Raw genomic sequence first — 230,686 nt, forward strand, 5'->3', positions numbered from 1 at the left:
TCCGAAGTCCAGAAACTGGATCAAATCGTGCGTGGCGCCGGCGCAAAATTCATCAGCGGAACGATCCAGTGCTTCCCGCCGGATATCGGCCGCGAGAACGCCGTCATCCTGTTTGGCGGCGACGAGAAGACCTGGAGCGAGGTGGAGCCGCTGCTCCGGAAGATTGCTCCGCAATCCACCTACGTCAGTGCACGACCTGACGTGCCGAACGTGCTCGATGCCGGGTTGACGGGCACGTTCGTTTTTGGGGCTGGCGCGGCCTTTCTGGAAGGTCTCAGATTCGTGGTGAACTCGGGCATTTCGATCGACGAGATTCGCGACCTGATTCCAACCTATCTCGCCGGTCAGACTCACTTCATCGAAGGTCTGTTCGAATCCGTGGCGGCATCCGACTATCAACCGCGCGGAGCGGACCTCGACATCTACGCACGAGCAACCGAACTGTTTCAGCAGGCGCAGGAAGATATCGGGCAGCCGCCGCGAATCCTGAAGGCGCTACGCGAGCGAATCCTGTCATCCATTGCAGAAGGCAGTGGTGACCGAGGGTACGCCGCACTCTTCAATCATTGACAATTTGTTGGAGGAATCATCATGTCGTTGCAGCGCCTTTCAAGTGGTAGCACTCCTGAAGATCTTGCCAATGCGGTCAGGCAGGATGGTGGGGCGATCGTCAAGAACTTTCTCGATTCCGATTTGCTCGCGCGAATCCAGCGTACGCTCTTCGACACGCTCGAGTCCGCTCCGAACGGAGTGGACGATTACTTCGCCGGGACACAGACGCGTCGCGTCTCGCGCCTCTTCGCGCGTACCGACTGGATGGCCGAGGTTGCGTTGCACCCGCTCTATCTGGGTGCGGCGCGCAGCATCCTGCAGACGCCGATCAAGATCTGGAGCGGCGAAAACCAGGTCGATGTCGCGCCCGATATTCAGGTGGGGGTGACGCAAGCGATCCAGATCCTGCCGGGTCAGGGCCTTCAGCCGTTGCATCGTGACGATTCCGTATGGCTCTGGCGGCACCCGAACTATGGGCGCGAGGCCCGGTTCCAGGTGATGGTGGCCGTATCGGACTTCACGGCGGAAAACGGCGCCACGCTCGTCATCCCGGGTAGCCACAAGTGGGACGACGAGCGCATGCCCACGCAGGAGGAAGCCATTCCCGCGACCATGTCGGCCGGCGATGCGCTGTTCTTCATCGGCTCCACCTATCACGGCGGCGGGAAGAACACCAGCGATGCCCCGCGCACCGGCCTGACGATGTCGTATGACCTGGCGATCCTCCGGCAGGAAGAAAACCAGTACCTCACGCTGCCCATCGAGCGCGTGAAGCGCTATCCGGAAGAGCTGCAGCGCCTGCTCGGCTGGACGTACGGCACCACGTTTGCCGGCTTCGTCGAGCGCAACGGTCAAATGTCGGATCCGAACGACCTGTTGAAGATGAAGGATTTCCTCGAGGTCGGGCATTTCGATTAACGCACGGGTTGGGTGGTGGAATCCTGGCCCGGTTTTCACGTGGAAATCGGGCGATTCCATCATCTGGAGGCATCGTGGTCGCTCGACGGGATGCCTGGATCGGTGCACAGCGAGCCGTTCAGATAGTGCGATTTTTCGGTTGGATGCAGCAGTCTTCGAAACAGTGCCGGTATGAATGCGAGCAAGAGGGCGATTCGATGCCACGCCGCGATCTCGCATTCGTGCAAACGACAAGGAGTCGATCGTGAGTGTCGAAATCAAGGGAATCCGAAAAATCGCGCTGCTTTATACAGGAGCCGTGGTCTGGACGCCCACCTACCTGCTCCCATTCAGCATCGAGGAATCGATGGCACGGTTCGGGCTGTCCGAAAGCACCGCCGGTTGGCTCGCGTCTGCGGTGCTGCTCTGTCTTTCGCTTTCCATCATCGTTTTCGGTCGTCACACGGCGACGTTGAACAAGAGGACGGGCGCGCTCGCTGCGGCAGCGCTTGCCGTCCTGTCGACGTGTGCGATGTTTTCACATAATTTCCATGTATTCGTCGCCGCGAAGCTGGTTCTCGGCGCCGCGTTGGGCGTCAGCTGCGTGTGCGCGTATGGGGTGATTGCACACGTCAAGCACCCGGAGAAGGTCGCGGCGCAAGTCGCCGTTGCGATGGCCATCATATTTTCCTGTGCGATGTACGTCGTACCGATCCTGAATGTGAAGATGGGTCATATCGGGGTGGATGCCGTCCAGCTCGCCGTGGTCGTGGCGGCGCTGTTTTTCGGCGCGTTCATGCATCCCGCCGTCAACGCAAGCGAGGAAGCGGTCGCGAAGGACGCCATCAAATCCAGTGACGTCCGAGGGATGCTGATCAGCGCATTCTTCATCTACGTCTCGCAGACGGCCCTCATGGGATTTGCCGCTGAGGTTGCTGCGACCCGGGGCGTCGAAGCGGAGCAACTCGGCATGCTGTTCATGCTCAATGCGGCCCTCCAGTTGCCGGTGGGGGTGGCGGTCAACTGGCTGGGCGATCGCTTTGGCCTGTTCAAGCCGATCGCCCTTGGGCTCGCGCTGTTGATCGCATGCAGCCTGGGCATGTATTGCGTGGGCGGCAAGTGGGCGTTTCTCGTGTCGACGGCGCTCGTCAGTGCCGGTGCCACGCTGGTGGCTCCTTATATGGTGGCGGCACTTTCACAAATGGATGCCAGCGGAAGAAGCACCGCGACCTGTGCGTCGGCAATCAATCTCGGCCTGGCAGTGGGCCCCGCGATTGCGGGCACGGTGTTCAGCGTGGCCGGTTTGCGCGCGGTCGGCTGGCTCTCCGTCGGGTTGCTGGTGGTGCCGATGTTTCTGGCCAGCGTGGCGATCCGGCAGTTCAAGGCAAAACATGCCGAAGCCGCGGTCGCCTGACGTGCGCGGTGAAGCGATCAACCGAGCGTGGCCGCACTGACCGCACCGGTACCTGGGCGGCGCCAGCATGCCTGACATGCCAGTGCGGAGCAGGCATCTCCCGGAAGCGTCCTCTCGCGTCGACAGGCAGCGCAAAAAAACTGCCGTGAACGTGGATGACGAACATGACGGCAGACAAATATCTCGACGATCACGGAGTTTTTTCATGGAACTCAAATTCTATCTTTATTGCCTGGCTGATCTCGCGTTGATCGTGACTTCGTTCATTTGTGCCGTGAAGTATTTCGGGAAGCGCAACGGCCTTCTCGGATTCGAGTCGCTGGTCGTGACGTTCTCGGCAACGAATTTGATGATCAATGCGTTGACCGGCAAGGCGATCTTTTTCAGTATCTCGCTTTTCTGCGACGCGTTTTCAAGAGGCTTCGGCGTGCCGATCATCATCGTTGCGGGCATGATGTCGGTTACGCATCGATATAAACCATCGATGGTCGGCGACGTGTTGTATGCGGTGGGGGCGCTGGTGGGGACGGTTATTTTGTGGACCGCGGATTTCATGGTTGGACCCAAGCCGTATTTCTATCTGGTGATGTGGTCGTTGTTCTCGCTTTACCTCATTTACGTTGTCAAGAAACTGGCGAATGCCGGAGAGTATCGTAATGCTGCAGGTGTGATCCTGACACTCGTATCCACACAGATTATTGCGAGCGTCTACGACTTTTACCCTATCCCTGGCGACGGCGATCATATGATTTTCTATATATTTGCATTGCTTTCTTGGTCTTATATGTCGGTTTCGTTGTATTACGCCTATTGTGCGCTGGAACGGGTGCAGGAAAAGGAAGGGAATCTGATTCGAGGTTATACCCTTGGTCCCCTGGAGCGAAAGCCGCAGTAATTGTCGCGTTCCTGCGGGAATATGTTTGATTCTTCATGCGAGAGATCGGATATGGCTACCTTGATCGTGAGTTATCCCGCTGTAGCGGGTATGGAATTTGACCGCGAGTACTATCTCGCCACCCACGTGTCGCTCGTACGGGCGGCGTGGGGCGAATGTGGGCTGCAGTCGGTGGAGGTGCTGTTTCCGGCGCCGGGTCCGCAACCTTTTGCCTGCGTCACGCTATTGCGTTTCAGCGATCAGGCTGGAATCGACGCCGCGCTGGCTTCGGCCAGAACAGCCGAGGTGGTCGGCGATGTGCCGAACTTCACCAACGTTCAACCGGCGATCTTCCGCGCCGGCGACTGACCGAGTCGTCGTCGACCGAACCTGGTCTACGAGGGCAAGAGGGTCTGAGGCAAAGTGTCCGCGTGGACCCATGCACTCGGGCCTTGACGACGAAGAAACAAGACCTTCGAAGCAGAATGCCGGCCGGCCACGGACGGGATGACCGACCGGAACTTGACGAAGACGCGGTTCGGGAGTGGATCGCGCCTTGCCTGAAGCCGCACCTGTCGATTGCCCGCGCGGCCGCTCAGGGTTTTGACGCCGGGCGAATGCGCTCGGCAATACAGCCTTCGGCCGCAGGCCGAAGGCTCATCCAGCATCCGGCATCAACGCTGCACGGTGTCCAGGATATCCAGGCGGCTCACTGCCACCGCCTTCTGCTTGATCGCGCCAAACGCCGTTTCGGTCGCCTCGAGCGTACGCGCGATGTCTTCGTCGGTATGGCTCGCCGTAAAGAACATGTTGTGCCACGGGTGGAGATAGGCGCCATTCTTGATGACTTCCGACGTCCACGCCCGCCCGCGCGACACGAGCTCGTCGTCACCCGCGAACAGCATCTGGGGCATGACGCTCGGCCCGGTCTGCTTGAGTTCGAAGCCATGCCGCTCGGCTTGCTCGGCGAGGCCCGCACGCAGCTTGTCCGCCAACCGCCTGGTGTGTTCGAGGTAGTCCGTTTCTCGTACCAGGCGCAGCGTTTCGATGGCCGCGGCCATCGGCACGGCCGAGAGCCAGTAGGAGCCCGTGACGAAAATGTTCGTTGCAGCCTCGCGTGCCTTGTCCGAACCGAGCACCGCCGCGATCGCATAGCCGCCGCCGATGGCCTTGCCCCAGCAGCTGAGGTCCGGGTGCACGCCCCAGTCCGACCATGAACAATCACGCGACAGGCGCAGCCCCGTGCGGACCTCGTCGACGACCAGAAGCGCTTCCTGCTCGTCCGCGAGGCGACGGCATTCCTTCGCGTACTCGATCGACGGGAAGAACTGATCGTAGAGCACTTCGTGCCGGAACGGCGTCGCGTAGATGGCCGCTACGTCACCGTCGACGCTCTTGACGGCGGCATTGAGGCTCTCGAGATCGTTGTACTCGAAGTAGACGACGTGAGCGCGGTCTTCCTTGGTGATCCCCGTCGTATAGGGCACGTTCCACGGGGACGCACCATGGTACGTGCCGCGCGCAACGAGAATCTTCCGTTTCTCGCGATACGCGCGCGAGATCACCATGGCCATCGACGTGGCGTCCGAGCCGTTCTTGCAGAACATTGCCCAGTCGGCGTGGCTGACCTGTTGCGTGAGCGCCTCGGCAAGCTGAACCATCACCTCGCTGGGGCCCGTCGCCGTGTCGATCTTCTGCAACTGGAGGGCCGCGGCTTGCTCGATCCGCTCGTTGCCGTAGCCGAACAGGTTCGTGCCGTAGCCACATACGTAGTCGATGTACTGGTTGCCGTCGACGTCCCAAAGATGGGTACCTTTCGCTTTTGCGAAGTACAGCGGGAAATCTTCCGTCAAATACTTGACGCTCTGGTGACCGTACATCCCGCCCGGGATGACCTTTTCGGCTCTTGCGAACCACTCGTTCTTCCTTGCCAGCCTGTCCATGCTCGACTCCTTGTGAAAAATTCGTTCCCGGAACGTCAGATCCGATATCAAGTCTTTTGACTGAGTCATTTGACCAATTATTCGAACCCCTGGAATGTTGGGGAATGCCGCATCCGAAATCTCGCGTCTCGTCGTTGGATCGACGCGCCGACCAACTTCGCTCCGCGAATGCAGCCTCGCTGCGTTACGCGCCTGGGTGTCTGTCGTCGCCTCATGAGACTTGGTCATTTGACCGAGTCTAGTGTCCATAAATGTCGTCCAGACGGAAATTGGCGTTTTCCACTAGTGCTGCACGGCAGTGGATCAACGTCATGCCGGGCATGCCACGGCGATGGGGGAGGAGGCGTGCGGCGGCAGTTCGGCGGCATGCGCTGTGCGGCGTCGCCATCTGATCCGCATGATGGAAATCCCCGCTCAACCTGTCGAGCAGGGATGCAGGGCGATCAACGCGGGGATGGGGGCGAGGGGCGATGGCGGTGGGCTTCCGCAAGCAGATTTCGCTGCGGGAGACAGCGGTGTGAGCAGGCGTGTCCAGGCGCACGGTGCGCGCATGGCAGGGGCAGACTGATCTATGCAGTCGGAGCATCCGAAGCGCGAGCAATACGCTACGCGGATCGCGTTCGATACGATCCGCGCGCGAGGCTACGCCGGCATGTTCGATCTTTCCGGATGGCGCCTATTGGCTCGAGTCGTAGTGCTCGATATGGTAGAGAACCATGAATCCCGGGCTGAGTACGAGAAGTAACCCGGCAACGAGGGAGATTGCGACAAATAAACGCTTCACCATGATCACGCTCCTGAGTTGGATGAGGTGCAATAGAAAGTCGATTCTTGAGGGCCATCCCCGGAAAGGCGCGCAATCCCCGCATTGTTCTCAAGATCGCAACGCGATTCGTCAGGTCGATCTTCATGGGGTGTTTCGCTGGCGATGATGCTGTCGTGGCCCGCGCATGTGCATCACGGAATCCGTGGAGGAGGATCCCCTTCCCGGACGGATGCAGGCGTCTGTTCGTGGCTCAGAGGCCGAGATGCGTCGCGATATCGTCGTAGTCGACTTGCCACAGGCCCGGCGTGCCGGCCGGATATTGCGAGCGGAAGCCGATGATTCGCTGAACGCGTTTCGACAGGCGTCGTACGGTGTCCATCTCGACGATGAAGGGATACGCTTCCTCCGGCGTCAGGTAGGACGGCTGCATCGGAATCGTGAGCCCGCGCCGGCGCTCGTTCTTCGTCACGTTCGCGCCGCCACCGTGGATCACCTTGCCGCTGAACAGCAACGCGTCGCCGGCATCCATTTCGGCGGCAATGGTCATGTCGGGCGTGCCCTTGCTGTTGAAGTAATCCTCGTCCCAGTTCTGGCTTCCCGGAATGATTCGGGTGGCGCCGTTTTCCTCGGTGAAGCGCGTCAGGGCAATCATGAGGTTGGTGAATACCGTAGGCCCGTTGACGCCGAGCGCGCACAGGGGCGGAAAATTGCCGACATCGCGATGCAGCATCTGTGCCGTGTTGCCCGGGCCGATGTCGATGACCTGCGCGGTCGAGAGCCACCAGTCGCCGGACTCTTCACGGTAGAGCACCTCGCCGAGTTCATGAAAGAGTTCGTCATCCAGAACATCACCGAACGTCTTGCTGTGCGTGACCATGTTCGTCAGGCGCTTCGTATAGGTGCCGTGGAATTCCTTGATCAGTTCGTTGTCGTGCGAAGACCCTTCGCGAAGCCGCTCGAGCGGCGCATCGACCTCACGATTGATGTTCGCGACCTGCTCCTGGGTCAGATAATTCTTGATCCGGACTCCACCATATTGATTCATGAGCGACACGATCTCTTGCGCGCTGGTCTGTTTGGGGACGGTGGGGAGCGCGTCCTGAATGTTCTGAATATTGGCGTTCATGTTTGCCTCAAAGTTGCGTGGACGGGTAAATCAGACGCGGCGTCACGTTCTGATTCGGGTGGTGATCCAGACCTCAAGTCGAATTTTTGACTGAGTCATTTGACTGCGTATGCCTTCGCTTTCTGCCATACGTTCCTGCCACGCCAGTTGACGGAGCGCGCACGGTATTCCCGACGTTGTCGCGACCTCCGGGTGGTCCAGTACGTGTTCCCGGAGGTGACAGACATGGACGCATTCGCGGGGGTTTCCGGTGAATTGGCGTATTCGCAGCGAATCAGGTCAATTGACCAAGTCGTATGATCGAGGAAGTTAACATGGCGTTTTTCGACGGTCGATCATGGTTAACCCGTCGCGTTTGAATGGCGTAGGGGATGAGAGGAGAGCGGTCGTTCAGGCGTGCATGCGAAAGTTGTGATCACGCCTGACGCGGTGTGGGGAGACGTGATTCGGAATCGAATGGCCACGCCGGCGACGACGTTCCTCGACACGTTCAGTCTTGCGTGCGGGCTCGCGCATACGGGCTCGGTGTGGTGCGAACCAGGCGATCGGGCACGCAAGCTGCTTGCTCGTCATAAGCGCCCGCGTACGGAGTCGCTGCCCGTGCCGTTGCGTGCGCCACGATCGACATCCTGCCCCGGCGCGGCTGCGCGGCGACCGACGCGCGATCCGCGGACGATTTTTCAAGCCCTTGTCAATTCTGTCCCGGCATCGCGACGCATGACGGCTTCTGCACGACGAAGCGCCGTGAGAGATGCGCGAGCGCCATGGCTCGAACGCATGCCGGTATTTTCACAGGAGCTCGCGCGCTGAGCCGGGCACGGAAATCGCTCCGGCCCGCAATGGAACGCTGCACGACACATGCCCGTCGTGTTTCGGCGAGGCGCTTCACCCAGCGATTTCGCGATCTATTGTCATGAGGGCAACGCCATGCACACATTCACGAACTGGAGCCCGTTGGTCTCGCTGATCGCCGGGATTCTCATCCTGGTGGTACCGCGCCTGCTGAACTACATCGTCGCAATCTACCTGATCGTCATTGGATTGCTTGGGCTTTTCGGCGGACATTTCCACTGACGCGCCGCGTCGGCGTCTACACAGGTTCGACGCGTACCTCGACTGAATCCCTGGGCACCGTCAATCGCGTGCGGCCAAGCAGTGCATCCGCGGGCGCGGTGCCGTCCGGGTTCAACGGCTTCACCTTGTTGAACGTGACGGAAAAGGATTCCGGTGTGACGGTGGCCGATGCATAACCCTGCGCGTCGTGGTCGGCGTGGCACAGATCGGGATTGTTCGCCATCAGGAAGCGGTCGAGTCTGGCCGGCGTCGCCGCGATCGACGCGAGCGGTGTCCCGTTCCATGCGGCTTTCAGGTAGGTATAGAAGGACATGCTGCTGATACCGGCGCAGACGAAATCGACGATGACCGGCACCCCCGTCGCGGGATCGGGATCGTCCCGCACGACGCCGCCCTGAAAGGCATGCAGGTCTCCGGTGATCGCGACGACGTTGCGGATCCCGTGCTCCCGCAAGTAAGCGAGCAGTTCGTGCTTGTGCGCGGGATAGCCGTCCCATGCGTCGCAATCGACCACGAGGCGGGCCGCCGGCGTCCCGGGTGCGCCCGGCATCACGAACCACAGACGGTTCAACATCACTTCGTTGCCCCATACCTTCCAGGTGGCCGGCGAGTCCTTCATCAAGGTTTTCCACCATCGTGTCTGTTCGGGGCCGAGCATCGACGGCGGGCGGCCGAGCTGCCGGGTGTCGCGCGCCTCGTCGCGTTGCAGCACGTCCTGCTTGACGAAGTAGCGCGAGCCGGCTGCGTCGTCCCCATGCACCGGGTCGTGCCCGTGCGCACGTGCGACAGCGGCTTCGCTCACGACGTGGTCGTCGCGATACAGCCGCTCGTCCGTCATCACCAGATGCATCAGCATGCCGAAACGAAAATCGCGGTAGATGCGAATGTTCGTGTACGACGGATTGTCCGGCTCGAAGCGCACATCGTCCCAATCCACCGGCATGTATTCCGCCCACGCGCGACTGGCGCTGCGGCGACGCCCGGTTTCCTGCCGCTCCTCGTTGGTGTAGACCTGATGGTCCTGCCAGCAATCGTCGGAAAATTCGTGGTCGTCCCAGATCGCGATCATCGGCAGGCGCTGGTGCAGCGTCTGCAGGCGCGGATCGGTTCGATAGGTGCGATAGAGCGTCCGGAAGTCTTCGAGCGTCTCGGCATACGCGCGGCCGTCCGCGAGCAGCTTGCCGCCGCTCAGGTGCAGCGGAGGATGCGCCGGCTCGGCGCGGCCGGGAGGAGCGGTCCCGACCGTTTCATAGATGTAGTCGCCCACGTGCACGACGAAATCGAGGTCGCGCTCGTCGGCCAGCAGCGTCATCGCTTGCCAGTGGTTGACGCTCCAGTCCTGGCAGGTGAGCCACGCGAAGCGAACCCGTTCGTTGGCCTCGTTTGCCGCCGGCGCGGTGCGCGCGACACCCGTCATGCTGACGTCGTCGCCGGCGACGAACCGGTAGTGGTAGGTGGTCTTCGGCGTGAAGGCCGTCACCTTCGCGCGCACGGTGAAGTCGTAGATGGCCAGCGCCCGCAACGGGACGCTGGCGACGAGCGTCGAGAAATCCGCCCGCGTCGACACTTCGAGTCGTAGCGGGACCGCGCGCGCGGCGCCTTTTGCGTCGTGCTGCACGCCGCTGGATACCGGAACGCATCGCGTCCAGAACACGATGGAGTGATCGCGCGGATCACCGCTTGCAACACCTTGCGGGAATCGATGGAGGTTCTTGCGCGCGGGGCTGCCCGGCAGGGCCGCCGGTGAAACGTCGCGCGTGGCGGCGACGGCGGCCGCAATGGTAAAAAAAGCCGACGACTTGAGGAAATGGCGACGATCCATTGATCCTCCCGGTCGACATCCCGTGGATGCGGGAAGCGCTGCGGCAGGCGCACGCTTCTCGCGCCGGACAAGCTTGCCACTGCCCCCGCCGCGCGCGGCAGCGGAGCAGTCGATCCGGAACATTACTGCGAAGATCGACGACTGAAAAGTCGTGCGAACCCCATTTTCGAAATCCCGCACGCCATCCGGCGGAAGGCTCGTGCATTCAGGAACGCGCCTTGCTGGGATACCGGGCAGCAAACTGGGGGAGTGAGCAATGCACATCGGCCACAGCGTCGGCAAGGCGGCCGCGTGGCTTGCCGTGAGCGTCACCCTGGCGCTTGCCGCGCTGGTGATCGTCATCGTGACGTTCGACTGGAATCGAGCCCGGCCCTGGATCGATGACAAGGTGTCGGACGCGATCGGACGGCAGTTCGCCATCAACGGCGATCTGCAGGTCGGTTGGCGTCGGCCCGCGAGCGAGCACGGCTGGCGCGCCTGGGTGCCGTGGCCACGATTCATCGCGCGCAATGTCACGATCGCCAACCCCGATTGGGCGCGCACGAAGTATTTCGTCACGCTGGACGCGATCAGTTTCGAGGTCGAGGCGCTGCCGCTGATGGCGCGCCGCATCGTGATTCCGGCCATCGATCTGGTCAATCCGTCCGTCGACCTCGAACGCCTGAAGGACGGGCGAGCCAACTGGACGTTCAAGTTCAAGCAGTCCGCCCAACCGGGCCGATGGGCGCTCGACCTGCATGAGATCGCGTTTGCCCAAGGCAATCTCGGCTACTACGACCAGCAGAAGCAGTTCGATTTGAGCGCGGTGATCGACACGCTTGGCCAGCCGATCCCGTTCGGCGCGGTGATGAAACAGCAGGAGGCGTTGGCGCACCACGAATCGGCAAAGGCCGTTGGGCCGGCGGGTCAAAAGAAGCTCGCGGCCCAGGCGCACGCCGGCGCGGCGCAACCGGTGGTTCCGGCATCGGGTGCCGAAGCGGCGTCACGCGCATCGGCAGCGGCTTCGCAAGCGTTGGCCGCTGCTTCGCATGCTGCCGCGACGACATCCGGCACCGCAATCGCCCCGGCTGCATCAGGCCCGGCGGCGGGTTCGAACGCCCCCGCGACTGCCGCACCGGGGGCGACGGCCTCGGCGGCCTCGGCGCCCGCGGCCTCCACCGGCGTCGGCACTTACACGATTGGCTGGACCGTCAAGGGGACCTACAAGAAGGGCAAGGTCGCCGGCACGGGCAAGATCGGCAATTTGCTGGACGTGCGGGGCGCGCAACGCCCGTTTCCGGTTCAGGCCGATTTGCGCTTCGGCGATACGCACCTGGCGCTCGTCGGCACGCTGACGGACCCGTCTCACCTGGCCGCGGTCGATCTCCGGCTGTGGCTTGCGGGCACCAGCATGGCCAAGCTGTATGACGTCACGGGCATCACGCTGCCCGAAACCTCGCCCTATGCGACCGACGGCCGGCTGGTCGGCCAGTTCCGGACGTCCGGGAACGTCTTCAAGTACGAGAACTTCACGGGACGCGTCGGCGGCAGCGATCTCGGCGGCACGCTGGTGTACGTGTCGCGCGAACCGAGGCCGTTGTTGTCCGGCACGCTGGAGTCGAGGCTGCTGCAGTTCTCCGACCTCGCGCCGCTCATCGGCGCCGACACGAATGCCAGCAAGGCGCGGCGGGGTGCCGCGCCCACCCAGCCCGCGAACAAGGCGTTGCCGGTCGAGACATTTCGCACGGACCGCTGGAAGAAGATCGATGCAGACGTTCGATTCACCGGTCGGCGCATCGTCAAGACCGCGAGCCTGCCGATCACCGATCTGTCGACCCACATCGTGATGCAGGACGGCGTGCTGACGCTCAACCCGCTGAACTTCGGTGTCGCGGGCGGGACGCTCGCGTCGAACATCCACCTGGACGGCAGCGGCGTACCGCTCAAAGGGCGGTTCTCGCTGCAGGCGCGGCATCTGAAACTCAAGCAACTGTTCCCGACCTTCCCGGTGATGCAAACGGCGCTCGGCGAGGTCAACGGCGATGCCGCGTTATCGGCCACCGGCAATTCGCCGGCGGCGCTCGCCGCGACGTCCAACGGCGAGGTGAAGACGTTGGTGACCGACGGCACGGTGAGCCTCTTGCTGATGGAAGCCGCGGGGCTGAACGTCGCCAACGTGGTGTACGAGAAACTGTTCGGCACACGCGACGTCAAGATCAACTGCGGCGTGGCCGACTTCGTGGCCACCAACGGCGTGCTCGACTCGCGCGTATTCGCGCTCGACACCGAGGATGCGGTGATCGCAATGGACGGCAACGTGAACCTGCGGGACGAGACCATGAACCTGACGATCCATCCGCATACCAAGGGATTCCGGGTGATATCGCTACGCTCGCCGCTGTACGTCACTGGATCGTTCAAGCAACCGCACGTCGGGGTGAAGGCGGGCGCGCTGATCGCGCGGGGCGGGGCCGCGGTCGGGCTGGGCTTGCTGAACCCGCTCGCCAGTCTGCTCGCATTGCTGCAGCCGGGCCGCAGCCGCCCGTTGCCGTGCGGGCAGATGCTGGCCGACATGGAGCGGCGCCCGGTCGCGCCACCGCCGGGCGTCCGGCAGAAGACGAAGGCGGCGCCGGCGTACATGAATGCGCCGTCGGCGGCTTCTTCGGCTTCCGCGCCGGTGGGTGGCGAACCCCGGCATGCGAAGTGAGTGAGGTGTGCGGTAGCAACGCGGACGCTTCGCGCCGACGCGGGTGCCGCCACCATGCGTCGCCCGTACGCAAGCGTCGCGGCCGCGTCGGCCAGGCCGCCTAGACGGCCCCGGCAAAGGTGCGGCGCAGGCCGACCGCGGCTTCCCATTGCGCGCCGATTGCCGTTTCCAGCGCGTCGCGGGACCGCAGGTGCGCGTGGCGCGCGGCGAGCACATCGCTCATATCGGCCTGGCCTGCGTCATACAGTCTGGCCGCATTGCGTGCGCCGACCTTTCCGGCCGCCTCGGCGCGTTGCCACTCCTGCATCGAGCGATCCGATGCGGACCACCGGGCCAGGCTCGTCTCGACGTCGACGAGCGCCGCCAGCATGGCCTTTTCGTATTCGGCCATCGCTTCCTGCGCGCGCGCATCGTGTACCGCGACGTTGGCGCGAATCCGGCCACCGTCGAGGATGGGCAGCGTTACCGACACGCCATAGCCGACGGCCACGCGAGGCGCGGCGCCATCGCCGACCGCGGCCAGCCTTTCCTTCGTCCCCGCCCACTCGATCTGAAGGCGCGGATAGACCTCTTTCCGGGCGGCGCCGGCACGGGCGAGCGCGGCGTCGAGTGCGCGCGCCTGACGCTGCACGTCGGGCCTGCGCTCGAGCAGCGTGGCGGGCAACACCGTCGCGGGCGGCGCGGGCAGTGCGGCCGGCACGGCTTGCGCGCCGAGCTCGGGCGCCTGGGGGCTGCCGACGAGCAGCGCGAGCTGATGCAAGCGCACCCGGTGTTCGCCGTCGAGCTGGGCAAGCGACGCCTGTTCCTGCGCCAGTTCGGTACGCCAGCGTTCGACATCCAGCGCCGTCACCTGGCCCGCGGCGAATTTGCGCTCCGCCACGACCGCCTGCCTTTGCGCAACCTCGAGCGCCTCGCGCTTGAGCGCTGAGCGCCGCTCCAGCGTGCGCAATTCGAAGTAGGCGGTACTGACGTCCGCAGCCAGCGCAATGCGGGTCGCACGGAGCGCCTCGCGAGCGACGGCGCTGTCGGACCGTGCGGCGTCCACCAGCAACGCACCGCGCCCGAACAGATCGACTTCCCACGCGGCACGCAAGCCGACGCCGCTGCGCTCCGCACGCGGATCGACGCTGTTTTCGCGCCCGCGCTCGCCGCGCGCCATCGCATCCAGCCGCGGGCGGCGCTCCGCCTCGGCGCTGTCGCCGAGCGCGCGCGCCTGCGCGAGGCGGGCCGCGGCGATCTTCAGGTCGCGATTGGCATCGAGCGCGCTGTCCACCAGTCGATCGAGCACCGGATCGCCGAAATCCCGCCACCACATGTCGCCGACGGTGCCCTGCTTCCCGGGCGATGTCTCGGCCCATTGCGAGGGCGCCGCAACGGCGGGCGCCGTGGCAACGTGGCTGGGCGGGGCGATCGCACAGCCGCCGAGGGCGAGTGTCGCGGCAAGAGCAAGACAGGTCAGCGCTCGGTGCGCGGAAACGGGGCTGGAAACAACGGTCGTCATGGGTTTGCCTTGAGTCTTGACATGGAGTTCATGAAACTATACTGTACGTATAGTTTAGTTTCAATCCCAAGGAGATGCACCATGTCGACTTCCGAGCGACGAGCCGGCCGCAGCAGTTCGCGCGACCGTCTTCTCGATGCCGCGGCCGAGCTCGTGGCCAGCCAGGGTATCCAGAACCTGACCATTGAAGCCGTGGCCGCTGCCGCGAAGGTCACGAAAGCAGGCCTTGTCTACCATTTCAAAACGCGCGACGACTTGCTGGCTGCGCTGATCGAGCGGGTGGTCGGCGAACTGGACATGCTGGACCTGCGGGCGCAGGAGGCACGTGACACGCGTGAGGCGGACGATGCCGCGAAGCCGTTGAAGTCGTCGCTGGCCGAGCTGTCGAAGCTGACCTTCGACATGCCGGAAGACCGCCGCCTGCTGCTGGCCAACCTGCTGGCCGCCACGTCGTTGTATCCGCATCTGGCCGGTCCCGTGCGGGATTTCTACTCGCGCAGCTATGCACGGGTTGCCCAAAGCGGCCCCGATGCGGGGCAGGTGCTCGCGCTGGTCGTCGCCCTCGACGGCATCGCCCTGCTCGAAGTGCTCAACCTGCACCGGTTCACGCCGGAGCAGCGCCAAGTGTTGCGCGACACGCTGGAAAGCGCGATTCGCAAGCTTCCCTGAGCTCCCTCATTCATTTCGAAGGTTTTACGATGCATTCCCGTTCCATGCCTCAAGCGGGCAGGCTGGTACTCTGCGCGCTCGTCTCGGCAACGCTGCTGTCGGCATGTCAGCCCTCCGCCGCGCCGGTTGCCGACGTACCGCGGCCCGTCAAGGTCGAAGTGGCCGGCGGTGCCGGCCAGGCGCATGCTGACACCTTCGTCGCGACGCTGCGCGCGCGCCAGCGCACCGACCTCGGCTTCGAGTCGTCGGGCCGCGTCGTCGCGATGCTGGTCGACGTGGGCGATCGCGTCCGGGCCGGGCAGGTGCTCGCACGCCTGGACGAGTCGCCGGCACGCTGGCGGCTCGACAAGGCGACGGCCGATCGTGCCGCCGCCGCCGCGACCCTGGCCGAGCGTCGTACCCACCTGCGTCAGCAGGAGGAACTCGCCCGCGACGGAATCATTTCCGCGCCCGCGTTGCAGGCCGCGCAGGCATCGCATCAGCAGGCCGCGAGCCAGCTGGGTGTCGCGGAGGCCGCGGTGGCGAGCGCCCGGCGCGACCTCGCGTTCACGCGCATCACGGCCCCGTTCGACGGCGAAATCGTGGCGCGTCAGGTCCAGCCGTTCGTGGATGTCGCCGCAGGCCAGAGCGTGCTGCAGATGGAGGCCGGCCGCGCGCTGGAAGCCGTCGTGATGCTGCCGGACACGATCGCCGCGACGCTGTCGCCCGGCGCCGAAGCCCACGCGGTCAGCGGCACGGATCGCGTGACGCTGACCATGGAACGGCTGTCCGGCCGGAGCGACAACGGCTCGCTGGTGCAAGCCATCTTCCGGGTCCAGGGTGCCCCTTCCGGGCTGCGCAGTGGTGGCGTGCTGTCCGTGGCGCTGCCGCGCGGTGAAGCGCATGACATCACGCTGCCGGCGACGGCCGTCATGGCCGGCACGGAAGCCGGACGAGGCAGCGTCTTCGTCATCGACGGCGCCAGCCAGACGCTGAAGCGCCGAGCGATCCGCACGGGCGGGCAACTGCTGCCGGATGGGCGGGTCGCCGTGACGCAAGGCCTGCGCGCCGGCGAGCAGGTCGTGGTCGCGGGGACCGCCGTCCTGAACGAGGGCCAGTCCGTCGTCACGTATCGGGCGCAGACCGTTCTGCAGGGAGCGCGCTCGTGAAGCTGACCCAGGGCGCACTCAATTCCAGCCGGCTCACCTTCTTTGTCGCGCTGCTGATTCTCGTGACCGGCGCGTTCACCTTCCTCACGTTCCCGTCCCAGGAAGAGCCTTCCACGACCGTTCGCGACGCGCTGGTATTCGTCGCGAACCCCGGCGTGCCGGCCGAGCGGATGGAGCAGCTCGTCGCCCGACCGGTGGAGGAGCGCCTGCGCCAATTGAACGAACTGAAGCACGTCACGAGCACCGTGCGTGACGGCAGCGTGATCCTCCAGGTTTCGTTCCGTGAAGACGTGCATGCACTGATGCCGGTGTTGCAGCGCATGCGCGCCAAGGTCGACGAAGCGGTGCCGCTGTTCCCGGCCGGCACGCTGCCTCCGCAGATCGACGACGACTTCGGTCGCGTGGCGATCGCGTCCATCGCGGTGACCGCGCCGGGGTTTTCGATGAGCGAGATGCGCGAACCGCTGAAGCTGCTGCGCGAAGGGCTGTACCGCGTGCCCGGCGTGCAGGGCGTCAGCTTTCATGGGCTGCAGGAGGAGCGCGTCTATATCGAATTCGACCGCGCCAGAATGGCGGGGCTGCATTTGTCCGCCGCGTCGGTCATGCAACAGCTGCAGAAGCAGAACGTCGTGCAGTCCGGCGGCCGGCTCGTGCTGTCGGGCCTGAACAGCGCGGTCGTCAGCTCCGGCGAAATCCGCTCGCTGCAGGCGCTGCAGGATTTCACGCTCACCGTGCCGCCGGCCGGCGCGCGCGCGGAAGCCGCGCAGGGCACCGTGCGTCTGGGCGACATCGCCCAGGTGCAGGTTCGGCCCGTCGATCCGCCCGAGTCTGCGGCGATCTTCCGCGGCGAAGACGCGGTCGTCCTCGGCATCTCGATGCGCAAAGGCCAGAACGTGAAGGCGGTCGGCCAGGCGCTGCGCGCGCGTCTGGACGAATTGAAGCAGCAGTTGCCCGCCGGTTTTTCGCTCGACTACGTGACCTTCCAGGCGGACGTGGTCGAGCGGGAAATGGGCCGCATGAACCAGGTGATGATCGAGACGATCGTGATCGTGATGATCGTCGTCGTGCTGTTCCTCGGCTGGCGCGCCGGCGTCGTGGTGGGCGGCATCGTGCCCCTGACCATCCTGGCCACGCTGCTCGTGATGCGCTCGCTGGGCATCGAGCTGCACATCGTGTCGATGGCCGCGATCATCATCGCGCTGGGCTTGCTGGTCGACAACGGCATCGTGATCGCGGAGGACGTCGAACGCCGCCTCGCCGCGGGCGAGGAGCGCCGTCACGCGTGCATCGAAGCAGGCCGTACGCTGGCGATCCCGTTGCTGACGTCATCGCTGGTCATCATCTTCGCGTTCTCGCCGTTCTTCTTCGGCGACACCGCCACCAACGAATACCTGCGCCCGCTCGTGGTCGTGCTCACGCTGTCGCTGCTCGGGTCGTGGCTGCTCTGTCTGACGGTGACGCCGCTGCTTTGCTATTTCTTCCTGAAATCCGGCCATCACGGCGAAGGCGATGCGCACGAGCACGATGCCGACGCGACGGTCAAGCAAAGCCGCTTCTACGGTGCCTATGCGCGCCTGATTCGCCGCGTGCTCGACCACAAGGGGCGGTTCCTGGTCGTGATGACTGCGTTGCTGGTCGGCGCGCTCGCGATCCTGGCCACGCGTCCGGCCGGGTTCCTGCCCGCTTCCGACCGGCCGCAGTTCCAGGTCGAGCTCGAGCTGCAGCCGGGGAGCGATGCGCGGCTCACGCGCGACGTGGTTCGCGACCTGAGCCGTTGGCTCGACGATCGCAAGCGCAATCCCGAGGTGACGACCAGCATCGGCTATGTCGCCGACGGCGGCCCGCGTGTCGTCCTGGTGCTCAATCCGCCGCTGCCTGCGTCGCATATCGGCTACGTCACGGTCAGCGTCGCGAAGCCGCAGGATCTCGACGCCGTGATCGCACGAACCCAGGCGTGGATGACGCAACACCATCCCGAGGTGCGAACCGATGCGAAACGCTTCTCGCGCAGCGCCCACGACGCCGGCACGGTGGCGTATCGCGTGTCCGGTCCCGACGAAGCCGTGCTGCGCGAGATCGGCCGCAAGATCCAGGCAACGTTGCATACCCAGCCGGGCATCGTGCAGATTCACGACGACTGGGGGCCGCGCGTGCCGCGTGTCGACGTCGAGATCGACCAGAACAAGGCACGGCGTCTGGGTGTCAGCAGCGAGGACATCTCGACGGCGCTGGCCACGCGGTATACCGGCGTCAACGTGTCGGTGTTGCGAGACGGCGATACGCTGGTGCCGTTGGTCGTGCGCGGCGCGCAAGCCGAGCGCGCGCGGCCGGAAGATCTCGCCAATACGCTGATCCATCCGGCTGCGGGCGGCGCGCCGGTTCCGCTGTCCGCGGTTGCGACGGTCACGTTGAATACCGAGCCGTCGACGATTCGACGCCGCGACCTGATGCGCACGCTCACCGTGAAGGGCCGCAATACCCACGGCACCGCGCAGCAGGCGGTCGATCAGCTCGCGCCGGCCGTCGGCCGGATCGCGTTGCCGCCGGGGTACCGGATCGAGCTGGGCGCCGAAATCGAGGAGTCCGCCGAGGCCAACGTGGCGCTCGGCGAGTATCTGCCGCACGCGGTGGTCGCGATGCTGGTGCTGTTCATCTGGCAGTTCGGCTCGTTCCGCAAGCTGCTGCTGATCGTCGGGATCATTCCGTTCGCGATGATCGGCGTCGGGCCCGCACTGATCATCGCCCGCGAACCGTTGGGCTTCATGGCGAACTTCGGCCTGCTGTCGCTGGCCGGGATCATCGTCAACAACGCGGTGCTGCTGCTGGAGCGTATCGAGGTCGAGCTGGCGGCCGGCAAGTCGCGCCGCGAAGCGGTCGTCGCGGCGGCCGTGGCGCGCCTGCGGCCGATCGTGATGACCAAGCTGACCTGCATCGCCGGCCTGATTCCGCTGCTGCTGTTCGCCGGCACGCTGTGGACCGGCATGGCCGTCACCATCATGGGCGGGCTGCTGCTCGGGACGTTGATTACGCTCGGCATGGTGCCGGTGCTGTATGAACTGCTGTTCAGCGACAGGCTGTCCGGCTGGAGCCGGAAGCTCTTCGGTTCCGGAGCCGTCGATGCGCCCGGGAAATGTTGAAACGGGTCGCCCAGCCGTTTAGCGCCCGTCAATGCGGGCGCATTGGAAACCCGGGTGTGACCAACAGGACAAGGTCCTCCCGGTGTTTGCCGGCTGTTGATGAACGAGGTCGCGAGACCTGCCTCATTTTTTTGAATGGAGCGTCACGAATGAACAAGACGCTGCGGCCCGCAATTCGGTGGCACGTACTCGCTCTCGAATAGTACGAACCTTGCGAACAACCGCGCATATAGCGCCGGCGTGACGTATCAGTTTGAAGGCCTGAAGCGGGGTGCTGCCTGCTCGCAAGCGAACAACGCCGGTCTGTTCGCGGCGGGCGCAGTGAACCCGTCGGTCGATTCGATCAATGGCACTGCATACCGAATCCAGGGCCGCAGCCGCACGTATGGCATCGATAAATCCCGCGTCGCAGCCTCGTGCAACTACCAAGTTGCCGCAAGTTTCCCCGTATGGTCAAATGACCATATCAATTGACCAGTTTGGGTGTAGCCCCCTGACTCGGAAGTCGCGTTTCGGGGAGCAAGAATTTGCCTGCCAAGCAGGGGGCGATGGCGGTGAAACAAACAGGATGGTGGCCGTCGCCCGTCAACTGTCTGCCGACAACGTGATCCACGGCGCCGCCGACTGTCGGTCGACCACGCAGCCCTATCGTTGCGACGCGCGATGCGTCTCGCGTGATTCGAGGCGCCCCGGCTTGTTCACGCGCGTGATGAGGGGATGGGCGTCGCGCACTTATTCAAATGGGACAGAGGAGATTGGGTATGGAAAAGATCTGGCTTGATGCCTATCCGCCGGGGGTTCCGGCAGAGCTTGATTCCAGCGCGTATCGAAACATCACTGCATTGATCGAACAAAGCTTCAGCCGGTTTCACGCGAATCCGGCGTTTGCGTGCGATGGAAAGCAGATCACCTATGGTGAGCTCGACGTGATGTCCCGAGCACTGGCCGCGTGGCTGCAGTCACGCGGCCTCGAGCGGGGTGCGCGGGTCGCCATCATGATGCCGAATGTGTTGCAGTACCCGATCTCGATTTGTGCGGTGTTGCGCGCCGGCTACGTTGTCGTCAACGTCAACCCGCTCTATACGCCCCGCGAGCTGCAACACCAGCTGAATGACAGCGGCGCGGAGGCGATCGTCATTCTCGACGGCTGCACGGCAACGCTGGATGCAATCCTTGCGCATACTCAGGTGAAGCATGTTCTGGTGGCCACGCAGGGCAACGTTTCCGGCGCGGAACGGAAGCCGAGCCCGTATGCGGCATTTGACGACGCGATCGAGGAGGGGCGTCGGGGCACATTCGTACCGGCTTCCCAGTCGCCGGACGATGTCGCTTTTCTCCAATATACGGGCGGGACAACCGGGGTGTCGAAAGGCGCGACGCTGTTGCATCGGAACATCGTCGCGAATGTATTGCAGTCGGACGTCTGGTTCAACCCGGCGCGCGATTTGCGCCCTGACGTGACGCAGTTCATCACGGTGGCGGCACTTCCGCTCTATCACATCTTTGCGCTCAATGTTTGCTGCCTGTTGACGATTCACACGGGGGCGCTTTCCGTACTGGTGCCGAATCCGCGGGACATCGGGGGGATGATCAAGTCGCTCGCGGGATACAAGGTCACGAATTTTCCGGGTGTCAACACGCTCTTCAACGCGATGCTCCATCACCCCGACTTCTCGCGCCTCGATTTCTCCAATCTGCTGCTGGCCAGCGGTGGCGGGATGGCCACGCAGGAAGCCGTCGCCAGGCGCTGGAAGGAGATGACCGGCGCGCCGATCATCGACGGATACGGGCTGTCCGAGACATCACCTTGCGTCGCGGTCAATCCCGTGACCGGGAGTGAGTTCAACGGCACCATCGGCCTGCCGTTGCCCTCCACGGAAGTGTCGATCCGGGACGACGACGGCAACGAATTGCCGCCCGGCGCAGCCGGAGAGCTGTGCATTCGTGGTCCGCAGGTGATGGCGGGTTACTGGCAGCGGCCGGACGAGACCGCGAAGGTGATGACCGAGGACGGCTTCTTCAGGTCGGGTGACATTGCGTCGATCTCCGAGGCGGGCTTCGTGCGAATCGTCGACCGCAAGAAGGACATGATTCTCGTGTCCGGTTTCAACGTCTACCCGAACGAGATCGAAGACGTCGTCGCCAACCATCCCGGTGTATTCGAGGTCGCGGCGATCGGCGTACCCGACGAGCATTCCGGAGAGGCCGTCAAGCTGTTCGTGGTCAGGAAGGATCCGGCGCTGACGTGCGAAGACCTGATGGCGTTCTGTAAAGGCCAGCTGACCGGTTACAAGCGCCCGAAAAGCATCGAGTTTCGCGACAGCCTGCCAAAGAGCAACGTCGGGAAGATCCTTCGGCGCGAGTTGCGGGTGTCGAACAATTGACGTGGTGACCGAGGTGATGCCGGGAGATTGAGTGGCCGGCATCACCCGTCTCCTAACCGGCACGTGAATGGCAGCGCGGAAAAAGTCCGCCGCACGCCGGCGCCTGATGCGACGGCGCATCCGGCGCGCTGGCGACACAAGGTCCACTCAAGCATCCCCGGAAAGGCAGGCAGGGCCCGCATGAGCGGGGCTGCCGCCCCATTCGTGCCGCGGGTAAAGGCGCGTTCCGTCAGGCGACTTCGAACAAGCCGGCCGCACCCATGCCGCCCCCCACGCACATCGCCACGACGACGTAGCGCGCGCCGCGTCGTTTGCCTTCGATCAGTGCGTGTCCGACCAGACGGGCGCCCGTCATCCCGTACGGATGGCCGATCGAAATGCTGCCGCCGTTGACGTTGTATCGGGCCGGATCGATTCCCAGCTTGTCGCGACAGTACAGCACCTGGCAGGCAAATGCCTCGTTGAGCTCCCACAGTCCGATGTCGTCGACTTTTAGGCCATGAAGCTTCAGGAGCTTGGGGATCGCGTAGATGGGGCCGATGCCCATTTCCTCGGGCGCATTGCCGACGACGGTCATGCCGCGATAGATGCCGAGGGGCGTCGCGCCGATCTGTTCGGCGGTCTTGCCGTTCATCAGGACGCAGGCGCTTGCACCGTCCGACAGCTGGCTTGCGTTCCCGGCGGTCACCACGCCACCGTCAACCACCGGTGCGAGCCCGGCAAGCGATTCGAGCGTCGTGCCGGGACGATTCCCCTCATCCTGCGTGAGCGTGACCTCCCTCCGCCACGTTTCGCCGGTCGCCTTGTCGACGACCAGCATCTGTGTCGTGATCGGGACGATTTCGTTCGAGAAGCGGCCTTCCTTTTGTGCGGCGGCAGTGCGCAGCTGGGAATCGAGCGCGTACTGATCCTGCAACTCCCGAGCGATCCCGTACTTGCGGGAAACGAACTCGGCGGTCTCGAGCATCGGCATGTAGGCGGCGGGTTGCACGGCCAGCACGTTGGGATCCTGGTCGGCACGCGTCCACTCGAAGTAGCGCGTCTGTACCGCCGAGATGTTTTCCTGGCCGCCCGCGACCACCACCTGCATCCCGTCGCACATGATCTGTTTGGCGGCCGTGGCGATCGCCATCAGGCCCGATGCGCATTGGCGGTCAAGCGTTTGCGCGCCGACCGAAGCAGGCAGCCCGGCCGCCAGCACACCTTGTCGGGCGACATTGTTGCCGGCGGTTCCCGCGTTGAGCACCGAACCGATGACGGCGTCCTCGATGCGATCCGGTTCGATCCCGGCGCGCAGCACGGCATGCCGGATGGCGTGACCGAGCAGGGTGGGCGAGTGCGTGAGGTTGAACGCGCCGCGATAGGCCTTGCCGATCGGCGTGCGCGCGGTGGAAACGATGACGGCATCAATCATATGACATCCTCATGAATTAGACGGAAGCAACGAAATGGAGGCTGCGCGCACGGGTCAGAACCAGTGCTCCGGCATCGTCAGGGGCGTGGTTTCCACGGGATTGAGCACCGCCAGCCATGCGGCCACCTTGGGCATTTCCCACCCGAAGAAGTAGTCGCACGCGGCGAGCTTGCCGCGATGGAAGTCGCTCCCGGTGGGGCCGCTCTCGAGCGTGTTGGCCACGAGCGCCTGATCGAGCCAGAGCCAGCCGACGACGACATGGCCAAATGCTTCGAGGTAGGCCGCCGCATTCGCCAGCTGGAGCTCCGGGTCGTCGAGCCGGTGCAGCGCGTGGGTGACGAGTCGGATGCGCTCCCACGCGCATTCGAGCGTGTCGGCATGGTCATGGAGCGAACGGATCGACCGAGCCTTGAATACCGTCGCGGCGATTTTCCGGTCGAGAGCATGCATCGCGGCGCCGCCGTTTGCACGCGTCTTTCGGCCCAGCAGGTCGAGCGCCTGGATACCGAATGTGCCTTCATGTATCGGGTTGAGCCGATTGTCGCGATAGAACTGCTCGACGTTGTATTCGCGCGTGTAACCGTAGCCGCCATGCACCTGAATGGCGAGATCGTTGGCGACGAGGCCCCATTGGGACGACCAGCTCTTGACGACGGGCGTGAGCAGGTCGAGCAGGCCATGCGCGTCTTCGCGGGCGCCGGCGTCTTCTTGCGAATGGATATCGTCGCTCAGTCGAGCCGCATACAGGCACAACGCGAGTGCACCCGACACGTAGGCCTTTTGCGCGAGCAGCATGCGCCGGACGTCGGCATGACGGATGATGGGGGCCTGTCCCGAGGCGGGCGACCGGTCACCGCGTGTCCGGCCCTGCAGGCGCGTCTTCGCATAATCCAGCGAGTGAAGGTAGCCGGTATAGCCGATCGCGGCGGCGCCGAGGCCGACCGAGATACGCGCCTCGTTCATCATGTGGAACATGTAGGCCAGGCCTTTGCCGGGCTCGCCGACGATCTCCCCGATCGCGCCCGCTTCGCCTCCCGGACGGTAGCGACCCTCACCAAAGTTCAGCAGGCAATTGACCGTGCCGCGGTACCCCATCTTGTGATTGATGCCTGCGAGGACGACATCGTTTCGCTCGCCGGGCAGCCCGTCGGCGTTGATCAACTTGCGCGGGACGGTGAAGAGCGATATCCCTTGAACGCCCGGAGGAAGCTGGCCGTTTTCATCGGGAATCTTGGCCAGTACCAGGTGGACGATGTTCTCGGCAATCTCGTGATCGCCACCGGAGATCCACATCTTGTTGCCGAACAGGCGGTAGCGGCCGTCCCGGCTTGGAACCGCGCGCGTGCGGATATCGGCAAGACTCGACCCGGCTTGCGGCTCCGACAGGCACATCGTGCCAAAACATCGCCCTTCCGCCATGGCCTTGACGTAGTGCTCGACCCGGTCGCGCTCACCGTGGGCCATCAGCAAATTGGCGTTGGCGATCGTGAGAAAGGCGTAGCCCGCGGTTCCCGGATTGGCTGCCAGCAAATACGCCATGCCGGCCCGCTCCACGGTGCTGGGCAGGCTCATGCCGTTCCACTCGTTCGGGAACGACGCGCTGATCAGGCCGGCGGCCGCAAATGCACGCAATGCAACACCCACTTCCGGGTTGATGGTGACGCGTTCTCCGTCGAATGCGGGTTCGTTGCTGTCGTTCTTCTTGTTATGCGGTTTGAAGAGATCCGTGGCAAGCGATTCGTACACATCCAGCACGGAGGTGTAGTCGAAGCGGTCCTGCCCGGCAAATCGTTGCCGACCGGTAAGCGATTCGACCTGCAGCCAGTCGAAAAGAATGAACTCCACGTCGCGACGGGAGAGGGTGAGTTCGCTAGTCATGGAATCGAATGAGTGAGTGTCGGGGGTCTTGGCGCGATTTCGACTGTCTTCAATAAATTCTGGAATGCGAAATTATGGGTTTGAAGCGATCGCGCTCGGAAACACTGAAGGACATCATGGGGTGATCGGCGTCGTCCACTCCGCCACGACATCGGGGGGATCGGTCGTGCATATCCGGAGGCGGTATGCATGGAGCGATTCGCGTGGTTTACAGTGGGACGGCATGTCCATATCAATGTTGATCAAACGACCAAGTCATGTGGCCGATGAAATTAGCATGGTGTTCATCGACGGTCGATCGTGGTTAACCCGTCGCTTTCCGAACTGTGCCGTCATTGAAAGACGTGGGGCGATTCGAAGCGGTTGAGCGGCGCGTGATCAACCCCTGGTTCCGGTCGGAACTCGACCGGAACCAGGGTGAAGGACGCAAGGAAAACAGGGCGCAGGCCCGGATCGAGGCACGTGTCGCATCCGTTCCGGAAAGCGGTGGCGGGGCAGGTCAAATGTCTGAAGCGACCGGACGTGGCAGGATCCCGTCCCCGTCATGCAAACACGTCGGCAACATATCTGCCATGCTCCCGCTCCATCGTGTCGATCCACGCGCTGGCGCTTTCATCGTTCGCTCCCGTTGCCTCCTGATAAATGCGGGCAAGCGTGGCGCGTACGGCAGGCGCCATGTTCTTTCCGTCCCCGCAGACGAAGACGGTGGCGCCTTGCGCAAACAGGGCGGCGATCTTCTCGCGCTCCAGCCAGACTTTGTCTTGAACGAACCGGGCACCTTCCTCCGGGCGGTTCGAGTAAGCCGGCATCACTTCGACCACACCGCATCGAGCCCATTCGTCGAGTTCGTCGCGATAAAGAAAGTCGACGTCGGGGTCATCGATGCCGAAGAAGAGCAACGACTTGCCGATGTTTTCCCCCTGCTGCTTCTGCAGTGCGCGCTCTTGCAGGAAGCCGCGGAACGGGGCGATACCGGAACCGGCACAGATCAGGATCATCGGCAGACCGGTTTCGGCGGGTGGCCGAAAGTGTGCATTCGATGGCCTGACTGCAACGGACAGGCTGTCCCCGGTGTTGAGCCGTGCGAGATACGACGACGCCACCCCTTCATGGCGACCATTGCCGGAGAGCGCCGGTGCATCGACCACGGCGACCGTCAGCGTGACATGGTCTGCTTTCCAAAGCGGGGAAGACGAGATCGAATACTGGCGTGCTTTCAGCGCGGGAAGCATATCGAGGAACTTTTCGAGCGACAGGTCGACGGACCCGAAGCGTTCGAGCAGATCCATGACGGTGGTCCGTTTTCCCAGGATCTCGCCTTCGAAATCGTCGGCGCTCAGGCGCTCGAGCTCGACCTTCTCGGGAGGGCAACGCGTGGCGGCGGCCAGGGTCGATACTTGTGATCGGGTGGCAGGAACGGCGAGTTCGACATAGCTCGAGAACAGGTCACCACAACTGATGGGCTGGCCGAGCGGAAGGCGCGGATTACTTGACGTGCCTTCAATCACCACCTGCGTGTCCCAGCTCACGCGAAACCGGCGCAAGACGCGATCGACGTTGTTTTTCGAGTTGCGCGGCAGGACGGCCAGGTAATCTCCCGATTGATACGTCATCGCTTCCGGCAGTTTCAGTTCAATATGCTTTTTGGAGCGGCTGCCGGCCACGCTGATATCGACCAGTTCCCTGTTGTCGACGATGGACGCATGCGCCATGTCGCCGAAGTTCAGCAGTTTTTCACGGGTATTCTCGGCGAAGCTGACCTTCAGCGCGGTATCGCCTTGTTGCACGGTCGAGACTTCCTTCCCGGCGCTGATCGCAAATCGGTCCCACATTTCGGTGTACCAATTGTCAAATTCACCGAAGAAGTCGCCACCGGAATCGAGTTCGCCTCTGACGTGCACTCTCGTGGCACCGGCCTTCTCGAGCGCCTCATCGACTCGCTTGGGAATCGCCTGGTAGGTCCGGGCCCATTGCTTGTTGCCGCACCCGAGCACCGAAAAATGGACACCGTCCAGCGCACCTTCGCCGAGTGCTTCGACATACGGGACGAATGATCGGGCGTTGTCGGGCGGCTGTCCTTCATAGGAAGCGGTGACGATCACGATGGCCGGATATCCGTCGAGTTTTCCTGCGAAATCGTCGAGCGGAGCGCACGTCGCGTGAAATCCGTGACGACTCGCATCCCCTGCAATACGTCTTGCAAAGGATTCGGCGGAGCCCGTGTTTCCCCCGAAGAGGACGAGCATGGTCGACACGTCTTCGCCGGAAGTAGTCGACTGAACCGGAGCGACGCTCGGGCTTTGAGCACTCGAGCGGGCGCGAACGGCCGTATCGGGCGCTTTGAGCGCGCCTCGGGCCCGAGGTTTCACGTTGATCCGGAAACCGGTCGGCTTCAGCGTAAGCGTTTCGGCGACATCCAGCTCGTAGTCCGGATCGGCGAAAGAGAAATCGAATCGCTGGAGCAGCATGATCAGGACGAGATGGGCTTCCTGCATCGCAAACGGGCGGCCGATACAGGCGCGTGCACCGTTGCCGAAGGGCTTCCATGCATTGGGCGGGAGTTGCTCCGCATTCTCCGGCGCAAATCGCTCCGGACGAAATGCCTCGACGTCCTCGCCCCAGACGCTCACATCCCGATGCAACATGGGCGTCAGGATCATGATGATGTCGTCGGGAGAAACGGCATATTTGCCGCCGAACGTGGTGTCGGCGAGCGGTGACACGGCGAATGCCGGCGCGGTCGGCCAGATGCGCAACGTCTCCATGAGGATGTGTTCGATGTAACGCAGTCGTGCGAGATGCTCGATCCGCGGTGTCTCGCTGCCCACCACCTCGTCGACCATGTCCCGTGCTTTTTGCAGGATGTCCGGGTTCTTGAGGAGGAAATAGGTGGCAAAGGACAGGAGCCCGCTGGTCGTTTCATGTCCGGCGATGAGAAAGGTAATCATCTGGAAGACGATGTTCTCGTCATCGAGTTTTTCTCCCGTCACCGGATCGATGCCGTTCAGCATGCGGTCCAGCAGGTCCATCGACGCTTCGCTGTCGTGTGGGTGCTTGCGCCGGTCTTCGATCATTTTGGTCGCAAGCGATCGCATGACTGCGATGTCCGCGTCGAACTTTCGACTGCGATTGACCATCAGCTTCGACACAAGCTTGGGCCGCAGCTCGCGCTTGCCGGCCTCGCTGAGGGTGTTGACCATGGCATCGACAAACGGATGCTGGTCTTCACGGTAGAAGCTGTTGAAACGACAATCAAACGCACACAGGGCAATCGTATCGAGCGTCAGTCGAGTCATGTGATCGGACACGTCGACCGGTGTCTCCGGGCCGAACCGCTCCCAATGAAGAAACATCTGGTCGGCGATGTCGACCATCTTGTCGAACATCGACCAGATACTGAGTGGGCCGAACGCCTGCATCAGCACACGATGCGCCTTGGCCCAGTTCGGTTCGTCACCGAATGCCGTAAATAACCCGTCGCCGATCGCGGGCCTCAGTTCGAGCAGCGACTGGTGCACACACTTCTGAAATCGGCTTTCATCGCACACCTCATTCACCAGTGTTTGCCCGCTGACAACGTAGTAACCTTGCCCGAACACCTCGAACCAGTAGACCGGCCCGTAAGTGCGCGCGAGATCCATCATCTTGGCAAGGGGGGACGGCCCGAGGACCTCCATCAGATGACCGATGACGGGTTTCAGGGGCGGCTGGGGGACGAGGGATGAGGACTTCATTTCAATAGCCTTTCAGAGGTGTGTTAGCACATCGCATCTCGATCTATTGAACAAATGTAAAATAGACAAAACCACGTGTCCAGAGCTTTTTATGTCACCTGATGTAAGCCCTAATACCGCCGATCCTCGCTTTCAACGGAGTTACGACGCGCTCGTTCGCGCCATGACCGAACTGCTCGACGAGGCGCCGCTGAACAAACTCAGCATTGCTCAGTTGGTGCAGCGCGCCGGCGTCGCGCGTCCCACGTTCTATCAGCACTTTCCCGACCTTCAGTCGGCCGCCCAGCGGGCGGCGCTGGTGAGGCTCGACGACGCTTTTGCGTTCGTCGAGGAGCAAGGCAAACGGCTGAACCCGCCGAGTGCCACTTTCTTCAGGTCAATGGAGGTGGAAACCGCGCTGATTCTCGAGCATCTGAATGCGCATCAGCCTTTCTATCTGTCCGTGTTCAACGACGCGGCCACATCGGCGTTTTTCGATGAATTGGTGACCTTCGTTTCCGGCCGGCTCCTTCCGCCTTATGAAGGCGTCCGCACGGAAGCCGAGCAGGATTGCCTGACGGTGCTCGGCGGGGGATTGGTCTGGACGGCGGTGCACTGGCTTCGCCAGGGCGCCATGCGCGAGACGCCGGAGGCCATGGCGAAGCGCATGGCCCGCACCGCGGCGACGATCCTCGATGCGTTCGGGCTGACGCTCGGGTTCGCGCAGGCGGATTCGGAGTAGCGAGAGGGGAAGCGCGACGCCGCGGTGGAACACGCGGCGTGTCATCGTCATGGTCGTCGAGCGATCAAGTCGAGGTCGCGGGTTTCATGAAATAGACATGGAACGCCTGCAGCGCGGACGCGACCCACTCACGCTCATCGTCCGACACATCGTCGAACGGCACACCGATCTTGTCCTTCGTGTAGTGATCGCCCAGTGCGCCGCGAATGCGGCGGTTGGCGCCCTCGGCATCGAGCAGGGTACGTTCTATCCGGACTGCCCCTTCTCGTGCGTACAGCGTGAAGCGAAAGCGCAGGCTCGCGACACCGGTCAGGATTCGCTGCAGGTCAAACTGCAACCGATCCGGAAAGACCGTGAAATAGATGAAGTCCTCGCGGTCTTCCGGCGTACCGTAAGCGTTGATCGCGTGTCCTTCGGGCTGACCATGGCGCATCAGGATGGCGCTCAGTAACGTGTAGTCGTGAATGTCCATTGCGTGTTGTAGTTTTCGTGTCGCCCTGTATCACGGCACGACGGCGACAAATTGAAGGTTTTTTTCCTGCGCCCACGCGCGCACGGCTCGTCCGGCATGACGCACCGAACGGTACCGTGCAGACGCACGATCCGCGAACGCCGTTACTTCGGGAGCCAGCCTTTCAGGCTTTCCGTCAACATGTTCACGCAATCGGCGCGTGTTTCGCCGGTCTCGATGAAGCTGTAGTCGCTCAACGCTATCCAGATCACGCGTGCGTCCATGCCTTCGCCGTCGAACGCCAACAGCTGATTTTCCTTCACCGTCGGCGTCCAGATCCATGGCTTCATGTCGCACTCCAGCGCCGCCAGCAGCGTGCCGTCGGGACTATAGAAATGGGGCCGCCCGTCCGCGGTAATCGCCAGCAACTGGCGCCCGTGCAGGAGCTTCGGCGGCTGCTTGTAAGCGTGATGGACGTGTGCGTATTCGCAGGGAATGACCAGCCGTCCGCTCTCGTGCACGACACCCTGCAGGATGCCCGGATTGTCCGGCGAAGGCTCGCCGGGCCGACACCACTCGACCACGGCGAGGCGCAGCTTCCGGTGGAACGCGAACACGTTCTTGTAACGCGTGTCGAATAGCGGTTCGCCGGTTGTCGCATCGACAGCGGACACCGTATCGTCCGCATGGAAGAGGCGAACTCGACCGTCGTCGTGGAGCATCCCGCCGGTCAGGTCGTCGAACAGCGACTCGCCATCGGGCCAACGCAGCAGCTCGACGATTCCGCTCGTGCCTTCCGGCAGCGGCGCACGTCGCCCCAGTGCCAGCGTTCGCGTGAGGGGAGACACATTGACGTAGCCGGCGGAAACCGGCACGACCCACCGGCCATTCAGATCCTTGAGGCCACCCGGCGAGCCGGCATGCCAGTCACCGTGTTGCCTGATGACGATATAGCCTGCCTCGATGTCGATCCATTCCGCTCCTTCGTCGGGGTGCACCAGCCAGCGGCCATAGGGCGTGACGAGCCCGGCGGGGGCGCGTGGCCGATCGGCGTCGGCCGAAGGCGATTCGCCGGCAACCCGATCGATTCGCCGCACGTAGTACGCCTGCACTTCGTCGATCCACGGTTGCCAGTCCCTTGCCGGCTCGTAGCTTTCCCGCAGATCATCCGGCCATTCCGCATGCGGCTGCGCCTCGATCGCGTAGATGCGCTCGATCACGTTCGGATTCCACCATCCCCATTGCCCCGTTGCCTCGCTCAGCAACGGTAGAAGGGCGGGCGGCAGGTCGGCCGCGCCCGGCTCCGGTGCCGGGCCCCATTCGGCGCAGCGTTGTCGCGTCTGCTGCAGGAACGCGTTCATGTCGGGCGTGCCGAGGGCCGCGTCGCAACACTGGCTGCAATCGAGGATCAGCCATTCGCGCGTCGTCGTCGAGACGGTCGTGTGCATGTGCGCCCATTGCGCCTGAGCATCGGCCGGCAACTGCGGCAGCCGCGGCTGCATGTGCCGGTCCAGCGCATGCCAGCGCGCGCGCACCTCGGCCATCGGCGCCATCAGGCAGGCGGGCGACTCGACATCGCCAAATATCGCGCACGGTGCGATCCGTGGCAGATGCGCTGCATCGCCGATCAGGTAGAGGAACAGTTGCGGAATCTGTTCGAACCATTCGGCCCAGCCGTCCATCTGGCCGTCGTCGATATCCCATACGGTCTCGGGCGTGGACGGGTGGTCGTGAGCAAACAGGCAAGCATATCGAAGCATTTTCCCGGAATCTCTCTTGTTTATTTGTGTGTGCAACTTCGGTCATCCACGACGGGGCGGGTCACATCCGGACGCAGGCGAATGGCGTCACGTCCGGCAAGCCGTCGGCCCGTCGTGCCTCTGCGCAGCAACAGGACCGATCATGTGTGCATCAGCCTGCGGCCGATCCCGATCATCAACGCTCCCACCCAGCCGAGGAATATACCCGTGATGCCGGCGCCGAGCCGTTCTTGGCGTGCACGGTGTTCGTCGTCGGTCAGTTGCCGGCAGGCGCAGGCGTACCGGGTGGAGAGGGTTCTTTCAAGGAAGGAGGAACGTGCGGACATCGTGGTTCCTTCAATCCGCACGCGGAGGGCCAAACGGATCGGGCAACCGGAGAGACCGCTGACGTGCCTGTATCAACTTGAATTGAGCGACTTCCACGTTGCGGGGTGCGAGCCACGTGAAAAATGGAGGACGGTCGGCATGGAATACTGTCCATGGCGAGACGCTTTGGGTAGTGATGTGTATAATTCATAAATTCATACACATCGAGAGGTATGCCATGCGTACCAACATTGAAATCGACGACAAGCTGATGGCCGAGGCGCTTGCCGCAACCGGTATCAAAACCAAGCGCGAAGCGGTCGAGCTCGGTCTGAAGACGATCATCAGGCTCAAGCAGCAAGAGCAGATTCGCCAGTTCCGTGGAAAACTCCACTGGGAAGGTGATCTCGACGCCATGAGGACGGATCGATGACGCTCGTGGATTCGAGCGTCTGGATCGACTATTTCCGCGGCAAGGTTGCGCCGGAAACCGACAAGCTCGATGCTTTGCTCGGCCACGAGGCGCTGTTGTCCGGCGACCTGATCGTCGTGGAGGTGTTGCAGGGCTTCTCGGCTGAATCCGAATTCAATGTCGCCCGCCAGTTGATGACGGGGCGCATGAATGTCGTGTCGCTGGTCGGAACGGACAACGCTGTCCAGGCTGCACGAAATTATCGTGCGTTGAGAGCGCGAGGCGTGACGATCCGCAAGACCATCGACACGCTGATTGCGACTTACTGTATTGAGAACGGGGTCTCGTTGCTGTATAGCGATCGCGACTTCGATCCATTCGTTCAACATCTGGGTCTTCGATCAGCCCTTCTGGATGATTGAGCGAAGCCAGGCGAGTCTCATCGACATTCGACCTGAGCGTTTTCCGGGCTACAGGAAATCCAGTTCAAGGGCCGGAGCGCGAAACCTTGCGGGCATCGGCACCGGGCGCAAGCACGATCCAAATCTAAACGATTTGTGATCCCTTCCCGTCGAAAAATTTTGCACAATGGCGGCAGCGCGGCCCATGGCCGCGATTCCCCCCGGAGAACCCGGCCAGCCGGACCGGGGCCGGCCCGAACCGATACCAGGCACCGACGTGCCGCCGCCCGCCGCCATGGACCAACCGAAACGCATCCTGATCGTCGAGGACGACGCCGATATCGCCGACGTTTTGAGCCTGCACCTGCGCGACGAGCGCTACGAGGTCGTGCACAGCGCGGACGGCGCCGAGGGGCTGCGCCTGCTCGAACAGGGCGGCTGGGATGCGCTGATCCTCGACCTGATGCTGCCGGGCGTCGACGGCCTCGAAATCTGCCGGCGCGCGCGTGCGATGACGCGCTACACGCCGATCATCATCACCAGTGCGCGTTCGAGCGAGGTGCACCGGATCCTCGGCCTCGAGCTCGGCGCCGACGACTATCTGGCCAAACCGTTCTCGGTGCTCGAACTCGTCGCGCGCGTGAAGGCGCTGCTGCGGCGCGTCGATGCGCTCGCACGCGATTCGCGGATCGACGCGGGCACGCTCGACGTCGCGGGGCTGGCAATCGACCCGATCGCGCGCGAGGCGAGCGTGGACGGCGCGCGCATCGACCTCACGCCGCGCGAATTCGACCTGCTGTATTTCTTCGCGCGGCATCCGGGCAAGGTGTTCTCGCGGATGGACCTGCTCAATGCCGTGTGGGGCTACCAGCACGAAGGCTACGAGCACACGGTCAACACCCACATCAACCGGCTGCGCGCGAAGATCGAGGCCGATCCGGCCGAGCCCGTGCGGATCCTCACCGTGTGGGGCCGCGGCTACAAGCTCGCCGCGCCGGGCCAGCGGGACGCATGATGAAGCTCACCCTTACCCAGCGGCTGTCGCTCGTGTTCTCGGTGCTGCTGCTCGCGTGCTCGGGCGCGTCCGCGTGGCTGCAGATCCGCGCGAACGACATGCGCGAGCAGGAAGTCGTGCAGGGGCTGTCGCGCGACCTGGCCGCCAACATCGTCAACAGCGTGACCCACAGCGCGCCGCTGATGGACGCGAACGGGCTGCGCCCGGACGCGGTGCGCACGTTGTTCGGGCAGTTGATGGGCGTGAACCCGAGCGTCGAGGTCTATCTGCTCGACAACGCGGGGCGGATCAAGGGCGACGATGCGCCGCCCGGCCACGTGAAGCGCGATCGTGTCGATCTCGCGCCCGTGCAGCGCTTCATCGCGGGCGAGCCGCTGCCGATCCTCGGCGACGACCCGCGCAGCCCCGATGCGCGCAAGGTGTTCAGCGCCGCGCCGCTGCAGCTGGCGGGCCAGCCGCCGTCCGGCTACATCTACGTGGTGCTGCTCGGCGAGGCGCATGACCAACTGGCCGCGCGCGTCGACGCCGGCAATGTGCTGCGCACGACGCTGTGGTCGATGGCGCTGGTCGCGCTGCTCGGCCTGCTCGCGGGCCTCACCGCGTTCAGCTTCATCACGCGTCCGCTGCGCCGGCTGACGGACGCGATGCGCCGCTTCGACGCGAACGGCGCGCCCGACACGCAGCCGCCGGTGCCGCGCTCGCGGCCGGGCCGGCGCGGCGATGACATCGTCGTGCTCGAATCCGCGTTCGCGCAGATGGCCGACCGGATCGGCGACCAGTGGCGCGCGCTGACGCACCAGGACCAGCAGCGGCGCGAATTGATCACGAACATCTCGCACGACCTGCGCACGCCGCTCACGTCGCTGCACGGCTATCTGGAGACGCTGTCGCTGAAGTCGGACACGCTCGCCGAGAACGAGCGGCGGCGCTACCTGTCGATCGCGCTCGCGCAGAGCGCGAAGGTCGGCCGGCTCGCGCAGGCGCTGTTCGAGCTCGCGCGGCTCGAATCGGGCGGCGTGCAGGCCGAGCGCGAGCCGTTCTCGCTCGTCGATCTCGTGCAGGACGTGTTCCAGAAATTCGAGCTGACCGCGCAGGCGCGCGGCGTCGCGCTGCATGCGCGGATTCCGCCGCGGGTGCCGGTCGTGTCGGCCGATCTCGGGATGATCGAGCGCGTGCTGACCAACCTGCTCGACAACGCGCTGCGGCACACGCCCGCGCACGGCGAGGTCGAGGTCGCGCTGGAGCCGCGCGGCGACCGCGTGCTCGTGACCGTGGCCGATACCGGCGAAGGGATTCCGGCGGCGCGGCGCGAAGGGCTGTTCCAGCGGCCGCAGCGGCCGATGAGCGGCGGCGCGGTGACGAGCGGCGGGCTCGGGCTGCTGATCGTGCACCGGATGCTGGCGCTCAACGGCAGCCGTATCCGGCTGGTCGACCGGGCCGGGCGCGGGGCGGTGTTTGAGTTCGCACTGGCGGTGGCCACGCCCGGGGCCGGCGACGGGCGCTGATCGTCGCCCCTGCAATGCCGGCGTTCAACCGCCGCGCTTGCGCCGCACGTCGCTCGGCGTCATGCCGGTCCAGCGCTTGAACGCGTGGCGGAAACCCACCGCGTCGCTGAAGCCGAGCGTCGATGCGATGTCCTCGGTGCTGAGCGTGGTCGTGCTGAGATAGTCGATCGCGAGCGCCTTGCGTACGCTGGCCAGCAGTTCGCTGTACGACGTGCCCTCGGCTTCGAGCTTGCGGCGCAGCGTGCGCGACGTGATGCACAGGATCGCCGCGATCGCGTCGATGTCCGGAAACTGTCCGGGCGTGCGCGTGAGTTCCTGGTACACGCGCCGCGTGACGCCGGCCTGGCTGCGCATTTCATCGAGCAGGCTCGCGCAATGCGACGACACCTGCGCGGCGGTGATCGGGTTCGCGAGCTGCGGCGCGCGCGTGAGCCACGCGGCCGGGTAGCTGAGCACGTGATGCGGCTGGTCGAACGCGATCGGGCATTCGAGCGCATCGGCCAGCATTGCCGCGTGCGCCGGCTGCGGCTGCGCGAACTGCGCGCGCGCCGGCACGCACCACGCCCCCATCACGTCCTTGATGATCGTCACGTGCAGCGCGAACTGCATGTCGATCAGGAAACGGTACAGCGGCTCGTCGAGATCCGGTAGCGCGACTTCGTGCCGGTCGGGAAACTGCCACGACACGATGTCGCCGTGTTCGACCCAGCGGATCGCGAGCATGCCGTTCGCGAGCCGGTGATACTTGACGGCGGATTCGAACGCATGCGCGAGCGATTCCGAACACAGCATCGCGTAGCCGTACATCCCGTAGCTCGACACGTGCAGCCGGTGGCCGACACGCACGCCGAGGTCGGTGCCGTCGTAGCGGCCGATCGCATTGCGCGCGGCCGTGAGGAACTGCAGCGGCGACGTGAGCGTGAACGGGTCCGCGACGGCGGCCGGCGTGAGACCGGTGCCGTCGAGCACCGCGACCGGGTCGAGGCCGGCTTGCGCGGCCACGTCGAGCAGCACGGCCAGCTTGGCCGGCGTGAAGCGCTGCTGGCGCAACGCGTGGGTCGGCTCGACGTCCGGCAGGCGGGCTGCGCGGGCGGTCGTCGGGGTCAAGAGCGCACTGCGCGGCATGGGAGCATCCTGCGTCCGAATCGATATCGTTGACGGCACGCAATTCTGCTCGGGATCGGTCCCATGCGCCACAGGGTTCACCCTGATACGCGTGCCAGTGCGACCCGGTGCAGCGGGCTTCGGTGCGCCCGTAGGGCCGCAGCCGGCCTGGCGCGTGCCGTCCTGCCAGGTTGGCGGTATCCGGCGAAGTTACCTGGACAGGTGCGGCTCGCCTGTCCGTTTCGATCATCTTTTCGGCCGCCCGGATCATTTTCAAAGTGCGCCGCGCGGGCGATAGTCGCCGATCAGGCGATGGTCCGCGCTTCTCCGGCGTGCAGGCCATCGTGCGAACGGCGCGGCCGGCGCGCCGTCCCCCGTGGAGTGAGACATGACGAAGAGACACTGGACCGGGTCGTATGGCTCGATCCCCGCCGAGATCGATCCCGATCGCTTTCCTTCCGTAAGCGCGTTGCTGGACGACGCAATGCGCCGATTCGCCGATCGCCCGGCGTTCCACTCATATGGCCGCACGCTGACCTATGGCGACGTCGACCGCCTGTCGACCGCGCTGGCCGCCTATCTGCAGCAGGTCGTGGGCGTGCGCAAGGGCGATCGCGTGGCCGTGATGCTGCCCAACGTGCTCGCGTTTGCGGTCGCGTTCGTCGCGGTCGCGAAGATCGGCGCGATCCAGGTCAACGTGAACCCGCTCTACACGGCGCGCGAGCTCGAGCATCAGCTCAACGACGCGGGCGTCGAGGTCGCGCTGGTGTGCGGCGGGTCGATGGGCACGTTCGCCGAAGTGGTCGGCGGCACGCGCGTGCGCACCGTGCTGAGCGTCGGGCGCGGTGATCTCGGTGTCGTCGATGCGCCGGCCGGCACATGCGACGCGCTGCCGCCCGGTTCGATCCCGCTCGCGCGCGCCATTGCCGCCGGCGAATCGCTCACGTTCGAACCGGTTGCGCTCGGCGGCGCGGACCTGCTGCTGCTGCAGTACACGGGCGGCACGACCGGCCTGTCGAAGGGCGCGGCGCTGTCGCACCGCAACCTCGTCGCGAACATCGAGCAGTTCGGGGCGATCGTGCCGGCCGCGCGCGTGCCGGGCGAGGAGGTCGTCGTCACGGCGATCCCGATGTATCACATCTTCGCGCTGACGGTGAATTTCCTGTCCTACTTCGCGATCGGCGCGCAGAACTGGCTGATCGTGAACCCGCGCGACATGGACGGCTTCATCGACGTGCTGAAGGCCGCGCGGCCGACGGTGTTCGTCGGCGTGAACACGCTGTACGCGGGGCTCGCCGGCCATCCGCGCCTGACGGAAGTCGACTGGTCGCGGCTGAAGCTGTCGGCCGGCGGCGGCGCGGCCGTGATCGACGTGATCTCGTCGCGCTGGAAGGCGGTGACGGGCAACTTCATCCGCGAGGGCTACGGGCTGTCGGAAACGTCGCCGGTCGTGTCGTTCAACCCGCAGTCGATCGACTCGTTCACGGGCACCACCGGCCTGCCGCTGCCGTCGACCGACGTGAAGCTGCTCGACGACCAGGACAACGAGGTGGCGATCGGCGGCGCGGGCGAGATCTGCGTGAAGGGGCCGCAGGTGATGGGCGGCTACTGGCAGAAACCGGACGCGAATGCGGCCGCGTTCACGGCCGACGGCTATTTCCGCACCGGCGACGTCGGCGTGTTCGACGAAGCCGGGTTCCTGCGGATCGTCGACCGCAAGAAGGACATGATCATCGTGTCGGGCTTCAACGTGTACCCGAACGAGGTGGAAGCGGTCGCGACCGCCGTGCCGGGCGTGGCTGAATGCGCGTGCATCGGCGTGCCGGATGCGCGCACGGGCGAGGCCGTGAAGCTGTTCGTGGTGCTGGCGCAGGATGCCGACGTGACGGAGGAGCAACTCGTCGCGCATTGCCGCGAGAGCCTCGCGGCCTACAAGGTGCCGAAGCTGATTCGCTTCGTCGACCGGCTGCCGAAGTCGACCGTCGGCAAGATCCTGCGCCGGGAACTCAGCCGCACCGACTGATGGCGTCGGCGCGCCGCGCCGCGCAGTGTCCGGCGTGCCGATAGCCCGGAAGGCTCCGCGCGGGCCGCTCAAGTACAATGCGAGCGGTTCGATCGACGGGGACGCGATGACCGGTTCAGATTCACTTTCCGCCCAGCCCGGGCCCGCACCCGGGCGTGCGCTGCCGTCGCCGAGCGCGACGGTGCCGATCTCGCTCGTCAACGGCTTCCTCGCGAGCGCGGCCGTGCAGCGCGACGTGGTCGAGCGCTACCTGGGCGGGGCCGGCATCCCGATCGAGCTGCTCGGCGAACCGCATGCGCGCGTGACGGAGGAGCAGTTCTCGACGCTGTACCGCACGCTCGCGATCGAACTCGACGACGAGATGCCCGGCATCTTCTCGCGCCCGCTGCGCGGCGGCACGCTGAAGTACCTGTGCCTGAGCCTGCTCGATGCGCGCAACCTCGAAACGGCGCTGCATCGTTTCGGGCAATTCTTCCATATCCTGCTCGACGATTTCTTCGTCGAATCGAAGCGCGACGGTCTCGTCGCGCAGACGGTGCTGCGCCCGAACGACGCCGTCGGCCCGATCGGCGCGCTCGGCCAGGAGCTGATGCTCAAGCTCGTGCACGGCGTGTGCTCCTGGCTGATCGGGCAGAAGATCCCGCTGCTGCAGATCGAGTTCGCGTGCCCGCGGCCGCGCCATGCGGTCGAGCACCTGTACTTCTTCACCGGCGCCGTGCAGTTCGACTGCGAGCGCACGCTGATGCGCTTCAGCGCGGACTACCTCGACGCGCCGATCCGGCAGAGCAAGCGGAACCTGCGCAAGTTCCTCGCGCGCGCACCGGGCGACTGGATCTTCGAATCGTTCAGCGAACAGCTCGTGTGCCATCGCGTGCGGCAGTACCTGTCGGAAGCGTTGCCCGACCTGCCGGTGATCGACCAGGCGGCCGAGCACCTGCATTGCTCGGTGCGCACGCTGAGCCGCCACCTGGCCGCCGAAGGGACGACGTTCCAGGCGCTCAAGGACGAACTGCGGCGCGACATCGCGATCCAGCGGCTGACCGATACGCCCGATACGATCGCGGCGATCGGCGCCGACATCGGCTTCGACGATCCGAGCGCGTTCCATCGCGCGTTCCGGCACTGGACAGGAAGCACGCCGGGCACTTACCGGCGGCGCGCGTAACGCGTCACGCGTCATGCATCGCTTCAAGGTAGCCGGTTCCCATAACTGGATACCTTCGCGCGCTCCCATGGACGGCTCCCCTGGCGGAACGGTTTACGAATCGGCGGGACAGGCAGGGCGCCCGTTGCCGAAGCTGCGCACCGTGCTCGCGATCCGCGTGGCGAACTGCTCGATCATGCGCTGTTGCACCCGCACCATGTCCGCGTAGCCGCCGGGTGCCGCTTCGCTGAGCCGCGTGCTGCACGAAATGCGCGTGCCCGGCGTGCCCGGCGTGTCCTGCTGCACGCCGACGACCCAATCCGCTTCGAACTGGGCCATGCTCCCGGGCCACGCATCGAAGCGGCGCACCTGCGTGCGGATGCTCATGACGGTCTGGTTCGACGGACGCGGCAGGCCGGTGACGTTGCGCGCGCCCAGCTGCTCGACGAGCGCCGACGAAAGCGCCGCGCGCAGCTCGTCGCCGAGCGGCGCGACCCAGCGTTCGTTGTCGAGTATCCGCGCGGCGCCGGTCCCGCTGCGCACGACCATCTGCTGCTGGTCGAGCTGGGCAGGGATGCCGACCGGCAACACGTTGATCGCCAGCGGCGCGGCGGCGCGCGCGGTGGTCGACGTTGCCGTTGTCGTCGCGGACGTGGCTGGTGAGACGAGGGTGTAGTAATGCACCGGGTTCGACGCGCAGGCGGTCAGCGCGATGACGGCGCCGGTGCCCAGGGCGATCGTCCTGGCGCGAATCGGGAAGCTCATGGTTGTCGTGGCTCCTGCTGGACAGGCGAGGTGGAAGGGGCGACCGGCGCGATCGGCGCATGATCGGCGCCGGTGCCCCGGAGCAGCGCGTCGGGACGGCGGCCCAGCATGTCGGTGAGCGTGCGCAGCGAGCGCGCGGTACGCTGGACTTCGGTCAGCGTGTTCGTGAGGTTTTCCTGAAGCGGGCCGTCCTCGGCGATGCCCTGGCGCAACGCGCCGAACGTCTGGTTCGCCTGGTCGAGCGCGCGCGTCGTCGACGGCAGCAACTGGCCGTTGACCTGCCTGAGCGTCGCGTCCAGGTTCGTCAGGCTCGAATCGACATGCTTGCCGATCGACTCCAGCGGCAGCTTGTTGATCTTGTCGACGATGTCGGCGAGCTGCTCCGGCAGCTTGTCGAAGGTACTCGGCACGGTGGGCAAGGTCAGCGGCGTGGCGTTCGCGTCGAACGGCACCTTCGGCGCGTTCTTCACGAAATCGAACGAAATGTAGAGCTGCTCCGTCAGCAGGTTGCCGGTACGTGCCTGCGCACGGAGCCCATGCTCGACCAGGCCGGCGAGAAACTGGGCCGCGCGCGGATTGCCGTTGCCTTCGGTCTTCTGCAGCTTCTCGATGACGGGGCCGAGCCGGTACGGATAGACCTTGACCATGACGATGGACTGGAAGCGCCGGGTGGTGCGGTCGAAGTCGAGCTGGGTCGAGACCACCTTGCCCATGTTGACGCCGGAGAATTCCACCGGCGCCCCGACCGCGAGCCCCCGCAACGGCTGCTCGAAGCGGAGTCGAATGAGCTGGGATGGCCCGTCCGGCGCCGCCATCGCGGACGTTTCGTTGTCGGCGAGCGTAAACAGGTGGTTTGCACGGGCCGCCGCCGCATCGCTGTCTTCCGGCGTCGCGAACGCGATGCCGCCGCCCACGATCGTCGCGACCGACTGGGTCTTCAGCTTCAGGCCGTTCGCGTCGAGCGACAGATCCATCCCGCTCGCGTTCCAGAAGCGCGTATCGGTCGTCACCAGCCGATCGTACGGCGCATCGATGAACACCTGCAGGTTCATGTCGCGGCGCTGCATGTCGAGCTTGTAAGACGCGACGTGGCCGACCATCAGATGGCGGTAATAGACCGGCGAGCCGATATCGAGCGAGCCGAGATCGGTGGCGCGCAGCGCGAAGCTCGTCCCCGGCATGCCGTTGATGACGGTGGGCGGCGTCTCGAGCCCGGTGTAGGCCTTGCGCGATTGCGTCGAGCCGCCCGTGTCCATGCCGATGTAGGCGCCGGAGAACAGCGTATCGATGCCCGATACGCCGCTCATGCCGACACGCGGCCGCACGACCCAGAAGCGCGTGTCGTCGCGAATGAGGTTGCGCGCATTCTTCACGAACGACACCGTCGCGACGACGTGCGAACTGTCGTCGCTCAGCGAGATGGCGGTCACGGTGCCGATCACGACGTCCTTGTACTTGACGGGCGTCTTGCCGGCCTCGAGGCCTTGCGCGGTGTTGAACGTGATCGTGATTTCCGGTCCGACGGACAACCACGCGTGGATCACCATCGACAGGCCGATCAATGCCGCGACGAGCGGCACGAGCCAGACGAGCGAAAGCCGCAGGCGGTTGCGCGTCACGGGCGGGTCGTGGGGTTCGAGGCCTTGCGGGCCGGATGGAGGATTCATGCTTCTTCGGCGTCCCAAATGAGGCGTGGGTCAAAACTCATCGCAGACAGCATCGTGAGAATGACGACCATGCCGAAAAACAAAATGCCGGCGCGCGGCTCGATCTCGGACAGCGGACCGAACTTCACCAGCGCACAGATGATCGCGACGACCAGCACGTCGAGCATCGACCAGTAGCCGACCAGCTCGACCGCGCGATACAGCACGGCCCGCTCGCGCATGGCCGACACGCTGCGCCGGCCCGTCGTGACGAGCAACATGCCGAGCGCGAGAAACTTCGTGCACGGCACGACGACGCTCGCGATGAAGATCACCGACGCGATGCCGTACGAGCCGGCTTTCCAGAACACCACGACGCCGCTGAGAATCGTCGATTCGCTGTGGCTGCCGAGCAGCGTGGTGCGCATCACCGGCAACAGGTTGGCCGGGAGATAGAAGATCAGGCTGGCGATCAGCAGCGCCCACGCGCGCACGAGGCTGTCCGGGCGGCGCGCGTGCAGCGCCGACCCGCAGCGCGGGCAGCGTGCCGCTTCTGCGGCATGCGCGTGCGCATCCTGTGCGGCGCAGGCGGGGGGCCGGCAGACGAGGCCGCACGCATGGCACCCGACCATGCCTAGCTGGCTGGCGCGCACGGGCAGGCTCACGAGCGGCCTCCGGCGGGTTCCACCGGCACGACCCAGTCCCACAGCTGGCGCGCATCGTGGCCCGCGATCAGCGGGATCAGCACCATCAGCACGGCCGTGGCCCACAAGCCCGCGCCGGGAATGATCTGCATGAGGCTGGACAGCTTGATGATGGCGATCAGGATGCCGAGCAATCCGACCTCGATCATGCTCCACGGCCGCAGCGCGACGAGCAGCCGCATCAGCGGGCCGAACGCGGGCGCACGATGCCCTGCACGGGCAAAGGCCAGCAACCAGATCAGCGTGGCGATCTGCAGGAACGGCACCACCACGATCGCGAGCGCCGTCGGAATCGCGATCGGCGCGGCGTAGCCTTTGGCCAGCGCGAGCGCGGATTGCCACAGCGTGGCTTCGCTGTGCAGCCCCTGCACGCTGATCCGCATGATCGGGCAGAGGTTGGCGATGGCAAACACCACGCCTGCCGCCATCGCCAGCGCGAGCCACCGGTCGATATCGAGCCAGCTCGCGCGAAACAGCACGGCCGAACAGCGCTCGCAACGCGCGACCTCGTGCGGCGCCAGCGCGCGGCGTCGGTAGACGCTGTCGCAATGCTCGCAGGTGATCAGGGCCGGAAACGTGTCCATGGGTTCGTGTTGCTCGCGCATGCGGTCTCGATGATGGGGTTCGCAGTGTGCTTGGCGTCGATGGACGCTTTGGTGCGGTTTGATGGAGAAATGATGGAGCCGTCACGAGCTTGAAGGCGTTGCGTCTCCATCGATGGCGATCGCGTCACGCCTTCGCGGAAATGGCGCGGAGTTCCTCGAGATCGAGGTCGCGCGTCAGTTCGTGCAGCGTGTGCTCGTCGATGTCGCCGGCGCGATAGAGGCGCATGAGCTCGGCCCGACCCGCCGCGATCAATTCCAGCACGGTGTCCGAACGCGCAACGAGGTGGGGCTTGTATTCGTCGGCGTGGCGCGCGTAGCGGGCCATGTCCTCGGCCTTGTGCCGGTGAATGTCCAGGAGCATCGGGTGAACGAGTTCGCCTGCCGCGTTGTAGGCCCGTTTTGCCATCAACTCGTACTGCACCTTGGCAATCACGGCCTGCGCCTCGCTCATGCTCAGGCGAGGCTGGTCGCTTTCCGGCGCCGCGAGCCCGGTCCAGCGGATCAGGGCGCCGAGCGACTGCCCCTGCACCAGCACGGTGGCGAGGATGACGGCGATGGCGGTGACGAGGATGAAATCACGCCCCGGAAAGCTCTCCGGGAGGCTGGCGGCGAGCGCCAGGGTGATCACCCCGCGCATGCCGGCCCAGCTCAATACCGTGGCGTCGGCCAGCCCGAGCGGATGGAAGCGGGTCACGCCCAGCTTCCGCAGCAGGATGAGCGCGCCGTCCGACACATACACCCAGGCAAACCGCGCGAGGATGACGGCCAGCACGACGATCAGCACCGGTATACCCATCTCCGCGAGCATCGAGTCGAGCCCGTCGCCCCGCTGGATCAACTCATGCAGCGAGGATCCGATGATCAGGAACACGAACGCCTCGAGAATGAAGATCGTGACGGACCAGAAGCCGGTGCCGTACAGTCGCGCCGACGCGCCGAGCACGCGGTGCTGGAACCAGGCGCAGATGAGGCCCGTCGTCACCGTGGCGATCACCCCCGACACGTGGAAGCGCTCGGCCAGCAGATAGGAACCCCACGCACACAGCGGGCCGGCGGCGATGACCAGGCTGTCTTCGTCGAGATGGCGCATCAGGATGACCCACGCGCCCCCCACGAGCGCGCCGACCAGTACGCCGCCCAGCGCGAGCAGGGCGAAGCTGCCGAGGGCTTCGGCCGGACTGAACAGGCCCGTCACGCCCGCTGCCACCGCGAAGCGGAACAGCACGAGGCCCGTTGCGTCGTTGAACAGGCTCTCGCCCTCCAGGAGGATCAGGAGGCGGCGCGGCAGTTTCACCCGCTGCAGTGCGGCGCGGGCCGACACCGCATCCGGCGGCGCGACCAGCGCGCCCAGGGCCGCGCAGGCGGCCCAGGGCAGGGCGGGCACGAGCCAGTGCGCGACGAGGGCCACCACGACCGTGGTGAAGAGCACCGCCCCGATCGCCAACGCCCCGACGCCCAGCATGTGCCGGCGCAGGTGGTCGAGTGAGATGCCCAGGGCGCTGTCCATCAGCAACGGGGGCAGGAAAATCACCAGCACCAGTTCCGGATCGATATGCACCTCGGGCAGGCCGGGCAGGAAGGCGATGAAACCGCCGCCGATGATCAGCGCGACGGCAGGGGGCAGCCCGAGCTTGTGCCCGACGTAGTGCAAGACAAGGATCGCCAGCAGCAGCGCGATCATCAATTCGAAAATGGCCATGGTGAGGGTTCTGTAGTCGGCGCTTCAGCGCTTCGGTGGTGAATGGCCCATGAGCGCTTCGGCGGGATGGAAGGCGCACTGAGCGGCCCGGTTTCCAGGAGCCGGGCAGCTTCAGCGCCCGGCCGGGAGCGGGAAGGGCGCCACGTCTATGTCGTGATCCGCGCAAAGTCGATGCAGGCGATGTGAATCGCGAGAATCATCGCGGACGCGTTCGTCGGCCGACCATTTCGCACGCTTGGCCGAAATATCTCGTCGCCGGGGGTGATGGGCCTACCGCTCATCGCGCATATCCCTGCCCGTCTGGCGAATCCTTTGTGCCAGTTTTGATAGCCGTAATGTCCGCCCGTCGAATCCCGCCACGAAAGCACCACCGTGCTGGACGTCGGTTGATCCAGGATATCGATCGTCGCGCTGCACCTCGATCGATCGCCGGAAGTCATTTTTCTGCGTGAATCAAGTGCGCCGTCGTTGCGCTGCCGGTTGATTCGCGCGCCGTCGCTGCATGCGTTGAGTGAGTGCATCATGTGGCGCCAGCGCTCCTCCGGTTCGATTGCGTCGATCGAAATCAACGTTACGCGGCCGAGCCGTGAATCGGCGCTGCTTTCCCGTTCGCGAGCATCGCCATCGATCGACGAAGAGACATTGCCCTGATTGCTCATTTCGACCCTCGCTGCGCGCATGCGGTTGATCAGATCTCTGGAAAAGACGTCTTTCCGAGGACGACTCGAAAACAAAGGAATCGCAGCGTGGCCGCCGGCGTGCAATGCGCGTCGGCCTGTTGCTATGAGCCCGTTGCGCGCACCAGTCTGACGAGATCGACGATCGTCGCGACCAGCGCGGCCAGCAAGACGGCTGCGAGCATCAGATAGCTCGGCGTCTCCCGGATCACCACCGCGATCGGGTTGTCGGTCGCGGGAGACGACACGGCCAGGATCAGGCCGTAGGCGACGAACCATCCGGTCGCGATCGTCAGCACGACCGCGACCGTCAGGAGTCCGACGATCCGCGCCATGTGCCTTGTGCCGCTGCGATCCATGGCGCGCGTTCAATGGCTGCTGCGCAGCCGGTAGCCGACCCCGCGCATCACCTCCGGCATCCCGGACGCGCCCGCGCATTCAAGCTTCTTGCGCAGCCGGCTGATGTGGCTGTCGACGGTGCGCTCCAGCGCATCGACGTCGGCAAGGCAGGCGTCGATCAGTTCGCTGCGCGTGAACACGCGGTTCGGCGAGCCGGCCAGGTGCGCAAGCAGCCGGAATTCGGTCAGCGTCAGCGAGACGCCGGTTTCTCCGGTGTCGGTGCGGACCGTGGTCAGATAGCTTTGCGTGTCGATTTCAAGGTTGCCGACCTTGATGAAGCGCCCGGACGTGGCCGTTTCGAAACGACGCAGGATCGCGCGGATGCGCGCGACCACCTCGGCCGGATTGAACGGCTTCGTGATGTAGTCGTCCGCGCCGAAACGCAGCCCCTGCAAGCGATCGATCTCGCGGTCGAGCGCCGTGATGATGACGATCGGCGTGTCGCTGCGGCGGCGCAGTTCGACCAGGACTTCCCAGCCGTCCTTCTTCGGCATCCTGACGTCGAGCAGGATCAGGTCGGGCTTCAGGACGGGCTCCACGTCGAGCACGGCCTGGCCGTGATCGACGCGGTAGGTGCGAAAGCCGTCGTGGGCGAGGTACGCGTCGAGTATGTCGGCGATCTCCGGATCGTCTTCGGCAATGAGTATCAGAGGGTTCATCGGGTTCACTGGAAGTGAGCGTGACCGTTAGGGCGATCCGGCGGCGCGGCACGTGCGCCGCCGGACTTCACCGTGCTTTCAGTCGTCGCGAACGGATGGGCGACGGCCCATTGCTCAGTTTTTTGCCACGCTGTTGGCGGGAGGCACGTCGGTGTCGGTCAGCCCGCCACCGAGCGCCTTGTAGAGCGCGACCGCGTTGCCCAGTTCGGCGTTGCGCAGATCCAGCAACGTCTGGCGCGCGGCGTACAGCTGGCGCTGCGAGTCGAGCAGTTCCAGCCGATCCTCGATGCCGGCGCGATAGCGCAGGTTCACGAGATCGGTCCGGCGCTCGGCGCTCTTGACGACCTTGGTCTGCGCGTCGATCTGGCGGCTGAAGGTCTCGCGCCCGGCGAGGCCGTCGGCCACTTCGCGGAACGCGGTCTGGATCGAGCGTTCGTACTCGACGACCGCGCTGGACTTGCGCACTTCCGCGAGATTCAGCTCGGAACGCAGCCGGCCGCCCTGGAAGATCGGCAGCGTGACCTGCGGCGCGAAGCTCCACACGCGCTGGCCGCCGTCGAACAGGCTGCCCAGCCCCGGGCTGAGGAAGCCGATCGACGACGTCAGCGACAGGCGCGGGAAGAATGCCGCGCGCGCCGCGCCGATGTCGGCGTTGGCGGCGACGAGATTCTGCTCGGCCTGCTGGATGTCCGGCCGGCGGTACAGCAATTCCGACGGCAGTCCGGCCGGCAGCTTGGTCATCACCGGCTGGCGCTCCAGCGACAGCGGATCGGGCAGGTTCTTCGGCAGGTCGGTGCCGACCAGCAGCCGCAGCGCGTTGCCCGCCTGCTCGACGGCACGCGAACGCGCCTCGAGATCGGCGCTGGCGCTCGCGACCTGGCCTTCGGCCTGCGCGATGTCGACGCCGCTCGCCTGGTCGGCGAGCTTCAGGCGGCGCGCGAGGTCGAGCGACTGGCGCCAGTCGTTCAGCGTGCGTTCGGACAGCGCGCGCTGCTCTTGCGCGAGACGCTCGGCGAAATACGCGTTGGCCACGGAGCCGACGAGCGCGATCTGCACCGCCCGGCGGCCGTGATCGGTCGCGAGGTAGCGCGCGAACGCGGCATCCGACAGCGACTTCACGCGGCCGAACAGGTCGATCTCGAACGCGCTGAGACCGATGTTCACGCCGTACTGGTTCTGCGTGTTTTCGAGCAGCGGCGGGTTCGATTGCGAGTCGGCGGCCGTGCGTTGGCGCGTGAAGCTCGCGCCGGCACCGATCGACGGCAGGCGCGCGGAACGCTGGATGCCGTACTGCGCTTCGGCGGCCTGGACGTTCAGCGCGGCCAGGCGCAGGTCGCGGTTGTTCTCGAGTGCGAGCTCGATCAGGCGCTGCAGGCGACGGTCGCCGAACATCGAGCGCCAGCCGAGATCGGCCGCGTTCGCGTGCTGGTCGGCCGCGACCGCGGTCGTATAGGCGGTCGGCACCGGCAGCTCGGGCTTGACCAGCTTCGGCGCCATCGAGCACGCCGACAGCGCGAGCGCGGCGGAAACCGCTGCGGAAAGAATGAGTAATCGCATGGCATCAACCTTCATGTTCGTGGGTCACGGCGGCGGGCTTCTTGCCGGATGCGCGCCAGGCCGAGATGCGTTCCTGGATGCTCATCACGAACACGTAGAAAACCGGAACGAAGAAAATGGCCAGCACGGTGGCGGTCACCATGCCGCCGAACACGCCGGTGCCGATCGCGTGCTGCGTCTCGGCGCTGGCGCCGGTCGCGATCATCAGCGGGACGACGCCGAGGCCGAATGCGAGCGAGGTCATCAGGATCGGGCGCAGACGCAGCTTGGACGCCTGCACGGCCGACTCGATCAGCCCCATGCCTTCCTCGCGCAACTGCTTCGCGACTTCCACGATCAGGATCGCGTTCTTCGCCGACAGGCCGATCACGGTGATCATCCCGACCTTGAAGAACACGTCGTTCGGCATCCCGCGCAACATCACCGCGGCGAGCGCGCCGATCAGGCCGAGCGGCACCACCAGCATCACCGACAGCGGAATCGCCCAGCTCTCGTAGAGCGCCGCGAGCACCAGGAACACGACGACCATCGACAGCGCCATCAGCATCGGCGCCTGCGAAGCCGACTCACGCTCCTGCAGCGACTGGCCGGTCCACGCGACCGTGAAGCCCGGCGGCAACTGCGCGGCCAGATGCTCCATCTCGGCCATCGCCGCGCCGCTGGAGTAGCCGGGGGCCGAGCCGCCGGAGATCCGTGCGGACGGGTAACCCTGGAAGCGCACCAGCTGCAGCGGGGTTTCCGACCAGACCGGGCGCACCACTTCGGACAGCGGCACCATGCCGCCGGTCGCGTTGCGCACGTAGAGCTTCATCACGTTCTCGATCTGCATGCGGGCCGGCGCATCCGCCTGGATGATCACCTGCTGCATGCGGCCCGCGTTCGGGAAGTCGTTCACGTAGGTCGAACCCATCGCGGCCGACAGCGTGTCGCTGATGGTCGTGAACGACACGCCGAGCGCTTCGGCCTTGTCGCGGTCGATGTCCAGCTTCACGCTCGTGCCGGCCGGCAGGCTGTCCGGATAGACGCCGGTCACCACCTTGCTTTGCGCGGCCAGTTCGAGCAGCTTGGCTTCAGCCGCCTTGAGTGCCGCGTAGCCCTGGTTCGCGCGATCCTGCAGGCGCATCGTGAAGCCCGAGCTGGTGCCGAGCCCGTCGATCGCCGGCGGCAACAGGCTCATGACCGTGCCTTCCGTCACGCCGCCCATCGCGGCCTGCGCGCGCATCGCTTCGTCCATCGCGTTTGCCCCTTCGCGCTTGTCCCAGTCCTTGAGCACCGCGTAGTTCAGTGCCGCGTTGGAGCCGAGGCCCGAGAAGCCGTAGCCGATGATGGAGATGCTCGACTCGATGCCCGGACGCGACGCGAGATGCTTCTCGAGGGTCTTGACCACGTCGCCGGTGCGCTCGACGGTCGAATCCGACGGGAGCAGGAAGCCGGTCATGAAGTAGCCCTGGTCTTCCTCGGGCAGGAACGACGACGGCAGCATGCGGAAGCCGAACACCAGCGCGGTGGAGATCGCGACGAACAGCAGCATCACGCGGCCCGTGCGGCCGACCAGCTTGCCGACGCGCGTTTCGTACCAGCTCGTCATGCGGTCGAAGCGGCGGTTGAACCAGCCGAAGAAGCCGCGCTTCTCGTGGTGGCCGTGCTCGACCGGCTTGAGCATCGTCGCGCACAGGGCCGGCGTCAGCGTCAGCGCGAGCAGGGCCGAGAACATGATCGACACGGCCATCGACATCGTGAACTGCTGATAGATCACGCCGACCGAACCGCTCGACATCGCCATCGGCAGGAACACGGCCGTCAGCACCAGCGTGATGCCGATGATGGCGCCGGTGATTTCCTTCATGGCCTTGATCGTCGCGTCCTTCGGCGACAGGCCTTCTTCCACCATCAGGCGTTCGACGTTCTCCACGACGACGATCGCATCGTCGACGATGATGCCGATCGCGAGCACCATGCCGAACATCGTCAGCACGTTGATCGAGAAGCCTGTCATCAGCATGACCGTGAAGGTGCCGAGCATCGCCACCGGCGCGACGATCGCCGGGATCAGCGTGTAGCGCACGTTCTGCAGGAACAGGTACATCACCAGGAACACGAGCACCATCGCTTCGATCAGCGTGTGAATCACCTTCTCGATCGAGATCTTCACGAACGGCGCGGTATCGAACGGGATCGAGTAGGTCATGCCGGACGGCATCGTCTTGGCGATCATGTCCAGTTGCTCGCGCACGGCCTCGGCCGTCTTCACCGCGTTGGCGCCCGGCGCCAGCTGCACGCCGGCGAAGGTCGCGGGTTTGCCGTTCTCGCTGTTGACGAAGGTGAACGACTGCGGGCCGAGCTCGACCCGCGCGACGTCGCCGAGCACGACCTTCGAGCCGTTCGCGTTCGCGCGCAGCACGATCTTCGCGAACTGCTCGGGCGACGTGAGCTGGCCTTGCGCGGTGAGCGGAACCGTGACGCGCTGGCCCGGCAGCGCGGGCGCCGCACCGAGGCTGCCCGGGGCGATCTGCACGTTCTGCTGGGCGACGGCCGTCGTCAGGTCGTTCATCGACAGGCCGTAGGTGATCAGCTTCTGCGGATCGACCCAGATGCGCATCGCCTGTTCGGAGCCGAACAGCTGCACCTTGCCGACGCCTTCGACACGGCGCAGGTCCTCGACGACGTTGCGCGCCATGTAGTCGGCCAGCGCGTTTTCGTCATAGCGGCCGCTGTCCGACTTCAGGCCGACGAACAACAGGAAGCCGGTGGAGGCGGACTCGACGATCACGCCGTTTTGCCGCACGACGGGCGGCAGGCGAGGCTCGACCGACTTGAGCTTGTTCTGCACCTCGACCTGCGCCATCGCCGAATCGGTGCCGGGCTTGAAGGTCGCGGTGATCTTCGCCTGGCCGGACGTATCCGACGCCGATTCGAAGTACAGCAGGTTGCGGACGCCGGACAGCTCGCGCTCGATGAGGCTCAGCACGCTGTCGGTCATCGTCTGCGGCGTGGCGCCCGGGTAGGTGGCGGTAATGGTGACGGTCGGCGGCGCGACCGACGGATAGCGCGCAACCGGCAGTTCGGGGATGGCGATCAGGCCCAGCAGGATGATGAAGAGGGCGATCACCCACGCGAAGACCGGGCGCCGGATGAAGAATTGGGACATGACTGGATGCTCCCCGTGACTCAGTGCGACGAAGCGGTCTTGACCGCTTCAGGCGCCTTCCAGGCGGTCGCCGTCACGGGCGCACCGTCGCTCAGGCGCTCCATGCCTTCGACGACGATCTTCTGGCCCGCCTGCAGACCCGACTTGATCCGATAGCTGCGGTTCGTCAGCTCGCCCACCTCGATGGCCTTCAGGTGCGCCTGGCTCTTCGCGTCGAGCACCCAGACCTGCGGCTTGCCGCCCGCGCGGACGATCGCCTGTTGCGGCACGGTCAGCGCGTTCTCGAAGTGCCCACGCGGGATGCGGGCACGCACGTACATGCCCGGCAGCAGCTCGCGCTTCGGGTTGTCGACCAGCACGCGCAGCAGCACGTCGCCGGTGCCCGGGTCGACGTTGACGCCCGAGAACAGCATGCGGCCCTTCACGTCGTAGCGCGAGTCGTCGTCGCGCAGCACGTCGACCGGCAGCCCGTTGCCCGCGGTGTCCGGCTGGGCCGCGAGCGCGCCGCGCAGCGCTTCGAGCGACGCGGCCGGCTGGCGCACGTCCACGTAGACCTGGTCGATCTGCTGGATGCGTGCCATCGGCTGGCTGTCGCTGCTCGCGACCAGCGCACCCTCGGTCACGAGAGCCTGGTCGATGCGGCCGGTGATCGGCGCCTCGACGGTCGCGAACTTCAGGTCGAGCTGGCGGCGGGCGAGCGTCGCGCGCGCCTGCGCGACGTCGGCGGCAGCCTGGTCGCGTTGCGACACCGAGTCGTCATACACCTGGCGGCTGATCGCGTCGGCCTCGACCAGCGGCTTGAGACGGGTGGTCTGCACCTTGGCCCGCGCGAGCGCGGCTTCCGCGCGTTGCAGGGCCGCCGCGGCCGTGTCCATGTCGGCCTTGAACGGCGCCGGGTTGATCTGGAACAGCGGCTGGCCGGCACGGACTTCCGTGCCCTGCTCGAACAGCCGCCGCTGCACGATGCCGCTGACCTGCGGCCGGATCTCGGCGATCCGGACGGCCGCGACGCGGCCCGGCAGGTCTTCGGTCAGGTCGAGGGGAGCGGCCGCCAGCGTCATCGCCGCAACCGGGGTGGCCGGCGCGGCGGCCTGCTGTTCGGTGGGCCCGCAGCCCGCCAGCATCGCCGCCACCAGCGCGCACACGGCGCCGTAGCAGGCTCGTTTCTGATTTTTCATGTGGACTCCATAGACGCAGGCACCCAGTGGCCCGCATTTTCGGATCGAAGTGTGCGTGCGCCCGATGGAGTTTTTTGTGCGGAAAGATGGAGGTTTGATGGAGCGGGTGAAAGATTGGCCGATGGGCGATCGGCAGGCGGGGCGAGCCGGAAGAGGACGGGCGCCGGGGCGGCCTGGCGCTATCCGGATGCGGGGTGGGCATCCCGGAATGCCGCAATCATCTGATGAAATGCCGGTCGCCGTGCGTGCCATTGGCATGCACGGGCCGGTGCCCGGGGGGATGCTATTGAGAGGTTCGCTTCGGCGGGAGCGGCGTGCGCTTCGTGCGGGTCACGGGCGCCCTTGTTCAGCGGTGGAGGGCGTGTGCGCCGCGCCGCAGGGCGGCAGACCGGCGCACGGGGCGTGTCGACCGCTTGCGGCGAGGCTTACCGCGGGTCGGCATCGAGGGGGCGTTGCGGGGCGAGCGCCGCATCCTTCCGATCCGATGCCGCCGTGCGCCCCGACGCGGGGCTGTCGGGCCAGCGCAACGCGAACGACGTGCCGCCGCGCGCGGTTGGGCGACACGATGCTTCTCCGTCGTGCGCCTGCGCGATGGCCGCCACCACGGCCAGCCCCAGGCCGCTGCCGCCCTTCTGGTCGGAATGCGTATCGTCCACGCGCCGGAAGGCATCGAAGATCCGGGCTGCGCAATCGGCGGGGATGCCTGGGCCTTCGTCTTCGACCACCAGCTGGCACGTACCGTCTTCGACGCGGGTGTGAATGCGGATCGCACCGGGCACCGCGTAGCGCCGTGCATTTTCCAGCAGCGCGAGCAGCGCCTGGCGCATCCGGAATGCGTCGCAGCGCACGGGCCGCGTATCGAGATCGAGCACCATGTGTTGACCGGCCGCGGCCAGTGAATCCTCGAACATCTCGACGACCGCCTTGACGTGCGTCGCCAGGTCGGTCTCCTGGATACTGACGCTCAGGTGCCCGCTTTCGGCGAGGCTGATCACGCGCAGATCCTCGATCAGGCGCGTCAATCCTTCCGCCTGGGTCAACAGGCTTCGGAACAGCGCCTCGCCCGGCTGGAAGACGCCTTCGGCCAGCCCCTGCAACCGCCCGCGCAGGACCGTGACCGGCGTACGCAGTTCGTGCGCGATCGCGGCATTCCAGAATGCCTGCTCGTCCGTCATCCGCTGCAGCTGAGCGGCGAGCGCATTGAAGTCGTCCGCGATCAGCGCGGCTTCGCGAATCGATCGATCGCCGGCGACGGCGCGCGCGGTCAGGTCGCCCCTGGCGACGCGGCGAATGCCGTCCGCGACCGAGTTGAGCGGTACGAGGATCCGATGCGCGAGCCGGGTCGACACGACAATGGCGAGTATCAGGCCGATCAGCAGCGTGATGCCCAGGCATATCCACTCGGGGGTGGACGGAATCCAGCTTGCCTGGTGGCAGAACTCGCCCCAGTGCCGGAGCATCACGTAGTAGAACACATAGGTCATCAGCACGACGATCAGCATGATGCCGAGCGCCAGCTCCGCCATCGACACCGCAATCTTGCGGCCCAGACCACCGAGTTTCATTTCGTGCTCCCAAGCGTGGCGTTGCGTCGATTCACGACGGGAAGGTTGTGCAGCGTGATTGCCGTGGTGTCAGGGGAGAGGGGGGATCGGGGCGGGTGAGCGGCGGGCCGGTCAGGAGCGGCCGAAGCGGTGCGGGAAGTCGCTGCGTGCGTCGGTGCGTCGAGGGTTCCGGTGGCACGGATGCCGGAGGTGCCATGTTGCCCAGGAGCGGAAAAGGTCACACTGGTGTCGACCGGATCGCTCCCGGCCGACAGAGACAGCGGCCGAACAGCTCGATTAGTGCGGGACAGTTGGGATGCTTGCGTCATGGTGTCCGCTTTGGATTCTGCTAGTGGCTCCATCGAGTCGCAATGTTACCGCACGAAACGCGCTGCCCGATGACACGGCGGGTCGGCATGCATCGGAAGGTGGGCGGTGGTGATGTCGTCGCGCGGTACACGCCGGTAGAGGGGGACGCAGGGCCTGACATCGCCGGAATCGCAATTCGGCTGTCGGTGCGCAACCCGCTTGCGTCAATGCATGCAGGGGGGGCCGCCGCCTCGGCGCAGGGGCAGGGGCGGGTCGCCAACGGTATGCAAAGCGGATGGGAATGGTCGGCAGTCCAGCTGGGGTTCTTCAGGGCGATGGCGGTCGCCCGTCATTCCGCGAAGGAACGAATGGCGCGGATGGCGCCTGGAGACGATCGCCGCACGGCTCTTTGCGGTCGTGTTCGTTCCGGAATTCGTTCAGGAGCGCGAAGTCTGGGCGAATGCAAGCAAGACCGCCGTCATCCGCGTGTTGCGGTGGCGGACGATGTGATCGGTCTGTAATTGCCGGGGCGTACGGGCAAGCGCGTGCAAACGGGCCCGATGGTCGCCGGACAACGGATCGACGGCAACATGGCGGCGCGGCTGGGCATCGATCACGGGCATGCCCGGTACGCACATTGAACCGTCACCTTGCTCCAACGCCGCCGGCTCCCATAACCGACAACCTTTGTGCGGTCCCATGAACGGCTGCCATCGATGATGTCGACGCCGGGAGTGGCGCAAGCATGCGACACGAGAATGTCGACCCGGTCTATCCGGCCGCGACGCAAGCAGCCTCACCACGCCCCTTCGCCGCCCGCAGATGCCGATCGCGATCGGCCAGCCAGTCTTTCCGCTCGCCACGCCAGCCCACCGCGTGGATCCGGTCCATCCGGCGAGCGGCCACGGTGGCCGCGCAGGCCAGGCCGGAGAGCGGGATATCGAGCAGGCGCCAGCGGCCGGCATGCGGCGTATCGACCTCGCGGAAAGCCCCCGCGAGCGGCGCCAGCGAATCGAGCGTCGCGCCGTGTCCGGTTCCGCACGCATTCGAGAGGCTGTCCAGCCGCAACTGGTCGCGCGATACCGGATCGGCGAGCGCGCTGGTCTGCGCGATGCCCAGCCCGATCGGGCCACGGGCGATCGCGATGACGATCCAGATGCCGGCATGGCCGATCACCACGTCGAGCCCGTCCAGCAAGTCGCAGCCCGCGACCGCGATATGGTCGGCATCGCGGTCGATCAGCGTCAGCGCGTCGGCTGCCTGACCCGCCAGCGTCCCCAGGATCGCGCGCAGCGCCGACCGGCCGATCGCGAAGCGGCGGCCGTGCACGCGATTCGGATGCGTGCGGGCACGCCGCAGCTCCGCTTTCGACAGGTAGAGATGGCCGCGCTCGCTGGTGACGAGCTGCCATTCGCCGCGCAGTCGCCACAACAGGATTTCGCCGGGTTCGGGGAGCCGCGACGGACAAGACGCCAGCGCGTGCGAGCCCGTGATCGTCAGGTTTGGATAGCGCATGCCGGCCCTCGTGTCGGGGGTGAATGCAACGCGGCGGGGCGCACCGGCATGCGTCATGCCGGTTGTCCGGCCTGCCGCGCATCCTTCCCCGAAGGCTGCCGCGTGAGCTGCGCGGCGAGCGAGACGGCCTGCCCGAACGACGCCACCGCATGATGCGGAATCCCGAATGCCTTGACGGCGACTTCACCCTGCGCGGCCACTTCCGCGCGCCGGTCGGGATCGGGTTCGACGCTGATGAGCGCCTTGCAGACGGCGCCCAGCGCTGCCTTGTTCTGCTTGAGCCAGACCGCGCGATGCTTGCGGTCGTCGTGGCTTTCGTCGGTATCGAGTTCGACGTAGACGATCACGAACGGCTCGCCGTGACGCATCAGCGTGTCGATCTCGCCTTCCCAGCGGGGCGCGTAGCCCGGCGTCGCGTGTTCGGCGCGAAACACGCAGACCGGAAAGAGATGGATGTCGTGTAACGCGAAATCATTCGGATTGAGAGCGGGCATCGGGATTTCTCCGGTGGATGAGCGACGCCGAAGCGTCGGGGCGCCGGGTGGCGGCGTTCACTGCGCATTCGCTTGCGGCGCGCCGGCCTGCGCGACCGGCGGCGCGTCGCGCCAGCCGACGCCGAGCGACTTGTAGAGCGCGATCGCGCCTTGCACCTGCGCGAGCCGGCTGAGTGCGAGCGCATCGCGCGCGCGGTACGTCGCGCGCTGCGCGGTCAGCACCGACAGGTATTCGCCGAGGCCGTTGCGGTACAGCCGCGTCGCGCGCGACTGCGCATCCTGGCTGCTGTCGACCGCCGCGGCGAGCATGGCCTGCTGGTCGCGCGCGGCGCCGATCGCCACCAGCGCGTCCTCGACATCGCGAAACGCGCCGCGGATGCGCTGCTCGTACGCGAGCCGCGCGGCTTCGGCGGCCGCGCGTGCGGCGTCGACGCCGGCTTTCGCGCGGCCGCCGTCGTACAGCGTCTGCGTGCCGTCGAGTGCGACCGACCACGCGACGCTCGCGCCCGAGAACAGGTCCTGCACGAGGCTGGCCGTCGTGCCGAGGCTCAACGGAATCGCGAAATGCGGAAACTGCTCGGCGCGCGCGACGCCGATCTGCGCGGTCGCGGCGGCCAGCCGCCGTTCGGCGGCGCGGACGTCGGGGCGCTCGCGGATCACGTCCGACGGCAACGTGACGGGCAGCGCGGGCGCGACCGGCAGCGTCGCGCCGGGCGCGCTCAGCGTGTCGCGCAGCGTTTCCGGAAAGCCGCCGACGAGCACGCCGATCGCATGCGCGAGCCGCGCGACGTCCTGATGCAGCGGCGGCAACGTCGCCTGCGCGAGCTGCAGCTCGGCCCGCGCCTGCGCGACCGCGAACGACGTGCCGAGACCGCGCCGGTTCGACTGCTCGGTCAGCCGCCGCGTGGCGTCGAGGCTCGCGACGTTGTCCGTCGCGATCCGCAGCCGCTCCTGGGTCGCGCGCAGTTCCGCGTAATCCGACGCGAGCTCGGCCAGCAGGCTCACGAGGATCGCGTGGCGATCGTCGTCGAGCGCCTCGATCTGCGCATCGGCCGATTCGACCGCGCGCCGCGTGCCGCCGAACAGGTCGAGTTCCCACGACGCATCGAAGCCGAGCCGGTAGGTGCGCGACTGGCCGATGCCGGGCGGCCAGTCGAGCGCCCGCGACGAACGGATCGCATCGGCGTTCCCGCCCGCCGTCACGGTCGGGCCGAGGCGGCTCGCGATCTGGTCGCGTTCGGCGCGCGCCTGCAGCAACCGCTGGCGCGCGATCGCGAGATCCTGGTTGTGCGCGATCGCTTGCGCGACCAGCGCATCGAGCTGCGCGTTACCGAACGTGTGCCACCAGTCCTGCAACTGCGCGGGATCGGCGCCTACCGTGTCGCGCGACGCGATCCAGCTGGACGGATGCACGGGCTGCGGCGCCACGTAATCGGGGCCGACCGTCGTGCATGCGGCCAGCGCGCACGTGCAGGCCGCGATGAAGGTGCGCGCGTAGCGTGTCGGACGCAGTGGGGGAAGCGGGCATCGCATCGTCGCCCCCTTCACATCCACGCGTGCAGCCACGACGCGAGCCGGCCGCGCGGCGTGCGTTCGCGCCCGCGTTCGCCGACTTCGACGCTGCACGTCATGCCGGCCGCCAGCAGCACGCCGGCCGGCACCTGGTCGATCTCGATGCGCACCGGAATGCGCTGCGCGAGCCGCACCCAGCTGAAGGTCGGATTGACGGCCGGCAGGCCGAGTTCGTCGAGCGTGCCGTTCTCGTCCGCGATGCCGCGGCCGATGCTCGTCACGTGCCCGCTCAGCAGCGGATCGAAGCCCATCAGCCGGATCGTTGCGGGCGCACCCGTCGTGATGCGGCGCAGCTTGGTTTCCTCGAAATAGCCGGTGATCCAGAAGCTGTGTGCGTCGAGCACCGAAATACCGGGCTTGCCCTCGACCGCGTAGTCGCCGTGACGCAGGCGCAGCTGCGTCACGTAGCCGTCGACCGGCGAGCGCAGCGTCGTGCGCTCGAGGTCGAGCTTCGCGACCTCGAGCGCGGCCAGCGCCTTGCGGTGCTCGGCCTGCGCGATCGACACCGCGCGGCTCGAGCGCTGGATGTCCTCGCGCGGCACGAGATCGTCGAGGCCGGTGCGCCGCTGCGCTTCGTCGCGTTTCTGGCGCATCGACTCGGCGGTCGCGGCGACCTGCGCTTCCGCCTGTTCCACTGCCAGCGCGAAGCGTTGCGGATCGATCCGGTACAGCACGTCGCCTTTCGCGACGCGCTGGTTGTCGACCACCGCGACGTCGACGACGGTGCCCGACACTTCGGGCGCGATCCGCACGACGTGCGCGCTGACACGCGCGTCGCGCGTCCACGGCGCGAGGACGTACGCATGCCAGAGCGCGGCGACCAGCACGATCGCGACGGCCACCGTGGCGAGCGTCAGCAGGGTTCGGGTGAGGGGGTTGAGCGACATGACGCGATACGTTCCGACGAGAGACTAGAAATAGAGGATCAGCGTGGCGACCAGCACGAGCGAAATCGCGAACTCGAACAGCGCCGGATGCCACACGCGGCGCAGCACGCCGAGCCGGGCGAGCAGCGCGCGCACGGCCATGTAGAGCGGCACGGTCGCGCACGCATAGACGAAAAAGGGCGGCAGGTAGATGCCGGCCAGCGGGAATTCACTGAGCATCGCGGGTGCGCTCCGGAACGGCGGTGAAATAGGCGGCGTACGTGTGCAGCAGCACGTGGACGTCGGCGAACGCGGCCATCAGCCACTTCAGTTCGGTGTTGCCCGGCTGCGCGGCGGCGAGGCCGGCGAGCGCGTGCGCGGCGCGCCGCGCATGCCGGGCCGCACGAGCCGGGGCGGCCGCGTGCCGCGCGAGGCCGGCGAGCCCGGCGCGCACGCGGCGCCGCGCGATGTCGGGCAGGCCGTCACGCTCGGCGCCGCGACGAATTCGCAGCAACTCCTTGCCGACGTGCAGCGCCGCGAGCGCTTCGATGCTCGCCTGCGTCATCGCGGCCGGCTGGCCGGCGAGCAGCGCGCCGAGCTGCGCGATGCGGTGCTGCTGGCGCTGCTGCCAGGCCGCCGCCACGACGCGCTTCCCCGCCACGACTGCGAGCGTGTCGTCGCGGATCGTGCGGCGCAGCCGCGTGGCGTCGGTGGCCAGGTTGCGCGGCAGGATCAAGCGGAACGTGAGCAGCGTGAGGAAGGTGGCGAGCACCCACGCGACCGACTGGTTCAGGAACAGCGCGACGTCGGGGCGGAACGGATTGGTCGCGCCGGTCAGCGTGTTGAACGCGACGAGATACGCGAGCCCCGCGAGCGCGGTCTTCGGCACGCTCGTCGCATAGATGCCGGGCATCCAGAACAGCGCGAGCGCGACGACCAGCAGCGGAAAGCCTTCGATGCGCGGCAGGATGCCGAACGCGCACACGAACGCGGCCGGCACGGCCAGCACCGTGCCCTTGATGAACGCCTGCGCGCCGGCGGCCGGGTTGCCGGCGGTCGCGAGCAGCGCACAGTACGGCGCGACGACGAGCAGCATCATGTCGCCCTGGTTCCAGCCGGTGACGAGCCAGAACGCACCGGAGATCGCGATCGCGCAGGCCGAGCGCACGCCGTTGCGCAGGGCCGCCCCCGTGTCGCGGTGAAAGCGCACCCGTGCGGGCCGATAGCCCGGCCGCGGGCGCCGCAATTCGACGAGCCCGTCGAGCGCCGCGCAATAGTCGTCGATCTGTTCGATCAATCGCTCGCCGGCGATCAATAACGCCGCTTCGTCGCGCGGATCGCCGAGCGCGATACCGTCGAGCGCCACACGCAGGCTTTCGCGCGCATCGACCAGCCGCGCAAGCGCGTGCGCCGCGCCGCCGGGGCCTTCACCCAACGCGTCGGCGGCGGCCTGCCACGCGGCCGCGAGACGCGGCTGCAGCGACGCGACCGCTTGCGCGCCGGGGCTGTCGGCCGGCAGCGGCGGTGTGCCGCCCACGAGCGCGCCGAACAGCGACGCCATCCCGTGCCGCACGGCGGCCGCGCGCTGCGCGAGATCTTCCGATTCGGCCTTGCCGAGCGCGAGCAGATCGTCGATGCCGTAGATGCCGGCGAACAGCGCGTGCCGCTTGTCGTCGGCGGGCGCCGCCGCGAGGCCGTTGCGCTGCGCGGCGATAACCCGCGCGACGTCGGCCGTGACGCGTGTCACCAGCGCTTCGAGTTTTGCGTGGACATCGCGCGTGCCGAGCTGCATCGACACGAGGCTCAGGCACAGCACGCCGATCGCGACCGTCGAGCCGCGCCCGATCACGTGCTCGAAGGTCAGCTCGGGATGCTGCATCGCGCCGTAGGTCGCGAGGCCGATCGTGTAGCCGGCCACCACGGTGCCCGACGCGCGGAAGTGCCGCAGCAGCGTCATGCCGGCGACGCAGACGCCGAGCCAGAACGCGAAGCCGAGAATGAACAGCAGCGGCTGCTGCGCGAAGCAGCCCATCAGCACGAACGCGACGACCATCCCCGCGATCGTGCCGACCACGCGCCACACGCCCTTGCCGATCACCGCGCCCTGCACGGGATTGATCACGAGCAGCACCGTCGATGCCGCCGAGTACGGCGTTTCCAGTTCGAGCAGGTACGCGACGCCGAGCGCGAGCGCGGCGGCGACGACCGAGCGCGCGACATACGCACCGCGTGGCGTGAAGATGTCGATGCGCGCGATCAGCGCCGCGGCCGCGCGATTCAGGCGGCGGGGCGGCGCCGCGACGGCGCGCGTCTGATCGGCTGCGTCATGCACTGCGCTTGCTCCATGAGAAAGGACGCAGCCAGTCTACGGTCGAGCGATGCATGCGGAACAGTGACGTCTTTGCACTCGACGAGTGCGTACGACGCATGCGTCATGCGTGCGCCGGATGCAGCGCCGGCTGGCCGGTACACAGCCCGCGCACGACACGCCGCAGCCACTGGTGCGCGGGGTCGCTCTGGAAGCGCGGATGCCACGCCTGCGTGATCAGCACGGTTTCGAGCGGCACCGGCAGCTCGAACGCGCGCACGCCGAGCCCGGCCCGCACCGCGCCGCGCGCGAGATGCTCGGGCAGCGGCAGGATCAGGTCCGATGCCTGCAGCGCGAAGATCGCCGCATACGGCGTCGGCACGACGAGCAGCACCTGCCGCGCGAGGCCGCGCGCGGCGAGCGCGTCGTCGATCGGCCCCGCCGACTTGCCGCGCCGCGACACGCCGATGTGCGGCCAGCGCGCGAAGCGCTCGGGCGTGATGTCGTCGTCGAAGATCGGGTGGTCGTCGCGCGCGAGGCCGACGAAGGTCGTCGTGAACAGCGGCTGGACGCGAATCTCCGGCCCGAGGCGGCGCGACGCGCTGATGAACAGGTCGATGCGGCCGCTGCGCAACGCGTCGTCGTCGATGTCGTCTTCCTCGGGCATGAAGCGCAGCATCGCGCGCGGCATCCCGCGCGCCATCTCCTCGAGCAGGCGGCTGCTGTGCAGGCCGACGAAGATGTCGTTCGCGCGCACGTTGAACTGCTTGTCGAGCGTGCCGAGATCGATTTCCGCGGACGGGGCGAGCAACTGCGACGCGCGCTCCACGGTTTCGCGGACGGCGCCGCGCAGTTCGAGCGCGCGCGGCGTCGGCACCATCTTGCGGCCGGCCTGCACGAAGATCGGGTCGCCGACCGTTTCGCGGATGCGCGCGAGCGTGCGGCTCATCGCGGGCGGGCTCAGGTTCATGCGGCGTGCGGCGCCGACGACGCTACCCTCTTCGAGCAGCGCGTCGAGTGAAATCAGCAGGTTCAGGTCGGGTGCCATCGGCTTCTCCGTGTCATCGCGTGCATGCGGCGCAATGGTAGTGCGGGATACGCGCGCGCAGCGTGACTGCAGCGCACGCAACGATTGCGCGCGGCATCACGCGTGACGCACGCATCGGGGTGTCATTGGCCGGCGCCGGCATCGGGCGGCAGCGAGCGGACGGCGGCGAATGCGCCGTTCACGTACATCAGCGGGTTCACGTCGTCGGACATCGCGACGCGCGTGACCCGTCCGACCAGGATCGAATGCGAACCCACCTCGACCTGTTCGAGCGTGTCGCAGAAGAACGACGTCTGCGCGTTCTCGAGGTAGGGCAGGCCGGTCGCCGCGTCGGTGCGCCATGCGTCGTGCGCGAAGCGCGTGTCGGAGCCCGTCGTGCTGCACGCGAGCGCGAGCGGCACGTGGCAACTGCGCAGCGCGTTCACGCAGAAGCGCCGGCGGCCGGTGATCGACGCGTGAATGCTGGCGCGCCGGTTGATGCACACCAGCACGGTCGGCGGATCGAGCGCGACGGAGGTGAACGAGCTGGCGGTCAGCGCACACGGGGCGGCCGTTTCGCCGTCGCCACCGGTCGTGACGATCGTGACGGTGGCGGCCACGCCGCGCATCGCCTGTTTCAGTTGCTGCGCAATGTCCACGGTGTTCGTCATGATGCGGTCCTGTCACGAGGAGCCCCGGTGCCGCGGGTCGTACCACGCGGCGCCGGGGCGGGCGTCAAAGCTGATACGCGTCGGCCCAGGTCCAGTGGTAGGACTTGAAGTCGGCGCGGCGCGACTTGAGCTCGGCGTCGCGCGCCTGTTGCTCGGGGCCGTCGGGCAGGTGGAACACGCCGCCGTTGCCGGCCGACGCGAGCTGGATCCGCGCGCTGCGGTCGATCCGCAAGCGCTGGTACTCGACCAGCGCGGCGCCGAGGGCGTCCTTCGACGCGAGCCCGGTCACGCACCGGCCGAGCACGACCGCGTCCTCGAGCGCCTGCGCGGCGCCCTGCGACTGGTACGGCAGCATCGGATGGCACGCGTCGCCGAGCAGGCATACGCTGTCCCACACCCAGCGCGTGAGCGGCTGGCGGTCGTGCAGCGACCAGCGGCTCAGGTCCGACGCGCAGCGGATCAGCCCGACGAGGCGCGGGTCCCAGCCATCGAGCTCGGCCTCGAGCGTCGCGCGGTCGCCCTTGCTGCTCCACGATTCGCGCGTGCTGCCGTCGCCCGGCACGATCACGACGAGGTTCAGCAGCCGGCGCTCGCGCACCCAGTAATGGATCGCGTGCCGGCCGGGCCCGAGCCAGATCGTCACCTGCGGCTCCTTGACGATCTCGAACACGGGCGAGTGCGGATCGATCGCGTCGACGTCGATCAGCGCGCGATACGCGTCGTCGCCGCTGTAGTGCGGCGCATCGTCGCCGAGCAGCGCGTGGCGCAGCGTCGAGTGAATGCCGTCGGCCGCGACGACGAGATCCGCGCGCCAGCGCGTGCCCGCCGCGTCGACGACGGTCGCGCCGTCCGGCCCGCACGCGTCGAGCCCGCGCACCGCGATGCCGCCGAGCACGGCGACGGGCGGGCCGGCCGTGTCCGGGTCGCGTACGGCGTCGAGCAGCGCGGCATGCAGGTCGGCGCGATGCGCGTTCCAGTACGGCGCGTTGAAGGCGGCCTCGACGTCGTCGCCGAGCGGGAAGGAACCGAGCAGGCTGCCGTCCTGCCAGCGGCGGCGGATCGTCGCGGTCGGGGCGACGGCGGCCAGCCGCTGCCGGTCGAGCACGCCGAGCGCACGCAGCGCGCGCGTGGCGTTCGGCACGACCTGCAGCCCCGCGCCGACTTCCCGGAACGCCCGGCTTTGCTCGAGGACGGTGACGCGATGGCCGGCGCGGCGCAGCGCGAGCGCGGCGGCCAGGCCGCCGATGCCGGCGCCGACGACGATCGTGTCGAGTGACAGGGACGGTGTCATGGGCGAGTCCGCCGTGGGTCCGGAAGAGATCGGCATGGCGTCATAGCCCCGGCAGCACGTCGCGGGCGAACACTTCCAGGTTGTTGCTCATCAGCTCGTACGGCTGCGCGCCGTAGTCGATGTGCCACAGGATCGCGTCGAGCCCGAGGTCGGCTTCCAGCGCGCGAATGCGCTGGCGCACGGTGTCGGGCGTGCCGAGCACGGCGGTCGCGTCGAGGTCGGCCGTGTCCATGCCGCCCATCTTGTTCTTCATCGCCTCGTTGTAGCCCTGGTACGCCGACGACTGCACCTGCTCCCACGACTTCGCGGCGTCCGCGAAATAGCGCCAGTGATGGCGCAGGCGCGGCTCCGCGAGCGCCAGCGCGTGCGCGTCCGACGTGCCGATCATCAGCGGGATGCTGATCGCGACCTGCGGCCGGCGGCCGGTGTGGCCGTGATGGCGCTCGAACGTCTCGCGATAGAGGGCCACCATGTCCTGCGTCTTCGCGAGCGCGTCCTTGCGCGGCGGCGCGGCCATCAGCAGATTGAAGCCGCGTTCGCCGATCCACTCGAAGCTGGACGGCGTGAGCAGCGCCGCGACCCAGACCGGCGGACGCGGCTGCTGCGTCGGGCGCGGCAGCGATTGCGCGTTGCGGTAGCGGAAGAACGGCGTGTCCTCGCTGACCGATTCCTCGGCGAGCAGGCGTACCGTCGCGTCGATCGTCTGCTGGAAGCGCGCCTTGCTCGAATCGAGATCGATGCCGAACGCCTCGAATTCGTACGGCAGGAACGCGCGCGCGAAGCCGAGCTCGAGCCGCCCGTTCGAGATCGCGTCGAGCTGCGCGGCCTCGGCCGCGAGCTGGATCGGATGATGGAACGACGCCTGGATGCCCCCCGTCATCAGGCGGATCGACTTCGTCTGCGCGGCCGCGGCCGCGAGGAACATCAGCGGCGACGGGCTGTAGCCGCCATACGGCTTCAGGTAGTGCTCGGTCATCTTCACGTACGTGTAGCCGAGCCGGTCCCCCAGCGCGCTGAGCTTCAGCGCGTTCGCGTAGTAATCGGCCGCCGGGCGGTCGGCCGGGCCGGTATCGGGCAAAAAGGACACGCCGAACTTCATAGACACCTCACAGGTTGATGTGCTGCCGTTGTCTGCAAAGGGGAACCGATGCCGCGTCGAATGCGTCCCCCGGTCGGGAAACAGGATCGCTCGCAATGTACTTGCAAGGATGATCCAATCATAGGATGATTGGGTCTATGCAAGTCTTACACGACGCAAGATTTGCTGCAAGCGTTGCTCGGTTGTTGCTCCAGTTCCGCCCGCAAGCGGGCACTCCGGGGGCAGGCTGAAGTCGCACGGGCCGGCCTCTCCATTTCTGGCGAGGAATCAAGGATGGACGCTCTTCTATCGGTTTCTGGCAAGGCGCTCAGGATGCGGCGGGTGGTGCGTGCCGCGTCGGGCAAGTGTCTGATGGTGCCGCTCGACCATTCGCTCGCGGACGGGCCCATCGCCCCTCCGCAGCAGTTGCGGCAACTGGTGGGCGACATTGCCGCGCACGGCGGCGACGCGATCGTCGTGCATCGCGGCCGCGCACGCTTCCTGTCTCCCGACGTGCTGAGCGATCTCGCGCTCGTCGTGCACCTGAACGGCTGCACGCGCTACGCGGAGGACGCGAACGCGAAGACGCTGTTCGCGAGCGTCGAGGATGCACTCGCATGCGGCGCGGACGCGGTCAGCGTGCACGTGAATCTCGGCTCGAAGACGGAGAACCAGCAGCTGCTCGACCTGAGCCGCATCGCGACCGAGTGCGCGCGCTGGTCGTTGCCGCTGCTCGCGATGATCTATCCGCGCGGCCCGGGCCTCGGCGATCGTCCGCAGACCGAACTGATTGCCCACGCGGCGAACGTCGCGGCGGATCTCGGCGCCGACATCGTCAAGCTGCCGTACAGCGGCGACGCCGCGAGCATGGCCGACATCATCGCCGGCTCGTCGCTGCCGGTGCTGGTCGCGGGCGGCGCGAAGCTGCCGGAAGACGAGTTCGTCGCGTTCACGTCGCGCGTGATGAACGCGGGTGCGCTCGGCATCGCGGCCGGTCGCAACGTGTTCGCCGCGCCGAAGGCCGCCCCGCTGATCCGCCGCCTGTCCGATGCCGTGCACGGTGTCGAGCGGCGTGCCGCGCACCTGGCCGCCTGAGCCGGTGCGCCGGGCCGTCGCGCCCGGTTCATTTCGACCGTAGAGGATTTCCATGCATCGCTATCCGTGGATCGACCTGCGCGCGCTCGGCGCGCAGGCAGGCGCCGTCGCGGCCGACGCAGCGAGGGCCGGCGCGTGCCGTTTCGTGGTGGCCGAAGCCGAGCGCGACACGTGCGCGCCTGGCGCGGCGGCGCAACTGTCCGTATCGACGCCGGGCGTCGCAACGCTGGTCGACGACGTGCATGCGCCGCTCGCAGGCGTTCGCGTGAGGATCGACGGCGCGGCCGATTTCGGTGCCGTGCGCACCGCGATCGCGCGGCACGCGCTCGTCCTGATCGACTACGCGCTCGTGACCACGGTGCCGCTCGAGCGCCTGCTCGCGGGTGTCCGCGAGGCCGCGTGCCGCATCGTCGTGTCGCTGGCCGATCCGCACGGCGCGGCCTACCTCGCGCGCAAGCATGCGCAGTCGCCGGTCGACATCGCGTTCGCCCCGCGCGATGCGGCCGCGTTGCGTGGCGTGCTGGCCGCATGCGGCGAGCTGCGCGCCCGCGAGCCGCTGAAGCTGAAGATATTCGAGGTGCAGCGCGTCGAGCCGCTCGGCACCGGGCTGCATGCGGTGATCGACGGCTGTTCGCAGCTGGACGGCGAAGAGTGCGTGCTGGCCGGCGCGAGCGCGACCAGCATGCTGCTCGTCGTCGCGGCCGGCGCCGCGCACCCGCCGGGCCGGCCGCTCACATTCGGCATCGACGCGGGCTCGGCCGAATCGTTCGTGTTCTGCGGCGGCGACCGCGCGCGCCAGCTTTCGCTGCTGCGTTCCGGCGAGCGGATCCTGACGGTCGGCGCGGCCGGCGACACGCGCGCGATCGTGGTCGGCCGCGTGCGGATCGAATCCGCGCCGCTCGTCGCACTGCACACGCGCAGCGCGTCCGGCGCGAACACGCGCGTCGTGATGCGCGGCGACCGCGCAGTACGGTTCCGGACCGACGACGGCGCGCGCGTCGGTCTCGCCGATGTCGCGCCCGGCGTCCGGCTTGCCGGCTACGAACCGGGCGCCGGCTGGGTGGATTGCCGGATGAGGGCCGCCGCGTCGCGCTCGGTCGTTTCCGTCAGCCGCTAGTTTCATCCTGTCACTCAACCTGCGTTATCCCCTTCGAAGGAGATTGGCCTTGAAGAAGCTTTCCTGGATTGACCTGCGCAACATCGGCGAGCTCGCGGACGAGATCACCGAGGAAGCGCTGCATGTCGGCGTGTCCGCATTCGTCGTGAAGGATGCGGCGCAGGCCGGGCGGCTGCCGCCGAGCGCGTGCAAGGTCGCGGTCGTCGATCGGCAGACGGCCGATGCCGCGCTGCTCGAGCAGGTGCAGATCATCCTCGTGAAGGATGGCCTGCCGGTCGATTTCGCGGTGCCGGATGGTGCCGAACTCGGCGTGTTCATCGAGGTGACGGGCGAGGCGACGCTCACGCGCGCCTGCGAGCTGTCGACCACGACGCCGTGGCTGCTCGTCGAATTCCTGCAGGACCCGAGCAAGATCCCGCTCGAGATCCTGCTGGCCGCTGCCGATCAGGCGTCGGGCGAGCTGATCACGGTCGTCGCCGACCTGGAGGATGCGGAGGTCACGCTGAACGTGCTGCAGCGCGGCCCCGAAGGCGTGCTGCTCACGCCGACGCAGGTCGGGCAGGCCACGCAGCTCGTGTCGATCTGCAGCGACACGGTCGAGGATCTGCAGCTCGAGGAAATCGAGATCGTCGGGCTCACGCACCTCGGGCCGGGCGAACGCGTGTGCGTCGACACCTGCTCGCGCTTCGAGCAGGACGAGGGCATCCTCGTCGGCTCGTATTCGACCGGCATGATCCTCATCAGCAGCGAGACGCACCCGCTGCCGTACATGCCGACGCGCCCGTTCCGCGTGAACGCGGCCGCGCTCCATTCGTACGTCGTCGCGCCGGACAACCGCACGCGCTATCTCGCCGAGCTCGAATCGGGCGCGGAGATCCTCGCCGTCAACGTGCAGGGCAAGGCGCGCCGCGTCGTGGTCGGGCGCGCGAAGGTCGAGACGCGGCCGCTGCTGCTGATCGAGGCGAAGAATGCCGCCAATCGCGCGATCAACATCATCGCGCAGGACGACTGGCACGTGCGCGTGCTCGGGCCGAAAGGCAGCGTGCACAACATCACGGAGCTCAAGCGCGGCGACCGCATCCTCGGCTACACGCTCGATGCGCAGCGCCACGTCGGCTACCCGATCCGGGAATTCCTGCACGAGCAGTGATCCGCATGCTTCATTGACGATGCGATCGCCCGGTGCGTCACGTGCCGGCGCGGTCGGCTCATGTTCAGGAGTACTTTATGGAAAATGCGGCAAAACAGGTGCTGGATACGCTGTTCGGACGGTGGCGCAGCCGGATCCTGTATGCGGGCACGCGGCTCGGCGTGTTTGATGCGGTCACGACGGATGCGCCGGTGTCGTCGGCCGCGCTCGCGGCGAAGCTCGATGTCGACGAGCCGCTGCTGTACCGGCTGCTGCGCGCGCTCGCGTCGCTCGGCCTGCTCGACGAGGATACGCGCCGCGGCTTCCGGGCCACCGCGTCGGGGGCGCTGCTGCATGCGGACGCCCCGAGCACGCTGCGTGATTTCGTGCTGCTGCAGGAAGGGCCGGAGCATTACGCGATCTGGGCGCATCTGCCCGACATGGTGCGCGAGGGGCAGCAGAACGGTTTCGTCCGCGAGTTCGGCGCGATGGCGTTCGACTATGCGAAGGACCACGACCGCTACCGGACCGATTTCAAGCGCGCGATGTCGAGCTTCTCGACCGTGCAGTCGGAGCAGGTGGTCGACGCGCTGCGCGACGTCACGTTCGCGCCGGGCACGCATGCGTGCGACATCGGCGGCGGCCAGGGGCACATGCTGTGCAGCCTGCTGCGGCGATTCCCGTCGCTGACCGGCGTCGTGTTCGACCTGCCCGAAGTGATCGACGGTGATGCGGACGACTGGGCGCAGCGCATGGGTGTGAGCGCACGCTGCAGCAAGGCGGGCGGCAACATGTTCGACGCGGTGCCGGTGGCCGACGTCTACCTGCTGAAGCTGATCCTGCACGACTGGAACGACGACGAGTGCGTGGCGATCCTCAAGCGGGCACGCGAAAGCGCCCGGGACGGCGCACGCGTGTTCGTGATCGAACGGGTCGTGCCGGCGCCGGGCGTCGCGCATTTCTCGAAGCTCTACGACATCCACATGATGTGCTGGGGCAGCGGCCGCGAGCGCACGCGGGACGAATACGACGCGCTGCTCGGCGCCGCCGGCTGGCGGCCCGCCGGAGTCCGCTCCGCGCCGGACGGGCAGATCGACGTGATCGAGGCCGTCGCGGCGTAGCGCACGCTGGGTGCGACGGGCGCGTCAGGCGGCGGGCGTCTCGCGGGTTTCGAGCCAGGTCATTTGCGGCTTGAGGATCGCGAGCGTCGCGCGAACCGCCTTGTTCTCGTCGCGCTGTTCGATCGCGTCGAGCACCGCCTGGTGCGCCCGCATGTCCGGCTCGGGAATCTCGGCCTCGTCGAGTTCGACGAGGATGTCCTCGACGTTCGCGAGGATCGAGCCCGAGAAGTAGCGATACAGCGCTTCGAGCGCGTGATTGTGCGATGCGGCGGCCACGGCGATGTGAAACGCGCGGTCGCGCTCGACGAACTTCTTCACGTCGCGCGACGCTTCGCGCTCGCCTCGCGCCTTCAGCAGCTTGCGCAGCGTCGCGAGATCCTCGTCCGTGCGCCGGCGCGCCGCGTAGCGCGCGCATTCCGTTTCGAGCATGCACTGCAGCTCGAGATGGTCGCTGCGCGCGGCGCGATCGACGTCGCGCATCGTCTCGGCCGGATCGACATTGCGGCGCACGTAGGTGCCGTCACCCTGGCGCACTTCGAGCACGCCGGAATACGCCAGCGTGCGAACCGCCTCGCGCACCGTGTTGCGCCCGACCTCGAGCTGTTTCGCGAGATCGAGCTCGGTCGGAATGCGCTGACCGACGCGCCAGATGCCGGAAGTGATATTGGATTTGAGGATATCGATCGCCGAATCGACGAGCGAGTGTCGGGTGGCCGGGGGCAGGCTTGACATTGCGTGTTTCGCTTGAAGCTTGAGGGTGTCGCTATCCTATCATCCGATCAATCGTTTAGTCGTTCAGGATAACGATATTCAAACGTGACATTTTGTTAACGTCAGACGAATAAACCTGCGGCCGTCAGTTGCGTGCCGCGCATTCGTTGATTGCTTCCGCCGGCATTTACCGGCGCTGCGTCGGCGTAAATGATTCCCATTCGCTGTTCAGTCGAGGTCGCCGTTGCACGAGCGGCCCGTCTTCCGACTCGAGGGCGCGGCATATCCGCCGACGTCCGTCTCCGCTTTCCGGATAACCCGAGATGAATCGATCACACACCGGCCGCCGTGCGCGGCCAGGATTTCCGTTGCCGCGCGCGGCGTGGCGGCGCGTACCGGGCTGGGCGGCCGCACTGGCCTGTGCGACCGCGATGCCGGTTGTTGCTTCGGCGCAGGATGCGCGGGAGGCGGGCGAACCCGCGGCGGATGCCTCGTTGCTCGCGCCGATCGTCGTTGACGGGCGACGCGAGACAGGTGTCGGCCCCGTGCAAGGCATCGCGGCCGACGTGTCGCGCGCGGGCACCAAGACCGACACGGCGATCGTCGAGGTGCCGCAGGGCCTGTCGGTCGTCACGCGCGAACAGATGGACCGGCAGGACGTGCACAGCGTCGGCGACAGCCTGCGCTATACGCCGGGCGCCTACGCGGATTCACGCCCCGGCGGTGTGCTCGAGAGCGTGTTCCTGCGCGGCTTCGGCGGCTTCGCGGCGGCGGCGATCAATCCGCAGATGCTCGACGGCCTGCCGCTGCCGAAAGGCGTGAACTGGGCCGCGAGCGTCGTCGATCCGTGGACGCTCGAACGCATCGACGTGCTGCGCGGCCCGGCGTCGGTGCTGTACGGGCAGGCGAGCCCGGGCGGCATCGTCGACATGGTCAGCAAGCGGCCCACGCGCGATGCGCAGCACCTGCTCGCCGTGCAGACCGGCAACCGCGATCGCGGGCAGCTTGCATTCGACTTCAGCGGGCCCGTGACGAAAGATGGAACATGGCGCTACCGGATCGACGGCCTCGCGCGCCGCGCCGACGAGCAGATCGATTATTCTCGGCAGCAGCGGATCGTCGTCGCGCCGTCGCTGATGTGGCAGCCGAACGCCGATACGCGTTTCACGCTGCTGGGGTCGTTCCAGCGCGATCCGCACAACAACTTCGCGGGCTGGCTGCCGGCAGTCGGTACGCTTTGGCCGGATTCGGGACGGCGGATTCCGACGCACTTCTTTCCGGGGCTGCCGGGGTTCGATACGTACGACCGCACGCAGGCGATGATCGGCTATGCGTTCGAGCATCGTTTCAATTCGACGTGGAAGGTTCGGCAGAACGTGCGCTATACGCATCTCGATGTCGACTTCGCGGGCGCGGCGGTCAATTTCATCGCGCCGTATCTGGCGCCGGGCGTGCTGAACCGTTCGCTGTCGTGGTCGCGCGAGCACGTGAACCATCTCGCGCTCGACAACCAGGCCGAGATGCGCGTGATGACGGGGCCGGTCGAGCATACGGTGCTGGCCGGGCTGTCGTATGAGCATGCGGTGGCGAATCTCGTCGGCTCGGGCTTCGGTGCGGCGCCGCCGCTCGATACGCGGGCGCCCGATTACGGGCAGCCGTATGCGGTGCCGCCGGTCGCGCAGCAGACGCGCCAGACGCCTGACCGGATCGGCGTCTATCTGCAGGATCAGGTGCGTTGGGATCGGTGGGTGTTCACGCTCGGCGGGCGCGAGGAGTGGTCACGCACGACCACCGATGACATGCTGCGGTCCGCGAGCGTGCGGCAGAGTACGCGGGCGTTCACGGGGCGTGCTGGGGCGGTCTATCTGTTCGATAGCGGTTTTGCGCCGTACATGAGCTATTCGACTTCATTCGAGCCGGCGCTCGGCACGCGTTTCGATGGTCAGCCGTTCACGCCGACGAAGGCGAAGCAGTTCGAGGTCGGGTTGCGTTATCAGTCGCCGGACCGGCTGCAGAACGCGTCGATCGCGGCGTTCGATATTCGCCAGCGCAATGTCCTGACCGCCGATCCGGAGCATCCGTTCTTCAGCGTGCAGACGGGGGAAGTGCGATCGCGCGGGATCGAGCTGGAAGGGCGGGCGCGTGTGTGGAAGCAACTGGATGTAATTGCTGCGTACACCTATCTTGATACGACGGTGCAGGCCGATACGGATTCGACCGTGGTCGGCAAGCGCGTGGCGGCGGTGCCGCGCCATCTCGCGTCGCTTTGGCTGGACTATGCGGTTGAGCGGCCGGGGTTGCGCGGGTTGAGGGTCGGTGGTGGTGTGCGTTATGTGGGGCGCAGCGCGGGTGACAACGTCAATACGTTCGATGTGCCGGCTGTCGTGCTTTTTGATCTCGGGCTGTCGTATGACCTTGGAGTCGAACGGTCCGCGTGGAAGGGATGGCGCGTTGCGGCGCATGTGAACAACCTGTTCGACCGGACTTATGTGTCGTCGTGCTTTTCAGCGGGTGGGTGTTTCTATGGCACGCGGTTGATGGTGACGGGGGATGTTAGTTATCGGTGGTGATCGGACGGTGGGTGGGGGTGTTGCGATGCTGGTGCGGGCTGTGCACGTGCGACTGGCCCGGCCGTGCCGCCGCCCGGATACACTGACGCCTTCGCCGTAGGCATCGCGGCTGCGTAGGCCGTCGGCTGCGGATTCGTGGAGAGATCACCCATGAGCATCGTCGTTCGTCGAAACCGGATCGCCATCTGCTTGTGCCGGGTGCTCATCTCGGGCGCGTTGATCGCTTCCGTCGTCGGCTGTGCGGCGACGGCGGTCGACGACACGTCCATCGCGCCGGATCTGCATGAAACCATCGTCAAGGTCCCGGTCGATGAGGGGGCGAGCACGCGCGACATCGTCGCCACCACCTACATGCCGGATGGCCCCGGACCCTTTCCGTTGATCGTGCTGAGCCACGGCAGCCCGCCCGATCCGCGCGACCGGCCGAAGGTGCGCCGCTATCGCGCGTTGCCGCAGATCCGGACGTTCGTGAAGCTCGGCTTCGCGGTCATCGTGCCGATCCGCCGCGGGTACGGAGCGACGGGCGGGGTCGATGAAGAGGATGCGGGTTCGTGCCGGCATCCGGATTACCTTGCTGCGGGGCAGCAGGCCGCGCGCGATGTGCTCGCGGCCGTGCGGTATGCGCAGACGTTGCCGCAAGTGGATCGAAACCGCGTTGTATTGGTCGGGCAATCGGCGGGTGGTTTTGCGTCGCTGGCGGCGGCGAGCTACGCGCCGCAGGGGGTGGTTGCGGTGGTGAACTTTTCTGGTGGGCGTGGGGGGAACCCGACGACTCATCCCGGCATGCCGTGCGATCCGAAGCAGATGGCCGACACGATCGGGCATTTCGCGAGCACGACACAGGTGCCGGTGCTGTGGCATTACGTGCAGAACGACAAGTATTTCGCGCCGGAGGTGGTGGCGACGTGGTTTGCCGCGTTTCAGGGGGCGGGTGGGCGCGGGCAGATGATTGTTGAACCGCCGTTTGGCAAGAACGGGCACGGGATGTTTGCGGTTAAGGAGGCGATTCCGATTTGGTTGCCGCACTTTGAGGCGTTTGTGGGGCCGTTGGTGGCGGTGAAGTAGGGGGGCGGCCGCTGCCCGAAGCCGTCATTCGTGGACAGACTACGGCAGCGCTTCACGCTAGCCATCGTTTAGCATGCTCCAAAAAACATAATGTGATGGGTCATATTCACTAGCGATGGTCCTGTATATTATGGGCCGACAATTTTCCGATAACCAAAAAATTACCGAAGGGGTTCCTTTGACAGCAGAAATGCCATTACCGTCCCCTCACTCGTTCAACGAGTCTTGGTGCCGTATGGACGTGCCATGGAACAGTTTAGAGAGACTGACGTGTAATAGCTCAGACGGAAATCGCTTCGAAATGCTCAATCCCCAAGGTGTCGGCACCTTGGTCGAGGGAAAGCATCTGTTCCCTATCCTACACATAGGATCCGCTACGCCGAAGTGGGGCAAGCAAGCCAAGGTTGCCGTTCACATCAGAGATTTGGCGCGATCTATCATCGGTGCAAGGCAGGGAGCGGCAACCTCTTCGGAATTGATCGCAGCGCTACGCAATGATCCGCGGCTCTCGTCCTTGAACGAAGGATTGCTAGAGTCGCACTTGAAGGCAGCGGTCGCAGGTGGCGTTTTTCGGGTACACGTTGACGCGCGTAGCTCTGTCAAGCTCGAATTGACTCAGGACGGCCAGGAGCATGAGAGTGTGCGGAAGTTTGTAGCGAGCTTCGGCAGCGAACTGACCGCTCTCAGCAATCGCGTTGCTTCGATTGTTCAGCATGGTCCTAGTATAGGCACCTATCGAGAGGTTTTGCTTAAGGAACTACTGCGCAATCACCTACCTACTCGGTACGACATAGCGACCGGTTTCATCTTCGGATGTTCACGTCAGTTAGACGTGTTGATCTACGACCAGCAAGATTTTGCGCCGATATTTCGTCAAGGCTCGATGGTGGTGGTCCCGCTTGAATCAGTCCGCGCGGTGATAGAGGTGAAGTCGCGTTTGACGAAAAAGTCGCTTCGCGAATCACTGGATTTGCTAAATGATGTTCCAGACGCACACGTGTTTGGATCTGGGCCGCCGATGTTTAAAGGCATATTCGCATTCGCAAGTAGCATGAGCGATGAGCAGTTGCGCACCGAGGTTGCAGATTTCTATATTCCCACCGACGAAGCAGATCTTTTGGAATTCCACGAAATAGGAAATCCGTACTCGCATCTGACGTCACTATGCGTGCATGAATCAGCATACCTTTTCACTTCGTACCGGCGAAATAATGAAAAAAAAGTGCGACCAGTCGTACAGTCTGTTAAGAGTTTGACCGACCTCGCCCCGCAATCCGGCCTGTTCTGGACACGTCTGAGTGCCTATCTGCGCAAGGCTCCGATCACTGGGCTCAGTTTCGATGTCGAACGTATTCTCGGGGCGGACATTTATGTAAATGGCAATACACCCATTGCAACGGATGATTGGGGGCCGTACGGAATGCACAAAATCCTGTGTAGTGATGAGACCGAGACTAGTGTGCTCAAGGCCGAGCGGTTAGTTGAACGTGTCGAACACTGGTTGGCTGGCGAGGAATGGTAAAACTATCGGCATTTGTTCGTCTCCAAAGCGCTTGTCAGCCAGCGACAGCTCATGGCCTGAAGCCGACCCATGTCGAAGACCGCATCCGATGGTGGATTCAACCGGTCGATGATCGTCAATCGGCGCATGTTGGCTCCAGTTTGGAAAGCGGACCACCGTTGAAACGTTTGAAGGAACTGCGCTCAGTTCCTTTCCACCTGTTGGACTAGGTTGAACCGTTCGCGGCTTTCGGTGGGGGAGTGAGAGGCAATTTGTCACGTGCGTTGCCTCTCGCTATATCGGCATGTCCCGCAGTTATTGCGTCTTGCGCGGTGCTGAACCCGGCAACTCTATCGGCAAGGGGGTGGGTGCGTAAATGTTTCTCTTCCCTTGCCCGGCGGCGCGACAGGAGCTTTCGGCGCGATGTCAGGGTCGAGATATGGCTCGAAAGTGATCTCGATTTTGTTCGTTCGATCCGTCTCGTTCGAGTGTGACCCGGTGAGACCGAAGATCGTGTAACCAAAATTGATACCTTCGCCTACTGACGTGTCGATCTCCATGGCGTACGACAGGGTATTCTTCACCGCGTTGTTATCCTGCCTGAGGTAAACACACGGCTTGCGGGCCGACTCTTTAAGCATCGCTTCCCGTAAGCCAATCAATGCATCGGCGAGGGGGTATCCGTTGTAGGGTTGAGCGGCGTGATTCCTGTGTCGGCTGCGGGGTAAACACTGAGAACCAGCGTCTGAGTCCCCTTTCTGGTCAAACTTCCGGTTGCGCTGACGCTTAGCGTCGCTGGCAACGGCACGGGTAATGCGAGCTTGGGATCCACCTCAGTTTTCGAAGTGTGGACGACTGATAGCGTCACCTGCGCGCTGGTGACATGAAAGTTGACGTAACCACGGCATGCATTGTGCAGTGGAGCGTCATTTGCATGTTGTACTTCGTATTGCGCGTACATCCCGAGCTCGATTTTGACGCGGGATAAGACGTCTTCGAGATTGACTGTAGGCGGAGGTGGGGAAAAAACGCTACAGCCTGAAAGCAAAGCAGTGGGGAGGAGAAGGCCGTAACGCATGGCTGACTTCCTTCTGAAAGAGGAGGATGGCGGCAATGATTGCGAGACTTATGATGAGGAACCTATCCCGGCGGAAAGAACTGCCTAATTAGGGATTACGATAATCAACTTGCTGAGCTCTCGACCCAAGAGAGTGTCTCAAAGGTAGCGGACGTCCAAAAAGGACAGGTGACCGATACGCGTTGAGTTTCAGCCAGACGTCCCTGGCGATCCAGACGGCACGGGCGGGGCGGGCCGATCGCACGCCAAATTCCCGAAATAGCCAAACCCACCCTCGCCCAAACCCCCACCCATCCGGCCTTTCCCCGCCCAACCCCCAAATCCCGTGGCCGATTTTGTCACCACATGGGCCGGATATGACAATAAGAATCGCCCGGCCTAGGATTACGATGCCTCACGTCGTCGCCCGGGCCTGAGCCGGTTTTCCCGCGTCTCGCCCGATAGCGCCCCTCATAAAACGTCTGATTGGAACATCGACCATGAGCTATCACGCCCCCGTCAAGGACATGCTGTTCGTGCTGAAGGAACTGGCCGGCATCGACGCCGTTGCGCAGTTGCCGGGCTTCGAGGATGCCGGTTACGACACGGCGCAGGCCGTGCTCGACGAATCCGCGAAGTTCTGCGGCGAGGTGCTGGCCCCGCTGAACGTCGAAGGCGACCGCAACCCGAGCAGCTGGAAGGACGGCGTCGTGACCGCGACGCCGGGTTTCGGCGAAGCATTCCGCCAGTTCGTCGAAGGCGGCTGGCAGGGGCTGCAGCACCCGTCCGAATACGACGGCCAGGGGCTGCCGAAGCTGATCGCGACGCCGTGCATCGAGATGCTGAACGCATCGAACCTGTCGTTCGCGCTCTGTCCGCTGCTGACCGACGGCGCGATCGAAGCGCTGCTGACGGCCGGCACCGACGAGCAGAAGCAACGCTACGTGCCGAAGCTGATCTCGGGCGAATGGACCGGCACGATGAACCTGACCGAGCCGCAGGCCGGCTCCGACCTCGCACTGGTGCGCTCGCGCGCCGAGCCGCAGGGCGACGGCACGTACAAGGTGTTCGGCACGAAGATCTTCATCACGTGGGGCGAGCACGACATGGCGGACAACATCGTCCACCTGGTGCTGGCGCGCACGCCGAACGCGCCGGAAGGCGTGAAGGGCATCTCGCTGTTCATCGTGCCGAAGTTCATGGTCAACGACGACGGCTCGCTCGGCGCACGCAACGACGTGCACTGCGTGTCGATCGAGCACAAGCTCGGGATCAAGGCGAGCCCGACGGCGGTGCTGCAGTACGGCGACCACGGCGGCGCGATCGGCTACCTGGTCGGCGAGGAAAACCGCGGCCTCGAATACATGTTCATCATGATGAACGCGGCGCGCTTCGGCGTCGGGATGCAGGGGATCGGCGTGGCCGACCGCGCCTACCAGAAGGCCGCGGAATTCGCGAAGGAACGCGTGCAGAGCCGCCCGGTCGACGGTTCGGCCAAGCAGTCGGTGACGATCATCCATCACCCGGACGTGCGCCGCATGCTCGGCACGATGCGTGCGCTGACCGAAGGCGCGCGGGCGCTGGCCTACGTGGCCGCCGCGCACAGCGACATTGCCCACCGCCATTCGGACGAGGCGACGCGGGCCCGTCATCAGGCAATCTACGAGTATCTGGTGCCGGTGGTGAAGGGCTGGAGCACGGAGATGGTGAACGACGTGGCGAGCCTGGGCGTGCAGGTGCACGGCGGGATGGGCTTCATCGAGGAGACGGGCGCGGCGCAGTATTACCGCGATGCCCGTATCCTGGCGATCTACGAAGGCACGACGGCGATCCAGGCGAACGACCTGGTGGGCCGCAAGACGATGCGCGACGGCGGCGCGGTGGCGAAGGCGCTGATCGCGGAGATCGGCGACACGGTCGCGGCGCTGGGCAAGCTGGACGGCGCGGCGGCTGCGTCGGTGAAGGCGCAGCTGGAGAAGGGCGCGAAGGCGCTGTCGTCGGTGGTCGATTACGTGGTGGCGAACGCGAAGCAGGACCCGAACGCGGTGTTCGCGGGCAGCGTGCCGTACCTGAAGCTGGCGGGCGTGGTGCTGTGCGGGTGGCAGATGGGCCGCGCGCTGGTGGCGGCGCACGCGAACCGCGCGAGCGACCCGGCCTTCTTCGATGCGAAGATCGCGATCGCGCAATGCTATGCGGAGCACGTGCTGGTGCAGGCAGGCGCATTCGAAGCGTCGATCGTCGGCACGAAGGGCAACGAGGGCGTGCTCGCGTTGACGGAAGATCAGTTCTGACCGGCTGACGGTCGGGACACAGGAGGAGACAGGATTTTGACCACACAGGACTTGCTCGCGCAATACGGCCCGCGCGAATCGATGGAATACGACGTCGTGATCGTCGGCGGCGGCCCCGCCGGGCTGTCGGCGGCGATCCGGCTCAAGCAGCTGGCCGCCGAGAAAGGCACCGAGATCGGCGTGTGCGTGCTCGAGAAAGGTTCCGAGATCGGCGCGCACATCCTGTCGGGCGCGGTGATGGACCCGCGCGCGATCAACGAACTGTTCCCCGACTGGAAGGAACGCGGTGCACCGCTCGACGTCGAGGTGACGGAAGACCGCTTCCTGTTCCTGTCCGAGAAGAGCGCGGTCACCACGCCGAACTGGGCGCTGCCCGCCAACTTCCAGAATCACGGCAACTACGTGATTTCGCTGGGCAACGTCACGCGCTGGCTTGGGGCACAGGCCGAAGCGCTGGGCGTCGAGATCTTCCCGGGCTTCCCCGCTGCGGAGATTCTCTATAACGACGACGGCTCGGTCAAAGGCGTCGCGACCGGCAACATGGGCGTGGGCAAGGACGGCGAGCCGACCGAAAACTTCCAGCTCGGCATGGAGCTGCACGCGAAATACACGCTGTTCGCCGAAGGCTGCCGCGGCCATCTGGGCCGCCAGTTGATCTCGAAGTTCAAGCTCGACGCGAATGCGGATCCGCAGGCCTACGGGATCGGCATCAAGGAGCTGTGGGAGATCGACCCGGCCAAGCACAAGCCGGGCCTCGTGATCCACACGGCCGGCTGGCCGCTGAAGTCGGATACGTACGGCGGCTCGTTCCTGTATCACATGGACAACAACCAGGTCGTGGTCGGCTTCGTGGTGGGCCTCGGCTACACGAACCCGTACCTGTCGCCGTTCGAGGAATTCCAGCGCTACAAGACGCACCCGTCGATCCGCGCGTTCCTGGAAGGCGGCAAGCGCGTGTCGTACGGCGCGCGCGCGATCACGGCCGGCGGGCTGCTGTCGCTGCCGAAGACGGTGTTCCCGGGCGGCGCGCTGATCGGCGACGACGCGGGCTTCCTGAACGCGTCGCGGATCAAGGGCAGCCACGCGGCGATCAAGACCGGCATGCTGGCGGCCGACGCCGCGTTCGACGCGGTGCAGGCCGGCCGCCAGTCGGACGAGCTCAACGCATACCCGGACGCCTTCAAGCAATCGTGGCTGTACACGGAGCTGTACCGCGCGCGCAACTTCAAGCAGTGGATGGCCAAGGGGCTGTACCTCGGCACGCTGATGGTCGGGCTGGAGCAGAAGGTGATGGGCGGCAACGTACCGTGGACGCTGCACCACAAGCACGCGGACCACGAGATGCTGAAGCCGGCGTCGCAATGCCAGCCGATCGAGTATCCGAAGCCGGACGGCAAGCTGACGTTCGATCGCCTCTCGTCGGTGTTCATCTCGAACACGAACCACGAGGAGAACCAGCCGGCGCACCTGACGCTGAAGGATGCGAACGTGCCGGTGAACGTGAACCTGCGCACGTACGCGGGGCCGGAGGGGCGCTTCTGCCCGGCGGCCGTGTACGAGTTCGTGAAGAACGACGACGGCAGCGATCGCCTGGTGATCAACGCGCAGAACTGCGTGCACTGCAAGACCTGCGACATCAAGGACCCGACGCAGAACATCGTGTGGGTCACGCCGGAAGGCGGTGGCGGGCCGAATTACCCGAACATGTAACACAACGCATCCCCGCGCCTGCGGGCGCGAACGAACCGGAGTGAGACGATGAGCAATGCAGCGAAAGAAGTCGTGGTGGTGAGCGGTGTCCGTACCGCGATCGGTGATTTCGGCGGCAGCCTGAAGGATTTCTCGCCGACCGACCTCGGTGCGAAGGTGGTCGCCGAAGTGCTGTCGCGTGCGAACGTGTCGGGCGACGCAGTCGGGCATGTCGTGTTCGGCCACGTCGTGAACACCGAGCCGAAGGACATGTATCTCGCGCGCGTCGCTGCGATCAATGGCGGCGTGGCGCAGCACACGCCCGCGCTGACCGTGAACCGCCTGTGCGGTTCGGGCCTGCAGGCGATCGTGTCGGCCGCGCAGACGATCATGCTCGGCGACGCCGACATCGCGATCGGCGGCGGCTCGGAAAGCATGAGCCGCGCCCCGTACACCGTGCCGGCCGCGCGCTTCGGCCAGCGCATGGGTGACGGCAAGCTCGTCGACATGATGCTCGGCGCGCTGCACGACCCGTTCCAGACGATCCACATGGGCGTGACGGCCGAGAACGTCGCGGCGAAGTACGGCATCTCGCGCGACGCGCAGGATGCGCTGGCGCTCGAATCGCATCGTCGCGCGGCGCGCGCGATCGCGGAAGGGCGCTTCAAGGATCAGATCCTGCCGATCTCGATCCGCACGAAGAAGGGCGAAGTTGCGTTCGACACCGACGAGCACGTCCGCCTCGAAGCCAGCGCGGATGATTTCACGAAGCTGAAGCCGGTGTTCCAGAAGGAGAACGGCACCGTGACGGCCGGCAACGCGTCGGGCATCAACGATGCGGCCGCGGCCGTGCTGATGATGAGCGCGGACGCCGCGCGCGCGCAGGGCGTGAAGCCGCTCGCGCGCCTCGTCGCGTATGCGCACGCAGGCGTCGATCCGGCGTACATGGGCATCGGCCCGGTGCCGGCCACGCAGAAGGCGCTCGAACGCGCGGGCCTGAAGATCAGCGATCTCGACGTGATCGAGGCGAACGAGGCGTTCGCGGCCCAGGCATGCGCGGTCACGCAGGAGCTCGGCCTCGATCCGGCGAAGGTCAACCCGAACGGCTCGGGCATCTCGCTCGGCCACCCGATCGGTGCGACCGGCGCGCTGATCACGGTCAAGGCGCTGTACGAACTGAAGCGCATCGGCGGCCGTTACGCGCTCGTGACGATGTGTATCGGCGGCGGCCAGGGGATTGCTGCGATCTTCGAGAACATCTGATAATCGAACGCTCAGCACCGGAACACACAGGAAATTTCATGGCCATCGAAATCGTCGGCGTCGTGGGCGCCGGAACCATGGGCAACGGCATTGCGCAGACCGCCGCCGTTGCGGGTCTCAACGTCGTGATGATCGACGTCAGCGACGCGGCGCTCGAGAAGGGCATCGCGACGCTGAAGGGCAGCCTCGAGCGGCTCGTGTCGAAGGACAAGCTCGACGCCGCCACGCGCGATGCGGCGCTCGCGCGCATCACGACGTCGACCGACTACGCGAAGCTCGCAGCGGCCGATATCGTGATCGAAGCCGCGACCGAGAACGTCGAGCTGAAGGGCCGCATTCTGAAGCAGATCGAGGCCGTCGCGCGGCCTGAAGCGATCATCGCGACCAACACGTCGTCGATCTCGATCACCGCGCTCGCGGCGCCGCTCGCCGATCCGGCGCGCTTCGTCGGCATGCACTTCTTCAACCCGGTGCCGCTGATGCCGCTCGTCGAGATCATCCGCGGGCTGCAGACGAGCGACGCGACCGCGTCGGCGGTGCGCGAGCTGACCGAGCGTTTCGACAAGTCGCCGATCGGCGTGCGCAATTCGCCGGGCTTCGTCGTGAACCGGATTCTCGTGCCGATGATCAACGAGGCGTTCTTCGTGCTGGCGGAGGGCATCGCGTCGGCCGAGGAGATCGATGCGGGGATGAAGCTCGGCGCGAACCACCCGATCGGGCCGCTCGCGCTGGCCGACCTCGTCGGCCTCGACGTGTGCCTCGCGGTGATGGACGTGTTCGTGAAGGACTTCGGCGATCCGAAGTATCGTGCATGCCCGCTGCTGCGCGAGATGGTGACGGCCGGCAGGCTCGGGCGGAAGACCGGGCGTGGGGTGTACGACTACAGCAAGTAAGCAGAAGGCCGGAAAGTCTTCAACGCGGGTGGTGAGTCGTGCCGGATGGTGTAATTCATCCGGTGCGGTTCGCCATCCGCGTTTTTCATTGATGGAAGCGGCTCGCCGAATACTGTCCGCTGGTTGAATTATTTCGAAAATCGATTTTAATCGTTAAATAGTTAAGTCAGTTAACTTGGAGTTATCTTTCATATCGATTAAATTGACGTTTCAATATGTAATGTTATATCGTGATTGCCCAAAAACAACCGAGAGAAAATAAAGTGGCAATAAACGAGGGGTTTCAAAAAAAATGCCGCTGGTCGGCCATCGTCGCGTGGTCGGTATTCGCCGGACTGGCAGGCGCCGCATCGGCCAATACCGAGCCGGCGCAGCAGACGCAACCCAGGCAGGCGCGCATGCCTCGCGTGCCGCAGAATCTGCCGGTGTCGCCCGAGCAGGCGCAGTACAACCTGCCGCTCAGCGAGCAGGATCGCGCGGCGCTGACCCGGCCCTCGCCGCTCAAGCAGCCGGCCACGCGCAGCAAGCGCAGCACGTCGGGCGCCGATTGCCGCGACATGTCGGTGATGACCCAGTATCGCGGCGCGGCACTCGCCGATTACATCGCGAATCTTCCCGATTACGAATGCCATTACGGCCTGTTCTCGGTCGATAAAGCGCAGGCTACGCAGATATTCAATGCCGAAAACGTGCACGCTGTCGCGGGTCGTTTCGTGCAGGAAATTTATCAATACGACGCGAGCAATTTGATCCTGGTCAATTTGCTGATTTATCTGCGTGCCGCTTATTACCAATATGATGTATCGGGCATTGCAAACCCGATTCCGAATCTCGCGGTGTCGCTGCGCCCGTATATCAGGCAAAGCCTGGAGGGCGATGCGCTCTATCGCGACAATTCGCGTGCGCCGAGCACCGCGAACGAGCTGATGAAGCTCATCACGAACATGCGGGACGAAGCGTACTACCTGCCGACGCTGAAGAACCGCATCGCGTCCTACACCGTGAGCGCGTCGAATCCGCAGGCAGCGGCGCCGCTGCTGCTGCGCAGTGCGGCGGGCGGCTTCACCGGCTTGCTCACGGTGTTCTTCTACGCGCACCAGCGCAGCGGCGCGCAACCGATGCTCGACAGCGATGCGACGCTCCCGGAGACGCTCAACCGCTTCGTCACCGCGAACCGCGCGAGCCTGTCGAACACGAGCGCCGCCTATCAGCTGGCCGACGCGGCGCGCGAGACGTTTCGCTTCCTCCGTTATCCGGCGCAGAAGCCGCGCGTGAAGAAAATGATCCAGGACATGCTCGCGTCGACGAGCATGACGGGCGCGGACAGCGACCTGTGGCTCGCGGCGGCGGAAGCGGTCGACTACGGCGATCCGGGCAACTGCGCGGACTACGGCACCTGCGACTACAAGAAGCGGCTGACCGACGCGGTGCTCTCGCATCGCTACGCATGCAATGCGGGCGTGCGCATTCTGGCGCAGGACATGACGCCGCAACAGCTGCAGTCGGTCTGCACGGCAGTCGCGCGGCAGGACGACTACTTCCACCGGATGATGAAGACCGGGCGCAAGCCGGTCGCGGGCGACCGCAACGACACGATCGAACTCGTCATTTTCGATGACTACGCGAACTATCGAAAATACGCGTCGGTGATCTACGGCATCAGCACCGACAACGGCGGCATGTACCTCGAGGGCGATCCGTCCGCGCCGGGCAATCAGGCGCGCTTCATCGCGCACGAGGCATCGTGGCTGCGGCCCGAGTTCAAGGTGTGGAATCTCGAGCACGAGTTCACGCACTATCTCGACGGCCGCTACGACATGGCGGGCGACTTCTCGGTGAGCACCGCGAAGCCGACCGTGTGGTGGATCGAAGGCGTCGCCGAGTATCTGTCGAGAAAGAACGACAACCCGGAGTCGATCGACGCGGTGCGCACGGGCACGTACCGGTTCTCTGACGTGCTCGGCACGCGCTACACGTCGAGCGACTACGTCACGCGCGCGTACCGGTGGGGCTACATGGCGACGCGCTTCATGTTCGAGCGCCATCGCGCGGACGTCGACACGATCGTGTCACGCTTCCGGGTGGGCGATTACGACGGGTACGCAAACCATGTCGCTTACATCGGCAATCGCTACGACACCGAGTTCGCCGACTGGGCGCGCAGCGCGACGACGGCGGGCGAGCCACCGGTGCCGGCGAAGCGCTGACCGGCACGGGCCGGCGCCGCGTGATCGGACGCCGGCCTTCGATCGTCACCCCCGCTCTGCCCGGGTGTGACGCGCCGGCCTGCACGAACGGTTGCGCTTCCCGGATGTCAGTCACGCGCCGTCGGCATCGCGCGCGTCTATCGCGCGCCTTTCTTCCATCGTCGGGTTCACGTTCACGCAGCTGGTGGTGCATTTGCCGCTGGTGATCGTCATGCTCTGGGCGCTTGCGAGCACGCTCAGCACCATCCGCCCGTCATGCCGTGACGAAGGTCGGGCTTGCTTGCCGCCGGCGGATTGCGTGTCCGGCAGGCGTGGTGTGAAGTCGGTGCGGGCCGCGTACTGCGTTGGACACGACTACGCGCCCAGCACCGACAGATCCCGCGGCAGCGCACGCTTGAACATCGCGAGAATCTGCTGCGCCGCCTTCGGCGGCAGCGTGATCGCATGGCGCACGGCCGCCGCGATCTGGATCATCATCAGCTCGGCGAATGTGCTCCGTTGCGCATGCGGAATATCGGGCGCCACTTCGCCCAGCGCATCCGCGAACAACCCCGCCAGGAATTCCCCGTCCGCCCGGTCGAGCGCCTGCAATGCGCGGTCGGCCTGCGTGGCGCGCCAGATGTCGCGCATCAGCGGCTCGTCGACGAACATCCGGTAGTAGCTGTCCGTGATGCGGGCGAGCGTGGCGTGCAGGTCGTCGAGCGTCTTCATCGTCGCGAGGTCGCGCCGCACGCAGACGTGGCCGGCTTCGTTGTAGCGCTCCGCGAGCGTGCCGATCACGGCCGCCTTGTCAGGGAAGTACTGGTACAGCGAGCCGAACGAGATGCCCGTGCGTTCGACGATGTCGCTCATCCGGAACGCATCGCAGCCTTTCTCGATCATCACTTCCGACGCGCACGCGAGGATGCGCTCGAACCGCTCGCGGCTGCGCTGCTGCGTCGGCACCAGCCGTGCGCGCGCCGGTGTATCCGCCGTGTCCGCCGTTGTTGCAGGCCCGTCGTTCTGCCCCGATTTTTGTCGGCCCATGCCGCCTCCGGAAAAACTTGACGTTGCTAATGCGAGAGTCTATCGTGTTTTCGAAACGCGAGACGCTCTCGTATTTTAGTCAAAGGAGACGGTCATGTCGGCACTTCCCATCCTCATCGTCGGCGGTTCGGGCAAGACGGGCGCCCGCGTCGATGCCCGGCTGCGTGCGCGCGGCATCGCGACCCGGCCCGTGTCGCGTACGTCGGCCGTCCGCTTCGACTGGACGGCGCCCGACACGTGGCCGGCCGCGCTCGACGGCGTATCGGCCGCGTACGTGACCTATCAGCCCGACCTGGCTGTCGAAGGCGCGGTGGATGCGATCGCCGCATTTGCACGCCTTGCGCGGGAAAGCGGTGTCGAGCGGGTCGTGCTGCTGTCCGGGCGCGGAGAGCCCCGCGCGCAGGCCGCCGAGGCCGCGCTGCAGGCGTCGGGCGTGGGTTGGGGCGTGGTGCGCGCGAGCTGGTTCAACCAGAACTTCTCCGAGGGCTACCTGATCGACGGCGTGCTGGCCGGTGAGGTCGCGCTGCCGGCCGGCGCGGTGCGCGAGCCGTTCGTCGATGCGGACGACATCGCCGATGTAGCGGTGGCCGCGCTCACCGATGAGCGCTTTGCGAACCGCGTGATCGAGGTCACGGGGCCGCGCGCGCTGACGTTCGCCGAAGCGGTCGGCGAAATCGCACGGGCTGCCGGCCGGCCGGTCGTCTATCGCGAGATTCCGGCCGATGCGTTCGTCGCCGGATTGCGCGAGGCGGGCGTGCCGGAGCCGGTCGTCGCGTTGCTCGACGATCTGTTCAGCGTGGTGCTCGACGGGCGCAACAGCGCGGTGACACACGGTATCGAAGCGACGCTCGGGCGGCCGGCGCGCGATTTCGCCGACTATGCGCGCGCGACGGCCGCCACCGGCGTGTGGCGCGCACGATCATGATCGCGTTCGCGACCGCCGCGTTGCTGTGGGGCTCGGCCATCGGCTGCGGGATGATGGCCGGCGTGTATTTCGCGTTCTCGACGTTCGTGATGACGTCGCTCGGACGGATCGCGCCGCAGGCCGGCGTGGCCGCGATGAACGCGATCAACGTCGACATCGTGCGCTCGCCGTTCATGCCGCTGTTCCTCGTCACGACGCTGATGGCGCTTGCCCTAGTCGTGCTCGCGCTGTTCGATCGCGAGCAGCCGGGCGCGATGCTGGCGGTCGCGGGCGGCGTGCTGTACGTGTTCGGGATGTTCGCGGTGACGATGGCCGTCAACGTGCCGCTCAACGATGCGCTCGCCGCGGCCGATCCGTCGACCGCGCAGGGCGCGGCGCTGTGGACGCGTTACCTGCACGACTGGACGATGTGGAATCACGTGCGCACGGTGGCGTCGGCCGCCGCGTGCGTGTTTTTCATCGCGGGGATCGCGGCGCGCTAGCGGGGGGCGTCATGCGGTGGGCGCGGCCTGTGCGGGCAACCGGCATTCGTCGAGCGTGCCGCACAAGAACCCGCCCTACGCATAAAACGCCGACGGCGACACGCCGAAATGCCGCTTGAACATCGCGGAGAACGCGCTCTGGCTGCTGTAGCCGTGATCCATCGCGACGGTCAGCACCTTCTCGCCGTGCGCGAGGCGCTTGAGCGCGAGCAGCAGCCGCGCCTGTTCGCGCCAGCGGCGGAAGCTGAGCCCCGTCTCGCGGCGGAACGCGCGATGGAGCGTGCGGACCGACAGCCCGAGCCGGTCGGCCCATTCGGCGATCGTGCGCAGGTCGTCGGGCGCGGCGACGAGCGCGTCGCAGATCGTGCGCAGGCGCGGGTCGTGCGGCCACGGCAGGTACAGCGGCAGCAGCGGCGCGACCGTCACCTCGGCGAGCAGCAGGTGCATCAGGTGATCGTGGCGCGAGCCCGGCGCATAGTCGAGCGGCACGTCCACCGCGGCGAGGATCAGCTCGCGCAGCAGCGGATGCACTTCCACGACGCAGCTCCGCGCAGGCAGGTGCTCGACCGCGCCCGGCTCGACGAACACGGTGCGCATCTGCACGTCGCCGCTCATCTGCACCGTGTGGTCGAGACCGGCTTCGAGCCACACGCCGCGCGTCGGCGGCACGACCCACGACGCGCCTTCGGACTGCACGTGCATCACGCCCTCGATCGCATAGAGCAGCTGCGCGCGGCGATGCCGGTGCGGCGCGATCGACGTGCCGTGCGCGTACGTCGCCGCCATCGCCGAGACGGGCATCGGCGTCGATTCGAAGCGCAGGTGGGCACCGGGCGGGGTGGACTCGAGTGTCCGATTGGCGACAAGTCGTGACATTTTGGCGTGAGACAGGCAGGTGGACGGGCGGGCACGATGGCGTTCCCATCCACGCCAACCCCCTGCCAGGATATTAATCCGTCGAATGCGATGAACAAGTCTCCTTTTCTGTTTCCCTTCTGCGCGATCGCGCTGTGGGCCGGCAACGTGGTCGTGTCGAAGCTGTCGGCGTCGACGATCGACCCGTCGGCGATCACCTTCTACCGGCTGCTGCTCGCCGTCGCGCTGATGAGCGTGTTCACGCTGCGCCCCGCGTGGCGCAATCGCGCGGCGCTCGTCGCGCACCTGCCGAAGCTCGCGGTGCTCGGCTTTCTCGCGATGGCGCTGTTCCAGAGCCTGTCCTACGAGGCCGCGAAATCGACCAGCGCGACCAACATGGCGATCATTACGGCGCTCGTGCCGCTGATGACGATGGCGCTCAGCTCGCTGCTGCTCGGTGATCCGCCCAGCGTGGGCATGATCGGCGGCGGGGTGCTGTCGCTCGCGGGCGTCGTCTACCTGATTGCCGAGGGGCACCCGACGACGATCGCCGCGCGCGGCGTGCATACGGGCGACCTGCTGATGCTGGCCGCGTCGGCCGCCTATGCGCTGTACGGTGTGCTGCTCAAGCGCTGGCGCATCGGTGCGCTGCCGGCGTGGCAGTCCACCTACGTGCAGGCGCTTGCCGCGCTCGTCTTCATGGTGCCGATGCTGCTGCGCTTGCCCGCGCAGGCGGCGTGGCCGACGCGTGCGAGCGTGCCGCTGATCCTGTATGCCGGCGTGCTGGCGTCGGTCGTGCTGCCGTATCTGTGGATGCAGGGCGTGCGGCTGCTCGGCCCGAGCCGTTGCGCGATGTTCATGAACCTGCTGCCGGTGATGACCGCCGGCGGCGCGATCGTGCTGCTCGGCGAATCGCTGAAGCTGTATCACCTGATCGGCGGCGGCGTGGCGCTCGTCGGCGTGGCGATCGCGCAGCGGTTTCCGTTCCAGGCGAGCGCTTCGCAGGGCGTGCGGCAATGAGCGGCGACCGCGATATGCAGCACCTGATGGCCGCGCTGCCGGACGCGCTTGCATCCGTGGAGGGCCCGGCGCTCGCGCATCAGCTCGAACGGATCGCAGCCGCGCTCGAAGCGCTGGCAGGCAGCGGCCAGCCAGCGCCCGTCGACTTCGACGCGGCCGTTGCATTCCGCTGGCGCGGCTTCGACGGCGGGCCGCGAGCGGCGCCGCTCGAACCGGTCGCGGCACCCGCGCTCATCGCGTTCGATGCGCTGCGCAACGTCGAGCGACAGATGTCGATCGTCGAACGGAACACGCGGCAGTTCGTGCGCGGCTTCGCGGCGAATCACGTGCTGTTGACCGGCGCGCGCGGCACCGGGAAGTCGTCGATCGTGAAGGCGTGCCTGCATGCGTTCGCGCCGCACGGGCTGCGGCTGATCGAGGTCGGCAAGGAGCAGTTGAGCGACCTGCCGGCGATCGTCGATCTGGTGCGTGCGCGGCCGGAACGATACATCGTGTTCTGCGACGACCTGTCGTTCGAGGCGGGCGAGACCGGCTACAAGGAACTGAAGACGGTGCTCGACGGCTCGGTCGCGAGCGACCTGTCGAACGTGCTCGTGTACGCGACGTCGAATCGCCGCCACCTGATGCCCGAGCAGGCGAGCGACAATGCGAACGTGTCGCGTGCGGAGAACGGCGAGCTGCATCCGGGCGACGCGGTGGAGGAGAAGATTTCGTTGTCCGAGCGATTCGGGATCTGGGTGACGTTTTACGGGTTCACGCAGGACGCATATCTGGCGGTGGTCGACAGCCGGCTGAGCGAAGCCGGGTTCGATACGGAGCAGATTCGCGCGGCGCGCGAACCGGCGCTGCGGTGGGCGCTGGAACGCGGTGCGCGGTCGGGGCGGATTGCCGTGCAGTTCGTGCGGGATTACATCGGGCGGATGGCGGACGAAAGTGACGCGGAGGAAAGCGCCCGCGCGTTGCGAGCGGGCTGAGCAGGGCGTTACAACACCCGCTCCGACAACACCCTGAACGCGACGTCCGGCACGACGAAGCACATCGGCTCGCCGGTCGCGCCGATGCGCGCGAGGAATTCGCCGCCGCCCACCGGTTCGACCGGTTTCAGCGGCCGAACCGCGTCGACATCGATCGGCAGCTCGATCGACGCATGCGCGAGGCGGTCGCAGTCCGCGACATGCGCGACGGCCGCGTGCTGCAGCGACAGGTAAGCGACGGCGTCGCGCCAGCTTTCGAAGAACGGCGCGAACGCCTCGGGCAGCGTGGCGTCATCCGACATCGCCGCCGAGCAATGGAAATCCGGCGCGCTTCCGCTGCCGCCCGACAGCCGCGTCCGATACCGTCCATCTTGTTCGGCATGCGTGAAGCGTTCGGCGAGATGCGACGGCAGCGCGTCGCTGAAGAGTCGGCTGCCGAGTGCATAGAGCGGATGGTCAAACACGTTCTTGACGAACAGCACCGTGCGATCGGCCGGCACACCACCCGGCAGCGCATCGACGTAAAGCCGCCAGTTGCTTTGCAACGGCGACGGGAACACGCGTCGCAGCGGGCCCGCGATACGCGGGCCGAAATGGCGGTGCGCATAGGTGAGGATCGTGAACGGCGTGCGGCCGTCGCGGCTCGCGAGCGTGACGCCGCGCGGCACCAGACGCGCGACCGCCGCAACATCGACGAGCCACGTGCAGTACACGACGTTCTCGACCTCGCTCGCGAGCTGCAGGAACGGCAGGCGCGACAGCAGCGCGCGGCGTGTGCGCAGCAGCGGGCGACTCGCGACGAGCCGGTTGACGAGGCGGCCGACGGGGCCGGCGGACGGGGAAACGAAGGCGTTGTCCTGGAGCATGAGCGGCATTGTGCCGATGTCGCGGGGCGGGTGGAAGAGGCGTTGCGGTGCCCCTGTCGAAACTGTCAGGGCATGTCGCTCGCGAGCAGGATGCCGGGGATTTCAAGCAGGCGGAGAGCGCTCTCGTCGGATGGACGCAGGCGCCGCGCGCAAGCCGGCGCATAGGCGCGAAGCCTGGCGTCGTGCCCGCGTCCGCGTCCGCCAATCCGTCGGCGGCCTGCAGCATCGGTCAATACCCCGACCCACTCCCGCCCTGATCCGTCACGATCGCCACCCCCGAGCTCGTGCCGAGCCGCGTCGCGCCGGCCTCGATCATCGCCAGCGCGGCCGCGCGGTCGCGCACGCCACCCGACGCCTTCACGCCGAGCACGGGGCCGACCGTGCGGCGCATCAGCGCGACATCCGCGAGCGTCGCGCCGCCGTGGCCGAACCCGGTCGACGTCTTCACGAACGCGACGCCGAGATCGCGGCACATCTCGCACACGCGCACCTTCTCGTCGTCGGTCAGCAGCCCCGTTTCGAGGATCACCTTGAGCGGCACCGCGCCGCATGCCTGGTGCACGGTGTCGATGTCGGCCTTCACGTCGTCGGCGCGGCCGCTCTTCAGCGCGCCGATGTTGATCACCATGTCGATCTCGCCGGCGCCCGCCGCGATCGCGGCGGTGGCTTCGAACGCCTTGGCGGCCGACAGCCCGGCACCGAGCGGAAAGCCGACCACCGCACAGACGAGCACGCCGGTATCGGCCAGCTCGCGCGCGGCGAGCGGCACGTTCGCCGAATTCACGCAGACCGAGTAAAAGCGATGCTCGGCCGCCTGGCGGCAGAGTTCGCGGATCTGCGCGTCGCTCGCGTCGGGCGCGAGCAGCGTGTGATCGATGGTTTGAGCGAGTTGGGCGTTGGAAAGCGGCATGTTTCAGGACTCCACGGAGCGTGTGCCGGGAGGGCACACGTAAAGTTGATGTTTTCACATCGGTTTGTTACAAATACGACATTCCGGCCGGGCCCGCGCGCCCGGCACGACGAGCGACGGATGCAGCGGGCACGCAGGATACTGGCATGGAAACGAAGAAAGGCGAACGGATCAAGACATTGATGAACGTGCTGCAAGGGCAGAACGCGATTCATCTGAAGGAAGTGGCCGAGCTGTTCGGTGTGTCCGAGATGACGATCCGCCGCGATCTCGCGGACAACCCGCACGGCCTGAGCCTGATCGGCGGCTACGTGACGCGCCACTTCGCCGCGCAGCGCAGCGACATCGGCGAGTACGTGGTCAGCACCGAGAACGACCGGCAGACCGAGGAGAAGCGCCGCATCGGCAAGCTGGCCGCGCAGTTCGTGACGACCGGCGACACGATCTTCGTCGACTGCGGCTCGACCACGCCGTTCATCGTCGACTTCATTCCGGACGACCTCGAATTCACCGCGGTCTGCAATTCGCTGAACGTGTTCGCGAAGCTGCAGCAGAAGCCGCATTGCAGCGTGATCCTGTGCGGCGGCGTGTACCACCGCAAGAACATGGTGTTCGAGTCGGTAGCCGAGACGGGCATCCTCGACACGGTGCGCGTGTCGAAGGCATTCATCTCCGCCGCCGGCGTGAGCGACCGATGTGGCGTGACCTGCTTCAACTTCCACGAAGTCGACGCGAAGAAGAAGGTGATGGCGCGTGCGCAGAACCGCTTCCTGCTCGTCGACCACACGAAGTTCGACGAAGTGCGCGCGGCCTACTTCGCCGAGCTGACCGACTTCAACTACGTGATCTCGGACGGGCAACTGAGCCGCCGCTACGAAACGGCGATCCGCGAACACGGGATCGCGCTCGTGACCTGACGCCGCGCGGCCGCGCATCGCTTCACGCATGGCGGGCTTCCGCCGCGCTCAGGTAGCCGGTGACGACTTCGAAGCGGCGCGTCGCGCCCGGCGCGAGCGCCGCCACATGGCCCTTGCGGCGTTCGGCTTCATACCCCTCCGGCTCGCAGGTCGACGGCAGCGCGAACGCGGCGACCTGCTGGTCCGCGTTGTGCATGATCCAGCGCGTCGCATGCGGGAATTGCTCGGGGCGGTACGCGGTGTGGAAGGCGCCGCCATCCGGATGTTCGAGCAGGAAATGCGCGAGCCCGTCTGCATCCGTTTCCGCACCGTTCATGAAGAACACGATCTCCGGGTCGTACAGCGCGGGCGCATCGAGCGTGTGAAGCCGTTCCGGCTCGTGCGCGAGCGTGGCCGTGTAGTCGCGCCATGCGGCGGTCGGCTTGACGTGCGCGGGCACGCTGTCGCGCAATCGCAACCCGCCTCGAGGCAACGCCTGCACGAAGCGACCGCCCGGCACGTACGCATAGTTCAGGTGCGCCATGTACATCAGGTCCATCGGCACGCCGCCGAGATTCGTCACGTCCATCGCGATCGTCATCTGCGCGTCGTGCTCGGCGAGCCGCACCGACGGGCGCGCCATGTAGTGGCTGCCGAAACCCTGCACGTATTCGTATTCACCGGTCACTTCGACGAACGCGCCGCGCGCATCCGTGCCGACGACGACGCTCGCGCGATCCATCGACGCGCACGGCATCTCGCCGTGCAGCGCATGCGTATCGTCCGGCCCCGGGCAGCCGTTGCGCAGCAGCCCGCTGTGGAACATGAAGCAACCGTAGGTATCGATGATCGACGCCGCGCGCTTCGGCTGCCGGAACATGTGCTTCATCGTCAGGTCGCGGCCGTCGAACGCGGCGGCCCAGATCATCTGGCCGAGATACGGCAGCACGACGAGGTGGCCGCGACGGTTCTCGAGCGTCAGCGCCTCGACGCCGGAGGGATACGCGAACGCGGTGACGGTGAGCCCGTCGGTGCGGTACAGCGTGCGCGGCGTGTCGCGGCAGTCGTCGCGGCGCAGTTCGATTTCGCCTCGCATGCTCAGGCTCCCGACGTGTTGCGCGTGGCGGCGTAGCGCGCGGGCGCGTTGCCGTCGGCGGCTGCGTCGGGCGTCGCGGCCGGCAGGTGGCGCAGGCAGTAGAAGCCGTAGTAGACGATCACGACGAAGCACGCGAGCGGCACGACGAACGCGAGCTGCATGTTGCCGCCCGTGTGATCGGAGATCAGCCCCTGGATCAGCGGCACGACCGCGCCGCCGACGATGCTCATCACGAGGATCGAGCCGCCGTATTCGGTGTCCTTGCCGAGCCCGTCGATCGTGAGGCCGTAGATCGTCGGCCAGCACGGGCCGAGGAACACGCTCACGCCCACGGCCGCATAGACGGCCGTGATGTCGTGCACGCTGATCGTGTACGCGAGCAGCGCGATGCACAGGATGCCGTAGACGATCAGCACCTTGGCCGGCCCGACGCGCTTCATCACGAGCGTGGCGACCAGCTTGCCGACGAAGAAGGCGAAGAACGTGGCGAGCAGGTAGTGCGACGCACCGCGCTCGGTGAGGCCGCCGATCTGCATCGCGAGCCGGATCGTGAAGCTCCACACGCCGACCTGCGCGCCGACATACAGGAACTGCGCGACGACGCCCGCGACGAAGCGCCGGTTGCCGAACAGGCGCGCGAGCGTGCCGCGCGCGTCGATCCGGTGCGTGGCCACGCTCGGGCCGTTGCCCTTGCAGGCCGGGTAGGGCGTGAGCGCGAACACGATGAACACGGCCACGAGCACGACGATCAGCCACTTGTACGGCTCGAGCGTGGCCTGGATCATCGCGAGCTGGTGCACGTGCGCGTCGGCGGCCGACATCGCGGCGAGCTGCGCATGCGACGCATCGCCTTCCTTGAAGATCAGGAAGCTGCCCATGTACACGCCGGCCATCGCGCCGAACGGATAGAACGTCTGCGAGATGTTCAGCCGCCGCGTGCTGGTTGCGCGCGGGCCCATCAGCGTCGAATACGAGTTCGATGCGGTTTCGAGGAACGACAGGCCGGCCGCGATCACGAACAGCGCGACGAGGAACATCCCGTACTTCGCCATCGATGCTGCGGGGAAGAACAGCAGGCAGCCGGTCGTGTAGAGCAGCAGGCCGACGAGGATCGTCGTCTTGTAGCTGAACTTCTTCACGACGGTCGCGGCCGGAATCGCGAGGAAGAAGTAGCCGAGATAGAACGCGGACTGCACGAATGCCGATTCGAAATCGGACAGGAAGAACGACTTCTTGAATTGCGCGATCAGCACGTCGTTCAGGTTCGCGGCGGTGCCCCACAGCGCGAACAGGCAGCACAGCAGCGTGAACGCGAAGAGCGGCGTGCGGTTCAGGTAATAGCCGTCGGGGGTGTGTTCGATCCTGGCTCGGCTCATGGGTGTCTCCTTCCCAATTGTCTCGTCGATGAAGGCGCCGCTTACATGCCGGCGTCGCGGAGGAAGCGTTCGAACGTCGCGGTGTCGGCGTACGACTTCTGCGTGCCGAGGCCCGTGACCGAATGCGCGGCATACGCGGACGCGTAACGCATCGCATCGAGTGCGTTGCGCGACGCGGCATAGCAGCGCGCGAAGCAGCCGATGTACGCATCGCCGGCGCCCGTCGTGTCGCGTGCGTCGACCGGCACGCCCGGCACATGCCGCACGCCGTCGCGCGATACCAGCAGCGAACCGTTGCTGCCGAGCGTGACGAGCACGTGCTTGAGCCCGCGCGCGACCAGCGCTTCGGCGGCACGCGCCGCGCTGTCGCGCGAATCGACCGGCATGCCGGACACGATCGCGAGCTCGGTTTCGTTCGGCACGAAGAATTCGACGGTGCGGATCCGCTCGAAATCGAGATCGGCCACCGCGGGCGCGGGGTTCAGCAGCACCGGAATGCCGTGCCGCGCGCCGAATGCGATCGCGTGATAGACGGTGTCGAGTTCGATCTCAAGCTGCAGCACGATCAGCGCGCATGCGGCGAGCTGCGGCGCGGCCGCGTCGATGTCGGCCGGCGTCAGGTGGCGGTTCGCGCCCTTGACGATCAGGATGCTGTTGCTCGAATCGGGTTCGACGAAGATCGGCGCGACGCCGCTCGGCACGCCGGCGACCTTGCGCACGTGCGTGGTGTCGATGCCTTCGCGCTCGAAGTTGCGGATCGTGTTGTCGGCGAAGACGTCGTCGCCGACCTTCGTGACCATCACGACGCGCGCGCCGAGGCGGGCGGCCGCGACGGCCTGGTTCGCCCCCTTGCCGCCGCAGCCGAGCTCGAAGTTCGGTGCTTCGAGCGTTTCGCCCCGGGCGGGCATGCGTGCGACGTAGGTCACGAGATCGACCATGTTGCTGCCGATGACGGCGATTGTCTCCATCTGCGTCTCTTCCTTGGTATGGGGTGCGCCGCGCGCGTGGTGGGCGGCGGCGTGCGACAGGTGGTAATAAAATCACATAAAATGTGAGAATGCAATCATGTGATGTTCGAAGGGTTACTTTTGTCGGGGCGCAGCTGTGCCGGCATGTGCTATCGATGCCGCCTGATGCAAGCCTTGATCCGGCCGGGCGGCGCTTTCGGCGCTGTTCCGATGCGCTCGTCCGGGCCGTGTCGAAACCGCTCGACGAAATGTCGCTCAGCAAGCTCGGCGTTGCTCAATGGGTGCGGCGTGCAGGCATGAGGGAATCCGAACGCAGCGGAAGGGGGCTGCCTCACCTTGCTGGGCGGCGGCCTGATGTGAACGGCGGTGCACCGGCTTCGGCAGGGCCCGCGCGCGCGAATCCGGACGCGACGGCCACGCGAATGGCCGGCACGTCGGCGACGATCCTCGACGCGTTCGATCCGACGTGCGGGTTCGCGCAGGCCGGCTCCAAATAACGGCGGCAGGGGCTCGGGAGGGCGCCTTTAAGTTCGGTTGCATACGCGTTCACGACGCGTGCGATGTGCGGACATCGCCGTCCGGGTCGTCCTCGGTACCCGTCGTCCGCACCGCGCCCGCGTGTGCCGAGCTGCCCGTCCCCTGAATACCGATCGGCGCCGCCAATGGGGATTCGGGGGTTCGCCACCGCTCGCCACGCTGACGGCCCGATTACCGTTTTGTCATCCACCCCGTTCCCGCTTGCACCGTACAGTGCGCCGTCGCCGTTTCCCGGTAACATCGCCGCATGTCACCACGACCGCGACGGAACCGCCATGCGCATCCTGATAGTTGAAGACGAGCCGAAGACGGGCGCCTACCTGAAGAAGGGCCTCGAGGAATCGGGGTTCAGCGTCGATCTCGCGAAGGACGGCGGCGAAGGGCTGACGCTCGCGCAGGAAGAGCGCTACGACGTGATCGTGCTCGACGTGATGCTGCCGGTGCTCGACGGCTGGGGCGTGCTGAAGCGGCTGCGCGACACGCATACGACGCCGGTGCTGTTCCTGACCGCGCGCGACGACGTGCAGGACCGCGTGCACGGCCTCGAGCTCGGCGCCGACGATTACCTGGTGAAGCCGTTCGCGTTCGTCGAGCTGCTCGCCCGCATCCGCACGCTCGCGCGGCGCGGGCCGCCGCGCGAAACCGAGCATCTCGCGGTGGGCGACCTCGAAATCGACGTCGTGCGCCGCCGCGTGAAGCGCGGCGCCACGCGGATCGACCTGACGCCGCGCGAATTCTCGCTGCTGCAGCTGCTCGCACGCCGGCAGGGCGAGGTGCTGAGCCGCACGCAGATCGCGTCCTACGTGTGGGACATGAATTTCGACAGCGATACCAACGTCGTCGAAGTCGCGATCCGGCGCCTGCGCGCGAAGATCGACGACGCATTCCCGGTGAAGCTGATCCACACGGTGCGCGGCGTCGGCTACGTGCTCGAGCCGAAGGACGACGCATGAGGTGGCCGCGTTCGCTGGCCGCGACGCTCGCCCTCGCGATTGCCGCGACCACGCTGGCCGCGTTCGGGCTCGTCGGCGTGTACGTGTACGCGAGCCTCGAGCGGCAGGTCAATACGCAGGACGACCTCGACATCGTGCTCGCCGCGCGCCATACGCGCCGGCTCGCGGGCGAGCTCGAATCGCTCGACGCGGTGCGCGCGCATACGGAGCGGCTCACGAGCCAGGTGCTCGGCAACGAGGCGCTGTCGATGGTCGTCACCGACGGGCAGGGCGACATGCTGGTGCGCCACAACGTCACGCTCGCCGCGCTCGACGACGCGCGGCCGGCCGCGTCGGCGCCGCTGGCCGACGCGCAGCTGGTTGCGCCGAATGCGGCGCCGATACCCGCGAACGACCGGATCACGGCCGATCGACTCGTCACATGGATCGCGGCGGGCGGCACGCCGATGCGCGGCGTCGTGATCGAAGCGTTGCTCGGCGACCGCACGCCGATTCACGTCGCGATCGCGCGCAACATGCGCGACCGGGCCGCGCTGCTCGACGGTTACCGCGACCGGCTCAAGCTTGCCGGCGGCCTCGGCGCGTTGTTCGCGCTGCTGCTCGGCTACGGGCTGATCCGCAGGGCACTCGAGCCGCTGCGCGAGATCGTCGACAACACCGGCCGGATCACGGTCGACAAGCTCGACACGCGGCTCGACGCGTCGCGCGCGCCGCGCGAGCTGCGGGCGCTCGTCGATGCGCAGAATGCGATGCTCGGCCGCCTGCAGCAGGCGTTCTCGCATCTGTCGCAATTCAGCGCCGATCTCGCGCACGACCTGCGGACGCCGCTGAACAACATGCGCGGCGCCACCGAAGTCGCGCTCGCGCGGCCGCGGCCGGCCGATGAATACCAGGCGCTGCTCGAATCGCATCTCGAGGAGTACGACCGGCTCGCGCGGATGATCGACAACGTGCTGTTTCTCGCGCGCGCCGAGCATCCGAGCTTCGTCACGCGGCAGCGGGCGTTCGACGTGCGCGACGAACTCGAACGCATCGCCGGGTATTTCGAGGGGCTCGCCGACGAAGCGGGCTCGACGCTGCGCGTCGAAGGGCAGGGCCGACTGACCGCCGACGTCGAGCTGTTTCGCCGCGCGATCGGCAACCTGCTCGCGAACGCGCTGCGTTACACCCCGGCCGGCGGTGTCATCACGCTCGCCGTCGACGAAACGCCGGATGCGGTGCGCGTCGTCGTCGCCAATCCCGGCGAGCCGATCGATCCCGCGCTGCTGCCGCGGATCTTCGACCGGTTCGTGCGCGGCGACCCGGCGCGCAGCGGCGGTGCGCCGGGCGGCACGGCCGGGCTCGGCCTCGCGATCGTGCGGTCGGTGATGGAACTGCACGGCGGGAACGCGCGCGTCGAAAGCGATGCGGCCGGAACGCGCTTCATGCTCACGTTCAGCCGGCCGTCGGCGTCGTAACGGCGGTATCGTGCGGCGCGGCGGCCGCGTCGCTTGCGATGCCCGTCTGCGTCTGTGCCGCCGCGCCGGGCGCCGGCTCCGCCTGCCAGCCACCGCCCAACGCCTTCAACAACCCGACCTCGGCCTCCATTCGCCGCGCGTCGATCTGGTCGGCCGTGCGCCGGTTCGTCAGCGCGATCGTCTGCGCGGTCACGACATCCAGGTAGCTGACGGCACCTGCGTTGAACCGGTTCGTCGTCAGCCGCAGCGACAGGTCGGCCGCGTCGGTCGCGCGCTGCTGGCTGCGTGCCTCCGACGCGAGCGCATCGAGCGACGACAACTGATCCTCGACCTGCTGGAACGCCACCAGCACGGTTTGCCGGTAATCGGCGACCGCGCCGTCGTATTGCGCATGCGCGCCGCGCAGCGACGCGCTGCGGCGGCCACCGTCGAACAGCGTGCCGGCGAGCTGCGGGCCGAGCGACCAGAACAGGCTCGGCGCGGCGAGCCACGGCGCAAAGAACGAACTTTCGAGCCCGGCGCTCGCCGACAGCACGAGGTCCGGAAAGAACGCCGCGCGCGCCTCGCCGATCCGCGCGTTCGCGGCCGCGACGCGGCGCTCGGCCGCCGCGATGTCGGGCCGCCGCTCGAGCAGTTGCGACGGCACGCCGGGCGGGATGGCCGGCACGTCGTACGACTGCACGCGCGGCGGTAGCGCGAACGTCGACGCGCTTTCGCCGACCAGCGTTGCAATCGCATGCTGGAGCTGCGCGCGCGATGCGTCGATGTCGGTGTCCTGCGTGCGCGTCGCCTCGAGTTGCGTGTCGGCCTGCGCGACCGCCGACGCGTCGATCGCACCGGCCGCGAGCTGCTGCTTCAGTAGCGTCAGTGCGTCCGCGTACGCGTGCACCGTGTCGTCGAGCAGTTGCTTCTGCGTGTCGAGCGAGCGCAGCGCGAAATAGTCGGTCGCCAGCTCGGCCGTCACCGACAGCTTCACGGCCTGCAGGTCGGCCGCGCTCGCGGCGGCGTTCGCCTGCGCGCCCGCCACCGCATCGCGCACGCGGCCGAATACGTCGGGCTCCCAGCTCGCGGCCACGCCGGCCTGATAGTCGGGCGTGGTCTTGCCGGCCAGCGACGAGCCGAGCCGGTTCTGCGACACGCGTGCGCGGCTTTGCGCGGCGCCCGCGGTGATCGTCGGCAGGAACCCCGCATGCTGGTAGTCGACCATCGCGCGGGCCTGCTGCAAATCGGCGAGTGCTTTCTTCACCGTCTGGTTCGATACGTCGACGCGCGCTTCGAGCGCGTTCAGGTCGGCGTCGCCGAACACGGTCCACCACGCGCCGCGCGCGGCGGCGTCGGCGGGCATCGCGACGTGCCAGCCGGCTTGCGCGGCCGGTGCGGTCGGTGCGGCCGGTGCGCCCGCGTAATGCGCCGGTACGGCGACCGCGGGCGGTGAATACGGCGGCAGCGTCGTGCAGGCGGTCAACGCGGCCAATGCCGCGGCGGCGCCGAGCGCGACGGCGCGGCGGGCGAACGGGAACGGATGAGCGAGGCGCATGGCGGATATCTCGTCAGGGGTCTTCGATAGGTCAGCCGCGTGCGGGCGCCGAGGCGGGTGTCGATGCGGCCGGCGCGGCCGGTGCTGCGCCGCTCGCGCGCATCGGCGGCACGCCGCCTGCACCGCTCGCGGGCGCGGGTTGCGCGCGTTGCGCGGACGAAGCGGCAACCGGTGCCGCCGCGTGCGCGATCGACACGATCTTCACGACTTCGCCGGCGGTGATCGCATCGCCCGGGTTGTCGATCACGCGATCGCCTGCCGCGAGCCCCGAGACGATCTCGACGCGTGTGCCGAAATCGCGCCCGATCTGCACGCGCTTGAGCGCGGTGCGTCCGTTCGCGGCGACGGTCGCCACCGTCACGCCGTCCGGCCGGAACAGCAGCGCGCTGACGGGCAGCTCGAACGCGGGCGCGGCGCTCGCGACGACGAGGTGCGCCTGCGCATACGCACCGGGCAGCAGCGCGCCGTCGGCGTTGTCGACGTCGATTTCGACGCGCAGCGTGCGCGTGACCGGATCGATCGCGCCGGCCGTGCGCGCGACGCGCGCGGCAAAGTGCCGCCCCGGATACTGCTGCGTGGTCAGGTAGACCGGCGTGCCGGTCGAGACGTCGGCTGCGCTGTCCTGCGGCACGTCGACGAATACGCGCAGCGTGCCGGTTTGCTCCAGATGGAACAGCTCGCCGGACAAGCCCGGACTGCCCGGCGTGCCGCCCGCGGTGACGAGCGTGCCGACGTCGACGTTGCGCGCGGTGATCACGCCGTCGAACGGCGCGCTGACCGCTTCGTACGACACCAGCTCGTTCAGGTGCGCGACGTTCGCCTGCGCGGATGCGAGCATCGCACGCTTCGCGTTCATGTCGGCCACCTTCGTGTCGGTGTCCTGCTGCGACACCGATTGCGACGTCAGCATGTCCTGCCAGCGCTGCGCGGTCGATTTCGCATAGTCGTAGTTCGCCTGCGCGGTGGCCGCGTCGGCGCGCGCCTGGCGCAACTGCGCATCGAGATCGGGCGCGGCGATCTGCGCGAGCGGCTGGCCGGCCTTCACGTGCGCGCCGAGATCCGCGCTCCAGTGCGCGATATAGCCGCTGGTGCGCGCATAGATCGACGCTTCCGCGAACGGCATCACCGAACCGGGCAGCGTCAGCGTCTGGTCGGCGGGTGCCGTGCCGGGCGCGATCACCGATACCGGCAGCGCCTGCTGCGCGGCCACCTGCGCGCGCTGCGCGGCGCGCGCATCGATGCGCGGCACGATACCGATCGCGAGCAGCACGGCGGCGAGCGCGACGGCGGCGAGCGGCACGGTCAGCCGGCGGCCGCGTCGGCGGTGCGGCGCATCGGGCGCCGCCTCGCGGGAGCCGGGCGGGACGGCCGCGCGTTCGATCGTGCTTCCGGCAGGGTGGGCCGCGTCGGCGGCCGGCGGGGCGAGGGGTTCGATCGAGTCGTTCATGATGGGGGCTCGAGGTTGGACGAATCGGATGAAAGGGCGGCGGCGTGATCAGCCGAGCGCCGGCGTATCGGAGGTGGGCTGCGCGCGCCGTGCGGCCGCGGCCTCGCGACGCCGGTCGAGCCACGCGTGGACGAAGCCGAACACGACCGGCACGAACAGCAGCGTCGACACCGTGCCGAACGCGAGCCCGCCGATCACCGCGCGGCCGAGCGGCGCGTTCTGCTCGCCGCCGTCGCCGAGGCCGAGCGCCATCGGCAGCATCCCGATCAGCATCGCGAGCGCGGTCATCAGCACCGGGCGGAAGCGGTTGAACCCGGCGTCCAGCGCGGCCTGCCACGGCGGCGCGCCGCCGGCGAGCAGTTCGCGCGCCGTGTTCACGACGAGGATGCTGTTCGCGGTCGCGATGCCGATGCAGAGGATCGTGCCCGTCAGCGCAGGCACGGACAGCGTCGTGCGCGTGACGAACAGCATCCACGCGATGCCGGCGAGCGACGCGGGCAGGCCGCCGACGATCACGAGCGGGTCGAGCCACGACTGGAAATTGACGACCATCAGCAGGTAGACGAGCGCGACCGCGAGCACGAGGCCGCCGAGCAGTCCGGTGAACGACTCGTGCATCGCCTGCACCTGGCCGCGCAGCACGATCGACGCGCCGGGCGGCAGTTGCGCGCGGGCTTCGTCGACGAGTGTCGTCACGTCGGCGGTGACGCCGCCGAGGTCGCGCCCCTGCACCGACGCGAAGAGGTCGAGCACCGGCTGCACGTTGTAGTGCGACACGACCGCCTGCTGCGTGGTGCGCGAGAAGCTGCCGAGCGTGCCGAGCAGGTTCTGCGCGGGTGCGCCGGCCGCCGGGCCGCCGGCCGGCGTCTGCGGCGCGCGGGTGGTGCCGGCGGGCAGCGGCACGTTCGCGAGCGCCTGCAGCGAATTCACCGTGTACTGCGGCGTCTGCACGAGCACCGGGTAGCTGACGCCGTTGCGCGGATCGAGCCAGAAGTTCGGCGTGGTCTGCGAGCTGCCGGACAGCGCGATCAGCAGGTTCTGCGCGACGTCGCGCTGCTGCAGTCCGGCCAGGATCGCCTTCGTGCGGTCGACGTTCACGTCGATCGCCGGTTCGTCGCCGGGTTGCTGGATGCGTGCGTCGACGAGGCCGCGCACGCCGCGCAGCTTCGCGAGCAGCGCGTTCGCGACCGCGCGGTTCTGGTCGAGCTGGTTGCCGACGATCTGGATGTCGATCGGCGCGGGCAGCCCGAAATTGAGGATCTGGCTGACGATGTCGGCCGGCAGGAACGCGAACGTCACGCCGGGGAACGACTGCGCGAGCACGTTGCGCAGCGTCGCGACGTACGCGGCCGTGGACGCATGGTTCGGCTTCATCGTGATCAGCACGTCGGCGTCCCCGGTGCCGATCGGGTCGGACGCGTCGTACGTGAGGTTGATCCCGCTGACCGGCACGCCGATGTTGTCGAGCACGCCCGCGAGCTGGTCCGCCGGGATCACGCCGCGGATCTTCGCTTCCACTTCGTCGGTGAGCCGTGCGGTCTCCTCGATTCGCGTGCCGGTCGGCGCGCGCAGGTGCAGGCGGATCTCGCCGGTATCGACCGACGGAAAGAAGTCCTGGCCGGCGAACGCGAACAGGCCGGTCGATGCGACGCAGGCGAGCAGGAACGCGGCCGCGAAGCGGCGGCGCCGCGCGATCGCCGCGGCGAGCAGCGCGCGATAGCGCAGCCGGACGGCCTCGAAGCGTTGTTCGAACGCGGCCTGGAAGCGCGCGAGGCGGGCGAACACGCCGCGCGGCGGCCGGCCGTGGCCCTTCGCGCGCATCAGCGCCATCGCGAGCGTCGGCACCAGCGTGCGCGAGAAGAAGTACGACGCGATCATCGCGAAGATCACGGCTTCAGCCAGCGGCACGAACAGGTAGCGCGCGACGCCGGTGAGCAGGAACATCGGCACGAACACGATGCAGATCGACAGCGTCGACACGAAGGTCGGCACCGCGATCTCGCCCGCGCCGGTCAGAATGGCCTCCTCGAGCGGCGCGCCCCGTTCGAGATGATGCGTGATGTTCTCGATCGCGACGGTCGCGTCGTCCACCAGGATCCCGACCGCGAGCGCGAGGCCCCCGAGCGTCATGATGTTGATGGTCTGGCCGAGCACGGCGAGCGCGAGCAGCGACGTGAGCACCGCGAGCGGGATCGTGATCGCGATGATCAGCGTCGCGCGCCAGCTGCCGAGGAACAGCAGGATCATCAGCGCGGTCAGGCACGCGGCGATCAGCGCCTCGCGCACGACACCCTGGACTGCCGCCTTCACGAACACCGACTGGTCGTCGAGCGGCGAAATGTGCAGCGCCTTCGGCAGCCCGGCCGCGATCTTCGGCAGCATCGCCTTCACCTGGTCGATGATCGTCAGCGTCGACGCGCTACCCGTTTTCTCGACGGTCAGCAGCGCCGCGCGTTTGCCGTCCACCCGCACGATGTTGGTCTGCGGCGCGTAGCCGTCGCGTACGTGAGCGACGTCGCGCACATAGACGACCGTGCCGCCGATCGTCTTCACCGGCAGGTCGTTCAGCGCGGCCACCGTCTGCGTGCTGCCGTTCATCTGCACGTCGTACTCGTGCGTGCCGATCTTCGCGGTGCCGCCGGGCAGGATCAGGTTCTGCGCGTTGATCGCGTTCACCACGTCGATCGGCGCGAGGCCCTTCGCCTGCAGCGCACGCGTGTCGAGATCGACGACGATCTGGCGGATCTTGCCGCCGAACGGCAACGGCACGGCCGCGCCCTGGACGGTCGCGAGCTGCGTGCGGATGAAGCTGTTGCCGAGGTCGTACAGCTGCTGCTCGGCGAGCGTGTTGCTCGATAGCCCGAGCTGCAGGATCGGCACCGTCGACGCGTTGTACGTGATGATGTTCGGCGGCAGCGTGCCGGGCGGCAGGATGCGCAGGATCGACGCGGCGTTGCTCGAGGCTTCCGCGATCGCGCGATTGATGTCGGCGCCCGGGTGGAAGAAGATCTTCACGACCGACACGCCGTTCAGCGATTGCGATTCGATGTGCTCGATGTCGTCGACGTCCGACGTGAGTGCGCGTTCGTAGTTCGACGTGATGCGCTTGGCCATGTCCTCCGCGGAGAAGCCGTTGTACGACCAGACGATGCTGACGACCGGAATGTCGATGTTCGGGAAGATGTCGGTGGGGGTGCGCAGCAGCGCGAGCGGCCCCGCGATGAAGATCAGCAGCGCGAGTACGACGAACGTGTAGGGCCTGCGTAACGCCAGCCGGACGATCCACATGATGGTGCTCCTCGAAGCGGGGAATGGACGCGCATTCGATGCGACGAGCACGCAGTCTGCCGGCGCGGCGTTGACCCGACCCTGACTCGAAGATTACGAAACCGTTATCTGCGCCGGCGCGGCGGCAGCGGCCGTGCGGCGGGCCGCGCAGCGCGATGCGGGCTGGCCGGACCCGCGCCGCCGACGGCGGCGCGCCGCTTCATCCATAATGTCCGGCGGCAAACCTTCGCTCATTCGCGTATCTCGCCGATTTCAGGAGCCAGACCGATGTCGTTGCGCACCGATGCAAACTTCTTCCGCCTTCTTGCCGACTCGTATCGCCGGCTCGTGAACCGCCCGCTCGTGCCCGACGGCATGAGCGCCTCCGACGGCGCCGCGTGGCTGTACGAAGCGGCGCCGTTCGGCATCCTGGCGCACGACACGTCGGCCGATCCGGTGTTCGTGTACGGCAACCGGCGCGCGCAGGCGATTTTCGAATACGACTGGGATGAACTGACGGCGTTGCCGTCCCGTCTGTCGGCGGAGCCGATGGAGCGACACGAGCGCCAGGTGTTTCTCGACAAGGTGATGCGCGATGGCTTCGTGGCCGAATATCGCGGCGTGCGCGTGACGAAGTCCGGCAAGCGGTTCTGGATCGAACGCGCGACCGTGTGGCAGCTCATGGACGCGGACGGAGTCGTGCACGGCCAGGCCGCGATGATTCCGGAAGTACGGCCGCTCGACGCGCCCGCATGAACGCGACGATCGACTGGCACGCGCATCGCGTCGCGGGCCCGCGCGATGTCCGGCGAACCGGGGCGGCCCGCCCACGACGGACGCGAGCGATCAGATAACAAAACCGTAATCGAAGCCTCACCTTCAGGAAAGCGCGCGAATCGCAGAATGAATCCAACTCTTCATCACATCGATGGGGAGCGGATGTCCGGCCTGATCTGCGGACGCGAACACGCCATCATTGAGAGGTGAACATCATGAACAACCTGATTCGTGCAGTCCTGCTTTCCTGCGCACTGAGCGCACCGATCGTCGCATTTGCGCAAACCGCCGACCATGCGCTCACACGGGCCGACGTGCGCGCCGATCTCGTCCGCGTCGAACAGGCCGGCTATCGGCCGATCGGTAACGATCCGAACTATCCCGACGACATCCAGGCCGCCGAGGCGAAGGTCGCCGCGCAGCAAGCGCAATCGGCCGCCGCGCGGCCGAGCGTCGCCGCAAAGCGCACTGATGCGCAATCGCTCGCGTCGCTCGACGAGCACCAGTTGTACGACCATCACTGAGCGCGATTGGCGACCGCCGTCCGCGGCCCGACGGCGGTTCCTTCAACGGACGGCACGCATGCCGTAGCGAGTCAGTCGTCGCCTTTCTCGAGCACGTTCTGCGTCAGCGTGATCGACGGAATCGTCGGCTTCAGCAACGCGCGGCGCGCGCGACGGCTCAGCCACTTCCAGCCGACCACGAGCAGCAGCGCGACCAGCGGGATCGACGCGATCGTCCATGTCCCGTTCGGGTAGTCGAATGCCATCAACACCAGCACGCCGAGCAGGAACAGCAGCGTGAGCCACGACGTCACGGGCGCGCCGGGCATCCTGAACGAGACGTCCTCCACGTCGCCGCGCCCGACCGCGGCGCGGAACTTCATCTGGCACACGACGATGAAGCCCCATGTGCTGATGATGCCGAGCGACGCGATGTTCAGCACGATCTCGAACACGCTCGACGGCACCAGATAGTTGAGCAGCACGCCGATCACATAGATCGCGACCGTCACCAGGATGCCCGCGTACGGGACGGATTGCCCGCTCATCCGCGCGAGGAACGCGGGGGCCGAGCCGCCCATCGACAGCGAACGCAGCACGCGCCCCGTCGAATACAGGCCGGAGTTGAGGCTCGACAGCGCGGCCGTGAGTACCACCAGGTTCATCACCGAGCCGATGCCCGGCACGCCGAGCGCGCCGAAGAACGTGACGAACGGGCTCTGGCCCGCCTTGTACGCACTCCACGGCAGCAGGCAGACCAGCAGAACGACCGATGCGACGTAGAAAATCGCGATGCGCCAGATCACGTTGTTGATCGCGCGCGGCAGCACCTTGCGTGCATCCTTGCATTCGCCGGCGGCCGTGCCGACCAGTTCGACGCCCGCGAACGCGAACACCACGCCCTGCACCAGCACCAGCGCCGGCATCAGTCCGTGCGGAAAGAACCCGCCGTTGTCGGTGATCAGATGCAGGCCGGTGCCATGGCCGGCCACCGGCATGCCCGTGCCGAGGATCGCCGCGCCGATCACGAGAAACAGCACGATCGCGGCGACCTTGATCAGCGCGAACCAGAACTCCATTTCCGCGAACCATTTCACGCCGATCAGGTTCATCGTCGCGACGATGCACAGCGCGACGAGCGCGAAGATCCACTGCGGCGCGGCCGCGAACGGCGCCCAGTAATGCATGTAGAGCGCGACGGCGGTGATGTCGACGATGCCGGTCATCGCCCAGTTCAGGAAGTACATCCAGCCTGCGACGAACGACGCCTTCTCGCCGAGGAATTCGCGTGCGTACGACACGAAGCTGCCGCTGCTCGGGCGATGCATCACGAGCTCGCCGAGCGCGCGCAGGATCAGGAACGAAAACGCGCCGCAGACGAGATAGACGATCGCGAGCGCGGGGCCGGCGGCCTGCAGCCGGGCGCCGGCGCCGAGAAACAGCCCGGTGCCGATGGCCCCGCCGATCGCGATCATCTGCACCTGTCGATTGCCGAGGGTCTTGTGATAGCCGGCTTCGTGCGATTCGAGCCAGCTGCGTTTGTCGGTTTCGCCGGTTGTCGACGGGTCGGGAATCGATGCCATGACGGGTTCCTCGCGCATGGAGGGGATGGGATTCGTCCCGGTCGCGGACGATCGGGACCACCGGTACCGGAGGTCCGGCGCGCGCAATCGCGCGCGCCCGTCCAGATTGCGGTTCGTCGGACGTGACGAAAGGCACGGTACGTCGCGAACGTATTCAGCCGTAATTCCGGTCACAAACGGAATGCAAATTTGGACTGAGCCTGGTCGAATCCATGCATAGGTGTCGGCGCCGGGTGAACCGGATAGGTAATTTGGTGCGCCGGCGCGCGCTGCGGGGGCAACCGTTACCGACGGCGCCGGCTCATGCACCGAAATGAGGAATCCGGCACATCGAATTTTCCGTCTCGCGCCGGTGCGGCAAGCGTTTCACGGCGATGGCCCGGTTTTTGCTGGAGTGGTGTCGGCCGCGCAATCGTTGCGCGCTGCCCGACGACATACCAGACAAGGAAGATTCACCGTGAGCCCGACGACCCGACCGTTCCCCCGACGCACCTGGCTGGCTGCGCTGCTCGCCGCCCCCGTGATCGCGCTGTTCGCCGCCGCGCCGGCCCACGCCGATGCGCTCGACACCATCGCGAAAAACGGCACGCTGCGCGTCGCGGTGCCCGAGGACTATCCGCCGTTCGGTTCGGTCGGCACGGACATGCAGCCGCAGGGCTACGACATCGACATGGCAGGCCTCCTCGCCAAGGCGCTCGGCGTCAAGCTGAAGCTGGTGCCCGTGAACAGCGCGAACCGGATTCCGTACCTGACGACCAACAAGGTCGACATGGTGATTTCGTCGCTCGGCAAGACGCCGGAGCGCGAGAAGGTCATCGATTTCTCGAGCGCGTACGCGCCGTATTTCCAGGGCGTGTTCGGGCCGTCGGACGTGAAGGTGAGCGCGCCCGCTGACCTCACCGGCAAGACGGTTGGCGCGACGCGCGGCGCGCTCGAGGAGATCGCGCTGTCGCAGCTCGCGCCGAACGCGACGATCAAGCGCTTCGAGGACAACAACGCGACGATCCAGGCGTTCCTGTCGGGGCAGGTCCAACTGATCGCGGCCGGCAACATCGTCGCGGCGGCGATTCTCGCGAAGAATCCGCCGCGCCGCCCCGAGGTCAAGTTCGTGATCAAGAATTCGCCGTGCTTCGTCGGCGTCAACAAGAACGAACCGCGCCTGCTCGCGAAGATCGACGATGCGATCGCGCATGCGAAGCAGGACGGCTCGCTCGGCGAGCTGTCGCGCAAGTGGCTCGGCCAGCCGCTGCCGGCCGGGCTGTGACGTATCGCAGTGCAGCCTGCACGTTGCTGCGGCCGGGATGCCCGGCGTGGCGCGTGTCGTTGTCCGAACCCGAATTCATCCGCTTCCCATGAGCTACCAGCTTCAATTCGGTGAACTCGCCGATTACGCCGGCGTGTTCGCGAGCGGCGCGGCGATCACGCTCGCGCTGACCGCGGTCGCGACCGTGCTCGGCGCGGCCGTCGGCGTGCTCGGCGCGGCCGCGTACAGTGCCGACGCGCGCGCGGCCGTGCGCTTGCGCCCGCTGATCGGCGCGTACGTCGAGGCGATTCGCAATACGCCGTTCGTCGTCCAGCTGTTCTTCATCTTCTTCGGCTTGCCGGCGCTCGGCGTGCACATCGACGAATACACGGCCGCGATCCTCGCGATGACGCTCAACCTCGGCGCGTACTCGGTCGAGATCGTGCGCGCGGGCGTGGCCGCCGTGCCGAAGGGGCATCTGGAGGCGGCGTCCGCGCTGGCGATGTCGCGCGCGCAGATGCTGCGCCACGTCGTGCTGCCGCAGGCGCTCGCCAAGGTGTTTCCCGCGCTGTCGAGCCAGATCGTGATCACGATGCTCGGTTCGGCGGTCGTGTCGCAAATCTCGGTGGCCGACCTGACCTATGCGGCCGGCTACATCCAGTCGCGCAACTTCCGTGCATTCGAGACGTACTTCGTGATCACGCTCGCGTATCTGGCGATGGCGCTGCTGATGCGCGCCACGCTCGGCGCGATGGGCCGCCGCCTGTTCTCCCGCCGCGTGCGAGGTGCGCGATGACCGATTTCACGTTCGGGCAGATTGTCGCGAACCTGCTGCTGGCCGCGCGCTGGACGATCGTGCTGTCGATCGTGTCGTTCGTGTCCGGCGGCCTCGTCGGGCTCGGGCTGCTCGTGATGCGCGTGTCGGGTTCGACGGTGCTGCGCGGCGTCGCGAAGCTCTATATCGAAGTGTTCCAGGGCACGCCGTTGCTGATGCAACTGTTCATCGTATTCTTCGGCCTGCCGCTCGTCGGGCTCGACGTGCCGCCGTGGGTCGCGGCCACGGCGGGGCTCACGTTCTTCACCAGCGCCTATCTGGCGGAGATCTGGCGCGGCTGCGTCGAGGCGGTGCCGAAAGGGCAGTGGGAGGCGTCGGCCAGCCTGGCGATGAGCTATGTCGAGCAGTTGCGTCACGTGATCCTGCCGCAGGCCGCGCGCATCGCGATCGCGCCGACGGTCGGCTTCGGCGTGCAGGCGGTGAAGGATACGGCGCTCGTGTCGATCATCGGCTTCACCGAGCTGACGAAGGTCGGTATCGCGATCTCGAATGCGACGTTCCGGCCGTTCGTCGTGTATGGCCTCGTTGCGCTGATCTATTTCGCGCTCTGCTATCCGCTTACCCGTTATGCGCGCACGTTGCAAAGGAGATGGCATGCCGCTCGTTGAAACCCGGGGTCTCGAAAAGCACTTCGGCACCCATCATGTGCTCAAGGGCATCGACCTGTCCGTCGAGCGCGGGCAGGTCGTGTCGATCATCGGCCGCAGCGGCTCGGGCAAGAGCACGCTGCTGCGCACGCTCAACGGGCTCGAGAGCATCGACGCGGGCACGATCTCGGTCGACGGCGAACGCGTCGATGCGCGGCATGCGGACTTGCGTGCGCTGCGGCTGAAGGTCGGCATGGTGTTCCAGCAATACAACCTGTTTCCGCACCTGAGCGCCGGACAGAACGTGATGCTCGCGCAGTCGGTGGTGAAGAAGTCGCACCCCCAGCAGGCGCGCGCGATCGCGGAGCTGATGCTCGAGCGCGTCGGCCTCGGCGACAAGTTCGACGCGTTTCCGGAACACCTGTCGGGCGGCCAGCAGCAGCGCGTCGCGATCGCGCGTGCGCTCGCGATGAAGCCGAGCGTGCTGCTGTGCGACGAAATCACGTCGGCGCTCGATCCCGAGCTCGTCGGCGAGGTGCTGGGCGTGATCGAGCAACTCGCGCGCGAGGACATGACGCTGATCATGGTCACCCACGAGATGAACTTCGCGCGGGCGGTGAGCGACAGGATCGTGTTCATGCACCAGGGACGCGTGTGGGGGAGCGGGACGGCCGACGAGATCTTCGAGCGTCCGCAGACGGTGGAATTGACGCGGTTTCTGGGCAGCGTGCGGAACCCGGAAACGGTTGCGCGCTGACTGACACGGCCGTGCGGCCGGGCCGCGACCTGATGACAAGACCGTAATCGAAGCCTCACCTTCCGGAAAGCGCGCGAATCGCAGAATGGACACCACTCCTCATCGCATCGATGCGGAGCGGATGTCCGGCCTGATCTGCGGACGCGAACACGCCATCTCGAGAGGTGAACGTCATGAACAACCTGATTCGTGCAGTCCTGCTTTCCTGCGCACTGAGCGCACCGATCGTCGCATTTGCGCAAACCGCCGACCATGCGCTCACCCGCGCCGACGTGGTCGCCGACCTGATTCAAGCGGAGCGCGACGGCACGCTGCCGACGTCGAACTGGGACTATCCGCCGAGCGCGCCGACGATCGCGCGCAATCGCGAGCTGTATGCGATCGCGCACGGCGAGCCGCGCACCGCGACGGCGGGCGTGGGAACGGGCGCGGCTGTTTCAACGGCGAGCGCGCAATGAAGCCGGCTGCCGTACTGGCGCGGGTGGCGGGCCTGGCGCTCGCCGCGTGGCTCGCGGCGCATGGCGCGCCGGCCGCCGCGCGTGGCCAGCCGCAACTGCCCGACGACGATGGCGGGCGCGCCAGCGTGCTGCGCGAGCTCGATCCGTCGAGCGAGGCGCTGCGCCGGCCCGCCCACACGCGGCCGGCCCACGTTCAAGCCGCGCCCATCAAGCGGGCGCCCAGCGCGATGCCGCGCGCGGCGATCACCGCGCTCGCGGCGCGCTGACGGGCGTCCCAGCCCGCCAGCGCGGCGTCGAACCCGCGGCCGTGGCCGACTTCACGCAGCGCTTGCGCGAGGCCGACCGCGTCGTCCGCCGCTTTCGCGACACCGGCCGCCGTGTGCGGGCGAACGAGGCATGCGGCGTCGCCCAGCAGCACCGCACGCCCCACCGCCATCCGTTCGACCGCGAGATCCTGGATCGCCTGCGCGAACGGCGCGGGTGTCGCGTCGACGAGCGCGGCGAGCGTCGGCGCGAGCATCCGGCCACCGGCGTCGACGAGTTCCGCGCGGTGGTCGTCGCGCATCGCGCCGGGCGGCAGCGACCCGTCGCGTTGCGTGCCGTCGCGCGCAACGAACAGCGACCGCAGCCGGTCGGACGTGAGGCGCCGGTACCAGACCCAGTTCACGCGCCGCTTGCCGGCCTCGATCGCGCCGTCCGCGCCGGGCACCAGATAGGTGAGGAACAGGTGCGCGTCGCCTTGCTGGAACGTGAAGCGCTCGCGCAGCAGATCCAGCACCTGTTCGGGCAGCGCCCGCTCGTCGACGAGCCCGCGCCATGCGACATAGCCCGCATACGTCGGCCGCACATCCGGCATCAACTGTGCTCGCACCGCCGAGCGGCCGCCGTCCGCACCGATCAGCAGGTCGGCCGTCTCGGCGTGGCCGCTCGCGAAATGCGCGACGATGCGCTCGCCGTCCTGCTCGAATCGCTCGAACGCGTCGCCCGCATGGACGATGCCGGCCGGCAGCGCGCGCTTCAACGCCGCGTAGATCACGTTCCACGCGGTCTGCGTTTGCGGCATCGTGAAGCGTTGCACGATGCGGTCTTGCGCATCGACGTAGATCCGGTCGATCGAATCGACGGCGGCCTCGCGCGGCAGCGGTACGTTGCCGAATGCGAACGCCCGCTCGATCGGCGGCTGCAGCACGATGCCGCCGCCGCGGCTGTCCAGGTCGTGCGGGGATTGCTCGAATACGCCGACGTCCCAGCCGGCTGCGCGCAGGGCGGTCGCGGCGAACAGCCCGCCGACCGACCCGCCGACGATGACGGCCTTGCGGCCCGATCCGTGTTCCATCCGATGTCTCCCGATGATGGCCGAGCATAGGGCAAGCAACGGACGCAGCGGTTGAATCGTTCTGAAGCGGCCTGCGTGACAGCGTGACGCGTGCGCCGCCGCTCAGCCTCGGCGGCGTTTGGCGGGGGCGGCGCAGGAGCCGGATGCCACGCGTTGCAGTGCGGCCGGCGTGCCGTTCAGGAACGCGTCGACCTGCCGTTCGATTTCGGCGTCGAGATCGTCGGGCGCCGGCAATCCGTATCCCCCGCTTGCACACGCCCAGAGGGAGAGGCTCGCTTGCGGGCTCCAGCCCCGTTCGATTTGCGCGTTGCGCTGCGCTTCCGCCGCCGGCGTTGCTTCAGAAAAATTCAGTTCGCCGCCATGACTTTCAGGCGCACGTCCCCTAGTCTTGCTACCGAACCGCCGCATGGGCCGGGCGCGCAGGTCGAGGGCGCGGACTGCGCCGGCAAAACCAAGGAAACCACGACATGCAACCTGGACACGTAACGGCCGCCGGCGCGGCCGCGCCCGATCGCCTGCCCGGCGAAGACGTCTTTCTCGCGTCGATCGCAGGCTATGTCGACACGCTCGGCTTCGTCGCGCTGTTCGGCCTCTTTACCGCCCATGTGACCGGCAACTTCATCCTGATCGGCTCGGGCCTGGCCGGGGTCGGGCAGGGGCTGCTGATCAAATGGCTCGCGTTTCCGGCGTTCATCGCCGGGATCGTGGCCGCCCGCCTGCTCGACCACCGGATGCGCGTGCGCGGTCATGGCGCGCGGGCCGGTTCGCTGTACGCGTTGCAGGCGATCCTGCTCGCCGGCTTCATGTTCGCGGGGATCGCGGCGTCGCCGATCGGCAGCGCCGACGCGCCCGCGACGATCGTCTGCGGGCTGCTCGGCGCGGCGGCGATGGGCGTGCAGAACGCGCATGGCCGGCTGACCGCGCGCTCGGTGGTCGCCAACACGGTGATGACCGGCAACGTCACGCAGGCCGTCATCGATGCCTTCGACTGGCTCGTGCCGATCGCCGCGCCGGCCGAACGGGACGCCGCCCGCGCGCGGCTGCAGCGCACGCTGCCGCCGGTGGCCGGCTTCGCGCTCGGCGCGGGCGCCGGCGCGACGGCGTACCTGTATGCCGCGTTCTGGGCGCTCGCGCTGCCGCTCGCGGTGCTGGGCTTTCTCACGTATCGATCCGCACGCTTGGCCGAGCTGCCCGCCTCGCGCTGAACCCGTTTTCGCGCGCGGCGTGCCGCTGCGCGCCACCTTCAAGGAGAACCCGATGATTTCACTGAACCTGCGCCACGTGCTGCGCATGACGACTGCGTCGACGGCGATGCTCGCCGCGTTGCTGGCGGCCGCCCCGTCGCATGCCGACGAAACGCATCTGGACGACACGGCGCGCCAGCCGGCCGCCGCGCGCTTCCCGGCGGTCGCGGTCGGCCCGCAGTACGACACGACGCACGTGTGCGTCGCGCCGGAAGACTTCGACCGCTTCACCGACAGCTTCGTCGCGACGTTCGGCGGCAAGAAGTCGAAGCAGGGCGTGTTCCAGGTCACGCCGACGCCGAGCCAGACGATGTCGCAACTGGTGCTCACGCCGGTCGGCACGATCTCGGTGTTCGGCTTCAAGACGCCGATCCCGTATCCGTTCTGCGAGGAGCGCACCGGCTATCTGGTGACCGACATGGACATGGCCGTGAAATCGGCGCGCGCGCATGGCGCGGACGTGGTCGTCGCGACCTTCCCCGATCCGATCGGGCGCGACGCGATCATCCGCTGGCCGGGCGGCGTGAACATGCAGCTGTACTGGCATACGCAGGCGCCGAATTACGACCCGCTGCAGACGGTGCCGGAAAACCGCGTGTATGTGTCGCCGGAACGCGCGGGCAAGCTCGCGCACGACTTCGCCGCGTTCTCGCACGGCAAGATCGTGTCGGACGTGCGCAAGGCGCCGGGCATCGAGATCGGCCGGCCGAACGACACGTACCGCCGCATCCGCATCGAATCGGGCTTCGGCAAGATGACCGTGCTCGCGACGGACGGCCACCTGCCGTTCCCGTTCGGGCGCGAGATGACCGGCTATGAAGTCGCCGACCTGGCCACGACGCTGAAGCAGGCCGAAGCCGCGGGCGTGACCGTGCTCGTGCCGCCGTTCACGTCGGACGGCCGCGACGCGGCGCTCGTGCAGTTCCCGGGCGGCTACGTCGCCGAAATCCACGCACGGTCGAAATAACGGTGCGCCGGCCGATCAAACCATCGTGGCGCGGCGCGCTGCCGGGCGTCGTGCTGGCCGGCGGCGTCGCGCTGCATGCCGGGACGGCGGCCGGTGCCGATGCGCCGGCCGCAGCAGCCGCAGCAGCACCCGTCGTTCAGCCGCAGGCGCCGGCGGCAGCGAGCGCCGCCGTGGCGTGCACCGCGAAGCGTCCGACCGTGCTGTTCAACCGCTGGCAGGAGGACTGGTCGGTGCTCGCGAACCCGTGCGTGCCGCGCAAGCCGTTCGACGCTCTGAAATACGTGCCGCTCGGCGACGACCCGTCGACCTACCTGTCGCTCGGCGCGAACCTGCGCGAGCGTTTCGAGCTGAACAACGCGCCGCTGTTCGGCCTCGGCTCCGCGCACGACGACAACTACGTGATCCAGCGCACGAACGTGCACGCGGACCTGCGCTATCGCGGCCATCTGCAGGCGTTCGTGCAGTTCGTCGATGCGCGGCCGTTCGGCAAGAATACGGTCGGCCCGGTCGACAGGGACCAGCTCGACATCGAGCAGGCGTTCGTCGCGTATGTCGACCAGATCGGCCCCGGCACGTTGAAGACGCGGGTCGGCCGGCAGGAGATGGCGTTCGACTTGCAACGCTTCGTGTCGGTGCGCGACGGCCCGAACGTGCGGCAGGCGTTCGACGCGCTGTGGGCCGATTACGAAATCGGCAAGTGGCGGCTGATCGGCTACGTGACGCGCCCGGTGCAGTATCGCGACGCCGCCGCGTTCGACGACGTGTCGAACCGGCACCTGCGATTCGACGGCGTGCGCGTCGAGCGCAACGGCACGGGGCCGGGCGACCTGTCCGCGTACTGGTCGCGCTACACGCGCGACAACGCGCGCTTTCCGGATGCGTCGGGCACCGAGCGGCGCGACGTGTTCGACATGCGCTATGCGGGCAAGGCCGACGGGCTCGACTGGGACGTCGAGGCGATGCTGCAGACGGGCCACGTCGGGCAGGACACGGTCGGTGCGTGGGCGTTCGGCGCGCTCGGCGGCTATACGTTCGCGAAGACGGCCGGCACGCCGCGCATCGGGATCCAGATTGACGGCGCGTCGGGCGATGCTCACCCGGGCGACCGGCGCGTGGGCACGTTCAATCCGATGTTTCCGAACGGCTATTACTTCACGCTCGCCGGTTATACCGGATACAGCAACCTGATCCACGTGAAGCCTTCGCTGACCTTCAAGCCCGCCAGCTCGGTAACGGTGCTGACCGCCGTCGGCTTCCAGTGGCGGCAGACGACGGCCGATGCGATCTACGGACAGGGCATGTCGGCCGTGCCGGGCACGGCGGGCAAGGGCGGCGCGTGGACGGGGATGTACGCGCAGGCTCGCGTGGACTGGCTCGTCAATGCGAACACGGCCCTGGCCGTCGAGGCGGTGCACTTCCAGCTCGCCGATTCGATTCGCGCGCTGGGCGCGCGTAATGCCGACTATGTCGGCGTGGAAGCGAAGTTCGGTTGGTGACGCGGCGCGCGCTGCCGCTTCTGCAGGGCGGCGCGCGTGTAACCGAACGACGCCGGGCACGGGGCAGGTCGCCCAACGACCTGCGCGAATACGTCGTTCAGAGGGTGCCGATCGGAAAAGTCGCAAATGGCCCCGATCTCGGCGAAGGTCAGGTCGGCGTGCCGATCAGATGCGGAGCACGCGTCATGCGTCGTTCGAGCAGCCGGCGGTGCTGCCGGCGGACGGTCGCAGAAACAGCGGCGTCACGCAGGCCATTGACGAACGTCTTGAAACACATGCAAGCGCCCCGACCGTCCTGGTCGGATGCGCTCGAACCTTCCGATCACAGCGGTGTCGATTCGCGGCGCTTCGCGCCAGCGTCGGTTGCATGGGCGCCCGGCAGCGCACCGAACATGTGCTGGCTGCACTTCGCGTCGCGCCATGCGGTTCCCAGCCGGATGCCGCTGAACAGCCGTCGTGCCAGCGGGAGAATCTGTTCGCCGGCCAGAATGCCAAGCAGGCCCGCCAGGGCGACCGCGGGCGGCGCCGGCGATTGCACGCCGATCAGCGCATAAACGATGCCGGCGAGGATGCCGGCGAACAGCGAAGCAGTGTACGGTTTCATAGGTCTGGAATGGTGTGTCGGCAGTTGGAAATATGGACAACTACCGATCTTGAGTCGATCCGAAAGTCCTGGGTCAGCCTATCAGTTCTGCCTGTTCGTTGCGGGTCCGTTCAATGAAATTCAGATCTTTTCAGCCTGGATTCATGAAGGTCGCGAGAATCAGAACAATTAATTGGTGTGGCCGCGCATTAGTCGATTGAATGACGCAGGCCGGCTGCCGAGTCTTCCGCCCCAGCGCATTCGACGCGTCGCGGATTCGTCGGCCCGGCGAGCCTCATTTCTCTCTGCGTCAAAGGACATCACCGCCATGAGCAACCCGAAGCTTGAAGTACTTACCCCGCACAACAGCCAACTGATCTTCATCGATCAGCAGCCGCAGATGGCGTTCGGCGTGCAGTCGATCGATCGCCAGACGCTGAAGAACAACGTCGTCGGGCTCGCGAAGGCCGCGAAGGTCTTCAACATCCCGACCACGATCACGACGGTCGAAAGCGACAGCTTCTCCGGTCACACGTATCCGGAGCTGCTCGACGTGTTCCCGAACCAGAAGACGCTGGAACGCACGTCGATGAATTCGTGGGACGACCAGAAGGTGCGCGACGCGCTGGCCGCAAACGGCCGCAAGAAGGTGATCGTGTCCGGTCTGTGGACCGAAGTCTGCAACACGACGTTCGCGCTGTGCGCGATGCTCGAAGGCGACTACGAAATCTACATGGTCGCCGACGCATCGGGCGGCACCACGCAGGCCGCGCACGACTTCGCGATGCAGCGCATGGTGCAGGCGGGCGTCGTGCCCGTCACGTGGCAGCAGGTGCTGCTCGAGTGGCAGCGCGACTGGGCGCACCGCGAGACGTACGACGCCGTGATGGCGATCGCGAAGGAGCATTCGGGCGCGTACGGGATGGGCGTCGACTACGCGTACACGATGGTCCACAAGGCCGCGCCGCGCACCGCGACGCCGCACGAGTCGATCGCGCCCGTTCCGGCGAAGTAAGCGCGGACGGCCTGCGATCGTTGATGCCGGTGCGGCGGGTTCGAGGCGAACGCGCCGCATTGGCTCCCTTGCGCGGGCGGCGGACGTGACCGAAACACGAATGCCGCCCGCAGCAGGCTGATCGGAACACGGCCGCTGCATTCGAAATTTCCGGGAGATTTATCGCATGGAACCTTATCTGGTTTCCCTTGGTGCGGGCCTGCTGATCGGTGTGATTTACAGCGCCATCAAGGTTCGCTCTCCCGCACCGCCGCTGATTGCGCTGGTCGGGTTGCTCGGCATGCTGATTGGCGTGCAGGCGTTGCCCACCGTGAAACAGCTGCTTGGCTTCTGATCAACAAGAGGTGATGTCTATGACCGCAACCGTGACCCAACCGGATCTGATCCTGCATAACGGAAGATTCACGACGCTCGACCGCGCGAACCCCGTCGCGACGGCGGTCGCGATTGCCGCCGGCCGCTTCGTCGCCGTCGGCAGCGACGCGGATGTGATGCCGCTCGCGGGCCGCGCGACGAAGGTGGTCGATCTCGGCGGCCGTGGCGTGCTGCCGGGTCTGATCGACAACCACTGCCACGTGATTCGCGGTGGACTGAACTACAACATGGAACTGCGGTGGGACGGCGTGCCCTCGCTCGCGGTCGCGATGGAAATGCTCAAGCGCCAGGTGGCCGTGACGCCCGCGCCGCAGTGGGTCCGCGTGGTCGGTGGCTTCACCGAGCATCAATTCGTGGAGAAACGGCTTCCGACGATCGACGAACTCAATGCCGCCGCGCCGGACACCCCGGTGTTCATCCTGCACCTGTACGATCGCGCGCTGCTGAACGCGGCCGCGCTGCGGGTGGTCGGCTACACGAAGGACACGCCGGAGCCGCCGGGTGGGACCATCGTTCGCGATGCCGCCGGCAACCCGACCGGCCTGCTGCTTGCGAACCCGAACGCGACGATCCTCTACGCGACGCTCGCGAGGGGCCCGAAGCTGCCGTTCGAGTATCAGTACAATTCGACGCGCCATTTCATGCGCGAGCTGAACCGGCTCGGCGTGACGGGCGTGATCGACGCGGGCGGCGGCTCGCAGAATTATCCCGACGACTACGAGGTGATCCGCAAGTTGCACGACTCGGGCGAGATGACGATCCGGATCGCCTACAACCTGTTCACGCAGAAGCCGAACGCGGAGAAGGAAGACTTCGTGAACTGGACGAAGAGCGTCAAGTACCACGACGGAACCGACTACTTCCGCAATAACGGCGCGGGCGAGATGCTGGCGTTTTCCGCGGCCGACTTCGAAGACTTCCGGGTGGCACGCCCGGACCTGCCCGACCAGATGGAGGATGATCTCGAAGGCGTGGTGCGCGTGCTCGCGGAAAACCGTTGGCCGTGGCGCATGCACGCGACCTATGACGAGACCATCAGCCGCGCGCTCGACGTGTTCGAAAAAGTGAACCAGGACATCCCGCTCGACGGGCTGAACTGGTTCTTCGATCATGCGGAAACCATCACCGAGAAATCGATGGACCGGATCGCCGCGCTCGGCGGCGGCATCGCGGTGCAGCACCGGATGGCGTACCAGGGCGAATACTTCGTCGAGCGCTACGGCGCGCAAGCCGCGGAGGCCACACCGCCCGTGGCGAAGATGCTCGGCAAGGGACTCAAGGTCTCGGCCGGCACCGACGCGACCCGCGTCGCGTCGTACAACCCGTGGGTGTCGCTCGCATGGCTCGTCACCGGCAAGACGGTCGGCGGGATGCGGATGTATCCGCAGCGCAACCTGCTCGATCGGGAGACGGCACTGCGCATGTGGACCGAGTACGTGACGTGGTTCTCGAACGAGGAGGGCAAGAAAGGGCGCGTCGCGGTGGGGCAGCTGGCCGACCTGGTGGTCCCGGATCGCGATTTCTTCGCGTGTGCCGAGGACGACATCGCCGGCACGACGGCGTTGCTGACGGTCGTGGGCGGAAAGATCGTGTGGGGCGCGGGGCCGTTCGAGTCGTACGATGCACCGATCCCGCCCGCGATGCCCGACTGGTCGCCCGTGCGTGAGTTCGGCGGCTATGGCGGCTGGGGGGCGACGCAGCGCGCCGGCGCGCCGCTGCAACGGGCGGCCGCCGCTGCGATGTGCGGTTGCGCGAACGCATGCAACGTTCACCAGCATGCGCATGCGAGCGCATGGGCAAGTGCGCTACCGACGTCCGACGCAAAGGGCTTCTGGGGCGCGTTCGGGTGCTCCTGCTGGGCGGTCTGACACGGCGCGCGGCCCCATTGCGACTCCGCGACGTGGGTCCGCGCGCTTCATCGCCCTTGACGCCTTTTGCGAGCCCCCGGGACTGATCGGCGGGCTCGTTCTCGTCACTTCTGCTCGACCATGGACGAGACCCGGCTGGCAGTCGTCCCGTCGTTCGGTGACGATACGACGACCGGGATAAAGCGATGAGCCCGCTTCCTCCACCAAAAAGGTGGATGGAGCGGGCTGGCGCCGCAATCTGTCGGATCAGACGGATGGCGGCATGAACCTCGATTGAACAATCGGCCGGGCTACCGGTGCGCGCGTCCGCGACCGCGCAGAGGCTTCAGCGCGAGCGTGCGCGCCGCCACGCGCCGGGCGGATGGCCGACGATCCGCGCGAAGATGCGGTTCAGATGGCTCTGGTCCGCGAAGCCGCACGCGATCGCGATGTCGGCGAGCGTCATGTCGGACGTCTCGATCAGTTCGCGCGCACGCGTCACGCGCTGTTCGAGCAGCCACTGGTGCGGCGTGCGGCCGGTGGTGCGCGAGAACGCGCGGATGAAGTAGCCGCGCGACAGGTCGCATTCGTTCGCCACTTCCTCGATCGATACGCCGAGATCCGCCTTTTCCAGCAACAGCTCCTGCGCGCGCGCCAGTTTCGCCGGCGACAGGCTGCCCTTGTGGTCGAGTTCGCGCGTGCGCGCGTTGCCGTAACGGCGCACGAGGTGCGTGCCGATCGCGAGCCCCACCTGCTCGATGAACAGCGCGTTCAGCGGGCCGGGCGCGTCGAGGCTGCCGGCCACCGCGTGCGCGAGATGGCCGAGCACCGGATCACGCACGTCGGGGCGGCACGTGAGGCCGCCGATTGCCTGCCCGCCGTGCTCCGGGCCGACGCGCTCGAGATACGCATGCGGCAGCTCGACCAGCACGAAGTCGAAGTTGCCGTACAGGTCCGCATGGAAGTGGCGCGAGAAATCGCGAATGTAGATCGAGTGATGCTGGAACCGGCGCTCGCTCGCGCCGGCGCGCCCGTAGAGCGTGCGGCGATGGCCGGCGGCCAGCGATACGCCGACCAGGAAGCCGCGGTCGCACGCGGGCATGTCGATGTGTTCCACGTGCGCTTCGCGCATGCATTTGCGGTGAAGCCGCAGGCCGCCGGTGGCGGTCTCGACATCCTTCGACAGCAGGCTGGCCACGCAGCCGAGCGTGTCCTTCGGCGGTGGGGGCGGGGATACCGCCGGCGCTGCGGTAACGGAGTCTGACATGGAATTCCCGGGCAAGTGACTCGGCGCGCGAAATGGCGAGTCCAGTTTAGCGACGCAAGTGAACATTCAAAATGAATTTGCACAAACGTCCGCTCGTGAATCTGACGAATTGCTTTCAATGACGGCGCACGGCCGCCGCATCGCCCGTCACGTCCGGCGTGCGAGCGGCCCGGCAGAGTATCGCGCCCCACTTTTACATGCAAGCGAATGCGCCGATCGCGTGATCCGGCCGCCGTCCACAGTGCATTTTCCTTCAAGATTTTCGTCGCGCGCCCGTCTACACTCAGCCCGTAATTCAACAGTGTCCGGCCGGCGCCACGGTGCGCCGGGGCCGGACATCCTGCCGGGTGGACTGCCGCGTTCACCGGGCGGTCATCCTGAGGGACCCGGAGGCGGCCATGATCCAGATCGGAACGTTGTCGGTGGATTTCGAGCAGCGCGACATTCGCCGTCAGGGCGCGTCGTTGCGCATCGGTGCACGCGCGCTCGACATTCTCGAAGTGCTGCACCGCGCGAGCGGGGCGGTCGTGTCGAAAGACGACATCATGGACGCGGTCTGGCCCGGGCTGATCGTCGAGGAAAACCGCCTTCAGGTGCATGTGGCGACGCTGCGCAAGGCGCTCGGCACGAGCCGCGATCTGATCAAGACGGTGCCCGGGCGCGGCTACCTGCTGGTCGCGTGCGCGTCGCCGGGCCCGGAACCCATGCCCGCGGCCGACACGCCGGCCGCCGTACCGACCGTACCTTCCGCCCTACCGACCGATGCCCACGCGTCGTCGCTGCCCGCGCCGCTCGCCGGACGCGACGCCGAAATCGCGCCGCTCGTCGGACGCGACGCCGAAATCGCGCAGATCGTCGAGATGCTCGAACGCACGCCGGTCGTCACGCTCGTCGGCGCGGGCGGGATCGGCAAGACGAGCCTCGCCGTACGCGTGGCCCACGCGGTGCGCAGCCGCTCGCGCGAGCGCGTGCTGTTCGTGGAGCTGGCGCGCGCGGGGACGCGCGCCGACATGCTGATCGCCGTCGCGGCCGAGCTCGGCCTGGACACGCAGCGCGTGCCCGCCATCGAGGACATCGGCGCCGCATTCGCGGCGTCGCGCTACCTGCTCGTGTTCGACAATGCCGAGCACATCGTCGACCTCGTCGCGAGCCTCGTCGAAACGCTGACGTCGTGCGCCGGCTCGCTGCGCGTCCTCGTGACGAGCCGCGAGCCGCTGCATATCTCGGCCGAAGCGGTGTTGCGCTTGAGCCCGCTCGCGGTGCCCGACGACGACGCGCGCACCGACGAGATCGTTCGTTGTTCCGCCGTCGAGCTGTTCCTGGAACGGGTTCGCACGGCCGCGCCGGATTGTCCGGTCGACGAAGCCGGCATGCGGCTGATCGCCGATATCTGCCGGCGACTCGACGGGCTGCCGCTCGCGATCGAACTGGCCGCGGCGCGCGTCGCGACGCTCGGGCTCGCGGTCGTCGCGTCGCGGCTGGACGACCGGCTGAACCTGCTGACCGGCGGGCTGCGCTCGGCGCTGCCGCGTCATCAGACGCTGCGGGCGACGTTCGACTGGAGCTACGTGCTGCTCGACCCGGCCGCGCGTGCGCTGTTCCGCCGGATGGGATGCTTCATCGGGCCGTTTACGTTCGATGCCGCGCACGCGGTCGCCACCGAGCCCGGCACATCGGCCGCGGACATGATCGCGGTGCTCGGCGAACTGGTCGCGAAGTCGCTGGTGACCGTCGAGTTCCACGGCGCATCGGCGCGGTACCGGCTGACCGAATCGACGCGTGCGTATGCGCTGGAAAAACTGCACAACGAGGGCGAGTTCGAGCGCATCGCGGCGCGTCACGCACGATACGAGCGTGAGCAAGGGCATGAACGCGAGCACGCGCACGCGGCGGCGAGCGTGGACGCCGCGCGGCGCGACGATGGGGTCACCGAAACACCGAACGACGCATCAGCGGATGCGGTCACCGGGGCACTGAACGACGTAACAGCCGGTGCGGTCACGACAGCGCCGAACGACGCACCAGCCGATCCATCAACCGACGCGCCCGTCCTGGCCGCCGACGCAACGCCCGTGCCCGAAGCGGACCGCCTGGCGCGCGCGCTGCTGGAGCCGGCACGGATGCACGAGTGCGCGGCGCGGGCGCGCCAGGTGCTCGACGCTTTCGACACGGCGGCGGCCGACCCGGTCGATGCCGCGCGCGAGATGCGGTTGCGCGCGGCCTGCGCGTCGGCACTGCTGCATACGGACGGCGACGCCGTGGCCGCGGCCGCGATGTGGGACCGCACGCTCGGTCTTGCCGCCCAGGTCGGCGACGATACGTTCGATGCGCGCGCGCTGGTCGGGCAGTGGCATACGATGCTGACGCTGTCGGACATTCACGAATCGCTGCGCTACGCGACACGCTTCGAGCGCGCGGCCGAGCGGCGCGGCGACCGCTCGCAGCGGCTCCTGGCCAACGCGATGGTCGCAACGTCGCTGCACTACTTCGGCGAGCACGCGCAGGCGCGCGAGCGGCTCGAGGCGGCGACGGCCGAACTCGGCGCGGTGGGCGAGCCGCCGTGCGCGCAGGCAGCGCTCGGCGTCGACATGACGACGCTCGCGCGCACGATGCTCACGCGGCTCGTGTGGATGCAGGGCGACCCCGACCATGCAATGCGCATCGCCGCGCAAGCGGTCGAGTGCGCGCGCCGCGGCCCGTCCGCGCTCGCGCTTTGCGTGGTGCTGGGGGCGGCCGCCGTGCCGATCGCACTGCGCTACGGCGACCACGACATCACGTCCGACTATCTCGCGACGCTGCGCGCGACCGCGAGCGCGCACGGCTTCGACATCTGGCGCAATCACGCGGAATGCCTGACCGGCCAGTTCGACATCCAGGCCGGTCATCCCGGCGCGGGCCTCGCGCGGCTCGAACCCGCGCTGCGGCGTGTCGAGGCGAGCGGATTCCGGCGGCTGCTCGCCCCGTTGAACGTCGCGTATGCGGAGGGCCTCGTGCGCGTCGGCCGCGCAAGCGAGGCGCGCATGCGGCTCGATGCGACGCTCGCGCGCTGCCGTGCGCACGGCGAGCATCTGTTCGTGCCGGAACTGCTGCGCGTGACGGGCGTCGCGATGCTCGAACAGGCACGCTCCGCGGCCCCCGACGTCGCGCTCGCGTACGAGGCCGACGGGCATCGTCATCTGCAGATGGCGATCCAGACCGCGAACGGGCAGGGCGCCGCGATGTGGGCGCTGCGCGGCGCGCTGGATCTCGCCGATCACCTGATCGAGCGCGGGCGCACCGCGCACGCGTCGACACTGGTCGCCGGCGTCGCGCGGCACTTCGATCCGCATTCGCGCGCGCATGACGTGCGGCGCTTGCTGCGCGTGCAGAATTTCGTGCGCCAGGACGCGCCGTCTCCGCCGTCCCGCACGCGTGCGCGCCACGACGCCGCCGACGCGGCGCAGCAGGCCGCATAGCGATGCGCGCGTTCCTGGCAGCCGCGCGACTGCGCGATCGCGGCATGCGTGCCGATGCGTGCGACGCAGCCCTGTTCCGTCGTTCGACGCCGCGCCGCACGTGCGGCGCGGCGCGGCGTGCGCGTGCGCACGGGAGGCCCGACGGTGCTTAGAGCGACGGAACCCGCGCGCGCGGCGGACCTCGTCGTCTTCAACGGCAAGATTGCGACCCAGGACGAGCAGCGCTCGTTCGTCAGCGCACTGGCGGTGAAGGACGGGCGCATCGTCGCGACCGGCAACGATCGCGACGTGCTGCGTCATGCACACGGTGACACGACCTGCATCGACCTGAACGGCCGCACGGCGATTCCCGGCCTCGTCGACGCGCACCTGCAGGCGATCCGCGGCGGCACGCACTTCAACCTCGAGCTGCGCTGGGACGGCGTGCCGTCGCTCGCCGCCGCGCTCGACCTGCTGCATCGGCAGGCCGAGCGCACGCCCGCACCGCACTGGGTGCGCGTGGGCGGCGGCTGGACCGCGCTGCAGTTCGCGGAAAAGCGTGGCCCGACGGTGGCCGAGCTCAATGCGATCGCACCCGATACGCCGGTGTTCGTCCGGCATCTCGGCGACAGCGCGTGGTTGAATGCGGCCGCGCTGCGCGCGATCGGCTACGGGCGCGACACGCCCGATCCGCCGGGCGGCGAATTGCGGCGCGACCGCCATGGGCGGCCGACCGGGCTGCTGCTCGCGCGCCCCGATCCGGCCGTGCTGGCCGCGGCGCTCGCGCGCGCGCCGGTGCTCGGCGCGGCCGACCGGGTCAACTCGACGCGGCAGTTCATGCACGCGCTGAACCGCGTCGGCGTGACGAGCGCGATCGACGCCGGCGGCGACGGTCTGGCGTATCCGGACGATTACGCGGCGGTCATCGCGCTGGCACGCCGCGGCGAACTGACGACGCGCATCGCGTACGCGCTGGGCGCGCGGCACGCCGGCCGGGAAATCGACGACTTCGCGCAGTGGATCGCGCTGACCTCGCCCGGCGACGGCGATGCGTTCCTGCGCGCGAACGGCGCAGGCGAGCGGCTGCTGTTTTCGGCGGTCGACCTGGGGAATTTTCTCGACCCGCGCACCGAGCTGCCCGCGTCGGTCGATGCGGAACTGGCCGCCGTCGTCCGGCTGCTGGTCCGCCACCGCTGGCCGTTCCGGCTGCATGCGACCTACGACGAGTCGATCGGCCGCTTCCTCGACGTGTTCGAGGCGGTGAACCGCGATACGCCGTTCGCCGGGCTGCGCTGGTGTTTCGACCGATGCGAGACGATGTCGGATGCGAACATCGCGCGCGTGGCGGCGCTGGGCGGCGGCGTGACCGTGCAGCCGCGCATGGCGTTCCAGGGCGAGGCGTTCATCGCGCGCGACGGGGCGGCCGCGGCGACGCGCGCGCCACCGATCCGCGCGATGCTCGCGGCCGGGCTGCCGGTCGGGGCAGGCTCCGGCGCGCTGGATGCCGGGAGCTACAACCCGTTCGTCGCGCTGTACTGGATGGTGTCGGGGCGCAGCGTCGGCGGCACCGTGCTGTATCCGGCGCGCAACCGGCTCGGCCGGATGGAGGCGCTGCGCCGCTACACGGTCGGCAGCGCATGGTTCTCCGCCGACGAGCATCGCAAGGGGGCGCTGGTGCCCGGCCGTTACGCGGACTTCGCGGTGCTGAGCGACGACTATTTCACGATCGACATGGCGCGCATCCCGCAGCTGTCGTCGGTGCTGACGGTCGTCGACGGCAAGGTCGTGCACGCGGAACGGGAATTTGCGTCGCTCGCGCCGCCGCCGCCGCCGCCCGTCAGCCCCGAATGGTCGCCGGTCGCCGACGGCGGCGGCACGCCTGCGCCCGGTGCGAACGGGCACGGCGGTCCGCGCGCAGCGGCGGCGGGCGACGCGTGCACGGAACCCGGTACCGATGCGTGCCGGGCACGCTGCCCGGGGCGCCGTTTCGCGCGGCCGCGCTATCCGACGGCCAGCGCGGCCGGCGGCCGCTGCGACGCGTGCGGCGGCCGCTGCGCCGTGTGCTAGCCGGCACGCACCGGTGCGCGCGCCGGTGCGGCCGGGGCACGGCCTTGCCTTGAACGATTTTTGTGTCCCGTGCACGGGACAGGAAGGAGACACGATGAACGTTGCGCACACGCGCGCACCGTCGAGCGCCGACGAAGTGGCCGGCGTCAGCATTCCGCGCACGACGCTTGCGGTCGAGGCGGCCGACGCGGCGCGCGCATCGTTGCCTGCCGCGCTCGCCGATCATGCCGCGCGCGTGTTCGTGTTCGCGTCGCTCGCCGCGCGGCGCGCGGGCGAAGGGTGCGATCCCGATGCGCTGTACGTCGCCGCGATGTACGCGAACATGGGGCTGAGCCCCGCTTACTGCCGTTCGCCCGAACGTTACGAACTCGACGGCGCCGATGCCGCGCACGCGCTGCTGGTGCGGCATCGGCGCGCGCGCAGCATGCGCGACGAGGTATGGCACGCGATCGCGCTGCATACGACGCCCGGTGTGGCCGCGCGTGCGTCGCCGCTCGCCCGCGCGCTGGCCCGCGCCGTGTCGACGGATCTGATGGCAACCGATTTCGACCGCTACACCGACGACGAGCGCGCCGCGCTGCTCGCCGCGTACCCGCGCGGCAGCGGATTTCGCGAAACTTTCCTTGCTGCGGTCGCGCGCGGCGTCGAGCATCGGCCGCAGTCGACGTTCGGCACGTGGAGCGCCGACGTGCTCGAGCGCGCGGATCCGGATTTCCAGCGGCCGAATTTCTGCGGGCGCGTGCTGGGGGCGCGCTGGAACGACGCGTGACGGCGCCGTTGCCCCGCGCGGGAATCGGCCGCGCGGGCCCGGTATCGCGATGGGGTGCGTGACGACCCGTGCCGTGCGCGGGGCATTCGCCGGTTACGCGGGCGATTCGGCCGCGTCGTGCCGCGCATAGTCGACGTAGCCCGCGCGGTCGCCGCCGTACCAGCCGACGTTTTTCGGCTCCGCGAGCGGGGCGCGTGCGGCGAGGCGCTCGACGAGATCGGGGTTCGCGATATAGGCGCGCGCGAACGCGACGAGATCGGCGTCGCCTGCGTCGATCAGCGCGTTCGCCGCGTCCGGTGAAATGCCGCCGTTGACGATCAGCGTGCCGCCGAATGACCGGCGCGCGTGCTCGACGATACGCGGCAGGTCGGGCTCGCCGCTCCAGCCGTTGGTGTCGGCCGCGTGCAGGTAGGCGACACCCGCGTCGTCGAGCATCCGGCCGACGTACGCGAGCGTCGCATCCGGATCGGCATCGCGCACGTTGTTGTACTTCGCGTACGGCGAGATCCGCACGCCGACACGGCCGAGCGGCATCACGCCGCCGACCGCGTCGACGATTTCCGCGAGAAAGCGCGCGCGGTTCGCGACCGAGCCACCGTAGCGATCGTCGCGGCGGTTCAGCGTCGACGACAGGAACTGGTGCGGCAGGTAGCCGTTGGCCGCATGGATCTCGACGCCGTCGAAGCCGGCGGCCATCGCGCGCGTTGCCGCTTGCCGGAATTCATCGACGGCCGCGACGACTTCGTCGGTCGTCATCGCGCGCGACGGCGTCGCGTGAATCTTCGTGTAATAGCCGTTCTGCAACTGCGCCCATACCTGCAGCTGTTCGAGGTCGTCGTTCACGCCGGACGGCGACAGCGGCGCGGCGCCGCCCAGCAGCGTCAGCGAGCTGACCCGGCCGCCGTGCCACAGCTGCGCGAAGATCCGGCCGCCGTTCGCGTGCACGGCATCGGTGACGACCTTCCAGCCGGCGGCTTGAGCATCGTCGACGAGCCCCGGTGTCAGCTCGAATGCGGCGGACGCCCGGCTGACGTTGGTCGCCTCGGTCACGATCAGGCCGGCCGACGCGCGCTGCGCGTAGTACTCGGCCATCAGTTCGGTGGGCAGCCCGCGCGACGGCGCGCGCGAGCGTGTCATCGGTCCCATCACGACGCGGTTCGGCAGCGCGAGGCCGCGCAGATCATAGGTACTGAGCAGGGAAGACATGATGGACTCCTTTTCTTCGACGGGGAGCGGGACGGCAACGCGCCCCGCGAACGAATCGGTTTGAAGGGCGGCGGCGGGGTTCAGCCGAGTACGTGACGTTGCGCGTGCGGCCGCCCGACGAGCAGGTAGTGCGCGAGCGCGACGATCGGGAACGCACCGGCCACCGCCGCGACGAGCGACCAGCCGCCATGCTCGTACAGCGGGCTCGCAAGCGCCGAGCCGACGGCGCCGCCGACGAAGATGCTCGTCATGTACAGCGCGTTCAGCCGGTTGCGGCTGGCCGCGTGCAGCGCGTAGATCTCGCGCTGGCCGAGCACCATGTTCATCTGCACCGCGAAGTCGAGCACGATGCCGGTCACGACGAGCCCGTACAGGCCGGTGCCGTGCACGAACCCGATCGCGTACGACAGCGTGCCGGCGACCAGCGCGATCAGCGTCGCGCGCACCGTATGGCCGGCGTCCGCGAGGCGCCCGGCCACCGGTGCCGACGTCGCGCCGATCGCCCCGACCAGCGCGAACAGGCCGATGGCCGACTGCGACAATCCGTAGTGACGCGTCAGCTCGACCGGCACGGCGGTCCAGAACAGGCTGAACGACGCGAACATCAGGCCCTGGTAGAACGCGCGATGGCGCAGGACGGGCATCGTGCGGACCAGTTGCAGCAGCGAGCCGATCAGCTCGAAATAGGTCGCGCGATGGTCGGGCTGGCGCGGCGGAATCGTCAGCGCGAGCACGGCCGTGACGAGCGTCATCAGCACGGCGGCCGCCGCGAACACGAAACGCCAGCCGAACGCGTCGGCCACGACGCTCGACAGCGGGCGGGCCAGCAGGATGCCGAGCAGCAGCCCGCTCATGATCGTGCCGACCACGCGGCCGCGCGAATGATCCGGCGCGAGATGCGCGGCGAGCGGCACGAGGATCTGCACGGCCACCGAGCTGAAGCCGATCAGCAGCGAAATCGCGAGAAAGAGCCCGGGTGTGCGCACGAGCGCCGCCGCGGCGAGGCTCGCAATCGACACGACGGCCGTCACGATCATCAGCTTGCGGTTCTCGAGCAGGTCGCCGAGCGGCACGATGAAGAACAGGCCGAGGGCATAACCGATCTGCGTCAACGACACGATCAGGCTCGCCGTGCCGCCGGACATGTGCAGGCCCGGCGCGATGAGTTCCGTGATCGGCTGCGCGTAGTACAGGTTCGCGACGATCGCGCCGCAGCTGAATGCGAACAGCAGGATCAACCCCTGCGTGAGTTGGGTGCCGTGCGCAGGCGGCGCGAGCGGCGTGGAATCTGCTGACATGGTGGACTCCTTGAGAAGAGAGAGGTGGGTCACCGTGTCGCCGCGCCTGCACGGGGTTCGCCGGGGGCGCGATACGGTGCACCGCGTTGCCGCCCATACTATTGACCGGTCGATCAAACCGGAATCGAGCCGCAGCGCAATCGAGCTTTGCGCGACACGCAAAGGTCGCGTCCGGTCAGCCGCGCTTGCCCTGCAGCGTCGGAATCTGCTCGAACAGGCCCGCGAGCCAGTCGACGAACACCTTGAGCTTGACGGGCACGTGGCGATTGGGCGGATACAGCACCGAGATCGGCCGGGCCGGCGCGTTGAAGTCGGTCAGCACTTCGCGCAGCCGCCCCGATTTCAGATAGGGCTCGACGAGGTACAGCGACGTCTTGATCAGGCCGATGCCCGCGATGCCGCACTCGATGTAGTTGTCCGCATCGTTGACCGCGACCGTGCCGCACATCTGCACGACGCGCGGCTCGCCGTCGACGACGTAGTCCCACACGCGGGGGCGCCCGGTATCGGCCGAGATGTGGCTGACCGCCACGTGCTGCGCGAGATCGTCGACGGTCTCCGGCTCGCCGCACCGTGCCAGGTACGCGGGCGAGCCGCACGTGCAGGTGGTCAGGCTGCCGATGCGCCGCGCGACCATCCCCGAGTCGTCGAGCGCGCCGATGCGCACCACGCAGTCGACGCCTTCGCCGACGAGATCGATCTGCCGGTCGGTCACGCCAAGCTCGATCATGATGCCCGGATGGGCGTCGAGGAAGGTGGGCAGCGCGGGCACCACGACCTGCTTGGCCATCGCCGGCGGCAGGTTCACCTTCAGCCGGCCGCGCGGCACGTTGCGCGCCTGCGAGACCGACGCCTCCATGTCGTCGATTTCGCGCAGCACCGCGACGGAACGTTCGTAGTAAGCCTGGCCGTCCTCGGTCAGCGAGATGCGGCGCGTCGTGCGGTTCAGCAGCCGGCAGCCGAGGTGCTGTTCGAGCGCGCTGAGCAGCGCGGACACGCGCGGCGTCGTGAGGCCGGTCGTGTCGGAGGCGCGCGTGAAGCTGCCGGTTTCGACGATGCGCGTGAACACGCGCATCGAAAGCAAGGTATCCATCGTCGGGGGGCTCCAGTTCTGTCGGGTCGCGGCGCCGGTGCATGCCGGCGCCGTCCGTCGTGTCGGGTGTCGGTCGCGCGTATCGGGGCGACCGGATCGCTATGCGTCGATGCGTCGTCTCAGCGCGTCGCCGGCGAACGGCATTTCGCGCATGCGCTGGCCGGTCGCGTCGAAGATCGCGTTGGCCAGCGCGCCGGCGGTGGGCCCCATCGACGCCTCGGCCGCGCCGAGGAACGGCGCGCCCGGGCGATTGATCAGGTGGACCTTCACGCTCCGCGGTGCGGCCGAGAAGCGCAGGATCGGGTAGCTGCTCCAGTCGAAGCTGCGAATCCGTTCGGTGTCGTACTTCAGCGCCTCGTACAGCGTCCAGCTCGCGGCCTGCACGATGCCGCCCTCGATCTGGTTGCGGATCCCGTCCGGCGACACGACCTGCCCCGCATCGACGGCGGCTTCCGCGTGCTCGAGCGTCACCTGGCCGGTTTCCGGCACGACCGACACCTCGACCGCGATCGCGACGTACGCCATCAGGTTCTTGTACTTGCCGAACGCGAAGCCGACGCCGCGGTTGCGCGCGCGCGGCGGCCGCGGCCAGCCGAAGTGCGTCGCGGCGAGCTTGATCACCTGAAGCGCGCGATGATCTTCCATGTGGCGCAACCGGAATTCGACCGGATCGACACCGGCCGCGTGCGCGAGTTCGTCCATGAAGCTTTCGATCGCCCACACGTTGGTGTGTGCGCCGAGCGAGCGCATCGCGGACGTCTGCAGCGGCATCGTCGGCGAGAAGTTGTTCACGATGTGCTGGTTCGGCAACGCGTACAGCGGAATCGCGTTGCGATCGGCGCCGCCCTCCGGTTGCAGCATCGGCGTCGACGGCGCGGGCACGAACGGCGGCTCCAGCATCCGCGCCGGCAGCAGCCGGCCGGCGTTGACGATCCGCTCGTTGTGCGAGCTGCTCCACAGCGCGTAGTTCCAGTCGACGATGCGGCCGCTCGCGTCGAGCGAAGCGCTGACCTCGGTCACCATCGCCGGCGTGAAGTGGTCCCACGTATGTTCCTGCTCGCGCATCCACTGCACGCGAATCGGCTTGCCGGGCATCGCGGCGGCGATCAGCGCCGCGTGCGCGGCGGCGTCGTCCGCGCCGTTGTGCCCGTAGCAGCCCGATCCTTCGGTATGAATGCAGCGGATGCTCGCCTTCGGCATCGACAGCATCTCGGCCAGCGCGTCGCGCAGCGGATAGACGCCCTGCGAGTGGGTCCACACCGTCATCGCCCCGTTCTCGAGATGCGCGACCGCACACGACGGCCCGATCGAGCCGTGCAGCAGGTAGTTCTTCAGGAACGTCGCATTGAGCGTCTTCACGGCCGGCGCGGTGGCCGCGTGCGTGTTGGCGATCTCGATGCGCTGCGTTGCGATCCGCTTCAGGTCGGCATGCACGGTGGCGCGATCGGGCAGCTTGCGGCCGGGCGACCAGCGGCACGCGGCGGCCAGCGCGCGTTGCGCGACCACCGCCTGCCATTCGCCCTGCGCGACCACCGCGAGCATGCTGCCGTTGCGCACGATCCGCACGACGCCCGGCAGCTTCAGGATCGCCGCGTCATCGAACGACAGCAGCTTCGCTTCGTACACCGGCGGCATCACGACGCGAGCGTGCAGCATGCCGGGCAATTCCATGTCCTGCACGTAGCTGACGCCGCCCGTCACCTTGTTCGGGATGTCGATGCGCGGCAGCGACGTGCCGATCACCGTGAACGTCGCCGGGCTCTTCAGCGGCGACGTGGGCGCGGCGCTGCGATGCAGGTCGACGGTACGGATCGCGTCGCCGTAGGTCATCGTGCGGCCGTCGGGCGCCTTGATGACCGCGTCGGCGGTCGTCAGCGTGCGCGCTTCGACGCCGAAGCGCTTCGCCGCGCCTGCCACCAGCAGCGCACGCACCTGCGCGGCCGCGTTCAGCAGCGCGGAACCGCTGTCGGCCATCGTGTGGCTGCCGGCGGTCAACCCTTCGTCGGGCGACGCGCCGGTGTCGGCCGTCAGGAACGTGATCAGTGACGGCTTCATGTCGAGTTCTTCGGCCGCCACCTGCAGCAGCGCGGTGCGCACGCCGGTGCCGAGCTCGACCTTGCCGGTGAAGACGGTGACCTTGCCGTCCGGCGCGATCTTGATCCACGCGTCGAGCAGCGGATTGGTCTTCAGGCTGCCGGCGAGCGCCTGCGTGGCTTTCGCCACATGCACGGCGGCGCCTTCGTCGGCGATCACCAACTGCGCGGCCGCACGCGACGCAGGCGCGAGCGTGAACGCGACGAACAGCGCGCCGGAGACGATGAAATGCCGGCGGCCTTCGTCGATATCGTCGTGAGCATTCATCAAAGTCCCTTGCTGATCGTAACGGGGGCGGAGGCGGGTTCCGGGGGCGGCAGCCCGGCGACCGAGCGCACGGCCGCGAGGATCCGCATATGGGTGCCGCAGCGGCACAGGTTCGGCTCCATATGCGTACGCAGTTCCTGTTCGGTCGGCTTCGGGTTGCGCTCGAGCAGCGCCTGCGCGCGCATGATCATTCCCGCGATGCAGTAGCCGCACTGCGCGGCCTGATGCTCGACGAACGCGCGCTGCAGCGGGCCCGGATGCTCGGCGGTGCCGAGGCTCTCGATGGTGCGCACGCTGCGCGCGCCGACCGCGGCCACCGGCATCAGGCACGAGAACGTCGGCTTGCCGTCGACGATCACCGTGCAGGCGCCGCATTGCCCGAGGCCGCAGCCGAATTTCGCGCCGTGCAGGTGCAGGTCGTTGCGCAGCGCATACAGCAGCGGCGTGGACGGATCGATGTCCAGCGTGTGCCGCACGCCGTTGACGGTGAGGGTAATCATCGGGCGGTGTCCTCTTTTCTGAGCTTCGCGGCGAGCGCGTCGATGCCCGACCATGCGGGGCGATCGGTGTAGGTCGCGCGCACGTATGCGGCGAGATCGGCGATCTGCGCGTCGTCGTACTGGTCGATGAACGACGGCATGTAGTTCAAGGTGTCTTCGCCGTGCCAGCCGATGCCGTTGAACATCATCTGGATCGCATTGCGCGGCGTATCGGCGTTGACCGCCGTGCTGAACGCGAGCGTCGGCCGCTCGCCGATCGACTGCATCGGCGCGGCCGGCCCGTGGCACTGCGCGCACGATGCCTGGAACAGCACCGCGCCACGCTGCGCGGCGGGCGTCGTCGCGGCGCGTTCGGCCGGTGCGGCGGCCGCGGTCGCATGCCCGTTCGCCGGCTTCTGGATCGACAGGATGTACGCGGCGATCGCTTCCACGTCCTCCACCGGCACCGTCGCGAGATCGCGCGTGACGGGCAGCATCGGCCCGGCCGCCGCGCCGTGCTCGCTCGCGCGGCCGGTGCGCAGGTACGTGACGAGCTGCGCCTGCGTCCACGGCCGTGCGGCATGGCCGAGCGTATTGAGCGGTGGCGCTTCCCAGCCGTCGACGATGCCGCCGTCGAATGCGCGGCCGCTTTGCTCGCCGCCGATCGCGTTCAGCGGCGAATGGCACGACGCGCAATGGCCGAGCCCGTCGACGAGCATCCTGCCGCGGTTCCATTGCGCGGACTGCGCGGGGTCGGGTTGAGACGCGCCTTCGCGCAGGAACAGCACGTTCCAGAACGCGACCAGCGGCCGGAAGTTCAGCGGAAATATCAGGTCGTTGGCGGGTGTCGTCGCGCGAACCGGCGTGCGGGTCATCAGGTACGCATACGCGGCGGCGATGTCGTCGTCCGACATCTTCGTGAAATGAATGTACGGAAACGCCGGGTACAGCGGCTGGCCGTTACGCCCGATCCCGGTGCGCAGCGCACGGGCGAACGCGTCGCGCGACCAGCGGCCGATGCCGGTTTCCGGATCCGGCGTGATGTTGGTCGCATAGATCGTGCCGAACGGCGTCGCCAGCGGCAGGCCGCCGGCGAACGGCTTGCCGTCCTTCGCGGTATGGCACACGACGCAGTCGCCGAGCGCGACGACGCGCGCGCCGGCGCGCACCAGTTGCGGATCGAACGAAGCAGGGGCGGGCGGATCGATCGGCGCGATCGACGGCCGGATCATGATGCCGATCGCGACGGCGATGCCCGCGATCGCGATGCCGGCCGCGCCGATCCAGAGTCGTTTGTGCTTCATGCGCGCTCCAGGCGAAGTGGTGCGGCGCAAGTGATGCGATGCGCGGCAACACCGGACGATGCGCATCGGCCGTGCGTGGCCGTCCGATGCGGCCGCGACCGTCTTGCGGCGCGGCGTTGATTGGCGACGGGAATCAAGTTGTCACTCCAGCAGTCGATAACGGGCGCCGAGCGCCGTCCTGCGCGGCAGCTCGTGACCGCAGTCTACGCAGAGGCCGCGATCATGGCCTGAAGCGGCGCTGAAACGTTCTGAACGGTGTCCGGCCCCGGATCAGCCGGGCCGCGGCGCGCGGGCGGATGACGGGCGCGCCGTGTCGCGGCGGCCCCGCGCGTCACGTCAAGACGGAATCTCGCCGGCGACGACTTCGTCCGCGTAGCACCAGATCCAGCGCTCGCCGGGTTCGATCGAGCGAACGAGCCGGTGGCCGGTGTCACGGAAATGCCGGCTCGCATGGCGATTCGGCGACGAGTCGCAGCAACCGACGTGCCCGCAGCTCAGGCACATCCGCAGATGCACCCAGCCGCTGCCCGATCTGACGCATTCCTCACAGTAGTCCTTGTCGGTGTCGAACACGCGTGCTTCGTCGAGATGCGTACAGTCGTTGGCCATCTTGCGCTCCGATGCCGGCGCGGGAGCGACGCTCGCGGCGTGGCCGGCACGCGGCCGCAAGCGGGAGGGATACGCGGCATTGTGCAGCGTCGCGTCGCGGCCGGACCTTAATTGTCATGAAGCGGCCCGCGCGGCGCGCGGCGGCGGCGTACAGTCGCGAATGCGTTCGGCCACGCCGCGGCACCGGCCGAACCGCATCCGACATCGACATCGACATCATCGGGAGGCGCTCATGGATCAACCGCAACACGTGCGGATCGTCGGTCTGCCGCGCAGCAGGGACGCGTACGCGATCCGCGATTTCCTGCAGCGGCGCATGATTGCGTACGACTGGTGCGAGCTGACCTCCGACGCCGACTGCGCGCAGGTGCTCGGCATCGCGCCGCTGCGCGACATCCGGCTGCCGGTCGTGATCTTTCCGGACGGCTCGCGCCTGTACCAGCCGACCCTGGCCGAGATCGCCGCGCGGCTCGGCTGGGTCGCGCGCCCGCGCTTCGTCGAATACGACGTGTCGATCTACGGCGCGGGGCCGGCCGGGCTGTCGGCGGCGGTCTACGCGGCGTCCGAAGGGCTGCGCGCGGTCGTGATCGAGCGCGGCGCGATAGGCGGGCAGGCCGGCACGAGTTCGCTGATCGAGAACTACATGGGCTTCCCCGACGGCATCCCGGGCGCGGCGCTCGCGGAACGCGCGCGCGAGCAGGCGGTGAAGTTCGGCGTCGAACTGCTGACGATGCGCGAGGGCGTGCATGCGACGTTCGTCGACGGCAAGATCCGCGTCGAGCTCGCCGACGGGTCGATCCTGGTCGCGCGCGCGAACATCTGCGCGACCGGCATCGAATATCGCAGCCTCGGGCTGCCGGAGGAGCCGGCGTTTCTGAATGCGGGGCTGTTCTACGGCGCCGGGTCGAGCGAAGCGCCGATGTGCGCGGGCGAGCAGGTGTTCATCGTCGGCGGCGGCAATTCGGCCGGCCAGGCCGCGATGAATTTCTCGCGGCATGCGCGCCAGGTGACGATGCTCGTGCGCGGTGCGTCGCTCGCGGACACGCTGTCGCGCTACCTGATCGACCGGATCGAGCGCACGCCGAACATCGAGGTCCGCTACCGGTCGAGCGTCGCCGCGCTGCACGGCGACGGCTGGCTCGACGCGATCGAGCTTCGCTCGGCGGATGGCACGCGCGAACGGCTGCCGGCCACGCGCCTGTTCGTGTGCATCGGCGGCGCGCCCAATACCGACTGGGCGAAGGACACCGACATCATTCGCAATCCGGACGGTTATCTCGTCACCGGCGGCGACCTGTACGACTGTCCGGCGTTCGAACGCGTGTGGCCGCTCGAACGACGGCCGTATCACCTGGAAACCAGCGTGCCGGGATCGTTCGCGGCCGGTGACGTGCGATCGGGATCGGTCAAGCGCGTCGCGTCGGCGGTCGGCGAAGGCGCGATGGCGGTGACCTTCGTGCACCGGTTTCTCGGCGAGGATGCGTATCGGCTCGCGAGCGCGTGACGCAGGTGCGGGCCGTTCGATGGATTCATCGTGCGTCCGCCTGCGTCGCGTCGCGCAATCCGTCCCGGGCGGCGCGCGCCGGCGGTGTCCAGCCGCCGCCCAACGCACGCACGAGACTCACCGTCGCGACGGCCAGTGCCTGCCGGCTGTGAATCAGCTGGCGTCGCGCATTCAGTGCATCGCGATCGGCGTCGATGACTTCCAGATAGCTGACGTACCCATGCGCATAACGGCTCAGCGACAGCCGCGCCGCCGCATCCGTCGCGCGCGCCGCGTCGTCGTAGCGCACGATCCGCTCCTTTTGCGCGGCGATGTCGTTGAGCGCGTCCTGCACGTCGCGCAACGCGCCGATCGCGGTGGCGCGATAGTTCGCGTCGGCTGCGTCCATGCCGGCCCGCGCGGCCGCCACCATCGCCTCGCGCTTGCCGCCGTCGAACAGCGTCAGCGCGACGTTCGCGCCGAGACTCCACAGCGAGCTGTTGCGGTCGAGAAACGACCGCAGGTCGCGGGTGGCGAAACCGCCGTCGGCGGTCAGCGTCAGTGTCGGCAGCCACGCGGTGCGCGCGATGCCCAGCTCGAGCGACGCCGCATCGGCGCGCCGTGCCGCCGCGAATACGTCCGGGCGTTGGGCGAGCAGCGCGGACGGCAGCCCGGCCGGCACGTCGGGCACTTGCACGGGCACGGGGCGCGCGTCGACGTCGAACGCGGTCGGCGACACGCCGGTCAGCACCGCGATGGCGTCGACGAGGTTCTCGCGCAGCCGGCGGCTCTCCGCGAGATCGGCATGCGCGGTATCGAGATCGGCCGACGCGCGCAGCCCGTCGAGATCGCTCGCCGCGCCGGCCCGCACGCGGGCGGCGATCACGTCGAGCGCGGTGCGCCGCAGCCCGATCGCGCGCGTGAGCGTCACGAGATCGTCGTCGACGTAACGCAGCGTCAGGTAGTCGACGGCCACTTCGGTCGCCACCCGCAGACGCACCGCATCGCGATCGGCCGCCGCCTGCAGCACGTTCTGTTCGCCGATGTCGGCGCCGCCGCGCAAGCGGCCCCATAGATCGACTTCGTAGCTCGCGGCGACGGGAACCGACCAGTTGTGCATCGTGCGCTTCGGCAGCGCGTTGTCGACCGTGCCGGATACGCGCGTGCGGCTGAACGACGGGTCGACGCGCACGGTCGGCGCGAGTGCGGCATCGCGCACGCCGAGCAGCGCCTGCGCCTGGTCGACGCGTGCGGCCGCCGCGCGGATATCGAGGTTGTGCGCGAGCGCGGCGTCGACGAGGGTGCCGAGCTGCGGGTCGCCGAACCACGCGGGCCACGCAGCGAGCGATGGCGCGCGCGCATCGGTCGACGTATTGGTCGACGGATCGGCATGGCGGAACTCGTCGCGTCCGACCGGCACGGGCGCGAGCGGCTGCGGCGCGATCGAGCAAGCGGCGAGCAGGCAGGCGGCGAGTACGACGGCGGCGCGCTTCATCGCGATTCGCCGCCGGGTTGCAGCGTGACGACGACCGACAGCCCGGGCCGGATGCGCGGCTCCGTCGCGGCCGGGCCGTCGAGCAGGATCTTCACGGGCACGCGCTGCGTGACCTTCGTGAAATTGCCGGTCGCATTGTCGGGCGGCAGCAATGCGAACTGGGCGCCCGTCGCGGGCGACAGGCTGTCGATGCGGCCGGTGAACACACGCTGCGGCAGCGCATCGAAGCGCAATTGCACGGCATCGCCGGCGCGCACGCGGCGAAGCTGCGTCTCGCGGAAATTCGCGACGATCCACGGGTGTGGCTCGACCAGTGTGAGCAGCGCCTGGCCGGGGGCGACGTGCTCGCCCGTCTCGACGGTCTTCTTGCCGACGTAGCCGTCCGACGGCGCGACGACCGCCGTGTAGCCGAGCTGCAGCAGCGCGTCGCGCAACTCGGCATCGTTCTGGCTCGCCGCGGCATCGGCGGCCTCGGCGGCGGCGACGGCGCTGCGCCGTTGCGCATCGGCCGCCGCGACGCGCGCGCGGGCCGACTTGCGGGCGGCATCGGCCGCATCGAACTCCTGCTTCGACAGGCCGCGCGGCGTCTCGCGGGTCAGTTCGCGTGCACGCGCGTAATCGAGTTCGGCCTTGTCGGCATCGGCGTGCGCCGACACGAGCGCCGCGTCCGCCTGCTCGATCAGCGCGTGTGCGCGGCTCGCATCGGCATGTGCCTGGGCGACGCGTGCGCGCTGCGCGGCGACCCGCACGTCGAAATCGCGCCGGTCGATCTGCACGAGCGCGTCGCCCGCGTGCACGAACTGGTTGTCGTCGACGAGCACGCGTTCGACGGTGCCGGCCACGCGCGGCGAGATCACGTGCAGGTGGCCGGTCACATATGCGTCGTCGGTGCCGCGATCGCGCGCGTCGAACTCGTACACGAGCAATCCGACGAGCAGCAGCGCGATCGCGGCGATCGCGACGATCGCGGGCCGGCGCGAGCGAACGGGCGCGGCGGTCGGCGGCGGCGAAGCGGCCGGCGTATCGGCAGAAGGTGAGGTCATGGTCGACAAACTCCATCGTACGGGCAGGGTTCGATGCATCGCGTTATGCTTGCGCCAGCTTGACAGCGGGGAGCCGCTTGACGATGAACACCACGTTTGCAACCGGTCGTGCCGCGCCGGCGGCGGCGCCGGACATCCCGACGTTCCGCTCGATCGCCGCGATCGCGGCAGTCTTGCTCGGCGCGATCATCGCGACGCTGACCTCGCGCATCACGTCGCTCGGGCTCGCCGACGTGCGCGGCGCGCTCGGCGTCGGCGTCGACGAAGGCGCGTGGATCAACACCGCGTTTACCGCGTCGCAGATGTTCGTCGGGCCGCTGGCGATCGCCGCGGCATTCATGTTCGGCACGCGCCGCGTGCTGGTCGCGGGCGCCGTCGTGTTTCTCGGCGCCGAAACCGTGCTGCCGCTCTGCACGCAGTTCGGCGCGTTCGTCGTGTTCCAGGCGATCGCGGGGCTCGCGTCCGGCGTGTTCGTCCCGCTGACGGTCGGCTTCGTCGTCCGGACGCTGCCGCCGCGCCTCATTGCGTTCGGCATCGCCGCGTATGCGATGAATCTCGAGATGTCGCTGAACCTGTCGGCCACGCTCGAGGGCTGGTACAGCGAACACCTGAGCTGGCGCTGGCTGTTCTGGCAGAACGCGGTGCTGACGGTGCCGTTCATCGCGTGCCTGCTGCTGTCGCTGGCGGACGAGCCGGTCAAGCGCTTCGCGTCCGGCCTCGATGCACGCGGGATGCTGCTCGGCGCCGGCGGCTTCGCGTGCCTGTGCGTCGCGTTCGACCAGGGCGAACGGCTGTTCTGGCTGCAGTCGCCGCTGATCGTCGCGCTGCTTGCGCTCGGCGTCCTGATGGTCGCCGCGTTCCTGATCCATGAGCTCGCGTCGCCGCGCGCGGGCCTCGATCTCGGCTATCTCGCGCGGCCGAACGTCGCGCTGCTGATCGTGCTCGTCGGTCTCGTGCGCTTCACCGTGCTCAATACGAGCTTCATCCCGTCGCTGTTCCTCGCCAGCACCTACGGCCTGCGGCCGTTGCAGATCGGCGATACGCTGCGCTGGATCGCGATTCCGCAGCTGTTGTTCGCACCCTGCGTCGCCCTGCTGCTGCAGCGCGTCGATCCGCGCCGGCTGATCGTGGCCGGCTTCGTGACGGTGGCGTTCGCCTTCGCGCTCGGTGCGCGCCTCACGTCCGCGTGGGCCGAACCCGACTTCATTCCGTCGCAACTGCTGCAGGCGCTCGGGCAGACGATGGCGCTGACGTCGGTGATCTTCTTCTTCGGCAAGCACGTGACGGCCGAACACGCGCTGACGTTCGGCGCGGTCGTGCAGACGACGCGCCTGCTGAGCGGGCAGCTCGGCACGACGTCGATCGCGGTGATTCAGCGGATCAGGGAGGGTACCCATTCGAATCTCGTCGGTCTGCATGTGTCGCTGTCGGATCCCGAGACGCTCGAGCGGCTGCGCGCCGGCGCGGCGTCGCTGGTTGCGCACGGCGCCACGGTCGCGACCGGCAACCAGGCCGCCTACGCGCTCGTCGATCGGGCGGTGCGCGTGCAGGCGACCACGCTCGCGCTGGCCGACAATTTCCGCGTGGCGATGGCGTGCGCGCTCGCCGGTGCGCTGATCGGCATCCTGCTGCGGCCGGTGCGCTCGCCGTGAGCGCGGCGCGGCTGAATTTTTCTGAAAAATCCTGAACGGCACGTCTGCCGCTGCGGCATGCGCGCCGCGACGGCAGACGGTGCGCTTACGCCTGCAGGAACGCGAGCAGCTCGGCGTTGATGCGATCGGCGTTCACGACGCACATGCCGTGCGACCCGCCTTCGATCACCTTCAACTGCGCGTGCTTGACGATCTTCGACGACAGCCGGGCCGAATCGTCGATCGGCACGATCTGGTCGTCATCGCCGTGCAGCACGAGCGTCGGCACGTCGATCTTCTTGAGATCGTCCGTGTAGTCGACTTCGGAAAACTCCTTCACGCACAGGTACTGGCCGTGAATGCCGCCCATCATGCCCTGCGACCAGAACGCGTCGATCGTGCCCTGCGACGGCTTGGCGTTCGGGCGGTTGAACCCGAAGAACGGCACCGCGAGATCCTTGTAGAACTGCGAACGGTTCTCGGCGACGTTCTTGCGGATGCCGTCGAACACCTCCATCGGCAGGCCGCCGGGGTTGGTCGGCGACTTCACCATCTGCGGCGGCACCGCGCCGATCAGCACGGCCTTCGCCACGCGCTTCGTACCGTGGCGGCCGATGTAGCGCGCCACTTCGCCACCGCCCGTCGAGTGGCCGACGAGCGTGGCTTCGCGCACGTCCAGGGCGTCGAGCAGGGCGGCCAGGTCGTCCGCGTACGTGTTCATGTCGTTGCCGTGCGACGGCTGGCTCGACCGGCCGTGGCCACGACGGTCGTGCGCGATCACGCGATAGCCGTGCTGCACGAGGAACAGCATCTGCGCGTCCCACGCGTCCGCACACAGCGGCCAGCCGTGCGAGAACACGACCGGGCGGCCGGTGCCCCAGTCCTTGAAGTAGATCTGCGTGCCGTCCTGGGTGGTGATCGTGTTCATCGAATGGGCTCCTGGGTGGGCTGAAGAGGCGCTGCGGGCGGGGGTGCCGGCCGCGGCCGCCATCGCGGGCAGCGCGGCGGCCGCGACGGCCGTCGCGCCGGCAAGCAGCATGTCGCGGCGGCGCGCCGACGAAACGGCGTCGGTCTGTACGGGGTGCATCTGGACTCCTGAAATATGCGGCGCAACGATGCCGCGCGGGATGGTGGATCGGTGACGACCGGCCGCGGCCATCCCGCCGGCAGCCGGTCCGCTTGCGTCGTCGCACGTCGGTTCGTGCCGCGTGGGCGAACGAATGCCGTCGGGAGCGTATCGCGGTGCGCCGCGCGCCGTACTGAAATCAGGCTGAATTTTCTTGAACGCGCCGCGCCACGGACGGAAATTCGCCGGGCTGCAGAAAAATTAAGCGCGCGACCGGGACTCTTCAGCGCGCGGCGACTATCGTCGACATCGGATCATCCGCGCACCTTTCGCGCCGCGCGCACGGATCCGATACCCGCACCGCCCGTCACTCGCCTGGATATGCCGCCATGGATGCCTTCAATCGCTGGGAGCACATGATCACGTTGCTCGGGCCGCCTTCCGTGGCGGGCCTCCGGTCGATGCCGATGCCGATGCCGCGCGCGCGACAGGCGGACGGCCCGCGCCGCGGCCATCGCGGCGACGCGCCGACGCCGTCGAGCGGCGACATCCGCCGCCGCAGCGCGATCGTCACCGCCGAGCGGCAGACCGATTCGTCGATGCTGGTGTCGTGGAGCGACCCGACGCACTGCCGCTACGACGAGCAGCGCTGGATCAGCGCGAAGGCGCGCGGGATTGGGCGGTGCGCGCTCACCGGCGGGCCGATCCGGGTCGGCGATGCCATCTACAAGCCCCAGTGGCGCGGCGCGAAACGGCCGGCGAACTGCCGCGAGATGATTCTGGCGTCGGCGCTCGACGTGTTCGCCGCGCGACAGTCCCGGCCATGACGCCGGCAGCGCGGCGTGGCATCGGTTGCGACCGGCGCGGTACGTCGTGACGCCATCAATCTCGGAACGGAGGCGACTGCGACACGCTTGTCGATACCGCGACGAATGGCCGCAGTTTGCACCTGCCCGATCGCACGGCTGCTCGAAGCGGGAATCATTCCGCTATCGAAACGGAGCAATGATCTACTGGCGCGATAGGTGGAGCCCGCGCGCATTCGATCGACCGGCCGAATCAAACGGAAAATACGTCGAATTTTCCCGAACCGGCAAGCATATCGTCTGATATATGAAAATCATATTTACGAGCGAATCGGCAATTCGCACATGAATCGTGCGCCGCCGTGCTCCTCTTGCCGCATTCGGGTGCATAGGGCCACACGCTTGCCACACGACGTCGTCACGGAATTTTTCGTCATTTCAAAAAATTCGATCGCTTCATTCTGATAATTTGAATCATTCTGCTACGTAAATACCGTAGCATTGACGCGAAACCGGCGCGCGGTTTAAACCGTGCGCCGTTGAATGTCACCATCAAGAAATTGCGATGATCCGAATTGGAACACTTCACGTTTTTCTCGACAGACGTGAAATTCGTTCGAACGGCAAGCTGTTGCGCATCGGTAGCCGCGCATTCGAGATTCTCGAGCTGTTGATTCGGGCGAACGGCGCACTGGTATCGAAAGACGAAATCATGCAGCGCGTGTGGCCGCACACCGTGGTGGAAGAAAACAACCTGCAGGTGCACATCGCGTCGCTGCGCAAGGCGCTGGCCGACGACCGGAACCTGATCGTGACGGTGCCGGGCCGCGGCTATCGGCTCGTCATCGAGCAACATGACGACGGCGGCGCGCCCGTGCGCCCCGCGATGTCGCGGCCGTCCGCCGCGCCCGGCGCGCTGTTCGGCCGCGAACGCATGGTCGGCGAGGTGCTGGCCGCGTTGCAGGACGCACGCATCGTGACGCTGGTCGGCGCGGGCGGCATCGGCAAGACGCGAATCGCGATCGAGGCGGCCGCGCGCGCGGATGCGCGTTTTCCCGAAGGCACCGTGTTCGTGTCGCTCGCGACGGTCGCGTGCCCACGCTTCGTGCCGGATGCGCTCGCGGGCGCGTTCGGCATCGCGCAGCCGACCGGCGCGCTGACTCTCGAAGCGGTGCTCGCCGCGGTCGCACGCCGCCGGATGCTGCTCGTGCTCGACAATTGCGAGCACCTGCTCGATGCCGCGGCGCGGATCGCGAGCGCGCTGACCGATGCGGACGACGGGCTGTGCGTGCTCGCGACGAGCCGCGAATCGCTGCGCATCCACGGCGAGCGCGTGTGCCCGGTGCTGCCGCTCGACGTGCCGGACGAAGGCGCGGCCGAACACGATGCGATGCGCGCGAGCGCCGTGCAGTTGTTCGCCGCACGCGCCCGCGCGGCCGATCCGCGTTTTCCGCTCGATGCGCGCAGCCTGTCGCTGATGGCGTCGGTCTGCCGCCGGCTCGATGGTCTGCCGCTTGCGATCGAACTGGCCGCGGCGCGTGCCGCCGTGCTCGGCATCGACGTGCTGGCGGCCCATCTCGACGATCATTTCCGGCTGCTGACGGGCGGTTTCCGCACCGCGCTCCCGCGCCATCAGACATTGCAGGCGATGTACGACTGGAGCGACCGGCTGCTGGGCGATGCCGAGCGCCTGCTGTTGCGCTGGCTCGGCGTGTTCCGCGACGGTTTCTCGATCGAGGCCGTGCGCGCGGTGGTCGGCCCGAACGGGCTGGCCGGCGCCGACCTGCTCGATACGATCGCGGGCCTCGTGTCGAAATCGCTGCTGATCCTCGAGACCGCGCACGGCGCGCCGCGCTACCGGTTGCTGACGACCACGCGCGCGTATGCGCAGCAGCAGCTCGACGCGCACGGCGACGGCGCGGCGGCCGCGCGTGCGCACGCCGGCTATTTCCTCGAGTTGTTCCGGCAAGCGGCGCATGGCGGCGGCGCGCGGGGCAGCGATCATGGCGGCTCCACGCAACTCGAGGCGGTGCGGCGTGAGCTCGGCAACCTGCGTGCCGCGCTCGACTGGGCATTCTCGGCGAACGGCGATGCGGCGCTCGGCGTCGCGCTCGCGGCCGTCGCGGTGCCTTGCCTGTTCGACCTGTCGCTCGTCGACGAATGCCGCGAACGGGCGCGCGTGGCGCTCGATGCGATGCGCGACGCCGACACCACGGCAGAGGCCGCCGATGCGCGCGTGCGCTTGCTCGCCGCCTATGCGGCGGCGCTCGCGCATACGGCCGGATCGACGCAGGCGGTGCACGACGCGTGGTCGGAAGTGCACGCGCTCGGCTTCGATGCGGCCGAGGCGGAGCTGCCGGCGCGCGACGGCTGACGGCGGATGGGCGGTGTGCCTGCCGCGCTTCAGAACGTTTCAGCGCGGCTCAAGGACACGGGCACGCGGCACGCGTAGATTGCGTGCGTAAGGCGCGGCCATTCCGGCACGCTTGCGTGGCGACCCTGTGCGCGCGCCGAGATATCGCGACGCCATTCGCCACGCGGGCGTCGCGACGCGTGCGGTGCCACCTGCGCCGCCGCGTACCCGCCCAACCGGACGAACCGCCGCATGAAACTTCCCGAATCCGACCTTTCCCGCCACGCGGCCGACCTCGGCCTGCTGTTCCTGCGCGTCACCGCCAGCGTGCTGCTGCTCGTGGTTCACGGCTTGCCCAAAGTGTTTCACTACACGTCGGAAGCCGCCGCCATCGAGGATCCGTTCCATCTCGGCCGCACGCTGTCGATCCTGTTTGCGATCTTCGCGGAAGTCGTGTGCCCGATCTTCATGATCGTCGGCGTATGGCCGCGCCTGGCCGCGCTGCCGGTGATGATCATCACGCTCGTCGCGCTGGTGTTCGTCCACCCCGACTGGTCGCTGCGCGATGCGCAGTTCGCGTGGATGCTGCTGATCCTGTTCGGCACGATCGCGATCGCGGGCGCCGGCCGGTATGCGTTGCCGGGCGTGGTACGCCGGCGCGAGTAGCGTGGCGGCGGGCGTCGCCCGCGCCCATCATCCCGTCGCAGCGACGGCGAACCGACCGTCACGCTGCCGTCGCCATCGTTCCGTTCCGTTTCGTTCCGATATGCTGAATCTCTCCGACACGGCGCTCTACGGCGCGCCGATCGTGCTGGCCGATCTCGTCGCGTGGCGCCTGTTCGGACGCGGTCGCGGCGCGACGCGGGCGGTGTGGCGCTGCGCGGCGTTCGCCGCACTGACCGCCGTGCTGTTCGCGCACGGCGTGAGCCCGCTCGCCGTTCCCGCGTCGGCCACCGGCCTCGATCGCGTCGCGCTCCAGGCCATCTGCATCGCGTGGTGGCTGCAATGCGCGATCGTCTTCAGCCTGCTGCTCGATCATCTGCTGTTGCCGCCCGCGTGGCGCAGCCAGCGGCTCTTTCACGACATCGCCGCGGGCGTCGTGTTCGGCGCGGCCGTGGTCGCCGCGCTGGGCTACGTGCTCGGCCTGCCGTTGAGCGGCGTCGTCGCGACGTCCGGCGCCGTGGCGGTGATCCTCGGTCTCGCGCTGCAGAACACGCTGAACGACGTATTCTCCGGGCTCGTGCTGAATACCGCGCAGCCGTTTCGGCTGAACGACACCGTGTCGATCGGCGAAATCGAAGGGCGGATCGTCGAGAGCAACTGGCGGGCGACGAAGCTGATCGACAGCCTCGGCAACCTGGTCGTCGTGCCGAACAGCGCCGCGGCCCGCGCCACCATCGTGAACCTCAGCGAACCGTCCGGCCTGCACGGCGTGACGCTCACGCTCGACGTCGATCCCGCGGTGCGGCCGGCGGTCGTGGTCGGCGCGCTCGAGCGCGCGGCGGCCAGTTCGCTCGACGTGCTCGCGCGCCCCGCGCCGGTTGCCGTCGTGAAGGCGTTCGGCACCAACGCGATCCGCTACGAGCTCCTCGGCTACGTCGACGCGCTGCAGAAGACGACGGCCGTGCGCAACGCGCTGTACGATCTCGCGCATCGGCATCTGGCCGCGGCAGGCACCGCGTGGCGGCCGCTCGCGAGCGCCGCGCCGGCAGCGGCGCCGGACGGGCGCGACGGGCACGATCGACGTGACGTGTCGCGCCGGTTGCTGCTGTTGCGTGCGGTGGACCTGTTCGCGCGCGTCGACGGCGACGATCTCGCCGCGCTGGCCGATGCGCTGGTCCCGCGTTCGTTCGGCCAGGGTGACGTGATCTATGCGTCGAATTCGGATACGCGCGTGCTGACGATCGTCGAATCCGGCGTCGCGGCCGTATTCGTGCCGGGCCCGGCGGGCGACGTCGAGGTGCGGCGCATGGCGCCCGGCGATGCGATCGGGCAATCGGTCGTGCTGGCCGGCACGCGCCTGCATGCGACCGTGCATGCGGTGACCGCGATGACCGTCCTGCAGCTGCGCAGCGACGACCTGTCGGCGCTGATCCGCAGGAAGCCGGAGCTCGGCAGGCTGATGTGTGAATCGGTCACCGAGCACATCGCGGCCGAGGAAAGGATGATGATCCCGCCGGTCGAGAAGGCGCACGCGTCATTCAGCCTGATCGCGTGGCTCGAGAAGGAAATGAAGCGCGTGCACGATTCGATCGTCTGACGCGGGTCGCGCCGCGGTCAGTGACCTTCGCTGGCGCCGAACCACGCGCCCGGGCAAGCGCAGCGGCTAAGGGCCGGCGCGTTGCAAGCGTTCAGGCGAGTCAGGTCGTTCAGGCGGGAAGGCCGGAAGGCAGACAGCACGCGTGCGCGCGGCGCACGGACGGCGCGATCACGCGAGCTGCAAGAGGCGATCGACGAGGTCGGGGCGATCGAGTTGCTCGACCCACCACAGGAGTGCACGGCCGGCCTCGTCGCTGCGCCAGGCGAGATAGCAATGCGTGGTGTCGCGCATGCCGGTCACGCTGCGGGCGACGAGCTTGCCGTCGGCGATCGCGCGGGCGGCGATGCATTCCGGCAGCGTGCCCACCGCCAGCCCTTCGCATTGCGCATCGAGCTTGGCCGCGAGCGTCGGCACCGCGAGCGTCGGCTGGCCCGCGTCGATCGCAACCGATTGCGGCGGCAGTTCGCGCGACGTATCGCTGATCACCGCGCCGCGATACCGGACGACAGTTGCCATCGACAGCGGCTCGGGAAGCGCGGCGAGCGGGTGGGTCGGCGCAACGGCGAACACGTGTTTCAGCGCGCCGATCGGGCGCGCGATGATGTTCGGCAGTTCGGGCGGCGCGCCGGCGGCGCCGACGACGAGATCCGCGCGGCGCGAGATCAGCGCGTCCCAGGCCCCGCCGAGCACTTCGGTCGACAGCCGCAGCCGCGTGTCCATCTCGAGCGCATAGAACCGGTGCACGAACGGCCACATCGCATCGAACGGCAGGATCTCGTCGATACAGATGCGGACCTCGGTTTCCCAGCCTTCCTGCGCACGCTGCGCCTTCATCTCCAGCTGTTCGGCCGCATGCAGGAGCCGCCGGCCTTCCTCGACGACGATGCGGCCCGCGTGCGTGAGCTTCGCGCGTCTCCCGCTGCGGTCGAACAGCATGACGCCGAGATCACTCTCGAGTTTTTGTACCAGGTAGGTCAGGGCGGACGGCACGCGATGCAGCAGTTCCGCGGCTTCGGCGAACGTTCCGGTACGGTCGATCGCATCCAGTGCTTCGAGCGCTTCGAATGACAGCTTCATCGCGAGTTCCGGGTGGAGGAGGCTGGCGCATCATACCAGCGCGTGCCGCACGAAGGGCAGCGCGCGTCATGGTGGTTTGCTAGACTGACACGCCTCGTCATTCACTTGCTTGTCTCCACTCATGACTGCGCGTCAGGCGGACAACGCTTCTTCCGATTTCATCCCGGCCGACGTCAGGCAGACCGTCGTCGCGCAGGCGCTGCCGAAGGGACAGGTCAGCATCGTCCGGCTGAAGACGCTGCGCCGCAACAGCGGGCTCACCGCGCCCTATCAACTGGAGAATTCGGATCTCATCGTGTTGCAGTTGCGCCCGTTCGGCGAACAGGATCTGTGGCTCGACGGCCGCCGCGCGCCGTTCGTGCCCTACGGCGCGGGCACGGTCACGGTTTACGATCTCGATCGCGACTGGGTAGCCGATCTGAAGGGCGCGTTCGACTGCCTGCATTTCCACATGCCGCGCCCGCTGCTCGAGGAAACGGTGGACGACCTCGGCGGCCGGCAGCGGCCGCGGCTTTACCTGCCGCCTCACCTGAGCGCGCACGATCCGATCATCCACTCGCTCGGCCAGTCGCTGCTGCCCGCGCTCGCGCGGCCGGGCGAGGCGTCGCAGATGTTCATCGATCACGTCGGCCTCGCGTTTCAGGCGCACGTGGCCCACCGTTATGGCGGCGTCAGCGAGCGACGGGAAAAGACGTACGGGAAACTCACGCCGTCGCAGGCGCGCCGTGCGAAGGAATTGCTGCTCGAGCATCTCGACGGCAACCTCGGGCTGGCCGACGTGGCGAGCGCATGCGGGCTGTCTCGCAGCTATTTCGTGAAGGCGTTTCACCAGACCACCGGGCTGCCGCCGCATCGCTGGCTCATCGTGCAGCGCGTCGAACGGGCGAAGGAGTGGATGCGCAATCCGAGCCTGCCGTTGAGCATGATCGCCGACGCGTGCGGCTTTGCCGATCAGAGCCACTTCTCGCGGACCTTCACGCGCCTGACCGGCGTCAGCCCTCGCCGCTGGCGCGCGGACCATACCTGAGCGTCGTGATGCGGGGCCGGGCAGGCGAGGTTCGCTTCGTCATCCGGTATCGGAGGGTGTGCATCCTGCGCGGCTCGATTCGGCCGGGTGCGGGGCGGGCGCGGTAGCGGCGATCGCACGTGCGGCGCGCGGCTTGCGCCACGCCGGCCGGATTAGCGCGCGCCTGTAGCGGTGTGCGCAGGGTGCTTATGCGTAGAAGCCGATCAGCATGTCGAGATTGCGTTGCGCGTGCGGCTCGAGCGGCGCGAATTCCGCCGATCGAAACAACGGGGCCTGCGCGCGCAGATGCTCGAGCGCCTGCTTCCGGCCGGCGCGGAAGGCTGCCGACGGTGCATCGGGATCCTGCGCCCACTCGCACGCGATTGCGCGGTCGTACTCGCGCAGCCGGTCGGGTGCGGCCGCGAGGATCGCGAGATCGGCATCGAGAAAAATTTGCGCGGCGCGCTGCAATTCCGGATCGGCGGCGAACCCGTCAGGCAGCCGGTGCGACTTCGTCGCCAGCACCAGGTCGCGGGCAACGGACACGTGCGATGCATGCGCATGCAACCAGGCTGCGTCGCAACGCGCGTGCGTGACCTGCGCGAGCCATTGCGCGCTGAGCGCTTCGTTGTCCGCATACGCCGGCAGGGTCGTCGCGTAGACGATGTCGTGCGCCCACACGGCCAGCTCGATAGCCGGCCACAGCGGGTTCGCACGATACGGCGCGAGGTGAGCGAACAGTTCCGCCAGATGGGCGAGCGTGTGATAGAAGCGCTGCGGCTCGCCGTACGCGCGTTCGACGAGCGGCCACACGGCCGTCGTGCCGAAGCAGGCGTCGCAGGCGGCGCGCAGCGTGCGCGCGATATCGGGATCGAGGGCGTTCATGGCGGCGATCGGCTCGGGCGGGCGATGCGCGCAGCATAGCAAACGTGGCCGCGAGCAGGCATGCCGCTTGCGCACGCGCACGGATTGCACCGTATCGGAGGTTGCCATGAAACGAATCTGGCCGCGCTGCCCGCTGCTCGCGATCTGGGCGGTCGGGGCGCTCGCGCTGTACGCAGACCTCGCCTCGGCGGCGCCCGATGTATCGATCAGCCGCGCGGATGACGGAACGACCGCGTCCGGGCAGCGGGTGAGCCAGTACACGCTGGCGAACCAGCGCGGCGTGACGCTGAAAGTCATCACGTACGGCGCTATCGTGACCGCGCTCGACGTGCCGGATCGAACCGGCCACGTTGCCGACATCGTGCTCGGCTTCGATTCGCTGCACGACTACGAAGCGCACAACGGCAACATCCATTTCGGCGCACTGATCGGCCGGTATGCGAACCGCATTGCCGGCGGCCGGTTCCCGCTCGATGGCCGGACGTGGACGCTGCCGGTCAACGACGGGCCGAACACGTTGCATGGCGGCCCCGGCAGTTTCGACGCGAAGGTATGGACGGTCACCGGTACGCACAGCGACGCGAGCGGTTCGAGCGTCACGCTGAGCTACATGAGCCCCGACGGCGAGAACGGCTTTCCCGGCACGTTGACGACTGACGTCACCTACACGCTGACGCGTGACAACCAGATCCGCATCGACTACCGCGCGACGACCGACAGGGACACGGTCGTCAACCTGACCAACCACAGCTATTTCAATCTGGCCGGGCAGGCGGGCGGCAGCGTCGAGCGGCAACTGATCGAGATCGCCGCCTCGCGCTTCACGCCGACCGACGAGACGTCGATTCCGACCGGGCAACTGGCGAGCGTCGCGGGTACGCCGATGGATCTGCGCCAGCTGACGCCGATCGGCGCGCATTTGCGCGACGCCTATCCGCAACTCGTCATCGCGCATGGGTACGACCAGAACTGGGTGCTCGACCAGGGCGGCCAGCCGGCGCCGGCGTTTGCCGCGCGCGCTTACGACCCGGCGTCGGGGCGTTTCCTCGAGGTGTACACGACGCAGCCGGGGCTGCAGTTCTATACGGCCAACGGATTGAACGGCAGCGTCGCGGGCAAGGGCGGGACGGTCTATCGGCAAACCGATGCGTTTGCGCTGGAGGCCGAGCATTTTCCCGATTCGCCGAATCATCCGGCATTCCCGACGACGGTGCTCAAGCCCGGCGAGACGCTGCACGAAGTGACGGTGTGGCGGGTGGGGGCGCGATGAGCCGGGGCGCGGCCCGGATCGTCTCCGCTACAGGTTGACCACGCCGCGCCCGAGTTCGATCACGCGGCCGCCCACGCCGATTTCGCCGCTCGCATTGACCGACAACCGCAACCGGCAAGGCCGGCCGACGGCGTCGCCCTGTTCGACCTGAAACGCGGCCGGCAGGTCGCGCTTCATCGCAAGCAGCCACCCGCCCAGGTTTGCGCAGGCCGACCCCGTGCCCGGGTCTTCGGAAACGCTGCCTTGCTTCACGAAGAAGTAGCGCGACACCACCGTCCCCGGACGCTCGGCATCGAACGCGAAGACGTAGGCGGTCTTGCGGCCGAGGCTGCTGGTCGGCCAGATATCGAGGCAGGCGCTGTCGGGCTGCGCGCGGCGCACGGCGGCGGGATCCTTGAGCGCGACCAGCAACTGGTCGGCGCCGGTGTCGACCCAGATCGGCGACGTGAGCAGATCGTCTTCCGTGAGCCCCAGCAGCGCCGCCATCCGGGCGTCCGACAATTCGCACGGCGCCGTCTTCGGCATGCCTGCGTGCGGCGCGGTGAACGTCCACACGTCGTCATGCGCGCTCACGTCGACCACGCCGGCCTTGAATTCGAGCGCGAGATCGCCGCCGGCGCCCAGCAAGTCGCGCACGACATGCGCGGTGCCGAGCGTCGGATGGCCCGCGAAGGCCATTTCATAACCGGGCGTGAAGATGCGAACCCGCGCATGGGCGCGCTCCGACGGCAGCACGAAGGTCGTTTCGGACAGGTTGAACTGCACCGCGAGCGCCCGCATGGTCACGTCGTCCATGCCGCGCGCATCGTCGAATACGCAAAGCGGGTTGCCGCCGAAAGTCGATTCGGCGAATACGTTCAGCAGGCGGAAGGCGTAGGCAGGCATTTGAATCTCGTGTGGGTGCGGCAATCGACGGACCGAGGGGCACGTTTGTCGGCGGCTTGCGGCAGAGCGGCGGCGACATCGCGTCGCAATGCGGTGCGTCATTGTGCCCGCAAGATGCGATGAAAGGGCGCCATCCGGGCTGGCCGTTTTTCATGCATGATCGGGGTCTCCGGTTTGCGGATGGAGATCCGGTTCGATCATTCGACTATCCGCAACGTGCAGGTTCGAGCGTGCAGGGGGACGACATGGGATCTGACGGAAGCGCCCCGGGCACCGGCGGCGACCAAGCGAATGCCGGCTCGCCGCAAACGCTCCTGGACGCGATCGTCCGTGGCGTCGAAGGCCACGGCATCCCTGCCGGCACCGATTGGCCGACCGCGAAGCAACTCCTCGCGGACAACGATGGCCAGTGGAAATTCTCGGCGGTGCTGGTCCCAATCGTCGCGCGGCGCGAGCCGACGATCCTGCTGACCCGACGCGCGTCGGACCTCAGCGAATACTCGTCGCATGTGAGTTTTCCGGGCGGACGCCCGGCCGAGTCCGACCGCGATATCGGTACGACCGCTTTGCGCGAGGCATTCGAGGAAATCCGTCTCGCGCCTGATGCGGTCCGCGTGGCCGGCAGCTTGCCGATCCACAAAACCAGAAAACGCAATCACGCGATCTTTCCCGTGGTCGGCATCGTGCCGGAAACGGCGATATGGGAGGCGGCGCCCGCGGAAGTCGCGGAGATCTTCGAGTTTCCGTTCGCCGTGCTGCTGAATCCGGATCTGCTGCGGCAATACACGGACGGCGAACGCACGGGCGCATGGTACTGGGCGGAGCAGGCGCAGGACATCTGGGGCGTGACGGCGCTCATCCTGAGATCGCTCGCCGGTCTGGTGCGCGATGCCATGCGTTGACGGCATGCGTCGACGGTCGCATGCCGACGCACGTCAATGCGACGACACGAATTGCGCATCCTCGAAGGCTTCCGGAATCGCGAAGCTGTCGCGCAAGCGCTGCGTTTCCTTCGCCGGCGTCAGGCCGAACAGGCGCTTGAATTCGCGGCTGAACTGCGACGGGCTCGCATAGCCGACCGCGTAGCCGGCCGCCTCCGCCGTCAGGTCGTCGCGCACCATCAGCAGGCGCGCCTGATGCAGCCGTGTCGACTTCAGGTACTGCATCGGCGACACCTGTGTGATCGCCTTGAAGTGGCTGTGAAAGCTCGGCACGCTCATGCCGGCTGCGTCGGCCAGTTGCGGCACGTCGAGCGGCTGCGCGTAATCGGCATGGATCACGCGCAGTGACCGGCCGATCCGGCCGAACTGCCCGCGCATCGCCAGCGCGCTGCGCATCGCGCTGCCCTGCGCGCCGGTGAGCACGCGGAAATACAGCTCGCGCAGCAGTGCCGGGCCGAGCACCGCGGCGTCGAGCGGCCGGTGCATCGCCTCGACGAAACGCAGCACCGACGCGTGCATCGTCGCATCCATCGGCGTCGACATCATGCTCCTGGGCGCCTGCACGGGCTCCGCCGTCCCTTCGCGGTCGATCTGCGCCGCGAGTTCGGCGGCCATCGTGAAATCGAGGTGCAGATACAGCGCGAGCAGCGGGCGCTCGGGCGTGGCGTCGGTTTCCATGCTGAACGGCACGGGCACGGACACCGCCAGGTAGTGATGTTCGTCGTACAGATAGCGCTCGCCGCCGAAGTAGCCGCGCTTGCAGCCCTGGCACACGATCACGATGCCCGGGTCGTACAGCACCGGCGTGCGCGACAGCGCGCGGTTCGAGCGCAGGATGCGCACGCTCGGCAGCGCCGTCAGGTTGTAGCCTTCGTCGGGCGCCAGCGTGCGCAGCAGCGCCACCAGGCGCTTCCGGTCGCGCGGCGGCAGCGTCGGGGATCGGGCGGGGAGGGGATCGGCGCTCATAGTTTTGTGCAAGAAAATCAGCGGAATCGGGCTTATTTGACGGGGTTCTTCAGACTAGTATGCACGCTCCAATCGACATTCGGGAGAAGCTCACATGGCATCCGGCAAGCTCATGCTCATTACCGGCGTCAGCAGCGGCTTTGGCCGCGCGCTCGCGCAGGAGGCCCTCGCGGCGGGTTACACGGTGGTCGGCACCGTGCGAAGCGCGCAGGCGGCGCAGGATTTCGACGCACTGTCCGCGCGGGCGTTCGCGCGGGTGCTCGACGTGACCGACTTCGACCGCATCGACGGCGTCGTGGCGGACATCGAGGCGAACGTCGGGCCCGTCGACGTCCTGGTGAACAACGCCGGCTACGGGCACGAAGGGATCATGGAAGAGGCGCCGCTCGCGGAGATGCGCCGGCAGTTCGACGTGAACGTGTTCGGCGCGGTCGCGATGATGAAGGCGGTCATGCCTTACATGCGCGAACGGCGGCGTGGCCACATCCTGAACATCACGTCGATGGGCGGCCACATCACGATGCCGGGCATCGCGTACTACTGCGGCAGCAAGTTCGCGCTGGAAGGTATTACCGAAACCGTCGGCAAGGAGCTGGCGCCGTTCGGCATCGCGGTGACGGCCGTGGCGCCGGGTTCGTTCCGCACCGACTGGGCCGGCCGCTCGATGCTGCGCACGCCGCGCTCGATCGCCGATTACGACGCGCTGTTCGATCCGATCCGCCAGGCGCGCGAAGAGAAGAGCGGCAAGCAGCTGGGCGATCCCGCGAAGGCCGCGCGGGCGATGCTCGCGGCGATCGCGGCGGACCATCCGCCCGCGCACCTGCTGCTCGGCAGCGATGCGTTGCGGCTGGTACGCGGCAAGCTGGCGGCGCTGGACGCGGAAATCCGCGCGTGGGAGGCCGTGACGGTGTCGACGGACGGTTGACGTGCCGTGCCGCACGATCGTTCGCCCGTAGCGGGTTCGTCCACGTTGTCGACATCGTCGACGGTCATTCGCAACTTGGCATCCTCGTTTAACAAACCTGTCCGATAATGGCTGCCGGCCAGTGCGCCGTTCATCCACCTCACAGGAGTCATCGCGATGCCATACGTCACAACGAAGGATCACGTCGAGATCTTTTACAAGGACTGGGGCCCGAAGGACGCGCAGCCCATCGTCTTCCATCATGGCTGGCCGTTGTCCGCGGACGACTGGGATGCGCAGATGCTCTTCTTCGTCCAGAAGGGCTATCGCGTGGTGGCGCACGACCGGCGCGGCCACGGCCGGTCGGCGCAGGTATCGGACGGCCACGACATGGATCATTACGCGGCGGACGCGTTCGCGGTCGTCGAGGCGCTCGACCTGCGCAATGCGGTGCACATCGGCCACTCGACCGGTGGCGGCGAAGTCGCGCGCTACGTCGCGAAGCACGGCGAGCCGGCCGGCCGTGTCGCGAAGGCGGTGCTGGTCAGCGCGGTGCCGCCGCTGATGGTGAAAACCGCATCGAACCCGGAAGGCTTGCCGATCGAGGTGTTCGACGGCTTCCGCAAGGCGCTCGCCGACAATCGCGCGCAGTTCTTCCTCGATGTGCCGAGCGGCCCGTTCTACGGGTTCAACCGCGAAGGTGCAACCGTGCATCAGGGCGTGATCCGCAACTGGTGGCGACAAGGGATGGAAGGCAGCGCGAAGGCGCATTACGAAGGCATCAAGGCGTTTTCGGAAACGGACCAGACCGAAGACCTGAAGTCGATCTCCGTCCCGACGCTCGTGCTGCATGGCGAAGACGACCAGATCGTGCCGATCGCGGATGCCGCGCTGAAGTCGATCAAGCTGCTGAAGAACGGCACGTTGAAGACGTACCCGGGCTACTCGCACGGGATGCTGACGATCAACGCGGACGTCCTCAACGCCGACCTGCTGGCTTTCGTGCAGGCGTAACAGTGTGAGCGCAGGCCCGCTTCGGCGGGCTGCGCTGCCATTGCGGGCCGGCGGCGCGCGGTCGCGCCCGTCGCGCTGCCGGCCACGCGGCCGGATCACCGGCCGCTGCGGTTCAGCCCGGGCCGTTGAAGCGGATGCCCGGAAACGTCAGGCGCGGCAGCCGGCTTTCCAGAAACGCGAGCAGTTCGCGCACCTGCGCGGCCTTGGCGGAATCGTCCGGCCAGACGAGGTAGTACGCGTCCCCCGTATTGACGGCGGTCTTGAACGGCAGCACGAGCTGCTTCTCGTCGATGGCCGTCGCGCACAGCGCGAGATCGCCGATCGAAATGCCGTGGCCGGCAATCGCCGCCGCGATCCCCTGTTCGAGCATGTCGAACACCTGCCCGCGCGTGATGTCCACCTCGAGATCATGGCCGCTGCCCTTGAGCCAGCGGCGCCAGTCGCGCCGGTCGGGCGACGGGTGGATCAGCTCGCACGCCGCCGGATTCGTGCGTGCGACCGTCGCGGTCGCTCGCGAGCACACCGGAATCAGCCATTCGTCGAACAGCTTCACGCACTGCGTGGCCTCGCCGAACTTGCCCGCGCCGAGCAGGATCGCGCAATCGTAGGATTCGCTGAAGAAATCGACGGTATCGACGTCCATCCACACGCTCGCGATCTGCACCTCGAACGCGGGCCGCGTGGCGCGAAACGCGGCCAGGGCGTCGAGCAGCCAGCGCATCGTGAGCGTGGACGGCGCCTTGAGCCGCAGCACGTCGCGTTGCGACTGGAACAGCACGCACGCTTCCTCGATCTGCCGGAAGCCGCGCCGCAGGCCCGACGCGAAGATGTGCGCTTCCGCCGTCACGGTCATTTTCGGGCCGTGCCGGACGAACAGCTTCCGCCCGAAGTACGCCTCGAGCGTCCTCACGTGCTTGCTCACCGCGCTTTGCGTGAGGCTGAGTTCCTCGGCGGCCAGCGTAAACGAGCCGGTGCGCGCGGCGCTTTCGAACGCGCGCAGCGCGTAGACAGGCGGGAGCGGTTTGGCCTTCATGGGTTTAGAACAGGAATAAAACTCATGTCATCCGGCAGGATTTTCCGTTTTTCAACAGCAGGCCGGGTACGCAATACTTCAGAAAACCGTGCAATCCGGTGCGCCGAAGCACGATGATGCCACCGTGGCGGGCACGCGCGTCCATTCACCCCACAACTTTTTGTCATGGCACTTCATTACCCGCTGCTGTTCGCCTATCTCGCCGCGATCGTGCTGCTCATCGCGACACCCGGCCCGGTCGTCATGCTCGTGGTCGGCACCGTCGCGCGGCGCGGCTTCCGCCAGGGGATGCTGACCGCGGTGGGCGCGAATGCCGCGAGCCTCGTGATGATCGCGGGGGCGATGCTGATGGTGTTCGGCGTCGTGCTCGTCAGCGAGCGTCTGTTGACCGGGTTGCATGTGGCCGGTTGCGTGTTCATCGCGGTGCTGGCGGTCCGGACGCTGCTCGGCGAATGGCGCGCCGGCCGCACGCGTAACGGCAACGGCGCGCGGGAAGGAGAACCGGCATCGCAGGCGCGCGGCTTGCCGGGCGTCGTGCGCGGCTTTCTCGTCGGCATCGCGAATCCGAAGGACCTGCTGTTCTTCGTCGCGTTCTTTCCGCAGTTCGTCGGCATCACGCCGGATTCGCGCGTGAGCCTGGCCATCCTGGCCGCACTGTGGATCGCGGTCGATTTCACGATCCTGACCAGCTACATGGCCGCGATCAACCATCCGCTGATTCAGCGCAAGCAGCGCTGGATCACGGCGTCGTCGGCGAGCGCGCTGCTCGTGATTGCGCTCGCCGGGCTCGGCAGCACGATCGCGGGCGCCGCGTAAGCCCGCCGGCGATCTGCGTGACGCTTCGTTCGCTCCCACTCCTTGACCGATTTCGATCATGTCCAGCACCCGTCCGGCTTTCTCCGAACACCTCTTTTCCTATGGCACGCTGCAACTCGAACCCGTGCAGCTCGCGACCTTCGGCCGCCAGCTCGACGGTCGCGAGGATGCGATGCCCGGTTACGCGATGACGATGCTGAAGATCGACGATCCGGAAGTGGTGGCGACGAGCGGGAAGACGCATCATCCGGTGGTGGCTTATACCGGCCGGTCCGGTGACCGTGTCACGGGCACCGTGTTCGCGATCACGCCGGCAGAACTGCAGCACGCGGACGACTACGAAGTCGACGCGTATCGCCGCGATCGCGTGGTGCTCGAATCGGGCGTCGCCGCGTGGGTGTACGTGGACGCGACTTCGCCGCGACCGGCCTGAATCCGGCGCGCGAACAGGCGCGTCACTGCCGCGCCTTTGCCTGCTAGTCGTTGCGCAGGAACACGACGTAGCCGCGGAACCACGGATTCGTCGCGAGGTACGGCGGCGCGTCCCATTCGCCGCCCTGGAGGATGCCGATGCGAAACGGCAACTGCAGCCGCGCGACGCGCGGCAGGTAGTCCGCATAGTCGGGGATCGTGCGGCGGCCCTGGTAGGTCTGCACGACCACCTCGTCGACGATCCCCCTGAGCTGGTTGACCTGGTCGGTATCGATGCGGCTGCTCCAGTCGAGCAGCCCGGTGATGCTCAGCCGGCAATCGGCGGGCAGCGTGTCGCGCAGCGACCGCAGGAATTCGAGGTAATCCTGCAGGTGGCGCGTGCGCGCATCGAAGTCGATCTGGATGCCGGTGATCGTGCGGCCCGACGCGCGCCAGCGCGTGAGTTGCGCGAGCGTGATCTGCGTGACGCGCGGCGTCCAGCGTAGCGTATGCGCGCGATAGACGAGCCACACGCGCGCCTGTGGCGCGGGCGGTAGCGCCACGCCCTGCGCGATCACGCGGACCTGCGACTCGTCCCGTGGCGACGCCTCGATCTGCCCTTGCAGCACGTAGACGGCACGTGCGCCGTGCACGACCGCCTGCGGCTTCACGCCTGCCCACAGCCAGAACGCGTCGTACCGCGCGGCGTCGACGGTGCCGGCCAGTGCGACGCGTCCGGCCAGCAGCAGTGCGAGGCACGCCAGGCATGCGATGCGCGTCACGCGGCGCTTACCAGTAGTAGCGAAGCTTCTGCGCCCACGGGCTCCCCGCGTAGCTGGCCTTCAGCGTATCGAACCAGCGCTTGCGCACGTTCTTCGGTACTTCCTTGCCGCCGCATTCGTTGGAGCCGCCCGGTGCATAGCACCTGATCGCGCGGTAGTACGCGTAGGCGCGGTCGTTCGGGTTCGCCTGCGCATCGGCCATCACCGTCACGTAGCTCGACATCCGCTCGAACGGCTTGCCCGCGAACTGGGACGGCGCGGCGCCGAGCGTCGGCGGGATGCGCGTGGCGGCCGTCGTCGACGCGTTGCGCATCCACAGCGGCACCGGATCGTTTTCGAGGCCGGCCGCGGGCGGGTGCAGGCGCACGAAATCGGCGAGACAGTTCAGCCCTTTCGCATCGGCGGGATTCTGCTGGAGCACCGTGGCGATGTCGTGCGCGGACGGGCACGTATAACCGTCTTCGTTCCTGGCGCCGGCCGCGATGAACGGCTTCAGCGGATCGGCCGGCTTGCCGGACACCAGCGCGGCATCGGCGATGAATTCGGCGTAATGCGAACGCGTGAGCTCCTTGTACAGCAGCGTGTACAGCGCGGTGTCGCGCAGCGCGCCGCCGGTCGCCTGGTTTTGCGCCTGGGCGCGCAGCAGGTCCGCATTGGCCGAGCGTTGCAGCAGCACGGCGCGGATCGCGGCGTTCTGCACGGGCGAATCGTCGGCGAACGCATCGTTGACGAGTCCGGCCTGCTCCAGGTTGATCGCGAGCGCGAGTTCCAGCGCTTCGCGCTGGAAGCGGAATGTCGCGAGCGGGATCAGGTCGCGCCACAGCTGGCGCGCCTTGTCGGACTGGCCGCTATCCTCCAGCGCGAACCCGCGCAGCGCCTGCTGGCTCAGGCCGAAGTAGTCGAGCGGCTCCGCGGGCGTCTGCGGCAGCAACGCGAGCGCGGCGTCCGGCTTGTGCCCGATCTGGACGTGCCAGGTCGCGAGCAGGTAGTCGTACAGTGCGGGCGCGTTCGCGAAGCGCGGCTTCTGCGCCTGCAGGTCGTCCAGCGTCAGCGGCTTGGCGCGGCTCGAGTCGCTGTTTTCCGACGTGCGCATGCGCAGCAGGTCGACGGTCGCGAGCACGGTCGGCGACTGGATCTGACTCGCGTCGAATTCCGACCCGAACAGCAGCTTGCTGTCGAGTTCGTTCGCGAGCTGGATCAGCGGCACGTTCGACGTCGCCGGCGACCAGCGCGCGAGCGCGTGGCCGTACAGGTCGGCCTGCTGCGTGACGTTGCCGCCAAGCCACGCGACCCGCCGCAACAGCCCGTTTGCGGAGGTCGCATAGCGCCCCTGCGGGTACACCTTCAGGTAAGTGCGAAACACCGTGTTCGCGGCGTCGAGCGACACCTTCGTCACGCGGCCGCGCGTCGGCGTGGGGCTGTCGTGGTCGAACACGTTGGCCTGCGCGGCGTTCAGCTGCGCGCGCCCGGCCATGTAGAGCCCGGTTTCCTTCAGCCACGGGTTCGCGCTGTGTGACGCGCTCGCGAAGGCCCGGGTCGCGGTGAGGAAGTCGGCGCGGTAGAACGCGTTCGTGCCGTCGAGGTACGCGGCGAACTGCTGGCCGAGCGGCGACTTGACGGGCGGTTTGGTCCACGCGGCACTCGCGCCGCCGGCGGCGCAAGTCTTCTGCGCGATGTCGGCGCGCGCCGCGCGCAGCCGTGAGGCTTCGTCGGCGGGGAGGCCGCCGGCACCGCCCAGTGCGTCGTTGAACGCATCGACGCCCGAGGCCATGCTGCGGCAGATGCTGCCTTCGCCGTCGGCGTACTGGTTCGACGGCGCTTCGGCATCCGTTGCGCTGCCGGTCTTGTCGGGCTCCTTCTGCCCGATATAGATCCATCCGGAGAAGTCCATCGGGAACGGCACGATGATCTGGTTGATCCGGTCTTTCGCCGGGATCGTCTTCGGGTCGGGAAACGCCTGCGCGACCTTGGCGCTGTCGACCATCATCAGCATCGCGTTGATGCGCGTGTCGTTGGCCGGGCTCAGCATCGGCACGTTGGCGCAGGAGTAGGTGTTTTGCCGGAGCGTGGTCGGCGCATAGCAGCCGTCGTCGCCGCTGGCATGGGCAACGGGAATCCAGAACAGGCTGGCCGCCAGCGCGGCGAACAGGTGTCGGTGCAGCAATGGGCTATTAGGCATTTCTTCTTGTGCCGGGTGTGGGGCCGCAGCGGCCGGGTCTCTCAGGTGAGGCGTTTCGCCCCGGCGCGTATCGTACCGCACCGGTCGCTTCGGCCGCGAGCGCGCGCAGACCGGCCGATCGCCGCATCGAATGCGGGCCGGCGAAATGGAAGTCCACTCACTGTAGACGCAACGCCACCTTGAATCCGGACCGCCTGAATTAAGATGCAGCCGGCAGTGACGGACATCCGACGATAGACGACCCGTCGTCGTCGCTGCCTGACGGGGGCGGTCTGCCGGAAGCGGCGTTCGCATCGATCCGCACGACGGGGTCGATCATGATTGAGGGTGAGCGGACGCCGGTTTCCATGCCTGTTCAATAGTATTGCTTATCAATAGGCCGATCGATGCGAGGCATCGTGAGGCGAACGGCAGACGAGAGTGCGCCGGCACACGAAAAGAAGAGGATTCCGATGAAACCCATTACATGGATGGTCATGGCAGTCGCGCTCGCGCTGTCCGCCTGCGGCGGCGACGACGTCGCCACGAACGGCGGCGTGTCGTCGTCGCCGAACACGCCCGGTACGCCTTCCGGCCCGACCTCGCCCGGTGGCGGCACGAACGGCGGCTCGAACGGCGGGCCGACGGGCGGCGGCGGGACGACGCAACCGCAGGCCGGCTGGTCGAAGGCTGCCGCCGTGGACGGCAACGGGCCGGAAGGCCAGCCCAGCGTGACCATCGACGCGAGCGGCAACGCGCTCGCCACCTGGATGACCAATGGCCCGGCCGGCACGAACGGCAACGAAATGTGGGGCGCGCGCCGTGTGGCGGGCTCGGGCTGGGGCAGCGCGACGCGGCTCGACACGGGCGACGGTTCGCATGCGATGAACACGCTGACCGGCGTGCAGCCGAAACTGGTCGGCAATGCGAGCGGGCAGGCGGTCGCGTTCTGGACCGAATGGACGCCGGGCGCCAACACGTACGCGTTGTGGGCGCGCCCGTACAGCCCGGGTAGCGGCTGGGGCACGCCGGTCACGCTCGCGCCGGACATGGCCGGGTCGTCCTATTCGGCCGGCATGGACAGCCAGGGCAACGCGCTCGTCACCTGGACGCAGTCGATCAGCCTGCTCGATACGCGCATCGCGTGGTCGCGCTATACGCAGGCCGGGCAGTGGTCGCCGACGGCGCTGGTCCAGATGCCGGTGCAGAGCGGCCCGGACGCCGTGACCGGCGACACCGACAACGTGCGGCCGATGCTGTCGGTGCTGTCGTCCGGCCGGGCGGTGCTCGCGTGGCGGCAGACCAACCATACGAAATCGGCGCTGTGGACGGCCACGTACGACGCGACCAACGGCTGGACCAACGTCAACCCGGTCGTCTCGAACTCGAGCCTGTTCACGACGATCATCTCGCCGGTCGCCGGCATGGACGCGAAGGGCAACATCACGCTGGTCTGGGGGCAACTCGACGTGACGGGCGGCAAGCTCTACAACGCCACGATGTCGCAGCGCTATGTGTCCGGAACCGGGTGGCAGCCCGCGCAGCCGGTCGCCCCGGCGATCGTGGTGCCCACGGGCTTCATCGCGACGCCGATGCTGACCGTCAACGAAAACGGCGTGGCCGCCGCGATGTGGGCGGAAGGCGGCGCGGTGCTGCAGGCGAGCGTGTCGGACGCCAGCGGAAACTGGGGGCCGTTGCAGAAGCTGACGGAACACCTGAACGGGGCGGCGCTCCAGTACCCGCCGCTGGTGATCGACCCGGCCGGCAACGTGACGGTCGCCTGGGAGGACACGGGCACGCCGAACGCGTCGGTTCTCCTCGTGGCCGGCTACCGGAACGGCGCGTGGAGCACGTCGACGGCGGATCCGCAGGATGGAACGTGGCCGGCGCTGGCCGTCAACGCTGCGGGGGCGATGGCGCTCGTCTGGCAGGGGTTTGCCGCGAACATCGGCAGCCAGATCCAGTCCAGTTTTTATACGCCGGGCTCGTAATCGTGTCGCGTCGGGCATTCGAAGGAGAAGCCATGAAGCAAGTCTTGCAGTGCACCGTTGCTACCTTGCGGACCGCGCTGGGCGCGGCGGCCGCCGGCCTCGTGTTGTCCGCGTGCGGTTCGACGCAGATGAACATGGTCGACGTGCAGACGTCGACCGCGAAGACGCTCGGCCTCGCGTCGTCGGACGAGATCACGATCGCCAACGTGCAGTACGGGAAGAAGGACGGGTTGGGTGGCCAGAAGGTGGGTTACGACGCGACGACCGGCAAGGGGCGGCGTTTCGGCTGTACGGTGTTCATGATTCCGGGGCTCACGCCGATCGATCGGCCGACGTACAACAACTGGGAATGCCATCCGCAACGCTGATGGCCGCGAGATCGACGGCGCCCGTTGCAGGGCGCCGGTCGGCCGCTTGTGTGGACGACATGCCGCGTCGGCCTTGCGCCGGCGCAATTTGGTCCGATAATCGACGAACCGATCTATCCTCCCGTGTCGGCTCGATAAAAAAACTGTCATGGATCAAGCGGCATTCGTCCCTGTTTTCAAGTTTCGCACGATCGACTACCCCGAACAGGACCGGTTCCACGTCTGGGTCAAGGACATGCTGTGCGACTACCGTCTCGATGACGACGGCGGCCACGGCGCGTTCGACGCGGAAGCGAGCGGCGCGGCGCTCGGCCCGCTGATCCTGTCGGGCCGGCAATGGCGGTCGCGCGCACCGGCCTATCGGGTCAATCGCACCACACGGCGAATCCGGCTCGACGGCCAGGATTCGATCCGCTTCACGCTGCTGCTCGGCGGTCGGCTGGCCAGCTACACCGGCGGGCCCGAACTGGTCAAGCGCGCCGGCGACGTGTTCGTCTACGACGTCGCGCAGGTCAACGACTGCCGGGTCGAGGCCGGCGACGTGATCAGCCTGGTCGTGCCGAGGTACCTGCTGCCGAGCCATGCCGCACAGGCGCACGGCCAGACGCTGACGAGCGGCGTAGGGCGGCTGCTGGGCGACCACCTGCTGTCGCTGTTCCGCAACCTGCCGACTCTGCGCACGCAAGAGATCCCGGGCATCGTGCAATCGATGTTGCTGCTGCTGGCCGCGGCCGTTTCACCCACCACGCAGGCGCTGCACGACGCACGCGGCCCGATCGACGGGGCGCTGGCCGAGCGGGTCCGGCGCTACATCGACGTGCATCTGCTGGAGCCGGACCTCGATCCCGACCGGATCTGCCGCGACATCGGCGTGTCGAGAGCGCGGCTCTACCAGCTGTTCAAGGAGGACGGCGGCGTGATGCGGCAGATCACGCGCCGGCGGCTGCGCCATGCGTACCACGTGCTGGGCGACCCGCAGCGCCGGCATCGGCGCATCGCGGAAATTGCGTGGGCGCACGGCTTTCCCGACGAGAAGTATTTCCACCGGCTGTTCAAGGCGGAGTTCGGCCACACGCCGAAGGAAACGCTCGAATGCGCGACCGCGCCGGTGCTGCTGCCATGCGATGCGGCCGAGGATCGATGGGCGGACGGCGGCCGGCTGACAGGGTGGACGTTGCCGTTCGGCGTGCTCACCAACTGAGCGGGCGGGGCACGCCGGCCGCCGCACGGCGGTTCGTGTCGTGCGTCACGCGTACGCGCTGCTCGCCACACCGCCTTCATCGACATCGTCGATCGCGGCCCGCAAGTCGTCGATCGCCACCATCAGCTCGCGGACCTGCCGCAACGACGGGTACTGGTGCAGCACCGCATGCCATTGCGGCAGCGTCAGCAGCGCGTGCCAGACCACACCGAGGCCGCCCGGATCGGCATCCGGCCGCTGCGCGAGCGCGCTCGCGTATTCGAGGCTCGCCTGCGCCGACAGCAGCTGCATCCGGCTGGCGGCGCCCAGCAGGCGCGGCGTCGTGTCGGCGGACGCATCGCAGCAATAGAGCACTTCGCGTGGCAGCGTCGCTTCATCGGTCGTCAGTGCGCGCAGCGACGCGCCGTGCACGCGCACCGTGCCCTGGTGCGTCTCGAACGCATAGAGTGTGTCCGGGTCGGCCTGCGCGAGCAGGTTCAGGCCGCGCAGCAGCCGCGGCAGATCGGTCGTCGCGGCATCCGCGGACGCTTTCGCTTCGACGAGGAAGCGTACGTTCCAGGCGGGCGCCGGGTCATCGCCGCGCGGGCGTTCGAGCAGGATCGCGTCCCATTCGGTTTTCGCGCGATCGTGGCGGCCCGGAATCGATGACGGCACGCGCATCGACGTCACCACCCGGTACGTGCGGCGTGCGTCGACGGCGTCGAGCCGGCGCGCCAGCGCATCGAGCGCCTGCGCGGCCAGCGCTTCGACGGCCGCGCCGCGCTGCTGCGACGCGACGCCCTGCGCGACGGCGACGGTGCTGCCTTCGAGCGGGCCCTGGCGCACCCACAGCGCCCGGTAGCGCCGCACGTGCTCGTCCGATGCCAGTGCGGCGACGCGCAGCATGCGTTCGAGCGCGGGGCTGTCTTTCAGCTTGACGATGTCCTGCTCGAACGCGGCATCGGTCGCCATGTCGGGCAGCGCGAGCAGGTGCAGCAGCGTGTCGTGCAGGTCGGCCCACGACGCGGTGGTGGCGGCCGCATGCAGCCGCGCGAGGCCGTCGCGTTGCCAGGGGCGGGCGCTGCGCTCGAGCTTGGCCGGGTGCGCGATCGCGTTGACGGCCGAGTGCAGCGCGCGACGGTCCTGCTCGGCGTGCGCGGACAACGACGCGTATTCGCGCACGCTCGGCGCATCGTGCCGCAGCACCGCGGCCTGAAAGGCGGGATCGCCGGCGTGCGTGTCCATTGCATCGCGGATCATCCGCGCGAGGGCGTCGATGAAGCGCTGCCGTAGCACCGCGTCGGGCGTCCGTCCGTCGCTTCGCATCCGGCGCGCTTCCTCGATCACGATCGCGAGCGTGGCGGCCGGGTTCGCGGCGTCGGCCGGCGACAGCGTGCTGTCGAGCGGCGGCAGCCGGTAGCGGCGCGCGACGGTGCGCAGGGTTTCGTCGAGCAGAGCGGGAAGCGGTGTCAGCGACATGGTCGGTATCGGCTTGAAGGCGATGCGCGGGCCCGGGGGTAGGGTGTGGTGGTGCGGTGGACGCGACGATGTGCAACGTTATCACGCCGGGACGAGCGGGATACGGGGCATGTCGTTGCGAAAGGGCTTGATGCGACGGCACGCGGCTTCAGCCGCGCGCAATATTCCTGGTCAGCGTCTCGATGGTCAGACTTTCGTCTCGAGGCCTGCCGACACCCGCGTCGAACGGGTAGCCCATCCGCTCGCCAGTTTGCGTGTAGCCGCGGCGTAAGTAGAAGTCGATCAGTTCACGGCGCGCCGACAGGACGACCATCACGGCCGTCCCGATCTGCCAGTTGCGAACGGCGAATTGCTCGGCTTCGTGCAGCAACGCCTTTCCGAGCCCGTGGTTCTGCATAGACGGAGCGACGGCCAAGGTGCCGATATAGGCCGCGTCTCCGTCTTTTCTGACTTCGATGCAGCCGGCGATGCTGCCGTCGATCTCGGCGACGAGCAGGATGGAGTCCGGGGCTCGCAGCGCAGAGCCGAGCTGCGACGACGTGATCCGCGGGCCGTCGATCAGTGCCGATTCATGCGTCCATCCGCCCGCAGACGTCGTCGGGCGGTACGCCGCATTGACCAGTTCGACGAGCACGTCGACGTCTTGCTCGCGTGCTGCGCGGTAGCTAGCGGCGCGCTTGATCGCGCCTGTCGTCTCATCCATTGAAGCCCTCGGTGTCCGTTGCTGCGTTTTGTTCAGCACCTCATGTCGTCCAAGGATAGACGAACGATCTTCCGGTGTTGGCATCAGCATGGCGCTGCTCGGCGAATCGCTGTCGGCATCGGCACGGGTCGGATTCGGATGCGTGGTCGCGGGCGTGGCCGCGATGACATTGCCGTCACGGCAGCGCGGGCAGTCACGCACCTGACAACGGTCGCGAACCACGCCACGCATCGATCTCCGCTGCCACGCTGCGATCAGCGATCGGCGCAACCGCTCCCGCGCACCCCACGTATCACGCCGTCAACGTCACCGACAGGCTGCCGAGTTCGCCGAAGCGCACCGTCAGCGCATCGCCGAGCGGCACGTCGATCGCGCCCGCGTACGAACCGGTCGTCACGATCTGCCCGGCGCGCAGGGGATCGCCGCGCGACGCGAGGAAATTGACGAGCCATACCAGCGGCTTCAGCGGATCGCCGTCCGGATGGCGGCCGTCGATCGTGCGGTTCAGCGCGCCTTCGAACGACAGCGCCAGCGTCTCGAGCGGCACGTTCAGCCCGTCGGGCACGACCGGGCCGACGCACAGCCCCTGGTTGAATTGCCCGTCGGCCAGCAGCTCGAACTTCGACGCGCGCGTGGGCTCCGCATAGCGGCAACCGAGCACTTCGAGCACGATGCGCACTTCGCGGATCGCGGCGCGCACGTCCTGTTCGTCGTACGGCTGTTCGCGTGCAGGCAGGTCGCGATCGAGCACGAACGCGATTTCCGGTTCGATCCGCACGATCGGGCCGCCGACGACGCGGTACGGCGCATCGGCCTCGCGGATCGTCGACGCGAAGATCGGCGCCAGGATCACGCGGTCGGGCGGCGGCAGCGCGCATTTCCAGCCGCCGACGGGTTCGCCGAGCAGGTCGGCCACGCGCTGCTGGATCGCGAGCGCAGTCTCGACGTCCTCGGGGCGCAGCGCATCGGGCAGCAGCGGGCCGGGCGAGCCGGCATGGCGGGCGGCGACGAGATGCTGGGCGGCGCCGTCCACGCGTTCGGTAGTCGTTGTCATGTCGGTTGAGCGAGTTGAATGTGGGCCGGCAAATAAGGGCCGGACGAAAGTCGCACATTCGATGATAGCGCTTTCGGCACGATGACCGCTCGATCCCGCTGCGTCGGCTTCCGTGTCAGCCGGGTTTGCGACCTGGCCGCAAGCGAGCGGTAGCGGCGTCACGTCGCGGCGCTTTGCCGCACGGACGGTGTCCGGTCGACCTTGATCGCCATCAACATTCGAACCTGCCATCCGCCGATGATGGTGACAAGGCCGCGCGATCGGACGCGTGGCAACTCACCCCAGCGAGGTTCGCATGTACGAGAAGATCATGGTGGCCGTCGACGGCAGCGCTTCGTCGAAGCAGGCGCTTGCCGAGGCAGTGAAGGTCGCGTTGGCAGGCGACGCACACGTCAGCGTCGTGTATGTGGTGGACAAGTCGGTGCTGTTCACTTACGCGGGCCGTTTCGATCCGCACGCACTGGTCGAGGAGATCCGCGACGACGGGCGCAAGGTGCTGCGCGAAGCCGAGCAGATCATCGCGCTGGCTGGCGCGAAGGGCGAGGCCGAACTCGTCGAGACCGAAAGCATCGGCGAGGACATCGCGGAGCGGCTGCAGCGCTACGTGAAGGAAGGCGGGTTCGATCTCGCGGTGGTCGGCACGCATGGGCGGCGCGGGATCCGGCGCGTGCTGCTCGGCAGCGTCGCGGAGCGCTTCGTGCGCGGCTCGAAGTGCCCGGTGCTGCTGATTCGCGGCGATGATGACGACGTCGCGGCTACCGCCGCGGCTGCCTGACGCGGCGCGCGATGATCCGCCGCCAGTCCCGCGTCGTCGTCGCGGCGATCGCCGTGTTCGTGTCGCTCGCGGGGATGATGGCCGTCGTGTCGGGGCTGCTGTTCGACAACGCGATGGCGCTGCACGGCGGCGCGATCGCGCTGGTCGTCGGCGTGGCCGGCTTCGTCGTAATGCTCAACCCGGGCGCGAAGGGCGAAGAGTGAGGCGGGCAGGCCCGCACGGCTGCTTGCGTCCGAGCGGGCGGGAGGCAGCCGGCAACCGCTTTCCGCAAGACCGGCGACAGTCGCTGCCGCGCGGCTTTTCCACTTATTCGCTGGCGGTACCCGGCGCGTTCGTGTCGTCCTGCCCGATCCGAATCGCCAGCCGCTTCAACGTTTCCGCCAGCTCGTCGTTCTTCGGCTGAATCTTCCGCGCCTGCGCGAACACCTCGCGCGCTTCATCCTGGCGGCCCAGTTTCCACAGCACTTCACCCTTGTGCGTCAGCCCGGTCGCATGGGCTTCGCTTGCGTCCTTGTCCGTGTCGCCGCCCTTCGCGAAGATCGCAATCGAGCGGTCGAACCACGTCAGCGCCTCGTCGTTGCGGCCAAGGCGATACAGCGCCCAGCCCTTGCTGTCGAGCGCATACGCATCGTCCGGCGATTCCGCCAGATGTGCGTCGATCATCGCGAGCCCGCGCTCGACTGCGACGCCGGCGTCCGCGAGCCGATAGCCGATGTCGTTCCGGCGATCGTCGGGAATCCTGTCGAGATCGAGCGCGGCGGCCACGCGCCCCTCATCGCGTTCGGCGATCGCGAGCGACAGCAGCTTGGCGACGATCTGCTGCCGCAATTCGCTGCTGATCCGGTCGCGGTTGGCGACCAGGCTGCCGAGGTATTGCGTGTAGAGGTCAGGCGCGCCCGGCGCATTCGCGCTGTTCGCGATGGTCAAGCCCGCGCCTGCGCACCAGTCGGTGTCGGCCGACCCGGCCAGCGTGCCGGCGTAAAGATTGACGTTGCGCGGCGTGCGCGATTGCGCGTAGTAGGTGTAGCCGTTCGCATCCGAATAGCCGCACGCCAGGTATTCGTTCTCCACGTCCAGCACGTACGGGAAATGGCCGATCGGTGCCGAGCCGCCCGGCTCGACCAGCCGGAACGATTCGCCGAGATCGCCGTCGCCGACGATCGGGTTGAACACCCATTGCTTCTCCGGATGCAGCTTCGGCAGTCGGACCCGGACGGTGCGCCCGGCCGCGTCGGTCGTGCCGAAGATCACGCTGTCATGCTCCTCCGGCTTGACGGGTAGCCCCGCGATGACCTGACCGGGCAGGAACAGCCGGTAGCGCGCATTCGGCAGCGGCTGGTGCGTGACGGGGTCGCGCAGCACGAACTGGTGAACGTAAGCCCCTTTTCCGAGCGACGCGGTCGGCGCGATGTAGGTGCGCGCGTGGGCGGCGGGCAGGGCGGTGCAGCTCAAGGCCGCGGCAACGAGCGCGGCGAGAAGGCGGGATGTCATGAAATGGCGGTTCTTGTTGGTAAAAGTGTGATTGACGACGGCCGGAATTGCATTGGACGACCCACGCAGCCTTTGATATCCGGCTGCGCATATTGATACGGATGGCCGGATCGTCCAGCGCAGTTCAATGCGGAACCCGCCCGTCGCAACGTGATGCGAAGAAGCGGCGGACGGATGACGCGGGAATGCAGCGCGCAGCATAGCAGGCCACGTTGAGCGTCCTGCGTGTGAACGCGTATCTCGCCCGACACCCCACGCACGACGTATCCGGCCGCGCGCGCTTCTGTCAAACTCGCGGTCATGAAACCGCGCCTCGCCTCACCGTCTTCCTCCGATTCCGCGCCTGCGCCCGCAGGCTTTCCCGACGCCGACGAACTGGCCGCGCTGCGTGCGTGGTACGCGGGCATGACCGTGCGCCAGGCCGTCGAGCGCTACCTGCCCGATCGGCTCGGCGAAGGGCGGTCGGCGCGCGGCGTGATCGGCGGCATTCGCCGCCGCCTCGTGCGCGTCGCGCGGCAGGTGGGCCGGCCCGATCTCGCGGAGCGGCTCGGTCATGCCGACGGTGAGCGTAGGCAGGAAGCGAAGGCGGCCGCCGAAGCGATCGGCCTGCTGCGTCATGCGCGTGCGCCGGTTCCGCAGATCAGCGACGACGTCGGCCTGTGGCTGCCCGCGCGTGCGGTCGGCGCGCTGCGTGCGCACGGGATCGCGACGCTGGCCGATCTCACGGTGCGGATTCCGCGCCGGCGCCAGTGGTGGCGTGCGATCGCGGGCCTCGGCATGGCCGGTGCGCGGCACATCGAGGCGTTTTTCACCGCGCATCCGGCGTTGACCGAACGGGCGCGCGCACTGATCGCGGCGACGCCGCGCGGCGCCATCGTGCCGTGGGAGCAACTGAAGCTGCCGCACGAGGTCGACGGCTCCGCCGGCACCTTCCGCGCGCCGCGCGCGACCAGCACGCTCGATGCGGACAACGATTACGCGGCCGTGCACGCGTGGCTATCGCTGCACGAATCGGCCGCGACGCGGCGGGCGTACCGGAAGGAGGCCGAGCGGCTGATCCTGTGGGCGATCGTCGAGCGCGGCCGCGCGCTGTCGTCGCTGACGACCGAGGATGCGGTCGCGTATCGCGCGTTCGTGCGGCGCCCGACACCGCACGAGCGCTGGGTCGGGCCCGTGCGGCCGCGCAGCGCGCCCGACTGGCGGCCGTTCTCCGGTGCGCTGTCCGCGCGCTCGGCCGCCTACACGCTGTCGGTGCTCGGCGCGCTGTTCCGCTGGCTGATCGAGCAGCGCTACCTGCTCGCGAATCCGTTCGCGGGCGTCAAGGTGCGCGACACGCGCGGCCCGAACGCACTCGACACGTCGCATGCGTTCACCGAGGGCGAGTGGCTGCTCGTGCGCACGATCGCCGACGGGCTCGAGTTCCGCAAGGGCACGCCGGCCGCGCCGCAGTCGGGCTGGACGCCGGCCGCCGCGCAACGGCTGCGCTTCATTCTCGATTTCGGCTATGCGACCGGGCTGCGCGCGAGCGAGCTGGTCGGCGCGACGCTCGGCGACATCGAGACCGATGCGCACGGCGACGCGTGGCTGAAGGTGATCGGCAAAGGCAGCAAGGCCGCGCGCGTCGCGCTGCCGCCGCTTGCGCGCACGGGGCTCGACCGTTTCCTGGTCGCACGCCGGCTGCCGGTCACGCCGTCGCGCTGGCGGCCCGATACGCCGCTGATCCCGAGCCTCGCGGAAGACGGTGCGGCCGCGATCACGAGCGTGCGGCTGTGGAAGGTGATGCAACGCTTCTTCGCGCAGACGGCCGATCAGGTCGATGCCGACAACCCCGCGCTCGCGCAGAAGTTGCGGCAGGCCAGCCCGCACTGGATGCGTCATACGCATGCGACGCACGCGTTGGCGCGCGGCGCGGAGTTGACGACCGTGCGCGACAACCTGCGCCATGCGTCGATCTCGACGACGTCGATTTACCTGCATGGCGACGACGTGAAGCGGGCGCGGCAGATGTCGAGCGCGTTCGCGGCCGACAAGTAACGGCGTCGTGCCGATCGGGCAGAAGCTGGCCGCGCGTCGTGAGCCGGAAAGGCTCGCAGCCCGTGCCTGAATGCGCGTTCCGCAGACGAATGGATGACGCGCTGCCATCTCTCTTCCAATCAGGCGGAACGGTCGGCCACCCACTGCGGTCATAAACTTTTTCAAAGGAACAGCGATGGCATCGAGTCAAGGCACGGTCGATTTCATCGTCGAGCAGATGGCGGCGGCCGGTACGGTATCGGCACGCAAGATGTTCGGCGAATACGGCATTTATTGCGACGGCAAGATGGTCGCGCTCGTCTGCGACGATCGGCTGTTCGTCAAGCCGACGGCAGAAGGCCGCGCGTTTCTCGGCACGTGCGAAGAAGGTTCGCCGTATCCGGCCGCGAAGCCGCACCTCGTCATCGCCGGCGAGCGCTGGGACGATCGCGAATGGCTGTCGGCGCTGATCCGGATCACCGCCGCGCAGTTGCCGGTGCCGGTGAAGCGGCGCCGATAACGGCTCGTTCGCATGCCATGTTGCGCTGCGGCCAGGCGTATTCTGTGTCACATGTGCGCGACCATCGCGCATCCGGTGGGAGCACAAGAATGAAGACATCCGGACATCCGCGCGGCACGTGGCTTGCTCGCCGCGCCCGGCACGCGCTCGTCGCGGCCCTGTGCGTGGGCTGGAGCGCGCTGTCGTTCGGCGCGGACGATGCGGCGACCCTGCTCGAACGTTACCGCAGCCTCGGCCCGCAACTGAAGGACAACGCGTTTCACCGGCCGCTGGTGCTCGAATCGGCGGAAGCGTCGTCGTCGCTGAAGGGCGACATCTACGCGGTGGTCGACTATCCGTATGCGGTCGTGAGCGGCCAGCTCGACGATCCCGCGCAGGGCCCCGCGAACTGGTGCGCGGTGCTGATCCTGCACTTGAACACGAAGTATTGCCACGCGTCGACCGGCGGCAACGGCCCGGTGCTCGACGTGAACCTTGGCCGCAAGATCCAGCAGAAGCTGCCGGACACCTACCGCGTGCAGTTCCGCTATCGCGTGGCGGCCGCGACGCCCGACTATTTCCAGGTCGACCTGACCGCCGACAGCGGCCCGATGGGCACGAAGGATTACCGGATCGCGCTGGAGGCCGTGCCGGTCGGCGCGTCGCGCACGTTCCTGCATCTGACGTATTCGTATGGCTTCGGCACGGTGGGCCGCATGGCGATGAAGACCTACCTCGCGACCGTCGGCAGCGACAAGGTCGGCTTCACGACCGTCAGCGGCGGATCGGCCGCGCAGCCGCAGTACGTCGGCGGCGTGCGCGGGCTGCTGGAGCGCAACACGATGCGCTACTACCTCGCGATCGACACGTATCTCGCGACGCTCGACAAGCCGCTCGACCAGCGCCTCGCGCGCTGGTTCGATGCGACCGAGCAGTATCCGCAGCAACTGCATGAGGTTGAGCGCGGCGCCTATCTGCAGATGAAAGCGCAGGAGGTGCAGCGGCAGCAGGCGGCGCGGTAGGCGGTGCATGCGTGACGGCGCGCGGCCTACCGCGCCCGGAAAATGCTCTCCAGCACGACTTACTTCAGTGTGCGCACGGCTGCTTCCGTGCCGGAAGTAGGGGCCAGTTCGGCAACCACCTTGAGCGGTACCTCGCCCACCCCCATCGCACGGTCGATCAGCAAGTCGTCACCATGTTGGGCCAGCAACGCCTGCAATCGGCCGAACTCGCCACACCAGAGCGTTTCGACATCCTTGTCGCGGGCCACGTCGCGATTCGCGACGAGGGAGACGGCCCGAACCTGCAGGCGACCGGCTTGCGCCTGACCGCCGACTTCGACGCCATAATCCGGCAGCGAAGATTTCTTGACGACGACCCGGCCGTCCTTCGCCCATGCGGTCGCCATGCCCTCATGCACTTCGTAGCCGAGTCGCGCCAGACCGTTCAGGATCGCGTTGCGCCGCGCCTCCGCTGCCTGTTGCTGCCGCACCTGCGTGATCAGGTCCTGTCCGGTTCGGGTCAACTCGGCGACGATGTCCGGCGCGGTGGCGAGATCGCACTGTCGAGCGCGTTCGACAAAAATCGTCGCGTCTGCCGTGTGGCAAGCCCGAATCTCCGCCGTCAGTTCTTCCAGTGCCGCGATCGCCGCACGACGTGCACGGGCGGCCTCGATTGCACTCGACAGGTCGAGGATCAGGCTGTCGAGCAACAGGTTCTTGCGCGCGTCGTTCAGCTCGTCTTCGAGCGCATCCAGTCTCGACGAAAACCCCGCAACGGCTTGCGGATCCAGAAATACCCGTGCCTCCCCGATCTGTCGATCGACACGGTCGATGGACGGATCACGAGACGCCGCCCGTTGCGCGGCCTTCCAGGTCTCGAAGTCCGCCGATGCTTCGGCGGGCATCAGTCGATTCGCCAGCGCCCGTTGCGCATCGGTGAGTGTGCGTCCAACAGCCGGCGTCAGAAGGGCGAACCCTTGCGCCAGCAGCGCATCGGCCTGCTCGAGCAGGTCGCCCGAGCGCAGGCGATCAAGCTGGCCGCGGAGTTCGGCCGGAATTTCGATCCCTTTCGCTTCCAGCGCGCCGAGCAAGGTCGTCGCGCCGTGCCGTCCTTGCCGCCGGCGTTTCGCTGCTTGCTCGGCCTGCTCGACTGCCACCTGTTGACGCCGGGCGAGATCCGCCTTCAGGAAAGCCATCTCGTCGGGCACTTTCTTCTGTAATTCCAGGAACGCGTCGGCGGCGATCATTGCGGCCAGCGCTTCACGTCGAGCCCGGGTTGCCGCGATCTCGTCGTCCGATAGCACGCCGGTACGTCGGCCTTCGGCAATCCAGGTGGCAATGGCCTGGTCGAGGCGCTGCAGATGTCCTTCGCAGATCGCGACGATTTCCTCCCGCGTCACGATCCTGACGACTTTCGGGCCGCTCATGCCATCACCTCCTGGTTCAGTGCCTGCGCTACGGCTGCTTTCAGGCGAGCCTTCTCTGTCTCCGGTTCGTGGTACCAGGCTTGCGACGAGACGCGATGCAGCGTCGGAATGGCGCGCCCCAGCACGGACGGCCGCCAGATTTCCCGCGCACGCGCATGTTCGAGCAGGGGATGACGCGGCGCATCGCACTCGATGCCGATCGCATAAAGGCCGGTTTCCGGATCGGCGATCGCAAAATCGAGCCCGAAGGCGTCGCCTTCCTGGGCGGGCACCGGTGACAGGCCGAGCTCCTGCAGATAAGCCAGCACATCTTCCGCGAAGCCGTCGACGCCACCGGTCTGCCGCAACTTCGCATGCGCGCGCTCGCTGCTCATGCGGCCAAGCAATGCGCGGCCGGCGGGCAGTTCGCCGTTCGACATCGCGCGTGCGTATTCCATATAGCCTTGAAGATAATCGCGCGGAATCGCCGGCTTGCGCTGCGTCGTGAGCATGTCGGAGATCTCGCGGATCGGCATCGACGTGATGAGCACGACCTTGTGGCGCGCACGCGTCACGGCCACATTGAGGCGCCGCTCGCCGCCGCTCTGGCCCAGCACGCCAAACATGCGCCGGAAGGTGCCCTGGCCGTTGCGCCCGAAGGTCGTGGAGAAGACGATGATGTCGCGTTCGTCCCCCTGGACGTTCTCGACGTTCTTCACGAACACGGCCATGTCCTCGCCGCGATCGGTTCGCTCGAGTTCCTCGCGATACGCGTCGCGGAATGCTTCATCCTCTTCCGCGCGCTGCTCCAGGCGCTCCAGAATGAGGTCGGCTTGCTTGCGGTTGAACGTGACCACGCCGACGGACGGACGCTGCGCGTAAGGCTGTTGCCACAGTTGCGCCAGATAGGCGACCACGCGATCCGCTTCGTCGCTGTTGGTCTGCTGCTCGTAAAGGCCATTCACCTGGATGAGTTCGAGCGGCTTGACCTCGCGCACCGTGGCATCCGGATGGCGAACCGGCACGCTGAGGTTGTTCTCGTAGAACGCGGCGTTGGAATAGCCGATCAGCTCTCGATACGCCGAACGATAGTGAATCTGCAGCGTCGACACGGGCAGTGCGCTCCGTGCCAGTTGCAGCACGTCAGGGCAGTCCTTGATTTCGCGCCGGTTCCAGGTGTCCTCGAAGCGCTCGCGTTCGTCTTCCGTCGCGCCCTCGTCGGGTTGCTCGCCGTCGAAGATGTCCGTCTCGTCGCTGTCCGCCCGGCTCGAAAAGAACGCCGTCGGCGGCATTTGCTTCTCGTCGCCGCTGACGATCGACAGGTTGCCGCGGAACAGCGTCGGAATCGCGTATTCCACCGGCATCTGCGAGGCCTCGTCGTAGACGACGGAATCGAACAGCCCGGATTTCAGCGGCAGTACGCGGCTCGCGACGTCGGGGTTCATCAGCCAGACCGGCCGCAGCGCCATCAGGCCCAGCCCCGTCCCGAGTTCGATGAATTCGCGCAGACGCCGGGAGCGCCTGCCGGTCAAGCGCGTCACGTCTTCCCAATCGCGCGCCGAACCCAGTCGGCCGTGGTCGATGCCGTTGCGAAGCATCTCGCGGTTCAGGCGCCGCATTTCCGCGTCGGCGGCCGCGAGTGCTTCGATCCTGGCGGCCGTTTCGCTCTGGTCGAGCAGCAACTCGGGATGGTCCTGCTCCATGCGCCGCTTCCATCCGAGCCGCGCCTCGCGGTTGATCATGCGCCGCACGGCGTCGTCGAGGCGTTCAGGCGGCAGACGTGTCAGCGCGTCTTCGTGGTCGCGCATGATCGCAAATACGTCGAGTGCGTCGGCGCTGACATGCCGTGCCCGGGTGCGGAATTGCTGGTACGCGGCCAGCGTCGGCAACGCATCGCCGATTCGGTTCAACGGCGCCTGATAACTGATGTTGTCGGCGATGGCCTGCCGACACGCAGTGACGAGTTCTGCCGAGAGCCACTCGTCGAGCAACCTCAGCGCCCGCAGACTATGCTGGCGCGCGTTGTGCCGCACGAACGCGGTCTCGAAGCCGTCGAGCAACTGTTCGACGGGCGCCCGGTCGCCCGTCATCACGGCCGAGTCGAATTCGTCGCCGCGGGGCGCGATCGCCAGATGCTGCGCGAGTTCGCGGATCTCCTCGAGCTGGCGCAGGCGGGTCAGGCAGGCATCGGCGAGCGCAGGCCCGCAGGCGGGTTCGACCGTCTCGAGATGCAAGGCCCGGCTGATCGTGTTCAATGTGTCGCGCAGCGGCCGCCAGGTCTGTTCGAGCCGGCTGGCGGCCAGCAGCTTGCGGAGCGTCTCGTCGGTTGCGGGCGCGCCGCAGCCGGTGACGAATTTCATCAGGCGGCCACGCCGCAGATACGTGACCGGGTTAAGGCGGCGCAAGAGCGACGGGGCGCGAGTCGCCAACGTCGCCTGGGCCTCGAGCTTGCGGAGCGCGGGATCCGGCAGGTGCGCGACGGCCGCCGACAGCACCGCGTCGAAGCCGCTGGTGTCGACGGCCAACAGATCGCGATGCAACGCACCGAGCGCCGTGTAATACCGATGGCCTTCCGCATCGGCATTGTCGGCCGGTCGGAACAAGGGCAGCCATTGAGCCAGCCGTTTGCGTTGCGTCTCGTCCAGCGCGACGAGGCGGCCGGCGTTGGCATCGAGCCACGCCCGATACGGGGCGGGGTCGTCGACGTCGAAGCGCGCGGGATGCGCGGCGAGCGTCTCGATCCGCAGGCGCTCCGCTTCGCGGAAATCAGCGAAGGCCGCGTTGAACGCGTCGAGCGTGGCGGCATCGGTCGCGAACGATTTCAATTGCGCCAGCGGGCTGCCCTCGAACTTCGACGGTAGCCAGTAGCGGGCGAGCGGTGCGCAGTGTTCTTCCAGCGTGGTCAGTGCCGAAATATCCAGCGTGGCAAGCCGGGTACGCAACTGCGGCACGCTGACGGGCGGCGTGCCGGCCTCGAGTCGGATCAATTCGCCGAGCAGCCCCCGATAGCTGAGGCCGGTCGATTCGTCGACGCGATGCAGCGCGGCATGCTGGCGATCGAGTTCGCCCTCGAGGGCCTCGATTCTCGCGGCCATGCGTTCACGCTGGCGTATCGAACCGTGGTCGAACACGGCACCGTGAAAGATCGCATCCAGTTGCTCGCGGACGGCTCGAATCGTCGGCTCGCGATCCTTGTTGACGTCGTTGAGCATCACGATGCGATCGCCCAGGCCTTCCGCGACGAGACGCTTGCGAACGACTTCCAGTGCCGCATGCTTCTGGCAGACGATCAGCAGGCTCCGGCCTTGTCCGATCGCGTCGGCGACCATGTTGACGATCGTCTGGCTCTTGCCGGTACCCGGCGGCCCTTCGACCAGCAGGCCGGGGCCCTGACGCGCCTGCAGGATGGCCGCTTCCTGCGACGGATCGCTCGCCACCGTCAGGAATCGGTCGAGCTCGGTCGACTTGGCCTCGGACGCATCGTAGTCGGATTTGTCCTTGAGCCGCAGCATCGATTCGAGCGCCGTGCCGGACGGCGACAATTGCTTGAGCTGACGCAGATCCTCGCCGATGGCCTGGCCGGCGAAGTCGACGTGAAAGAGCACGCCGGCGCAGGCGAGACGCGTCGCGCCGGCGGGCAGGTCGAGGGTCGGCGGCGGCAGCGCGCCGAGTTTGCGGCTTTCCACGTCGGCCAGCAGGCCGAACGCATCGACCACGTCGGCTGCTTTCAACGCGGAACGTCCGAGCACCTCGTCGGCTGCGACACGCCACGCCTTGACGGCTTCGCGTCCCAGCAGGCCCTCGAGTGCGGGATTCAGGCGAACCTCTTCGCGCTCGCCGTCAAAAGCCATCGCCACCTGGCGTCGCGTGCCGAGTTCCATCAGCAGTTTGACCGGCCACAACAGAACGGGGGCGATACGAGGGCGCGTCGTGCTGCGATGATCCTTGTGAAGCAGGAACGGGAAACCGAGATAGAGGCCGTCGATGCCGGTATCCCGCTTGTAGAGCGAGGTCTGCCGGTACAGCGTGTTCAACCGGCCCTCGAGCGTTCCGTTTGCACCGAACACGGCCGGGTCCACCGATACCGTCTGGACATTGCGCTGGAGCAGATGGTCGAGCAGTGCGGTGCTGGCGAATCGCTCGCCGTTCAGTTCGTGAAGATCGACGCGCCCCGTGGTCTTGCCGATGGTCATCCGTACCAATGGGCCGCGCAAGACGGTCGTGGCGACTTTTTTCTCGAAGAAGTCGAGGATCTGCGACACGTATTGCTGCTTCTGCGGCTCCAGCCACTGCTCGGCGGGCACCGACAGCAGAACGACCACTTCGTGCAGCGGCAAGCGACGTTCCAGCCGGAACTGCTCCGCCCATTCATCGACTGTCGGGTTGCCGGTGCGCGCGAATCCGGCGATGCGGTCGTCGACGGCATGGAACAGGTCAACGCGCGGCAGCGCAAGCGCGGTCCGGGCAGCCTGGCGATCGAAGACCAGAATCTGCTCTCGTTCCGCGATGGCCGCCGCCTGGTCGAGGATCTCGTCGACCGAGCGAAACTGCGAAATGGCCGCGCTCAGCAGAACGATCAGGTCTTCCTCGCTGAGAACGCGGCGTTCCGACAGCGACAGCAGGCCGTGATGATCGGAATCCGGCAACAACAGGCGTCGCTCTTCCCATTGCGCGCCCAATTGGGCACGCGACGTGGAAAGCAGCGCGATGCGCACCAGGTCCTCGTTCAGTTCGATGCCAAGCTGCGCGGCCCGGTGTCGTACTTCATCGGCTCGAGCGCGTAGCCTGGACAGCCAGCTTTCCGTGCCCAGCCGCGCCAGGAACGTCGGCACCGGCCCGGTCACCAGGTCGTAACCCTCCAACGGGTTGTGCAGCAACCAGCCGGGCGTGACGATGTCGCCGCGCAGAATGAGCGGCATGTCGGGATTCAGCAGCTTGAGCGCGATCATCAGGCGGCCATCGTCATCGACGCCGTCGAGTTGCGCAACCTGGCGCAGGCCGGCCAGCACTTTCGCATCGGCACCGGCTTGTTCCGCCCAGGTCAGGACGACGCCGCGATTCAGGTGATCGCGTGCCGCTTCCCAGTTCTCGCGCTCCGCCGCGGCGAGCGCGAAGATCGCCGGCTTGCGATATTGGCGGGCGCCCAATGCGATGCTGGCGCCTTCGTCGCCATCGGCATCGATCGTCGCCGCCGATGGTGCATCGACCGGTTTGCCGTCCAGCCAGGCCTTGACTTGCGGCCATTGCCAGCGTTGATGTCGATCGCGCGCGAGCAGGCCGCGCAGCAGCAGGTGAAGCGACGGATCCAGGTCGTCCGGCAGCGTGACGCCGTTGGCCAGCACGTGAATCAGAAACGCGCGCGGGTTGATGCCCTCGAAGCAGCGTCCGTCGGTCAGTTGCTCGAGCAGGATCATGCCGAGGCTCCACCAGTCGGACGCCGCGGCGACACCGCCGGCAATGGCCTCGGGCGCCATGTAGCGCGTCGTTTCGAGCGGCGAGACGATATCGAGATCGAATTCGGACAGCCGTGCCGAACCGAAGCCGCTGATGACGAGATCCAGCGGTTCGCGGCTGCGCACCAGCAGCGTGCCGGGCCGCAGGTCCCGATGCCGCAGCCCCACGTCCGAAAACGCCTGCAAGGCCTGGCCCAGTTCATCGACGACATGGCGGATCGTCGCGCTATCGCGGACGGCCATGCCGAGATCCGCCAGCGTCCCGCCACTCATCTCCTCGGCGACTTCGTACGCACGTTGATCCCAGCGTCCGGTAGCGATGATCTCCGGCACATGCTCGCGCGGCAGGCGGCGCACCACGTCGTAGACCGCCGGATCCGGTTCCGCGCCCGGTCGATACAGCGTCAGGACGGCTTGCCGGCCGGTCCCGTCCTGCTGGGCCACGTAGCGTTCGCGCACGCCATCCGTGCTGGAAATCTGGCGCAACAACCGCCAGCCGTCGATCCGCGTTTCTTCGACGGGCGGCGGCGTGTCCTCTGCCGAGCGGCCGGCAGGACCCTCGTCGCCGGCGCCGAGCGGCTGGGCGGCGGCGGGCATGGCCGGATCCGCGCCGCATTCGAGGCACATGAGGTCGCCGTCGTTCATCGGATGGCCGTTCGTGCACGACAACGAGGGCGGCAGGGCAGACCCGGGCACGTCCGCAGCCACTTGCTGGCTAACCGTCTCGACCGTGACCACATCCTGGGGGCGCCAGCCGTTTGCCCGGATCGGTACGCCTGACAAATCCCAGTTGCAAACGGCATCGCCGACCGTGCCGGCACAGTACCACTCGTCCACCGACCGCTCGGTTCGGCAATTCGGGCAAAAACGCATCATGGCTGACATTTCCTGTCTTATCTGTTTCTCGCCTTGTCGGCACTGATCCGGACGTGATGCCCCTGATCGGTCAAAAGGTCTCTCAATCGATGAAAGTCGTCCCGGCCCGGTATCCCCGCGAACCAGACGCTACCGTCCTCGTCGAACATGACGTCCAGCGCCTTGCCGCTGTGCGGCGGCGCGCGCTCGTACTGCGCAAAGCGCGCGTGGCCGAGGGCCGTCAGGCAATGCAATCGCTGGTTGTCGCTGCCGCGCAGCGCGCGTGTCTGCGGCGCGTCGATGTCGAACGGATCGGAGATCAGCGCATCGATCAGGCCGTCGGCGCGGGCCAGCGTATCGGCCAGGGATTCGATCGGGTAGCCGCTGTAGACGAGGATGTCGCCCGCCGACAGTTGCCGCAGGCCATGCAGGAGCGCAATCAGCGCATCGGCCTGCTCGAACGGCTCGCCGCCCGAGATCGTGATGCCGGTGGCGTCAGGCAGCCAGGCTCGGACCTGGGCCAACAGCGCATCGACGGTGGTTTCGCCCCCGGCATGTGCCCAGGTATCCATCGAAATACAGCCCGGGCATCGGACCGCGCAACCCTGAAACCAGATGCCGATCCGCTGCCCCGGCCCGAGCGTCGTCACGGGAAAGTGCAGGCGCGAAACACGGATGTCCATGGCCTACTGCTTTTGCAACTGGAACGAACCCGAGTCGATGCCCGAGATGACGAATCGATCGCCGGCGGCCGCGTCCTGATCGAACAGGCCGCGTGCCAGCGGGTTGAGCAGGTGCGCTTCGATCTGGTTGCGGATGCCGCGCCCGCCGTTGGACAGATCGCCGAGGCATTGCGCCTGGAGCGCGATCCTGGAACTGGCGTCCAGGTCGACGGCGATCCCCTGGGACGCGACGTCGTCGAGCACGGCACGCACCATCTGCTCGAAGATCTCCGTCGCGACATCGTCGCGGATGAAGTCGAAGACGATGATGTTTTCGCCGATGCGGTTCAGGATTTCAGGCCGGTTCAGGACCAACTTGAAATGCTGCTGGATTTCCCCGAGTACCTTTTTCTGGATGTCCGCAAAGGCGTTTCCTGGATGGATATTCGCGACGCGCTGACCCGATTCGTCCTGGCGGTAAATGCCGAGATTCGACGTGAAAACGATCAGCGCTTCGGAAAAATACACGCGGTCGCCGCGCCCTGACGTCAGCACGCCGTCATCGAGGATTTGCAGAAATTTGTCGAGAATGCGCGGATGCGCTTTTTCGATTTCGTCGAAGAGCACCACGCTGAACGGGCGTTCGCGAATCGCATTCGTCAATTCTCCGCCGACGTCGTAGCCGACGTAGCCGGGCGGCGCGCCGATGAGTCGCTGGTCGGCGTGTTCCGCGCTGAATTCCGACATGTCGAAGCGGATGTAGGCGCTTTCGTCGCCGAACAGCAGGCTCGTGATCGTTTTGGCGAGTTCGGTTTTCCCGACGCCGGTCGGGCCGGCGAGGAAGGCGACACCGCGCGGCCGGTTGCCTTTCCGTTGAGAACCCACCCCCGTCATGGCGCGCTTGACGAGATCGAGCATGTGCATGACTGCATGCGCTTGCCCTTTGACGCGGCGGCGAATGAACGCGTCGGCGTGACGGATCTTGTCGCGGTCGATTTGCTGCCACGGATCCTCGGTGACGCCCACTTTATAACGTCGCACGGCGTCGGCAATTTTATCGAGGGGCACCTGCTCGACGCGGGCGAGCGTGGCGATCGCATTCATGTCGGCGAGCAGCAATCCCTCGGAGCCGTCGACGAAGGCGGATGCCGCCTCGGCCAGATGATCCGGCGTAGCGGCCTGCGCACCGGGTACGCCGCGCAGCAATGCACCGGCCAACGCGCGACGGGCGGCACTGTCGGGTTTCGACACGGGAATATGCCGGATGCGCGGATTGTCGATCAGCAACCAGTCCGGCAGATCGCCTTCCTTGTCGACGATCCAGATCACGGTATTGAAAAACGGACGTCGCAGTTCTCCCGCGGGGCGGGGGGCCGCCATATGTGCCAGCACCAGGGCGCGTGTGAACAGCGTGTGCTCGGCCGGGTTCAGCGTTTCGGCGCGAATCGCCAGTCGAGAAGCAAAATCGACGACGAGGGCAACCGGCGGGCCGGGCAGCGCGGTCAGGCGTTCAATGCATGCGGTGAGTACATCGATGCCGCCCGGCGCCGTGCCATCGACCGGTGTCAGGCCGAGACGTCGCAGGGTTTCATCGGGAGGCTCCGTGGGCGATACCCGGCTATCGGGCACCGTGAAGCCTGAAACCGGATTCCAGACGACCAGCTGCGCATAACCCGCCTCGCGGAGATTGTCGCCGAGCGTATTCACCAGCGACTGCGCCGTCACCACGTCGGGGGCGACTTCACAGGCCTGCAAATCGCGGACGTTTCCCGAGAGCACGAACTGGCTTTTCAACGGGAGGAAACGCAGCAGATCCCGTAACCATCTGGGTTTGACGTAGGCAGGCATGTCGTGATGGTGCGCAAAGAAAGCGAAAGCAAAACGTTATCATAGCCGCCCGACCGATATATACCGAATGAATAGGGCGATCGGAAACGCGTCGATCGTTTTATCGGCGTCGAGAAATGAATCTCGACGGCGCTATTCATTTTCCGGTTTAGCCCAGCAACCCCGCGACCACATCGACGATCCGCTGCAGCAGCGCTTCGTCATAAGGCAGCCACGGCACCGCGCGCAGCGGCGACGGCGGCGGTTCGATCGCGGGTTCGACGGGTTCGCCGTCGCGTGTCACGCGCCCGGTCGCGCAATGCACCGACCACGCGCCGACGCGCACATGGCGTTCGTCGAGCGTCACCCGGCCTTGCGCGATCGGCTCCGCGAACACGAGCGCGAGCACCTGCTTGCGATGCCGCGCCATCGCGCCGAGCGGCAGGTCGGACAGCCGGTGCAGGCGCTGCTCGCGCGCGTTCCGCGCGGCGCGCTGGCGCACCGGGTCCGCCGGCGTGTCGGCCGCGCGCGGCGCTTCATCGTCGAGCGCGAAGGCGGCGACGCTGACGAGCAGGTCGACCGCACGCGCCACTTCCGAGAACACGACGGGATCGATTTCACCGATCGGGCAGGCCATCCAGCGCCGCTCGTGCCTGCGTTCGACGTGCAGCCGGCCCGACGTGCCCTGGCCGTCCGTGCCGGGAAAGAGCCGCGCGGCGACGCTGAAGGTCGCGCGCACGTCGCCGAACTCGCGTGCAAGGCCGTCGTCGTACGCGCGGATCGACCAGCCTTCGCGGCGCGCGACGCCGAGCAGCGGGCGGCTCGCGAGGACATGACCTTCGAACATTGCGGAATGACTGGTCGCGGTGTCTTCGTCGGCCGGCACGTAGAACTCGCGGAACGCCTGCCGAACGGGCTGCCGGATCGCACGGCCGACGATCGCGCGCTGCCACGCGAGCCGCTCGTCAGCATCGGCCAGCAGCGGATGCCAGAGCCGGATCTCGCTGTCGACGTCGAGTTCGCACGCCACGCCGGCGGCGTCGCGCAGTACGACCTTGCCCTTCGCGATATCGGGCATGAACGAGACCGTCGCGCCGTCGCGCGCGCGTGCCTGCCAGATCGTGCGGGTCGAGAACGCGGCGCCGGCCGGCGCATCGACGAGGCGCTCGCGCCATTCGGCATGGCCGAGCGTCATCGACTGCCAGAAACCCGCTTCCATGCAGGTGGCGAGCATCGTGAGCTGCTTCTTGTCGGGTTTCGCGTCGAGCGTCATGCGCAGCGCGGTGTGCGGTCGTTCGCCGAGCGCGCGTTCAGCGGGCTTCAGGTTACGCGCGAGCTTCTTCTGCACGCCCGCGTGGCGCACGGCGGCCAGCGCATCGCGCAGCGCACGCACGCTCTCGGGTGTCGGGATCGTCTCGACCGCATGGCCGAGCGCGATCGCGAGCGATTGCGACGGCGCGGTTTTCGCGGCGGTCGGCGCGACGCACACGCCGGTCAGCAGCGGCCCGATCAGCGGGGGGAGCCACGGCGCGTCGCGATAGGCCGCGACGCGCGCCGCGCGCGCGACGACCTGCGCGTCGTCGGTCGTGAACGCGCGATCGGCCTGATAGGGGACGTCACCCGCGTGAATCGCGGCGACGTGCCGCGCGGCGTCGGTCAGCGTGTCGCGCGCGAAGTCGACGTAAGCGGGCTCTTCCGCGAGCGTGGCGGCCGGATCGTCGGCGTTGAACCACAGCCGTTTCGGCGCGAAATAGCCGTCGTTCGTCGCGGCCAGCGCGAGCAGCGCCGCCGGCCCGAGTTCGGGCAGCACGTCGAGCTCGCGCACGCGCGCCGGTGAATCGGCATTCAACTGCGCATACGCGTCGCGCAAGGCAGTGATGTCGCGCTGGCCGGCGAACGCGTGCAGGGCATATTTCCCGTACACGGAGAGTCTTTGCAGGCCGTCGTTCTGCGGTTCGCCGAGGATGCGCGCGAGTTCGGCCTGCAGTGCGGGCGCGGGCAGCGCGTCGAGACACGACAGTTCCTGTAACGCGCGCTGCCACGCGCCGGCCGGAATGTCGCGGAACAGTTCGAGCGCGGCTTCGGCGTCGACGAGCGGCGCGAGCTCGAGCGCGTCGATCTGGGTGCGCAGCCAGCGCGCGAACTCGGCGCGCGGATCGTCGTACGCGTAGTCGTGTTGCGCGACGTGTTCCTCGGTGCGGCGCAGCGCGGGCCATACAGCGCCGAGCGCGTGCGCGTCGAGCGTCGACAGGTCGAGCGGTGCGCCGGTGAAGCGCGGGTGGTCGGCAGTGCCGGTCAGCCGCGCGACGAGCTGGTCGACGAGGGGCGGGTGGACGGATTCGGTCATGAGGTTGGGCGGCCCTCGCGTGGCGGGATCGGATCGGCTTGGGTGGTGTCGTGGCGTCAGCGCGGCCGCAGGCGCTCGACCATCTCGTGGATGACGATATGGCGGATCGCGCGCAGCAGGTGCATCTCACCGCCGAGCGTCGCCGTGAGTTCGGGGCGGGCAGTCTTCATCGCGTCGTTGTCGGCGGCGATCTCGAGCAGCAGCGCGTCGGCCTGCACCGGAATGCGCGCGAGCAGTTCGTCGATGTGGCGCTGCGCGGTCGCGCGCGTCAGCCCGAGCGTCGCGCCGGCCTGGTCGAGCACGTCGCGCGTGAAATCCGCATAGCGCTGCACACCCGCGACGGGCCGCGTGAATTCCGTCAGGTCCGGCCAGCGGCTGCGCGCGCTGTAAGTCGCGGTTTCGTAGACACCGTCGCACAGCAGGTCGTAGTGCGGTGCCAGCGCGAGCCCGCTGTCGGTGACGAGGAAGCTCAGATTCTTCAGGTGTGAATCGCCGTTGCCGACGACGATGCAGAACACGAGCCAGCGGAACAGGCGCAGGCGAACCGGTGCGGGCGCGCGGCACGCGTTGGCGAGCGTTGCGAGCGCGTCGAGCGACCAGCCCGTGTATTTCATCGTCGCGGGCAGGTTGAGCGCCTGGCAACCGTCGATCGCGTGGCGTCGTTCGACGCCGGTATCCGTCTGCGCGCGGTCGAAGCGGCGGATCACGTACACGGGCGCCGGCACGTAGCGGCGCTCGACCTCGGGCACGTCGAGGCCGACGCGGCGCGCGAGCGTCATCACGAACCACTCGTTGATGACCGAATGCGGATAGTCGTGCGCGTGCGGATGATTCGGCTTCAGGATGTGCGTCGACACCGCCTGGCCGCTCGGCTCGAACAGCGCGCCGTCGCGCAGCACGACCGGCAGCTTGTGCTGCGCGCCGGCGAGCGACATCTTCTTCGGCGCGTCGTGCGTCAGCGGCACGGCAGGCAGGTGGCGGATGCGCGCGTCGAGTTCGGTATCGTCGAGCGGGCGCAGGCGCGTGTCCTCGTCGGCCGTGTCCACCGGCAGGCGCAACGTCACCGAGCCGGCCGATTCGCGTCCGTAGTGCTCGAGCAGCGCGAACGCGTCGCCGATGTCGGGCAGGCCCGCGTCACGCGCCAGCAGCGCCCGCACCGATTCTTCCGGCAGCAGGTTGTCGAAATACCACTGGACGGGGCGGGTGGTCGCGCCGTCGCGCAGCACGCCGGCCTGCAGCGGGAGATGCGGGCTCAGCGCGAAGCGGGACGCCTGCGCGAGCCACGACGGCGCGTATTCGAACGCCCACAGATTGCGGTTTTCATGCAGCGTGCCGATTGATTGGCCGTCGATGGCGGCGACGAGGGTGCGCTCAGTCATGCGACGCGTCCTCGCCGGCGGGGCGCGCGTGGTCGGGTACGGCTTCACCGGCGTCTGTCAGCACGCGGCGCGCGATCTCGATTGCACGGGCCGAGGCCTGACGGCCGGCGTCGGTCGTCCTGATCCGCGGGCGGCGCGTGTCGTCCGTCCCCACGCCGAACGCTTCGACAGGCGACAGCACGAGACGTGCGGCCGAGAGCACGCGTGCGGCCGCGCGGGTGGGCGGCGCGGATTCGCCGGCCGGGGCCGGGTGCGCGGCGTCCGCGCGCAGCAGCAGGCGCTCGGCCGCGCGCCGTGCACGCACGCCGGCCCGATGGCTCGCGCGCGCCGACTGGCGTTCGAGCAGTTCCTCGCTGGCGTCGGGAATGTCGACGACGACCCGAACGCCGAGCCCCTGCAGGATCTGGAACACCTTGGCCCACTGGATGGTGTCCGCGCCGCGCTCGGCCTTGACCATGAACGACTCGCTGACGCCGACGCTGCCGGCCGCGTCGTCCTGGCGCAGTTGCTGCACTTTCCGCGCGGCGCGGATCACGCCGCCGATGTCGGATGCCTGTTCGATCGTGTATCGCATGGTGGGCCCTGCTACCGTTGCCGGCTCGGTAGGATAAAAACTGTGAGATCAAACAGTATTGCATCTCAATGGAAGAATTCAAGCGTAAACCGTGCGATCGACGAGTTTTGGCTCATAAGCGACGATGTTGAGAGAAAAACTCTTAGATCGAACAGTTTTTACTTCCGAATGACCGGCAACGTGTACCGGCCGCCCCGCGGCCGCAGGGAGGCATCTGCGGTTCGTTGTCATGCCCTGAAAGCCACGCGCGCCGTCCGGCGTCGCTGCGCGCGATTTGCCGGCATCGCGGCCCATTTCATAAGACGTACAGTTCTCCCGCGATGCGCGATGCGCGCCGAACTGTACTCTTGTTCGCGCGATCGATGTGTGTACTCGTCGCCAACTGTTCTGCTCTTAAGATTCCATCATCAAGTGCACAGTGCCGCAGATCCAGTCGTACCGGAACCCTGTCGGCGCATCTTCAAGAGAGAGCCAGTGCGATGGAAAAGGCAAAACCGGAGGGAAAGATCAGGAATCACGACGGCCCGGCCGGCGGGCGAAACACGGGCGTGTCGGACGCAAACGGCGGGGCAGCCCAGCTGCGCGAGCCGGCGGGAGGCACGCGATGAAACTCTATGAAAAACTCGCGGACGACATCGAGCGCCTGATCCGCCAGGGCGTGTACCGGCACGGCGACCGGATTCCTTCGGTGCGGCAGGCGAGCCAGCAGCACCGGATCAGCATCACGACCGTGCTGCATGCGTATCTGCTGCTGGAAAGCCGCGGGCTGCTCGAAAGCCGGCCGCAGTCGGGCTATTTCGTGAACCTGCGACGCGACGACAGCCATGCACCGGTGCGCGAGCTGCGGCCGTCGAAGCCGATCGCGATCTCGTCGTCGGTCGACGTGAGCCGGCTCGTGCTGTCGACGCTGCGCTCGATCGGCACCGACGACGCGGTGCCGCTCGGTTCGCCGTACCCGGACCCGAGCCTGTTTCCGTTCGAGAAGCTGAACCGCTATGCGTATGCGGCCGGCCGCGACAAATCGCTGTGGGGCGTGACGGACGGCTTGCCGCCCGGCCATCCGCGGCTGATCCGCCAGATTGCACGCCGCTACCTGGAAAACGGGATGTCGGTGGACCCGAACGAGATCATCGTGACGGTCGGCGCGACGGAGGCGATCAACCTGTGCCTGCAGGCCGTTGCGAAACCGGGCGACACGATCGCGGTGGAGTCGCCGACGTTCTACGCGATGCTGCACGCGATCGAGCGGATGGGAATGAAGGCGATCGAGGTCGCGACACATCCGGAATACGGAATCGACATCGCGGCGCTGGCCGCGATCGCGAAGTCGCAGCCGATCGCCGCGTGCATGGTGATGCCGAACTTCCAGAACCCGCTCGGCTTCCAGATGCCGGACGAACGCAAGCGCGAGCTGGTCGAATTCGCGACGAAGACCGGGATGCCGCTGATCGAGAACGGCGTGTACAACGAACTGTATTTCGGCGATGCGCATCCGAGTTCGCTGAAGTCGTATGACCGCAGCGGGATCGTGCTGCACTGCTCGTCGTTCTCGAAGAGCCTGACGGCCGCATACCGGATCGGCTGGGCGTTGCCGGGCCGCTATCGTGACCAGGTCGAGAAGCTGAAATTCCTGAACACGCTCGCGACGCCGTCGCTGCCGCAGCTCGCGATCGCTGAGTTTCTCGAACGCGACGGCTACGAGCATCACCTGCGGCGCCTGCGCAAGGCGTATGCGCAGCAGGCGAACCTGATGCGCGCGATGGTGTCGCGGTTCTTTCCGGAAGGCACGCGCATCTCGAGCCCGGCGGGCGGGTACGTGCTGTGGGTCGAGCTGCCCGCGCAGATCGATGCGATGCGGCTGTACCAGCTCGCGCTGGAGCAGGGGATCACGATCGGGCCCGGCTACATGTTCTCGATCACGGACAGCTACCGGAACTTCATCCGGTTGAACTACAGCAGCCCGTGGTCGCCGGAAATCGAGCAGGCGGTGATCACGGTCGGGAAGCTGGCGGCGGCGTGCATGCGGTGAGCGGGCACGCGCGGTATCGTGTGCTTCAACGACGAAGCCGGCCTGGTGCCGGCTTTGTCATTTCGACGGCATGCAGCGGTGGCCGCGCAGAAGCCATCGCCGGCCGGGCGCTCGCAATCGGGTGCCCCGGAGGCTTGCGTGACCGAGGTTAACCCCCCGTCACCGGCGGGAAAAACGCCACCTCGCTATCCTCCCGCACGACGAATCCCCCCGTCACCATCTCGAGATTCACGGCGGCCCGCACGGGCCGGTCCATCCGCAGCGCTTCCGCGCTGCGCGCGTCGCGTGCGGCCAGCGTGTCGCGCAGCGCGTCGACGGTGAGTTCGCGCGCATCGATCTCGACGGTTTCTTCATCGATTGCCAGTTGTTCGCGAATGCTTGCGAAGTATTTGATCGTCAGTTTCATTGCGTTGTCTTCAGAAGGAGCGGCGGAATCGGAAACACGAAGCGAACGCAATCAGCCCCAGCGCCGCATCGCCTGGTCGTCGTGCGCTTTCGCCTCGACCCAGCCGGACACACCGTCGTGGCGGATCTCCTTCTTCCAGAACGGCGCATGGGTCTTCAGGAAGTCCATCAGGAATTCGCACGCGTCAAACGCGGCGCCGCGATGCGCGGCGGCCACCACGACCAGCACGACCGTCTGGCCGAGCGGAATGCGCCCGACGCGATGCACGATCTTGATCGTTTCGAGCTGCCAGCGCGCGCTGGCTTCCTCGACGATGCTCCATAGCGCCTGTTCGGTCATCGTCGGATAGTGCTCGACCTCGAGCGCGATCACGTCATCGACGTCGCCTTCGTTGCGCACCACGCCGAGGAAATTCACGACCGCGCCGACATTCGGATTGCGAACGATCGGCGCGAGCTCGGCGCCGGCATCGATCGATGCGTACTGGACGCGCACTTCGAAGCCCGCCGCAATCGACGGTGGCGGTTCGGGATGCGGGTCGGTCGCGTTGTCGGGCGCGGGGCTGCCCGCGTGCAACGGATCGTCCGGCAGACCGGCACGGGATTCGGTGAAGCTCGTCATGACGATTCTCCTGTAGGCGGTGCGGCCTGGGGCGCGCGGCGGCCCCTCAGCCGCCGACCAGCGACATGCGCACGGTCGGATAGGTCTTGCCCGGCGCGCGGGCAGGCCGTGCGGCCCGGCGCTCGGAATAGCGGTCGTCGCGGTGCGTCCAGCGCTCGCGCACGGCGGCGGCGAGGTCGGCGCTCGACGCTGCGTCGTCGAGCCACGGCCGCAGATCGGTGCCTTGCGTCGCGAACAGGCACGTGTAGAGCTGCCCGTCGGCCGACACGCGGGCGCGCGAGCAGGTGCCGCAGAACGGATGCGACACGCTCGCGATGAAGCCGACTTCGCCCGCGCCGTCGATGTGCGCGCAACGGATCGCGGTCGCGTCGTGCGCCGGTTCGCCGACGAGCACGAGCGGATAGTGTTCGTCGATCAGCTCGCGCATCCGCGCGGCCGGCACGACCTTGTCGCCGGACCAGAAGCTCGCGCCGCCGACATCCATGTATTCGATGAAGCGCACGGCCACGCCGGAATGCCGGAAGTGCCGCACGAGCGGCAGGATCTGGTCGTCGTTCGCGCCGCGCTCGATCACGGCGTTGACCTTGACCGGCGCGAGCCCGGCCGCCTGCGCGGCCTCGATGCCGGCCAGCACGCGCGACACGGGCACGTCGGTGTCGCTCATCCGGCGGAACACCGCGTCGTCGAGCGCATCGAGGCTGACCGTCACGCGCGACAGGCCCGCGTCGCGCAGCGTGCGCGCCTTTGCGGCCAGCAGCGAGCCGTTGGTCGTCAGCGCGATCTCGACGGGCTTGCCGTCGACGGTCGTCAGCGCGGCGAGACGTTCGATCAGCGCTTCGAGGTTGCGGCGCAGCAGCGGCTCGCCGCCCGTGATGCGGATCTTTTCGACGCCGAGCGACGTGAACGCACGGGCGATCTTTTCGAGTTGCGCGAACGACAGCCGCTCGGACGACGGCATGAACGCATAGTCGGCGCCGAAGCTTTCGCGCGGCATGCAGTAGCCGCAGCGGAAGTTGCATTGATCGATCACGGACAGGCGCAGGTCGCGCAGCGGGCGGCCGAGCGTGTCGGTCGTGCGGGGGAAAGCGCCGGGCGATGCGCCGCCGGAAAGCGCGGCAGCGGCCGGCGCGGCGGAAACGATGGCATTCACGATCGGTTCGTCGGCCTGCAAGAAGTAAGCGGTGGGGCGTCGCCGGTCGGCCGTGCATGTGCGGATGGGCAGGCGCACGGCGCGTGACGAGCCTCATCGTGAGGATAGTCCGCGGGGTTTTCGTGGCAGGGACACAATCGCGCCCGAATTGCAGGGATACAGTTCGTCGTACGACCTGCGCGACGGCGAAGGCCGTGAATCGGGCGGGTGAGGGTCATCGCGCTCACGCAAGCCAGTGCGCGAATTCGTAATACGGTACCGCGTCGCCGCACGCGATGCGCTGCCCGGCCGGCAGCCGCGCGAGCCCGCTCGCCTGCACGAGCGACTGCAGCGTGCCGGCGCCTTGCTGGCGCAGCGTGTCGAGCGCGGGCGTGCCGTCGAGGCCGACGGTGCAGTGCACGCGCACGAAGCGTTCGCGCTGCGGATCCGGTTCGAAGTCGGCGTCGATCGGCAGCGACGGCACGATCGGCAGGCGTGCGCTGCGCCCCTGCAGGCGGCGGATCAGCGGTGCGACGAACAGCGCGAACGCGGTCATCGCGGCCCCCGGATTGCCGGGCAGCAACACCACCGGCCGCGTGTCGAGCCGGGCGAGTGCAACCGGCTTGCCCGGCTTCATGCGCACGCCGGCGACGATGAACGACGCGCCGAGCGCGTCCAGCGCGGGGCGCAGCAGATCCTTGTCGCCGACCGATGCGCCACCGACGCAGATCACCAGGTCGCAACCCGCGTGCAGATCGCGCAGCGCACGATCGACGGCGGCCGCGGTGTCGGCCGCATGCAGGCGCATCGCGACTTCGGCACCGGTTCCCGAAACGAGCGCGGCGAGCATCGGCGCATTGCTGTTGTAAATCTGTTGCGGCGCACGCGGCTGCCCGCACGCGACGAGCTCGTCGCCGGTCGTCAGGATGCCGACGCGCAGCGCCGGGCGCACGTCGACGCGCGCGAACCCCTGCGCGGCGGCCACGCCGACGTGCATCGGGCCCATGCGCACGCCGGCCGGCACGAGCCGGTCGCCGGCGCGCACTTCCTCGCCCTGGCGGCGGATGTGCGAGCCGCTGCGCTGCGGCGCGTCGAACGCGCCCCAGCCGTCCTGCTCGCGTGCGTGTTCCTGCATCACGACGGTGTCCGCGCCGGGCGGAATCACGCTGCCGGTGAAGATGCGTGCGGCCGTGCGCGGGGCCAGCGGCGCCGGCGTGTCGCCTGCGTAGCAGCGCTGCGCGACGTGCAGCGGCTCGCCGTGCGCGAGATCCGCGTGACGCACGGCGTAGCCGTCCATCGCACTCTGGTCGGCCGGCGGCTGGTCGAGCACGGCGATGAGCGGCGCGGCCAGCACGTGGCCGGCGGCTTCCGCGACCGGGACGGACGTGGTGGTGCCGAGCGGCGCGAACGCAGTGGCGAAATGCTGCTGCGCGGTGTCGAAATCGGTCAGGGGTTTCATCAGGAGCGCGCCGGATGCGCTTGAGCGAGCGCGGGTTGATCGGGTTGAGAGGGCTGAGCGGCGTCGGGCGACACGTACTCGACGAAGCCGTCGTTGCGGCAGAAGCCGACCAGCCGGACGCCGGCTTCGCGGGCGACGTCGATCGCGAGCGAGGTCGGCGCCGAGATCGTCGCGATCATCGGGATGCCGACCCGCGCGGCCTTGCGCACCAGTTCGTAGCTTGCGCGGCTGGACAGGAACACGAAGCCGTCGTGCAGGTTCGCGCGGCGCCGCGCGAGCCGGCCGATCAGCTTGTCGAGCGCGTTGTGGCGACCGACGTCCTCGAACACGTCGAGCACGTCGCCGTCGCGGTTGCACCACGCGGCCGCATGGATGCCGCCCGTCTCACGCATCAGCGTCTGGTGGGCCGGCAACGCGCGCGCGGCACGTTCGATCGCTGCCGCGCCGATACCGGCGGCCGTGCCGGCGGCAGCGATGCGCGGCGGGTGCAGGTCGAGCTGCGCGATGCTTTCGATCCCGCAGACGCCGCAGCCGGTGCGGCCGGCCAGCGCGCGCCGGTGCGCCTTCATCGCCATGAATGCCTGCTGCGACACGGTCAGCCGCACTTCGGCGCTGCCGGCCCGGCATTCGCTTTCGAGGTCGAACACGTCCGATGCGCGCTCGACGATGCCTTCGCTCAGCGCGAAGCCGAGGCCGAACACGTCGAGGTCGATCGGGGTCGCCATCATGACCGTGTGCGCAATGTCGTTGAACACGAGTGCAACCGGCGTTTCCTCGACGACGCTGTCGACGGTGTCGCGCGCTTCGCCGGCACGGTGGCGCGTCACCTGACACGCGGTGCTGCCGGTCGGCTCGTCGCGGCGGATGCAGGACTCCATGCGGTTTTCTCCAGGCGGATCGGCCGGCGGGCCGGCCGGGTCGGGCGGGTACGCCGGACCAGGGGAATCGGGATGCTGCCGGGCGGGCGCGGCCGAGGGGGCGCGCCGTCGCTTCCGGCAGGCGTTTCATGGGATGTTAAGGGGGATGACAGGCACGCCGGATATACAGCGCTGCAACGCCGAAAGCAGTACAGCTGACCCTCCCGCAGGCACGAAATGTGTTTTCCGTGCACACATCTTCGGCGGCGTAAGCAGCACAGTTTCAACGCACGTTCGAACGATTGCGAGTATCGTTGCAAACGCGATATCGTCATTCACGCTTCGATGCCATGCGAGTGACCGTTTGTGTTCGCATGTGTTGTCGCCAAGCCGTCGCGCGATTTCCTGCTTCGAGCGTACGTCCTCACAACCACGAGCAAATTACGGTCATGGAAATCTTCGATGCGTTCCATCTCGCCCGCTTGCAATTCGCGTTCACGGTGTCGTTCCACATCGTGTTTCCCGCGATCAGCATCGGTATGGCGAGCTTCCTGGCAGTGCTGGAATGGCGCTACCTCGTCACCGGCGATGCCGCCTATAAATCCATGTTCCAGTTCTGGTCGAAGATCTTCGCGATCGGCTTCGGGATGGGCGTGGTCTCCGGCGTCGTGATGGCGTACGAGTTCGGCACCAACTGGGCCGGCTTCTCGCGCGTCGCCGGCAACATCACGGGCCCGCTCCTCACGTATGAAGTGCTGACGGCGTTCTTCCTCGAAGCCGGCTTCCTCGGCGTGATGCTGTTCGGCTGGCAGCGCGTGAGCCCCCGCGCACACTTCTTCGCGACGCTGATGGTCGCGGTCGGCACGCTGATCTCGACGTTCTGGATCCTCGCGTCGAACAGCTTCATGCAGACGCCGCAGGGCTACAAGATCGAGAACGGCCTCGTCGTGCCGGTCGACTGGTTCAAGGTCGTCTTCAACCCGTCGTTCCCGTACCGTCTCGTGCACATGACGATCGCGGCGTTCATCGTCGCGGGCTTCATCGTCGCCGCGTGCGGCGCGTGGCACCTGCTCAAGGGGCGCCGCGACGAGCCGGTGAAGCGCAGCTTCTCGATGGCGCTGTGGATGCTGCTGATCCTCGCGCCGATCCAGATCGTCGTCGGCGATGCGCACGGGCTGAACACCCGCGAATACCAGCCGGCCAAGATCGCGGCGATCGAGGGGCTGTGGGAAACCGAGAAGGGCGGCACCGCGCTGAACCTCTTCGGGTTGCCCGACATGCAGGCCGAAACCACGCGCTATGCGATCCAGGTGCCGCACCTCGGCAGCCTGATCCTCACGCACAGCTGGGACGGCGAGATTCGCGGGCTGAAGGAATTCCCGCCGCAGGACCGCCCGTATTCGCCGATCGTGTTCTGGACGTTCCGGATCATGGCGGGCCTCGGGATGCTGATGCTGCTCACCGCGCTGCTCGGGCTGCTGCTGAGAAAGGGCGGGCGCCTGTATGAAACGCGCTGGTTCCAGTGGTTCGTCGTATGCATGGGGCCGTCGGGCATCCTCGCGCTGCTGGCCGGCTGGATCACGACCGAGGTCGGGCGTCAGCCGTGGACCGTGTACGGCGTGCTGCGCACCATCGATTCGGTCGCGCCGCTGAGCGCGCAGCAGGTCGGCGTGTCGCTGCTGATCTTCGTGGTCGTGTATTTCCTGGTGTTCGGAACGGGTATCTATTACATGATGAAACTGATGAAGCGCGGGCCGGCTGCCCAGGCCGGGTATATCGAGCTGCACCGGCATCCGGGGCTGCGCAAGAGCGCGCTGTCCACGCCGCTGAACGTCACCGAAGCGGAGTAAGCCATGCACATCGATCTTCCTGTCATTTGGGCCGCGATCATCGGCCTCGGCGTGTTCATCTACGTGATGCTGGACGGCTTCGATCTCGGCATCGGCCTGCTGTTTCCGTTCTTCGACGCGAAGGCCGAGCGCCAGGTGATGCTCGACACCGTCGCACCGGTGTGGGACGGCAACGAGACGTTCCTGGTGCTCGGCGGCGCGGGGCTCTACGGCGCGTTCCCGGTCGTGTATTCGACGCTGCTGCCGGCGAACTACCTGCCGCTGGTGCTGATGCTGGTCGGGCTGATCTTCCGCGGGGCGGCGTTCGAGCTGCGCGCGAAGGCCACGCGCACGCAACACATGTGGGATCTCGCGTTCATCGGCGGCTCGGCGCTGGCCGCGTTCTGCCAGGGGATCGTGCTCGGTTCGCTGCTGCAGGGCATCAAGATCGAGAACAACCAGTTCGCGGGCGGGCCGTTCGACTGGCTGTCGCCGTTCAGCCTGCTGTGCGGGATCGGCGTGCTAGTCACGTATGCGACGCTCGGCTGCGGCTGGCTGATCCTGAAGGTCGACGGCGAGCTGCAGCGCAAGATGCGGTTGCTGATGAAGCCGCTCGCAGGCGTGCTGCTCGCCGTGATGGGCGTGGTCAGCCTGTGGACCGTGATCGGGCTGCCGGCCGTCGCGCATCGCTGGTTCGGCAGCGGCAACCTCGGCTGGTTCCTGCCGGTGCCGGTGCTCGTCGTCGCCTGCGTGTGGGGCATCTTCCACACCGTGAAGCGCGAGCACGAGTCCACGCCGTTCCTGCTGACGCTCGCGCTCGTGTTCCTCGGCTACACGGGGCTCGTGATCAGCATCTGGCCGAACATCGTGCCGCCGTCGCTGTCGATCTGGGACGCGTCGTCGAGCCACTCGAGCCAGCTGTTCGCGCTCGTCGGCACCGTGATCGTGCTGCCGATCATCCTCGTGTACAACGCGATGCAGTACCGCGTGTTCCGCGGCAAGGTGCGCGAGGGCGATATCGGTTATCACTGAGCGGCCATCACTGAACGCCGCATGATGTGACGGGCAGGGCGGGCGCGGGCGTATCATCACGCGCAGCGCGTTGCCCGGCCCGGCCTTCACCCGACAGCGGCCCGCCACGCGCGGGCCGTTGCGCATCGGGCGCCGGCGCGCCGTTTGATGCATTCCCTGCAGTCGAGAAAACACCATGATCGTCCGACCACAACAAAACTGGCTCAGGATGCTGTTCGTCTGGAACGGCTCCGTGCTGCAATCGATCATTCCGCAGCTCGTGTTCATGGCGGTCGTCAGCACGCTGGCGGTCTTCACGAACGGGCGCATCTTCGGCGAGAAGATCCCCCTCAACACCGCGCCGTTCACGCTGTTCGGGCTCGCGCTCGCGATCTTTCTCGGCTTTCGCAACAGCGCGAGCTTCGAGCGTTTCAAGGAGGCGCGGCATCTGTGGGGTAACCTGCTGATCGCGGCGCGTACGCTGACGTCGCAGTTCAATCGCTACCTGCCCGACAGTGTGAGCGACGCCGAGCGCAACCGGCTCGCCGACCTGCTGATCGCGCTCACCTATGCGCTCAAGCATCAGCTTCGTCATACCGATCCGACCGCGGACCTGCAGCGCATTCTCGGTGCGGAACGCACGGCCGAGCTGGGCGGCAAATGCTTCAAGCCCGTCGCGATCCTCGACGAGCTGCGCGCGGGCATCGTCCGTGCGCTGGGCCGCGCGCCCGGCAGCGACGCGACCTGCTGGATGTTCGAGACGCAGCTCGACGAGGTCGGCAAATCGGTGGGTGGTTGCGAACGCATCCTGTCGACGCCGATTCCGTTCTCGTACAGCGTGCTGCTGCATCGCACCGTGTATGCGTATTGCGTGCTGCTGCCGTTCGGCCTCGTCGATTCGACGGAGTTCTTCACGCCGCTGATCTGCGTGTTCATCTCATACACGCTGATCGCGCTCGAAGCGATCGCGAGCGAGGTGGCCGAGCCGTTCGGCCTCGCGCCGAACGCGCTGGCGCTCGATGCGATGACGCGCACGATCGAGCGGTCGGTGCTCGAACTGGGCGACCGCCCTCTGCCGGAGGAATTCGTGCCGGCGTCGACGTACCAGATCACGTAAGCGGCGGTACGTCGCGGCGCTGCGTCGATTTCGGGCCGACGTCGGGCGGCAGGGTCGTGCGTTTCCTGCACGATCCCGACAGCTATGCGGCGATCGCCGACGACTTCGACGGCTACCTGCGCAAGCTGATCGACAACGGTGATGCATTTGTCATCGATTTCGACGAAGAATAGTGGCAGGGCGGTGGCTGCCGCGACAGGAGCGATTGAAATGCGAATCTACGTGACGAGTATCTTTGTCGACGACCAGGACACGGCGTTGACGTTCTATACCGACAAGCTCGGGTTCAAGCTGAAGAACAACGTGCCGGTGGGCGAGACCCGCTGGCTGACGGTAGTGTCGAAAGACCAGCCGGACGGCACCGAGCTGCTGCTCGAGCCGAGCCACCACCGAGCGGTCGGGCCTTACAAGCAGGCGCTGTACGAGGACGGCATTCCGGCGGCATCGTTCCAGGTCGACGACCTCGATGCGGAGTTTGCGCGGCTGACGGATCTCGGTGTGCGCTTCACGCTGGAGCCGATGGACGCGGGGCCCGTGCGTGTCGCGATCATCGACGATACGTGCGGGAACCTGATTCAGCTGATGCAGATGAAGTGACGTCACGCGCCGCGCGCGGGGCGCTCAGCGCACCGCGACCGGCGGCGCATCGTGCATCCAGCTGCGCTCCTGCGTGCGGCGCTGGATGCGCCACCCGCATTCGGTCCGCACCAGCAGGTCGCGATACCAGAGCCCGACGAAGCACACGCGATCGTCGCCGGCTTCATCGGCGGAGATCAGCATCGCCTGGCCGGCCGTTCGCGCGGTCGCCGCGTCGCCGTCGACGATCAGCAGCGACGTCGAGATCGTGTGCTGCGTGCCGCGCATCGCCGACGTCACTTGTTCCAGATACCCGGCAATTTCCGCACGGCTGCCTACCGGACCGCCGAAGGCCGTGTAGTCGAGCGTCGCGTTGGCCGCGAAGAGGCGTTCGAATTCGTGCCAGTCGTGGCGGTCGACGGCGTGGCAATAGCGGGTCAGCAGATCCTGGATCTCCATCCGGTCGATCGTTTCCTGGGGCGTCATGCTGTCGTGGGGAGGTGGATGACGGGGAAACGATAGCGGGGGCGGGCGGGGGTGGCATCGGCTGAGTGGACTAAGGCGGCTAGAGATTCACGATCAGTCGAGCAGGCGCGGGAGGCGACCAGTGCCGATCATTCCTTGATTGCCTCGGAGTCCCACCTGCCGAGTGTGACGGCTTTGCACAGCATGTTGACGGTCAATGCCTCCCGTTTGAACGTATGAGGTTTCCTGAGCAGGTACTTGCGCACGACGTGATACAGGATCCCTTCACCTTCCATCAGGAAGTAACGTCCGAAATCGTAGTCGCCGCGATCCACCTCGAAGCGGGAGAAGAATCGATCCATGAAGATGTCGGCATCGTCTCCGGTTTGTCCGAGATCGTCGGATACGGAGGTGCTCCCGGTAATCCGGCGCTTGCTCGATACGGCTGCTTCCTCGCGAACGAACGCTTCCAGCTTTTCCCACAATTGACGGTCGTCCATTACAGAACCCTGTCCTCCGGTTTGGCAATCTGGTTGTACCGGGAAACGGTGTTCCGGACAATATGGAAGGCATCTTTGGCGAGCAGGGCCCAGCCGACGCCTGGCACCGTCCGACCAACGAACACCGCAACGCGATGAGTCAGGATCACACGCAGATTCTTGATGCTTTGTAGTGTGACGGTCGGTAGCACCTTGCGTTTGAATTCATACCGGAACACCGACCGTGCCATTACCGATGCGACGGAGGTACCTTGGGTTGCCCCGAACGGCTTGGCGCGGGTCGGAAGGATCGGCAGGCCGGAGAGAATCAGAATAACGGCTTCTACGTCGTCGATTCCGGCTTGTTTGCACGTTTCATCGGCGGCGATCAGGAAGAATAGTTCGGTCGGACTCAGGTTTTGCTGGTTCTGGTAGCGATAGGTATTCACTCGGTGTCCTCGGGGAGCAGGCGAAACGAGCCAGCCACGTGCGCTGCACGGCTCGCTTGCCGTCCTTGTTATCGGTGGGCCACGTTAGCGAGACCGCCATTGCAGGTCAATTTCATCGGGAGGGCGTTCATGTGGCTTGCGATGGCTTGCCCGCTCGGGCGCGAGCTGCCTGATGGCTTGCGTTTGCCGCGCTGTCACCGGTAAGCGGCGCGGAAGCAATCTCGGCCTGTGCGGTTCCCGAAGCGACGGATGGCTTGAATCGAAAGGTTTCCAAGTGTCGCTGGCCGTGTTCAGGGCCAATGCCCGTCTTGAAAGCGGCTTCGTGCTGCATCCGTTTGAGCGTGCAGCGAGCCGAGATGCTGACCGAATGCCGCGACCGGTCGCACGGACGCCAGCAGGGAGGGTCGGTCGAGGCAAAACGCGCACGGGTGTGTAGACTCATGCTCATTCCATGGAGCAAACCCTATGCAATTGCTTGATCACGTATCCATCAGCGTGCCGGATATTGACGTCGCGCGCCCGTTCTACGATGCCATCATGGCCGCGCTCGGCGCAGCCAAGGTCTATGACCGGCCGACCGCGCTCGGCTATGGCGAACGTTGCAATGCGAACGACACCGCATCGACGTTTCTGGCGGTCTATCTGGATCCCGCTGAAATCGGCGTGAGCAAGCGGCACTGGTGCTTCAAGGCCGCGAGCCGCGAGCAGGTGGATGCGTTTTTCGAGGCCGGCCTGGCGACGGGCGGGCAGTCCGACGGTGAACCCGGCTTGCGGCCGCGTTACCACGGCGACTACTACGGCGCGTTTCTCGTCGACCCGGCCGGTAACCGCGTGGAAGCGGTGTGCCACGCGTCCGTGCCAGTGCGGGCATCGTGATGAAGGTGCGGTTCGCTCGGCACTCGCTCGATCGCTCGCGCACGTGACGCGGTGAACGCCACGCGCCGGCCGGATTCCGTGCGGCGGCGCGCGGAGCGCATTCGCATGCTCGCCGCCTGCGTCGCTCAATCGAAGTAGTTCAACCCCATCGCGCCCTTCACCTCGGCGAGCGTCGCGCCGGCCACGTCCCGTGCGTGCATCGTGCCGCACTTCAGGATCGCCATCACTTCAGCCTTGTCGGCCTCGAATTCGCGACGGCGCGCGCGGATCGGCTCGATCAACGCCTGCAGCCGCTCGTTCAGCACGCGCTTGACGACGCTGTCGCCGAGCCCGCCGCGACGGTAGTGCGCCTTCAGCTCGTCAACCTTCTGCACGTCAGGTTCGAACGCATCGAGGAACGTGAACACGACGTTGCCCTCGACCTGGCCGGGATCGCTCACGCGCAGGTGGTTCGGGTCCGTGTACATGTCCTTCACGGCCTGCGTGATCTCGTCCGGCGTCGAGCCGAGCGTGATCGCGTTGCCGAGCGACTTGCTCATCTTCGCCTTGCCGTCGATCCCCGGCAGCCGCGTGACCGCCGACAGCACGGCCTCGCATTCGACCAGCACCGGCTGCTCGACGGTCGCGTTGAAGCGGCGCACGAGTTCGTTGGTCTGCTCGATCATCGGCAACTGGTCGTCGCCGACCGGCACGTGTGTCGCCTTGAACGCGGTGATGTCGGCTGCCTGGCTCACCGGGTAGGTCAGGAAGCCGGCCGGGATGTCGCGCTCGAAACCGCGCAGGCGGATCTCTTCCTTGATGGTCGGATTGCGTTCGAGGCGCGCGACCGTGACGAGGTTCAGCAGGTATTGCGTCAGCTCGGCGAGTTCGGGCACCTGCGACTGCACGACGATCGTCGAGATCGCCGGATCGATGCCGACCGCGAGATAGTCGAGCGCGACTTCGATCACGTTCTCGGTGACGCGCTGGCGGCGGCCCATGTTGTCGGTCAGCGCCTGCGTGTCGGCGAGCAGCAGGAACTGCTTCGCTTCGTGCTGCATCTGCACGCGCGCGCGCAGCGAGCCGATGTAGTGGCCGAGGTGCAGCGGGCCGGTCGTGCGGTCGCCGGTGAGGATGGTCGGTCGGGCGGGGTGGGTCATGTTGGTCGTGGCTCCAGGTTATCGAAGCCGCCAGCCATGGTGTCTGCGCAGAAACGCAAATGCCGCCATCGCTGGCGGCATCACGTTTGGGACATGCAAAAGGAAACGGGCCGCCTGGGTCAGGCGCGCCACCAGCAATGCACGTTCGGCGAGGCGGGTCGTGTTTCCATTGCGTGAGTATAGCGTAGTGCGGGGACGGATGGCCGGGCGCGTCAGCGGATCACCGACTCCATCGCGAGGTACGCGGTTTCGGCCGACGGCCACAGCAGATATAGCAGGCCGGCCATCAGCAGCAGCGCGCCGGCGCGCGCCAGCGGCGTGCGGTCTTTGTGCTGCGGGGGGCGGGGGGGCTGCTTCGAGTTCTTCATGCTTTCAGACTTGCCGGCGCGAAAGGCGCCGCTCCAACGGTTGCTGCAACGGGTCGGGTAGGGCGACGCCGGGTGTTGCGGATTTGACGGGGGCTGTGGGGCACCGTGTTGCCTGGGCTGGACGGCACGGATGGCGGGTCGAGGTCCATTAAAAGGGATCGATCGGGTATCCTGTGCTCGCTTTCCATGCCGAGGCGACCGGCATCCTACCAGTTTGGCGATGTGTGCATAGTCAAGAATTGTCGGAGAGGCGTGCGGCCGGAGGCGACACCTCCGACTCGCTGTGGTCCACGACGCTTGCGGCGCGTAGTGCGCGGAGCCATTGCCGGTGATCGCGACGACTGGCTCCCGTCCTGGCCTCGGCGATAGGCCGACCGCCGTTCCCTGACCCGATCCGAGGATGGGGCCCGAGCTACATCGAAAGTAAACTGCTGCTGATGATGATCGACGACAGTTTCTTCACGTTCGGGAGCGCCGACCGGCTTCCTGCATCCGTCCCATGATGAGCGTGCGACAGGCGTTCGCTTTTCCTGAGTAGGCTTCCCAAATCGTGCTAAATCAATTGCGTTCGACTCCCGCCAACCGTATCGGCTTGACCCGGTTGGTTTCGGCTTTCCTGTTCATTGCGTGCGCAGCCTGCTCAATGAACGATTCTCTTCCTCGCAACATGTCGTTGACCGCCTTCAACCCTCATCGCACAGCGTTTGAGTGCAAGCACGAGGTTGACGTGGCGCCCCCGCTCGATCCCGAGGCCGATCGATGGAACCAGCAGGCAATGGTGCAGACCAGCGCGCTGTTGTGGCCGAACCAACGCGATTACAAGGGCGCTGTCGATTTGTGGACGAAGGCGGCCGAGCGCAAGCACTGGAAGGCAATGCTGAATCTGGCGAACGCCTACGCCCAGGGGGAGGGGGTGGATCGTGATTCCGAACATGCGCTGCAGATCACCGAACAGGCGATGAAACTGGGTATTCCGGCGGCCTACGATCTGATGGGTACGTATTACATGGACGGGATGGGCGTAAAACAGGATGCCAGCCGCGCCTATGCATTCTGGCAATTGGCCGCCGATAAGGGCAGTCCGAGTGCGATGGCGTATCTGGGTGGCAAGATGGACGCGCTCTACGACGACCCCAAGGCGGGGTTCTGGGGCAATCGCAAGATCGCACTCCAGATGCTTGAATGTGCGGTCGCGCAGGGCAACGGGCGTGCGGCGTATGTGTTGGGAACGACGATCGCGGGCGATCGAGCCGAGTTGGGCGAGAACAACGAACGTGCGCTCAAGACGTTGCATGCGGGCGTGAAATTCGGTAGCGCCGAGAGTGCGGGATATTTGTTCGGTGCGTTCGATGATGGCGATCCGGTAGCCGGTGGCGTGAAGGATCGCGCTCGCGCCGAGCGTTACAGCGTCCTTGCCGATCGCCTGGAACGCGACCCCGACCTGCGTCTGCCGAACCTTGACAAGATGGTGCCGCTGCCGCCCGCCAAACTGCCCAAATGGGACGGCAAAAAGGAGACGTTGATCGACGCGGCGAAGGCGGTGACGTCTGCCAAGCCCGCCGTGCCTCCCGTGTCGCTGCGTACGGGGCGCGCGCACGTGCCCGATGGCTAACTGCTGCCGGAGAAGCCGCAGGTCACCGTGCCTCCTCAGGCGGAAACGACTGCCGCTCCTGACGGTGGTTACTGGCTGACACAACTGAAATATCTGATCGCCGAACGTCGCTTCGCCTCCGGCGATCCGGTGTCGCTGCACGCGCGCGTGCCTGGTGGCGGGCATCTGGCAGGCCGATGTGGCGGACGATCATCCGTTGGCGGTCACGTTCAACCCGTAGTATCGCCAGGCCTACGTCATGCAGAGCGACACGTTCCCCGATCTGCGAGGCGGGCCGCTGACCAACGAACTAGGCAGGGACATCCGGAAGATCGGGGCGCAACTCGGCCTCGATCTGATCGATGGTCGGGAGGCCAGTCTCAAGTGAGGGGGGAACCTCACGCATAAGCTGATATTCAGCCACGCCCATCGGTTGAGTCACGCCGCGGAGCGCATATTCCGCGACAAGCCGATTCTTCTCCTTGCACAGAAGCAAGCCGATGGTTGGCTGGTCTTCCGGCGCCTTGACCTGCGCGTCGAGCGCGGAAAGGTAGAAGTTCAGTTGTCCCGCATACTCCGGCTTGAACGGCGTCGTTTTCAGTTCGACGACGACATAGCAGCGAAGCTTGAGATGGTAGAAAAGCAGATCGATGAAAAACTCGTCGCCGCCAACCTCCAGCCGGTACTGACGCCCGACGAATGCGAACCCGGCGCCCAGTTCGAGCAAAAAACGAGTGATGTGCTGCGTGAGCGCACGTTCGATATCGCGCTCTTGTGCGTTCTCGGTCAGGCCGAGGAAGTCGAGGATATAAGGATCCTTGAGCGCGTCGCGGGCGAGATCCGACTGCGGAGGCGGCAGCCGGTCGGCGAAATTCGTCACGGCGTTGCCGGCGCGCGCATGGGCGGCCGTCTCGATCTGCATGGTCAACACGCTGCGCGACCATCCGTGCTCGAGCGACTTTTCCGCGTACCAAAGCCGCTGCGGGGCGTCATCAAGCTTGTCGAGCAATGTCACAACGTGAGACCACGGTAATTGTGCAACGGGCTGTTGCACAAATTCCGGCCGCGGAAAAGCTTGTGCGAGGGCGCGCATGTACTTGAGGTTGCGCGGAGAAAACCCGCGCATGTCAGGAAACGCTGCCTTGAGATCACGCGCAAGTTGGTCGACGACGCCGGCCCCCCAGCCCTGTTTTTGCTGCCGATCGAGAATATCGCGACCGATCTGCCAGTACAGTGAGACCAACTCGCGATTTGCGCTGGCGACGGCCCGCTGCCGAGCGCGCTCGACGCGCTGCTTGAGCTCGGTGAACCAGTGACGATAATCCTCAGCCCATCCAAGTGTGCTGAGTTTCAGACATGCAGCGACAAAATGCGCTCATGCTATTGACGCTCGCGGCTCCTTCACGAGGTGCAGCCGAAGTCGCGGATGGTGGGCCGACGATCAGCCTCACCGAACCTTCTTGTGGCCGGTCTAAGGATGATCGGTTGTTCATCTGACCGAGGCGTTGTATGCCAACGTTCCCCTCCGCTTGATAACCGAATACGATTGAGGCAAATCAAGCAGATTTCGCATTGCTGCTAGACACGCCAATTGCTTCTCGTGAGCGTGCGAGAAAGCCACCCGCACCGCTCGCCACCCCCACTACCCCCAGCTTTTTGTTCGTCAACACCAACAAAAATCATCATTTCGCGCCTGCCTGCGCATCAGCAGAATGTCTCCATTCCAACTCACGCGACAACCCGAACGTCGCGCCGAGCCGCACTTCCGAAGGAGACAGCCGTGGCAGTCGAAACAACCTCAATCGATACGCTCGTCGTCGGCGCCGGTCAGGCCGGCGTGGCCATGAGCGAGCACCTGGGCAAGCTGGGCGTACCGCATCTCGTGCTGGAGCGCAGCCGCATCGCCGAACGCTGGCGCACCGGGCGCTGGGATTCGCTGGTCGCGAACGGCCCCGCATGGCATGACCGCTTCCCCGGCCTCGAATTCGACGGCCTCGATCCCGATGCGTTCGCAACGAAAGACCAGGTCGCCGACTACTTCGAAGCGTATGCGCGCAAGTTCAACGCGCCGATCCGCACCGGCGTCGAGGTGAAGCAGGTCGTGCGCAATGCCGGCAAGCCGGGTTTCATCGTCGAGACGTCCGACGGCACGATCGAGGCGAACCGCGTGGTCGTCGCGACCGGGCCGTTCCAGCGCCCGGTGATTCCGCCGATCGCCCCGGACGACGCCCGCCTCGTGCAGATTCATTCCGCAGACTATCGCAACCCGGCGCAGCTTCCGGAAGGGGCTGTGCTGGTGGTCGGCGCGGGGTCGTCGGGCGTGCAGATCGCCGACGAGCTGCAGCGCGCGGGCCGGCAGGTCTACCTGTCGGTCGGCCCGCACGATCGGCCGCCGCGTGCGTATCGCGGCCGCGATTTCTGCTGGTGGCTCGGCGTGCTCGGCGAATGGGACAAGGAAGTCGCGACGCCCGGTCGTGAGCACGTGACGATCGCGGTGAGCGGCGCGCGCGGCGGCCACACGGTGGATTTCCGCAAGCTCGCGAACCAGGGCGTGACGCTCGTCGGGCTGACGAAGTCGTTCGACGGCGGCGTGGCCGTGTTCGAACGCGATCTGGCGATCAATCTCGCACGCGGCGACGAGAACTACCTGTCGCTGCTCGACGCGGCCGACGCCTATGCGGCGCGCAACGGCCTCGACCTGCCGGAAGAGCCGGAAGCCCGCCGCATCCTGCCGAACCCCGACTGCGTTGCGCATCCGATCCTCGCGCTCGACCTTGCCGGCGCGGGTGTCACGTCGATCATCTGGGCGACCGGCTATGCGGTCGACTACGGCTGGCTGAAGGTCGACGCGTTCGCCGACAACGGCAAGCCGCAGCACCAGCGCGGCGTGTCGAAGGAGCCGGGCATCTATTTCCTCGGGCTGCCGTGGCTGTCGCGGCGCGGCTCCAGCTTCATCTGGGGCGTGTGGCACGACGCGCGGCACATCGCCGACCACATCGCGATCCAGCGCACCTACCTCGAGTACCACGACGCATCGCAGCGCCGCTCGACCGCGCACGCGGAACAGGACGGCGCCGCGCCGCATGCCGACGCGCAGCCGCACGCCGATACGCAGCCGCTCGCCGATACGGTGAACTGACCGAACCCCCGCCGCCTGACGCACCGCGTCTGCTTCCGGTGCGGCGGCGTGACCCCTGACGACTGAAGGATTCCGATGAGCCAACCCACCCACACCCGTATCCGCATGTTCAACACGAAGGATACCTACCCGAACCAGACGCTCGACAACGACCTGTGCCAGGCCGTGCGAGCCGGCAACACCGTCTACGTGCGCGGCCAGGTCGGCACCGATTTCGACGGCACGCTGATCGGTCTCGGCGATCCGCGCGTGCAGGCCGAGCAGGCGATGAAGAACGTCAAGCAACTGCTGGAGGAAGCCGGCAGCGACCTCACGCACATCGTGAAGACGACGACTTACCTGATCGACCCGCGCTATCGCGAGCCGGTGTACCAGGAAGTCGGCAAGTGGCTGAAGGGCGTGTATCCGATCTCGACGGGGCTCGTCGTGTCGGCGCTCGGCCAGCCGCAGTGGCTGATGGAAATCGACGTGATCGCCGTGATCCCGGACAACTGGCAACCGAACCGCGCGTAGGAGGCGACATGACTTTCTCCATCGTCGGGCGTTGCCCGGAGACGGGCCAGCTCGGCATCGCGATCAGCTCGTCGAGCATCGCGGTGGGCGCGCGCTGCCCGTGGGTGCGCGCGGGCGTCGGCGCCGTCGCGACGCAGAACATCACGCTGCCGGCGCTTGGGCCCCAGATCCTCGACCTGATCGAGCACGAGCAGCTCGCGCCCGCCGCGGCGCTCGATCGCGCGCTCAGCGCGAACGGCTGGAGCCAGTACCGGCAGGTCACGGTGATCGACGGGCAGGGGCAGACGGCGTGCTTCACCGGCAAGGAAGCGCTCGGCACGCATCACGCGGTGCAGGGCGAGCAATGCGTGGCGGCGGGCAACCTGCTGGCCGCGCCGGCCGTGATCGACGCGATGGCGCGTGCCTTCGAACAGGCGCCCGGCCTGCTCGCCGATCGCCTGCTGGCCGCGATGCACGCGGCGATGGCGGCCGGCGGCGAGGCGGGGCCGGTGCATTCGGCCGCGCTGAAGGTGGCCGGTGACGTGACCTGGCCGATCGTCGACCTGCGTGTCGACTGGGCCGACACCGATCCGATCGGGCAGCTCGATGCGCTGTGGCAGGCGTATCGGCCGCAGATGCAGGACTACCAGACGCGCGCGCTGAACCCCACCGCCGCGCCGAGCTACGGAGTGCCGGGCGATGAATGACACGTCGAGCCGCGCATTGCTGGAACGGCTGATCGGTTTCGCGACGGTCAGCCGCGAGTCGAACCTCGAGATGATCGCGTTCATCCGCGACTATCTCGCGGGCTTCGGCGTCGAGAGCGAATTGTTCTACAACGCGGAACGGACGAAGGCGAGCCTGTACGCGACGATCGGGCCGCGCGATCGCGGTGGCATCGCGCTGTCGGGCCATACCGACGTGGTGCCGGTCGACGGGCAGGCGTGGACGGTCGAGCCGTTCCGGCTGACCGAGCGCGACGGCCGCCTGTACGGCCGCGGCACGGCCGACATGAAGGGCTTCATCGCGTCGGTGCTCGCGGCCGTGCCGGCGTTCGTCGCGCGGCCGCTGGGCATGCCCGTGCATCTCGCGTTCTCGTACGACGAGGAAGTCGGCTGCCTCGGCGTGCGACCGATGCTCGATGCACTGGCCGCGCGCGCGCACCGGCCGCGCCTGTGCCTGATCGGCGAGCCGACCGAGCTGAAGCCGGTGCTCGGTCACAAGGGCAAGCTCGCGATGCGCTGCCATGTCAAGGGCGCTGCTTGCCACTCGGCGTACGCGCCGTCGGGCGTCAACGCGATCGACTATGCGGCGAAGCTGATCGGCCGGCTCGGCGAGATCGGCGCAGCGCTCGCGCGGCCGGAACGGCACGACGAACGATTCGATCCGCCGTTCTCGACCGTGCAGACCGGGCTGATCAAGGGCGGCCGCGCGCTGAACATCGTGCCGGCCGAATGCGAGTTCGATTTCGAGGTGCGGGCGCTGCCGGATTTCGATGCGCACGACGTGCCGAGGAAGCTGCAGGACTATGCGGAATCCGAACTGTTGCCGAGAATGCGTGCGGTGCAGCCCGATACCGACATTCAACTGCAGCCGCTGGGCGCGTATCCGGGCCTTGCGACCGCGCCGGACAGCGAGGCCGCGCGTCTGCTCGCGATGCTGAGCGGCTCCGATGCGTTCGGCACGGTGGCGTTCGGCACCGAGGGCGGGCTATTCGGGCAAGCCGGCATTCCGACCGTGGTGTGCGGGCCCGGCAGCATGGACCAGGGGCACAAGCCCGACGAGTTCGTCACGCTCGACCAGCTCCACGGCTGCGACGCGATGCTGGCGCGGCTGGCCGCCCATCTTTCCGCAGCCGCCTGACGCGGCGCGCCTGACCGACACGCACGCACCGCCTCCCGCGGCGCGTGCGCTTTCGTGTTCCTTCCGGTTCCTTCAGGTTCCTTATCGCACCGTTTCCGCGACGATCTGCGCGAGCCGCTCGCGGCAAAAATCGACGAACGACTGCGCCTGCTTCGTGAGTTGCCCGCGCTTCAGCCGTGCACTCACGAGCCCCGACGGGCTCACCGTCTCGCTGAGGCCGATCGTCACGACGCGCTGGCCGTCGTACGTGTATTCGGAATGCGGGCGCGTGACGAGCAGCGAGAAGCCGAACCCCTGGCCGACCATCCCGCGCACCATCTCGATCGACGGCGATCCGAACACGATGTTCGGCGTGAGCCCGAGTTCGTGAAAGAGGCTGACGAAATACGTGCGGCTCGGCTGCACGTCGAGCAGGATCATCGGCTCGACACAGAGGTCGCGCAACGACACGTGCGTCTGGCCCGCGAACCGGTGATTTTCCGGCAGCAGCACGTACGGCTGCTGCGGCGGCATCAGCGGCTCGGTCTCGATCGTGCCGTCGAGATCGTGGTCGTACATCAGCGCGAGATCGAACGTGCCGGACGTCAGGCCCTGCACGAGTTCCTGCTGGTCGCCGTCGCGCAGCCGGATGTTCACGCCCGGGTAGCGCTCGCGAAAGCCCGCGATCAGTTGCGGCAGATAGAGCGGCGCGACCGTCTCGAAGCAGCCGATGTCGATCTGCCCGGTGACCACGTCGTTGTCGGCGAGCGCGTTCTGTTCGAATTCGTGCGCGATGCGCAGCAGTTCCTGCGCCTTCCGGTAGAAGCGCGTGCCGCTCGGCGTCAGCGACACGCCCTGCGCGTGATGGCGGATGAACAGCTTCACGCCGAAGCTTTCCTCCAGACCCTTGATCGCGCTGGAGATCGACGGCTGCGCGATGAACAGCTGGCGCGACGCCTCGGCGACGCTGCCGGATTCCACCGTCGTCACGAAGTATTTCAGTTGCCGCAAAGTGTAGTGAGCCACAAGCACCTCTGATGCACGGCCCCGGCGTGCCGCCGCGGGCGCAATCTGTCCATGGTTTGCGTAGCACCTTACCTGAAAGCCCCCCGGCGCCGAAATGTCCGCTGCAGAGCTTTTTCGTATGTCCCGGAAATATTTTTAGTATTTTCCGGTCGCGCGGGTCGTGGCGCACCATCGTCTCCAACCTGGATCAAGAAGCAAACGAAGCGGCCGCGCACGCACCGGCGGGACATGGCATCCGCCCCCGCATGCGCATCGTCCGCTTCGCTCGACCCGCCGCGCGTGCACGCGGCGCGTCGTCGCTCGCGTATCCGGACCCGATTGCCGGCGCGCCCCCCAACGCGCGCCGGCTGACACGGCAAGCGCGCATCGCCGCGCAGGACAGGAGACATCACCATGACGAACGTGGACCGCAACGCGTCCCCGATGATAGAGAAGCACACGATCGGCTACGTGCCGCCCGCGGAGCGCCACGGCAAGGTGCGCGACCTGTTCACGCTCTGGTTCGGCGGCAACATCGCGCCGCTGCCGATCGTGACCGGCGCGCTCGGCGTGCAGCTCTTCCACCTGAACCTGATGTGGGGCATCGTCGCGATCGTCGTCGGCCAGGCGGTCGGCGGCGTGCTGATGGCGCTGCATTCGGCGCAGGGGCCGCAGATGGGCATCCCGCAGATGATCCAGAGCCGCGCGCAGTTCGGCTCGTGGGGCGCGCTGCTCGTGACCGTGATCGCGGCCGTGATGTACGTCGGCTTCTTCGCGTCGAACATCGTGCTGGCCGGCAAGTCGGTGCACGGCATCGCATCGTCGGTGCCGGTGCCCGTCGGCATCGTGATCGGCGCGGTGGGCTCGGGGCTGATCGGGATCGTCGGCTACCGGTTCATCCACATCCTGAACCGGATCGGCACGTGGGTGCTTGGCATCGGCATCCTGGTCGGCTTCTGGATGATCCTCACGCACGTGACGACCGACGATTTCCTGACGCGCGGCGGCTTCAACTTCGCCGGCTGGCTCGCGACGGTGTCGCTGTCGGCGTTGTGGCAGATCGCGTTCGCGCCGTACGTGTCGGACTATTCGCGCTATCTGCCGGAAAACGTCGGCGTGGCGTCGACGTTCTGGGCGACCTATCTCGGCTGCACGATCGGCTCGACGCTCGCGTTCATCTTCGGCGCGGTCGCGGTGCTCGCGGTGCCGGCCGGCGCGGACGCGATGGATGCGGTCAAGCAGGCCACGGGCCCGCTCGGCCCGCTGATGCTCGTGCTGTTCCTGCTCAGCGTGATCAGCCACAACGCGCTGAACCTGTACGGCGCGGTGCTCGCGGTGATCACGTCGGTGCAGACGTTCGCATACAAGTGGATTCCGACCGCGAAGGCACGCGCGGTGGTGTCGGTCGTGATTTTCGTCGCGTGCTGCTACGCGGCGATCGGTGCGTCGACGAACTTCGTCGGCAACCTCGTCGATCTCGTGCTCGCGCTGCTCGTCGTGCTGGTGCCGTGGACGGCGATCAACCTGATCGACTTCTACGTGATCCACAAGGGCAAGTACGACATCAAGTCGATCTTCATGGTCGATGGCGGGATCTACGGCCGCTTCAACCCGCAGGCGCTGCTCGCGTATGCGATCGGCATCCTCGTGCAGATTCCGTTCATGAACACGCCGATGTATGCGGGCCCGATTCCCGCGCATCTCGGTGGCGCGGACCTGTCGTGGCTGGTGGGGCTCGTGCTGACGTCGCCGCTGTACTACTGGCTCGCGACGCGCGACAGCGCGTACCGGCGCCGGCAGACGGGCGCGACGATGCCGCCGACGGCGGCGCGGTAACGACGGGGAAGGAAGGGGGCCATCGCATCCGTTCAGACACGGTGGCCCGTTAGTACGTCAGACCACCGCCGAGCGCGCGACGCGCACCGGCACCGACTTGTACGACGGCGTGCCGCTTTCCTTGTCGATGTAGTCGAGCGGCACGAGCACGTTCGCTTCCGGGTAGTACGCGCCGACCGACCCCGGCGCGATGTCGTACTCGATCGCGGTGATCTTCTCGAGGCGCAGCGCGCGACCCGATGCGGTGACCGTCTCGATGTCGACGAGGTCGCCGTGTTCGAGCCCGTACTTCGCGAGATCGGCAGGGTTCATGAACAGCACGTCGCGCCGGCCGAACACGCCGCGATAGCGGTCGTCGAGCCCGTAGATCGTCGTGTTGTACTGGTCGTGGCTGCGCAGCGTGATCAGCCGCAGCACCTGCTCGGCGCCGAGCACGTCGGCGTCCTCCTTTACGCCCTTGTAGACCGAGAACATCGCCTTGCCGGTCGGCGTCGGCCACACGCGCTCGGTGGGCGGCAGCGGCAGGCGGAAGCCGCCCGGCGTGCGGATGCGCTCGTTGAACGCCTCGAAGCCGGATACCGTTTTGTCGATCAGGTCGCGGATGCGGTCGTAGTCGGCGATCAGGTCGAGCCACGCGACCTTGCTGGCCGGCAGCGTCGCATGCGCGATGCCCGCGACGATCGCCGGCTCCGAGCGCAGCTGGTCGGACGCAGGCTTGAGCTTGCCGGCCGACGCGTGAACCATCGACATCGAATCCTCGACGGTGATCGACTGCCGGCCGGTGGCCTGCATGTCGAGCTCGGTGCGGCCGAGCACCGGCAGGACGAACGTTTCCTTCGCGACCAGCAGGTGCGAGCGGTTCAGCTTGGTGCCGAGATGCACGCTCAGGTCGAGCTTCGCCATCGCCGGGAACGACTGTTCCGGATCGGGCAGCGCGACCGCGAAGTTGCCGCCGAGGCACAGCAGCGCCTTCGCGGTGCCGTCGATCATTGCCTGCATCGCCTGCACGGCGTCATGCCCGTGATGCGCGGGCGGCGTGAAGCCGCACACGTCCTCGATCTTCTTCAGGAACTCGGCCGACGGCTTCTCGGTGATGCCGACCGTGCGGTTGCCCTGCACGTTCGAGTGGCCGCGCAGCGGGCACACGCCGGCGCCGGGCTTGCCGATGTTGCCGCGCATCAGCAGCAGGTCGGCGATCAGGCGGACGGTTGCGGTGCCCTTGTTGTGCTGCGTGACGCCCATCCCGTACGTGACGATCGTCGCGTTCGACTTCGCGTACGCGAGCGCGACCTGTTCGAGCTGCGCCTGGCTGAGCCCGCTCGCGCGCTCGATGTCGTCCCACGACGTGGCTTCGAGGTCGGCCGAGAACGCGTCGAAGCCGTTGGTGTGCTGCGCGATGAAGTCGCGGTCGAGCACGTTGCCGCGCTCGGCTTCGAGCTGCAGCAGCGCCTTCATGATGCCCTTCAGCGCGGCCGCGTCGCCGCCGGCGTCGACCTGGTAGTACGTCGATGCGATGCGGGTCGAGCCGAACGACGCCATCTCGATCATGTCCTGCGGATCGGCGAAGCGTTCGAGCGCGCGCTCGCGCAGCGGGTTGAACACGATGATCGGCACGTTGCGGCGCGCGCACTCGTGCAGCGTGCCCATCATCCGCGGGTGGTTCGTGCCGGGGTTGTGGCCGATCGAGATGATCAGCTCGCAGTGGTCGAAATCCTCCAGCGATACGGTGCCCTTGCCGATGCCGATCGACTGCGGCAGGCCGACGCTGGTCGGCTCGTGGCACATGTTCGAGCAGTCGGGGAAGTTGTTGGTGCCGAGTTCGCGCGCGAACAGCTGGTACAGGTACGCGGCTTCGTTCGACGCGCGGCCGGACGTATAGAACTCGACCTGGTCGGGCGGCAGCGCGCGCAGCACTTCGCCGATGCGCGCGAACGCGTCGTCCCATTCGATCGCGCGGAACGTGTCGGTCGCGCGATCGTAGACGAGCGGATGCGTGAGCCGGCCCATGTTCTCCAGTTCGTAGTCCGACATGCGCAGCAGCGACGACACGGTGTTCGCCGCGAAGAACTCGGGCGTCACGCGCTTGGTCGTCGCTTCCCACGTGACGGCCTTCGCGCCGTTCTCGCAGAACTGGAACGTCGACTTGTGTTCCTTGTCGGGCCAGGCGCAGCCGGGGCAGTCGAAGCCGTCGGGCTGGTTGGTCCGCATCAGCACGATCGGCGCCTCGATGGTTTCCATTTGCGTGCGCACCGCATCGGCTGTCGCGCGAAGCGCGCCCCAACCACCGGCGGGCCCGTCGTACTTCCTGATGCCTGGCACTTCGCGTCGATTTGTCATGTTGAATCTCCATCAGCCTTACCCGGTGCGGGCGGCTCGGTTTGCGCCGTGTCGCGGCGTGGGGCGGCTCCGTCCGGTGGACGGAGCCGGTCATGCATGCCCCGGGCGTGCGGGGCATGCTGTTTTTCAGTGCGCGTCCTTCTTCGCGCCCGACGACTTCTTGCCGGACGCTTTCGCGGCAGGCGCGGGCGGCGGGGCGTCGGCGGGCGTGTCACCCGTCTTCACATCGTCGCTGGCCTTGGCCGCCTTGCCGTTCGGTTTCGCCTTGCCGTCGGCGTCCTTCTTCGCGTCCCTGGTCTCCTTCGCTTCAGGCGCGGCGAGCTTGGTGAACTTCACTTCGTCGCTGGCCTTGTCGTAGTCGACCTCGCACCGGTCGCCCGACTTCAGCCGGTCGGCGAGGATCTCCTTCGCGAGCCGGGTCTCGATGGTCTGGCGGATCTGGCGCTTCAGCTCGCGTGCGCCGAACTCCGGCTGGTAGCCGGCTTCGGTCAGGTGCTCGACGAGCGAATCGCCCATCACGAGCGTGATGTCCTGCGCGGCGGCGGTGCGCACCACGCGGTCGAGCTGGATCTGCACGATCGCGCGGATGTTCTCCTTCGACAGCGCGTGGAAGACGATCACCTCGTCGATCCGGTTCAGGAACTCGGGGCGGAAATGGCCCTTCAGCACCTGCATCAGTTCCTCGCGGATCGCCTTGTCGGTCTTGCGCGCGGCTTCCGGCTGCGTGAGGTTGTCCATGATGATCGCGGCGCCGAGGTTGCTCGTCGCGATGATGATCGTGTTGCTGAAGTCGACCACGCGGCCCTTGCCGTCGGTCAGGCGGCCGTCGTCGAACACCTGCAGCAGCACGTTGTAGACGTCCGGATGCGCCTTCTCGATCTCGTCGAGCAGGATCACGCTGTATGGGCGGCGCCGCACGCGCTCGGTGAGCTGGCCGCCTTCGTCGTAGCCGACGTAGCCGGGCGGCGCGCCGATCAGCCGCGCAACGGCATGCCGTTCCATGTACTCGGACATGTCGATGCGGATGATCGCCTGCTCGTCGCCGAACACGGTCTCGGCCAGCGCCTTCGCGAGCTCGGTCTTGCCGACGCCCGTCGGCCCGAGGAACAGGAACGTCGCGATCGGACGGTGCGTCTGGCCGAGCCCCGCGCGCGACAGCCGCACGGCATCGCTGACGGCCACCACCGCGTCGCTCTGGCCGACCACGCGCTCGCGCAGCTGCTCTTCCATCTTCAGCAGCTTCTGGCGTTCTTCCTGCGTGAGTTCGGACACGGGGATGCCGGTGAGCCGCGACACGACCTCGGCCACCGATTCGACGGTGACCTCGAGCGTCTCGGAGCCGGTCTTGCGCTGCCACGCCTCCATCATCTCGTCGACGGATTTTTGCTTCGCGTTGATCTGCTCCTCGAACTGCTTCGCCTCGTCGAAGCGCTTGCGCGACGTGGCGTAGTCCTGCTCGCGCTTCAGTTGTGCGATCTGCGCTTCGCCTTCCTGGATGTCGACCGGGCGCGAGGTCGCGCCGATCCGCACGCGCGCGGCGGCCTGGTCGATCAGGTCGATCGCCTTGTCGGGCAGGAAGCGCGACGTGATGTAGCGATCGGCGAATTCCGCGGCCGCGACGAATGCGTCGTCGGCGAACGTGACCTGGTGGTGCGCCTCGAGGCTGTCGCGCAACCCGCGCAGGATCACGATCGTCTGCTCGACGCTCGGCTCCGGCACGAACACCGGCTGGAAGCGCCGTTCGAGCGCGGCATCCTTCTCGATGTACTTCTGGTATTCGTTGAGCGTCGTCGCGCCGATCAGGCTCAGCTCGCCGCGTGCGAGCGCGGGCTTCAGCACGTTCGCGATGTCGAGGCCGCCTTCGCCGCCGCCCTGGCCGGCACCGACGATCGTGTGCAGCTCGTCGATGAACAGGATCAGTTCGTCCTGCTTCGCCGTGACTTCGTCGATCAGCTGCTTCGCGCGCTCCTCGAACTCGCCGCGATACTTCGCGCCGGCCACCATCGAGTTGATGTTGACTTCGACGAGCCGCTTGTCGCGCAGCACCTCGGGCACGTCGCCGTTGACGATCCGCTGCGCGAGCCCTTCGACGATCGCCGTCTTGCCGACGCCCGGCTCGCCGATCAGCACCGGGTTGTTCTTCTTGCGACGTGCGAGCACCTCGATCGTGCTCTCGATTTCCTGCGCACGGCCGAGCACCGGGTCGAGCTTGCCCTGGCGCGCGATCGCGGTGAGGTCGCGGCCGAACTTGTCGAGGTTCGGCGTGCCGGTCGGCGCATCGACGCGGCCGTCCTCGGCGCCTTTGCCGACCACCTTCACGACCTTCTGGCGCAGCGCCTCGGGCGTCACGCCGTATTTCTTCAGCAGCGTGCCGGCGACGCTGTCCGGCACCGACGCGAGCCCGATCAGCAGGTGCTCGGGGCCGATGTACGAGTGGCCGAGATCGCGCGACGCCTGGAATGCGTACTGCACGGCCTTCTTCACGCGCGGCGAGATCGACAGCTTGTCGAGCGGCGCATCGGGATCGGCCGTGCCGGTGTGCGCATGCGCGTCGATGTACGACTTGATGTCCTCCGGCGACAGCTTCAGTTCCTTCAGCAGCGCGGCGCACACGTCGGTGTCCGCGAGCGCGTACAGCAGGTGTTCGGAATCGAGCTCGCTGCGGCGCAGCTCGTGCGCCTTCTCGGCCGCGCGTTGCAGCAGCTCCAGCGTCTGCTCGCTGAACGCGTCGGTCGGGTCGACCGATTCGCGCGGAATCTCGGCGGCGAGCGGCGATTCGTCGTCGAGCCCGCCGAACAGCGACGACGAGCCGCCACCGCCGAGCAGCGAATCGAACGGGTTCAGCATGCTCTGATGCCGCATCAGCTGACGGAAGTGGTAATCGCAGATCGAGATCGTCTTGCGCTCGCCGTCCTGCATCACGGTTGCGCGCGCGACGGCGGGCCGCGCGTGGCAGATATCGCAAAGTGCGGGCATGGTGGTCTGGCTCCTGTCGGTGAAAGTGGGTCGAAGGGTGAAGTCCCGATGCGGTGCGGCGCTTGGGCGCTTCCGACCGCGAACGCACGACACGCGGCACGGCGGCGCGCGGGCGGCACCGGTGCTGTCACGCAGCGCGCGTCGGCGTCGTGCACGGTCGCGGTCAGGGCGGCAAGCGTGCGTGCCGGGAGGAGCCCACGGCATCGCTTCGACTGCGTTCAAAATAGCGAATCGGCGGAGGCTATCCAAGGCACAGTTCCGCACCGGCCCGGCCGTGAATTGCACCCTCGCATGCGCGCGCGCACGGGTGGCAAGGAGTACAGACGGGCGGGCGCACGGCGCCACGGGCGTGCGCGGCGTGCGCGGCGTGCGCGGCGTGTGATGACAGGAAGCGGAAGCGGGCGGCGCGCGAACGGATCGCGGTGCGACATCGGCGCGCAGGGCGTCGGTTATCGGGGGATCAAAGGCAGCACGGATGGGGCGGCGCGACGGAAGCGCGGCAGGGGGCGCGTGCCGCGAGCGGCCAAGCGCCACCACGCACGCACCGCAGACGATGCGTGTGGGGCGGCCGCAGGCGAGGGCGGGTTGCACGGTCCGGGCCGGACACGGCGCAACCGTGGCGTGCCGCGGTCAGTCCGAGAGGGTCATCGCCAGCCGCTGCCGGGCGATCTGCTTCACGTCCTTCGACAGTGCCGCATTCGGCAGGCCATTGGCCCAGACGGAGAACGAATCCTCGATCAGGTTGCGCGTGTCGGGCGGCAACTCCGCCAGGACCAGCGACAAGACGGTGAACAGCACGGCGGTGTCGCCGGCCTGGCTGCTCGCGTTCGCGTCGACCGCCTGCTTCAGGTGGTCGACCGACGCCTGCAGCGCCTGCAATGCCTCATTCGACTCGCTCATCACACACTCCATGCAAGATGGGTTTGATCGGCGACGAACATGCGGCCGGCGGGGCGGCCGCTCGCGCACGACACCCGGCGGGCATCGCGCGCAGGCAACCGCGGTCAGGCCGCCGTGCCGGCCTGCGGCGCCACGGCCACCGATGCTTCGCTCGTGAGCATCAGGAACGTGAACGTTTCGCGCAGGTACAGGCGGACGACCTTGTCGGTATGGCTCGTGTAGCCGATCGATACGTCTTCCCCGAGGTGCAGCTCGTAATCGCCGCCGCGCGTGGACAGCACGCAGCCGCCGCTGATCGCCGGCGCCCAGATGATCTCGCCGCTGACGATCCGCTTGATATGGCCGAGGACCGGATAGCCCTGGTCGCGCGCTTCGCTGAGCGCCGTGTACGCATCCGAGCCGAGCACGACCGAGTACGGGCCGTCGACGCCGGCAAGCCGCAGCGCTTCGAGCGCGTCGCTGATCGCGTCGGGATACGCGCTCACATCCGCCGGCAGCGTGAGCTTGCGGTTCGACGTGCCTTCGCGGATGCCGAGAATGCCGGCGGCCGGGTAGCCGTCGAAAATCGCGCCGTCTTCGGCGAACGCGAGCCGCTGCGCGGCGTCCTTCGCCGGTTGCCAGTCGGCGTCGCGCGCGCCGCGCTCGACGCTGTCGATCGCATCGCGGCTCAACTCGAACGGCACCGTCAGCTCGACGATCGTGCGGACTTCGCGCAGCCGCGCATTCACCAGCTCGCGCGGGGCGGCGACGTCGACGAGGTGCCCGGTGCCGACGGCCGACAGCTCGGGGCCTTCGGGGCCGTCGACATCGACGACGCGGCGGCCGGCCACCGATCGTTTGAACGTGCGTGCCACTTCTTCCTCGATTTGCTCCCAGGCGGAGGACGAGATCGGGGCGAGTTCGCGGTGCAGGTTATTCATGGGTTTGGGTTGCCTCACGTCAGCGAAAACACTTCATGGTGGCCGATCGGCTGACGGACTGCGTCTGGGCCCGGCAGGCCGATCGAGGACGAAATGCATATTAGCAGGCTCTATTGACACCGCTGCAGCACAAATCGAAACGACACGCTGCGGTGGCGCAACTGTTCTGCAATTCACGTGCGGGGAGAGGGTGTGCGCTTGTGCTGAACACCGCGGCGGATGGCGATACCCGGGGGCGCACCGGCGCCCGCGTCGCTCGGGCCGGGCTCGACGGCGTGCCGAACCCTTGGCGGCCGACGGCCGATCGCGTGTCGTACATTCTTACGAACATTCATCCGGCAGGGGTTCCGGACGCCGGGGCTCGGCCGCGTTCAGTTGCCGGGGCCGAGCCCGGATGAATCATAGGCGCAGTCTATTGAAGCTTCGCAACGAGTGAAGGGCGTGCATGGCGCGACCACACGCCTCGCCCGGCGCGGGGTAGGCGCGCCGGACTGCCCTCGGTGACGATGTGCGTTACGACGGCACGCCTTTCAGCGAGCCGATCTTCAGCGAGCCGTCGCGATGCGGCGCGGAGGATGCCGGTTCCGGTTCCGGCTCCACGGCGTCGGCGGCCGGCGCCGCGCGATCGGCGAGCGCTTCGAGCAGGTCGGCGGACGGCACGAAGAACAGCGAGCCGGTGACCGCGCGGCTGTAGTCGAGCAGGCGGTCGTAGTTGCCGGGCGGGCGGCCGACGAACATGTTCTCGAGCATCTGCTCGATCGGCGCAGGCGAACGCGCGTAGCCGATGAAGTAGGTGCCGAATTCGCCCGCGCCCGGGCGCCCGAATGGCATGTTGTCGCGCAGGATCTTCACTTCCTGGCCGCCCTCGTCGAGCGTGGTCAGCGAGCTGTGCGAGCACGACGGCTTCACGTCCGGCGCGAGCTCGATGTCGGCGAGCTTGGTGCGGCCGATGATGCGCTCCTGCGTCTCGACCGCGAGCGCGTTCCAGCCGGCCATGTCGTGCAGGTACTTCTGCACGATCACGTAGCTGCCGCCGGCGAATTCCGCGTCCTCGTCGCCGATCACCGTGAAGTCGACCGCCGCGCGGCCTTCCGGGTTCTCGGTGCCGTCGACGAAGCCGATCATCGCGCGCTGGTCGAAATTGCGGAAGCCGTGCACCTCGTCGACGACCGTGACGGCATCGCCGAGCGCGCCGAGCAGCTGCGTCGCGAGTTCGAAGCACAGGTCCATCGCTTCCGCGCGAATGTGCAGCAGGATGTCGCCCGGCGTCGCGACCGCGACGCGCTGGCCCGCGCCGAATTCACGGAACGGATGCAGCGCGGCGGGGCGCGGGTTGCCGAACAACGCATCCCACGCGTCGGCGCCGAAGCCGCACACGCAGGTGAGGTTGCCGCCCGGCACGCGCTTGCCGACCGAGCGCACGAGCGCGGCGATGTCGCCGCACCATGAGCGGATCGTGTCGGCGTGATCGGCGCCGGGATTGATCGTCGCCACGAGGAAGATCGCGCTGCGCGTGATCGTGCTGTGAACGTTTTGGGGGAGCGGGGGAGGTGTCTGCATCGTGGGCTGCCGGTCAGTCATGTCGGGACGGAAGTGCCGTGGCGCGCGAGGGCGAACGGTTGAACTGTGTCATGCGACTGTTCTCTTTGTGTCACGCGGATGAAGGACGCAGTGCGGGCATCCCGCAACGGGCCGCAGCGGTGGCGGCCGCACGGGGCGCGCGACCTGCCTGCCCCGCGTGACGTCGTCGAGCAAGCAATCTAGCAGCTTCGACCGGTCTTTGGAACACGAATCGCCAAACTGTCATGCGAATCCGTCAAACAGGGCCGGATTTTGGCCGGCGCCCGCTCAGCTGTACTCCTGGCCCATGCGGCGCTGTGCTCTTGAGCGTGCGTGCGGCGTGCAGTAGATTAGGTCCCGCTGCGCCGCCACGAGGAGCGTCATCATGAACCTGCTGGAAGCGATGCGTGTGTATGTCGCGGTGGTCGAGCATGGCGGCCTGTCCGGCGCGGCGTCCGAGCTGCAACTCGACGAAGCGCAGGTGAGCGAACGGATCGACGGCCTCGAACGGTATCTCGGCTGCCGCCTGCTGCTGTGCCGCGACCACGACGACGTCGCCTGCACCGATGCGGGTGACGCGTTCCACGTGTGCTGCCGCCGGACGCTGTCCGCGGTCGAGCAGGCGACCGGCGCGGCCGGCCCGCATGCGACGGACAGGCCGGATCGGCCCGACGCGCACGATACCGTGCATGCCGCCGCGCGCGATGCGACGTTCCCGCCGCCGCCCGGCGCCGCTCATGCCTCAACCCAGCGACTGTCACCTTGAATACGACCTCCATTCCCTGCTCGCCCGCCGAGCGCATCCGCCGCCGCTTCGGCCATTTCCTTCACGCGGCCGAACTGGCCGGACTGATCGTGATCGGGCTCGCGACCGCGTTCGCGATGGCGCAGGAAGCGTGGAAGGTCGTGCTCGCGGGCGAGGTGTCGCTGACCGACCTGCTGCTGATGTTCCTGTATCTCGAAGTGCTCGCGATGGACGTGCGCTACCTGCGGCTTGGCCGCTTGCCCGTGCGGTTTCCGCTGTTCATTGCGATGACGTCGCTCGCGCGCGACCTGATACTGCGCGGCGCAACCGACAGCCCCGAGCGGATGCTGATGACGACGGTCGGGATCGTGCTGCTCGCCGTCGGCGTGCTGATCCTGAGTTTCGGCCAGCACCGCTTCCCGGCCGACGTCGCCGATGTCGAGGACGATGCGCATGCGCGCAGGTAACGCGCGGCCGGCCGCATGCATTTTCGCTGTCCCTGCAAGGAGGGAGCTGGATGAGCACACATTCCGTTGAATCGAAGCGGGCGATCGAGCTGCAGCACGCGGCGTCGGACGCCTACCGGCTGGCGCGCGACACGCGCGATGCCGATCCGGCGCTCGCCCGCGCGCCCACCGTCACCGGGTTGCAGCGAGAAGCTGCGTACGCCTATGCCGACGCGGCGCGTGCACGCGAGGCGGCCATCGGCATCTGAATCGAACCTTGGCGTGCCGCATCGGTTGCGGCGCTGCCACTGACCCTCCCACCGAGCGAGGTATCGCATGACCAAGCAACTGATCGTCGCCGTGTTCGGCAGCGTCGACACGGCCCGCCAGGCCGCGAACGATTTCGAGGCGCTGTCGGAGAAGGACGAAGGATTCCACATCGAGAACGGCGTCGTCGTCGAGAAGGACGCGACCGGCAAGCTCGCGGTCCTCCACGCGGAATCGCGTCCGTTCAAGGGCGGCGTGATCGGCGCGATCGCGGGCGGCTTGCTCGGCCTGCTCGCCGGGCCGCTCGGCGTGGTCACCGGCATGGCGGCCGGTGCGGGCGCCGGCATTCTCGCGGAAGCGGCCGGCAACGCGCTGCTCGACGGCACGTTCGTCGAGACGGTGGCGGCGCGGCTCGTGCCCGGCAGCGTCGCGATCATCCTGGAAGCGAAGGAAGACACGCCGTTCTCGGTCGACAACGTCGTGACCGGATTCGGCGGCAAGGTGTTTCGCCAGTCGCTCGACTGAGCGTGTCGTCGTCGAACCGTAAAGGGAGAACCGCATGCACATCGAACAATCGTACCGGCGCTTCGACATCACGGCGACGCTGTCGCCGCTGCCCGGCCACGGCAACCGCGCGATCGCGAGCGTCGAGGTGACGACCGACGATCCGGCCCGCCTCGCCGATCTCGGCACCGGGCAATTCCTGCAGATCCGCAAGTGGGTCGAGTCGAACGACATCGCGTTGCTGACGGTGGTGTTCGACGAGTGCAAGGTCGCGATCGATCACTACGCGGACAACGTCGACGACGCTTGAGCGCACGCGGGGCCGGCGCATCAGCCGGCTTCACGTGACTGGCCGCCCGACGGCCGCCGGCAAACCGCGACGACGCACGCCGGCACCGCGCCCGGCGAATGCTTGCCACGCGATCGCGCGGGGCCGTTTGCGGTCGCGTTCGAATCTGTTCACCACGCCGGCCGGATTTCACGTTTCCTCGCCAAACTGTCACTTACATTCGTCGAAATGACGCAGTAGGATGCCGAACCTTGTCTAGATGAGATTCGCATTGCTATCCGCCTTCAATTTCGATAACGGACGAGGTTCGCACCGGGACGCCCGCGCCCGGGCACGGCTATCCGGCTTCGTGCACCGGCGCGGCCATGCCGCCCGTGCATCGCACGCCGGTTCACCGCTGGCGGGGCGAGGCGGATGAAGCTCTACGAGAAATTTGCAAACGACATAGAGAGACTCATCCGGCAGGGCGTATATCGACACGGCGATCGTGTTCCTTCGGTGCGGCAGGCGAGCCAGCAGCACCGGATCAGCATCACGACCGTGCTGCATGCGTATCTGTTGCTGGAAAGCCGCGGGCTGCTGGAGAGCCGGCCGCAGTCGGGCTATTTCGTGAACCTGCGACGCGACGACAGCCATGCGCCGGTGCGCGAGCTGCGGCCGTCGAAGCCGATCGCGATTTCGTCGTCGGTCGACGTGAGCCGGCTCGTGCTGTCGACGCTGCGCTCGATCGGCACCGACGACGCGGTGCCGCTCGGTTCGCCGTACCCGGACCCGAGCCTGTTTCCGTTCGAGAAGCTGAACCGCTACGCGTATGCGGCCGGCCGCGACAAGTCGCTGTGGGGCGTGACGGACGGCTTGCCGCCGGGGCATCCGCGGCTGATCCGGCAGATCGCGCGCCGCTACCTGGAAAACGGGATGTCGGTGGATCCGAACGAGATCATCGTGACGGTCGGCGCGACGGAGGCGATCAACCTGTGCCTGCAGGCGGTCGCGAAACCGGGCGACACGATTGCAGTGGAATCGCCGACGTTCTACGCGATGCTGCACGCGATCGAGCGGATGGGAATGAAGGCGATCGAGGTCGCGACACATCCGGAATACGGGATCGACATCGCGGCGCTGGCCGCGATCGCGAAGGCGCAGCCGATCGCCGCGTGCATGGTGATGCCGAACTTCCAGAACCCGCTCGGCTTCCAGATGCCGGACGAGCGCAAGCGCGAGCTGGTCGAGTTCGCCGCGAAAGCCGACCTGCCGATCATCGAGAACGGCGTGTACAACGAACTGTACTTCGGCAACATGCATCCGAGCACGCTGAAGTCGTTCGACCGGCACGACATCGTGCTGCATTGCTCGTCGTTTTCGAAGAGCCTGACGGCCGCGTACCGGATCGGCTGGGCGCTGCCGGGCCGCTATCGCGAGCAGGTCGAGAAGCTGAAATTCCTGAACACGCTCGCGACGCCGTCGCTGCCGCAGCTCGCGATTGCCGAGTTTCTCGAACGCGACGGCTACGAGCATCACCTGCGGCGGATTCGCAAGGCCTACGCGCAGCAGGCGAACCTGATGCGCACGATGGTGTCGCGATTCTTTCCGGAGGGCACGCGCATCTCGAGCCCGGCGGGCGGGTACGTGCTGTGGATCGAACTGCCTGCGCAGATCGACGCGATGCGGCTGTACCAGCTTGCGCTGGAGCAGGGGATCACGATCGGGCCAGGCTACATGTTCTCGATCACGGACAGCTACCGGAACTTCATCCGGCTGAACTACAGCAGCCCGTGGTCGCCGGAGATCGAGCAGGCGGTGATCGCGGTCGGCAAGCTCGCCGCCTACTGCCTCGACTGAGTGAGCCGCCGCGCGTCGCGTGTCATGCGGCACGCGCGCGGCGTCACGTCAGCCGGTACGACTGCGCGCCCGTTCCCGCGAGCGTGCCGCCGTCGACGATCAGGTATTCGTTGCGGATCGGCTTGCCGTCGAACCAGCACTGCAGGATCTCCAGCGTGCCGGCCGCGTAGCGCGCCTGCGCGGACAGCGACGTGCCCGAGATATGCGGAGTCATCCCGTTGAACGGCATCGTGCGCCACGGGTGATCGGCCGGCGCCGGCTGCGGATACCACACGTCGCCGCCGTAGCCCGCGAGATGTCCGGACGTGATCGCATTGACGACCGCGTCGCGGTCGACCAGCTTGGCGCGCGCGGTGTTGATCAGGTACGCGCCGCGCTTCATGCGCGCGATCATCGCCGCGTCGAACAGGTGCTCGGTCGACGGGTACAGCGGAATCTGCAGGTTGACGATGTCGACGGCGCTCGCGAGCGACGCGGCATCGGCGTGATACGTGAGCCCGAGTGCCTGCTCGATCGATGCATCGAGCCGGTGGCGTTGCGTGTAGTGCAGCTGCAGCCCGAACGGCTGCAGCCGGCGCAGCACGGCGAGCCCGATGCGCCCCGCGCCGACCGTGCCGAAATGCATGCCTTCGACGTCGTAGCTGCGCGACACGCAATCGGCGATGTTCCAGCCGCCTTGCTGCGCGATCGCATGCGACGGCAAGTAGTTGCGCACCAGCGCGAGCGTCGTCATCACCACGTGCTCGGCCACGCTGATGCTGTTCGAGCCGGTGACTTCGGCGACGGTGATGTGCGCGCGCGCGGCGGCGTCGAGATCGACGTGATCGGAGCCGATGCCGGCCGTCAGCGCGAGCTTCAGCTTCGGCGCGCGGGCGATCCGTTCGGCCGTCAGGTACGCGGGCCAGAACGGCTGCGAGATCACGATGTCCGCTTCGGGCAGCCGGCGCTCGAATTCGGAGTCGGGGCCGTCCTTGTCGCTCGTGACGATCAGCGTGTGGCCGTGCGCTTCCAGATAGGCGCGCAAGCCGAGCGCGCCGGACACCGAGCCGACGAGTTCGCCGGGACGAAAGCCGGGCGGGCCGGCCGGCGTCGGCGCGGTCTGCCCGTCCGCGTAGTGCGTGATGACCGGAATCGCATCGCGCACGTAGCGCGGCGGATAGCCGTCCACGGGATCGGGGTAGAGCACGCACAGGACGGTGGCCATCGGGTAGTACTCCTGGTGACGGGGAGAAGGCGGCACGCGGCTTGCGCGGGAGGCGCGGCGTGCGTCGCGGGCCGCTGCCGTGTTGCGCCGCAACGTTGATGACGTTCTACGCCCGTCATGGATCTCGTACAAGCTACAGTGCGTGTTTGCGTGCGCTGCGGGGACGTCTGTACCTGTTCTTTTCAGGAGGGATGTCGATAATGGGATCGTTACCTGACTTTTCGGGAGCCACGTCATGACTGCAAGCGACGATTCGTCGTCACGCCCCGATCTCACGCAAGGCATCGCGCTCGACGAGCTCGCCGACGGCGCAATGATCGAGGGCCATGTCGGCGATGCAGCGGTGCTGCTCGTGCGCCGCGCCGATGAACTGTTTGCCGTGGGCGCGCAGTGCCCGCACTACGGCGCGCCGTTGGCCGACGGCTTGCTGGAGGGCGACACGATCCACTGCCCGTGGCATCACGCGGCGTTCTGCCTGCGCACCGGCGCGCTGCTGCGCGCGCCCGCGCTCGACGGGCTGCCGTGCTGGCGCGTCGAACGCCGCGACGGCCGCGCCGTCGTGCTCGACGAGCGGCCGGCCGCCGCGCCGCCTGTATTGAATGCCGCCGGACTGCCCGCGTCGGTGGTAATCGTCGGCGGTGGCGCGGCTGCCATCGCGGCCGCGGTGACGCTGCGGCAGGAAGGCTATCCGCATCCCGTCACGCTGCTCACGGCCGATGCCGATCCGCCGTACGACCGGCCGAACCTGTCGAAAGACTATCTCGCCGGCACGGCCGATGCCGACTGGCTGCCGCTGCGTGCGCCGTCGTTCTATGCGGACCATCACATCGACGTGCGGTGCGGCACACGCGTCGTACGCATCGACCCCGCGCAGCAGGCGGTCGAACTGGCCGACGGCAGCCGCGTCGGCTACGGCGCGCTGCTGCTTGCAACGGGTGCCGAGCCGAACCGGCTGACCGTGCCCGGCGCGGATCTGCCGCACGTGTGCGTGCTGCGCTCGCGCGCCGATTGCGACGCGCTGATCGGCAAGCTGAAAACGGCGCGTCGCTGCGTCGTGGTCGGCGCGAGCTTCATCGGGCTCGAAGCGGCCGCCGCGCTGCGCACGCGCGGGCTCGACGTGCAGGTCGTCGCGCCCGATGCGCATCCGATGGCGCGCGTGCTCGGCGAAGCGCTCGGCAGCACGATCCAGGCACTGCACGAGTCGCACGGCGTCGTGTTCCATCTCGGTGCGACGCCCGCGCGGATCACGCCGGACAGCGTGACGCTGTCGACCGG

Annotated in this window: 191 protein-coding genes and 1 pseudogene (2 of these 192 only partly in view); 95 read left to right on the top strand and 97 right to left on the bottom strand. The window is 67.2% G+C overall.

Annotated features, from left to right (window positions below):
* The 5 genes from CFB45_RS33610 to CFB45_RS33630 all read left to right on the top strand — a co-directional run.
* Positions 1-570, top strand: partial view of an NAD(P)-dependent oxidoreductase gene (locus CFB45_RS33610; RefSeq protein ID WP_256978468.1) — the 3' portion only. It extends 288 nt beyond the left edge of the window; only the last 570 of its 858 coding nucleotides appear in the window; its start codon lies off the left edge, out of view; it ends in the stop codon at positions 568-570.
* A 21-nt stretch (positions 571-591) separates the two neighbouring features.
* Positions 592-1,470, top strand: coding sequence for a phytanoyl-CoA dioxygenase family protein (locus CFB45_RS33615; RefSeq protein WP_089429440.1), 879 nt, complete (start codon positions 592-594; stop codon positions 1,468-1,470).
* Positions 1,471-1,714: 244 nt separating this feature from the next.
* Positions 1,715-2,863, top strand: a complete 1,149-nt coding sequence (locus CFB45_RS33620; protein ID WP_254600131.1) for an MFS transporter — start codon at positions 1,715-1,717, stop codon at positions 2,861-2,863.
* A 205-nt stretch (positions 2,864-3,068) separates the two neighbouring features.
* The gene (locus CFB45_RS33625) at positions 3,069-3,758 is read left to right on the top strand and encodes a hypothetical protein (RefSeq protein WP_089429442.1); all 690 of its coding nucleotides are present in this window, start codon (positions 3,069-3,071) and stop codon (positions 3,756-3,758) included.
* 51 nt (positions 3,759-3,809) lie between these two features.
* Entirely contained in the window at positions 3,810-4,106 is a 297-nt protein-coding gene (locus CFB45_RS33630; RefSeq protein ID WP_089429443.1) for an EthD family reductase, read from the top strand.
* A 305-nt stretch (positions 4,107-4,411) separates the two neighbouring features.
* Here the strand turns inward: CFB45_RS33630 and CFB45_RS33640 are convergent, their stop codons facing one another.
* Both CFB45_RS33640 and CFB45_RS33650 read right to left on the bottom strand, forming a co-directional pair.
* Positions 4,412-5,749, bottom strand: coding sequence for an aminotransferase class III-fold pyridoxal phosphate-dependent enzyme (locus CFB45_RS33640; protein ID WP_256978469.1), 1,338 nt, complete (start codon positions 5,747-5,749; stop codon positions 4,412-4,414).
* 947 nt (positions 5,750-6,696) lie between these two features.
* Complete coding sequence (locus CFB45_RS33650; RefSeq protein WP_089429446.1) at positions 6,697-7,572, bottom strand: phytanoyl-CoA dioxygenase family protein; 876 nt, start codon at positions 7,570-7,572, stop codon at positions 6,697-6,699.
* 927 nt (positions 7,573-8,499) lie between these two features.
* Here CFB45_RS33650 and CFB45_RS33655 point away from each other — a divergent pair.
* On the top strand, positions 8,500-8,646 hold the full coding sequence (locus tag CFB45_RS33655; protein WP_076841491.1) for a DUF3096 domain-containing protein: 147 nt from the start codon (positions 8,500-8,502) through the stop codon (positions 8,644-8,646).
* Positions 8,647-8,662: 16 nt separating this feature from the next.
* Here CFB45_RS33655 and CFB45_RS33660 read toward each other — a convergent pair whose 3' ends face one another.
* Complete coding sequence (locus CFB45_RS33660; protein WP_089429447.1) at positions 8,663-10,468, bottom strand: alkaline phosphatase D family protein; 1,806 nt, start codon at positions 10,466-10,468, stop codon at positions 8,663-8,665.
* A gap of 256 nt (positions 10,469-10,724) precedes the next feature.
* Between CFB45_RS33660 and CFB45_RS33665 the strand changes: the two genes are divergently transcribed.
* Positions 10,725-13,154, top strand: coding sequence for an AsmA family protein (locus CFB45_RS33665; RefSeq protein WP_089429448.1), 2,430 nt, complete (start codon positions 10,725-10,727; stop codon positions 13,152-13,154).
* 100 nt (positions 13,155-13,254) lie between these two features.
* Here the strand turns inward: CFB45_RS33665 and CFB45_RS33670 are convergent, their stop codons facing one another.
* On the bottom strand, positions 13,255-14,655 hold the full coding sequence (locus CFB45_RS33670) for a TolC family protein (protein ID WP_089429449.1): 1,401 nt from the start codon (positions 14,653-14,655) through the stop codon (positions 13,255-13,257).
* Between the two features lie 81 nt (positions 14,656-14,736).
* Between CFB45_RS33670 and CFB45_RS33675 the strand changes: the two genes are divergently transcribed.
* The 5 genes and pseudogenes from CFB45_RS33675 (at position 14,737) to CFB45_RS33695 (ending at position 21,993) form a co-directional block, all read left to right on the top strand.
* Positions 14,737-15,324, top strand: coding sequence for a TetR/AcrR family transcriptional regulator (locus CFB45_RS33675; protein WP_174971128.1), 588 nt, complete (start codon positions 14,737-14,739; stop codon positions 15,322-15,324).
* A gap of 29 nt (positions 15,325-15,353) precedes the next feature.
* Positions 15,354-16,472, top strand: coding sequence for an efflux RND transporter periplasmic adaptor subunit (locus tag CFB45_RS33680; RefSeq protein ID WP_089429451.1), 1,119 nt, complete (start codon positions 15,354-15,356; stop codon positions 16,470-16,472).
* Positions 16,469-19,609, top strand: coding sequence for an efflux RND transporter permease subunit (locus CFB45_RS33685; RefSeq protein ID WP_089429452.1), 3,141 nt, complete (start codon positions 16,469-16,471; stop codon positions 19,607-19,609). The genes CFB45_RS33680 and CFB45_RS33685 overlap by 4 nt, the downstream gene beginning before the upstream one ends.
* Before the next feature lie 165 nt (positions 19,610-19,774).
* Positions 19,775-20,002 (top strand): annotated as a pseudogene (locus CFB45_RS39855) (porin); the annotation flags it as partial.
* A gap of 368 nt (positions 20,003-20,370) precedes the next feature.
* Entirely contained in the window at positions 20,371-21,993 is a 1,623-nt protein-coding gene (locus CFB45_RS33695; RefSeq protein WP_089429454.1) for a long-chain-fatty-acid--CoA ligase, read from the top strand.
* A gap of 229 nt (positions 21,994-22,222) precedes the next feature.
* Here CFB45_RS33695 and CFB45_RS33700 read toward each other — a convergent pair whose 3' ends face one another.
* The 3 genes from CFB45_RS33700 to CFB45_RS33710 form a co-directional block, all read right to left on the bottom strand.
* Positions 22,223-23,407 carry an acetyl-CoA C-acyltransferase gene (locus CFB45_RS33700; RefSeq protein ID WP_089429455.1) on the bottom strand — a complete coding sequence of 395 codons (1,185 nt, stop codon included), beginning with the start codon at positions 23,405-23,407 and terminating at the stop codon, positions 22,223-22,225.
* A gap of 54 nt (positions 23,408-23,461) precedes the next feature.
* Entirely contained in the window at positions 23,462-25,285 is a 1,824-nt protein-coding gene (locus tag CFB45_RS33705) for an acyl-CoA dehydrogenase (RefSeq protein WP_089429456.1), read from the bottom strand.
* 542 nt (positions 25,286-25,827) lie between these two features.
* Complete coding sequence (locus tag CFB45_RS33710) at positions 25,828-29,019, bottom strand: bifunctional cytochrome P450/NADPH--P450 reductase (RefSeq protein WP_089429457.1); 3,192 nt, start codon at positions 29,017-29,019, stop codon at positions 25,828-25,830.
* A gap of 163 nt (positions 29,020-29,182) precedes the next feature.
* Between CFB45_RS33710 and CFB45_RS33715 the strand changes: the two genes are divergently transcribed.
* Positions 29,183-29,740: a TetR/AcrR family transcriptional regulator gene (locus CFB45_RS33715; RefSeq protein WP_256978470.1), complete on the top strand. Its 558-nt coding sequence runs from the start codon at positions 29,183-29,185 to the stop codon at positions 29,738-29,740.
* Between the two features lie 64 nt (positions 29,741-29,804).
* Here the strand turns inward: CFB45_RS33715 and CFB45_RS33720 are convergent, their stop codons facing one another.
* From CFB45_RS33720 to CFB45_RS33730, 3 genes are all read right to left on the bottom strand, one after another.
* Entirely contained in the window at positions 29,805-30,212 is a 408-nt protein-coding gene (locus tag CFB45_RS33720) for a hypothetical protein (RefSeq protein ID WP_089429459.1), read from the bottom strand.
* Between the two features lie 143 nt (positions 30,213-30,355).
* Entirely contained in the window at positions 30,356-31,951 is a 1,596-nt protein-coding gene (locus CFB45_RS33725) for a DUF7822 domain-containing protein (protein ID WP_144025254.1), read from the bottom strand.
* Between the two features lie 140 nt (positions 31,952-32,091).
* Entirely contained in the window at positions 32,092-32,277 is a 186-nt protein-coding gene (locus tag CFB45_RS33730; protein ID WP_089429461.1) for a hypothetical protein, read from the bottom strand.
* 218 nt (positions 32,278-32,495) lie between these two features.
* On the opposite strand from CFB45_RS33730, the gene CFB45_RS33735 reads away from it, so the two are divergent.
* The 4 genes from CFB45_RS33735 to CFB45_RS33750 all read left to right on the top strand — a co-directional run bounded on the left by CFB45_RS33735 (position 32,496) and on the right by CFB45_RS33750 (position 35,590).
* On the top strand, positions 32,496-32,690 hold the full coding sequence (locus CFB45_RS33735) for a type II toxin-antitoxin system VapB family antitoxin (protein ID WP_047904609.1): 195 nt from the start codon (positions 32,496-32,498) through the stop codon (positions 32,688-32,690).
* Positions 32,687-33,091: a type II toxin-antitoxin system VapC family toxin gene (gene vapC, locus CFB45_RS33740; protein ID WP_089429462.1), complete on the top strand. Its 405-nt coding sequence runs from the start codon at positions 32,687-32,689 to the stop codon at positions 33,089-33,091. The genes CFB45_RS33735 and vapC overlap by 4 nt, the downstream gene beginning before the upstream one ends.
* Positions 33,092-33,365: 274 nt before the next feature.
* Positions 33,366-34,085, top strand: a complete 720-nt coding sequence (locus CFB45_RS33745) for a response regulator transcription factor (protein ID WP_039353478.1) — start codon at positions 33,366-33,368, stop codon at positions 34,083-34,085.
* The gene (locus CFB45_RS33750; RefSeq protein WP_089430100.1) at positions 34,085-35,590 is read left to right on the top strand and encodes a HAMP domain-containing sensor histidine kinase; all 1,506 of its coding nucleotides are present in this window, start codon (positions 34,085-34,087) and stop codon (positions 35,588-35,590) included. The genes CFB45_RS33745 and CFB45_RS33750 overlap by 1 nt, the downstream gene beginning before the upstream one ends.
* Before the next feature lie 24 nt (positions 35,591-35,614).
* On the opposite strand, the gene CFB45_RS33755 is transcribed toward CFB45_RS33750, so the two are convergent.
* Positions 35,615-36,715, bottom strand: a complete 1,101-nt coding sequence (locus CFB45_RS33755) for an AraC family transcriptional regulator (RefSeq protein WP_089429463.1) — start codon at positions 36,713-36,715, stop codon at positions 35,615-35,617.
* Between the two features lie 367 nt (positions 36,716-37,082).
* On the opposite strand from CFB45_RS33755, the gene CFB45_RS33760 reads away from it, so the two are divergent.
* Both CFB45_RS33760 and CFB45_RS33765 read left to right on the top strand, forming a co-directional pair.
* Positions 37,083-38,717 (top strand): AMP-binding protein, encoded by a 1,635-nt coding sequence (locus CFB45_RS33760; RefSeq protein ID WP_089429464.1) that lies wholly within the window; start codon positions 37,083-37,085, stop codon positions 38,715-38,717.
* 40 nt (positions 38,718-38,757) lie between these two features.
* A complete protein-coding gene (locus CFB45_RS33765; RefSeq protein WP_373558435.1) occupies positions 38,758-39,882 on the top strand; it encodes an AraC family transcriptional regulator in 1,125 nt (374 codons plus the stop codon).
* A 93-nt stretch (positions 39,883-39,975) separates the two neighbouring features.
* On the opposite strand, the gene CFB45_RS33770 is transcribed toward CFB45_RS33765, so the two are convergent.
* From CFB45_RS33770 to CFB45_RS33870, 22 genes are all read right to left on the bottom strand, one after another.
* Positions 39,976-40,626, bottom strand: coding sequence for a PqiC family protein (locus CFB45_RS33770; protein WP_089429465.1), 651 nt, complete (start codon positions 40,624-40,626; stop codon positions 39,976-39,978).
* A complete protein-coding gene (locus CFB45_RS33775; protein ID WP_089429466.1) occupies positions 40,623-42,293 on the bottom strand; it encodes a PqiB family protein in 1,671 nt (556 codons plus the stop codon). Before CFB45_RS33775 ends, CFB45_RS33770 begins: the two co-directional genes overlap by 4 nt.
* Positions 42,290-42,937, bottom strand: coding sequence for a paraquat-inducible protein A (locus CFB45_RS33780; protein WP_089429467.1), 648 nt, complete (start codon positions 42,935-42,937; stop codon positions 42,290-42,292). Before CFB45_RS33780 ends, CFB45_RS33775 begins: the two co-directional genes overlap by 4 nt.
* Positions 42,934-43,581: a paraquat-inducible protein A gene (locus CFB45_RS33785; protein ID WP_089429468.1), complete on the bottom strand. Its 648-nt coding sequence runs from the start codon at positions 43,579-43,581 to the stop codon at positions 42,934-42,936. Before CFB45_RS33785 ends, CFB45_RS33780 begins: the two co-directional genes overlap by 4 nt.
* 124 nt (positions 43,582-43,705) lie before the next feature.
* The gene (locus tag CFB45_RS33790) at positions 43,706-45,280 is read right to left on the bottom strand and encodes a Na+/H+ antiporter (RefSeq protein ID WP_089429469.1); all 1,575 of its coding nucleotides are present in this window, start codon (positions 45,278-45,280) and stop codon (positions 43,706-43,708) included.
* Between the two features lie 146 nt (positions 45,281-45,426).
* Complete coding sequence (locus tag CFB45_RS39210; protein ID WP_179255136.1) at positions 45,427-45,939, bottom strand: DUF3331 domain-containing protein; 513 nt, start codon at positions 45,937-45,939, stop codon at positions 45,427-45,429.
* A gap of 122 nt (positions 45,940-46,061) precedes the next feature.
* Positions 46,062-46,316 (bottom strand): hypothetical protein, encoded by a 255-nt coding sequence (locus tag CFB45_RS39215; RefSeq protein WP_179255137.1) that lies wholly within the window; start codon positions 46,314-46,316, stop codon positions 46,062-46,064.
* Between the two features lie 9 nt (positions 46,317-46,325).
* Complete coding sequence (locus CFB45_RS33800; protein ID WP_089429471.1) at positions 46,326-47,015, bottom strand: response regulator; 690 nt, start codon at positions 47,013-47,015, stop codon at positions 46,326-46,328.
* A gap of 114 nt (positions 47,016-47,129) precedes the next feature.
* Entirely contained in the window at positions 47,130-48,572 is a 1,443-nt protein-coding gene (locus tag CFB45_RS33805; protein WP_089429472.1) for an efflux transporter outer membrane subunit, read from the bottom strand.
* 4 nt (positions 48,573-48,576) lie between these two features.
* Positions 48,577-51,720, bottom strand: coding sequence for a multidrug efflux RND transporter permease subunit (locus tag CFB45_RS33810; RefSeq protein ID WP_089429473.1), 3,144 nt, complete (start codon positions 51,718-51,720; stop codon positions 48,577-48,579).
* A gap of 20 nt (positions 51,721-51,740) precedes the next feature.
* Positions 51,741-52,898 carry an efflux RND transporter periplasmic adaptor subunit gene (locus CFB45_RS33815; protein ID WP_089429474.1) on the bottom strand — a complete coding sequence of 386 codons (1,158 nt, stop codon included), beginning with the start codon at positions 52,896-52,898 and terminating at the stop codon, positions 51,741-51,743.
* A 425-nt stretch (positions 52,899-53,323) separates the two neighbouring features.
* On the bottom strand, positions 53,324-54,463 hold the full coding sequence (locus CFB45_RS33820; RefSeq protein ID WP_089429475.1) for an ATP-binding protein: 1,140 nt from the start codon (positions 54,461-54,463) through the stop codon (positions 53,324-53,326).
* A 1,059-nt stretch (positions 54,464-55,522) separates the two neighbouring features.
* Positions 55,523-56,266 carry a hypothetical protein gene (locus tag CFB45_RS33825; protein WP_089429476.1) on the bottom strand — a complete coding sequence of 248 codons (744 nt, stop codon included), beginning with the start codon at positions 56,264-56,266 and terminating at the stop codon, positions 55,523-55,525.
* Positions 56,267-56,319: 53 nt separating this feature from the next.
* Positions 56,320-56,760: a hypothetical protein gene (locus CFB45_RS33830; RefSeq protein WP_089429477.1), complete on the bottom strand. Its 441-nt coding sequence runs from the start codon at positions 56,758-56,760 to the stop codon at positions 56,320-56,322.
* Between the two features lie 57 nt (positions 56,761-56,817).
* Entirely contained in the window at positions 56,818-58,293 is a 1,476-nt protein-coding gene (locus CFB45_RS33835; RefSeq protein ID WP_089430102.1) for an efflux transporter outer membrane subunit, read from the bottom strand.
* Between the two features lie 11 nt (positions 58,294-58,304).
* Entirely contained in the window at positions 58,305-59,219 is a 915-nt protein-coding gene (locus tag CFB45_RS33840; protein ID WP_089429478.1) for a biotin/lipoyl-binding protein, read from the bottom strand.
* A 24-nt stretch (positions 59,220-59,243) separates the two neighbouring features.
* On the bottom strand, positions 59,244-59,438 hold the full coding sequence (locus CFB45_RS33845) for a DUF1656 domain-containing protein (RefSeq protein ID WP_089429479.1): 195 nt from the start codon (positions 59,436-59,438) through the stop codon (positions 59,244-59,246).
* Positions 59,428-61,530, bottom strand: a complete 2,103-nt coding sequence (locus tag CFB45_RS33850; protein ID WP_089429480.1) for an FUSC family protein — start codon at positions 61,528-61,530, stop codon at positions 59,428-59,430. Before CFB45_RS33850 ends, CFB45_RS33845 begins: the two co-directional genes overlap by 11 nt.
* A 100-nt stretch (positions 61,531-61,630) precedes the next feature.
* Positions 61,631-62,554 carry a LysR family transcriptional regulator gene (locus CFB45_RS33855; protein ID WP_089429481.1) on the bottom strand — a complete coding sequence of 308 codons (924 nt, stop codon included), beginning with the start codon at positions 62,552-62,554 and terminating at the stop codon, positions 61,631-61,633.
* A gap of 122 nt (positions 62,555-62,676) precedes the next feature.
* Entirely contained in the window at positions 62,677-63,204 is a 528-nt protein-coding gene (locus tag CFB45_RS33860; protein ID WP_089429482.1) for a flavin reductase family protein, read from the bottom strand.
* Between the two features lie 64 nt (positions 63,205-63,268).
* Positions 63,269-64,495 carry an FAD-dependent monooxygenase gene (locus CFB45_RS33865; RefSeq protein WP_089429483.1) on the bottom strand — a complete coding sequence of 409 codons (1,227 nt, stop codon included), beginning with the start codon at positions 64,493-64,495 and terminating at the stop codon, positions 63,269-63,271.
* Positions 64,496-64,535: 40 nt separating this feature from the next.
* A complete protein-coding gene (locus CFB45_RS33870) occupies positions 64,536-65,582 on the bottom strand; it encodes an LLM class flavin-dependent oxidoreductase (RefSeq protein ID WP_256978471.1) in 1,047 nt (348 codons plus the stop codon).
* Positions 65,583-65,867: 285 nt separating this feature from the next.
* Here CFB45_RS33870 and CFB45_RS33875 point away from each other — a divergent pair, with 285 nt between their 5' ends.
* From CFB45_RS33875 to CFB45_RS33890, 4 genes are all read left to right on the top strand, one after another.
* On the top strand, positions 65,868-66,668 hold the full coding sequence (locus CFB45_RS33875; protein ID WP_089429485.1) for a 2-amino-3,7-dideoxy-D-threo-hept-6-ulosonate synthase: 801 nt from the start codon (positions 65,868-65,870) through the stop codon (positions 66,666-66,668).
* Positions 66,669-66,720: 52 nt separating this feature from the next.
* Positions 66,721-67,785, top strand: coding sequence for a 3-dehydroquinate synthase II family protein (locus CFB45_RS33880; RefSeq protein WP_089429486.1), 1,065 nt, complete (start codon positions 66,721-66,723; stop codon positions 67,783-67,785).
* A 49-nt stretch (positions 67,786-67,834) separates the two neighbouring features.
* Positions 67,835-68,935 (top strand): 3-dehydroquinate synthase II family protein, encoded by a 1,101-nt coding sequence (locus tag CFB45_RS33885; RefSeq protein ID WP_089429487.1) that lies wholly within the window; start codon positions 67,835-67,837, stop codon positions 68,933-68,935.
* A 77-nt stretch (positions 68,936-69,012) separates the two neighbouring features.
* Positions 69,013-70,035, top strand: coding sequence for a methyltransferase (locus CFB45_RS33890; RefSeq protein WP_089429488.1), 1,023 nt, complete (start codon positions 69,013-69,015; stop codon positions 70,033-70,035).
* Positions 70,036-70,059: 24 nt separating this feature from the next.
* On the opposite strand, the gene CFB45_RS33895 is transcribed toward CFB45_RS33890, so the two are convergent.
* Positions 70,060-70,767, bottom strand: a complete 708-nt coding sequence (locus CFB45_RS33895) for a FadR/GntR family transcriptional regulator (protein ID WP_089429489.1) — start codon at positions 70,765-70,767, stop codon at positions 70,060-70,062.
* Between the two features lie 302 nt (positions 70,768-71,069).
* Between CFB45_RS33895 and CFB45_RS33900 the strand changes: the two genes are divergently transcribed.
* The 3 genes from CFB45_RS33900 to CFB45_RS38755 all read left to right on the top strand — a co-directional run bounded on the left by CFB45_RS33900 (position 71,070) and on the right by CFB45_RS38755 (position 75,903).
* On the top strand, positions 71,070-73,316 hold the full coding sequence (locus tag CFB45_RS33900; RefSeq protein ID WP_256978472.1) for a TonB-dependent siderophore receptor: 2,247 nt from the start codon (positions 71,070-71,072) through the stop codon (positions 73,314-73,316).
* Between the two features lie 150 nt (positions 73,317-73,466).
* Positions 73,467-74,381, top strand: a complete 915-nt coding sequence (locus CFB45_RS33905) for an alpha/beta hydrolase family protein (RefSeq protein ID WP_089429491.1) — start codon at positions 73,467-73,469, stop codon at positions 74,379-74,381.
* A 301-nt stretch (positions 74,382-74,682) separates the two neighbouring features.
* Entirely contained in the window at positions 74,683-75,903 is a 1,221-nt protein-coding gene (locus tag CFB45_RS38755; RefSeq protein WP_144025255.1) for a DUF6602 domain-containing protein, read from the top strand.
* 329 nt (positions 75,904-76,232) lie between these two features.
* On the opposite strand, the gene CFB45_RS38760 is transcribed toward CFB45_RS38755, so the two are convergent.
* Positions 76,233-76,466 (bottom strand): hypothetical protein, encoded by a 234-nt coding sequence (locus CFB45_RS38760; RefSeq protein WP_144025256.1) that lies wholly within the window; start codon positions 76,464-76,466, stop codon positions 76,233-76,235.
* A 973-nt stretch (positions 76,467-77,439) separates the two neighbouring features.
* Here CFB45_RS38760 and CFB45_RS33910 point away from each other — a divergent pair.
* From CFB45_RS33910 to CFB45_RS33930, 5 genes are all read left to right on the top strand, one after another.
* On the top strand, positions 77,440-79,230 hold the full coding sequence (locus tag CFB45_RS33910) for an acyl-CoA dehydrogenase (protein ID WP_089429492.1): 1,791 nt from the start codon (positions 77,440-77,442) through the stop codon (positions 79,228-79,230).
* A gap of 81 nt (positions 79,231-79,311) precedes the next feature.
* On the top strand, positions 79,312-80,940 hold the full coding sequence (locus tag CFB45_RS33915; RefSeq protein WP_373558436.1) for an electron transfer flavoprotein-ubiquinone oxidoreductase: 1,629 nt from the start codon (positions 79,312-79,314) through the stop codon (positions 80,938-80,940).
* Between the two features lie 48 nt (positions 80,941-80,988).
* Positions 80,989-82,182, top strand: coding sequence for a beta-ketothiolase BktB (bktB, locus tag CFB45_RS33920; protein WP_089429494.1), 1,194 nt, complete (start codon positions 80,989-80,991; stop codon positions 82,180-82,182).
* A gap of 38 nt (positions 82,183-82,220) precedes the next feature.
* Positions 82,221-83,075, top strand: coding sequence for a 3-hydroxybutyryl-CoA dehydrogenase (locus tag CFB45_RS33925; RefSeq protein ID WP_089429495.1), 855 nt, complete (start codon positions 82,221-82,223; stop codon positions 83,073-83,075).
* Between the two features lie 269 nt (positions 83,076-83,344).
* Positions 83,345-85,282, top strand: a complete 1,938-nt coding sequence (locus CFB45_RS33930; protein ID WP_089430103.1) for a collagenase — start codon at positions 83,345-83,347, stop codon at positions 85,280-85,282.
* 111 nt (positions 85,283-85,393) lie between these two features.
* Here CFB45_RS33930 and CFB45_RS39685 read toward each other — a convergent pair whose 3' ends face one another.
* Together CFB45_RS39685 and CFB45_RS33935 are read right to left on the bottom strand one after the other, a co-directional pair.
* Positions 85,394-85,528 carry a hypothetical protein gene (locus CFB45_RS39685; protein WP_256978527.1) on the bottom strand — a complete coding sequence of 45 codons (135 nt, stop codon included), beginning with the start codon at positions 85,526-85,528 and terminating at the stop codon, positions 85,394-85,396.
* A gap of 108 nt (positions 85,529-85,636) precedes the next feature.
* Positions 85,637-86,308, bottom strand: coding sequence for a TetR family transcriptional regulator (locus CFB45_RS33935; protein WP_089429496.1), 672 nt, complete (start codon positions 86,306-86,308; stop codon positions 85,637-85,639).
* A gap of 94 nt (positions 86,309-86,402) precedes the next feature.
* Between CFB45_RS33935 and CFB45_RS33940 the strand changes: the two genes are divergently transcribed.
* On the top strand, positions 86,403-87,233 hold the full coding sequence (locus CFB45_RS33940) for an NAD(P)H-binding protein (RefSeq protein ID WP_089429497.1): 831 nt from the start codon (positions 86,403-86,405) through the stop codon (positions 87,231-87,233).
* A complete protein-coding gene (locus tag CFB45_RS33945; RefSeq protein WP_089430104.1) occupies positions 87,230-87,715 on the top strand; it encodes an anthrone oxygenase family protein in 486 nt (161 codons plus the stop codon). The genes CFB45_RS33940 and CFB45_RS33945 overlap by 4 nt, the downstream gene beginning before the upstream one ends.
* 75 nt (positions 87,716-87,790) lie before the next feature.
* Here CFB45_RS33945 and CFB45_RS33950 read toward each other — a convergent pair whose 3' ends face one another.
* Complete coding sequence (locus tag CFB45_RS33950) at positions 87,791-88,591, bottom strand: AraC family transcriptional regulator (protein ID WP_089429498.1); 801 nt, start codon at positions 88,589-88,591, stop codon at positions 87,791-87,793.
* Positions 88,592-88,681: 90 nt separating this feature from the next.
* On the opposite strand from CFB45_RS33950, the gene CFB45_RS33955 reads away from it, so the two are divergent.
* Together CFB45_RS33955 and CFB45_RS33960 are read left to right on the top strand one after the other, a co-directional pair.
* Complete coding sequence (locus CFB45_RS33955; RefSeq protein WP_089429499.1) at positions 88,682-89,590, top strand: DMT family transporter; 909 nt, start codon at positions 88,682-88,684, stop codon at positions 89,588-89,590.
* Between the two features lie 26 nt (positions 89,591-89,616).
* Entirely contained in the window at positions 89,617-90,564 is a 948-nt protein-coding gene (locus CFB45_RS33960; protein WP_373558437.1) for an ATP-binding protein, read from the top strand.
* An 8-nt stretch (positions 90,565-90,572) separates the two neighbouring features.
* On the opposite strand, the gene CFB45_RS33965 is transcribed toward CFB45_RS33960, so the two are convergent.
* Together CFB45_RS33965 and deoC are read right to left on the bottom strand one after the other, a co-directional pair.
* Positions 90,573-91,439, bottom strand: coding sequence for a DUF2071 domain-containing protein (locus CFB45_RS33965; protein ID WP_089429501.1), 867 nt, complete (start codon positions 91,437-91,439; stop codon positions 90,573-90,575).
* Positions 91,440-91,659: 220 nt separating this feature from the next.
* Positions 91,660-92,340: a deoxyribose-phosphate aldolase gene (deoC, locus tag CFB45_RS33970; RefSeq protein WP_089429502.1), complete on the bottom strand. Its 681-nt coding sequence runs from the start codon at positions 92,338-92,340 to the stop codon at positions 91,660-91,662.
* 146 nt (positions 92,341-92,486) lie between these two features.
* Between deoC and deoR the strand changes: the two genes are divergently transcribed.
* Positions 92,487-93,257 (top strand): DNA-binding transcriptional repressor DeoR, encoded by a 771-nt coding sequence (gene deoR, locus CFB45_RS33975; protein ID WP_089429503.1) that lies wholly within the window; start codon positions 92,487-92,489, stop codon positions 93,255-93,257.
* Between the two features lie 22 nt (positions 93,258-93,279).
* On the opposite strand, the gene CFB45_RS33980 is transcribed toward deoR, so the two are convergent.
* From CFB45_RS33980 to rbsK, 3 genes are read right to left on the bottom strand one after another with little or no spacing between them, the layout of a single operon-like run.
* Positions 93,280-94,332 carry an aldose 1-epimerase family protein gene (locus CFB45_RS33980; RefSeq protein WP_089429504.1) on the bottom strand — a complete coding sequence of 351 codons (1,053 nt, stop codon included), beginning with the start codon at positions 94,330-94,332 and terminating at the stop codon, positions 93,280-93,282.
* Between the two features lie 2 nt (positions 94,333-94,334).
* Positions 94,335-95,708, bottom strand: a complete 1,374-nt coding sequence (gene fucP, locus CFB45_RS33985; protein ID WP_089429505.1) for an L-fucose:H+ symporter permease — start codon at positions 95,706-95,708, stop codon at positions 94,335-94,337.
* A 41-nt stretch (positions 95,709-95,749) separates the two neighbouring features.
* A complete protein-coding gene (rbsK, locus tag CFB45_RS33990; protein ID WP_089429506.1) occupies positions 95,750-96,676 on the bottom strand; it encodes a ribokinase in 927 nt (308 codons plus the stop codon).
* Positions 96,677-97,488: 812 nt separating this feature from the next.
* Here rbsK and CFB45_RS33995 point away from each other — a divergent pair.
* Together CFB45_RS33995 and CFB45_RS34000 are read left to right on the top strand one after the other, a co-directional pair.
* Positions 97,489-98,166, top strand: coding sequence for a heavy metal response regulator transcription factor (locus tag CFB45_RS33995; protein ID WP_027786146.1), 678 nt, complete (start codon positions 97,489-97,491; stop codon positions 98,164-98,166).
* Positions 98,163-99,623, top strand: a complete 1,461-nt coding sequence (locus CFB45_RS34000; protein WP_089429507.1) for a heavy metal sensor histidine kinase — start codon at positions 98,163-98,165, stop codon at positions 99,621-99,623. The genes CFB45_RS33995 and CFB45_RS34000 overlap by 4 nt, the downstream gene beginning before the upstream one ends.
* Here CFB45_RS34000 and CFB45_RS34005 read toward each other — a convergent pair.
* The 3 genes from CFB45_RS34005 to CFB45_RS34015 are packed head-to-tail and all read right to left on the bottom strand — an operon-like array spanning position 99,601 to position 105,895.
* Positions 99,601-101,160, bottom strand: a complete 1,560-nt coding sequence (locus CFB45_RS34005) for an efflux transporter outer membrane subunit (protein WP_089429508.1) — start codon at positions 101,158-101,160, stop codon at positions 99,601-99,603. The genes CFB45_RS34000 and CFB45_RS34005 overlap by 23 nt on opposite strands.
* A gap of 31 nt (positions 101,161-101,191) precedes the next feature.
* Positions 101,192-102,607 carry an efflux RND transporter periplasmic adaptor subunit gene (locus CFB45_RS34010; protein ID WP_089429509.1) on the bottom strand — a complete coding sequence of 472 codons (1,416 nt, stop codon included), beginning with the start codon at positions 102,605-102,607 and terminating at the stop codon, positions 101,192-101,194.
* Between the two features lie 48 nt (positions 102,608-102,655).
* On the bottom strand, positions 102,656-105,895 hold the full coding sequence (locus CFB45_RS34015; RefSeq protein WP_089429510.1) for an efflux RND transporter permease subunit: 3,240 nt from the start codon (positions 105,893-105,895) through the stop codon (positions 102,656-102,658).
* Positions 105,896-106,162: 267 nt separating this feature from the next.
* On the opposite strand from CFB45_RS34015, the gene CFB45_RS34020 reads away from it, so the two are divergent.
* Both CFB45_RS34020 and CFB45_RS34025 read left to right on the top strand, forming a co-directional pair.
* Positions 106,163-106,630 (top strand): MEKHLA domain-containing protein, encoded by a 468-nt coding sequence (locus CFB45_RS34020; RefSeq protein WP_089429511.1) that lies wholly within the window; start codon positions 106,163-106,165, stop codon positions 106,628-106,630.
* A gap of 236 nt (positions 106,631-106,866) precedes the next feature.
* Complete coding sequence (locus CFB45_RS34025) at positions 106,867-107,175, top strand: DUF4148 domain-containing protein (RefSeq protein WP_089430105.1); 309 nt, start codon at positions 106,867-106,869, stop codon at positions 107,173-107,175.
* 71 nt (positions 107,176-107,246) lie between these two features.
* Here CFB45_RS34025 and ansP read toward each other — a convergent pair whose 3' ends face one another.
* Positions 107,247-108,737, bottom strand: coding sequence for an L-asparagine permease (gene ansP, locus CFB45_RS34030; protein ID WP_089430106.1), 1,491 nt, complete (start codon positions 108,735-108,737; stop codon positions 107,247-107,249).
* Between the two features lie 457 nt (positions 108,738-109,194).
* Between ansP and CFB45_RS34035 the strand changes: the two genes are divergently transcribed.
* The 6 genes from CFB45_RS34035 (at position 109,195) to CFB45_RS34060 (ending at position 112,883) form a co-directional block, all read left to right on the top strand.
* The gene (locus CFB45_RS34035; protein WP_046546696.1) at positions 109,195-110,001 is read left to right on the top strand and encodes a transporter substrate-binding domain-containing protein; all 807 of its coding nucleotides are present in this window, start codon (positions 109,195-109,197) and stop codon (positions 109,999-110,001) included.
* An 88-nt stretch (positions 110,002-110,089) separates the two neighbouring features.
* Entirely contained in the window at positions 110,090-110,776 is a 687-nt protein-coding gene (locus tag CFB45_RS34040; RefSeq protein WP_089429512.1) for an amino acid ABC transporter permease, read from the top strand.
* On the top strand, positions 110,773-111,423 hold the full coding sequence (locus CFB45_RS34045) for an amino acid ABC transporter permease (RefSeq protein ID WP_089429513.1): 651 nt from the start codon (positions 110,773-110,775) through the stop codon (positions 111,421-111,423). Before CFB45_RS34040 ends, CFB45_RS34045 begins: the two co-directional genes overlap by 4 nt.
* Positions 111,410-112,159 (top strand): amino acid ABC transporter ATP-binding protein, encoded by a 750-nt coding sequence (locus CFB45_RS34050; RefSeq protein WP_089429514.1) that lies wholly within the window; start codon positions 111,410-111,412, stop codon positions 112,157-112,159. Before CFB45_RS34045 ends, CFB45_RS34050 begins: the two co-directional genes overlap by 14 nt.
* A gap of 173 nt (positions 112,160-112,332) precedes the next feature.
* Complete coding sequence (locus tag CFB45_RS34055) at positions 112,333-112,617, top strand: DUF4148 domain-containing protein (protein WP_089429515.1); 285 nt, start codon at positions 112,333-112,335, stop codon at positions 112,615-112,617.
* Positions 112,614-112,883 carry a hypothetical protein gene (locus tag CFB45_RS34060; protein ID WP_089429516.1) on the top strand — a complete coding sequence of 90 codons (270 nt, stop codon included), beginning with the start codon at positions 112,614-112,616 and terminating at the stop codon, positions 112,881-112,883. The genes CFB45_RS34055 and CFB45_RS34060 overlap by 4 nt, the downstream gene beginning before the upstream one ends.
* On the opposite strand, the gene CFB45_RS34065 is transcribed toward CFB45_RS34060, so the two are convergent.
* A complete protein-coding gene (locus tag CFB45_RS34065) occupies positions 112,811-113,953 on the bottom strand; it encodes an FAD binding domain-containing protein (RefSeq protein ID WP_089429517.1) in 1,143 nt (380 codons plus the stop codon). The two genes, CFB45_RS34060 and CFB45_RS34065, sit on opposite strands and share 73 nt — an antisense overlap.
* Before the next feature lie 102 nt (positions 113,954-114,055).
* The gene (locus tag CFB45_RS39690; RefSeq protein ID WP_256978474.1) at positions 114,056-114,187 is read right to left on the bottom strand and encodes a hypothetical protein; all 132 of its coding nucleotides are present in this window, start codon (positions 114,185-114,187) and stop codon (positions 114,056-114,058) included.
* 233 nt (positions 114,188-114,420) lie between these two features.
* On the opposite strand from CFB45_RS39690, the gene CFB45_RS34070 reads away from it, so the two are divergent.
* From CFB45_RS34070 to CFB45_RS34080, 3 genes are read left to right on the top strand one after another with little or no spacing between them, the layout of a single operon-like run.
* Positions 114,421-115,158, top strand: a complete 738-nt coding sequence (locus CFB45_RS34070; protein WP_089429518.1) for a YoaK family protein — start codon at positions 114,421-114,423, stop codon at positions 115,156-115,158.
* A 52-nt stretch (positions 115,159-115,210) separates the two neighbouring features.
* Positions 115,211-116,164, top strand: a complete 954-nt coding sequence (locus tag CFB45_RS34075) for a glyoxalase (protein WP_089430107.1) — start codon at positions 115,211-115,213, stop codon at positions 116,162-116,164.
* A gap of 14 nt (positions 116,165-116,178) precedes the next feature.
* Entirely contained in the window at positions 116,179-117,660 is a 1,482-nt protein-coding gene (locus CFB45_RS34080; protein WP_089430108.1) for an alginate export family protein, read from the top strand.
* A 322-nt stretch (positions 117,661-117,982) separates the two neighbouring features.
* Here CFB45_RS34080 and CFB45_RS34085 read toward each other — a convergent pair whose 3' ends face one another.
* Positions 117,983-118,264, bottom strand: coding sequence for a XapX domain-containing protein (locus CFB45_RS34085; RefSeq protein WP_089429519.1), 282 nt, complete (start codon positions 118,262-118,264; stop codon positions 117,983-117,985).
* Between the two features lie 307 nt (positions 118,265-118,571).
* Here CFB45_RS34085 and CFB45_RS34090 point away from each other — a divergent pair, with 307 nt between their 5' ends.
* The 3 genes from CFB45_RS34090 to CFB45_RS34100 all read left to right on the top strand — a co-directional run bounded on the left by CFB45_RS34090 (position 118,572) and on the right by CFB45_RS34100 (position 121,501).
* On the top strand, positions 118,572-119,258 hold the full coding sequence (locus CFB45_RS34090) for a hydrolase (RefSeq protein WP_046546706.1): 687 nt from the start codon (positions 118,572-118,574) through the stop codon (positions 119,256-119,258).
* A gap of 166 nt (positions 119,259-119,424) precedes the next feature.
* Entirely contained in the window at positions 119,425-119,592 is a 168-nt protein-coding gene (locus CFB45_RS34095) for a DUF1427 family protein (protein ID WP_039362659.1), read from the top strand.
* Between the two features lie 19 nt (positions 119,593-119,611).
* Positions 119,612-121,501: an amidohydrolase gene (locus CFB45_RS34100; protein WP_089429520.1), complete on the top strand. Its 1,890-nt coding sequence runs from the start codon at positions 119,612-119,614 to the stop codon at positions 121,499-121,501.
* Positions 121,502-121,826: 325 nt separating this feature from the next.
* On the opposite strand, the gene CFB45_RS34105 is transcribed toward CFB45_RS34100, so the two are convergent.
* Positions 121,827-122,747, bottom strand: coding sequence for a helix-turn-helix domain-containing protein (locus tag CFB45_RS34105; RefSeq protein WP_089429521.1), 921 nt, complete (start codon positions 122,745-122,747; stop codon positions 121,827-121,829).
* 398 nt (positions 122,748-123,145) lie between these two features.
* Between CFB45_RS34105 and CFB45_RS34110 the strand changes: the two genes are divergently transcribed.
* The 3 genes from CFB45_RS34110 to CFB45_RS34120 all read left to right on the top strand — a co-directional run bounded on the left by CFB45_RS34110 (position 123,146) and on the right by CFB45_RS34120 (position 129,017).
* A complete protein-coding gene (locus tag CFB45_RS34110; RefSeq protein WP_089429522.1) occupies positions 123,146-126,202 on the top strand; it encodes an ATP-binding protein in 3,057 nt (1,018 codons plus the stop codon).
* Positions 126,203-126,346: 144 nt separating this feature from the next.
* Positions 126,347-128,248, top strand: a complete 1,902-nt coding sequence (locus tag CFB45_RS34115; protein ID WP_256978476.1) for an amidohydrolase — start codon at positions 126,347-126,349, stop codon at positions 128,246-128,248.
* Positions 128,249-128,342: 94 nt separating this feature from the next.
* Positions 128,343-129,017, top strand: coding sequence for a phosphohydrolase (locus tag CFB45_RS34120; protein WP_089429524.1), 675 nt, complete (start codon positions 128,343-128,345; stop codon positions 129,015-129,017).
* Positions 129,018-129,110: 93 nt separating this feature from the next.
* On the opposite strand, the gene CFB45_RS34125 is transcribed toward CFB45_RS34120, so the two are convergent.
* From CFB45_RS34125 to CFB45_RS34155, 7 genes are all read right to left on the bottom strand, one after another.
* On the bottom strand, positions 129,111-130,223 hold the full coding sequence (locus CFB45_RS34125) for an alkene reductase (RefSeq protein WP_089429525.1): 1,113 nt from the start codon (positions 130,221-130,223) through the stop codon (positions 129,111-129,113).
* 80 nt (positions 130,224-130,303) lie between these two features.
* Positions 130,304-131,521: an MFS transporter gene (locus CFB45_RS34130; RefSeq protein ID WP_089429526.1), complete on the bottom strand. Its 1,218-nt coding sequence runs from the start codon at positions 131,519-131,521 to the stop codon at positions 130,304-130,306.
* A gap of 175 nt (positions 131,522-131,696) precedes the next feature.
* A complete protein-coding gene (locus CFB45_RS34135; RefSeq protein ID WP_089429527.1) occupies positions 131,697-132,614 on the bottom strand; it encodes a LysR family transcriptional regulator in 918 nt (305 codons plus the stop codon).
* Positions 132,615-132,713: 99 nt separating this feature from the next.
* The gene (locus tag CFB45_RS34140) at positions 132,714-134,975 is read right to left on the bottom strand and encodes a xanthine dehydrogenase family protein molybdopterin-binding subunit (protein WP_089429528.1); all 2,262 of its coding nucleotides are present in this window, start codon (positions 134,973-134,975) and stop codon (positions 132,714-132,716) included.
* Positions 134,975-135,475, bottom strand: a complete 501-nt coding sequence (locus CFB45_RS34145; RefSeq protein WP_039362674.1) for a (2Fe-2S)-binding protein — start codon at positions 135,473-135,475, stop codon at positions 134,975-134,977. The genes CFB45_RS34140 and CFB45_RS34145 overlap by 1 nt, the downstream gene beginning before the upstream one ends.
* Positions 135,472-136,758 carry a c-type cytochrome gene (locus CFB45_RS34150; protein WP_089429529.1) on the bottom strand — a complete coding sequence of 429 codons (1,287 nt, stop codon included), beginning with the start codon at positions 136,756-136,758 and terminating at the stop codon, positions 135,472-135,474. Before CFB45_RS34150 ends, CFB45_RS34145 begins: the two co-directional genes overlap by 4 nt.
* 336 nt (positions 136,759-137,094) lie before the next feature.
* Complete coding sequence (locus tag CFB45_RS34155) at positions 137,095-137,367, bottom strand: UBP-type zinc finger domain-containing protein (protein WP_089430109.1); 273 nt, start codon at positions 137,365-137,367, stop codon at positions 137,095-137,097.
* A 232-nt stretch (positions 137,368-137,599) separates the two neighbouring features.
* Here CFB45_RS34155 and CFB45_RS34160 point away from each other — a divergent pair, with 232 nt between their 5' ends.
* Positions 137,600-138,871, top strand: coding sequence for an NAD(P)/FAD-dependent oxidoreductase (locus tag CFB45_RS34160; protein ID WP_089429530.1), 1,272 nt, complete (start codon positions 137,600-137,602; stop codon positions 138,869-138,871).
* Between the two features lie 25 nt (positions 138,872-138,896).
* Here the strand turns inward: CFB45_RS34160 and CFB45_RS34165 are convergent, their stop codons facing one another.
* The gene (locus tag CFB45_RS34165; RefSeq protein WP_089429531.1) at positions 138,897-140,345 is read right to left on the bottom strand and encodes an efflux transporter outer membrane subunit; all 1,449 of its coding nucleotides are present in this window, start codon (positions 140,343-140,345) and stop codon (positions 138,897-138,899) included.
* A complete protein-coding gene (locus CFB45_RS34170; RefSeq protein WP_089429532.1) occupies positions 140,342-141,388 on the bottom strand; it encodes an HlyD family secretion protein in 1,047 nt (348 codons plus the stop codon). Before CFB45_RS34170 ends, CFB45_RS34165 begins: the two co-directional genes overlap by 4 nt.
* Before the next feature lie 83 nt (positions 141,389-141,471).
* Here CFB45_RS34170 and CFB45_RS34175 point away from each other — a divergent pair, with 83 nt between their 5' ends.
* Positions 141,472-143,040, top strand: a complete 1,569-nt coding sequence (locus CFB45_RS34175) for an MFS transporter (RefSeq protein ID WP_089430110.1) — start codon at positions 141,472-141,474, stop codon at positions 143,038-143,040.
* A gap of 85 nt (positions 143,041-143,125) precedes the next feature.
* On the opposite strand, the gene CFB45_RS34180 is transcribed toward CFB45_RS34175, so the two are convergent.
* Positions 143,126-144,106 (bottom strand): alpha/beta fold hydrolase, encoded by a 981-nt coding sequence (locus CFB45_RS34180; RefSeq protein WP_089429533.1) that lies wholly within the window; start codon positions 144,104-144,106, stop codon positions 143,126-143,128.
* 368 nt (positions 144,107-144,474) lie between these two features.
* Here CFB45_RS34180 and CFB45_RS34185 point away from each other — a divergent pair, with 368 nt between their 5' ends.
* The 4 genes from CFB45_RS34185 (at position 144,475) to CFB45_RS34200 (ending at position 149,504) form a co-directional block, all read left to right on the top strand.
* Complete coding sequence (locus CFB45_RS34185) at positions 144,475-144,912, top strand: DUF3331 domain-containing protein (protein ID WP_089429534.1); 438 nt, start codon at positions 144,475-144,477, stop codon at positions 144,910-144,912.
* A 544-nt stretch (positions 144,913-145,456) separates the two neighbouring features.
* Positions 145,457-147,265 carry a winged helix-turn-helix domain-containing protein gene (locus tag CFB45_RS34190; protein ID WP_089429535.1) on the top strand — a complete coding sequence of 603 codons (1,809 nt, stop codon included), beginning with the start codon at positions 145,457-145,459 and terminating at the stop codon, positions 147,263-147,265.
* Between the two features lie 231 nt (positions 147,266-147,496).
* The gene (locus CFB45_RS34195; protein WP_089429536.1) at positions 147,497-147,910 is read left to right on the top strand and encodes a DoxX family protein; all 414 of its coding nucleotides are present in this window, start codon (positions 147,497-147,499) and stop codon (positions 147,908-147,910) included.
* A gap of 100 nt (positions 147,911-148,010) precedes the next feature.
* Positions 148,011-149,504 (top strand): mechanosensitive ion channel family protein, encoded by a 1,494-nt coding sequence (locus CFB45_RS34200; protein ID WP_089429537.1) that lies wholly within the window; start codon positions 148,011-148,013, stop codon positions 149,502-149,504.
* A gap of 168 nt (positions 149,505-149,672) precedes the next feature.
* Here the strand turns inward: CFB45_RS34200 and CFB45_RS34205 are convergent, their stop codons facing one another.
* Positions 149,673-150,581: a LysR family transcriptional regulator gene (locus CFB45_RS34205; RefSeq protein ID WP_089429538.1), complete on the bottom strand. Its 909-nt coding sequence runs from the start codon at positions 150,579-150,581 to the stop codon at positions 149,673-149,675.
* A 121-nt stretch (positions 150,582-150,702) separates the two neighbouring features.
* Here CFB45_RS34205 and CFB45_RS34210 point away from each other — a divergent pair, with 121 nt between their 5' ends.
* The gene (locus tag CFB45_RS34210; RefSeq protein WP_089429539.1) at positions 150,703-151,608 is read left to right on the top strand and encodes a helix-turn-helix domain-containing protein; all 906 of its coding nucleotides are present in this window, start codon (positions 150,703-150,705) and stop codon (positions 151,606-151,608) included.
* Between the two features lie 186 nt (positions 151,609-151,794).
* Here the strand turns inward: CFB45_RS34210 and CFB45_RS34215 are convergent, their stop codons facing one another.
* Positions 151,795-152,472 (bottom strand): hypothetical protein, encoded by a 678-nt coding sequence (locus CFB45_RS34215; protein WP_089429540.1) that lies wholly within the window; start codon positions 152,470-152,472, stop codon positions 151,795-151,797.
* A gap of 106 nt (positions 152,473-152,578) precedes the next feature.
* Here CFB45_RS34215 and CFB45_RS34220 point away from each other — a divergent pair, with 106 nt between their 5' ends.
* On the top strand, positions 152,579-153,742 hold the full coding sequence (locus tag CFB45_RS34220) for an aldose epimerase family protein (protein ID WP_089430111.1): 1,164 nt from the start codon (positions 152,579-152,581) through the stop codon (positions 153,740-153,742).
* 27 nt (positions 153,743-153,769) lie between these two features.
* Here the strand turns inward: CFB45_RS34220 and CFB45_RS34225 are convergent, their stop codons facing one another.
* Entirely contained in the window at positions 153,770-154,627 is an 858-nt protein-coding gene (locus CFB45_RS34225) for a PhzF family phenazine biosynthesis protein (RefSeq protein ID WP_089429541.1), read from the bottom strand.
* Between the two features lie 11 nt (positions 154,628-154,638).
* Here CFB45_RS34225 and CFB45_RS34230 point away from each other — a divergent pair, with 11 nt between their 5' ends.
* The gene (locus tag CFB45_RS34230) at positions 154,639-155,529 is read left to right on the top strand and encodes an NUDIX hydrolase (RefSeq protein WP_256978478.1); all 891 of its coding nucleotides are present in this window, start codon (positions 154,639-154,641) and stop codon (positions 155,527-155,529) included.
* A gap of 33 nt (positions 155,530-155,562) precedes the next feature.
* Here CFB45_RS34230 and CFB45_RS34235 read toward each other — a convergent pair whose 3' ends face one another.
* A complete protein-coding gene (locus tag CFB45_RS34235) occupies positions 155,563-156,534 on the bottom strand; it encodes an AraC family transcriptional regulator (RefSeq protein WP_089429543.1) in 972 nt (323 codons plus the stop codon).
* Positions 156,535-156,628: 94 nt separating this feature from the next.
* Between CFB45_RS34235 and CFB45_RS34240 the strand changes: the two genes are divergently transcribed.
* Both CFB45_RS34240 and CFB45_RS34245 read left to right on the top strand, forming a co-directional pair.
* Positions 156,629-157,459: an oxidoreductase gene (locus tag CFB45_RS34240; RefSeq protein WP_089429544.1), complete on the top strand. Its 831-nt coding sequence runs from the start codon at positions 156,629-156,631 to the stop codon at positions 157,457-157,459.
* Positions 157,460-157,615: 156 nt separating this feature from the next.
* The gene (locus tag CFB45_RS34245) at positions 157,616-158,452 is read left to right on the top strand and encodes an alpha/beta fold hydrolase (RefSeq protein ID WP_089429545.1); all 837 of its coding nucleotides are present in this window, start codon (positions 157,616-157,618) and stop codon (positions 158,450-158,452) included.
* Positions 158,453-158,564: 112 nt separating this feature from the next.
* Here the strand turns inward: CFB45_RS34245 and CFB45_RS34250 are convergent, their stop codons facing one another.
* Positions 158,565-159,485, bottom strand: coding sequence for a LysR substrate-binding domain-containing protein (locus tag CFB45_RS34250; protein WP_089429546.1), 921 nt, complete (start codon positions 159,483-159,485; stop codon positions 158,565-158,567).
* 165 nt (positions 159,486-159,650) lie between these two features.
* On the opposite strand from CFB45_RS34250, the gene CFB45_RS34255 reads away from it, so the two are divergent.
* Positions 159,651-160,301 carry a LysE family translocator gene (locus CFB45_RS34255; protein WP_089429547.1) on the top strand — a complete coding sequence of 217 codons (651 nt, stop codon included), beginning with the start codon at positions 159,651-159,653 and terminating at the stop codon, positions 160,299-160,301.
* A gap of 58 nt (positions 160,302-160,359) precedes the next feature.
* A complete protein-coding gene (locus CFB45_RS34260; protein ID WP_089429548.1) occupies positions 160,360-160,734 on the top strand; it encodes a gamma-glutamylcyclotransferase family protein in 375 nt (124 codons plus the stop codon).
* Positions 160,735-160,777: 43 nt separating this feature from the next.
* On the opposite strand, the gene CFB45_RS34265 is transcribed toward CFB45_RS34260, so the two are convergent.
* On the bottom strand, positions 160,778-161,494 hold the full coding sequence (locus CFB45_RS34265; RefSeq protein ID WP_373558431.1) for a DUF3142 domain-containing protein: 717 nt from the start codon (positions 161,492-161,494) through the stop codon (positions 160,778-160,780).
* A 7-nt stretch (positions 161,495-161,501) separates the two neighbouring features.
* Positions 161,502-163,673, bottom strand: a complete 2,172-nt coding sequence (locus tag CFB45_RS34270) for a hypothetical protein (RefSeq protein ID WP_089429549.1) — start codon at positions 163,671-163,673, stop codon at positions 161,502-161,504.
* A 452-nt stretch (positions 163,674-164,125) separates the two neighbouring features.
* On the opposite strand from CFB45_RS34270, the gene CFB45_RS34275 reads away from it, so the two are divergent.
* From CFB45_RS34275 to CFB45_RS34285, 3 genes are all read left to right on the top strand, one after another.
* Positions 164,126-165,643: a hypothetical protein gene (locus tag CFB45_RS34275; RefSeq protein ID WP_089429550.1), complete on the top strand. Its 1,518-nt coding sequence runs from the start codon at positions 164,126-164,128 to the stop codon at positions 165,641-165,643.
* Positions 165,644-165,675: 32 nt separating this feature from the next.
* The gene (locus CFB45_RS34280; protein ID WP_089429551.1) at positions 165,676-166,011 is read left to right on the top strand and encodes a hypothetical protein; all 336 of its coding nucleotides are present in this window, start codon (positions 165,676-165,678) and stop codon (positions 166,009-166,011) included.
* A gap of 148 nt (positions 166,012-166,159) precedes the next feature.
* Positions 166,160-167,212: a helix-turn-helix domain-containing protein gene (locus tag CFB45_RS34285; RefSeq protein ID WP_089429552.1), complete on the top strand. Its 1,053-nt coding sequence runs from the start codon at positions 166,160-166,162 to the stop codon at positions 167,210-167,212.
* A 45-nt stretch (positions 167,213-167,257) separates the two neighbouring features.
* Here the strand turns inward: CFB45_RS34285 and CFB45_RS34290 are convergent, their stop codons facing one another.
* The 3 genes from CFB45_RS34290 to CFB45_RS34300 form a co-directional block, all read right to left on the bottom strand.
* The gene (locus CFB45_RS34290) at positions 167,258-168,670 is read right to left on the bottom strand and encodes a 3-deoxy-D-arabino-heptulosonate 7-phosphate synthase (RefSeq protein WP_089429553.1); all 1,413 of its coding nucleotides are present in this window, start codon (positions 168,668-168,670) and stop codon (positions 167,258-167,260) included.
* A gap of 148 nt (positions 168,671-168,818) precedes the next feature.
* Positions 168,819-169,604, bottom strand: a complete 786-nt coding sequence (locus CFB45_RS34295; RefSeq protein WP_179255139.1) for a GNAT family N-acetyltransferase — start codon at positions 169,602-169,604, stop codon at positions 168,819-168,821.
* A 61-nt stretch (positions 169,605-169,665) separates the two neighbouring features.
* Positions 169,666-170,427, bottom strand: a complete 762-nt coding sequence (locus tag CFB45_RS34300) for a 2-keto-4-pentenoate hydratase (protein ID WP_089429555.1) — start codon at positions 170,425-170,427, stop codon at positions 169,666-169,668.
* A 295-nt stretch (positions 170,428-170,722) separates the two neighbouring features.
* On the opposite strand from CFB45_RS34300, the gene CFB45_RS34305 reads away from it, so the two are divergent.
* Together CFB45_RS34305 and CFB45_RS34310 are read left to right on the top strand one after the other, a co-directional pair.
* On the top strand, positions 170,723-171,202 hold the full coding sequence (locus CFB45_RS34305; RefSeq protein WP_089429556.1) for a universal stress protein: 480 nt from the start codon (positions 170,723-170,725) through the stop codon (positions 171,200-171,202).
* Between the two features lie 11 nt (positions 171,203-171,213).
* Positions 171,214-171,405 carry a DUF2964 family protein gene (locus CFB45_RS34310; protein ID WP_089429557.1) on the top strand — a complete coding sequence of 64 codons (192 nt, stop codon included), beginning with the start codon at positions 171,214-171,216 and terminating at the stop codon, positions 171,403-171,405.
* Positions 171,406-171,508: 103 nt separating this feature from the next.
* Here the strand turns inward: CFB45_RS34310 and CFB45_RS34315 are convergent, their stop codons facing one another.
* Entirely contained in the window at positions 171,509-172,894 is a 1,386-nt protein-coding gene (locus CFB45_RS34315; RefSeq protein WP_256978479.1) for a tetratricopeptide repeat protein, read from the bottom strand.
* A gap of 99 nt (positions 172,895-172,993) precedes the next feature.
* Between CFB45_RS34315 and CFB45_RS34320 the strand changes: the two genes are divergently transcribed.
* From CFB45_RS34320 to CFB45_RS34330, 3 genes are all read left to right on the top strand, one after another.
* Positions 172,994-174,727 carry a site-specific integrase gene (locus tag CFB45_RS34320; protein WP_089429559.1) on the top strand — a complete coding sequence of 578 codons (1,734 nt, stop codon included), beginning with the start codon at positions 172,994-172,996 and terminating at the stop codon, positions 174,725-174,727.
* A gap of 175 nt (positions 174,728-174,902) precedes the next feature.
* A complete protein-coding gene (locus tag CFB45_RS34325) occupies positions 174,903-175,226 on the top strand; it encodes a TfoX/Sxy family protein (protein ID WP_089429560.1) in 324 nt (107 codons plus the stop codon).
* Positions 175,227-175,315: 89 nt separating this feature from the next.
* Positions 175,316-176,227 carry a hypothetical protein gene (locus CFB45_RS34330; protein WP_089429561.1) on the top strand — a complete coding sequence of 304 codons (912 nt, stop codon included), beginning with the start codon at positions 175,316-175,318 and terminating at the stop codon, positions 176,225-176,227.
* Positions 176,228-176,286: 59 nt separating this feature from the next.
* On the opposite strand, the gene CFB45_RS34335 is transcribed toward CFB45_RS34330, so the two are convergent.
* From CFB45_RS34335 to CFB45_RS34365, 7 genes are all read right to left on the bottom strand, one after another.
* Entirely contained in the window at positions 176,287-177,633 is a 1,347-nt protein-coding gene (locus CFB45_RS34335) for a hypothetical protein (RefSeq protein WP_089429562.1), read from the bottom strand.
* On the bottom strand, positions 177,630-183,941 hold the full coding sequence (locus tag CFB45_RS34340) for an AAA domain-containing protein (protein WP_089429563.1): 6,312 nt from the start codon (positions 183,939-183,941) through the stop codon (positions 177,630-177,632). Before CFB45_RS34340 ends, CFB45_RS34335 begins: the two co-directional genes overlap by 4 nt.
* Positions 183,942-183,958: 17 nt before the next feature.
* The gene (locus tag CFB45_RS34345; protein WP_089429564.1) at positions 183,959-184,603 is read right to left on the bottom strand and encodes a 4Fe-4S single cluster domain-containing protein; all 645 of its coding nucleotides are present in this window, start codon (positions 184,601-184,603) and stop codon (positions 183,959-183,961) included.
* A gap of 3 nt (positions 184,604-184,606) precedes the next feature.
* Positions 184,607-186,430: an AAA family ATPase gene (locus CFB45_RS34350; protein WP_089429565.1), complete on the bottom strand. Its 1,824-nt coding sequence runs from the start codon at positions 186,428-186,430 to the stop codon at positions 184,607-184,609.
* A gap of 148 nt (positions 186,431-186,578) precedes the next feature.
* Positions 186,579-188,756: a DUF4132 domain-containing protein gene (locus CFB45_RS34355; RefSeq protein WP_089429566.1), complete on the bottom strand. Its 2,178-nt coding sequence runs from the start codon at positions 188,754-188,756 to the stop codon at positions 186,579-186,581.
* Positions 188,757-188,812: 56 nt separating this feature from the next.
* Positions 188,813-190,135 (bottom strand): HipA domain-containing protein, encoded by a 1,323-nt coding sequence (locus tag CFB45_RS34360; RefSeq protein ID WP_089430113.1) that lies wholly within the window; start codon positions 190,133-190,135, stop codon positions 188,813-188,815.
* Positions 190,128-190,709 (bottom strand): helix-turn-helix domain-containing protein, encoded by a 582-nt coding sequence (locus tag CFB45_RS34365; RefSeq protein WP_089429567.1) that lies wholly within the window; start codon positions 190,707-190,709, stop codon positions 190,128-190,130. The genes CFB45_RS34360 and CFB45_RS34365 overlap by 8 nt, the downstream gene beginning before the upstream one ends.
* Positions 190,710-191,313: 604 nt before the next feature.
* On the opposite strand from CFB45_RS34365, the gene CFB45_RS34370 reads away from it, so the two are divergent.
* On the top strand, positions 191,314-192,738 hold the full coding sequence (locus CFB45_RS34370) for an aminotransferase-like domain-containing protein (RefSeq protein WP_089429568.1): 1,425 nt from the start codon (positions 191,314-191,316) through the stop codon (positions 192,736-192,738).
* Between the two features lie 148 nt (positions 192,739-192,886).
* On the opposite strand, the gene moaD is transcribed toward CFB45_RS34370, so the two are convergent.
* From moaD to fdhD, 5 genes are all read right to left on the bottom strand, one after another.
* Positions 192,887-193,144 (bottom strand): molybdopterin converting factor subunit 1, encoded by a 258-nt coding sequence (gene moaD / locus CFB45_RS34375; protein WP_089429569.1) that lies wholly within the window; start codon positions 193,142-193,144, stop codon positions 192,887-192,889.
* A gap of 51 nt (positions 193,145-193,195) precedes the next feature.
* A complete protein-coding gene (locus CFB45_RS34380) occupies positions 193,196-193,765 on the bottom strand; it encodes a molybdenum cofactor biosynthesis protein MoaE (RefSeq protein ID WP_089429570.1) in 570 nt (189 codons plus the stop codon).
* A 46-nt stretch (positions 193,766-193,811) separates the two neighbouring features.
* A complete protein-coding gene (gene moaA / locus CFB45_RS34385) occupies positions 193,812-194,936 on the bottom strand; it encodes a GTP 3',8-cyclase MoaA (RefSeq protein ID WP_089429571.1) in 1,125 nt (374 codons plus the stop codon).
* Positions 194,937-195,138: 202 nt separating this feature from the next.
* On the bottom strand, positions 195,139-196,353 hold the full coding sequence (locus CFB45_RS34395) for a molybdopterin molybdotransferase MoeA (RefSeq protein WP_089429573.1): 1,215 nt from the start codon (positions 196,351-196,353) through the stop codon (positions 195,139-195,141).
* Positions 196,353-197,231 carry a formate dehydrogenase accessory sulfurtransferase FdhD gene (gene fdhD, locus CFB45_RS34400; protein ID WP_089429574.1) on the bottom strand — a complete coding sequence of 293 codons (879 nt, stop codon included), beginning with the start codon at positions 197,229-197,231 and terminating at the stop codon, positions 196,353-196,355. The genes CFB45_RS34395 and fdhD overlap by 1 nt, the downstream gene beginning before the upstream one ends.
* Before the next feature lie 428 nt (positions 197,232-197,659).
* Between fdhD and CFB45_RS34405 the strand changes: the two genes are divergently transcribed.
* The 4 genes from CFB45_RS34405 (at position 197,660) to CFB45_RS34425 (ending at position 201,764) form a co-directional block, all read left to right on the top strand.
* Positions 197,660-199,060 (top strand): cytochrome ubiquinol oxidase subunit I, encoded by a 1,401-nt coding sequence (locus tag CFB45_RS34405; protein WP_089429575.1) that lies wholly within the window; start codon positions 197,660-197,662, stop codon positions 199,058-199,060.
* A 3-nt stretch (positions 199,061-199,063) separates the two neighbouring features.
* Positions 199,064-200,071, top strand: coding sequence for a cytochrome d ubiquinol oxidase subunit II (gene cydB, locus CFB45_RS34410; protein WP_089429576.1), 1,008 nt, complete (start codon positions 199,064-199,066; stop codon positions 200,069-200,071).
* A 175-nt stretch (positions 200,072-200,246) separates the two neighbouring features.
* Entirely contained in the window at positions 200,247-201,167 is a 921-nt protein-coding gene (locus CFB45_RS34415; protein ID WP_089429577.1) for a bestrophin family protein, read from the top strand.
* Positions 201,168-201,377: 210 nt separating this feature from the next.
* Positions 201,378-201,764, top strand: a complete 387-nt coding sequence (locus CFB45_RS34425; protein WP_089429578.1) for a VOC family protein — start codon at positions 201,378-201,380, stop codon at positions 201,762-201,764.
* A gap of 24 nt (positions 201,765-201,788) precedes the next feature.
* On the opposite strand, the gene CFB45_RS34430 is transcribed toward CFB45_RS34425, so the two are convergent.
* The 3 genes from CFB45_RS34430 to CFB45_RS34440 form a co-directional block, all read right to left on the bottom strand.
* A complete protein-coding gene (locus tag CFB45_RS34430; RefSeq protein WP_089429579.1) occupies positions 201,789-202,229 on the bottom strand; it encodes a nuclear transport factor 2 family protein in 441 nt (146 codons plus the stop codon).
* A 128-nt stretch (positions 202,230-202,357) separates the two neighbouring features.
* A complete protein-coding gene (locus tag CFB45_RS34435; protein WP_089429580.1) occupies positions 202,358-202,708 on the bottom strand; it encodes a DUF1493 family protein in 351 nt (116 codons plus the stop codon).
* Positions 202,708-203,136, bottom strand: coding sequence for an STM2901 family protein (locus CFB45_RS34440; protein WP_089429581.1), 429 nt, complete (start codon positions 203,134-203,136; stop codon positions 202,708-202,710). Before CFB45_RS34440 ends, CFB45_RS34435 begins: the two co-directional genes overlap by 1 nt.
* Positions 203,137-203,601: 465 nt before the next feature.
* Here CFB45_RS34440 and CFB45_RS34445 point away from each other — a divergent pair, with 465 nt between their 5' ends.
* A complete protein-coding gene (locus tag CFB45_RS34445; protein ID WP_089429582.1) occupies positions 203,602-204,012 on the top strand; it encodes a VOC family protein in 411 nt (136 codons plus the stop codon).
* 125 nt (positions 204,013-204,137) lie between these two features.
* On the opposite strand, the gene trpS is transcribed toward CFB45_RS34445, so the two are convergent.
* Both trpS and CFB45_RS39220 read right to left on the bottom strand, forming a co-directional pair.
* Positions 204,138-205,151 carry a tryptophan--tRNA ligase gene (trpS, locus tag CFB45_RS34450; protein WP_089429583.1) on the bottom strand — a complete coding sequence of 338 codons (1,014 nt, stop codon included), beginning with the start codon at positions 205,149-205,151 and terminating at the stop codon, positions 204,138-204,140.
* A gap of 212 nt (positions 205,152-205,363) precedes the next feature.
* The gene (locus tag CFB45_RS39220; RefSeq protein ID WP_174970848.1) at positions 205,364-205,519 is read right to left on the bottom strand and encodes a hypothetical protein; all 156 of its coding nucleotides are present in this window, start codon (positions 205,517-205,519) and stop codon (positions 205,364-205,366) included.
* A 643-nt stretch (positions 205,520-206,162) separates the two neighbouring features.
* Between CFB45_RS39220 and CFB45_RS34455 the strand changes: the two genes are divergently transcribed.
* Positions 206,163-207,131, top strand: coding sequence for an SEL1-like repeat protein (locus CFB45_RS34455; protein ID WP_144025257.1), 969 nt, complete (start codon positions 206,163-206,165; stop codon positions 207,129-207,131).
* Between the two features lie 289 nt (positions 207,132-207,420).
* Here the strand turns inward: CFB45_RS34455 and CFB45_RS34460 are convergent, their stop codons facing one another.
* Entirely contained in the window at positions 207,421-208,464 is a 1,044-nt protein-coding gene (locus CFB45_RS34460) for a PDDEXK nuclease domain-containing protein (RefSeq protein ID WP_089429584.1), read from the bottom strand.
* 426 nt (positions 208,465-208,890) lie between these two features.
* Between CFB45_RS34460 and CFB45_RS34465 the strand changes: the two genes are divergently transcribed.
* The 4 genes from CFB45_RS34465 to argE all read left to right on the top strand — a co-directional run bounded on the left by CFB45_RS34465 (position 208,891) and on the right by argE (position 212,604).
* Positions 208,891-210,249: a flavin-containing monooxygenase gene (locus tag CFB45_RS34465; RefSeq protein WP_089429585.1), complete on the top strand. Its 1,359-nt coding sequence runs from the start codon at positions 208,891-208,893 to the stop codon at positions 210,247-210,249.
* Between the two features lie 75 nt (positions 210,250-210,324).
* Positions 210,325-210,762, top strand: a complete 438-nt coding sequence (locus tag CFB45_RS34470) for a RidA family protein (protein ID WP_089429586.1) — start codon at positions 210,325-210,327, stop codon at positions 210,760-210,762.
* 8 nt (positions 210,763-210,770) lie between these two features.
* A complete protein-coding gene (locus tag CFB45_RS34475) occupies positions 210,771-211,448 on the top strand; it encodes a DUF1028 domain-containing protein (protein WP_089429587.1) in 678 nt (225 codons plus the stop codon).
* Positions 211,441-212,604, top strand: coding sequence for an acetylornithine deacetylase (gene argE / locus CFB45_RS34480; protein ID WP_089429588.1), 1,164 nt, complete (start codon positions 211,441-211,443; stop codon positions 212,602-212,604). Before CFB45_RS34475 ends, argE begins: the two co-directional genes overlap by 8 nt.
* An 81-nt stretch (positions 212,605-212,685) precedes the next feature.
* On the opposite strand, the gene CFB45_RS34485 is transcribed toward argE, so the two are convergent.
* The gene (locus CFB45_RS34485; RefSeq protein WP_089429589.1) at positions 212,686-213,609 is read right to left on the bottom strand and encodes a LysR substrate-binding domain-containing protein; all 924 of its coding nucleotides are present in this window, start codon (positions 213,607-213,609) and stop codon (positions 212,686-212,688) included.
* A gap of 393 nt (positions 213,610-214,002) precedes the next feature.
* Here CFB45_RS34485 and CFB45_RS34490 point away from each other — a divergent pair, with 393 nt between their 5' ends.
* Positions 214,003-215,424 carry a purine-cytosine permease family protein gene (locus tag CFB45_RS34490; protein ID WP_089429590.1) on the top strand — a complete coding sequence of 474 codons (1,422 nt, stop codon included), beginning with the start codon at positions 214,003-214,005 and terminating at the stop codon, positions 215,422-215,424.
* Between the two features lie 57 nt (positions 215,425-215,481).
* Here the strand turns inward: CFB45_RS34490 and CFB45_RS34495 are convergent, their stop codons facing one another.
* The 5 genes from CFB45_RS34495 to CFB45_RS34515 form a co-directional block, all read right to left on the bottom strand.
* Positions 215,482-217,761 (bottom strand): FdhF/YdeP family oxidoreductase, encoded by a 2,280-nt coding sequence (locus CFB45_RS34495; RefSeq protein WP_089429591.1) that lies wholly within the window; start codon positions 217,759-217,761, stop codon positions 215,482-215,484.
* A gap of 126 nt (positions 217,762-217,887) precedes the next feature.
* Positions 217,888-220,737: an ATP-dependent Clp protease ATP-binding subunit gene (locus tag CFB45_RS34500; RefSeq protein ID WP_089429592.1), complete on the bottom strand. Its 2,850-nt coding sequence runs from the start codon at positions 220,735-220,737 to the stop codon at positions 217,888-217,890.
* Between the two features lie 630 nt (positions 220,738-221,367).
* The gene (locus CFB45_RS34505) at positions 221,368-221,637 is read right to left on the bottom strand and encodes a hypothetical protein (protein WP_089429593.1); all 270 of its coding nucleotides are present in this window, start codon (positions 221,635-221,637) and stop codon (positions 221,368-221,370) included.
* 104 nt (positions 221,638-221,741) lie between these two features.
* Positions 221,742-222,557, bottom strand: a complete 816-nt coding sequence (locus CFB45_RS34510; RefSeq protein ID WP_089429594.1) for a family 1 encapsulin nanocompartment shell protein — start codon at positions 222,555-222,557, stop codon at positions 221,742-221,744.
* 513 nt (positions 222,558-223,070) lie between these two features.
* On the bottom strand, positions 223,071-224,138 hold the full coding sequence (locus CFB45_RS34515; RefSeq protein WP_089429595.1) for a Dyp-type peroxidase: 1,068 nt from the start codon (positions 224,136-224,138) through the stop codon (positions 223,071-223,073).
* A gap of 364 nt (positions 224,139-224,502) precedes the next feature.
* Here CFB45_RS34515 and CFB45_RS34520 point away from each other — a divergent pair, with 364 nt between their 5' ends.
* The 6 genes from CFB45_RS34520 (at position 224,503) to CFB45_RS34545 (ending at position 228,207) form a co-directional block, all read left to right on the top strand.
* Complete coding sequence (locus tag CFB45_RS34520) at positions 224,503-224,883, top strand: LysR family transcriptional regulator (protein WP_089429596.1); 381 nt, start codon at positions 224,503-224,505, stop codon at positions 224,881-224,883.
* Positions 224,880-225,329 (top strand): phosphate-starvation-inducible protein PsiE, encoded by a 450-nt coding sequence (locus tag CFB45_RS34525; protein WP_089429597.1) that lies wholly within the window; start codon positions 224,880-224,882, stop codon positions 225,327-225,329. Before CFB45_RS34520 ends, CFB45_RS34525 begins: the two co-directional genes overlap by 4 nt.
* 50 nt (positions 225,330-225,379) lie before the next feature.
* Positions 225,380-225,577 (top strand): hypothetical protein, encoded by a 198-nt coding sequence (locus CFB45_RS34530; RefSeq protein WP_089429598.1) that lies wholly within the window; start codon positions 225,380-225,382, stop codon positions 225,575-225,577.
* A 67-nt stretch (positions 225,578-225,644) separates the two neighbouring features.
* Positions 225,645-226,100 (top strand): DUF1269 domain-containing protein, encoded by a 456-nt coding sequence (locus CFB45_RS34535; protein WP_089429599.1) that lies wholly within the window; start codon positions 225,645-225,647, stop codon positions 226,098-226,100.
* Positions 226,101-226,134: 34 nt separating this feature from the next.
* On the top strand, positions 226,135-226,389 hold the full coding sequence (locus CFB45_RS34540; RefSeq protein ID WP_089429600.1) for a hypothetical protein: 255 nt from the start codon (positions 226,135-226,137) through the stop codon (positions 226,387-226,389).
* 393 nt (positions 226,390-226,782) lie between these two features.
* A complete protein-coding gene (locus CFB45_RS34545) occupies positions 226,783-228,207 on the top strand; it encodes an aminotransferase-like domain-containing protein (protein WP_089429601.1) in 1,425 nt (474 codons plus the stop codon).
* 43 nt (positions 228,208-228,250) lie between these two features.
* Here CFB45_RS34545 and CFB45_RS34550 read toward each other — a convergent pair whose 3' ends face one another.
* Entirely contained in the window at positions 228,251-229,411 is a 1,161-nt protein-coding gene (locus CFB45_RS34550; RefSeq protein WP_089429602.1) for an NAD-dependent formate dehydrogenase, read from the bottom strand.
* Between the two features lie 235 nt (positions 229,412-229,646).
* Between CFB45_RS34550 and CFB45_RS34555 the strand changes: the two genes are divergently transcribed.
* Positions 229,647-230,686 carry the 5' portion of an FAD-dependent oxidoreductase gene (locus CFB45_RS34555; RefSeq protein WP_089429603.1) on the top strand. 493 nt of this gene lie beyond the right edge of the window, so 1,040 of the gene's 1,533 nt are visible here — the first part of the coding sequence; the start codon lies at positions 229,647-229,649; its stop codon lies off the right edge, out of view.

Origin of the sequence: Burkholderia sp. HI2500, from assembly GCF_002223055.1 — a bacterium.
Classification (GTDB): Bacteria; Pseudomonadota; Gammaproteobacteria; order Burkholderiales; family Burkholderiaceae; genus Burkholderia.

What these genes read in the sequence shown, in the direction of transcription:
- CFB45_RS34300 (WP_089429555.1), bottom strand. Translation starts at nt 170,427, where the DNA reads ATGACAACGACTACCGAACGCGTGGACGGCGCCGCCCAGCATCTCGTC.
- deoR (WP_089429503.1), top strand. Translation starts at nt 92,487, where the DNA reads ATGGAAACGAAGAAAGGCGAACGGATCAAGACATTGATGAACGTGCTG.
- CFB45_RS34055 (WP_089429515.1), top strand. Translation starts at nt 112,333, where the DNA reads ATGAACAACCTGATTCGTGCAGTCCTGCTTTCCTGCGCACTGAGCGCA.
- CFB45_RS33675 (WP_174971128.1), top strand. Translation starts at nt 14,737, where the DNA reads ATGTCGACTTCCGAGCGACGAGCCGGCCGCAGCAGTTCGCGCGACCGT.
- CFB45_RS34455 (WP_144025257.1), top strand. Translation starts at nt 206,163, where the DNA reads ATGAACGATTCTCTTCCTCGCAACATGTCGTTGACCGCCTTCAACCCT.
- CFB45_RS33710 (WP_089429457.1), bottom strand. Translation starts at nt 29,019, where the DNA reads ATGAAGTCCTCATCCCTCGTCCCCCAGCCGCCCCTGAAACCCGTCATC.
- CFB45_RS33725 (WP_144025254.1), bottom strand. Translation starts at nt 31,951, where the DNA reads ATGCTTCGATATGCTTGCCTGTTTGCTCACGACCACCCGTCCACGCCC.
- CFB45_RS34165 (WP_089429531.1), bottom strand. Translation starts at nt 140,345, where the DNA reads ATGAAGCGCGCCGCCGTCGTACTCGCCGCCTGCCTGCTCGCCGCTTGC.
- CFB45_RS34490 (WP_089429590.1), top strand. Translation starts at nt 214,003, where the DNA reads ATGACGAACGTGGACCGCAACGCGTCCCCGATGATAGAGAAGCACACG.
- CFB45_RS34295 (WP_179255139.1), bottom strand. Translation starts at nt 169,604, where the DNA reads ATGCGTGGCGTGGTTCGCGACCGTTGTCAGGTGCGTGACTGCCCGCGC.
- CFB45_RS34120 (WP_089429524.1), top strand. Translation starts at nt 128,343, where the DNA reads ATGAACGTTGCGCACACGCGCGCACCGTCGAGCGCCGACGAAGTGGCC.
- CFB45_RS33890 (WP_089429488.1), top strand. Translation starts at nt 69,013, where the DNA reads ATGGAAAATGCGGCAAAACAGGTGCTGGATACGCTGTTCGGACGGTGG.
- CFB45_RS34175 (WP_089430110.1), top strand. Translation starts at nt 141,472, where the DNA reads ATGAACACCACGTTTGCAACCGGTCGTGCCGCGCCGGCGGCGGCGCCG.
- fdhD (WP_089429574.1), bottom strand. Translation starts at nt 197,231, where the DNA reads ATGGAGTCCTGCATCCGCCGCGACGAGCCGACCGGCAGCACCGCGTGT.
- CFB45_RS33800 (WP_089429471.1), bottom strand. Translation starts at nt 47,015, where the DNA reads ATGAACCCTCTGATACTCATTGCCGAAGACGATCCGGAGATCGCCGAC.
- CFB45_RS34530 (WP_089429598.1), top strand. Translation starts at nt 225,380, where the DNA reads ATGAGCACACATTCCGTTGAATCGAAGCGGGCGATCGAGCTGCAGCAC.
- CFB45_RS33670 (WP_089429449.1), bottom strand. Translation starts at nt 14,655, where the DNA reads ATGACGACCGTTGTTTCCAGCCCCGTTTCCGCGCACCGAGCGCTGACC.
- deoC (WP_089429502.1), bottom strand. Translation starts at nt 92,340, where the DNA reads ATGCCGCTTTCCAACGCCCAACTCGCTCAAACCATCGATCACACGCTG.
- CFB45_RS33705 (WP_089429456.1), bottom strand. Translation starts at nt 25,285, where the DNA reads ATGACTAGCGAACTCACCCTCTCCCGTCGCGACGTGGAGTTCATTCTT.
- CFB45_RS34500 (WP_089429592.1), bottom strand. Translation starts at nt 220,737, where the DNA reads ATGCCCGCACTTTGCGATATCTGCCACGCGCGGCCCGCCGTCGCGCGC.
- CFB45_RS34000 (WP_089429507.1), top strand. Translation starts at nt 98,163, where the DNA reads ATGAGGTGGCCGCGTTCGCTGGCCGCGACGCTCGCCCTCGCGATTGCC.
- CFB45_RS34345 (WP_089429564.1), bottom strand. Translation starts at nt 184,603, where the DNA reads ATGGACATCCGTGTTTCGCGCCTGCACTTTCCCGTGACGACGCTCGGG.
- CFB45_RS34320 (WP_089429559.1), top strand. Translation starts at nt 172,994, where the DNA reads ATGAAACCGCGCCTCGCCTCACCGTCTTCCTCCGATTCCGCGCCTGCG.
- vapC (WP_089429462.1), top strand. Translation starts at nt 32,687, where the DNA reads ATGACGCTCGTGGATTCGAGCGTCTGGATCGACTATTTCCGCGGCAAG.
- CFB45_RS34135 (WP_089429527.1), bottom strand. Translation starts at nt 132,614, where the DNA reads ATGGATACCTTGCTTTCGATGCGCGTGTTCACGCGCATCGTCGAAACC.
- CFB45_RS34155 (WP_089430109.1), bottom strand. Translation starts at nt 137,367, where the DNA reads ATGGCCAACGACTGTACGCATCTCGACGAAGCACGCGTGTTCGACACC.
- CFB45_RS39210 (WP_179255136.1), bottom strand. Translation starts at nt 45,939, where the DNA reads ATGAGCAATCAGGGCAATGTCTCTTCGTCGATCGATGGCGATGCTCGC.
- rbsK (WP_089429506.1), bottom strand. Translation starts at nt 96,676, where the DNA reads ATGGAGACAATCGCCGTCATCGGCAGCAACATGGTCGATCTCGTGACC.
- CFB45_RS33880 (WP_089429486.1), top strand. Translation starts at nt 66,721, where the DNA reads ATGCATCGCTATCCGTGGATCGACCTGCGCGCGCTCGGCGCGCAGGCA.
- CFB45_RS34355 (WP_089429566.1), bottom strand. Translation starts at nt 188,756, where the DNA reads ATGACCGAATCCGTCCACCCGCCCCTCGTCGACCAGCTCGTCGCGCGG.
- CFB45_RS34510 (WP_089429594.1), bottom strand. Translation starts at nt 222,557, where the DNA reads ATGAATAACCTGCACCGCGAACTCGCCCCGATCTCGTCCTCCGCCTGG.
- fucP (WP_089429505.1), bottom strand. Translation starts at nt 95,708, where the DNA reads ATGAGCCGAGCCAGGATCGAACACACCCCCGACGGCTATTACCTGAAC.
- CFB45_RS33865 (WP_089429483.1), bottom strand. Translation starts at nt 64,495, where the DNA reads ATGACACCGTCCCTGTCACTCGACACGATCGTCGTCGGCGCCGGCATC.
- CFB45_RS34550 (WP_089429602.1), bottom strand. Translation starts at nt 229,411, where the DNA reads ATGGCCACCGTCCTGTGCGTGCTCTACCCCGATCCCGTGGACGGCTAT.
- CFB45_RS33720 (WP_089429459.1), bottom strand. Translation starts at nt 30,212, where the DNA reads ATGGACATTCACGACTACACGTTACTGAGCGCCATCCTGATGCGCCAT.
- CFB45_RS34275 (WP_089429550.1), top strand. Translation starts at nt 164,126, where the DNA reads ATGAAACCCATTACATGGATGGTCATGGCAGTCGCGCTCGCGCTGTCC.
- CFB45_RS34415 (WP_089429577.1), top strand. Translation starts at nt 200,247, where the DNA reads ATGATCGTCCGACCACAACAAAACTGGCTCAGGATGCTGTTCGTCTGG.
- CFB45_RS33820 (WP_089429475.1), bottom strand. Translation starts at nt 54,463, where the DNA reads ATGAAACTCGGTGGTCTGGGCCGCAAGATTGCGGTGTCGATGGCGGAG.
- CFB45_RS33790 (WP_089429469.1), bottom strand. Translation starts at nt 45,280, where the DNA reads ATGGCCATTTTCGAATTGATGATCGCGCTGCTGCTGGCGATCCTTGTC.
- CFB45_RS34445 (WP_089429582.1), top strand. Translation starts at nt 203,602, where the DNA reads ATGCAATTGCTTGATCACGTATCCATCAGCGTGCCGGATATTGACGTC.
- CFB45_RS33815 (WP_089429474.1), bottom strand. Translation starts at nt 52,898, where the DNA reads ATGAAAAATCAGAAACGAGCCTGCTACGGCGCCGTGTGCGCGCTGGTG.
- CFB45_RS34380 (WP_089429570.1), bottom strand. Translation starts at nt 193,765, where the DNA reads ATGACGAGCTTCACCGAATCCCGTGCCGGTCTGCCGGACGATCCGTTG.
- CFB45_RS33650 (WP_089429446.1), bottom strand. Translation starts at nt 7,572, where the DNA reads ATGAACGCCAATATTCAGAACATTCAGGACGCGCTCCCCACCGTCCCC.
- CFB45_RS34065 (WP_089429517.1), bottom strand. Translation starts at nt 113,953, where the DNA reads ATGGAACACGGATCGGGCCGCAAGGCCGTCATCGTCGGCGGGTCGGTC.
- CFB45_RS34185 (WP_089429534.1), top strand. Translation starts at nt 144,475, where the DNA reads ATGGATGCCTTCAATCGCTGGGAGCACATGATCACGTTGCTCGGGCCG.
- CFB45_RS33945 (WP_089430104.1), top strand. Translation starts at nt 87,230, where the DNA reads ATGATCGCGTTCGCGACCGCCGCGTTGCTGTGGGGCTCGGCCATCGGC.
- CFB45_RS34515 (WP_089429595.1), bottom strand. Translation starts at nt 224,138, where the DNA reads ATGACTGACCGGCAGCCCACGATGCAGACACCTCCCCCGCTCCCCCAA.
- CFB45_RS34195 (WP_089429536.1), top strand. Translation starts at nt 147,497, where the DNA reads ATGAAACTTCCCGAATCCGACCTTTCCCGCCACGCGGCCGACCTCGGC.
- CFB45_RS33955 (WP_089429499.1), top strand. Translation starts at nt 88,682, where the DNA reads ATGAACAAGTCTCCTTTTCTGTTTCCCTTCTGCGCGATCGCGCTGTGG.
- CFB45_RS34430 (WP_089429579.1), bottom strand. Translation starts at nt 202,229, where the DNA reads ATGACGCCCCAGGAAACGATCGACCGGATGGAGATCCAGGATCTGCTG.
- CFB45_RS34095 (WP_039362659.1), top strand. Translation starts at nt 119,425, where the DNA reads ATGGAACCTTATCTGGTTTCCCTTGGTGCGGGCCTGCTGATCGGTGTG.
- CFB45_RS33905 (WP_089429491.1), top strand. Translation starts at nt 73,467, where the DNA reads ATGAGCATCGTCGTTCGTCGAAACCGGATCGCCATCTGCTTGTGCCGG.
- CFB45_RS33915 (WP_373558436.1), top strand. Translation starts at nt 79,312, where the DNA reads ATGGAATACGACGTCGTGATCGTCGGCGGCGGCCCCGCCGGGCTGTCG.
- bktB (WP_089429494.1), top strand. Translation starts at nt 80,989, where the DNA reads ATGAGCAATGCAGCGAAAGAAGTCGTGGTGGTGAGCGGTGTCCGTACC.
- CFB45_RS33630 (WP_089429443.1), top strand. Translation starts at nt 3,810, where the DNA reads ATGGCTACCTTGATCGTGAGTTATCCCGCTGTAGCGGGTATGGAATTT.
- CFB45_RS33715 (WP_256978470.1), top strand. Translation starts at nt 29,183, where the DNA reads ATGACCGAACTGCTCGACGAGGCGCCGCTGAACAAACTCAGCATTGCT.
- CFB45_RS34140 (WP_089429528.1), bottom strand. Translation starts at nt 134,975, where the DNA reads ATGAATGCTCACGACGATATCGACGAAGGCCGCCGGCATTTCATCGTC.
- CFB45_RS34180 (WP_089429533.1), bottom strand. Translation starts at nt 144,106, where the DNA reads ATGCACCCCGTACAGACCGACGCCGTTTCGTCGGCGCGCCGCCGCGAC.
- CFB45_RS34245 (WP_089429545.1), top strand. Translation starts at nt 157,616, where the DNA reads ATGCCATACGTCACAACGAAGGATCACGTCGAGATCTTTTACAAGGAC.
- CFB45_RS33760 (WP_089429464.1), top strand. Translation starts at nt 37,083, where the DNA reads ATGACGAAGAGACACTGGACCGGGTCGTATGGCTCGATCCCCGCCGAG.
- CFB45_RS34070 (WP_089429518.1), top strand. Translation starts at nt 114,421, where the DNA reads ATGCAACCTGGACACGTAACGGCCGCCGGCGCGGCCGCGCCCGATCGC.
- CFB45_RS34330 (WP_089429561.1), top strand. Translation starts at nt 175,316, where the DNA reads ATGAAGACATCCGGACATCCGCGCGGCACGTGGCTTGCTCGCCGCGCC.
- CFB45_RS34225 (WP_089429541.1), bottom strand. Translation starts at nt 154,627, where the DNA reads ATGCCTGCCTACGCCTTCCGCCTGCTGAACGTATTCGCCGAATCGACT.
- CFB45_RS34395 (WP_089429573.1), bottom strand. Translation starts at nt 196,353, where the DNA reads ATGAAACCCCTGACCGATTTCGACACCGCGCAGCAGCATTTCGCCACT.
- CFB45_RS33980 (WP_089429504.1), bottom strand. Translation starts at nt 94,332, where the DNA reads ATGCGAGGCGAAATCGAACTGCGCCGCGACGACTGCCGCGACACGCCG.
- CFB45_RS34335 (WP_089429562.1), bottom strand. Translation starts at nt 177,633, where the DNA reads ATGAGCGGCCCGAAAGTCGTCAGGATCGTGACGCGGGAGGAAATCGTC.
- CFB45_RS34045 (WP_089429513.1), top strand. Translation starts at nt 110,773, where the DNA reads ATGACCGATTTCACGTTCGGGCAGATTGTCGCGAACCTGCTGCTGGCC.
- trpS (WP_089429583.1), bottom strand. Translation starts at nt 205,151, where the DNA reads ATGACCCACCCCGCCCGACCGACCATCCTCACCGGCGACCGCACGACC.
- CFB45_RS34470 (WP_089429586.1), top strand. Translation starts at nt 210,325, where the DNA reads ATGAGCCAACCCACCCACACCCGTATCCGCATGTTCAACACGAAGGAT.
- CFB45_RS34050 (WP_089429514.1), top strand. Translation starts at nt 111,410, where the DNA reads ATGCCGCTCGTTGAAACCCGGGGTCTCGAAAAGCACTTCGGCACCCAT.
- CFB45_RS33860 (WP_089429482.1), bottom strand. Translation starts at nt 63,204, where the DNA reads ATGACGAACACCGTGGACATTGCGCAGCAACTGAAACAGGCGATGCGC.
- CFB45_RS34370 (WP_089429568.1), top strand. Translation starts at nt 191,314, where the DNA reads ATGAAACTCTATGAAAAACTCGCGGACGACATCGAGCGCCTGATCCGC.
- CFB45_RS33855 (WP_089429481.1), bottom strand. Translation starts at nt 62,554, where the DNA reads ATGGCACCCGACCTGAACCTGCTGATTTCACTCGACGCGCTGCTCGAA.
- CFB45_RS33965 (WP_089429501.1), bottom strand. Translation starts at nt 91,439, where the DNA reads ATGCCGCTCATGCTCCAGGACAACGCCTTCGTTTCCCCGTCCGCCGGC.
- CFB45_RS33775 (WP_089429466.1), bottom strand. Translation starts at nt 42,293, where the DNA reads ATGAATCCTCCATCCGGCCCGCAAGGCCTCGAACCCCACGACCCGCCC.
- CFB45_RS34435 (WP_089429580.1), bottom strand. Translation starts at nt 202,708, where the DNA reads ATGGACGACCGTCAATTGTGGGAAAAGCTGGAAGCGTTCGTTCGCGAG.
- CFB45_RS34520 (WP_089429596.1), top strand. Translation starts at nt 224,503, where the DNA reads ATGAACCTGCTGGAAGCGATGCGTGTGTATGTCGCGGTGGTCGAGCAT.
- CFB45_RS33960 (WP_373558437.1), top strand. Translation starts at nt 89,617, where the DNA reads ATGGCCGCGCTGCCGGACGCGCTTGCATCCGTGGAGGGCCCGGCGCTC.
- CFB45_RS34090 (WP_046546706.1), top strand. Translation starts at nt 118,572, where the DNA reads ATGAGCAACCCGAAGCTTGAAGTACTTACCCCGCACAACAGCCAACTG.
- CFB45_RS33825 (WP_089429476.1), bottom strand. Translation starts at nt 56,266, where the DNA reads ATGCGCTATCCAAACCTGACGATCACGGGCTCGCACGCGCTGGCGTCT.
- CFB45_RS34235 (WP_089429543.1), bottom strand. Translation starts at nt 156,534, where the DNA reads ATGAGCGCCGATCCCCTCCCCGCCCGATCCCCGACGCTGCCGCCGCGC.
- CFB45_RS33770 (WP_089429465.1), bottom strand. Translation starts at nt 40,626, where the DNA reads ATGAGCTTCCCGATTCGCGCCAGGACGATCGCCCTGGGCACCGGCGCC.
- CFB45_RS34290 (WP_089429553.1), bottom strand. Translation starts at nt 168,670, where the DNA reads ATGTCGCTGACACCGCTTCCCGCTCTGCTCGACGAAACCCTGCGCACC.
- CFB45_RS33665 (WP_089429448.1), top strand. Translation starts at nt 10,725, where the DNA reads ATGCACATCGGCCACAGCGTCGGCAAGGCGGCCGCGTGGCTTGCCGTG.
- CFB45_RS33940 (WP_089429497.1), top strand. Translation starts at nt 86,403, where the DNA reads ATGTCGGCACTTCCCATCCTCATCGTCGGCGGTTCGGGCAAGACGGGC.
- CFB45_RS34240 (WP_089429544.1), top strand. Translation starts at nt 156,629, where the DNA reads ATGGCATCCGGCAAGCTCATGCTCATTACCGGCGTCAGCAGCGGCTTT.
- CFB45_RS34425 (WP_089429578.1), top strand. Translation starts at nt 201,378, where the DNA reads ATGCGAATCTACGTGACGAGTATCTTTGTCGACGACCAGGACACGGCG.
- CFB45_RS34350 (WP_089429565.1), bottom strand. Translation starts at nt 186,430, where the DNA reads ATGCCTGCCTACGTCAAACCCAGATGGTTACGGGATCTGCTGCGTTTC.
- moaD (WP_089429569.1), bottom strand. Translation starts at nt 193,144, where the DNA reads ATGAAACTGACGATCAAATACTTCGCAAGCATTCGCGAACAACTGGCA.
- CFB45_RS34060 (WP_089429516.1), top strand. Translation starts at nt 112,614, where the DNA reads ATGAAGCCGGCTGCCGTACTGGCGCGGGTGGCGGGCCTGGCGCTCGCC.
- CFB45_RS33755 (WP_089429463.1), bottom strand. Translation starts at nt 36,715, where the DNA reads ATGCCGCGCAGTGCGCTCTTGACCCCGACGACCGCCCGCGCAGCCCGC.
- CFB45_RS34305 (WP_089429556.1), top strand. Translation starts at nt 170,723, where the DNA reads ATGTACGAGAAGATCATGGTGGCCGTCGACGGCAGCGCTTCGTCGAAG.
- CFB45_RS33750 (WP_089430100.1), top strand. Translation starts at nt 34,085, where the DNA reads ATGAAGCTCACCCTTACCCAGCGGCTGTCGCTCGTGTTCTCGGTGCTG.
- CFB45_RS33640 (WP_256978469.1), bottom strand. Translation starts at nt 5,749, where the DNA reads ATGACTCAGTCAAAAGACTTGATATCGGATCTGACGTTCCGGGAACGA.
- CFB45_RS34020 (WP_089429511.1), top strand. Translation starts at nt 106,163, where the DNA reads ATGTCGTTGCGCACCGATGCAAACTTCTTCCGCCTTCTTGCCGACTCG.
- CFB45_RS33935 (WP_089429496.1), bottom strand. Translation starts at nt 86,308, where the DNA reads ATGGGCCGACAAAAATCGGGGCAGAACGACGGGCCTGCAACAACGGCG.
- CFB45_RS33835 (WP_089430102.1), bottom strand. Translation starts at nt 58,293, where the DNA reads ATGCGATGCCCGCTTCCCCCACTGCGTCCGACACGCTACGCGCGCACC.
- CFB45_RS34075 (WP_089430107.1), top strand. Translation starts at nt 115,211, where the DNA reads ATGATTTCACTGAACCTGCGCCACGTGCTGCGCATGACGACTGCGTCG.
- CFB45_RS34205 (WP_089429538.1), bottom strand. Translation starts at nt 150,581, where the DNA reads ATGAAGCTGTCATTCGAAGCGCTCGAAGCACTGGATGCGATCGACCGT.
- CFB45_RS34365 (WP_089429567.1), bottom strand. Translation starts at nt 190,709, where the DNA reads ATGCGATACACGATCGAACAGGCATCCGACATCGGCGGCGTGATCCGC.
- CFB45_RS34215 (WP_089429540.1), bottom strand. Translation starts at nt 152,472, where the DNA reads ATGAACGCCCTCGATCCCGATATCGCGCGCACGCTGCGCGCCGCCTGC.
- CFB45_RS34105 (WP_089429521.1), bottom strand. Translation starts at nt 122,747, where the DNA reads ATGTCAGACTCCGTTACCGCAGCGCCGGCGGTATCCCCGCCCCCACCG.
- CFB45_RS34310 (WP_089429557.1), top strand. Translation starts at nt 171,214, where the DNA reads ATGATCCGCCGCCAGTCCCGCGTCGTCGTCGCGGCGATCGCCGTGTTC.
- CFB45_RS33700 (WP_089429455.1), bottom strand. Translation starts at nt 23,407, where the DNA reads ATGATTGATGCCGTCATCGTTTCCACCGCGCGCACGCCGATCGGCAAG.
- CFB45_RS34130 (WP_089429526.1), bottom strand. Translation starts at nt 131,521, where the DNA reads ATGTCAGCAGATTCCACGCCGCTCGCGCCGCCTGCGCACGGCACCCAA.
- ansP (WP_089430106.1), bottom strand. Translation starts at nt 108,737, where the DNA reads ATGGCATCGATTCCCGACCCGTCGACAACCGGCGAAACCGACAAACGC.
- CFB45_RS34010 (WP_089429509.1), bottom strand. Translation starts at nt 102,607, where the DNA reads ATGAACGACTCGATCGAACCCCTCGCCCCGCCGGCCGCCGACGCGGCC.
- CFB45_RS33895 (WP_089429489.1), bottom strand. Translation starts at nt 70,767, where the DNA reads ATGTCAAGCCTGCCCCCGGCCACCCGACACTCGCTCGTCGATTCGGCG.
- CFB45_RS34360 (WP_089430113.1), bottom strand. Translation starts at nt 190,135, where the DNA reads ATGACTGAGCGCACCCTCGTCGCCGCCATCGACGGCCAATCAATCGGC.
- CFB45_RS34540 (WP_089429600.1), top strand. Translation starts at nt 226,135, where the DNA reads ATGCACATCGAACAATCGTACCGGCGCTTCGACATCACGGCGACGCTG.
- CFB45_RS33910 (WP_089429492.1), top strand. Translation starts at nt 77,440, where the DNA reads ATGAGCTATCACGCCCCCGTCAAGGACATGCTGTTCGTGCTGAAGGAA.
- CFB45_RS34285 (WP_089429552.1), top strand. Translation starts at nt 166,160, where the DNA reads ATGGATCAAGCGGCATTCGTCCCTGTTTTCAAGTTTCGCACGATCGAC.
- CFB45_RS33840 (WP_089429478.1), bottom strand. Translation starts at nt 59,219, where the DNA reads ATGTCGCTCAACCCCCTCACCCGAACCCTGCTGACGCTCGCCACGGTG.
- CFB45_RS34495 (WP_089429591.1), bottom strand. Translation starts at nt 217,761, where the DNA reads ATGACAAATCGACGCGAAGTGCCAGGCATCAGGAAGTACGACGGGCCC.
- CFB45_RS38755 (WP_144025255.1), top strand. Translation starts at nt 74,683, where the DNA reads ATGCTCAATCCCCAAGGTGTCGGCACCTTGGTCGAGGGAAAGCATCTG.
- CFB45_RS33995 (WP_027786146.1), top strand. Translation starts at nt 97,489, where the DNA reads ATGCGCATCCTGATAGTTGAAGACGAGCCGAAGACGGGCGCCTACCTG.
- CFB45_RS34200 (WP_089429537.1), top strand. Translation starts at nt 148,011, where the DNA reads ATGCTGAATCTCTCCGACACGGCGCTCTACGGCGCGCCGATCGTGCTG.
- CFB45_RS33830 (WP_089429477.1), bottom strand. Translation starts at nt 56,760, where the DNA reads ATGCCCGCTCTCAATCCGAATGATTTCGCGTTACACGACATCCATCTC.
- CFB45_RS39215 (WP_179255137.1), bottom strand. Translation starts at nt 46,316, where the DNA reads ATGGATCGCAGCGGCACAAGGCACATGGCGCGGATCGTCGGACTCCTG.
- CFB45_RS34110 (WP_089429522.1), top strand. Translation starts at nt 123,146, where the DNA reads ATGATCCAGATCGGAACGTTGTCGGTGGATTTCGAGCAGCGCGACATT.
- CFB45_RS34145 (WP_039362674.1), bottom strand. Translation starts at nt 135,475, where the DNA reads ATGATTACCCTCACCGTCAACGGCGTGCGGCACACGCTGGACATCGAT.
- CFB45_RS34340 (WP_089429563.1), bottom strand. Translation starts at nt 183,941, where the DNA reads ATGATGCGTTTTTGCCCGAATTGCCGAACCGAGCGGTCGGTGGACGAG.
- CFB45_RS34015 (WP_089429510.1), bottom strand. Translation starts at nt 105,895, where the DNA reads ATGTGGATCGTCCGGCTGGCGTTACGCAGGCCCTACACGTTCGTCGTA.
- CFB45_RS33625 (WP_089429442.1), top strand. Translation starts at nt 3,069, where the DNA reads ATGGAACTCAAATTCTATCTTTATTGCCTGGCTGATCTCGCGTTGATC.
- CFB45_RS34100 (WP_089429520.1), top strand. Translation starts at nt 119,612, where the DNA reads ATGACCGCAACCGTGACCCAACCGGATCTGATCCTGCATAACGGAAGA.
- CFB45_RS34160 (WP_089429530.1), top strand. Translation starts at nt 137,600, where the DNA reads ATGGATCAACCGCAACACGTGCGGATCGTCGGTCTGCCGCGCAGCAGG.
- CFB45_RS34005 (WP_089429508.1), bottom strand. Translation starts at nt 101,160, where the DNA reads ATGCGCCTCGCTCATCCGTTCCCGTTCGCCCGCCGCGCCGTCGCGCTC.
- CFB45_RS33805 (WP_089429472.1), bottom strand. Translation starts at nt 48,572, where the DNA reads ATGCGATTACTCATTCTTTCCGCAGCGGTTTCCGCCGCGCTCGCGCTG.
- CFB45_RS33730 (WP_089429461.1), bottom strand. Translation starts at nt 32,277, where the DNA reads ATGTCCGCACGTTCCTCCTTCCTTGAAAGAACCCTCTCCACCCGGTAC.
- CFB45_RS34125 (WP_089429525.1), bottom strand. Translation starts at nt 130,223, where the DNA reads ATGTCTTCCCTGCTCAGTACCTATGATCTGCGCGGCCTCGCGCTGCCG.
- CFB45_RS34315 (WP_256978479.1), bottom strand. Translation starts at nt 172,894, where the DNA reads ATGCTGCGCGCTGCATTCCCGCGTCATCCGTCCGCCGCTTCTTCGCAT.
- CFB45_RS33810 (WP_089429473.1), bottom strand. Translation starts at nt 51,720, where the DNA reads ATGTCCCAATTCTTCATCCGGCGCCCGGTCTTCGCGTGGGTGATCGCC.
- CFB45_RS33950 (WP_089429498.1), bottom strand. Translation starts at nt 88,591, where the DNA reads ATGTCACGACTTGTCGCCAATCGGACACTCGAGTCCACCCCGCCCGGT.
- CFB45_RS34270 (WP_089429549.1), bottom strand. Translation starts at nt 163,673, where the DNA reads ATGCCTAATAGCCCATTGCTGCACCGACACCTGTTCGCCGCGCTGGCG.
- CFB45_RS34190 (WP_089429535.1), top strand. Translation starts at nt 145,457, where the DNA reads ATGATCCGAATTGGAACACTTCACGTTTTTCTCGACAGACGTGAAATT.
- CFB45_RS33695 (WP_089429454.1), top strand. Translation starts at nt 20,371, where the DNA reads ATGGAAAAGATCTGGCTTGATGCCTATCCGCCGGGGGTTCCGGCAGAG.
- CFB45_RS34250 (WP_089429546.1), bottom strand. Translation starts at nt 159,485, where the DNA reads ATGAAGGCCAAACCGCTCCCGCCTGTCTACGCGCTGCGCGCGTTCGAA.
- CFB45_RS34535 (WP_089429599.1), top strand. Translation starts at nt 225,645, where the DNA reads ATGACCAAGCAACTGATCGTCGCCGTGTTCGGCAGCGTCGACACGGCC.
- argE (WP_089429588.1), top strand. Translation starts at nt 211,441, where the DNA reads ATGAATGACACGTCGAGCCGCGCATTGCTGGAACGGCTGATCGGTTTC.
- CFB45_RS33680 (WP_089429451.1), top strand. Translation starts at nt 15,354, where the DNA reads ATGCATTCCCGTTCCATGCCTCAAGCGGGCAGGCTGGTACTCTGCGCG.
- CFB45_RS34210 (WP_089429539.1), top strand. Translation starts at nt 150,703, where the DNA reads ATGACTGCGCGTCAGGCGGACAACGCTTCTTCCGATTTCATCCCGGCC.
- CFB45_RS33660 (WP_089429447.1), bottom strand. Translation starts at nt 10,468, where the DNA reads ATGGATCGTCGCCATTTCCTCAAGTCGTCGGCTTTTTTTACCATTGCG.
- CFB45_RS34325 (WP_089429560.1), top strand. Translation starts at nt 174,903, where the DNA reads ATGGCATCGAGTCAAGGCACGGTCGATTTCATCGTCGAGCAGATGGCG.
- CFB45_RS34150 (WP_089429529.1), bottom strand. Translation starts at nt 136,758, where the DNA reads ATGAAGCACAAACGACTCTGGATCGGCGCGGCCGGCATCGCGATCGCG.
- CFB45_RS33875 (WP_089429485.1), top strand. Translation starts at nt 65,868, where the DNA reads ATGGACGCTCTTCTATCGGTTTCTGGCAAGGCGCTCAGGATGCGGCGG.
- cydB (WP_089429576.1), top strand. Translation starts at nt 199,064, where the DNA reads ATGCACATCGATCTTCCTGTCATTTGGGCCGCGATCATCGGCCTCGGC.
- CFB45_RS34255 (WP_089429547.1), top strand. Translation starts at nt 159,651, where the DNA reads ATGGCACTTCATTACCCGCTGCTGTTCGCCTATCTCGCCGCGATCGTG.
- CFB45_RS33735 (WP_047904609.1), top strand. Translation starts at nt 32,496, where the DNA reads ATGCGTACCAACATTGAAATCGACGACAAGCTGATGGCCGAGGCGCTT.
- CFB45_RS33900 (WP_256978472.1), top strand. Translation starts at nt 71,070, where the DNA reads ATGAATCGATCACACACCGGCCGCCGTGCGCGGCCAGGATTTCCGTTG.
- CFB45_RS34170 (WP_089429532.1), bottom strand. Translation starts at nt 141,388, where the DNA reads ATGACCTCACCTTCTGCCGATACGCCGGCCGCTTCGCCGCCGCCGACC.
- CFB45_RS39685 (WP_256978527.1), bottom strand. Translation starts at nt 85,528, where the DNA reads ATGGTGCTGAGCGTGCTCGCAAGCGCCCAGAGCATGACGATCACCAGC.
- CFB45_RS34280 (WP_089429551.1), top strand. Translation starts at nt 165,676, where the DNA reads ATGAAGCAAGTCTTGCAGTGCACCGTTGCTACCTTGCGGACCGCGCTG.
- CFB45_RS34260 (WP_089429548.1), top strand. Translation starts at nt 160,360, where the DNA reads ATGTCCAGCACCCGTCCGGCTTTCTCCGAACACCTCTTTTCCTATGGC.
- CFB45_RS34475 (WP_089429587.1), top strand. Translation starts at nt 210,771, where the DNA reads ATGACTTTCTCCATCGTCGGGCGTTGCCCGGAGACGGGCCAGCTCGGC.
- CFB45_RS33655 (WP_076841491.1), top strand. Translation starts at nt 8,500, where the DNA reads ATGCACACATTCACGAACTGGAGCCCGTTGGTCTCGCTGATCGCCGGG.
- CFB45_RS34085 (WP_089429519.1), bottom strand. Translation starts at nt 118,264, where the DNA reads ATGAAACCGTACACTGCTTCGCTGTTCGCCGGCATCCTCGCCGGCATC.
- CFB45_RS33615 (WP_089429440.1), top strand. Translation starts at nt 592, where the DNA reads ATGTCGTTGCAGCGCCTTTCAAGTGGTAGCACTCCTGAAGATCTTGCC.
- CFB45_RS34040 (WP_089429512.1), top strand. Translation starts at nt 110,090, where the DNA reads ATGAGCTACCAGCTTCAATTCGGTGAACTCGCCGATTACGCCGGCGTG.
- CFB45_RS33785 (WP_089429468.1), bottom strand. Translation starts at nt 43,581, where the DNA reads ATGCGCGAGCAACACGAACCCATGGACACGTTTCCGGCCCTGATCACC.
- CFB45_RS33845 (WP_089429479.1), bottom strand. Translation starts at nt 59,438, where the DNA reads ATGCTCAGTGAATTCCCGCTGGCCGGCATCTACCTGCCGCCCTTTTTC.
- CFB45_RS34505 (WP_089429593.1), bottom strand. Translation starts at nt 221,637, where the DNA reads ATGAGCGAGTCGAATGAGGCATTGCAGGCGCTGCAGGCGTCGGTCGAC.
- CFB45_RS34545 (WP_089429601.1), top strand. Translation starts at nt 226,783, where the DNA reads ATGAAGCTCTACGAGAAATTTGCAAACGACATAGAGAGACTCATCCGG.
- CFB45_RS33745 (WP_039353478.1), top strand. Translation starts at nt 33,366, where the DNA reads ATGGACCAACCGAAACGCATCCTGATCGTCGAGGACGACGCCGATATC.
- CFB45_RS34220 (WP_089430111.1), top strand. Translation starts at nt 152,579, where the DNA reads ATGAAACGAATCTGGCCGCGCTGCCCGCTGCTCGCGATCTGGGCGGTC.
- CFB45_RS34025 (WP_089430105.1), top strand. Translation starts at nt 106,867, where the DNA reads ATGAACAACCTGATTCGTGCAGTCCTGCTTTCCTGCGCACTGAGCGCA.
- CFB45_RS39220 (WP_174970848.1), bottom strand. Translation starts at nt 205,519, where the DNA reads ATGAAGAACTCGAAGCAGCCCCCCCGCCCCCCGCAGCACAAAGACCGC.
- CFB45_RS33925 (WP_089429495.1), top strand. Translation starts at nt 82,221, where the DNA reads ATGGCCATCGAAATCGTCGGCGTCGTGGGCGCCGGAACCATGGGCAAC.
- CFB45_RS34405 (WP_089429575.1), top strand. Translation starts at nt 197,660, where the DNA reads ATGGAAATCTTCGATGCGTTCCATCTCGCCCGCTTGCAATTCGCGTTC.